The sequence below is a fragment of the Bradyrhizobium sp. CCGUVB4N genome (assembly GCF_024199945.1).
Classification (GTDB): Bacteria; Pseudomonadota; Alphaproteobacteria; order Rhizobiales; family Xanthobacteraceae; genus Bradyrhizobium.
Window position 1 is genome coordinate 3,882,840 of the sequence record NZ_JANADP010000001.1, and the last position, 228,951, is coordinate 4,111,790.

205 protein-coding genes, 1 pseudogene and 1 riboswitch (1 of these 207 cut by a window edge) are annotated in these 228,951 nt (G+C 63.8%); of the genes and pseudogenes, 111 read left to right on the forward strand and 95 right to left on the reverse strand.

Annotation, left to right across the window (positions count from 1 at the left end; translation table 11 throughout):
• Positions 1-3,449, forward strand: the end of a protein-coding gene (locus NLM31_RS43230) for an alkaline phosphatase family protein (RefSeq protein ID WP_254193028.1). Its footprint begins 3,730 nt before the window's first position; the window shows 3,449 of its 7,179 coding nt (coding positions 3,731-7,179); the start codon falls outside the window, past its left edge; it ends in the stop codon at positions 3,447-3,449.
• Positions 3,450-3,778: 329 nt separating this feature from the next.
• Here the strand turns inward: NLM31_RS43230 and NLM31_RS17460 are convergent, their stop codons facing one another.
• From NLM31_RS17460 to NLM31_RS17470, 3 genes are read right to left on the reverse strand one after another with little or no spacing between them, the layout of a single operon-like run.
• A complete protein-coding gene (locus NLM31_RS17460) occupies positions 3,779-4,780 on the reverse strand; it encodes a class II aldolase/adducin family protein (protein WP_254193029.1) in 1,002 nt (333 codons plus the stop codon).
• A 48-nt stretch (positions 4,781-4,828) separates the two neighbouring features.
• Complete coding sequence (locus NLM31_RS17465) at positions 4,829-5,692, reverse strand: TIGR01459 family HAD-type hydrolase (RefSeq protein WP_254193030.1); 864 nt, start codon at positions 5,690-5,692, stop codon at positions 4,829-4,831.
• A complete protein-coding gene (locus tag NLM31_RS17470; RefSeq protein ID WP_254193031.1) occupies positions 5,689-6,969 on the reverse strand; it encodes an FGGY-family carbohydrate kinase in 1,281 nt (426 codons plus the stop codon). The genes NLM31_RS17465 and NLM31_RS17470 overlap by 4 nt, the downstream gene beginning before the upstream one ends.
• Before the next feature lie 171 nt (positions 6,970-7,140).
• On the opposite strand from NLM31_RS17470, the gene NLM31_RS17475 reads away from it, so the two are divergent.
• The 10 genes from NLM31_RS17475 to NLM31_RS17520 all read left to right on the forward strand — a co-directional run bounded on the left by NLM31_RS17475 (position 7,141) and on the right by NLM31_RS17520 (position 18,673).
• Positions 7,141-8,145 (forward strand): sugar-binding transcriptional regulator, encoded by a 1,005-nt coding sequence (locus NLM31_RS17475; protein WP_254193032.1) that lies wholly within the window; start codon positions 7,141-7,143, stop codon positions 8,143-8,145.
• A 22-nt stretch (positions 8,146-8,167) separates the two neighbouring features.
• Complete coding sequence (locus tag NLM31_RS17480; RefSeq protein ID WP_254193033.1) at positions 8,168-9,607, forward strand: extracellular solute-binding protein; 1,440 nt, start codon at positions 8,168-8,170, stop codon at positions 9,605-9,607.
• A gap of 144 nt (positions 9,608-9,751) precedes the next feature.
• On the forward strand, positions 9,752-10,678 hold the full coding sequence (locus tag NLM31_RS17485) for a carbohydrate ABC transporter permease (protein ID WP_254196213.1): 927 nt from the start codon (positions 9,752-9,754) through the stop codon (positions 10,676-10,678).
• A gap of 17 nt (positions 10,679-10,695) precedes the next feature.
• Positions 10,696-11,553, forward strand: coding sequence for a carbohydrate ABC transporter permease (locus NLM31_RS17490; RefSeq protein ID WP_254193034.1), 858 nt, complete (start codon positions 10,696-10,698; stop codon positions 11,551-11,553).
• 3 nt (positions 11,554-11,556) lie between these two features.
• A complete protein-coding gene (locus tag NLM31_RS17495) occupies positions 11,557-12,663 on the forward strand; it encodes an ABC transporter ATP-binding protein (RefSeq protein ID WP_254193035.1) in 1,107 nt (368 codons plus the stop codon).
• Between the two features lie 16 nt (positions 12,664-12,679).
• Positions 12,680-13,795, forward strand: a complete 1,116-nt coding sequence (locus tag NLM31_RS17500) for an ABC transporter ATP-binding protein (RefSeq protein ID WP_254196214.1) — start codon at positions 12,680-12,682, stop codon at positions 13,793-13,795.
• 2 nt (positions 13,796-13,797) lie between these two features.
• On the forward strand, positions 13,798-15,378 hold the full coding sequence (locus tag NLM31_RS17505; RefSeq protein ID WP_254196215.1) for an FGGY-family carbohydrate kinase: 1,581 nt from the start codon (positions 13,798-13,800) through the stop codon (positions 15,376-15,378).
• Complete coding sequence (locus tag NLM31_RS17510) at positions 15,371-16,411, forward strand: 2-hydroxyacid dehydrogenase (protein WP_254193036.1); 1,041 nt, start codon at positions 15,371-15,373, stop codon at positions 16,409-16,411. Before NLM31_RS17505 ends, NLM31_RS17510 begins: the two co-directional genes overlap by 8 nt.
• A 19-nt stretch (positions 16,412-16,430) precedes the next feature.
• A complete protein-coding gene (locus NLM31_RS17515; RefSeq protein WP_254130551.1) occupies positions 16,431-17,168 on the forward strand; it encodes a class II aldolase/adducin family protein in 738 nt (245 codons plus the stop codon).
• A complete protein-coding gene (locus tag NLM31_RS17520) occupies positions 17,165-18,673 on the forward strand; it encodes a glycerol-3-phosphate dehydrogenase (RefSeq protein ID WP_254193037.1) in 1,509 nt (502 codons plus the stop codon). Before NLM31_RS17515 ends, NLM31_RS17520 begins: the two co-directional genes overlap by 4 nt.
• A 54-nt stretch (positions 18,674-18,727) precedes the next feature.
• Here the strand turns inward: NLM31_RS17520 and NLM31_RS17525 are convergent, their stop codons facing one another.
• From NLM31_RS17525 to NLM31_RS17535, 3 genes are read right to left on the reverse strand one after another with little or no spacing between them, the layout of a single operon-like run.
• The gene (locus NLM31_RS17525; protein WP_375167547.1) at positions 18,728-19,564 is read right to left on the reverse strand and encodes an ABC transporter permease; all 837 of its coding nucleotides are present in this window, start codon (positions 19,562-19,564) and stop codon (positions 18,728-18,730) included.
• A gap of 29 nt (positions 19,565-19,593) precedes the next feature.
• Positions 19,594-20,535, reverse strand: coding sequence for an ABC transporter permease (locus NLM31_RS17530; RefSeq protein WP_254193039.1), 942 nt, complete (start codon positions 20,533-20,535; stop codon positions 19,594-19,596).
• Between the two features lie 47 nt (positions 20,536-20,582).
• Positions 20,583-22,109, reverse strand: coding sequence for an ABC transporter substrate-binding protein (locus tag NLM31_RS17535; protein ID WP_254193040.1), 1,527 nt, complete (start codon positions 22,107-22,109; stop codon positions 20,583-20,585).
• Positions 22,110-22,358: 249 nt separating this feature from the next.
• On the opposite strand from NLM31_RS17535, the gene NLM31_RS17540 reads away from it, so the two are divergent.
• Genes NLM31_RS17540 through NLM31_RS17555 form a run of 4 tightly spaced genes read left to right on the forward strand, consistent with a single transcriptional unit; the run spans position 22,359 to position 28,072 of the window.
• The gene (locus NLM31_RS17540) at positions 22,359-23,525 is read left to right on the forward strand and encodes an ROK family protein (RefSeq protein WP_254193041.1); all 1,167 of its coding nucleotides are present in this window, start codon (positions 22,359-22,361) and stop codon (positions 23,523-23,525) included.
• Between the two features lie 34 nt (positions 23,526-23,559).
• Positions 23,560-25,155, forward strand: coding sequence for a gamma-glutamyltransferase (ggt, locus tag NLM31_RS17545; RefSeq protein WP_254193042.1), 1,596 nt, complete (start codon positions 23,560-23,562; stop codon positions 25,153-25,155).
• Between the two features lie 38 nt (positions 25,156-25,193).
• A complete protein-coding gene (locus tag NLM31_RS17550; RefSeq protein ID WP_254193043.1) occupies positions 25,194-26,813 on the forward strand; it encodes an ABC transporter ATP-binding protein in 1,620 nt (539 codons plus the stop codon).
• Between the two features lie 29 nt (positions 26,814-26,842).
• Positions 26,843-28,072 carry a Gfo/Idh/MocA family protein gene (locus tag NLM31_RS17555; protein WP_254193044.1) on the forward strand — a complete coding sequence of 410 codons (1,230 nt, stop codon included), beginning with the start codon at positions 26,843-26,845 and terminating at the stop codon, positions 28,070-28,072.
• 48 nt (positions 28,073-28,120) lie between these two features.
• On the opposite strand, the gene NLM31_RS17560 is transcribed toward NLM31_RS17555, so the two are convergent.
• The 6 genes from NLM31_RS17560 to NLM31_RS17585 all read right to left on the reverse strand — a co-directional run bounded on the left by NLM31_RS17560 (position 28,121) and on the right by NLM31_RS17585 (position 35,055).
• Complete coding sequence (locus tag NLM31_RS17560; protein ID WP_254193045.1) at positions 28,121-29,485, reverse strand: FGGY-family carbohydrate kinase; 1,365 nt, start codon at positions 29,483-29,485, stop codon at positions 28,121-28,123.
• Between the two features lie 76 nt (positions 29,486-29,561).
• The gene (locus NLM31_RS17565) at positions 29,562-30,677 is read right to left on the reverse strand and encodes a substrate-binding domain-containing protein (protein ID WP_254193046.1); all 1,116 of its coding nucleotides are present in this window, start codon (positions 30,675-30,677) and stop codon (positions 29,562-29,564) included.
• Positions 30,678-30,726: 49 nt separating this feature from the next.
• The gene (locus NLM31_RS17570; protein WP_254193047.1) at positions 30,727-31,719 is read right to left on the reverse strand and encodes an ABC transporter permease; all 993 of its coding nucleotides are present in this window, start codon (positions 31,717-31,719) and stop codon (positions 30,727-30,729) included.
• Positions 31,716-32,702, reverse strand: a complete 987-nt coding sequence (locus tag NLM31_RS17575) for an ABC transporter permease (protein WP_254193048.1) — start codon at positions 32,700-32,702, stop codon at positions 31,716-31,718. Before NLM31_RS17575 ends, NLM31_RS17570 begins: the two co-directional genes overlap by 4 nt.
• Complete coding sequence (locus NLM31_RS17580; protein WP_254193049.1) at positions 32,699-34,240, reverse strand: sugar ABC transporter ATP-binding protein; 1,542 nt, start codon at positions 34,238-34,240, stop codon at positions 32,699-32,701. The genes NLM31_RS17575 and NLM31_RS17580 overlap by 4 nt, the downstream gene beginning before the upstream one ends.
• Positions 34,241-34,242: 2 nt before the next feature.
• Entirely contained in the window at positions 34,243-35,055 is an 813-nt protein-coding gene (locus NLM31_RS17585; protein ID WP_254193050.1) for a DeoR/GlpR family DNA-binding transcription regulator, read from the reverse strand.
• 184 nt (positions 35,056-35,239) lie between these two features.
• Between NLM31_RS17585 and NLM31_RS17590 the strand changes: the two genes are divergently transcribed.
• The 15 genes from NLM31_RS17590 (at position 35,240) to NLM31_RS17660 (ending at position 49,914) form a co-directional block, all read left to right on the forward strand.
• The gene (locus NLM31_RS17590) at positions 35,240-37,336 is read left to right on the forward strand and encodes a bifunctional rhamnulose-1-phosphate aldolase/short-chain dehydrogenase (protein ID WP_254193051.1); all 2,097 of its coding nucleotides are present in this window, start codon (positions 35,240-35,242) and stop codon (positions 37,334-37,336) included.
• Entirely contained in the window at positions 37,333-38,631 is a 1,299-nt protein-coding gene (gene rhaI, locus NLM31_RS17595; RefSeq protein WP_254193052.1) for an L-rhamnose catabolism isomerase, read from the forward strand. The genes NLM31_RS17590 and rhaI overlap by 4 nt, the downstream gene beginning before the upstream one ends.
• A 349-nt stretch (positions 38,632-38,980) precedes the next feature.
• Positions 38,981-40,327 carry an ABC transporter substrate-binding protein gene (locus NLM31_RS17600; protein WP_254193053.1) on the forward strand — a complete coding sequence of 449 codons (1,347 nt, stop codon included), beginning with the start codon at positions 38,981-38,983 and terminating at the stop codon, positions 40,325-40,327.
• Positions 40,328-40,429: 102 nt separating this feature from the next.
• On the forward strand, positions 40,430-41,389 hold the full coding sequence (locus tag NLM31_RS17605; RefSeq protein ID WP_254193054.1) for a carbohydrate ABC transporter permease: 960 nt from the start codon (positions 40,430-40,432) through the stop codon (positions 41,387-41,389).
• Positions 41,386-42,339 carry a carbohydrate ABC transporter permease gene (locus tag NLM31_RS17610; RefSeq protein WP_254130570.1) on the forward strand — a complete coding sequence of 318 codons (954 nt, stop codon included), beginning with the start codon at positions 41,386-41,388 and terminating at the stop codon, positions 42,337-42,339. The genes NLM31_RS17605 and NLM31_RS17610 overlap by 4 nt, the downstream gene beginning before the upstream one ends.
• Positions 42,336-42,548, forward strand: a complete 213-nt coding sequence (locus NLM31_RS17615) for a hypothetical protein (protein ID WP_254193055.1) — start codon at positions 42,336-42,338, stop codon at positions 42,546-42,548. Before NLM31_RS17610 ends, NLM31_RS17615 begins: the two co-directional genes overlap by 4 nt.
• A 4-nt stretch (positions 42,549-42,552) precedes the next feature.
• Positions 42,553-43,650 carry an ABC transporter ATP-binding protein gene (locus NLM31_RS17620; RefSeq protein ID WP_254193056.1) on the forward strand — a complete coding sequence of 366 codons (1,098 nt, stop codon included), beginning with the start codon at positions 42,553-42,555 and terminating at the stop codon, positions 43,648-43,650.
• On the forward strand, positions 43,643-44,650 hold the full coding sequence (locus NLM31_RS17625) for an ABC transporter ATP-binding protein (RefSeq protein WP_254193057.1): 1,008 nt from the start codon (positions 43,643-43,645) through the stop codon (positions 44,648-44,650). Before NLM31_RS17620 ends, NLM31_RS17625 begins: the two co-directional genes overlap by 8 nt.
• Positions 44,647-45,261, forward strand: a complete 615-nt coding sequence (dhaL, locus tag NLM31_RS17630) for a dihydroxyacetone kinase subunit DhaL (protein WP_254130574.1) — start codon at positions 44,647-44,649, stop codon at positions 45,259-45,261. Before NLM31_RS17625 ends, dhaL begins: the two co-directional genes overlap by 4 nt.
• The gene (gene dhaM / locus NLM31_RS17635) at positions 45,258-45,644 is read left to right on the forward strand and encodes a dihydroxyacetone kinase phosphoryl donor subunit DhaM (RefSeq protein WP_027557143.1); all 387 of its coding nucleotides are present in this window, start codon (positions 45,258-45,260) and stop codon (positions 45,642-45,644) included. Before dhaL ends, dhaM begins: the two co-directional genes overlap by 4 nt.
• Complete coding sequence (locus NLM31_RS17640; RefSeq protein ID WP_254130575.1) at positions 45,637-45,951, forward strand: HPr family phosphocarrier protein; 315 nt, start codon at positions 45,637-45,639, stop codon at positions 45,949-45,951. The genes dhaM and NLM31_RS17640 overlap by 8 nt, the downstream gene beginning before the upstream one ends.
• A 4-nt stretch (positions 45,952-45,955) precedes the next feature.
• The gene (ptsP, locus tag NLM31_RS17645) at positions 45,956-47,554 is read left to right on the forward strand and encodes a phosphoenolpyruvate--protein phosphotransferase (RefSeq protein ID WP_375167492.1); all 1,599 of its coding nucleotides are present in this window, start codon (positions 45,956-45,958) and stop codon (positions 47,552-47,554) included.
• On the forward strand, positions 47,551-47,982 hold the full coding sequence (locus NLM31_RS17650) for a hypothetical protein (RefSeq protein WP_027557146.1): 432 nt from the start codon (positions 47,551-47,553) through the stop codon (positions 47,980-47,982). Before ptsP ends, NLM31_RS17650 begins: the two co-directional genes overlap by 4 nt.
• 38 nt (positions 47,983-48,020) lie before the next feature.
• Entirely contained in the window at positions 48,021-49,010 is a 990-nt protein-coding gene (gene dhaK, locus NLM31_RS17655) for a dihydroxyacetone kinase subunit DhaK (RefSeq protein WP_254193058.1), read from the forward strand.
• A 130-nt stretch (positions 49,011-49,140) separates the two neighbouring features.
• Positions 49,141-49,914 (forward strand): SDR family NAD(P)-dependent oxidoreductase, encoded by a 774-nt coding sequence (locus tag NLM31_RS17660; RefSeq protein WP_254193059.1) that lies wholly within the window; start codon positions 49,141-49,143, stop codon positions 49,912-49,914.
• On the opposite strand, the gene NLM31_RS17665 is transcribed toward NLM31_RS17660, so the two are convergent.
• The gene (locus tag NLM31_RS17665; RefSeq protein WP_254130578.1) at positions 49,854-50,990 is read right to left on the reverse strand and encodes a LacI family DNA-binding transcriptional regulator; all 1,137 of its coding nucleotides are present in this window, start codon (positions 50,988-50,990) and stop codon (positions 49,854-49,856) included. The two genes, NLM31_RS17660 and NLM31_RS17665, sit on opposite strands and share 61 nt — an antisense overlap.
• Positions 50,991-51,142: 152 nt before the next feature.
• Between NLM31_RS17665 and NLM31_RS17670 the strand changes: the two genes are divergently transcribed.
• The 8 genes from NLM31_RS17670 (at position 51,143) to NLM31_RS17705 (ending at position 59,681) form a co-directional block, all read left to right on the forward strand.
• Positions 51,143-52,384 carry an ABC transporter substrate-binding protein gene (locus NLM31_RS17670; protein ID WP_254193061.1) on the forward strand — a complete coding sequence of 414 codons (1,242 nt, stop codon included), beginning with the start codon at positions 51,143-51,145 and terminating at the stop codon, positions 52,382-52,384.
• Between the two features lie 73 nt (positions 52,385-52,457).
• Complete coding sequence (locus NLM31_RS17675; RefSeq protein ID WP_254130580.1) at positions 52,458-53,336, forward strand: carbohydrate ABC transporter permease; 879 nt, start codon at positions 52,458-52,460, stop codon at positions 53,334-53,336.
• A gap of 5 nt (positions 53,337-53,341) precedes the next feature.
• The gene (locus tag NLM31_RS17680) at positions 53,342-54,226 is read left to right on the forward strand and encodes a carbohydrate ABC transporter permease (RefSeq protein ID WP_375167548.1); all 885 of its coding nucleotides are present in this window, start codon (positions 53,342-53,344) and stop codon (positions 54,224-54,226) included.
• Positions 54,227-54,232: 6 nt separating this feature from the next.
• Entirely contained in the window at positions 54,233-55,318 is a 1,086-nt protein-coding gene (locus NLM31_RS17685) for an ABC transporter ATP-binding protein (RefSeq protein ID WP_254193063.1), read from the forward strand.
• A gap of 24 nt (positions 55,319-55,342) precedes the next feature.
• Entirely contained in the window at positions 55,343-56,104 is a 762-nt protein-coding gene (locus NLM31_RS17690; RefSeq protein WP_254130583.1) for a sugar phosphate isomerase/epimerase, read from the forward strand.
• 13 nt (positions 56,105-56,117) lie between these two features.
• Positions 56,118-57,278 (forward strand): Gfo/Idh/MocA family protein, encoded by a 1,161-nt coding sequence (locus NLM31_RS17695; protein ID WP_254193064.1) that lies wholly within the window; start codon positions 56,118-56,120, stop codon positions 57,276-57,278.
• A 158-nt stretch (positions 57,279-57,436) separates the two neighbouring features.
• The gene (locus NLM31_RS17700; RefSeq protein ID WP_254193065.1) at positions 57,437-58,492 is read left to right on the forward strand and encodes a sugar phosphate isomerase/epimerase; all 1,056 of its coding nucleotides are present in this window, start codon (positions 57,437-57,439) and stop codon (positions 58,490-58,492) included.
• Positions 58,493-58,505: 13 nt separating this feature from the next.
• Positions 58,506-59,681, forward strand: a complete 1,176-nt coding sequence (locus NLM31_RS17705) for a Gfo/Idh/MocA family protein (protein ID WP_254193066.1) — start codon at positions 58,506-58,508, stop codon at positions 59,679-59,681.
• A gap of 127 nt (positions 59,682-59,808) precedes the next feature.
• On the opposite strand, the gene NLM31_RS17710 is transcribed toward NLM31_RS17705, so the two are convergent.
• Positions 59,809-60,579, reverse strand: coding sequence for an IclR family transcriptional regulator (locus NLM31_RS17710; protein WP_254130587.1), 771 nt, complete (start codon positions 60,577-60,579; stop codon positions 59,809-59,811).
• Positions 60,580-60,778: 199 nt separating this feature from the next.
• Between NLM31_RS17710 and NLM31_RS17715 the strand changes: the two genes are divergently transcribed.
• From NLM31_RS17715 to NLM31_RS17745, 7 genes are all read left to right on the forward strand, one after another.
• Positions 60,779-61,603 carry a transporter substrate-binding domain-containing protein gene (locus NLM31_RS17715; RefSeq protein ID WP_254130588.1) on the forward strand — a complete coding sequence of 275 codons (825 nt, stop codon included), beginning with the start codon at positions 60,779-60,781 and terminating at the stop codon, positions 61,601-61,603.
• Positions 61,604-61,629: 26 nt separating this feature from the next.
• Positions 61,630-62,346: an amino acid ABC transporter permease gene (locus tag NLM31_RS17720; RefSeq protein ID WP_254130589.1), complete on the forward strand. Its 717-nt coding sequence runs from the start codon at positions 61,630-61,632 to the stop codon at positions 62,344-62,346.
• The gene (locus tag NLM31_RS17725; RefSeq protein ID WP_254193067.1) at positions 62,346-63,161 is read left to right on the forward strand and encodes an amino acid ABC transporter permease; all 816 of its coding nucleotides are present in this window, start codon (positions 62,346-62,348) and stop codon (positions 63,159-63,161) included. The genes NLM31_RS17720 and NLM31_RS17725 overlap by 1 nt, the downstream gene beginning before the upstream one ends.
• Positions 63,158-63,904: an amino acid ABC transporter ATP-binding protein gene (locus NLM31_RS17730; protein ID WP_309143692.1), complete on the forward strand. Its 747-nt coding sequence runs from the start codon at positions 63,158-63,160 to the stop codon at positions 63,902-63,904. The genes NLM31_RS17725 and NLM31_RS17730 overlap by 4 nt, the downstream gene beginning before the upstream one ends.
• A 51-nt stretch (positions 63,905-63,955) precedes the next feature.
• Positions 63,956-65,272 (forward strand): FAD-binding oxidoreductase, encoded by a 1,317-nt coding sequence (locus NLM31_RS17735; RefSeq protein ID WP_254193068.1) that lies wholly within the window; start codon positions 63,956-63,958, stop codon positions 65,270-65,272.
• Between the two features lie 69 nt (positions 65,273-65,341).
• The gene (locus NLM31_RS17740) at positions 65,342-66,658 is read left to right on the forward strand and encodes an FAD-binding oxidoreductase (RefSeq protein ID WP_254193069.1); all 1,317 of its coding nucleotides are present in this window, start codon (positions 65,342-65,344) and stop codon (positions 66,656-66,658) included.
• Positions 66,659-66,742: 84 nt separating this feature from the next.
• Positions 66,743-66,901: an FAD-dependent oxidoreductase gene (locus NLM31_RS17745; protein ID WP_309143693.1), complete on the forward strand. Its 159-nt coding sequence runs from the start codon at positions 66,743-66,745 to the stop codon at positions 66,899-66,901.
• A gap of 394 nt (positions 66,902-67,295) precedes the next feature.
• Here NLM31_RS17745 and NLM31_RS17750 read toward each other — a convergent pair whose 3' ends face one another.
• The 9 genes from NLM31_RS17750 to NLM31_RS17790 form a co-directional block, all read right to left on the reverse strand.
• Positions 67,296-68,501, reverse strand: a complete 1,206-nt coding sequence (locus NLM31_RS17750; protein WP_254193070.1) for a diaminopropionate ammonia-lyase — start codon at positions 68,499-68,501, stop codon at positions 67,296-67,298.
• Between the two features lie 171 nt (positions 68,502-68,672).
• Positions 68,673-69,893, reverse strand: coding sequence for a Zn-dependent hydrolase (locus NLM31_RS17755; RefSeq protein WP_254193071.1), 1,221 nt, complete (start codon positions 69,891-69,893; stop codon positions 68,673-68,675).
• Between the two features lie 87 nt (positions 69,894-69,980).
• Complete coding sequence (locus NLM31_RS17760; protein ID WP_254193072.1) at positions 69,981-71,138, reverse strand: M20 aminoacylase family protein; 1,158 nt, start codon at positions 71,136-71,138, stop codon at positions 69,981-69,983.
• Positions 71,139-71,260: 122 nt separating this feature from the next.
• Positions 71,261-72,310, reverse strand: coding sequence for an amino acid ABC transporter substrate-binding protein (locus tag NLM31_RS17765; protein ID WP_375167549.1), 1,050 nt, complete (start codon positions 72,308-72,310; stop codon positions 71,261-71,263).
• Positions 72,311-72,588: 278 nt separating this feature from the next.
• A complete protein-coding gene (locus tag NLM31_RS17770) occupies positions 72,589-73,368 on the reverse strand; it encodes an amino acid ABC transporter ATP-binding protein (protein ID WP_309143694.1) in 780 nt (259 codons plus the stop codon).
• Between the two features lie 72 nt (positions 73,369-73,440).
• Positions 73,441-74,580 (reverse strand): amino acid ABC transporter permease, encoded by a 1,140-nt coding sequence (locus NLM31_RS17775; protein ID WP_254193074.1) that lies wholly within the window; start codon positions 74,578-74,580, stop codon positions 73,441-73,443.
• Between the two features lie 2 nt (positions 74,581-74,582).
• The gene (locus tag NLM31_RS17780; RefSeq protein ID WP_254193075.1) at positions 74,583-75,782 is read right to left on the reverse strand and encodes an amino acid ABC transporter permease; all 1,200 of its coding nucleotides are present in this window, start codon (positions 75,780-75,782) and stop codon (positions 74,583-74,585) included.
• 98 nt (positions 75,783-75,880) lie between these two features.
• Complete coding sequence (locus tag NLM31_RS17785) at positions 75,881-77,044, reverse strand: amino acid ABC transporter substrate-binding protein (RefSeq protein ID WP_254193076.1); 1,164 nt, start codon at positions 77,042-77,044, stop codon at positions 75,881-75,883.
• A gap of 40 nt (positions 77,045-77,084) precedes the next feature.
• Positions 77,085-78,521, reverse strand: coding sequence for a M20 family metallopeptidase (locus NLM31_RS17790; protein ID WP_254193077.1), 1,437 nt, complete (start codon positions 78,519-78,521; stop codon positions 77,085-77,087).
• A 373-nt stretch (positions 78,522-78,894) separates the two neighbouring features.
• On the opposite strand from NLM31_RS17790, the gene NLM31_RS17795 reads away from it, so the two are divergent.
• From NLM31_RS17795 to dusA, 3 genes are all read left to right on the forward strand, one after another.
• Positions 78,895-79,395, forward strand: a complete 501-nt coding sequence (locus NLM31_RS17795; RefSeq protein WP_254130602.1) for an Lrp/AsnC family transcriptional regulator — start codon at positions 78,895-78,897, stop codon at positions 79,393-79,395.
• Positions 79,396-79,798: 403 nt separating this feature from the next.
• The gene (gene ggt, locus NLM31_RS17800) at positions 79,799-81,334 is read left to right on the forward strand and encodes a gamma-glutamyltransferase (protein WP_254193078.1); all 1,536 of its coding nucleotides are present in this window, start codon (positions 79,799-79,801) and stop codon (positions 81,332-81,334) included.
• Between the two features lie 414 nt (positions 81,335-81,748).
• Entirely contained in the window at positions 81,749-82,741 is a 993-nt protein-coding gene (gene dusA, locus NLM31_RS17805; RefSeq protein ID WP_256561417.1) for a tRNA dihydrouridine(20/20a) synthase DusA, read from the forward strand.
• Between the two features lie 48 nt (positions 82,742-82,789).
• Here the strand turns inward: dusA and NLM31_RS17810 are convergent, their stop codons facing one another.
• The 6 genes from NLM31_RS17810 to NLM31_RS17835 all read right to left on the reverse strand — a co-directional run bounded on the left by NLM31_RS17810 (position 82,790) and on the right by NLM31_RS17835 (position 88,370).
• Positions 82,790-83,452 carry an outer membrane protein gene (locus tag NLM31_RS17810; protein WP_254196219.1) on the reverse strand — a complete coding sequence of 221 codons (663 nt, stop codon included), beginning with the start codon at positions 83,450-83,452 and terminating at the stop codon, positions 82,790-82,792.
• Positions 83,453-83,642: 190 nt separating this feature from the next.
• Entirely contained in the window at positions 83,643-84,197 is a 555-nt protein-coding gene (locus NLM31_RS17815; RefSeq protein WP_254193080.1) for a TIGR02281 family clan AA aspartic protease, read from the reverse strand.
• A 28-nt stretch (positions 84,198-84,225) separates the two neighbouring features.
• Complete coding sequence (locus tag NLM31_RS17820) at positions 84,226-84,429, reverse strand: DUF1289 domain-containing protein (protein ID WP_254130606.1); 204 nt, start codon at positions 84,427-84,429, stop codon at positions 84,226-84,228.
• A gap of 44 nt (positions 84,430-84,473) precedes the next feature.
• Positions 84,474-86,069, reverse strand: a complete 1,596-nt coding sequence (locus tag NLM31_RS17825; protein ID WP_254193081.1) for a HAMP domain-containing sensor histidine kinase — start codon at positions 86,067-86,069, stop codon at positions 84,474-84,476.
• Positions 86,070-86,207: 138 nt separating this feature from the next.
• Positions 86,208-87,485: a sodium:proton antiporter NhaD gene (nhaD, locus tag NLM31_RS17830; RefSeq protein WP_254193082.1), complete on the reverse strand. Its 1,278-nt coding sequence runs from the start codon at positions 87,483-87,485 to the stop codon at positions 86,208-86,210.
• Between the two features lie 12 nt (positions 87,486-87,497).
• The gene (locus tag NLM31_RS17835; protein ID WP_254193083.1) at positions 87,498-88,370 is read right to left on the reverse strand and encodes an NAD(P)-binding domain-containing protein; all 873 of its coding nucleotides are present in this window, start codon (positions 88,368-88,370) and stop codon (positions 87,498-87,500) included.
• Between the two features lie 203 nt (positions 88,371-88,573).
• Here NLM31_RS17835 and NLM31_RS17840 point away from each other — a divergent pair, with 203 nt between their 5' ends.
• From NLM31_RS17840 to NLM31_RS17850, 3 genes are all read left to right on the forward strand, one after another.
• Complete coding sequence (locus tag NLM31_RS17840; protein ID WP_254193084.1) at positions 88,574-89,011, forward strand: VOC family protein; 438 nt, start codon at positions 88,574-88,576, stop codon at positions 89,009-89,011.
• Between the two features lie 54 nt (positions 89,012-89,065).
• Positions 89,066-90,208 carry an Mrp/NBP35 family ATP-binding protein gene (locus NLM31_RS17845; RefSeq protein ID WP_254130611.1) on the forward strand — a complete coding sequence of 381 codons (1,143 nt, stop codon included), beginning with the start codon at positions 89,066-89,068 and terminating at the stop codon, positions 90,206-90,208.
• Between the two features lie 193 nt (positions 90,209-90,401).
• A complete protein-coding gene (locus NLM31_RS17850) occupies positions 90,402-91,493 on the forward strand; it encodes a TRAP transporter substrate-binding protein (protein WP_254130612.1) in 1,092 nt (363 codons plus the stop codon).
• Here the strand turns inward: NLM31_RS17850 and NLM31_RS17855 are convergent.
• The gene (locus NLM31_RS17855; protein ID WP_254193085.1) at positions 91,465-91,776 is read right to left on the reverse strand and encodes a hypothetical protein; all 312 of its coding nucleotides are present in this window, start codon (positions 91,774-91,776) and stop codon (positions 91,465-91,467) included. The two genes, NLM31_RS17850 and NLM31_RS17855, sit on opposite strands and share 29 nt — an antisense overlap.
• On the opposite strand from NLM31_RS17855, the gene NLM31_RS17860 reads away from it, so the two are divergent.
• The 4 genes from NLM31_RS17860 (at position 91,769) to NLM31_RS17875 (ending at position 95,735) form a co-directional block, all read left to right on the forward strand.
• Positions 91,769-92,227 (forward strand): GNAT family N-acetyltransferase, encoded by a 459-nt coding sequence (locus tag NLM31_RS17860; protein ID WP_254193086.1) that lies wholly within the window; start codon positions 91,769-91,771, stop codon positions 92,225-92,227. The two genes, NLM31_RS17855 and NLM31_RS17860, sit on opposite strands and share 8 nt — an antisense overlap.
• A gap of 938 nt (positions 92,228-93,165) precedes the next feature.
• The gene (locus NLM31_RS17865) at positions 93,166-94,077 is read left to right on the forward strand and encodes an ABC transporter substrate-binding protein (RefSeq protein ID WP_254193087.1); all 912 of its coding nucleotides are present in this window, start codon (positions 93,166-93,168) and stop codon (positions 94,075-94,077) included.
• Between the two features lie 150 nt (positions 94,078-94,227).
• Entirely contained in the window at positions 94,228-95,316 is a 1,089-nt protein-coding gene (locus NLM31_RS17870) for a TRAP transporter substrate-binding protein (protein ID WP_254193088.1), read from the forward strand.
• 71 nt (positions 95,317-95,387) lie between these two features.
• Positions 95,388-95,735, forward strand: coding sequence for a hypothetical protein (locus NLM31_RS17875; protein ID WP_254193089.1), 348 nt, complete (start codon positions 95,388-95,390; stop codon positions 95,733-95,735).
• A 256-nt stretch (positions 95,736-95,991) separates the two neighbouring features.
• Here the strand turns inward: NLM31_RS17875 and NLM31_RS17880 are convergent, their stop codons facing one another.
• Together NLM31_RS17880 and NLM31_RS17885 are read right to left on the reverse strand one after the other, a co-directional pair.
• Positions 95,992-96,627 carry a hypothetical protein gene (locus NLM31_RS17880; protein ID WP_254193090.1) on the reverse strand — a complete coding sequence of 212 codons (636 nt, stop codon included), beginning with the start codon at positions 96,625-96,627 and terminating at the stop codon, positions 95,992-95,994.
• Between the two features lie 107 nt (positions 96,628-96,734).
• Positions 96,735-97,124: a hypothetical protein gene (locus NLM31_RS17885; RefSeq protein ID WP_254193091.1), complete on the reverse strand. Its 390-nt coding sequence runs from the start codon at positions 97,122-97,124 to the stop codon at positions 96,735-96,737.
• Positions 97,125-97,573: 449 nt separating this feature from the next.
• Here NLM31_RS17885 and NLM31_RS17890 point away from each other — a divergent pair, with 449 nt between their 5' ends.
• Positions 97,574-98,332 carry a sulfite exporter TauE/SafE family protein gene (locus NLM31_RS17890; protein WP_254193092.1) on the forward strand — a complete coding sequence of 253 codons (759 nt, stop codon included), beginning with the start codon at positions 97,574-97,576 and terminating at the stop codon, positions 98,330-98,332.
• Between the two features lie 21 nt (positions 98,333-98,353).
• On the opposite strand, the gene NLM31_RS17895 is transcribed toward NLM31_RS17890, so the two are convergent.
• The 8 genes from NLM31_RS17895 to NLM31_RS17925 all read right to left on the reverse strand — a co-directional run bounded on the left by NLM31_RS17895 (position 98,354) and on the right by NLM31_RS17925 (position 109,311).
• Positions 98,354-99,343, reverse strand: coding sequence for a dienelactone hydrolase (locus NLM31_RS17895; RefSeq protein WP_254193093.1), 990 nt, complete (start codon positions 99,341-99,343; stop codon positions 98,354-98,356).
• A 143-nt stretch (positions 99,344-99,486) separates the two neighbouring features.
• Positions 99,487-101,037, reverse strand: coding sequence for an efflux transporter outer membrane subunit (locus tag NLM31_RS17900; RefSeq protein WP_254196220.1), 1,551 nt, complete (start codon positions 101,035-101,037; stop codon positions 99,487-99,489).
• 13 nt (positions 101,038-101,050) lie between these two features.
• On the reverse strand, positions 101,051-104,302 hold the full coding sequence (locus NLM31_RS17905; RefSeq protein WP_254193094.1) for an efflux RND transporter permease subunit: 3,252 nt from the start codon (positions 104,300-104,302) through the stop codon (positions 101,051-101,053).
• Positions 104,303-104,348: 46 nt separating this feature from the next.
• Positions 104,349-105,551 carry an efflux RND transporter periplasmic adaptor subunit gene (locus NLM31_RS17910; protein ID WP_254193095.1) on the reverse strand — a complete coding sequence of 401 codons (1,203 nt, stop codon included), beginning with the start codon at positions 105,549-105,551 and terminating at the stop codon, positions 104,349-104,351.
• 388 nt (positions 105,552-105,939) lie between these two features.
• Positions 105,940-106,062, reverse strand: a complete 123-nt coding sequence (locus NLM31_RS43035) for a hypothetical protein (protein WP_256561419.1) — start codon at positions 106,060-106,062, stop codon at positions 105,940-105,942.
• 118 nt (positions 106,063-106,180) lie between these two features.
• Positions 106,181-106,906 carry a response regulator gene (locus NLM31_RS17915; RefSeq protein WP_254130623.1) on the reverse strand — a complete coding sequence of 242 codons (726 nt, stop codon included), beginning with the start codon at positions 106,904-106,906 and terminating at the stop codon, positions 106,181-106,183.
• Positions 106,899-108,482: a DUF4118 domain-containing protein gene (locus tag NLM31_RS17920; RefSeq protein WP_254193096.1), complete on the reverse strand. Its 1,584-nt coding sequence runs from the start codon at positions 108,480-108,482 to the stop codon at positions 106,899-106,901. The genes NLM31_RS17915 and NLM31_RS17920 overlap by 8 nt, the downstream gene beginning before the upstream one ends.
• A gap of 238 nt (positions 108,483-108,720) precedes the next feature.
• A complete protein-coding gene (locus tag NLM31_RS17925; protein WP_254193097.1) occupies positions 108,721-109,311 on the reverse strand; it encodes a hypothetical protein in 591 nt (196 codons plus the stop codon).
• A 443-nt stretch (positions 109,312-109,754) separates the two neighbouring features.
• Here NLM31_RS17925 and NLM31_RS17930 point away from each other — a divergent pair, with 443 nt between their 5' ends.
• Complete coding sequence (locus NLM31_RS17930; protein WP_254193098.1) at positions 109,755-111,380, forward strand: outer membrane beta-barrel protein; 1,626 nt, start codon at positions 109,755-109,757, stop codon at positions 111,378-111,380.
• Between the two features lie 70 nt (positions 111,381-111,450).
• Positions 111,451-112,176: an outer membrane protein gene (locus NLM31_RS17935; RefSeq protein ID WP_254193099.1), complete on the forward strand. Its 726-nt coding sequence runs from the start codon at positions 111,451-111,453 to the stop codon at positions 112,174-112,176.
• A 236-nt stretch (positions 112,177-112,412) separates the two neighbouring features.
• On the opposite strand, the gene NLM31_RS17940 is transcribed toward NLM31_RS17935, so the two are convergent.
• Complete coding sequence (locus NLM31_RS17940) at positions 112,413-113,447, reverse strand: serine hydrolase (protein ID WP_254193100.1); 1,035 nt, start codon at positions 113,445-113,447, stop codon at positions 112,413-112,415.
• Positions 113,448-113,731: 284 nt separating this feature from the next.
• Here NLM31_RS17940 and NLM31_RS17945 point away from each other — a divergent pair, with 284 nt between their 5' ends.
• From NLM31_RS17945 to NLM31_RS17955, 3 genes are all read left to right on the forward strand, one after another.
• Positions 113,732-114,406, forward strand: coding sequence for a response regulator transcription factor (locus NLM31_RS17945; RefSeq protein WP_254130629.1), 675 nt, complete (start codon positions 113,732-113,734; stop codon positions 114,404-114,406).
• Between the two features lies 1 nt (position 114,407).
• Positions 114,408-115,757, forward strand: coding sequence for an ATP-binding protein (locus NLM31_RS17950; RefSeq protein ID WP_254193101.1), 1,350 nt, complete (start codon positions 114,408-114,410; stop codon positions 115,755-115,757).
• 291 nt (positions 115,758-116,048) lie between these two features.
• Positions 116,049-117,734 carry a tannase/feruloyl esterase family alpha/beta hydrolase gene (locus NLM31_RS17955; protein WP_254193102.1) on the forward strand — a complete coding sequence of 562 codons (1,686 nt, stop codon included), beginning with the start codon at positions 116,049-116,051 and terminating at the stop codon, positions 117,732-117,734.
• A gap of 72 nt (positions 117,735-117,806) precedes the next feature.
• On the opposite strand, the gene NLM31_RS17960 is transcribed toward NLM31_RS17955, so the two are convergent.
• Positions 117,807-118,841: a LacI family DNA-binding transcriptional regulator gene (locus tag NLM31_RS17960; RefSeq protein ID WP_254130632.1), complete on the reverse strand. Its 1,035-nt coding sequence runs from the start codon at positions 118,839-118,841 to the stop codon at positions 117,807-117,809.
• Between the two features lie 355 nt (positions 118,842-119,196).
• Between NLM31_RS17960 and NLM31_RS17965 the strand changes: the two genes are divergently transcribed.
• From NLM31_RS17965 to NLM31_RS17975, 3 genes are all read left to right on the forward strand, one after another.
• Positions 119,197-120,165 carry a sugar ABC transporter substrate-binding protein gene (locus tag NLM31_RS17965; RefSeq protein WP_254130633.1) on the forward strand — a complete coding sequence of 323 codons (969 nt, stop codon included), beginning with the start codon at positions 119,197-119,199 and terminating at the stop codon, positions 120,163-120,165.
• 134 nt (positions 120,166-120,299) lie between these two features.
• Positions 120,300-121,841 carry a sugar ABC transporter ATP-binding protein gene (locus NLM31_RS17970; protein WP_254193103.1) on the forward strand — a complete coding sequence of 514 codons (1,542 nt, stop codon included), beginning with the start codon at positions 120,300-120,302 and terminating at the stop codon, positions 121,839-121,841.
• Positions 121,825-122,859 (forward strand): ABC transporter permease, encoded by a 1,035-nt coding sequence (locus tag NLM31_RS17975; RefSeq protein ID WP_254130635.1) that lies wholly within the window; start codon positions 121,825-121,827, stop codon positions 122,857-122,859. The genes NLM31_RS17970 and NLM31_RS17975 overlap by 17 nt, the downstream gene beginning before the upstream one ends.
• A gap of 10 nt (positions 122,860-122,869) precedes the next feature.
• On the opposite strand, the gene NLM31_RS17980 is transcribed toward NLM31_RS17975, so the two are convergent.
• The 5 genes from NLM31_RS17980 to NLM31_RS18000 form a co-directional block, all read right to left on the reverse strand.
• Positions 122,870-124,153, reverse strand: a complete 1,284-nt coding sequence (locus NLM31_RS17980) for a M20/M25/M40 family metallo-hydrolase (protein WP_254193104.1) — start codon at positions 124,151-124,153, stop codon at positions 122,870-122,872.
• A gap of 147 nt (positions 124,154-124,300) precedes the next feature.
• Complete coding sequence (locus tag NLM31_RS17985; protein ID WP_254193105.1) at positions 124,301-125,062, reverse strand: hypothetical protein; 762 nt, start codon at positions 125,060-125,062, stop codon at positions 124,301-124,303.
• Positions 125,063-125,433: 371 nt separating this feature from the next.
• Positions 125,434-127,035 carry a TRAP transporter large permease subunit gene (locus NLM31_RS17990; protein WP_254193106.1) on the reverse strand — a complete coding sequence of 534 codons (1,602 nt, stop codon included), beginning with the start codon at positions 127,033-127,035 and terminating at the stop codon, positions 125,434-125,436.
• Positions 127,032-127,571: a TRAP transporter small permease subunit gene (locus NLM31_RS17995; RefSeq protein WP_254130639.1), complete on the reverse strand. Its 540-nt coding sequence runs from the start codon at positions 127,569-127,571 to the stop codon at positions 127,032-127,034. Before NLM31_RS17995 ends, NLM31_RS17990 begins: the two co-directional genes overlap by 4 nt.
• A gap of 270 nt (positions 127,572-127,841) precedes the next feature.
• Positions 127,842-128,771, reverse strand: a complete 930-nt coding sequence (locus tag NLM31_RS18000; RefSeq protein WP_254193107.1) for a LysR family transcriptional regulator — start codon at positions 128,769-128,771, stop codon at positions 127,842-127,844.
• 121 nt (positions 128,772-128,892) lie between these two features.
• Between NLM31_RS18000 and NLM31_RS18005 the strand changes: the two genes are divergently transcribed.
• Genes NLM31_RS18005 through NLM31_RS18015 form a run of 3 tightly spaced genes read left to right on the forward strand, consistent with a single transcriptional unit; the run spans position 128,893 to position 132,709 of the window.
• Positions 128,893-129,765, forward strand: coding sequence for an NAD(P)-dependent oxidoreductase (locus NLM31_RS18005; protein WP_254193108.1), 873 nt, complete (start codon positions 128,893-128,895; stop codon positions 129,763-129,765).
• A gap of 8 nt (positions 129,766-129,773) precedes the next feature.
• The gene (locus NLM31_RS18010) at positions 129,774-131,303 is read left to right on the forward strand and encodes an aldehyde dehydrogenase family protein (RefSeq protein WP_254193109.1); all 1,530 of its coding nucleotides are present in this window, start codon (positions 129,774-129,776) and stop codon (positions 131,301-131,303) included.
• Positions 131,304-131,347: 44 nt separating this feature from the next.
• Positions 131,348-132,709: a DUF3100 domain-containing protein gene (locus NLM31_RS18015; protein ID WP_254193110.1), complete on the forward strand. Its 1,362-nt coding sequence runs from the start codon at positions 131,348-131,350 to the stop codon at positions 132,707-132,709.
• A gap of 15 nt (positions 132,710-132,724) precedes the next feature.
• Here NLM31_RS18015 and moaA read toward each other — a convergent pair whose 3' ends face one another.
• From moaA to NLM31_RS18030, 3 genes are all read right to left on the reverse strand, one after another.
• A complete protein-coding gene (gene moaA, locus NLM31_RS18020) occupies positions 132,725-133,777 on the reverse strand; it encodes a GTP 3',8-cyclase MoaA (protein ID WP_254193111.1) in 1,053 nt (350 codons plus the stop codon).
• Between the two features lie 108 nt (positions 133,778-133,885).
• A complete protein-coding gene (locus tag NLM31_RS18025; RefSeq protein WP_254193112.1) occupies positions 133,886-134,368 on the reverse strand; it encodes a hypothetical protein in 483 nt (160 codons plus the stop codon).
• A gap of 157 nt (positions 134,369-134,525) precedes the next feature.
• Complete coding sequence (locus tag NLM31_RS18030; protein WP_254130646.1) at positions 134,526-135,215, reverse strand: HAD family hydrolase; 690 nt, start codon at positions 135,213-135,215, stop codon at positions 134,526-134,528.
• Positions 135,216-135,380: 165 nt separating this feature from the next.
• On the opposite strand from NLM31_RS18030, the gene rpiA reads away from it, so the two are divergent.
• The 3 genes from rpiA to gor all read left to right on the forward strand — a co-directional run bounded on the left by rpiA (position 135,381) and on the right by gor (position 138,089).
• Positions 135,381-136,106, forward strand: coding sequence for a ribose-5-phosphate isomerase RpiA (gene rpiA, locus NLM31_RS18035; protein WP_254193113.1), 726 nt, complete (start codon positions 135,381-135,383; stop codon positions 136,104-136,106).
• A 2-nt stretch (positions 136,107-136,108) separates the two neighbouring features.
• On the forward strand, positions 136,109-136,621 hold the full coding sequence (locus tag NLM31_RS18040) for a DUF2059 domain-containing protein (RefSeq protein WP_254130648.1): 513 nt from the start codon (positions 136,109-136,111) through the stop codon (positions 136,619-136,621).
• A 79-nt stretch (positions 136,622-136,700) separates the two neighbouring features.
• Positions 136,701-138,089 (forward strand): glutathione-disulfide reductase, encoded by a 1,389-nt coding sequence (gor, locus tag NLM31_RS18045; RefSeq protein WP_254193114.1) that lies wholly within the window; start codon positions 136,701-136,703, stop codon positions 138,087-138,089.
• Between the two features lie 65 nt (positions 138,090-138,154).
• Here gor and NLM31_RS18050 read toward each other — a convergent pair whose 3' ends face one another.
• The 3 genes from NLM31_RS18050 to NLM31_RS18060 all read right to left on the reverse strand — a co-directional run bounded on the left by NLM31_RS18050 (position 138,155) and on the right by NLM31_RS18060 (position 141,778).
• Positions 138,155-139,795 carry a porin gene (locus NLM31_RS18050; protein WP_254193115.1) on the reverse strand — a complete coding sequence of 547 codons (1,641 nt, stop codon included), beginning with the start codon at positions 139,793-139,795 and terminating at the stop codon, positions 138,155-138,157.
• A gap of 228 nt (positions 139,796-140,023) precedes the next feature.
• Positions 140,024-140,257 carry a hypothetical protein gene (locus tag NLM31_RS18055; protein ID WP_254193116.1) on the reverse strand — a complete coding sequence of 78 codons (234 nt, stop codon included), beginning with the start codon at positions 140,255-140,257 and terminating at the stop codon, positions 140,024-140,026.
• Positions 140,258-140,638: 381 nt separating this feature from the next.
• The gene (locus tag NLM31_RS18060) at positions 140,639-141,778 is read right to left on the reverse strand and encodes a glucuronate isomerase (protein ID WP_254193117.1); all 1,140 of its coding nucleotides are present in this window, start codon (positions 141,776-141,778) and stop codon (positions 140,639-140,641) included.
• A gap of 300 nt (positions 141,779-142,078) precedes the next feature.
• Here NLM31_RS18060 and NLM31_RS18065 point away from each other — a divergent pair, with 300 nt between their 5' ends.
• Complete coding sequence (locus tag NLM31_RS18065; RefSeq protein ID WP_254130653.1) at positions 142,079-142,387, forward strand: hypothetical protein; 309 nt, start codon at positions 142,079-142,081, stop codon at positions 142,385-142,387.
• Between the two features lie 12 nt (positions 142,388-142,399).
• On the opposite strand, the gene NLM31_RS18070 is transcribed toward NLM31_RS18065, so the two are convergent.
• The 3 genes from NLM31_RS18070 to NLM31_RS18080 all read right to left on the reverse strand — a co-directional run bounded on the left by NLM31_RS18070 (position 142,400) and on the right by NLM31_RS18080 (position 144,729).
• A complete protein-coding gene (locus NLM31_RS18070; RefSeq protein ID WP_254193118.1) occupies positions 142,400-142,585 on the reverse strand; it encodes a hypothetical protein in 186 nt (61 codons plus the stop codon).
• A gap of 64 nt (positions 142,586-142,649) precedes the next feature.
• Entirely contained in the window at positions 142,650-143,879 is a 1,230-nt protein-coding gene (locus NLM31_RS18075) for a carboxylate-amine ligase (RefSeq protein WP_254193119.1), read from the reverse strand.
• 19 nt (positions 143,880-143,898) lie between these two features.
• A complete protein-coding gene (locus tag NLM31_RS18080; RefSeq protein WP_254193120.1) occupies positions 143,899-144,729 on the reverse strand; it encodes a class II glutamine amidotransferase in 831 nt (276 codons plus the stop codon).
• Positions 144,730-144,933: 204 nt separating this feature from the next.
• On the opposite strand from NLM31_RS18080, the gene nhaA reads away from it, so the two are divergent.
• Positions 144,934-146,169: a Na+/H+ antiporter NhaA gene (gene nhaA / locus NLM31_RS18085; protein WP_254193121.1), complete on the forward strand. Its 1,236-nt coding sequence runs from the start codon at positions 144,934-144,936 to the stop codon at positions 146,167-146,169.
• 19 nt (positions 146,170-146,188) lie between these two features.
• Here the strand turns inward: nhaA and NLM31_RS18090 are convergent, their stop codons facing one another.
• The 4 genes from NLM31_RS18090 to NLM31_RS18105 form a co-directional block, all read right to left on the reverse strand.
• Positions 146,189-146,818, reverse strand: coding sequence for an FMN-binding negative transcriptional regulator (locus tag NLM31_RS18090; protein WP_254193122.1), 630 nt, complete (start codon positions 146,816-146,818; stop codon positions 146,189-146,191).
• Positions 146,819-146,892: 74 nt separating this feature from the next.
• Positions 146,893-148,356 (reverse strand): PLP-dependent aminotransferase family protein, encoded by a 1,464-nt coding sequence (locus NLM31_RS18095; protein ID WP_254193123.1) that lies wholly within the window; start codon positions 148,354-148,356, stop codon positions 146,893-146,895.
• A 51-nt stretch (positions 148,357-148,407) separates the two neighbouring features.
• Positions 148,408-149,004: a redoxin domain-containing protein gene (locus tag NLM31_RS18100; RefSeq protein WP_254193124.1), complete on the reverse strand. Its 597-nt coding sequence runs from the start codon at positions 149,002-149,004 to the stop codon at positions 148,408-148,410.
• Between the two features lie 16 nt (positions 149,005-149,020).
• Complete coding sequence (locus NLM31_RS18105; RefSeq protein ID WP_254193125.1) at positions 149,021-150,775, reverse strand: MOSC and FAD-binding oxidoreductase domain-containing protein; 1,755 nt, start codon at positions 150,773-150,775, stop codon at positions 149,021-149,023.
• 185 nt (positions 150,776-150,960) lie between these two features.
• Here NLM31_RS18105 and NLM31_RS18110 point away from each other — a divergent pair, with 185 nt between their 5' ends.
• The 5 genes from NLM31_RS18110 (at position 150,961) to NLM31_RS18130 (ending at position 153,737) form a co-directional block, all read left to right on the forward strand.
• Positions 150,961-151,341, forward strand: coding sequence for a nuclear transport factor 2 family protein (locus tag NLM31_RS18110; protein ID WP_254193126.1), 381 nt, complete (start codon positions 150,961-150,963; stop codon positions 151,339-151,341).
• A gap of 296 nt (positions 151,342-151,637) precedes the next feature.
• Positions 151,638-152,099, forward strand: a complete 462-nt coding sequence (locus NLM31_RS18115) for a tellurite resistance TerB family protein (RefSeq protein WP_254193127.1) — start codon at positions 151,638-151,640, stop codon at positions 152,097-152,099.
• Between the two features lie 2 nt (positions 152,100-152,101).
• Complete coding sequence (locus NLM31_RS18120) at positions 152,102-152,464, forward strand: hypothetical protein (RefSeq protein ID WP_254193128.1); 363 nt, start codon at positions 152,102-152,104, stop codon at positions 152,462-152,464.
• Positions 152,461-153,099 (forward strand): TerC family protein, encoded by a 639-nt coding sequence (locus NLM31_RS18125; protein WP_254193129.1) that lies wholly within the window; start codon positions 152,461-152,463, stop codon positions 153,097-153,099. Before NLM31_RS18120 ends, NLM31_RS18125 begins: the two co-directional genes overlap by 4 nt.
• A 53-nt stretch (positions 153,100-153,152) precedes the next feature.
• On the forward strand, positions 153,153-153,737 hold the full coding sequence (locus NLM31_RS18130; protein ID WP_254193130.1) for a TIGR00645 family protein: 585 nt from the start codon (positions 153,153-153,155) through the stop codon (positions 153,735-153,737).
• Between the two features lie 15 nt (positions 153,738-153,752).
• On the opposite strand, the gene NLM31_RS18135 is transcribed toward NLM31_RS18130, so the two are convergent.
• Positions 153,753-154,721, reverse strand: a complete 969-nt coding sequence (locus NLM31_RS18135; protein ID WP_254193131.1) for a helix-turn-helix domain-containing protein — start codon at positions 154,719-154,721, stop codon at positions 153,753-153,755.
• A gap of 138 nt (positions 154,722-154,859) precedes the next feature.
• Positions 154,860-155,798 (reverse strand): LysR family transcriptional regulator, encoded by a 939-nt coding sequence (locus NLM31_RS18140; protein WP_254193132.1) that lies wholly within the window; start codon positions 155,796-155,798, stop codon positions 154,860-154,862.
• Positions 155,799-155,958: 160 nt separating this feature from the next.
• Here NLM31_RS18140 and NLM31_RS18145 point away from each other — a divergent pair, with 160 nt between their 5' ends.
• Positions 155,959-156,513, forward strand: coding sequence for a hypothetical protein (locus NLM31_RS18145; protein ID WP_254196221.1), 555 nt, complete (start codon positions 155,959-155,961; stop codon positions 156,511-156,513).
• Between the two features lie 22 nt (positions 156,514-156,535).
• On the opposite strand, the gene NLM31_RS18150 is transcribed toward NLM31_RS18145, so the two are convergent.
• The 3 genes from NLM31_RS18150 to NLM31_RS18160 all read right to left on the reverse strand — a co-directional run bounded on the left by NLM31_RS18150 (position 156,536) and on the right by NLM31_RS18160 (position 159,449).
• Entirely contained in the window at positions 156,536-157,321 is a 786-nt protein-coding gene (locus tag NLM31_RS18150) for a glutamate racemase (RefSeq protein ID WP_254193133.1), read from the reverse strand.
• A gap of 86 nt (positions 157,322-157,407) precedes the next feature.
• The gene (locus NLM31_RS18155) at positions 157,408-157,968 is read right to left on the reverse strand and encodes a DUF2478 domain-containing protein (RefSeq protein WP_254193134.1); all 561 of its coding nucleotides are present in this window, start codon (positions 157,966-157,968) and stop codon (positions 157,408-157,410) included.
• Positions 157,969-158,039: 71 nt separating this feature from the next.
• Positions 158,040-159,449, reverse strand: a complete 1,410-nt coding sequence (locus tag NLM31_RS18160; RefSeq protein ID WP_254130672.1) for an aldehyde dehydrogenase family protein — start codon at positions 159,447-159,449, stop codon at positions 158,040-158,042.
• 180 nt (positions 159,450-159,629) lie between these two features.
• On the opposite strand from NLM31_RS18160, the gene NLM31_RS18165 reads away from it, so the two are divergent.
• A complete protein-coding gene (locus NLM31_RS18165) occupies positions 159,630-160,007 on the forward strand; it encodes a hypothetical protein (protein WP_254193135.1) in 378 nt (125 codons plus the stop codon).
• Here NLM31_RS18165 and NLM31_RS18170 read toward each other — a convergent pair.
• The 7 genes from NLM31_RS18170 to NLM31_RS18200 all read right to left on the reverse strand — a co-directional run bounded on the left by NLM31_RS18170 (position 160,004) and on the right by NLM31_RS18200 (position 165,596).
• A complete protein-coding gene (locus tag NLM31_RS18170; protein WP_254193136.1) occupies positions 160,004-160,609 on the reverse strand; it encodes a glutathione S-transferase family protein in 606 nt (201 codons plus the stop codon). The two genes, NLM31_RS18165 and NLM31_RS18170, sit on opposite strands and share 4 nt — an antisense overlap.
• Before the next feature lie 21 nt (positions 160,610-160,630).
• Complete coding sequence (locus NLM31_RS18175) at positions 160,631-161,005, reverse strand: winged helix-turn-helix domain-containing protein (RefSeq protein ID WP_148771320.1); 375 nt, start codon at positions 161,003-161,005, stop codon at positions 160,631-160,633.
• A 140-nt stretch (positions 161,006-161,145) separates the two neighbouring features.
• The gene (locus tag NLM31_RS18180) at positions 161,146-162,432 is read right to left on the reverse strand and encodes a nitrate/nitrite transporter (RefSeq protein WP_254193137.1); all 1,287 of its coding nucleotides are present in this window, start codon (positions 162,430-162,432) and stop codon (positions 161,146-161,148) included.
• 43 nt (positions 162,433-162,475) lie between these two features.
• Positions 162,476-162,919 (reverse strand): cupin domain-containing protein, encoded by a 444-nt coding sequence (locus NLM31_RS18185; RefSeq protein WP_254193138.1) that lies wholly within the window; start codon positions 162,917-162,919, stop codon positions 162,476-162,478.
• 26 nt (positions 162,920-162,945) lie between these two features.
• Complete coding sequence (locus NLM31_RS18190) at positions 162,946-163,746, reverse strand: alpha/beta fold hydrolase (protein WP_254193139.1); 801 nt, start codon at positions 163,744-163,746, stop codon at positions 162,946-162,948.
• A 42-nt stretch (positions 163,747-163,788) separates the two neighbouring features.
• Positions 163,789-164,337 carry an NAD(P)H-dependent oxidoreductase gene (locus tag NLM31_RS18195; protein WP_254193140.1) on the reverse strand — a complete coding sequence of 183 codons (549 nt, stop codon included), beginning with the start codon at positions 164,335-164,337 and terminating at the stop codon, positions 163,789-163,791.
• 26 nt (positions 164,338-164,363) lie between these two features.
• Entirely contained in the window at positions 164,364-165,596 is a 1,233-nt protein-coding gene (locus tag NLM31_RS18200) for an acyl-CoA dehydrogenase family protein (protein WP_254193141.1), read from the reverse strand.
• Between the two features lie 415 nt (positions 165,597-166,011).
• Here NLM31_RS18200 and NLM31_RS43235 point away from each other — a divergent pair, with 415 nt between their 5' ends.
• Positions 166,012-166,785, forward strand: a complete 774-nt coding sequence (locus NLM31_RS43235) for a response regulator transcription factor (RefSeq protein ID WP_254193142.1) — start codon at positions 166,012-166,014, stop codon at positions 166,783-166,785.
• Between the two features lie 14 nt (positions 166,786-166,799).
• On the opposite strand, the gene NLM31_RS18210 is transcribed toward NLM31_RS43235, so the two are convergent.
• The 4 genes from NLM31_RS18210 to NLM31_RS18225 all read right to left on the reverse strand — a co-directional run bounded on the left by NLM31_RS18210 (position 166,800) and on the right by NLM31_RS18225 (position 170,998).
• Positions 166,800-167,600, reverse strand: coding sequence for a class I SAM-dependent methyltransferase (locus tag NLM31_RS18210; RefSeq protein ID WP_254193143.1), 801 nt, complete (start codon positions 167,598-167,600; stop codon positions 166,800-166,802).
• A gap of 8 nt (positions 167,601-167,608) precedes the next feature.
• On the reverse strand, positions 167,609-169,036 hold the full coding sequence (locus NLM31_RS18215; protein WP_254193144.1) for an NAD-dependent succinate-semialdehyde dehydrogenase: 1,428 nt from the start codon (positions 169,034-169,036) through the stop codon (positions 167,609-167,611).
• Between the two features lie 6 nt (positions 169,037-169,042).
• A complete protein-coding gene (locus NLM31_RS18220) occupies positions 169,043-169,789 on the reverse strand; it encodes a glutamine amidotransferase (protein ID WP_254193145.1) in 747 nt (248 codons plus the stop codon).
• 126 nt (positions 169,790-169,915) lie between these two features.
• Positions 169,916-170,998, reverse strand: a complete 1,083-nt coding sequence (locus tag NLM31_RS18225) for a substrate-binding domain-containing protein (RefSeq protein WP_254193146.1) — start codon at positions 170,996-170,998, stop codon at positions 169,916-169,918.
• Between the two features lie 112 nt (positions 170,999-171,110).
• Here NLM31_RS18225 and NLM31_RS18230 point away from each other — a divergent pair, with 112 nt between their 5' ends.
• Both NLM31_RS18230 and NLM31_RS18235 read left to right on the forward strand, forming a co-directional pair.
• Positions 171,111-172,595 (forward strand): aldehyde dehydrogenase family protein, encoded by a 1,485-nt coding sequence (locus NLM31_RS18230; RefSeq protein WP_254196222.1) that lies wholly within the window; start codon positions 171,111-171,113, stop codon positions 172,593-172,595.
• Between the two features lie 191 nt (positions 172,596-172,786).
• Positions 172,787-173,050: a hypothetical protein gene (locus NLM31_RS18235; protein WP_254130684.1), complete on the forward strand. Its 264-nt coding sequence runs from the start codon at positions 172,787-172,789 to the stop codon at positions 173,048-173,050.
• 1 nt (position 173,051) lies between these two features.
• On the opposite strand, the gene NLM31_RS18240 is transcribed toward NLM31_RS18235, so the two are convergent.
• From NLM31_RS18240 to NLM31_RS18250, 3 genes are all read right to left on the reverse strand, one after another.
• Positions 173,052-173,432, reverse strand: a complete 381-nt coding sequence (locus tag NLM31_RS18240) for a DUF779 domain-containing protein (RefSeq protein ID WP_254193147.1) — start codon at positions 173,430-173,432, stop codon at positions 173,052-173,054.
• Between the two features lie 69 nt (positions 173,433-173,501).
• Positions 173,502-175,022 carry an aldehyde dehydrogenase gene (gene adh, locus NLM31_RS18245; protein WP_254193148.1) on the reverse strand — a complete coding sequence of 507 codons (1,521 nt, stop codon included), beginning with the start codon at positions 175,020-175,022 and terminating at the stop codon, positions 173,502-173,504.
• Positions 175,023-175,310: 288 nt separating this feature from the next.
• Positions 175,311-176,315, reverse strand: coding sequence for a hypothetical protein (locus tag NLM31_RS18250; RefSeq protein ID WP_254193149.1), 1,005 nt, complete (start codon positions 176,313-176,315; stop codon positions 175,311-175,313).
• Positions 176,316-176,495: 180 nt separating this feature from the next.
• Here NLM31_RS18250 and NLM31_RS18255 point away from each other — a divergent pair, with 180 nt between their 5' ends.
• The 4 genes from NLM31_RS18255 to NLM31_RS18270 all read left to right on the forward strand — a co-directional run bounded on the left by NLM31_RS18255 (position 176,496) and on the right by NLM31_RS18270 (position 180,077).
• Positions 176,496-176,729 carry a hypothetical protein gene (locus NLM31_RS18255; protein WP_254193150.1) on the forward strand — a complete coding sequence of 78 codons (234 nt, stop codon included), beginning with the start codon at positions 176,496-176,498 and terminating at the stop codon, positions 176,727-176,729.
• 76 nt (positions 176,730-176,805) lie between these two features.
• Positions 176,806-177,459 (forward strand): M24 family metallopeptidase, encoded by a 654-nt coding sequence (locus tag NLM31_RS18260; protein ID WP_254193151.1) that lies wholly within the window; start codon positions 176,806-176,808, stop codon positions 177,457-177,459.
• Between the two features lie 40 nt (positions 177,460-177,499).
• Positions 177,500-178,306, forward strand: coding sequence for a substrate-binding domain-containing protein (locus tag NLM31_RS18265; protein WP_254193152.1), 807 nt, complete (start codon positions 177,500-177,502; stop codon positions 178,304-178,306).
• A 13-nt stretch (positions 178,307-178,319) separates the two neighbouring features.
• The gene (locus tag NLM31_RS18270; RefSeq protein WP_254193153.1) at positions 178,320-180,077 is read left to right on the forward strand and encodes a cytochrome c biogenesis protein DipZ; all 1,758 of its coding nucleotides are present in this window, start codon (positions 178,320-178,322) and stop codon (positions 180,075-180,077) included.
• Here the strand turns inward: NLM31_RS18270 and NLM31_RS18275 are convergent.
• The 3 genes from NLM31_RS18275 to NLM31_RS18285 all read right to left on the reverse strand — a co-directional run bounded on the left by NLM31_RS18275 (position 180,064) and on the right by NLM31_RS18285 (position 182,077).
• Positions 180,064-180,852 carry a hypothetical protein gene (locus NLM31_RS18275; RefSeq protein WP_254193154.1) on the reverse strand — a complete coding sequence of 263 codons (789 nt, stop codon included), beginning with the start codon at positions 180,850-180,852 and terminating at the stop codon, positions 180,064-180,066. The two genes, NLM31_RS18270 and NLM31_RS18275, sit on opposite strands and share 14 nt — an antisense overlap.
• A 19-nt stretch (positions 180,853-180,871) precedes the next feature.
• Complete coding sequence (locus tag NLM31_RS18280; protein WP_254196223.1) at positions 180,872-181,210, reverse strand: hypothetical protein; 339 nt, start codon at positions 181,208-181,210, stop codon at positions 180,872-180,874.
• Between the two features lie 117 nt (positions 181,211-181,327).
• The gene (locus NLM31_RS18285) at positions 181,328-182,077 is read right to left on the reverse strand and encodes a hypothetical protein (protein WP_254196224.1); all 750 of its coding nucleotides are present in this window, start codon (positions 182,075-182,077) and stop codon (positions 181,328-181,330) included.
• Between the two features lie 227 nt (positions 182,078-182,304).
• On the opposite strand from NLM31_RS18285, the gene NLM31_RS18290 reads away from it, so the two are divergent.
• Together NLM31_RS18290 and NLM31_RS18295 are read left to right on the forward strand one after the other, a co-directional pair.
• Positions 182,305-182,967, forward strand: coding sequence for a response regulator transcription factor (locus NLM31_RS18290; protein ID WP_254130694.1), 663 nt, complete (start codon positions 182,305-182,307; stop codon positions 182,965-182,967).
• Complete coding sequence (locus NLM31_RS18295; RefSeq protein WP_254193155.1) at positions 182,964-184,274, forward strand: ATP-binding protein; 1,311 nt, start codon at positions 182,964-182,966, stop codon at positions 184,272-184,274. The genes NLM31_RS18290 and NLM31_RS18295 overlap by 4 nt, the downstream gene beginning before the upstream one ends.
• A 3-nt stretch (positions 184,275-184,277) precedes the next feature.
• On the opposite strand, the gene NLM31_RS18300 is transcribed toward NLM31_RS18295, so the two are convergent.
• On the reverse strand, positions 184,278-185,174 hold the full coding sequence (locus tag NLM31_RS18300; RefSeq protein WP_254193156.1) for an alpha/beta fold hydrolase: 897 nt from the start codon (positions 185,172-185,174) through the stop codon (positions 184,278-184,280).
• A 182-nt stretch (positions 185,175-185,356) separates the two neighbouring features.
• Between NLM31_RS18300 and NLM31_RS18305 the strand changes: the two genes are divergently transcribed.
• Genes NLM31_RS18305 through NLM31_RS18315 form a run of 3 tightly spaced genes read left to right on the forward strand, consistent with a single transcriptional unit; the run spans position 185,357 to position 188,876 of the window.
• Entirely contained in the window at positions 185,357-186,745 is a 1,389-nt protein-coding gene (locus NLM31_RS18305) for a class II 3-deoxy-7-phosphoheptulonate synthase (RefSeq protein ID WP_254130697.1), read from the forward strand.
• 4 nt (positions 186,746-186,749) lie between these two features.
• Complete coding sequence (locus NLM31_RS18310) at positions 186,750-187,103, forward strand: diacylglycerol kinase (RefSeq protein ID WP_254130698.1); 354 nt, start codon at positions 186,750-186,752, stop codon at positions 187,101-187,103.
• Positions 187,104-187,118: 15 nt separating this feature from the next.
• Complete coding sequence (locus NLM31_RS18315) at positions 187,119-188,876, forward strand: NAD+ synthase (RefSeq protein ID WP_254130699.1); 1,758 nt, start codon at positions 187,119-187,121, stop codon at positions 188,874-188,876.
• 271 nt (positions 188,877-189,147) lie between these two features.
• Here NLM31_RS18315 and NLM31_RS18320 read toward each other — a convergent pair whose 3' ends face one another.
• Both NLM31_RS18320 and NLM31_RS18325 read right to left on the reverse strand, forming a co-directional pair.
• Complete coding sequence (locus NLM31_RS18320) at positions 189,148-190,338, reverse strand: DUF2865 domain-containing protein (protein ID WP_254193157.1); 1,191 nt, start codon at positions 190,336-190,338, stop codon at positions 189,148-189,150.
• Positions 190,339-190,480: 142 nt separating this feature from the next.
• Positions 190,481-190,786 carry a hypothetical protein gene (locus tag NLM31_RS18325; RefSeq protein WP_254130701.1) on the reverse strand — a complete coding sequence of 102 codons (306 nt, stop codon included), beginning with the start codon at positions 190,784-190,786 and terminating at the stop codon, positions 190,481-190,483.
• Between the two features lie 292 nt (positions 190,787-191,078).
• Here NLM31_RS18325 and cysS point away from each other — a divergent pair, with 292 nt between their 5' ends.
• From cysS to NLM31_RS18345, 4 genes are all read left to right on the forward strand, one after another.
• Complete coding sequence (gene cysS, locus NLM31_RS18330) at positions 191,079-192,476, forward strand: cysteine--tRNA ligase (protein WP_254193158.1); 1,398 nt, start codon at positions 191,079-191,081, stop codon at positions 192,474-192,476.
• A complete protein-coding gene (locus tag NLM31_RS18335) occupies positions 192,476-192,967 on the forward strand; it encodes a GNAT family N-acetyltransferase (protein WP_254130703.1) in 492 nt (163 codons plus the stop codon). The genes cysS and NLM31_RS18335 overlap by 1 nt, the downstream gene beginning before the upstream one ends.
• Positions 192,964-194,562 (forward strand): citramalate synthase, encoded by a 1,599-nt coding sequence (gene cimA, locus NLM31_RS18340; RefSeq protein WP_254193159.1) that lies wholly within the window; start codon positions 192,964-192,966, stop codon positions 194,560-194,562. Before NLM31_RS18335 ends, cimA begins: the two co-directional genes overlap by 4 nt.
• Before the next feature lie 141 nt (positions 194,563-194,703).
• Positions 194,704-195,081 carry a VOC family protein gene (locus NLM31_RS18345; protein WP_254193160.1) on the forward strand — a complete coding sequence of 126 codons (378 nt, stop codon included), beginning with the start codon at positions 194,704-194,706 and terminating at the stop codon, positions 195,079-195,081.
• Positions 195,082-195,085: 4 nt separating this feature from the next.
• Here NLM31_RS18345 and NLM31_RS18350 read toward each other — a convergent pair whose 3' ends face one another.
• Complete coding sequence (locus NLM31_RS18350; protein WP_254130706.1) at positions 195,086-195,691, reverse strand: TIGR00730 family Rossman fold protein; 606 nt, start codon at positions 195,689-195,691, stop codon at positions 195,086-195,088.
• 199 nt (positions 195,692-195,890) lie between these two features.
• Between NLM31_RS18350 and NLM31_RS18355 the strand changes: the two genes are divergently transcribed.
• The 13 genes and pseudogenes from NLM31_RS18355 (at position 195,891) to folB (ending at position 210,751) form a co-directional block, all read left to right on the forward strand.
• On the forward strand, positions 195,891-197,843 hold the full coding sequence (locus NLM31_RS18355; protein ID WP_254130707.1) for an ABC transporter ATP-binding protein/permease: 1,953 nt from the start codon (positions 195,891-195,893) through the stop codon (positions 197,841-197,843).
• Between the two features lie 57 nt (positions 197,844-197,900).
• Positions 197,901-198,626, forward strand: a pseudogene (locus tag NLM31_RS18360) (phosphatidylserine decarboxylase); the annotation flags it as partial.
• 87 nt (positions 198,627-198,713) lie between these two features.
• On the forward strand, positions 198,714-199,595 hold the full coding sequence (gene pssA, locus NLM31_RS18365; protein WP_254130709.1) for a CDP-diacylglycerol--serine O-phosphatidyltransferase: 882 nt from the start codon (positions 198,714-198,716) through the stop codon (positions 199,593-199,595).
• A gap of 122 nt (positions 199,596-199,717) precedes the next feature.
• A complete protein-coding gene (locus tag NLM31_RS18370) occupies positions 199,718-200,437 on the forward strand; it encodes an RraA family protein (RefSeq protein WP_254193161.1) in 720 nt (239 codons plus the stop codon).
• A 15-nt stretch (positions 200,438-200,452) separates the two neighbouring features.
• Positions 200,453-201,277 (forward strand): SDR family NAD(P)-dependent oxidoreductase, encoded by an 825-nt coding sequence (locus NLM31_RS18375; RefSeq protein ID WP_254193162.1) that lies wholly within the window; start codon positions 200,453-200,455, stop codon positions 201,275-201,277.
• Between the two features lie 213 nt (positions 201,278-201,490).
• Positions 201,491-202,264 carry a motility protein A gene (locus NLM31_RS18380; RefSeq protein ID WP_254130711.1) on the forward strand — a complete coding sequence of 258 codons (774 nt, stop codon included), beginning with the start codon at positions 201,491-201,493 and terminating at the stop codon, positions 202,262-202,264.
• Between the two features lie 27 nt (positions 202,265-202,291).
• Positions 202,292-203,119 (forward strand): flagellar motor protein MotB, encoded by an 828-nt coding sequence (locus tag NLM31_RS18385; protein ID WP_148771358.1) that lies wholly within the window; start codon positions 202,292-202,294, stop codon positions 203,117-203,119.
• Between the two features lie 173 nt (positions 203,120-203,292).
• Positions 203,293-205,191, forward strand: a complete 1,899-nt coding sequence (locus tag NLM31_RS18390) for a potassium transporter Kup (protein ID WP_254193163.1) — start codon at positions 203,293-203,295, stop codon at positions 205,189-205,191.
• A 154-nt stretch (positions 205,192-205,345) separates the two neighbouring features.
• The gene (locus NLM31_RS18395; protein ID WP_254193164.1) at positions 205,346-207,274 is read left to right on the forward strand and encodes a potassium transporter Kup; all 1,929 of its coding nucleotides are present in this window, start codon (positions 205,346-205,348) and stop codon (positions 207,272-207,274) included.
• Positions 207,275-207,433: 159 nt separating this feature from the next.
• On the forward strand, positions 207,434-207,760 hold the full coding sequence (locus tag NLM31_RS18400) for a rhodanese-like domain-containing protein (protein WP_254193165.1): 327 nt from the start codon (positions 207,434-207,436) through the stop codon (positions 207,758-207,760).
• Positions 207,761-207,767: 7 nt separating this feature from the next.
• Positions 207,768-208,955, forward strand: coding sequence for an aminotransferase (locus NLM31_RS18405; RefSeq protein WP_254193166.1), 1,188 nt, complete (start codon positions 207,768-207,770; stop codon positions 208,953-208,955).
• 1 nt (position 208,956) lies between these two features.
• The gene (locus NLM31_RS18410; RefSeq protein WP_254193167.1) at positions 208,957-210,069 is read left to right on the forward strand and encodes a polyamine ABC transporter substrate-binding protein; all 1,113 of its coding nucleotides are present in this window, start codon (positions 208,957-208,959) and stop codon (positions 210,067-210,069) included.
• 184 nt (positions 210,070-210,253) lie between these two features.
• Positions 210,254-210,333: riboswitch (ZMP/ZTP riboswitch) on the forward strand.
• Positions 210,334-210,370: 37 nt separating this feature from the next.
• Positions 210,371-210,751, forward strand: coding sequence for a dihydroneopterin aldolase (gene folB / locus NLM31_RS18415; protein ID WP_254193168.1), 381 nt, complete (start codon positions 210,371-210,373; stop codon positions 210,749-210,751).
• A 120-nt stretch (positions 210,752-210,871) separates the two neighbouring features.
• On the opposite strand, the gene NLM31_RS18420 is transcribed toward folB, so the two are convergent.
• Entirely contained in the window at positions 210,872-214,210 is a 3,339-nt protein-coding gene (locus NLM31_RS18420; RefSeq protein ID WP_254193169.1) for an autotransporter domain-containing protein, read from the reverse strand.
• Between the two features lie 31 nt (positions 214,211-214,241).
• Entirely contained in the window at positions 214,242-219,050 is a 4,809-nt protein-coding gene (locus NLM31_RS18425; RefSeq protein WP_254193170.1) for an autotransporter domain-containing protein, read from the reverse strand.
• A gap of 183 nt (positions 219,051-219,233) precedes the next feature.
• On the opposite strand from NLM31_RS18425, the gene NLM31_RS18430 reads away from it, so the two are divergent.
• Positions 219,234-220,967: a winged helix-turn-helix domain-containing protein gene (locus NLM31_RS18430; RefSeq protein WP_254193171.1), complete on the forward strand. Its 1,734-nt coding sequence runs from the start codon at positions 219,234-219,236 to the stop codon at positions 220,965-220,967.
• A gap of 199 nt (positions 220,968-221,166) precedes the next feature.
• Positions 221,167-222,954 (forward strand): phosphatase PAP2 family protein, encoded by a 1,788-nt coding sequence (locus NLM31_RS18435; protein ID WP_254193172.1) that lies wholly within the window; start codon positions 221,167-221,169, stop codon positions 222,952-222,954.
• Positions 222,955-223,031: 77 nt separating this feature from the next.
• Here the strand turns inward: NLM31_RS18435 and NLM31_RS18440 are convergent, their stop codons facing one another.
• The 6 genes from NLM31_RS18440 to NLM31_RS18465 all read right to left on the reverse strand — a co-directional run bounded on the left by NLM31_RS18440 (position 223,032) and on the right by NLM31_RS18465 (position 227,821).
• The gene (locus tag NLM31_RS18440; RefSeq protein WP_254193173.1) at positions 223,032-223,964 is read right to left on the reverse strand and encodes a lipid A biosynthesis lauroyl acyltransferase; all 933 of its coding nucleotides are present in this window, start codon (positions 223,962-223,964) and stop codon (positions 223,032-223,034) included.
• Positions 223,965-223,972: 8 nt separating this feature from the next.
• The gene (locus tag NLM31_RS18445; protein ID WP_254130723.1) at positions 223,973-225,250 is read right to left on the reverse strand and encodes a beta-ketoacyl-ACP synthase; all 1,278 of its coding nucleotides are present in this window, start codon (positions 225,248-225,250) and stop codon (positions 223,973-223,975) included.
• A 21-nt stretch (positions 225,251-225,271) separates the two neighbouring features.
• Positions 225,272-226,477, reverse strand: coding sequence for a beta-ketoacyl-ACP synthase (locus tag NLM31_RS18450; RefSeq protein WP_254130724.1), 1,206 nt, complete (start codon positions 226,475-226,477; stop codon positions 225,272-225,274).
• On the reverse strand, positions 226,474-226,944 hold the full coding sequence (locus NLM31_RS18455; protein WP_254193174.1) for a 3-hydroxyacyl-ACP dehydratase FabZ family protein: 471 nt from the start codon (positions 226,942-226,944) through the stop codon (positions 226,474-226,476). The genes NLM31_RS18450 and NLM31_RS18455 overlap by 4 nt, the downstream gene beginning before the upstream one ends.
• 10 nt (positions 226,945-226,954) lie before the next feature.
• Entirely contained in the window at positions 226,955-227,242 is a 288-nt protein-coding gene (locus NLM31_RS18460) for an acyl carrier protein (protein ID WP_007592476.1), read from the reverse strand.
• Between the two features lie 231 nt (positions 227,243-227,473).
• On the reverse strand, positions 227,474-227,821 hold the full coding sequence (locus NLM31_RS18465; RefSeq protein WP_254130726.1) for a hypothetical protein: 348 nt from the start codon (positions 227,819-227,821) through the stop codon (positions 227,474-227,476).
• A gap of 327 nt (positions 227,822-228,148) precedes the next feature.
• On the opposite strand from NLM31_RS18465, the gene NLM31_RS18470 reads away from it, so the two are divergent.
• Positions 228,149-228,775: a ParB-like protein gene (locus tag NLM31_RS18470; protein WP_254130727.1), complete on the forward strand. Its 627-nt coding sequence runs from the start codon at positions 228,149-228,151 to the stop codon at positions 228,773-228,775.
• Between the two features lie 16 nt (positions 228,776-228,791).
• On the opposite strand, the gene NLM31_RS18475 is transcribed toward NLM31_RS18470, so the two are convergent.
• On the reverse strand, positions 228,792-228,947 hold the full coding sequence (locus NLM31_RS18475) for a hypothetical protein (protein ID WP_254130728.1): 156 nt from the start codon (positions 228,945-228,947) through the stop codon (positions 228,792-228,794).
• Positions 228,948-228,951: the final 4 nt, after the last annotated feature.

Below are 228,951 nucleotides of genomic sequence, written 5' to 3' on the forward strand. Positions count from 1 at the left end.
ACTATGCGAGCGACTTTTCCAGCGGAGGTCAGATCGTCGTCGCCGTGCAGACCTACGACAAGGCCACCAATACGTTCAGTACCACCAGCACCATCGCGCTCGGCAATATCGACCAGGGCGGCAGCTACACCGTCCAGCAGCAGGGGACGAGCCTCCTGCTCGACGCCGTCGACAACCGGATCGCCAGCATGGTCTATGCGAACGGCTATCTCTATGCCGTGGCCGTGATGAAGCCGAGCGGGTCGAGCGTGCCGCTGGTCCACTGGTTCAAGATCGACGTCAGCAATCCCAGCGCTCCGGCCCTTGTGGCGCAAGGCGACATCTCCGGCGCGTCGCTCGGAACCAACGTGGCAACGTTCGATCCATCCATCGCGGTGGACGCGGCGGGCGATGTCATCATCAATTTCACCGCCAGCGGTCCGAACATGTATCCGTCGGACTACTACGTCTTCCAGGCCGGCGGCGGTGCCGTAGGTTCGTTCAGCGCGCCGATCCTGTATCAGGCGAGCACCAGTTTCTTCAACTCGGGAGATGGAAACAGCACGCAGCGCTGGGGCCTCAATTCATCGGCCACGGTCGACCCGAACAATCCGAACTCGTTCTGGATCTCGAACGAATACGTTGCCAGTGGCTGGTGGCAGACGGCGGTCGCTCAGATCTCCATCCAGAACTCAACGTCAACCGGTCCGACGATTGCCTCAATCGCGGCTTCCGGGGCTGGGATCACTAACGGTGCCGGCAATCTCAACGCCGGCAAGCTCGTCACGCTGACAGTCAACTTCAGCGCGGCCGTGACGGTCAACACCAGCGGCGGCACGCCGACGCTCACGCTCAACGATGGCGGCACGGCGAGCTACACCGGCGGCTCGGGGAGCACTGCGCTCACCTTCAGCTACACGGTGGCGGCTGGCCAGAACACCCCCGATCTCGTCATATCGGCGCTCAACCTCAACGGCGCGAGCATCACGGATGGCAGCGGCAACGCCGCCTACCTGTCGGGCGCCTCCAACTCCAATCCGGCCGGCGTCCTGCAGATCGACACGACGGCGCCGACGATTGCATCGATTGTGGCTTCCGGCAGCGGCATCACCAACGGCGGCGGTAGTGTGAGCACCGGCCAGGTCGTTACATTGACCGTCAATCTGAGCGAGGCGGTGACGGTCAACACCACCGGCGGTGCACCGACGCTCACGCTCAACGATGGCGCCACGGCAAACTACACCGGTGGCTCGGGCAGTACTGCGCTCACCTTCAGTTACACGGTCGCCGCCGGTCAGACCACGTCCGACCTCGCCATTTCGGCACTCAACCTGAATGGCGCCCTCATCAGCGACAGTGCAGGCAACGCTGCCACCCTGTCGGGCGCCACCAACTATAATCCCGCCGGCATCCTGCAGGTCAACCCGACCAGCGGCGTTCCACAGTACAGCCACATCGTGGTCGTCGTTGAAGAGAACAAGGATGATGATGAAATCACCGGCAACACCGCAGAGGCGCCCTACATCAACAGCCTCATGGCCGGTGGCGCGTTGCTTACCAGTTTCTTCGCGGAGACTCATCCGAGTCAATCGAATTACTACGCCCTCTATGCCGGTTCGACATTCGGTTTCAGCGACGACGATCCTCACAGCCTTCCGGATCCTACGCTGTACACGGTGTTGCAGGGCGCGGGCCTTACCTTCAGGGGTTATGTCGACCAGACCGCAGGGGGAAGCGACCCTAACCACGACCCTTGGATTTCATTCCCCGAGGCCCGCACGGTTCAGACGAGTTTCTCCACCACCTTTCCCGCGCTTTTTCCCAACGGCAACTATTCGAGCTTGCCGACCGTTTCGTTTGTCATTCCGAGCATCGGCAACGACATGCACGACGGGACGATCCAGCAGGGTGACACATGGCTCCAGCAAAACCTGGACGCTTATGCTCAGTGGGCGCTTGCCAATAATTCGCTTCTCATCGTGACCTGGGACGAAAATGACAACGACAAAGCTCCCAATCAGATTCCAACTCTATTGTACGGTGCTAACGTCGTCCCGGGAAACTACGATACAACCTACAATCACTACAACCTTCTGAGCACGATCCTTGCGTCGTACGGCTTGACCGGCCCGAACCAGGCCGCGACAGCCGCGCCTATTCAGGTGTTCGGAAACCCCGCTGCTGGTTCCGCGCCGAGGATCGTCTCAATGGTGGTTTCTGGTACAGGAATCACCAACGCCAGCGGCGATCTCAATGCCGGCAAGCTGGTCACGCTGACGCTCAATTTCAGTGCGGCCGTAACGGTCAACGCCAGTGGCGGCACGCCGATGCTCGCCCTCAACGACGGTGGCATGGCCACCTACGTTGGTGGCTCGAGCGGCACCGCACTCACCTTCAACTACGTGGTCGCGGCAGGCCAGAACACCGCCGATCTCGTCGTCTCGTCGTTCAACCTCAATGGCGCGGCCATCACCGATGGCGGCGGCAATGCCGCCAACCTGTCCGGCGCCACCAACTACAATCCCGCTGGCACCCTGCAGATCGACACGACGGCGCCGACGATCGCGATCAACACCATAGCAGGCAACGACATTGTCAACGCTACGGAAGCCTCTGCGGGCTTCACCCTCAGCGGTACAACGACTGATGCCGAGCACGCGCAGGCCGTCACCGTGAATATCCTCAACAGCGCGAGCGTGATCGTTAACTCTTATACGTCTGCGGTTAGCAGCAGCAATACCTGGTCGGTCGCCGTCACGAGCGCGCAGGCCCTCGCTCTGGCTGATGGAAAGTACACCGTCACTGCCAATGTTTCGGACGCGGCGGGGAATGCGGCGCCGACCGCGACCCGTGCACTGACTATCGATGAAGACAAGGGGCCCGAGATTCCGACACTGACCATCAGCAGCACGTCGCTGACGGTCAACGCCGGAGGATCCGTGGCGTTGGGCATCACCGCGACGCCCGTCGACGCCGACGACCAACTGTCGCTGAAGATCAGCGGCTTGCCCAGCTACGAGTCGATCACAGCGCCTGCGGGAAACACTGTCACGAGCAGCCTTCAGTCCGACGGAACGTATACCTGGACCATTACCGAGGGCGCCTCCACGACAGGCCAGCCGCTCACCGGCTTGACGTTGTCGTCGAGCTATACCGGCACCGACCATCCGGTCGCAACGTTCACGGTGACGGCGAGCAACACGACGACAGGCGAAACCGGGACATCGGCGGCGCAGACCATGACGGTGATCGATCCTCCGGTGGACTCGTCTGGTGGTGGCGCAGTGTCTTCACTGGCTGGTCCCGGCATCGGTTGGCCACAGGGGCATATTGACCGCCTTGCAGCGCTGATGGATCAATTCGCGGCAGCCGGCTTCCGCGGCGGCCCCTCTGGCCCAATCCCATCGGCGTTCCAACCGCAGCCAGGCCCGGAGAACCAGTTCCTAGCGGCGCCTCATTTCCACTCGTAAGACCGGAGGGATCCGGCGCGCTCGGCGCCGGGTCCCTTCGCGCCGGCGTCGGCATCGGGTGTCTCGGCAACCATGCCGTGTCCTTCATCTGCACGTCAGGATCACGATCTGTTCCGACGGGCTGACCCGTCCTGTCCGCGCGTAACCCCCTGTGTGCGGGGTCGAATTTCGCGCTGTCCGAATTTGTTCTCAGGCGGCCAAACTTTGTTCATGGCCGTTGTTCATGTTGGTCACCGTATGGCCGAATTCTGTTCGTGCCCCCAATGGACTAAGCAAAAAAGACGAGCCCACCCGCTGCGCAGGGCTTCGCGACCGCAAGTATCGTCAGTTCAATCGGGTCGGCGATTGGCGGTCAGTTGCTGGCGATATCGCTCGGCATCCCAATTCATCAACGCGGATTCGTCGCCTTGAGTCAGGAAGCGGATCTGCGCGGCGAGAGGCACGCGGCAGGTCACCAGGGCGAGACAGCTCAGCATCGCCTCGGCGCCGGGGCTCGCATCCTTGCGCACGATGCAACCGAGGCCCGGAACAAGTAGCGCCGCCGGGGGCGGCGGCCCGTCCGCCAGCGCTGGCGATGCCGCGGCGCGCAGATCCTCGCCCCGTTCCAGAACGGGTAAGCCCGGACCGAGGAAGACCACATGATCCGGATAGAGCGAGCCACTCGTCGCAAGTGCGCGGCTGTAAGGGTCGATGGCGATGCTGTGGCAAAGCGGATCTTTGGGCAGGCGATACGCCGTGCCCGCGCATATCGACCGAAGCGCCGCCTCGTCCGCAGGGATCGTGCTTCGCGGGGCGAGGGCCAAGCGCCTCTCGACCTCGTCCACCAAGGCCTCCGCCGCGGCGCTGGTCTCGGCGCCGACCACCAGCCCGTGATTGCCGAGGACCAGTACATCCACCTTGTCCCGTGCCAGCGCTTCGTGCACGACCTTGGCCAGCGGCAGTCCCGGATGGTGATAGTCAAGCCAGCGCCAGGCCAGCCCCTCCAGTCGTTTCGCGAACTCCTCCCGCGCATCGATCCGCACCGCCCATGCAATGGTATTGACCGAATGCACATGCAGCACGACCGTGTGCGGCATCAGTGCGTGCAGCGAGGTCTCGATCGAGGCGCGCAAGGCCGTGCCGGCACCAGGGGCGAGGGGGACCCGTTCGTCGCCTTGCGCAAGCGCCGTGCGTGCCGCGCCGAGCGATACCGGCACGAAGATGTCCTTGTGCTCGGCATCCGCAAGCCAGGTGCCGGAGGCCTTCACCCAGAGCAGATCATCCTGCTTGATAGAGGAATTGCCGCCGGCGCCCTGCACCAGCAGAACGTTGCGGCCGACGCGGGCCGACATGCGGCGAAGCTCGTGGAGCAGGGCAGGTTGTTGTGGCATGTGCGCCTCTCACCAGGCCAGATGGTCCATCGCCCAGTGCGGCATCGGCACATCCGCACCAGGCGCTTCTCGGACCAATTCACCCGGGCCCGCCCGCGCCTGATCCCGGTGCACGCCAGACCTGAGCAGGAGTGTCAGCATGCCCGCACGGCGGGCGCCGGCTACATCATGGTCGAGGCTGTCGCCGATCATCAGGACACGCTCCGGGTCCGGCTGCCCCAGCAATTCGAGCGCCGCCGCAAAGATGGGAGCGTGCGGCTTGCCGACATAGGCCACAAGACCACCCAATGTCTCGTAGGAGCGGGCCAGCGCACCGGGGGCCGGGATCAATCCGGAGGCGCCGAACATTGCGAGGTCGGGATTTGCGCACAGCATCGGCAGGCCGCGCGCCGATGCTTCAACGAGGCGGGCGCGCCAGTGCTCCGGCTCTGCGACGGCATCGTCGAGGCCCGCGAGCAGGATGAAGTCGGCCGTCCCGACATCGCTTACGACAGCAAGATCGAGCCCATCGACGATCGCATGGTCGCCGCCGCGTGCAATCAGCAGGCAGGTTTGGCCGAGCGCGGTAAACGGCTTCTGCGCGCGCGCTTTCAGGCCACGCCAGGTCACCTCGCCCGAGGTCAGGATGCCGTCATACGCGTCCGGTGGAAGGCCGAGCGAGGCAAGCCGCGCCGCATTGCTGCTCGCGCGCTTGCCCGAGTTCGACAGGACAACGACGCGTTTGCCGGCCTGGCGCAGCCGCGCGACGCAATCACGCGCCGGCGGAAAGATCGCCTGGCCTTCGTGCAACGTGCCCCATTGATCGAGCAGCACGTGATCGAAGCGGTCTGCGATCGCGCGGAGACCGTCGATGTCGATCGTGTCGGACATCATGGCGGGCCTCCTCGCAAGGCCAACAGCGCAGCACCGTAGCTTGCCTCTGTCTCCTCGGCGATGGTCACGGGAACACTGAGCGCGCGTCGTCTGATCTCGGTCCATGCCGCGTTCTTCGCGCCGCCGCCGATGCTGATGACGCGCTGAAGTTTCGGCGCCCCCAGCTCCGCCAGGCGCTGATAGGCGAGGGCTTCGACCCCCGCGATACCTTCGAGAAGCGCCTGGAAGAAGCGGTGGTCCTCCGCAGGACGCGGCGTGATCCTGGCCGGCAATGCCGGATCGGCGATGGGAAAGCGTTCGCCGGGCTTGGCAAGCGGATAGTAATCGAGCCCGGTCGCCGCTTCCGGCCGCAGCTGCGGCGTCAGCCGCTCCATGTCGGCGGCCGTGAAATGCGACAGCAATGCGCCGCCGCCGGAATTGGAGGCGCCGCCCGCGAGCCAACGCTCGCCGAGCCGGTGCGAATAGACGCCCTGATTGGCGGCGAAGATCGGCTGCGTCGCAAGCAGCTTCACGACAAGCGTCGTGCCGAGCGAGGTGACGGCATCGCCCGGCGCGTCAGCCCGCGTCGCGATGAAGGCGGCGACGCCGTCGGTGGTGCCGGCTGCGACGAGCGCTGATGGCGACAGGCCGAGCGTCGCTGCGATCGTGGGGTCGACATTCGCAAATGGCGTGCCGGGGACCAGCACCTTCGGCAGCAGCTCGCGCCTGACGCCGAGTTCGTCGAGCCAGACCGGCCAGGCACGTGCCATGGGATCGTAGCCGAGCTTCAGGACGTTGTTCTCGTCGCTGATACCATGATGTCCGGCGAGCCGACCGGCGATCCAGTCGGCCTGATGCACGGCAAAACGTGCCTCGCGCGCCTCGCTAAGATCAGACAAATGCAGGAGCTTCGCAAGCGCGCTACTCGCGCCGTGTGCGCCGCTGTCCGCAGGCGCGACGGCCGCAATGCGGGCCGCCTCAGTTGCCGCGCGCGTATCGTTGTACATGAGGCCCGGCGTGCAAGGCCGACCCGCGGCGTCGATCATCAGGAGAGTACCGGACGTGCCGTCAACGCAAAGGCGCTCGACCGTCCGGAGATCGATGCTGCGACCGAGCTTGCAGATCGCAACCACCGTCGCATGCCACCAGAGCTCAGGGTCCTGATCGATCGCATGGCCGTCCTGTCGCGGCGGCGGCAGGGTCGCCGTTTCCATCCCAAGCAAATCGCCGCGCCCATCGACGGCGCAGGCGCGAACCCCACCGGTTCCAACGTCGATGCCGAGGAACACGCCTGCCATTCGACCTCCGCAGCGTAACGACAACCGCACTGACCGTAACGCGCCGGACGATTGCACCGCAGCACGTTTGGGGGATTGACGTCCCGATCGGTCTCTGCAATTTTTTGCAAGATGTGAAGAAAATTGCAAGCGGGCTTTTCCGACGTGGCGACACCTTCCGACAGGCTGCCGATGGTTGACGGAGAAGCGTCGCTGGCGACGCGGGCGGCATGGCTGTATTTCGCCGCCGGACTGACCCAGTCGGAGGTCGCCGACCGCCTCAACATCCAGAGCACCAAGGCGCATCGGCTGATCGCACGCGCGAGCCGCGAGGGCATGATCCGCGTCTTTGTCGAAGGACCGGTGGCCGAATGCGTCGCGCTGGAGAACACGCTGACCGAGCGCTACGGCCTCGCCTTCTGCCGTGTCGCGCCCGATCTCGGGGAGGGGGACCTGCCGCTGAAGGCCCTGGCGCTCGAGGGTGCGAGCTTCCTGCGGCAGATCCTCGAACGTGGCGAGCACAAGATCATCGGCGTCGGCCACGGCCGCACGCTCGCGGCCGTGGTCGAGCAATTGCCGCAGACGCCTGCGCGCGAGGTGCAATTCGTCTCGCTGCTTGGTGGATTGACGCGGAAATTCGCCGCCAATCCATTCGATGTCATTCATCGGCTGGCGGAGCGTACCGGGGCGGAGGCCTATCTGTTGCCGGTGCCGGTGTTCGCCAACTCGGTCGCCGACCGCGCCGTGCTGATGCAGCAATACGGCATCGCCGATGTGTTTGCGCTCGCCCGCAAGGCCTCGCTCCTGTTCGTCGGCATCGGACAGATCCATGCCGAGGGGTTCCTGGTCTCGAGCGGCATGATCAAGCCCGACGAGGTTGTGGAACTGAAGCGCGCGGGCGCCTGCGCTGACCTGCTCGGACATTTCTTTAACGCCGACGGCGAGATGCTCGACATCGACCTGTCGGCGCGCGCCACTTCGATGGAGGCGGCGGACTTAAGGAAACATCGCATCGTCGCCGTCGGCGGCGGACTGGCCAAGGTCACGGCGCTGCGCGCCGTGCTGCGCAGCCGCCTGCTGCACGGCCTGATTATCGACGAGGCGACTGCTCAGGCCCTCGCAACCGACAAGCCGGAGGCAACAGCCGGCAACGACAAGAACAACAAGGCCAAAAACAAGGGCCGTAAGGGAAAGTAAACGCGCACAATGGGAGGTTACAATGTTCGATCGAGAGAAGAATCTGTTCGACTCCTACGCTGCCAAACGCATCAGTCGGCGTGATCTGCTGGATGGCGCCGCCAAGCTCGGCATCGCCGGCGTAGCCGCAAACTCGGCTTATGTCTCCGCGATGTCGCGGGCCATGGCCGCAGACTTCAACTGGAAGGCCTATAGCGGCAAGAGCGTCAAGCTGCTGCTGAACAAGCATCCTTACGTCGATGCGATGATCGGCGATATCGAGGCCTTCAAGGCGCTAACCGGGATGAACGTCAGCTACGACATCTTCCCGGAGGACGTCTATTTCGACAAGGTGACGGCGGCGCTGTCCTCGAAGTCGGATCAGTACGATGCCTTCATGACCGGCGCCTACATGACCTGGACCTACGGTCCGGCCGGCTGGATCGAGGATCTCAACACCTACATCAAGGACCCCGCCAAGACCAACCCGGCTTTTGCCTGGGACGATGTGCTGCCCGGCCTTCGCTCCTCGACGGCATGGGACGGCGTTGCGGGCTCGGAGCTCGGTTCGGGCAAGGCCAAGCAGTGGTGCATCCCCTGGGGCTATGAGCTCAACAACATCGCCTACAATCGCAACATCTTCGACAAGGTCGGCGTCAAGCCGCCGAAGAATCTCGACGACTTGCTCGATGTCGCCGCGAAGATCACCAAGGACGCGGGCGGCCCCTATGGCGTCGGCGTTCGCGGCTCGCGCTCCTGGGCGACCATCCATCCCGGCTTCCTCTCGGCCTATTCGAATTTCGGGCAGAAGGATTTTGTGATGGACGGCGGCAAGCTGAAGGCCGCCATGAACACCAAGGCCTCGAAGGAGTTCCACGAGAAATGGGTCAAGATGATCCAGACCTCGGGCCCGAAGAACTGGTCGACCTACACCTGGTATCAGGTCGGCACGGATCTCGGCGCAGGCGCCTCCGGCATGATCTTCGACGCCGACATTCTCGGCTACTTCATGAACGGCGGCGACAACAAGGAGAAGGGCAATCTCGGTTACGCGCCCTTTGCCGCGAATCCGGCCGCCAAGGCGCCGACGCCGAACGTCTGGATCTGGTCGCTCGCAATGTCGAGCTTCTCCAAGCAGAAGGACGCGGCCTGGCTGTTCATGCAATGGGCGGCCTCAACCGAGCACGACTTGTTCGGCGCCCGCAAGATGGACTTCGTCAATCCGGTGCGCGCGTCGGTGTGGAAGGACTCGGAATTCCGCGACCGCATCGCGAAATCCTACCCGGGCTATCTCGAGCAGCATGACCTCTCGTCGCCGGGCGCCAAGATCTATTTCACGGCGCAGCCTCTGTTCTTCGACCTGACGACGGAATGGGCGGCTTCGCTCCAGAAGATGGTCGCCAAAGAGGTCAGCGTCGACGAAGGGCTGGACAAGCTCGCCGACAGTATCAACCGTCAGCTCAAGCAGGCAGGCCTCGGTTGAGACTGCCCTGGTTGAACCTGCCTTGATTGACCTTTGGCGTGGTGCCTGATTCCTCCGCACCACGCCAACCCGCCGGTTCGGAACGCCTGTCCGGTCCGGGCCGGCGGTGTTGAAGCAAACGCGTGATCCCGTATCATCATGAGCATGGCCCAGTTGTCCCAGACGAACGTGCTTCCGCGCCGCACCACGAGGCTGCGCGGGCGCCTTCTGCCCTACGTGCTGAGCCTTCCGGCGCTGCTCGTCTGCATCGCTATCCTCGTGCCCTTCGTGACGGCCGCGGTCTATTCGCTCCAGCGCTACCGGTTGAACCTGCCTTATTTGCGCGGCTTCATCGGCGTCGACAATTACATCGACTTTCTTTCCGATCCGGCCTTCTGGAATACGCTTCGCATCTCGCTCACCTATACGGCGCTGACGGTTGTGCTCGAGCTGCTGCTCGGCCTCGGCATCGCCCTGCTGCTGCGGCGGCCGACCCGCTTTCACAATGCGGTGTCGATCGTGCTGTTGTTGCCGTTGATGACGGCGCCCGCCATCGCGGCGCTGATGTGGAAGCTGATGACAAATCCCAGCTTCGGCATCCTGTCTTATCTCATCGGCCTGCTCGGCGTGCATGACTTCAAATGGGCGTCCGATCCCTCGAGCGCGCTGTTCACGGTCGTCCTGGTCGACGTCTGGGTCTACACGCCCTTCATCATGATCCTGCTGCTGGCGGGCTTGCGCTCGCTGCCGCGGCAACCGTTCGAGGCGGCGGCGCTCGATGGCGTGCCCGCGAGCTTCGTGTTCTTCCGCATCACGCTGCCGATGCTCGCGCCTTACATCATCACGGCCTCGCTGTTTCGCCTGCTCGATTCCATCCAGCAGTTCGACATCATTTATGCAATGACGCAAGGCGGCCCCGGCGACCGGCTGATGGTGTTCCAGGTTCAGGCCTATCTCGAATTCTTTCAGTACACCAATGTCGGCCGTTCGGCGGCGCTGCTGATGATCCTCTGGCTGATCACCAACATTCTCTCGAACATCTTCATCAAGAACTGGCTGCGGCTACGGGCACGCGCCCACGGCCACGCGTAAGAGGCGGAGAGGCGGCGATGGATCATTCCAGTCTCGCAGGGCGCATCTTCCGCGGCGTGGCGCTGGCGCTCGTGCTCGTGTTCTTCATGTTCCCGATCGTCTGGATCCTCATGATGTCGTTCCAGAGCAACGAGCAGATCCTGCGGATTCCGCCGCACATCCTGTTCGAGCCGACGCTCGCGAACTACCAGGCGCTGATTTCGGGCCAGCTCCGCACCACCGCCGGCAATCTCGAGATTTCCTTCATGCGCAACCTCATGAACAGCTTTGTGCTGTCGAGCGCGGCGGTGCTCCTGGCCTTGCTGCTTGGTGTGCCCGCGGCCTATGCCTTTGCGCGGTTCAAGTTCCGGCTCGGCGAAACCATCGCATTCACGCTGCTGTCGTTCCGATTTGCGCCGCCGTTGCTCGTGTTGCTGCCGCTGTCGCTTTACTATCAGCAGCTCGGTCTCAGCGACACTTACTTTGGCATCGTCTGGGTCTACCAGCTCATTGCGCTGCCGCTGATCCTGTGGATCGTGCGCGGCTATTTCGAGGACATCAGCCCGGACATCGAGCACGCCTATCGGCTTGCGGGGCATTCCTGGCGCGAGGCCTTCACGCGTATCGCCGTGCCGCTCGCCGGCCCTGGCATCGCGGCGGCCGGCCTGCTGTCATTCATTTTCTGCTGGAACAATTTCGTGTTCGCGCTGATCCTGGCCTCGGCTGACAAGCAGCCGGTCACGGTGGGCGCGCTGGCCTTCGTCACGGCGTCCGGCATCCAGTACGGCCAGATCGCGGCCGCAATCGTGCTCTCGGTCACGCCGACCTTGCTGCTCGCGCTGTACGCGCAGCGCTATCTGGTCGAGGGGCTGTCGCTCGGTGCGGTGAAAGGCTGAAGCATGGCGCGTCTCGAACTCAATGCCGTCGGCAAGTCGTTCGGCCCGGTCCGCTGCGCCGAGGATCTGTCACTGGCGGTCGAGCCTGGCGAGATCGTCGCGGTGTTCGGCCCATCCGGCAGCGGCAAAACCGTGCTGCTGCGGATGATCGCCGGCATGTTCGAGCCGGATGAAGGGGATATCCTGGTCGGTGGTCAGTCGATCGTGGACGCACCGCCAGAGCGGCGCGGGATCGGCATGGCCTTTCAGAATTTTGCGTTGTTCCCGCACATGAGCGCGCAGGATAACATTGCAAGCGGCTTGCGCGCCAAGGCGGCCGCGGGCGAGGTCGCATCCCGGGTCAAATCGATCAGCCGGCTCCTGAAGATCGAGCACGTCCTCGGCCATAGGCCCCGTGAATTGTCGAACGGGCAGAAGCAGCGTACGGCGCTCGCGCGCGCGCTGATCGGCAATCCGGATGTGCTGCTGCTCGATGATCCCTTGCGCAACGTCGATGCCAAGCTCCGCTACGAGATGCGGCTCGAATTGCCGAGCCTGCTGCGTCGGAGCTCGGCCGCCGTTCTCTACGTCACCCAGGATTATCGCGAGGCTATGGCGATCGCGGACCGGATTGCGGTCCTAATCGACGGGCGCCTGGTGCAGATCGCGCGCCCCGAGGAGATCTACGCGAAGCCCGCTTCCGTTGCGGTGGCGCGGCTGTTCGGCGATCCCAGCATCAATCTGTCCGAAGTCGAGCCGGTCGCTGCGCAGGGCTTTCTTAGCGCGCAGGTTGCGGGGACCGCGGTTCGACTTGAAGCCGCCGATCGTCAGGCCGCGGATCATGGTCCGTGCTGGCTCGGCGTGCGTCCGGATGATCTCGTCATCACCCGCGAGGCGAGCGAGAACGCGATTCCTGCGCGCGTCGTTGCGATCACGCCGATGCATGAGAAAGCGGTGCTGCTGTTGCGCTTCTCCGATGGGTCCGAATGGCTCGCGGCACTGCCGCAGGACTCACCGATGGCGACCGCCGAGGACGGTATCTTCGTTCGCTTCGCGCCGGAGGCGGCTCTGCTGTTCGACCGCACGACTGGCCTGCGCGTCGGCCTGCCGCATCGGCGGCAGGCGGCATGATGGGAGCGCGATGACCATGGGTATGCTCGAGATCAGGAACGTCGACAAGGTCTACCAGAGCCGCGGCAAGGCGCCGGTCCATGCCGTGCGCGCGCTCGACATGGAGGTCGGGAAGGGCGAGATCGTCGCGCTGCTGGGCTCGTCGGGCTGCGGCAAGACCTCGACCTTGCGGATGATCGCGGGCTTCGAAAGCGTCACCTCGGGGGCGATTGCGCTCGGCCAGCGGCGCATCGATGAATTGCCGCCCGCCAGGCGCAGGGTGGCGATGGCGTTCGAAGGCTATTCGCTCTACCCGCCGCTCACGGTTCGCGAGAACATCGCGTTTGCCTTGAAGGCGCAGCAGCTCTCGCATGGCGAGGTCTCGCGCCGCGTCGAGGCGATTGCGCGCCTCGTCGAGATCTCGGACATCCTGGACAGCTATCCTCGCGCGATCTCGGGAGGGCAGCAGCAGCGTGTCTCGCTGGCGCGGGCCCTGGTGCGCGATGCTGAGCTCTATCTGCTGGACGAGCCGATGGGCCAGCTCGAGCCGCAGCTCCGCGCGGTCTTGCGCGGGCGGATCAAGGGACTGCTGGCCGAGCGCGGGATGACGGCGATCTTCGTCACCCACGACCAGACCGAGGCGAGCGCGCTCGCCGATCGCATCGCGGTCATGGAAGACGGCGTGCTCCAGCAGTTCGCAAGCGAGAGGGAGCTGAAGGAGCATCCGGCGAACCTGTTCGTCGCGAGCTTCATTGGCGAACCGCCGATGAACCTGCTCGAGACGGAGGTGGCCCGCGCCGATGGCGGATTCCGCCTCTCGGTCAGCCCCGACGTTGCGTTCCAGATCGAAGCACGAACACTTGGTCCGGGCGTGGACCGGGCGCTCGAGCAGAGCAAGCGCATCCGCATCGGCATCCGGCCACAGAAGATCACCGTCGGAGCCGGTGATGTCCGCGTGCGCGTCGTGTCCAATCAATGGCTGGGCGACCAGTCGCATGTCGCGGGCGAGTGCGACGGCCACCTTCTCATCGCGGTGACGCCGAGCAGGATCGCGGCGCGCCCCGGCGATATCATTCCCTTCGCGCTGGAGGCGCGGCATCTGCATCTGTTCGGTGTCGACGGCACCTGCATTCGCCACGCGGAGGCGGCTTGATCATGCGAACCTCGGCGAGCCGCGACGTCATCATCGGCATTGATGCCGGCACCTCCCTGATCAAGACGGTTGCGTTCACGCGCGAAGGCCGGCAGCTCGGCGAGTTCTCGCTGCCCAACAGCTACACGATGTCCGCCGGCGGACATGTCGAGCAGGACATGGCGCGCACATGGAAAGATACCGTTGCGGCGCTGCGCGGCCTGGTCGCTGCCGTCCCCGATCTTGCCGCGCGCCTTGCGGCCATCGCCGTCACAGGGCAGGGCGATGGCACCTGGCTGATCGACGATGATGGCCGCCCGGTCGCGCCGGCGCTGCTCTGGCTCGACTCCCGTGCCGCCGGCCTCGTTGACGACATCCGCTCCAGCGAGCGCAACGCGCCGCTCTATCGGCGGACCGGCTCGGGGCTCAATGCCTGCCAACAGGGACCGCAACTGGCCTGGCTGCAGGCGAACGCGCCGGCGAGCCTGTCACGTGCCCGCACCGCCTTCCATTGCAAGGACTGGCTCTATTTCCTGCTCACCGGCGAGCGTGCGACCGATCCGTCTGAGGCGACGTTCTCCTGTGGCGATTTCCGCAAGCGCCGCTTTGACGCGGAGGCCGCGCGCTTGATCGGCATCGCCGATTGCGCGAGCCTGTTTCCCGACGTCGTCGACGGCGTCGTGACGACGCATCCGATGAGCGCCGGCGCCGCGCGCGAGACTGGCCTGCCCGAGGCCATTCCGGTGTCGCTGGGCTATGTCGACGTGATCTGCAACGCGCTCGGGGCGGGGCTCTACGATCCGGCGCCGGACGTCGGCTGCACCATCATCGGTTCGACCGGGATGCATATGCGGTTGGCGCCGGACGTCGACGCCGTGGTCCTCAACGCCGAGGCGACCGGCTACACGATGCCGTTTCCGGTGCCCGGTCACTATGCCCAGATGCAATCCAACATGGCGGCAACGCTGAACATCGATTGGCTCCTCGATCTCGCCCGCAACCTGCTCGCCGCTGAAGGCATCGCGCGCTCGCGCGCCGACCTGATCAGGCGGCTCGACGAGCGCGTGATGGAGGCGCGGCCCGGCGAGCTCCTGTTCCATCCCTTCATCTCCGATGCCGGCGAACGCGGGCCGTTCGTCGCGCACGAGGCCTGTGCGCAATTTCTGGGTCTGCGCACCCACCATGGCTATTGGGATCTGATGCGGGCGGTGATGGAGGGACTAGCCTTTGCGGCGCGCGATTGTTACGCGGCCATGGGTGCGTTGCCGCGCGACGTGCGTATCACCGGGGGCGCTGCGCGCAGCCGGGCGCTCGGCGCGATCCTCGGCGCTGCCCTTGAATGCAATATTCGCGTTTGCAGCCGCGGCGAGGCGGGAGCCGCCGGCGCAGCGATGATCGCGGCGGTGGCGACCGGCCTCTATCCGGACATGGCGGCCTGCACGGAGGAATGGGTGCAACCCTATCTCAATACGCCGCAGCCCCCCGATGCGGAGCTCGCCGCGCATTATGCGCGGATGTTTCCGGCCTATCTGGATGCCAGGCTTGCGGCGCGACCGGTCTGGAAGCAGCTGGCTGCGTTGCGTGCGGGAGCGGGTCATGCCTGAGGTCATCGCCATCGTCGGAGACCGCTTCATGCTGCCGAGCGTCTTTGCCGAACGCATCACGGCAGCTTGCGGCAACGGCGTCGACATCCGTATCCTGGAGCAGCCCTGGCCGGACGAGCCGATGGAGCACGGCTATGCCGGCTCGACGCTCGACGGCTTGAAGGAATTCATGGGTGACCCGGATGAGGTCGCGGCGTTCATCGGGGACGCATCGCTCCTCGTCACGCATCTCGCGCCAGTCTCGCGATCGATGCTGGAGCGTCTGCCGAATCTCAAATTCATCGCGGTCTCGCGCGGCGGTCCCGTCAATATCGACATGCAGGCTGCGCGCGACCACAAGGTGCTCGTGGTCAACACGCCCGGCCGCAACGCGAGCGCTGTGGCCGAGTTCACCATCGGTGCCATGCTCGCCGAAACCCGTCTGATCCGCAGCGGGCATGAATCCCTGCGCGGCGGAGAATGGCGCGGCGATCTCTATCGCGCCGACCGTACCGGGCGCGAGCTCGGCGAGATGACGGTCGGTATCGTCGGTTATGGCGCGATCGGCACCCGCGTCGTGAAGCTGCTCAAGGCGTTCGGCTGCCGGATCCTGGTGACCGATCCCTATGTCCAGCTCAGCGCCCAGGATCGCAATGACGGCGTCGAGCACGTTGCGCTCGCCGACCTCCTGTCGCGCGCGGATGTGATCAGCCTGCATGCACGCGTGACCGCCGAGACCACCGGCTTCATCGATCGCGCGGCGCTGGCAAGGGTCAAGCCCGGCTGTATCTTCATCAACACGGCGCGCGGGCCGCTGGTCGACTACGCGGCGCTCTTCGAGGCCCTGTCGGCAGGCCGGCTTGCCGGCGCCATGCTCGACACCTTTGCGGTCGAACCGGTGCCGCCGGACTGGCCGCTCCTGCAACTGCCGAACGTGACGCTGACGCCGCACATTGCCGGGGCCTCGTTACGCACCGTCACCATTGCCGCCGACCAGGCGGCCGAGGAGGTTCGCCGCTATCTTGTCGGCGAGCCGCCGCTCAATCCGTGCTGAAGACGAAAGGTGTTTTGCCATGACTCGTGAGGAGCGACAGTTGCGCGAGGCGATCATCGCCAAATGTCGGTGGATGAACGCATCGGGGCTCAATCAGGGGACGTCGGGCAACATCTCCGCCCGCTACAAGGACCGGATGCTGATCACGCCGTCGGCAACGCCCTATGATGCGATGAAGCCGGAGATGATCGCCTCGATGCCGCTCGAGGGTGAATATGGCAGCTGGGATGGACCTTTGCAGCCGTCGACCGAATGGCGCTTTCACCTCGACATCATGCGCGGCCGGCCCGATGTCGGAGGCGTCGTCCACACTCATTCGACCTATGCGACCGTGCTGGCCATCGCGCACAAGCCGATCCCGGCCTGCCACTATATGATGGCCGCGTTCGGCGGCAACGATGTCCGTTGCGCCGGCTATGCGCGCTACGGCACCGCGGAGCTGTCGGAGCTGGCGCTCGCTGCGCTCGAAGGCCGCAACGGCTGCCTGCTCGCCAATCACGGGATGATCGCGGTTGGTGCCAACCTCGACAAGGCGATGTGGCTTGCGGTCGAGCTCGAGACCATTGCGCGCCAATATTATCTCTCGCTCGCGCTCGGTGGGCCGCACATTCTCAGCGAAGCGGAGATCGGAGATACGGCAAAGGGATTCTCGACCTACGGCTTGCAGCAGCCGAAAGCGAAGCCGGGCAAGGCGCGCGCGCCGGCAAAGGCCGCGGCGCGGCGGCGGATCGAGAAGAAGCGCAGCAGGACGCGATGACGGAGACTGCGCCGGACACGGGCAGGGTTCACGGGCTGGTCGACATCGCGATTATCGGTGGTGGCATAAACGGGGCCGGCATTGCGCGCGATGCAGCTGGTCGAGGCCTTAAGGTCCTGTTGTGCGAGAAGGGCGACTTTGCGGAAGGCACCTCGTCGCGCTCGGGCAAGCTCGTTCACGGTGGCCTGCGCTATCTCGAATATTACGAGTTTCGTCTGGTGCGCGAAGCGCTGATCGAGCGCGAGGTGCTGCTCGCGTCCGCACCTCATATCATCTGGCCGATGCGTTTCGTGTTGCCGCACTCGCCGGAGCAGCGGCCGGCCTGGCTGATCCGCACTGGGTTGTTGCTCTACGACCATCTCGGTGGCCGCAAGCGCCTGCCGTCGAGCCGGAGCCTCGACCTTGCGCATGCGCCAGAGGGCGCACCGTTGCGCGCCGAATTTCGCCGCGGCTTTGAATATTCGGACTGTTGGGTCGACGATGCCCGGCTGGTGATCCTGAACCTGGTCGATGCCGCGCAGAACCGCGCCATCATCCTGCCGCGCACCCGTGCCGTGCAGGCACGCCGCGAGGATGACGCCTGGCTTCTCGAGATGCGGGGTGAGGACGGCCAGACGCAAGTCGTGCGGTCCCGCGCGCTGATCAACGCCGCCGGCCCCTGGGTTCAGGATGTGGTGCAGAGCGTTGCGGGCCTGAACTCCGCCCACAGCGTGCGTCTCGTCAAGGGCAGCCACATCGTGGTGCCGAAGTTCTGGAGCGGATCGCAAGCCTATCTGCTTCAGAACGAGGACCGCCGCGTGATCTTCGTCAATCCCTACGAGGATAATCTCGCGCTGATCGGCACGACCGACATTCCCTATCAAGGCAAGGCCGAGGACGTTGCGATCGGCACGGACGAGACCGCCTATCTCTTGCAGGTGCTGACCCGCTACTTCCGGACGCCGCCGCAGGAGAACGAGATCGTGCACAGGTTTTCCGGCGTCCGGCCGCTCTATGATGACAATGCCGAAAATCCCTCGGCGGTGACGCGCGACTATGCGTTCGAAGTTCACGGTGCGGTTGATGCGCCGCCGCTGCTTTCCATCTTCGGTGGGAAGATTACGACGTACCGCAAGCTCGCCGAGCAGGCGCTCCAGCGGCTCGCGCCGTGGTTTCTGAAGATGCAGCCGGCCTGGACCGCAGGCCGCCCCCTGCCTGGCGGCGACATCGCGGGCACGTTCGATGATTTCTCGTTCGGACTGGCGCGCGACTATCCGGATCTTCCGCGAAAGTTGATTCACCACTATGCGCGTCTCTACGGGACGCGCGCGAGAGAGCTGCTGGGCTCGGCCCGCATTTCGGCCGATCTCGGTCGTCACTATGGCGGCGACTTCTATGAATGCGAAGAAATCTTTCTCAGAGAGAAAGAGTGGGCGAGCCGCGCTGGAGATTTCCTGGACCGGCGCACCAAGCATGGCTTGCATCTGACGTCAGCGCAGCGGGTTGCGTTCGAAGCTCGCATCTAGACGGCAGGCACATCCAACCGCGATAGTCGGCGATCTCCGATCGACCTCGATCATCTACTGCCTGGGATTCAGTGCGCTATTCAAGCCATCACCGATCAGGTTGAAGCCGATCACAAGGGCGATGATTGCGAGACCGGGGAAGAAGGCCATCCACGGCGCCTCGCTGAGGAACTGCCGCGCGACATCGAGCATGGAGCCCCAAGAGGGGGCCGGTGGCAATTGACCAAGACCAAGGAAGGCGAGGCTCGCCTCAGCCAGGACCGCAATCGCCATCGTGAGGGTCGCCTGGACGATCGTCGGTGCGAGCACATTGGGCAGGACCTGCCCGGTCAGAATGGCGAAATGACCCAACCCCTGAGCGCGCGCCGCCGCGATGTAATCCTCGGTGCGGACAACCAGTGTCTCGGCGCGTGCAACGCGGACGAAGACTGGAATCGCCGAAATGCCGATCGCGATCATTGCATTCTGGAGGCTGGGACCCAGGAATGCGGCCAGCGCGATCGCGAGGACGAGAAACGGGCAGGCGAGGAGAGCATCCGCAATGCGCGAGATCGCCATGTCGGCGACACCGCCGAAATAACCTGCAATGAGACCGAACGGCAGGCCGATCAGCACCGCAACGGTCACGGAAACCATGCCGGCCGCGAGCGACGCCTGCGTTCCGAAGATGACCCGAGACAGCACATCGCGGCCGAGATCATCCGTGCCAAACCAGTGCACTGCATTGGGCGCAGCACGAATCGCCATCCAATCCGGCGTATTCGGATCGTAGGGCGAGATCCATGTTGCGAACACCGCCAGCACGACGAAGAACAGGATGATCGCGCCGCCAATCACCGCGGACGGCTCGCGCAGCAAGCGACGAAGTTCAGAGCGCCCACCTGTGCGCATTTGAGCAGGGGCTGGTGCCTCAATCGTGCTCATGACCTGAGCCTTGGATTGAGCAGCACATAGGCGACGTCGGCAATCAGGCTCATCAGAAGAAATACCGCCGCCGTACAGAGCACGACAGCCTGAACCACGGCATAATCGCGGCTGAACACGCCATCGACGACCATCTTGCCGAAACCGGGGATCGAAAAGACCTGCTCGGTCAACACTGCGCCGGCCAGTAGCTCGCCGAACTGCAACGTACCCAGCGTGACCACCGGGATGAGCGCATTCGGCAGAGCATGGCGCAGCACGATGGTGCGTTCGCGGACGCCCTTCGCGCGGGCGGTCCGGACATAGTCCTGCTTCATCGCCTCGATCATCGCACCGCGGACATGGCGCATCATGATCGCAGCCGTGCCCGTGCCCAGCACCAAAGCGGGCATAAGCATCGAGATCAGGTTGCGGCCGATACTTTCAGACGGCGGAACGAAACCTCCCGCCGGCAGCCAGCCGAGGTTCACCGAGAAGAGAAGGATCATCATGATCCCCAGCCAGAAATGCGGAATGGAAAGTCCGGCGAGCCCGAAAAGACTGGCGCCATAGTCGAGTGGCGTCCCGCGCCCGAGCGCCGCGACGATCCCGATCGGCACCCCGACGAGCAGCGCGACCAGCATCGACAGGATCGCGAGCTCGATGGTCACCGGCAGTTTTTCCGCCAGCATGGTGCCGATAGGCAGGCGGGTGCGGACCGACGTGCCGAAATCGCCGTGCACCAAGGCCTTCAGCCAAATGCCGTATTGCACCGGAATCGGCTCATTGAAGCGATATTTGTGCCGAAGATACTCGATGACCTCAGGATTGCGCTCTTCCCCGGCCAGCGCCAGCGCCGGGTCGCCGGGCAGCAGCTTCTGCAGACCGAACACCATCATCGACACGAGCAACAAGGTCGGCAGCAGGACGGCAAGGCGACGCAGAAGCAGGGTCTTCATCGGAGCAGACAGGTCCTCACGTGAGGAAAAGCGCGAGACGTTGCGCGTCAATTCACGGGCTTGACGCCCACCAGACGCAAGAGTCCGTCCGGCACCATGACGATGCCGCCGACCGATTTGCGAGCGGCAAAGAACCAGTTGGGGTGGTAGAGAGGAATCGACGAGAGCGCGCTCAGGTAAATGTCAGTCGCTTTCGCGTAGAGGGCCTTGCGCTTGGCTTCGTCGGCCTCGCCTCGCGCCTGAGTCAGGATCGCATCGAGATCCTTGTTGCAATATTTGTTGACGTTCTGGGAGCCTGCGCAGCTGAAGAATGCGACCAGTGTGGAATCCGGGTCGGCACGGCCGCTCCAGTTGCCGATGTAGGCTTCGAAATTGCCGTTCAAGTAGCGCTCAATGGCAGTGGTTGTTTCCATAGGCAGCAGCTTCACGTCGAAGCCAGCCTCGGCCGCCATTGACTGCATGATCTGTGCGACGCGGGAATCGCCGGCAGCGTTCTCGTACTGCAGTTCGACCGGGACGCGCGTCATTCCAGCCGCTGCAATCAGCGCCTTGGCTTTGGCGACGTCGCGAGCCGGCGCCTTGTGTGCGCTATCGTAGAACGGAGATGACGGAGGAATCATCTGATTGTCCGCCAGAAACTCGCCGTTGAAGGCAACGCGATTGATGACATTGCGATCGATCGCAAGCTCGAAGGCCTGTCGCAGCGTCGCGTTCTTGCCGAGTGGCGTATCGGCCTTGGCGCCCGCGCCGACATTGAACATCAGATGCGAAACTGCGAGCCCCTGGCCCGAATGAAGCGTGAGATTGGGGTCGTCGCGCACGGTCTTGAGATCGGTGGGAGCGACGCGTTCCGCGAGCTCAAGATCGCCCGCTCGTACCCGCGACAATCGCACGGTCGAGTCAGGCACGTAGTAGTAGACGACCTCGTCGTAGCCGACGGCTCCGGCGTTCCAGTAGCCGGGATATTTCTTGAGGCGAATGAGGTCGCGCGACTTGCGCTCGACGAATTGATACGGACCGGCACAGACGGGCGCAGCCGCGAGCTCGCCGGCTTTCTCCGTGGCGGCCTTGGGCGACACCATCATGCCGGCGCGATCGCTGAGATTGGCAAGCAGCGGCACGAACGGTTCCGACAGGGTGAACTTGACCTTGTCCGCCGCAAGGGCCTCGACGCTCACGATCGGCGCCAGTTCGGCCTTGCGCTTCGAATCCGGCATCGTTTTCATGCGCTCGATATTGAACTTGACCGCCGCCGCATCAAACGCGGTGCCATCGTGGAACGTGACGTTCTTGCGCAAGGTAAAGGTGATCGACTTGCCGTCGGCGGCCCAATCCCAAGCCTCTGCCAGCTGCGGCACGATCTTGAGATCGGGGGAGATATCGACAAGTTTGTCGCACAGCGCCGCGAACACGAAGCGGCCGGTATAAGTTCCGCTGAGTGCGGGGTCGAGCGCATCGGGATCGTCCTGGATGCCGACTCGCAATGTCGCTGCACCGGCCGACACGAGGCCGGATCCGATCATCACAATTGCCGCCAACGCTGTGCCGATCCGCTTCATGCGAATTCCTTTCATCCAGGCTTCTCTGCCGAGGCTCTGCTGTCGAACGGCAAGACAAGCACGCCAAACCAGATTTGTAAACGTAGAGAACAAATCGACTTATGGCGTAGAAGAGAGCTATATTATAATACCTATTATGAGCAGAAATCAGCCGCTCTAGCCCTCTTGACGGATGGTCGCGGTCGGCATTAGTTCGGTATATTGACGAATTGGATCAGGTTCATGCCAGACGCCCCCTCGTCGCCCGTTGCGCGACAACAATCCGTGCGCCTCGTCATCGAGCGTCTGTTGCGCGATCGAGCGGTCTCGCGCGCCGAGCTCTCTCGCAGCACGGGCCTGTCCAAACAGACAATTTCCGAAGTCATGCGCGACCTCGAACGCGACGGCTGGGTACGCGAGGACGGGCAAATCCAGGGCAGCGTCGGCAGAAGTGCTGTCACCTACGCGTTGCGCCCTGACGCCGCTTTCGTGCTGGGCGTCGATCTTGGCGGCACGAAGCTGCACGTGGCGCTTGCAGACCTGCAAGGAGAGATCGTCGCCGAGAGCATCGAGTCGACGTCCGGCGACGGTGGTGCTGCCGTGGTCGCTCAGATCGGGCGTATGCAAGAGTCTCTGCTCCAGCGTGCATCCGTACCTGCGCAACGTCTGCGTGGCGGCGTGATGGGAAGTCCGGGGATCATCGATCCGGCGTCCGGCAGCATCGTCTTCGCGCCCAATATTCCCGGATTGGATAGTCTGGATGTACGGGCTGCATTGCGCGAGCGGCTCGGCATCGACGTCGCGATCGAGAACGACGTCAACCTTGCCGCGATCGGCGAGCACTGGCGCGGCAACAGCCGCAAGGCCCGCAGCTTCGCCTTCATTGCCCTCGGTACAGGTATCGGCATGGGCATCTTTTCAGACGGCTATCTCGTGCGCGGCGCGCGTGGCGCAGCCGGCGAGATCGCCTATCTGCCACTTGGAGGCGATCCCTACGATTCGCGCGGTCTCCGGTTGGGTACGCTTGAAACCGCCGTCGGCAGCGTCGGGATTGTGGAGCGCTATCTCGGACTTGGCGGCGTCCCAGGCGGCACGGTGCGTGATGTCTTCGATCGGCTCGAGACCGACGAGGCGGCACGAATAGCAATCGACGAAGTCAGCCGGACGATTGCCAGTGCGATTCTGGCTGTGCACAGCATTCTCGATTCAGAGATCATCGTGATGGGAGGCAGCATCGGCGCGCGGCCCGAGTTGAAGCTGCGGATCGATGAGTATCTCGGGCGGTGCATGCGCGAGCCCGTTCGTATCGAGCTCAGCGCGCTCGGCAATCGTGCCACGCTGATCGGTGCGGTCGGCAGCGCGATAGACCTCGTGCATCGCTCGCTGTTTGGCATCGGCAGAGATGCAGGTCCTCTGGCTCTTCCCGCCGTGGCAGCGGATGTTGCGGCATGACAGAGCATCCGCCGAAAAACGATCGGAGATGGGCATGATCTGGGGACAGCGCGATTTCATGGTGCCAGGACGCTCCCTGGCAGTCGGCGACCGGGGCATGGTCGCAGCCTCTCACCCCGCTGTGACGTTGGCCGCTGTCGAAATCCTGCGTAGCGGTGGCAACGCCGTCGACGCCGCGATTGCTGCCATCGCTCTTCAGGGCGTCATTGATCCGCACATGACCGGCATCGGTGGCGACTGCTTTGCGATTTATGCGCCCGCCTCGGGCAAACCCGTCGCCATCAATGGTTCGGGGCGGGCGCCAGCGAAGGCAGAGCTAGGCTGGTTCCGGCAGTCGGGATTGGCGTCGATTCCGGATGACTCGCCCCACGCCGTCACAATTCCGGGGGCGGTCGATGCCTGGTGCCGGCTCTCTGCCGATCATGGCTCAAAAGGTCTGGACGAGGTTTTGGCACCTGCGATCCAGGCGGCCGAGAATGGATTCGTGGTGACTCCGCGCGCCGCCCTGGACTGGGCACGCTATGGCAATCGTATCGAATGGCATCAGACCGGTGTGTCGGTGTATCTGCCCGGTGGCTTTGCGCCCGCCGTCGGCAGCAGGCTCAGCCATCCGGCGCTCGGCGCGACGTTGCGCCGGATCGCGCGTGAGGGACGCGCTGCATTCTACGAAGGTGCCGTCGCCGAAGAGATCGTCTCAGTCTTGAAGGCGCTGGGCGGACTGATGCAGCTCGAGGATCTGGCGAGTGCCCGGTCTGACTACGTGGAGCCGATCAGCGCCGACTACCGTGATCATCAAATCTGGCAATGTCCGCCGAACGGGCAGGGCGTGGCTGCGCTATTGATCGCCCGAATCCTTGCAGGTTTCGATATGGCGGATCCCGCGCTCGACGAGGCGGACCGCATCCATCTGCTTGCCGAGGCAACCAAGGCCGCTTACCGGCAGCGCGATGCGCTCGTCGCTGATCCGTTGTTCCGCCCGTTCGATATCAACGCACTGCTTTCCGAGGGATCAGTCGCGGCTTTGCGCTCTCGCATCACGCGCGAGCGGGCGAGCGCTCCGACGGACTTCGACATGCCCGTTCATCGTGATACCGCCTACGTTGCGGTCGCGGATCGTGACGGCAACATGGTGTCTCTCATCAATTCCCTGTTCTTCGCCTTCGGGAGCGGCATCTATGCGCCTCGCTCCGGCGTGCTGTTGCAGAACCGAGGTTCGGGATTCTCGTTGGTCGAAGGGCACCCCAATGCCATCGCGCCACGAAAGCGCCCGTTCCACACGATCATTCCAGGTTTGCTCGCCAGGCATGACAGGCCGGTCATGGCTTTTGGCGTCATGGGCGGGCAATATCAGGCGACAGGACATCTGCAGATCCTGAGTGGCATGCTCGACCGCGGTTTGGACATTCAACAGTCCTCGGATGCACCCCGCAGCTTTGCATTCGACGGCGCGCTGACGCTCGAGCCCACGATTCCCGGCTCCGTCGCTGACGATTTGATCGGTCGCGGCCATCGCGTGGTCTGGGCCGACGAACCGCTGGGAGGCTTCCAGGCCGTGCACATCGATGTGTCCCGGGGTGTCATGTTCGGAGCGTCGGATCATCGCAAGGATGGCATCGCGCAGGCGGCGTGATCGAGACGAGGGAGAAACGCGATGTTGGATCGGACATCATGAACGACATCGTCGAACCGATCCTGTCTATCGAGCAGCTGACGCTGGCACTCCCCGCCGGCGCCGATCGTGCCTTTGCCGTCGAAGACGTCTCGCTTGCCTTGCACGCGCGGGAGATACTCTGTGTTGTCGGCGAATCCGGCTCTGGCAAATCGGTCTGCGCCTTTGCCGCGATGGGCCTGCTGCCGCAAGTTATTCGCCCGGTCGCAGGGACCATTCGGTTCGAAGGGCGCGACCTGCTGGGGCTGGCGCCGGCAGAATGGCGGACGTTGCGCGGGCGGCGTATCGCAATGATCTTTCAGGAGCCGATGACGGCGCTTAATCCTGTCATCAGGATCGGCGATCAAATCATGGAGGCGTTCGAGGCGCACGAGCAGCTCACCCCGCCTGAACGGCAGGTGCGCATGCGCGCACTCCTCGAAGAGGTTGGCTTGCGCGATCTGGAGCGGATCATCCGCAGCTATCCGCATCAATTGTCGGGCGGACAACGTCAGCGCGCCATGATCGCCATGGCGCTGGCGCTGGAGCCGTCGGTTCTGGTGGCAGACGAGCCAACCACAGCACTTGACGTCACCACGCAAGCGCAAATCCTTCGGCTCATCCGCGACCTTCAACAGCGGCGCGGCATGGCGGTGCTTTTCATCACCCACGATTTCGGCGTCGTTGCCGACATCGCGGACCGCGTCGCGGTCATGGAGAAGGGGCGGCTGGTTGAACAGGGGCCGGTCGAAGACGTTCTGAGGCGCCCGCGGGATCCTTATACACGCCGGCTGCTCGCCGCCGTACCGGGTGGAGTTCCGCCAGAGCGTGCGCAAGTCAAGGACGAACCGATCGCCTGTGCCACGACCGGGCTTGCAAAGACTTATCGGGGGAGCGGGTGGTTTGGAGCGCAGACCGAGGTCGCGGCCGTCAAGGACGTGAGCTTCGAGATCCGGCGCGGCGAGACGCTCGGACTGGTCGGTGAGTCGGGCTCCGGCAAGAGCACGATCGGACGATTGGTGATGCGTCTTACCGACGCCGACGCAGGTGTGGTCCGCATCGGCGAACTTGATTTCTCCGAGGTTCGCGGAGCGCGCTTGCGGGCTGCCCGCAAGCACATACAGATGGTTTTCCAGGATCCGTTCGCCTCGCTCAATCCGCGTCGCCGTGTCGGCCGGATCATCGCCGACGGTCCAATTGCGCATGGCGTTCCGGCAGCACAGGCCTTCGTCCGCGCCGAGGAGCTTTTGGCCCTCGTTGGTCTCGATACCGCCGCCGCGCGACGCTTTCCGCATGAGTTTTCCGGCGGACAGCGCCAGCGGATCGGCATTGCGCGCGCGCTGGCGCTCGACCCGGAGGTACTGGTCGCGGACGAACCTGTGTCGGCGCTCGACGTCTCGGTCCAGGCGCAGGTGCTCGCTTTGCTCGAGACACTGAAACAGAAGCTGCGGCTGGCGGTGCTGTTCATCACCCACGATCTCAACGTGGCGGCCCAGGTCTGCGATCGGATCGCCGTCATGCGCCTTGGTGAGATCGTCGAGATCAGGCCGACCGTTGATCTGCTCAATCGGCCTGAGCATCCCTACACGCAGGCATTGCTGGCCGCAATTCCGGGGCGGCAACGCAAAGCGCCGAACTGATCCACGCTCGTCATTGAAGGAGGTCTGATATGCAGAAGCTCACCGAACTTCCGATCCTGCGTGTCGGGCTGATCGGCAGCGGCTTTATCGCCGCGTTCCATCTGCAGTCCATGCTTGGCGTACGTAATGTCAGCGTCGGCGGCGTGTACAGCCGCTCTGCTGAGCGTCGTGAGCGCATCGCGGACAGGGCGCGCAGTCTTGGCCTTGGACAGGCGCATGTGTTCGACAGCATCGAGGCGATGGCCATGTCCGGCGAGGTCGATGCGCTCTGGCTCTTGACGCCGAACGACACCCGTCTTGACATCATGCGCGAGATCCACCGTGTGACCAAGGCCGGAGCTCCTCTGCGCGCCGTTGCCTGCGAAAAGCCGCTGGCCCGCACGCTTGCCGAAGCACGGGAAATGCGCCGGCTTGCCGAAGATGCGGGCCTGCTCCACGGCTATCTGGAAAACCAGATATTTTCGACTGCGGTGATGCGCGGCAAGGACATCATCTGGCGACGCGCCGTGCCTGGGAGCGGCCGCCCTTATCTTGCTCGCGCGGCTGAGGAACATTCCGGACCGCACGAGCCATGGTTCTGGCAAGGCGATAAGCAAGGTGGCGACGTGCTCTCCGACATGATGTGCCATTCGGTCGAGGTCGCACGGTTCATGCTGACTGCGCCCGGTGCGAAGCGCGAGTCCTTGCGGCTGGTCAGCGCCAACGCCACGACGGCCAATCTCAAATGGACACGGCCCCGCTATGCCGCCGACCTCAAGGCGCGAATGGGCATCGACTTTGCAAAGCGTCCCGTCGAGGATTTCGCGCGCGGCATCCTCACGATGGAAGATGCCGACGGGCATCAACTGATGATCGAGGCAACGACCTCATGGGCTTACGTTGGCGCCGGGCTGCGTATCCAGCTCGAGTTGCTCGGCCCTGAATACTCGATGGAGTTCTCGTCACTTTCGACTGGGCTCAAGGTCTTCCTGTCACGCACGCTCACCGGGTCGGAAGGCGAGGATCTGGTCGAGAAGCAGAATGCGGAACAAGGCCTGATGCCTGTGGTCGAGGACGAAGCTGGCATCTATGGTTACACGGACGAAAACCGTCATATGGTCGAGGCGTTCAGGCTTGGTAACAGCCCCGCCGAAACCTTTGACGACGGAGTCGGGGTTATGGAAATGCTCATGGGACTCTATCGCTCGGCGGAACTCGGCCGGAGCGTGCATTTTCCGGATCCTGAGCTCGAGCACTACGTGCCGCTGGTGGCTCGGTGACGAGGGAGCTGGGCATACGATGCGAGCGCTGCTCGCCCGTTCGGGGGCTCACCGAGCGATCGTGCCGACTGCTGCCGTCCAGGCCTCGCGATAAGAATCGAGGCCGGCAATCGAAATCGCAGCGACGGGTGCCGGCTCGGCGACATGGTAAGAGGGGAGCCAGTGCGCGAGCATTGCGGCGCCGCGTGCCGTGCCGGCGGCATCTTCCGCGGCAAAGACGCGCTGCGTCGGTCGTAATGCGCCGAGCGTCTGGCAGAACGGAAGATTGCCGGCGAAGGTTCCTTCCACGATGAGATCTCCGCTGTCTGCTCCCATCCGCGTCAGCATCAGATCGCTGACCAGAGCACAGTAGAGCGTCGCAAGCGCGGTTCGATCGCGCGCTGCGACTTCCCCGTGGATCACACCCTTGGTCGTCGCATAAGGTCCGCCCTGGCCGGAGAAGCAGGGCAGAGCCATCGCGCCCGAGGCGATGACGCGCTCGATTGCGTCGAGATCTGGATTGCCGCCGCCGCCCGCGATGATGGCGTATTCGCGGCCGCCCATGAAGCGTCCGCAGGCGATGGGCCGGCCCAGCGCGTCGACATTGGCGAGCGTGTCGTCGCGCGGATCGAGCTGATCGAGCGAAAGGCCGACGCTCATCAGGATCACCCAGGTGCCTGTCGATAACACAGTGAATGGCGCCTGGCGGGAGACGAGGTAGGGCAGGAGCGATGCGTTGGAATCGTGGATACCACAAAAGACGGGCGTTTCAGGCCCAAGCCCGGTTGCGGCGGCGATTTCAGACGTGATCGGGCCGAGCGGATCGAAGGCACGGCGCAGCGGCGGCAGCAAGTGATCGACGTCGAGGCCTCTGACGAGGCTCGAGATTTGTCCCTGTCGCGGCATCCAGAGATCGGTATGGGCGCCGATGGTCGTGACTTCGGAGACCGCGACGCCGCTGAGGCGCCAGGTCCAGTATTGCGGATAGCCGACGAAATACCTCGCTTTGGCGAAGAGGTCCGGACAGCGCCATTTCTGATAGGCCAGCTGCCGTCCGAGATTGAGGCCAGCGGGCAGCTTCGGCGAGAGGCTCTCCGAAAAGGGGGGCCGCAGCTTCGCATACTCGGGCTCGATCGCGTCTACGCCCGTGAATTCATAGTCCATGAGCGGAGCTGCGAGCTCGCCGTCGCCGATCAAGGCGCCGGCTGCACCATGCGCGGTCGGAACGATCGCACTGATCTGATGCGTGCGTGCGGCTTCACGAAGCGCATCGAGGAAAAAGCTCCATGCGCTCTCCACGTCTTCGTGCGGATAAGGCGGTCCGGGCAAAACGCGGTTGGGCGCCGACTTTTCCCAAAGGAGCCGGCCTTCGTCGAACAGGGCAAGCTTGACATTGGTCTTGCCGATGTCGAGCACCGCGACCGTCTGGCTCATCGTCAAGCTCACGGCAAAAGAACGATTTCAACAAGCGTCGCCCGGCCGCGTTCGGCGGCCGGGCGACGAGTTCAGATCAGAAATCGAAGTCCTTGATGTTCTGCTTCGTGAAGATGAACGGGGCCCCGAGCAGGATCTCGCTGCCATTGACCACGTTCAGCTTGCCGAGCTTGCCCGCGTCCACCGAGGTCGCGCCGGGCTTCAGGCTGCCGTCGACGACGGCCCGCATCACGTAGGTCGCGGCATAGCCGAGATCGACCGGGTTCCACAACACGACCGACTTGACGCAATCGGCATTGACATACGGCTTCATCGCATTGGGCGTGGCGAGGCCGACCACCGCCACCTTGCCGCAGAGCTTGGCCTTGGTCACGGCTTCCGCCGAAGCAGGCGTTGCGACCGAAGTCATGCCGAACAGCCCGGCAAGCTTGTCGCCATGCTTGTTGATGAGCGTCGTTGCCTGGTTGAAGGACAGGTTATTGTCCTCCTGAGCCTCGACCGTTTCGAGCCATGTCAGCTTGGGATGACACTTCTGAGCATAGGCCCACATCTCGGCGATCCAGCGTGCCTGGTTCGGCGTCGTGAAAGTCGAGGTGACGATCGCGAAGCTCTTGTCCTCGCCAGCCTCCTTGGCCATCGAGTCGATCATCGACTTGGCGATGCCGTTGAACTCGGCCTGGTTGACGAACCATTCGCGCGCATCCGGCGACGAGTTGGCGTCATAGCCGACGACATGGATGCCCTTCGACAGCGCCTTCTTCAGGACCGGCGCGATCGCCACCGGATCATTGGCAGCGAAGAGAATGCCGTCGACGCCGCTGGTGATGTAGTTGTCGATGAACTTGATCTGCTCGTCGATCTTGGCCTCGGTCGGGCCGTCGGTCTTCACCGTGACATTGCCGAGCGCCTTGGCGGCGTCCTGCATACCCTTCGACGTCGCGTTGAAATAGCCGATGCCGATCAGCTTCGGTACGTCGACCAGCGTGATCGGTTTGCCGGCCTTGTCGGCAGCATTGCTTGGCCGGCCGCCGTCATAGGGCTTGGCAGCGGGAGCGGCGCTGGCCTCGCCGGCAGAACAGGCAAGGGGATTGACTGGGAGGTCGTCCGCACCGTCCCATCTCTTGTCCGCCGCAGAGGCGGTCCCCGCCAGCAGCGTCGCGCCGAGGAATGCAGCAGCTAATCCGAGCTTCATTTTGTTTTCCTCCCATGTTGATGCCGCTTTTTCGCGGCCATTGACGCCATCATACGCCTTCGCGTCGCCGCTGGAGCGAACTCGCCACAAGAGTTGAAAGGATGAGGACCGTGCCGATGACGACGATCGTCGCGTCGCCCTTGACACCGGTCAGCGCTAACCCGTTTTTCAAGAGCTGGATCATCGCCAGGCCGACCACCGTGCCCCAGATCGTGCCGACGCCTCCGAATATGCTGGTTCCGCCGAGCACCACCGCCGCGATCACGTCGAGCTCATAGCCGATCCCCATGTCGGAGCGGGTCGTGGTCACGCGTGAGACGAGAACGCAAGCGGAAATGCCGGCCATGAGGCCAGATAGCGTGTAGATGATCAGTTTGACGCGATCGACCGGCAAACCGGAGAAACGCGCGGCGGTCTCGTTGCTGCCGATCGCATAGAGCGTTCGGCCGAAGGTGGTTCGGTCGAGAACGATTGCCGAGACCACGATTGCGATCAGCAAGAGCCAGAGCTGCGCCGGCACGCCGAACAGGTTTTCCTGCCCGACGAAGTAGAACCATTCCGGGTAGCCGCGCACCGAACGCGCCTGGCTGATGCCCTCGGCGAGCCCGCGGTAGAGGGCGAGTGTCGCGATGGTCATGATCAGCGGCGGCACTTTCACTCTGGTGATGACGATCCCGTTAAGAAAGCCCGCCGTGGCGCCGACGAGCAGCGAGAAGCCAATCGCCAGCGGCAAGGGAAAGCCGAAAACCTTCCAGGAATAGCCGAGCAGGATCGCGCAGAGCCCGACGATCGAGCCGACCGAGAGATCGATGCCGCCGGTGATGATGATGAAGGTCATCGGCAGTGCGATGAGCCCAACCTCGGTCGTCAGCCTGCCTTGATTGAGCAGATTGTCGAGCGTGAGGAAGCGGCTGTTCAAGCCCCCGAGCCCGATCAGTGCAATGAGCAGGATCACCGCGAGCATGGTCTCGTGGCGCAGCAGCCACCAGGGCACGACGCGCTTGGCGGCCTGGGGGAGAGGGATCTCGCTCATGGCGCTCATGCTCCGGCTGTGCGCCGGCGCCGCAGAATGTCGGCGATCACGGTCACGAGGATGAGCACGCCCTGAACTGCGCGGATCCAGTAGGGCGAGACGTCGATGAAGACCAGCGCGCTGGCAATCTCGGCGATCAGGACGGCGGCAAGGGTCGAGCCGACCACCGTGCCGACGCCGCCGAGAATGCTGACGCCGCCGACGACGGACGCGGTGATGATCGTCAGCTCGAGATTGGGCGGCACGGTCGACTGGATGACGCGCAGTTGGGTCGCGTAGAGCAGGGCGGCGGCGCCGGCGAACAAGCCGTGCAGCGCGAAGACCATCACGACCGTGCGCGGCTGCGAAATGCCGCAGAGCCGCGCGGCTTCGGCATTGCCTCCGACGGCGTAGATCGCGCGTCCCGAGGCCGAGTAGCGCATCCACAATGCGGCCAGGAGCGTTACCAGGATCATGAGAAAAACCGGAAACGGCAGCACACCGAGTAGTTCGATATCGGCGAGATGGAAACTGTCAGGCAGATCGGTGATCCATTTGCCTCCGGTGACGCTGATCAGCCCGCCCTTGAGGATCGACAGCATGCCGAGCGTCACCACGATCGCTGGAATGCGCAGATAGGCGATGATGACGCCCTGCAACGCCATCACGACCACGCCGGCAACGAGCGCCGCCAGCCAGGCGACCACGATCGGCGCGCCGTTCACCGCCAGAGTGCCGCTGATCGTCGCCAGGACGCCGATCAGCGCGCCGACGGAAATGTCGATATTGCCGGAAATGATCACCATCGACATGCCGACCGCGGCGACGGCGATATAGGCGTTGCCCAGCAGCACGTCGGAAAGATTGCGCGCCGCCAGAAAGCGCGGATTGTAAAGGCCGACCACGATGGCGAGCCCGATCACCGCGATCGCGAGCAAAGCCTCCTGCGAGGCAAACGCCTTCAGCCTCCGCCGCGGGTCGGTCTCGGCACCGGCTAAGGTCACCGCCGTCATGCCGCCTTCTCCGCGTTTTCGTGGCTGCCCATCATCGCTGCGCCGACCGACTCCTGGGTTGCTTCTTCGCGCGAGAATTCGGCAACGATACGGCCTTCGCGCATCACGAGCACGCGGTCGCTCATGCCAAGTACCTCCGGCAGCTCGCTCGAAATCATCAGGATGGCGAGCCCCTGGGCCGCAAGCTCGCCCATCAGCCGATGGATCTCCGCCTTGGCGCCGACATCGATGCCGCGCGTCGGCTCGTCGAGGATCAACAGCTTCGGCCCGTTGGCCAGCCATTTGCCGAGCACGATCTTCTGTTGGTTGCCGCCGGAGAGCTTGCCCGCGATCTGCTCGAGCGAACTCGCCTTGACCGCAAAACGCTTGACGCCATCGCCGGCAAGCTTGCGTTCGGCTCCGCGATCGATGAAGCCGCCGAACGCGACCTTGCCAAGAGCGGCGAGGCTGAAGTTCTCGCGCACCGTCATCGGCCGCACCAGGCCCTGTGTGCCGCGATCCTCGGGAACGTAGGCGACGCCCAAAGCCCGCGCCTGGGCCGGCGAGCGAATGTCGACGCGCTGTCCGCCGATCCGGATTTCGCCGCTCTCAGCCGGCGTGACGCCGAAAATGGTTTGGGCCAACTCGCTGCGACCGGAGCCGACGAGGCCGGCAAGGCCGACGATCTCGCCGGCGTGCACCGTGAGCGAGATGCTTTTCGTCAGCGGTCGACGTTCGAGGTCCTTCACCTCCAGCACGGGCTGGCCGATTGGTACCGTGATTTTCGGGAACAGGCTTTCGATCCTGCGGCCGACCATCAATTGCACGAGCCCGGCCGCGTCCGTCTCAGTGACGCGCTTGGTTGCGACATGTGCGCCATCGCGCAGTACGGTGACACGATCGGCGATTGCGAAGATCTCATCGAGCCGATGGCTGATATAGATCACGGCGACGCCGCGGGCTTTCAGCTTGCGGACGATGTCGAACAGCCGCGTCACATCGTACTCGGTCAGAGCCGCGGTCGGCTCGTCCATGATGAGAATGCGCGCATCCTGCGACAGCGCGCGCAGGATTTCGACGCGCTGGCGATTACCGACGCTGAGGGAACCGACGACACGGTCGGCTTGCAGATCATGGATCTCGAGCGAAGCGAGCAGCGCGTTCGTCGTCTCATGCATCGCCCGCCAGTCGATCCGGCCGAGTCCGGCGCGCGGCGCATGCCCCATGAAGATATTCTCGGCGACCGTGAGCTCCGGAAACAGCAGCAGCTCCTGATAGATCGTGGCGATGCCGGCGCGCCTTGCATCGTCCGGCCGCGCGAGGTCGACCTGTTTGCCGTCCACCAGCACCTCGCCGCGATCGGGCGGGAATACGCCGGAGATGATCTTGATCAGCGTCGACTTGCCGGCGCCGTTCTCGCCGAGCAAGGCATGGACTTCGCCCCTGGCGGCGTCGAACGAGACGCCGGACAGCGCCCGCACACCTGGAAAGGATTTCTCGATCGCGCGCACCGACAGAAGCGGTGTTGCGGGCGTGTCGCGTTGCGGGTCCGTCGTCATGGTCACGCCGCCGCAGTGGTTTGAGAGCTGGCGTCGACGACAACGACGCGGACGTCGTGGCCGCGCAACATGTCGAGTGCGTCGCTCGGCGCATCGGAATCGGTGATCAGCGTATCGATGCGCGAGAGCGGGCAAACGACAAGGCTGCCACGCGAGACGAATTTCGATGAATCGGCGAGAACGATCAGCTTGTCGGCGCGCTTCAGCAGTTTGGATTCGGCGCGGGCGAGCAGGGGGTCGCCTTCGATCACGCCGAGCGGTCCGATCGAGATCGCACTCATGAACATCCGCGTCGCCGAATAGTGCTGGATCGCATCCTCCTCAAACGGCGAGACGATCATGCCCTGTTCACGATAGACCTCGCCGCCCGGCAAGGCGACGCGGCATTTCGACGTGTGGATCAGTGCGTCGGCGAGCAGATAGGAATTGGTCAATACCTTCAGCCGGCGCTCACGCAGATACTCGCCCATCTGATACGTGGTCGTACCGCCATTGATGATGATCGTCTCGCCATCGGCGCAGAGGGCGACGGCCGCTTTCGCGATCGCACGCTTGGCGTCGATATTGAGCGTCTGGCTGACGTCGAAGGAGCGGGTGGCAAGGGAGAGGACGTCGCCCGGTGCGTTGGCGGCTTCGGGCAACGCTTCGAGCCCGCCATGCACCCTGATCGCGACACCTTGCTCGGCGAGCCTGGCGAAATCGCGCCGTATCGAGGCTTCGGAGACGCCGGTCGCGCGACAAGCGTCGGCGATGCGCACCAGCGATCGCTCGCGCAAGAGCGCCTTGATGACCTGCCAGCGTTCCCGCTCGTGCACGTCGCCCTCCCTTTTGCTCGTAAATAGTTCACGCTCTCGACCGATGGTCAACTGGAAACCGTCACAATCAATCAATATCGCGCTGCATCAAGCATATTGCGTCGCGATGCTGAGTGTCGGTGATTGACCTTGATTGAATCCGCGGCCTAATCTGCTCGGAGATCAAGCACAGGGAGGATGCGTCATGAGCGAGGTTGCGGCCACGCCCCTGCCAAATCTATGGGACGACGCGCTCGCCTCCGGGCTCGATGAAGCCGGTCAATTGCTCTACCGCTCGAATCTGCTCGGAGCCGATCTGCGCGTCACCAATTTCGGCGGCGGCAACACCTCGGCCAAGATCGAGATGAAAGATCCGCTGACGCGCGAGAACGTCCGCGTGCTCTGGGTCAAAGGCTCTGGTGGCGACATCGGCTCGATGAAGCGCGACGGCTTTTCGACGTTGTATCTCGACAAGCTCGAGGGCCTGAAGGGCCTCTATCGCGGCCTCGCCCATGAGGACGAGATGGTCGGCTTGTTCAATCACTGCACCTTCGATCTCAATCCGCGCGCGACTTCGATCGATACGTCCTTGCACGCCTTCGTGCCGCACCGGCATGTCGATCACGTTCATGCCGATGCGGTCATCGCCATTGCTGCCTCTGAAGACGCCGAGCGTCTGACCCGCGAGGTTTTCGGCGGCAAGCTCGGCTTTCTGCCGTGGCAGCGGCCCGGCTTCGATCTCGGTTTGAAGCTCGGCGAGATGGCCGCGCGTCATCCCGACTATGTCGGCGTGGTCCTCGGCGGCCACGGGCTCTTCACCTGGGCCGAGACGTCGAAAGCCTGTTACGAGATGACCTTGCGTGTGATTCAGCAGGCCGCCGACTGGCTCGCCGCGCATGAGCGGAAGCCGGCTTTCAGCGGCGCCAAGGTCCAAGCGGCCGCGCCGGACAGGCGCCGCGCGATCGCAGCCAAGCTGATGCCGCTGATCCGCGGCAAGATCTCCACCGACGAGCGCAAGATTGGCCATTTCACCGATGCGCCGGAGGTACTGGAATTCGTCAACTCCAGCGCGCTCGCGAAGCTGGCGCCGCTCGGCACCTCCTGTCCGGATCACTTCCTTCGCACCAAGATCCGGCCGTTGCTGCTGCCCTACGATCCCGGGCGCGATAATCTTGACGAGGTGATCGCAGGCCTCGACGACGTTCTCGCGGCTTACCGGCGCGACTACACCGCCTATTACGAGCGCTGCAGACATCCGGACTCGCCGGCCATGCGCGATCCCAACGCGGTCGTGTATCTCGTGCCGGGGGTAGGCATGTTCACCTTTGCCAAGGACAAGGCGACGGCGCGCGTCGCGGCCGAGTTCTACGTCAACGCCATCAACGTCATGCGCGGCGCCTCTGGCGTCAGCGCCTATGTCGGCCTAGCCGAGCAGGAGGCCTTCAATATCGAATACTGGCTGCTGGAAGAAGCCAAGCTCCAGCGCATGCCCAAGCCGAAATCGCTCGCCGGGCGGATTGCCTATGTGACCGGCGGCGCCGGCGGCATTGGCGGGGCGACCGCGCAACGGCTGCTCGGCGAGGGCGCGTGCCTCGTCATCGCTGACATCGACGAGAAGGCGCTCAACGAGCGGGTCGCGACTATCACGAAGCGCCATGGGCGGGATGCTGCGATCGGCGTGAAGCTCGATGTGACCGACGAGGCGGCGGTGGTCGCTTCGTTCGAAGAGGCCGCGCGTGCCTTTGGCGGTGTCGACATCGTCGTGTCGAATGCCGGGATCGCCTCGGCTTCGCCTGTCGAGGACACGAGCCTCGGGCTGTGGCAGAAGAATATGGACATTCTCGCCACGGGTTATTTCCTCGTCTCGCGCGAGGCATTCCGGCTGATGCAGCGCCAGAACATCGGCGGGGCCATCATCTTCGTCGCCTCGAAGAACGGTCTTGCCGCTTCGGCAGGTGCCTCGGCCTATTGCGCCGCGAAGGCGTCGGAGATCCATCTTGCCCGCTGCCTGGCGCTGGAAGGCGCGGTGCATGGCATCCGCGTCAACACGGTCAATCCCGACGCCGTGCTGCGCGGTTCCAAGATCTGGGAAGGCGAGTGGCGCCAGCAGCGTGCGGCCTCCAACAAGGTCACCGAAGACCAGCTCGAGGAAGTCTACCGCCAGCGCTCGATGCTCAAGCTGTCGGTGTTTCCCGAGGATATTGCCGAGGGTATCTACTTCTTCGCGTCCGACCTTTCGGCCAAGTCGACCGGCAACATCCTCAATGTCGACGCCGGCAACGCCCAGGCTTTCACGCGATGAGTGCGCCATTCTCGATCAGCGCGGATTTCATCGCCGAGCACAATGCGCGGCTCGAAGAGGCGATCACCGAAGACTATGAGGCGCTCAAGCGCGCGCTGGGGCGGCACGGGATCGATGCGGACGCACTCGTGCAGAAGGTGATGGCCTTCGGCGTCGCCATTCCGACCTGGGGCGTCGGCACAGGGGGGACGCGATTTGCCCGCTTTCCGGGGCCGGGTGAGCCGCGCAATGTCTTTGAGAAGATCGACGATTGCGCCGTGATCCAGCGATTGGCGCGCGCGACCCCAACCATCTCGCCGCACATCCCGTGGGACAAGGTCGACGACTATGCCGCCTTGCGCGAACAGGCCGCGAGCCACGGCCTTGCCTTCGACGCAGTCAACTCGAACACCTTCCAGGATCAGCCGGGGCAAGAGCTTTCGTACAAGTTCGGCTCGCTGTCGCATACCGATGCGCGTGTGCGGGCGCAGGCCGTCGCCCACAACGTCGAATGTATCGAGATCGGCCGCAAGCTCGGCTCGAAGGCGCTAACCGTCTGGATCGCCGACGGTTCGAACTTTGCCGGTCAATCAAACCTGACCAGAGCGCTCGACCGCTATATCGACGCGATGCGCGAGGTCGTTGCGGCGCTGCCTGCCGATTGGCGGGTGTTCCTCGAGCACAAGCTTTACGAGCCGGCGTTCTACTCGACGGTAATCTCGGATTGGGGCACGAGCTTTGCGGTTGCGCAGGAGCTCGGGCCCAAGGCACATTGCCTCGTCGATCTCGGCCATCATGCGCCGAACGTGAATATCGAGCAGATCGTCGCCAGGCTCGTTCGCTTCAACAAGCTCGCGGGCTTCCATTTCAACGATTCCAAGTATGGCGACGACGATCTCGACAGCGGCTCGGTCGAGCCGTTCCGGCTGTTTCTGGTTTTCAACGAGCTGATCGATGCCGAGCGTCGCAAGGCGAAAGGCTTCGCGCCGGCCTACATGATCGACCAGTCACACAATGTGACCGATCCGATCGAGAGTTTGATGCAATCGGCGATCGAGTTGCAGCGCGCCTATGCGCAGGCGCTCGTCGTCGATCGTACCGCGCTTGAAGCGGCGCAGGAGGCCAATGATGCGCTCGGTGCACATCTCGAATTGAAGCGCGCCTTCACCACGGACGTCTCGCCGCTCCTCGCCGTCGCCCGCATGCGGGCCGGCGGAGCGATCGCACCAATCGCGGCCTATCGCGCATCCAACTATCGGGCGCGAAAGGCGGGGGAGCGTCCCAACGTCGGCGGGACTTCGGCAGGCATCGTCTAGGAAAAAGTGATCCCTGGTTTTCGGGATGGCCGTAAAGGCAAAAACGCGTCGTCAGCCTGAGGCGCGCCGCGGTCGATTTCAAGGATCTGGCCCCCCATGGTCGCAGGCCTTCTGGCTTGTGACGGGCTGCCGCCGCGCGCGGGGCGTCGCTAACTCCGCTTGCAATGTTTAGTAAACGGTGGTTCACTAAACAAATCGAGCCTGCCGGGCCTATAGAATCCGGGTGGCGCGAGGAAACGCTAGTTTAGTTATTCAGCTCGTCATGGACTGTGTCGCTCTGCTCGAAGCATTCGAGCGGGTTGGAAAGCCGCGCCATGTCGATGGCCGGCCCACTCGGAGGGAACGTGTAATGAAACGAACGATGAAGACGTTTGTCGTGGCTTGCGGCGCCGTTGCCGCAGCGCTCAGTGTCGGAGCGGGGACCACGCCCGCGCAGGCGCAAGGCAAGACCATCACGCTGTGCTGGGCCGCCTGGGATCCGGCCAACGCGCTGGTCGAACTGTCGAAGGACTTCACCGCCAAGTCGGGCATCGGCATGAAGTTCGAATTCGTGCCGTGGACCAATTACGCCGATCGCTTCCTGAACGAACTCAATTCGCACGGCTCGCTGTGCGATCTCATCATCGGCGATTCCCAATGGATCGGCGGTGCCGCGGAGAACGGCCAGTACGTCAAGCTCAACGATTTCTTCAAGAAGGAAGGAATCAGCATGGACGACTACATGCCGGCCACGGTCGTCGGTTATTCCGAGTGGCCGAAGAACACGCCGAACTATTGGGCGCTGCCGGCGATGGGCGATGCGGTGGGCTGGACCTATCGCAAGGACTGGTTCGCACGGCCGGACGTACAGAAGGACTTCAATGCCAAGTACGGCCGCGACATCGGCGTGCCGAAGACGCTGGATGAGCTCAAGGACATCGCGCAATTCTTCCAGGGTCGCGAGATCGACGGCAAGAAGGTCTATGGCGCCTCGATCTATACCGAGCGCGGCTCGGAAGGCATCACCATGGGCGTCTCGAACTACCTCTACGATTACGGCTTCAAATACGACGATCCGAAGAAGCCCTATGCGATGGACGGGTTCGTGAACTCGGCCAGCGCGGTGAAGGGGCTCGAAGCCTACAAGGACCTCTATAAGTGCTGCACGCCGCCCGGCGCCTCCAACTCCTACATGTCGGAGGGACTTGACGCCTTCAAGTCCGGCCAGGTCGCGCTGCAGATGAACTTCTTCGCCTTCTTCCCGGGCCTCTACAAGGACCCGAATGTCGGTGGCGACAAGATCGGCTTCTTCGTCAATCCGGCCGGTCCCGCCGGGCAGGCGACGCAACTCGGCGGCCAGGGCATCTCGGTGGTCTCCTACTCGAAGAACCAGGCTGAGGCGCTGCAATATATCAAGTGGTTCTCCGGCGGCGACGTCCAGAAGAAGTGGTGGGCGCTCGGCGGCTATTCCTGCGCCAAGTCCGTGCTGAACGATCCGAGCTTCCCGACCAGCGCGCCCTTCGCCAAGGAGTTCCTGCAGTCGATGGGCATGGTCGTCGACTTCTGGGCCGAGCCCTCCTACGCCCAGTTGCTGCAGGCCGAGCAGAAGCGCGTGCATGACTACGTGGTGGCCGACAAGGGCACCGCACAGGAAGCGCTCGATGGTCTGGTGAAGGACTGGAAGGCGATCTTCAAGGAAGAAGGCAAGAAGTTCTGACGCGAGCCGGCCGGAGCGCGTACGCTGCGCTCCGGCCTTTCCTTCGAGACGACCGGAACCGTCGCATTGTCGACGCCCCGGGTGCCAGGATCGGTCGACGCAATGAATGAATTGAGTGCCTCTTCGCGGATCACCTATCGGGCCGTCATGGTCCGGCCAGGCATGGCGCGTCGTATCAGGGGCCTGTCGGACAGGACGCTCGCCTGGCTGTTCATCACGCCGACGATCGTGCTGCTGCTGGCGATCAACATCTTCCCGCTGCTCTGGACGATCTATCTCTCGTTCACGAACTACCGCGCCAATCGCGCCAACGTGCCGACGATTTGGCTGGGCGCCGACTGGTACCAGTCGATCCTGACCGATCCGGATATCTGGGCGGCGATGCAGGTGACAGCGCATTTCGTGATCTGGACGGTGGTGATCGAGACCGTCCTCGGATTTGGCCTTGCCTACCTCATCGACAAGAAGTTCCGCGGGCACGGGATGTGGACCACGATCATCCTGCTGCCGATGATGCTGTCGCCGGCCGTCGTCGGCAATTTCTGGACGTTCCTGTATCAGCCCCAGATCGGCTTGTTCAATTACGTGGTTGCCTTCTTCACGGGACGCGCGGCCTCATCGTTCCAGATGCTGGGCGATGTCACGCTGAGCCCCTGGGCCATCGTCATCGTCGATGCCTGGATGTGGACGCCCTATGTGATGCTGATTTGTCTTGCCGGCCTGCGTTCGATCCCGGACTACATCTACGAGGCGGCCGAGGTCGATCGCGCGTCGAAATGGCGGCAGTTCTGGTCGATCACGCTGCCGATGGCGCTGCCGTTCATCATGCTGGCGGTGCTGTTCCGCGGCATCGAAAATTTCAAGATGTTCGACATGGTCAATCTGCTCACGGGCGGCGGGCCGGGATCGACCACGGAAGTTGCCTCGATCACGCTCAAGCGTGCGGCGTTCGAGAGCTGGCGCACCGGCTATTCCTCGGCCTTCGCGATCATCCTGTTCGTGACGGTCTTCGGCCTCGCCAACATCTATGTGAAAGCGCTGAACAAGGTGAAAAGCCGATGACCTCAGCAACCACAGCCCATTCCGTCGTCGAGCCGTCGGCCACCACGCGACGCTTTGCCGGTTCACTCGTCGTGCTCTATGCCGTCATCACCATGATCCCGTTGGTCTGGATCATGCTCACCGCGTTCAAGTCGCCGGATGATGCGATCTCCTATCCGCCAAAAGTGTTGTTCAAGCCGTCGCTCGAAGGCTTCTGCAACCTGTTCACGACCCGCTCGCGCCAGACGCCGGAGTTCATCCGCTCGCTGGGACCGCCGCAGGGGATGTGCGACAGCATCGCGCGCAGCCGCAACATGGTGGTCGCGGGCCCCTCGAACTATGTGCCGCGCTTCGTCAATTCGCTGATCATCGCGTTCGGATCGACGGTACTTGCCGTCGCGCTCGGCACCTTGTCGGCCTACGGCTTTTCGCGGTTCCGTGTGCCCCTGAAGGACGATCTGCTGTTCTTCATCCTGTCGACCCGGATGATGCCGCCGATTGCGGTCGCGATCCCGATCTATCTGATGTACCGCACCATCGGATTGTCGGATACGCGACTCGGCATGATCCTGCTCTACACCTCGGTCAACGTCTCGCTCGCAGTGTGGCTGCTCAAGGGGTTCATCGACGAAATCCCGCGTGAGTACGAGGAGGCGGCGATGATCGACGGATATACCCGCTTTCAGGCCTTCGTGAAGGTGGTGCTGCCGCAGGCCACTACGGGAATCGCGGCAACCGCAATCTTCTGCCTGATCTTCGCCTGGAACGAATACGCCTTCGCGGTGCTTCTCACCTCGGGCAACGCGCAGACCGCGCCGCCCTTCATTCCGATCATCATCGGCGAGGGCGGGCAGGACTGGCCCGCAGTGGCCGCCGGTACGACGCTGTTCCTGGTGCCGATCGTGGTGTTCACGGTGCTTCTGCGCAAGCATCTGCTGCGCGGCATCACCTTTGGAGCCGTCCGCAAATGAGTATCGATGTCACCCCATCCATCGCGCGTCGCGGTCTCGCAGACCGCATTCTGCGCCGCGGTCCGCTCGAAGCAGTGGCGACGACGATTATCGCCGCCGGTGTCGTGATGCTGATGCAGCCGTTGTCGCTGACACTGTATTCTTGGTCGTTTGCGACGACCCTGTTCGGCACGGTGATGTTCACCATCGTGTCAAAGGTTCGGGAGTAGGGCGATGGCACAGATCAAGGTCGAGTCGCTCGACAAATCCTTCGGTGCGTTTCATGCGGTCAAGTCCGCCAGCTTCACGGTCGAGGACGGCCAGTTCCTCTGCCTGCTCGGACCGTCCGGCTGCGGCAAGACCACGACGCTCCGCATGATTGCCGGCCTGGAGCTGCCGACATCAGGCACCATCCGGCTCGATGGCGAAGACGTGACGATGAACCGCGCATCGGCGCGCGACATCGCCTTCGTGTTCCAGCTCTTCGCGCTCTATCCGCACATGAATGTCCACCGCAATATCGGCTTTCCCTTGAAATGCGAAGGGATCAGTGCCGCCGAGCGCGACCGGCGGGTCGTCGAGGCCGCGCGCATCCTGCGGATCTCCCATCTCCTCGATCGATCGGTATCGGGACTTGCCGGCGGCGACCGTCAGCGTGTCGCGCTTGGACGAGCGATCGTGCGCAAGCCGAAATGTTTTCTGATGGACGAGCCGCTCGGCGCACTCGATACCGAGATGCGGGAGGCCATGATTCACGAGCTGCGGTCTCTACATGATCGGCTGGGTGCGACGACCGTCTATGTTACGCATGACCAGCTCGAGGCCATGGCGATGGCCGACAGGATCGCGGTGATGAACAACGGCGTCGTCGAGCAGGTCGCAAGCCCGCGCGACATCTATGACCGGCCGGCTTCGCTGTTCGTCGCGGATTTCATCGGCTCGCCGCCCATGAATTTCCTCCCGTTCCGCGGAGGCCTGCAGACAGGCGCAGACGCGATTAGGCTAGGCGAGCGAGACGTTGCCATTCCAGCTGCGCGCGAGGCGATGGCGGAAAGCGAGCTCGTGCTCGGGGTACGGCCAGAGCACGTGCGCTTCACCGATCGCGGCATGGTCCGCGGCGAGGTCTATGGGACGGAATATCTCGGCACGACGCAGATCGTGACCGTGACGACGCATTACGGCGCACTCAAGGCCCGCTCACCCAGCAGCAGATCGTTCCGGACCGGCGAGACTGTCGGGCTCGACTTCCGGCCCGATACGCTGTCGATCTTCGACAAGGCATCGGGCCGGGCGATTCGCACCGCGCTGCATGAAGGAGGCACGCATGGCTGAGGTCGAGATCAACGCGGTCTCCAAGGCGTTCGGCAAGACGCAAGCCTTGAGCGATCTGTCGCTGACCATTGGTGATGGCGAATTCGTCGCGTTGCTCGGGCCGACAGGCGCCGGCAAGACCACGGCCTTGCGCTTGATCGCCGGATTGGAGCAGCCGGACAGCGGTTCGATCCGGATCGATGGGCGCGACGTCACCGGCGATGCGCCGGCCGACCGCGACGTCGCCTTTGTCTTCCAGCAATATTCGCTGTATCCGCATCTGACCGTGTTCGAGAACATGGCCTTCGCGTTGCGCGCGCCGACCCGCCGCGTGCCGGAGGCGGATATCCGCGCGAAAGTGCAGGAGGTGGCGCGCCTGCTTCACATCGAAACCAAGCTGGACAACAAGGCGACGCAGCTGTCGGGCGGACAGATGCAGCGCGTCGCGATCGGTCGCGCCCTGGTCCGTTCGCCCTCGATCTATCTGATGGACGAGCCGCTCTCCTCGCTGGATGCCAAGCTTCGCGGCGAGCTGCGCCTCGAGCTCAAGCGGATCCAGGTCGATCTCGGCGCGACGATCCTCTATGTCACCCACGACCAGACCGAAGCGATGACCATGGCCTCGCGCATTGGCGTGATCGAAGGCGGACGGCTGATGCAGATCGGCACGCCGCGCGAGATCTACGAGAACCCGATCAATGCGCATGTCGCAGCAAGGCTGGGCCAGCCAACGATCAATCTGCTGCCGGCCGCCCTGTTCGGCGGTGCCCCGGCCGGCGCCGAGACGGTCGGCGCGCGGACTGAGCACCTGACGATTGCGCGCGGCGGTGGTGACGTGTCGGCGACCGTCAAGCGGATCGAACATCTCGGCGACCAGAGCCATCTCCATCTCGACCTCGCCGGCCGGCCGGTCGTGACCCTGGCGGATCCCGAGGCGGGCTTCGGCGCCGGAGATATGGTGTCGCTCCGTCTGAACAGACCGCTGTTTTTCGATGCGAAGGGCTGGAGGGTAGCGGCATGAGCCTTGATCGGGTAGCCAGGGAAAGACTGGTGCGAGCGCTGGCAGGAGCCGTGATTGAACACGCGGACGAATTGACGAGCCTCGACCAGGCGATCGGCGATGGGGATCACGGGCTGAACATGAAGCGCGGTTTCGAGGCGGTGCTGGCGACATTGCCGGGCCTTGCCGACAAGTCGCTCCCGGAGATGCTGAAGGCGATCGGAATGACCCTGGTCATGAAGGTCGGCGGCGCCTCGGGGCCGCTGGTCGGGACCTTCTTCATGGAACTGGGCAAGGCGCTTCCGGAGCAGCCGAGCCGGGCCGATCTCGTCGCGGCGACGGAGAAAGCGATCGAGGCCGTCAAGGCGCGCGGCCGTTCCGAGGCAGGGCAGAAGACGCTGCTGGATGTCCTGGTGCCGGTTCACGCCGTGTTGGCGGGAGGCGGCGATGCCAGGGCGATCGCGGCGGAGGCCGTGCAAGCGGCTGATCGTACCACGCCGATGCAAGCGATTCGCGGTCGCGCGTCGTTTCTCGGGGAACGCTCCATCGGTCATATGGACCCGGGCTCGCGCTCGGCGTCCCTTCTGATCGGCGCAGCAGTTGAGACACTGGAGTTTGAGGTCAATACATGAGCAATGTCGGAATTGTCATCGTGTCGCATTCGCCGAAAATCGCGGAAGGCGCGGCCGATATGGTGCGCCAGATGGTCGGGGATGCCGTGCCGCTGGCCTGGACCGGCGGGGATGTCGACGGTGGGCTCGGTACGAACGTTGCAGGAATTCTCGAGGCGATCGAGACGGCCTGGTCGCCGGCAGGCGTCGCGATCCTCGTCGATCTCGGCGGTGCCGAGACCAATTCGGAGATGGCGGTTGAGATGCTCCCCGAAGATCGGCGCGCGCGCGTGCTGGTTTGTAATGCCCCGGTGGTCGAGGGGGCAGTGATTGCTGCGACCGAATCTTCGGGCGGCTCGTCGCTTGCCGCCGTCAAGCGCAGTGCGGAGGAATTCTATGCATGATGCCAACGCCAACCGGGCGGCCCAGACGTTTGCGCCGCTGACCGCTTCCGCGGTCCTTGTCAATCCGGTCGGCCTGCACGCGCGGCCATCGGTGAAGCTCACGCAGTTGGCAAAGGGCTTTGCCGCAAAGATCGAAATCGCGCTTGCCGCCGACGGACCCTGGACCGACGCCAAGAGCCCGGTGAAGGTGATGCGTGTGAAAGCACCGCAGGGTGCAACGCTGCATTTCCGCGTCGCCGGTCCCGATGGTGACGCGGCGCTCGCAGCCATGCTGGCGCTGGTGCATGATGGTTTCGGCGAGGCGTAAAGTCGTGGGCGAGATCCATCTCACCGGCCATCCTGCTTCGCCTGGCCTCGCCATCGGCCCGGTCGCCGTGCTGACGAGCGCTGTGGCGAGCAGGGTGACCAAGGGTGATCCCGCGCAGGAGGCCGCGGCGCTGAAGGCGGCGATCGATGGGGCAGCCGCAGAGCTCGCCGAACTGATCGCGACGGTTCATGGCGAGGCAGCGGAGATCCTGGAATTCCAGGTCGCGATGCTGGGTGACGATGCGCTTTCGGAGGGAGCTTACGAAGCCATTGCGGGCGGCACGGCTGCCGATGAGGCTTGGTGCGCAGCGCTGGACGTGGAGATTGCGGGCTATCGCGCCGCGGATGAGGAATATTTCAGGGCTCGTGCTGCCGATCTGGTCGACATTCGCGATCGCGTGCTTGCGGGTTTGAACGGCGCGGATCAGGTCGCAAGGATCTCCGGCGATTCCGTCGTCACGGGCGATGATATTTCGCCGTCGACATTCCTGGCAGTCGACTGGACCCGCGGTGGCGCCATTGCGCTCGCGAGCGGATCGCCGTCGTCGCACGTCGCGATGCTCGCGCGATCGCGCGGCGCTCCCATGGTGGTCGGACTGGGTCCATTGCCATGGAACGGACAGCCGCCGTCGCTGGCGCTTGTCGACGGCGATACCGGCACCGTGATTTTCGATCCCCAGCCCGAAACGCGCCGCCTGTTCGAGCACCGCATGGCGGCGGCGAATGCAGCGCAGATCGCTGCCGACGCGGGCCGCCTCAAGCCGGCCGTGACGGCCGACGGCCGGCGCATCGCCGTCCTTCTCAACGTCGCGGCGCCCGAAGATGTCGAAGGCCTCGATCCCGCTATTTGCGACGGCATCGGACTCGTGCGGACCGAATTTCTGTTCGAGGGATCGAGGGGCCTGCCCGGTGAGGATGCGCAATACGCGGTCTATCGACGCATTCTCGAATGGGCTGCGGGGCGGCCGGTGACGATCCGCACGCTCGATGCCGGCGGTGACAAGCCAATTGCCGGCCTGACGGTCGATAGCGAGCGCAATCCGTTTCTGGGCCTGCGCGGGATCCGGCTCTCGCTTGCGCGGCCGGAGGTGTTTCGCGTGCAGTTGCGGGCGCTGTGTCGTGCGGCCGTCCATGGCACGTTGAAGGTGATGTTGCCGATGATTGCGGTCCCCGCCGAGCTCGATCGTGCCAACGCCATGCTGGATGCGGAGTTTGCGATGCTGACGGCAGAAGGCATCGCCTGCGCGCGGCCACCGCTCGGCATCATGGTCGAGGTCCCGGCGGCAGCGCTCTGCGCGGAGGATTTTGGCGCTGCATTTTATTCCATCGGGTCGAACGACCTGACCCAATATACGATGGCTGCGGCGCGCGACATCGGCGCTGTCGCCGACCTCAACGATGCCGGTCATCCCGCGGTGCTGGCGCTGATCGCGCGGACCGTCGAGGCCGGGCGCAAGCGCGGCGTCGAGGTCTCGCTCTGCGGCGATGCGGCGGCCGATACGCGCTTGACGAAAGCGCTACTGGCGACAGGCCTGACGACGCTCTCGGTCTCGCCGATTGCGGTGGCGCGGCTCAAGGCTGCCATCGCCGGGGTGACCGCATGAGCGACGACGCAGGCGAGGACACAAGCCGGCCGGGCGACAGCAACGTCGCGGACTACAAACTGATCCTGCGGCGGGCCCTCGACAACCGGCCGTCCGGGACGCGGTTGAAGCTCGCGGCGGCGCTCGGCAAGAACCGCTCCTTCGTCAGCCAGATCACCAATCCGGCCTATCTGGTGCCGATTCCGGCGAAGCATGTCCCCATCATCTTCGAGGTCTGCCATCTCGCCGGTGCCGAGCGTGCGGCTTTCCTCGAAGCCTATGGTCGCGCACATCCGGGACGGTTGCGCGGCGCCCATCGCGAGGCGCGCACCCGCGTCGTGACCGTGACGGTGCCCGATCTCGGTGACGACAAGAAGAATCGCGCGCTCGAGCAGCTCATTGTCGACTTCGCTGCCCAGCTCGCACGCTACGCCGAAAGCATCGGCTGACGAATTGTGACTGCAAAAAAGATAACCGGGAGGACGCCATGAAAAAGCTGATCAACAGCACGGATGCGGTGCTCGAAGAGAGTCTCGACGGATTGGCTGCGGCGCATGCCGATATCCTGCTGCTCGGTGCCGACAGGAAGTTCGTGCGCCGCCGCACCCTGAAGCCGGGCAAGGTCGCGCTGATCTCGGGCGGCGGCTCGGGACACGAGCCGCTCCATGCGGGCTTCGTCGGTCACGGCATGCTCGATGCCGCCTGTCCGGGCCAGGTCTTCACCTCGCCGACGCCGGATCAGATGATCGAGGCGGCCGAGGCCGTCGACACCGGGGCAGGCGTGCTCTTCATCGTCAAGAACTACGAAGGCGATGTGATGAATTTCACCATGGCCGCTGAGATGGCCGGACGCGAGATCGCCAGCGTGGTGACCAACGACGACGTCGCGGTCGAGAAATCGACCTACACGACCGGTCGTCGCGGTGTTGCAGGCACGCTGATCGTGGAAAAGATGGTCGGTGCCGCGGCCGAAAAAGGCATGCCGCTTGCCGCGCTCAAGACGCTCGGCGATGACGTGAATCGGCGCACACGCTCGATGGGCGTGGCACTCCTGCCGTGCACCGTGCCGGCAGCGGGCCGGCCGAATTTCACCCTGGCCGATAATGAAATGGAAATGGGTGTCGGCATTCACGGCGAGCCGGGTCGCCGCAGGGTGCCGCTGGCGTCCGCCGATGCCATCGCTGCCGAGATGCTCAATGCGATCCTGGGTGATCTTGCGCCGAGCAAGGGCAGCGAGGTTCTGCTTCTGGTCAACGGGTTCGGCGCAACGCCACTGATCGAACTCTATCTGATGGTCAATAGCGCCAAGCGCATTCTGGACGGGGCGGGGATCACGGCGACACGTTTCTTGACCGGTTCCTATGTGACGTCCCTGGATATGGCGGGTGCCTCCATCACTGTCTCGGTGCTCGATGGCCAGTCGAAAGAATTGTGGGATGCCCAGGTGCATACCGCGGCGCTACGCTGGGGTATCTGATGGACGGAAAGTTCAATCATCCACGACGATAGGATAATCCCCAAGCTCGCAATGCGGCCGTCGGTCAAGCAGCTTGCCCCGCAGATGCCATCGGTGGAGTGTAGGCCTGAAGCGCCCAGAGGAGCACCGCATGGCAATCGTTTTCATCACTGGCAGCACCGACGGGCTTGGCCGGGCGGCGGCGCAATCGCTCCTCGACCAAGGTCACCGCGTGGTGCTGCACGCACGTTCGGCCGATCGCGCCGCGGCGCTCGAAGAGCTCGCCCCTCGCGCTGAGGCTGTTGTGATCGGCGATCTCCACAACGGCACCGAGACCAGGAGCATCGCGGATCAGGTGAACGCGATCGGGCGCATGGATGCCGTCATTCACAACGCCGGTATCTACACGCAGCCGAATCGAGGTTCGACTCTGGAAGGCCATGCGAGCACATTGGCGATCAACACCGTTGCGCCCTACATATTGACGGCGCTGATCGAGCGCCCCGCCAGATTGGTCTATCTCAGCAGCGGCTTGCATCGCGGCGGGGAGGGGTCGCTGAATGATCTCGACTGGACCAAGAGGTCCTGGGGTCCCGCAAAGGCTTATGCCGAGAGCAAGCTTCACGTCGTTGCGCTTGCGTTCGCGCTGGCGCGACGTTGGCCGCAGGTCCTGAGCAACGCGGTTGATCCCGGCTGGGCGCGCACAAGGATGGGCGGCTCAGGCGCCCCGGTCGATATCGCGACTGGACAGAAGACACAAACCTGGTTGGCCGTAAGCAAAGACCCCGCCGCGTTGGTCAGTGGTCGCTATTGGCATAATTTACAGGAGCAGCAGCCGGCCAGCGAAGCAACGGACGCCGGGTTTCAGGACGCTCTGGTCGGCAGGCTGCGCGAGCTGACTGGCGTCGCGCTGCCCGGGTCGTAGTCCTTCGCGCCCTGGGATGAATCGCCGGGACTCTTCCGCGGCGGACGCGTGCTGTCGCGCAGCATCAGCGTGGCAGGAAGATTGATGTCCTTCCGCTGCCCCGTCTTGCCGGTCGTCATCAGCGCAATCAGTTCGGCTGCGGCGGTGGCTCCGAGATCGCGGCGGGGCTGGACGATGGTTGTCAAGGTCGGCTCGCAATAGTCGGCATAGGCAATGCCGTCAAAGCCGACGACGGAGAGATCGTCCGGGACTTGCAGGCCGGCCGCGTGCACGGTCTTGATAAGGCCGATCGCCATCTCGTCATTGGCTGCAAACAGGGCGGTGGGACGCGCCGCGGGTCCGAGCGCCAGCAGCGCCCGGCCGGCCTCGACGCCGGTACGGAAGGTGAAATCGCCGGGCAGAATCAAGTCTGCCTCAGCCGCAATACCCGCCTCGCGCAAGGCCTGACGATAGCCTTCGAAACGCTGCTGCTCGAGAATGTTGGATTTTGGTCCGGACAGATAGGCGATGCTTGTGTGTCCGAGCTCCACCAGGTGTCGCACCGCCTCGCTGGCGGTCCCGACATTGTCGATTGTGACTTGGGGGAAGCTTTCGCCAGAAATGTACTCGCAAGCGGCGACCAGCGGCACGCGCGCCTCGAGCAAGTCGCGGTCGGGGCTGCGCATCACATGGCCGCACAAGAGCAGTACGCCGTCGGCCTGGCCGGCGCAGACCAGATCAACGTAGCGCGCCTCCTTCTCCGGCGAGCCGGTTAGATTGGCGATGATGAGACCATAACCGGCGGCCGATAGCGTATCATCGATGCCCTGCAGGACCTCAGCGAAGAAGGGGTTGGCGATATCCGGCACCGCCACCAACACGACCATGGTCTTCCGGGCGCGCAGGTTCCTTGCGGAAATGTTCGGCGCGTAGCCGGTCTCGCGCACCGCGGCGAGCACGCGTGTGCGGGTTTCCTCAATCACGACCTCGGGGCGCGCCAGCGTCCGGCTGACGGTCGCAACCGAAACTCCTGCCAGTCGCGCGACATCGGCGATCTTGGTGGCCTTTGGGCGCGTCGTTCTGCTTCGTTTTGCCATGGAAAGGCTCGTCCTCTCGGAGGCGCAACGGCGCTTGCAAAAGCCAGGAGTTCTGCTAGCCTCATGTAATCGATTACATTCGGTAAAGCAATGAGCCCTTAAAGGCCGAAAGCCGAATGCAAAGCCTGCAAAGGCAGATCAGGGAGGGAATGATGAAGCGCACGCTGTTCGCATCAGTGGCGATTGCCGCCATTGCCTTGGCTGGAGCGCCGGTCTCGGCAGAAGAGATGAAGGCCGAGGTCATTCATTGGTGGACCTCCGGTGGAGAGGCGGCCGCGGTGAAGGTGTTCGCCGATCAGTTCACCAAGGCCGGTGGGACGTGGGTCGATAGCGCCGTGGCCGGTGCCGCCAACGCGCGAAACGCCGCGATCAGCCGCACCGTCGCCGGCAATCCTCCGACCGCGATGCAGCTCAACACCGGCAAGCAGTTTGATGAACTGGTGGAAGGCGATCTGCTTGCCGATGTCGATGCGGTCGCGACTGAGGGCAATTGGAGGGGCGTCATGCCTGCCGCGATCGTTGCCGCGGCGACTCGCAACGGCAAGATGTATGCGGTGCCGATCAACATCCACGGTCAGAATTGGCTCTGGTACAACAAGACCGTGCTGGCCTCCGTTGGCGCTGTCGAGCCGAAGACCTGGACTGACGCTCTCGCCATTCTCGACAAGCTTAAGGCCGACGGAAAGGTGATCCCGCTGGCCTTCTCGGGTCAGAAGAACTGGGAGCAAAACCTGTTCAATGCGGTCATGATCGGCGTTGGTGGCGCACAGATGTGGACCGGCATCCTCGGCAAGCGCGACGTCTCGCTGGCGGGGAGCCCCGAATTCAAGGCGGTCGCCGTCACCTACAAGAAGCTCAAGGACTATGTCGATGCCGGCGCGCCCGGCCGCAACTGGAATGACGCGACCAATCTCGTCATCCAGGGCAAGGCCGGAATGCAGATCATGGGCGACTGGGCCAAGGGCGAATTCGTTGCGGCGGGCAAGGTCGCCGACAAGGACTATGGCTGCACGGTGCTATCCAATGGCAGCGGCGGCTACGTGATGGGCGGCGACGTGTTCGTCTTCCCGAAGGCGAAGGATCCATCCACGACCAAGGCGCAGATGACCTTGGCGAGACTGATGCTGACGCCCGAGACCCAGATCCAGTTCGCGCTGAAGAAGGGCTCGATTCCCGTACGTAGCGATGTCGATACGTCTGCACTCGACGCTTGCGCCCAGAAGGGTATGCGCTATGTCGCGGACAAAGCCCAGCAAATGCCGTCCGGCGACATGCTGGCACCGCCGGCGACGATCGGTGCGCTGCAGGATGCCATCTCGCAATATTGGAACACCAATATGAGTGCCGATGAATTCTCAGCCAAGGTCGTAGCGGTGCTGAAGTCCCAGGAGTGATGTCACCAAAGGCGGCCGACGAACTGTCGGTCGCCCTTACTCCCCGTCGACTTCTCTTCAATCCGGCGATGTCATGCGTCTTGCGCTGAGTTCCCGACTGTCCGCGATCTCCGCGCTCTTGCCGGCGCTGGTGGTGATGTTCGTCGTCTATATCGGCGCCACCAGCTGGACCGTCTGGATGTCGCTGACCAACTCGCGCATGCTGCCGAACAGCAATTTCGTCGGGCTCCGGCAATATCAGCTGTTGCTCGGCAACGACCGCTGGATCACCTCGGTCCACAACATCGTCATCTACGGTGTGCTGTTCGTTTCCCTCACGCTTCTGATCGGCTTCCTGTTGGCGGTTGCGATCGATCAGCGGGTGCGCGCCGAAGATACGATCCGTTCGATCTATCTCTATCCCTATTCGATGTCATTCGTGGTTACGGGGTTGGTCTGGCAATGGCTGCTCAACCCCACGCTCGGCATCCAGCATGTGTTGCGCAGCTGGGGCTTCGAAGGCGCCACTTTCGACTGGATTGTACGGCCGGAGACCGCAATCTATTGCCTGGTCATTGCCGGCGTCTGGCAGGCTTCGGGGCTGGTGATGGCAATCATGCTCGCCGGCCTGCGCGGCGTCGACGACGAAATCTGGAAGGCGGCGCGGGTCGACGGCCTGCCGAAATGGCGGGTCTATGTGTCGATCATCATCCCGATGATGGGTGCCAGCTTTGCGACTGCCGCGGTGCTGCTCTCGACGGGCGTGGTGCGCCTCTACGATCTCTCGGTCGCGATGACCAATGGCGGGCCGGGCATCGCCTCGGAGGTGCCGGCAAAATTCGTCATGGATCATCTGTTCGAGCGCGCCAACATCGGACTTGCGACGGCGGCAGCGACCACCATGCTGATTACGGTGATCGCGGTGGTCGCTCCCTATCTTTACTGGCGCGCACGCAAGGGAGAGATGCGATGACCGCCTTGGTGCAGCCTTTGTCCGCCGCGCGGCGGAGCAAGCGCATGACCCCGGCGCGCTGGGGCCTGTATGCCTTTATCTTCATTACCGCGCTCTACTTCCTGCTTCCGCTCTATGTGATGGTCGTCACGTCGTTGAAGCCGATGGCTGAGATCCGGCAGGGCAATCTGTTGGCCTTGCCTGCAGCTCCCAGCATCGACGCATGGGTCAAGGCCTGGAGTTCGGCTTGCACGGGTCTGACCTGCCAAGGCATCAAGATCGGCTTTCTCAATTCGCTGCGTATCCTGGTGCCGTCGGTTGTCCTCTCCATCCTGGTCGGCTCGCTCACCGGTTATGCGCTGTCGCTATGGCGCGTGCGCGGCGCCAACGTCCTGTTCGGCGCGATGATGGTGGTCGCCTTCATTCCCTATCAGGTGTTCATCTATCCTTTGGTTCGCGTGTTCTCCTTCGCCGGACTCGGGCAATCGCTCTCAACCATCGTGATGATTCACACGATCTTCGGCCTTCCCACCATGACGCTGCTGTTCCGCAATTATTTTGCATCGTTGCCGGTCGAGTTGTTCAAGGCCGCCCGTGTCGACGGCGCCGGCTTCTACCAGATCTACGCGCGGATCATGATGCCGATGGCCACCCCCATGATCGTGGTCGCGGTGATCCTGCAGACCACCGGAATCTGGAACGATTTCATCCTGGGGCTTGTCTTCGCCGGCCGCGACAATCTGCCGATGACGGTTCAGCTCAACAACATCGTCAACTCGACGCAAGGCGAGCGCGCCTACAATGTCGACATGGCTGCGACGCTGCTGACCGCGCTGTTGCCGCTCGTTGTCTATTTCGGTTCCGGTCGGTGGTTCGTGCGCGGCATTGCCGCCGGTGCCGTGAAAGGCTGACGCAGCATGCAGAAATCGGACGTCGATATCAGAGGCCTGCAGATCGGCTTTGGCGGCCTGAAGGTGCTGGATAATCTCAATCTCCATGTCGGCGAGTCCGAATTCCTCGTGCTGCTCGGGCCCTCCGGCTGCGGCAAGTCGACATTGCTCAATGCGATCGCCGGGCTGATCGAGGCCAAGGGTGGCGAGATCCATATCGGCGGCCGGGATGTCACATGGGCAGAGCCGAAGGATCGCGGCATCGCAATGGTGTTCCAGAGCTACGCGCTCTATCCACGCATGAGCGTGCGCCGGAACATGTCGTTCGGGCTGACGGTCGCGGGCACGCCGCGAGACGAGATCGAGCGCCGCGTCGGAGAGGCCGCGCAGATCCTGCGGCTCACCAATCTTCTCGACCGCCGTCCCAGCGAGCTTTCCGGCGGGCAGCGCCAGCGTGTCGCAATCGGGCGAGCGCTGGTGCGCCATGCGGGCGTCTATCTGTTTGACGAGCCGCTCTCCAATCTCGACGCCCAACTCCGCGCCGAGCTCAGAGTCGAGATCAAGCGGCTGCATGCACGGCTGGGTGCCACGATGATCTACGTGACGCACGATCAGATCGAGGCGCTGACGCTGGCGGACCGGATCGCGGTGATGCAGGGTGGCGTGATCCAGCAGCTCGATACGCCGAGGAAGATCTATCGCGAACCCGTGAACCGCTTCGTCGCCTCTTTCGTCGGCTCACCAGCGATGAACTTCATTCCCGGCCGGCTCGCGTGCGGCAGCGAGCTCGCATTTATCGTCGGCGCAAATCGGATCGGTCTGAACGGCTATGCCTTGCATAGCCAGACGACCGACGCGCCGGCCGTTCTTGGCATCCGGCCCGAGCACATCGAACTGACGGCGTCCAGCGATCCATCCTCAGTGTCCGCGCGCGTCGAAATGGTCGAGCCGATGGGTGCCGACACATTGATCTGGTGCCGCCTTGCTGATGGCGCCGCCTTCTCCTTCCGCCATGATGCGGACGCGCCAATGCGTGTGGGGGACACGTTGACCGTCCGCTTCCCCGTCGACGCCATGTCGCTGTTCGATGAGACGAGCGGCCAGCGCCTTTAAATCCTTACCAGCAGAAAGCGAGACATGACCAAGCCGATCGACCGTTTCTCCATCCAGCTTTATTCAGCCCGCTCCATCGCCTCACTCGAGGCACAATTCGCCCTGCTGTCCAGCCTCGGCTACACGATGGTCGAACCTTGGGGCGGCCTGTTCAACGATCCCGAGACGCTGAGGAGGCTTCTTGAGGTCCACGGGATGATCGCGCCGAGTGCCCATGTTGGCCTCGACCGCTTGCGTGAGGATGCGGTTGGCACGGTGAGGATGTGCAAGGGGCTGGGCATCGAGACCATCTTTGCGCCGGCCCCGCCGCTGGGCGAGCGTGAGGGAGGCGAAAAGGAATGGCGCAGCATCGGGCGCGAGCTTGCCGACATCGGAAAGGTGGTGACCGGCGAGGGGCTCAAATTCGGCTGGCACAATCATCATTGGGAGTATGGCCGCAGCGAAAGCGGCAAGACCTATCTCGAATGCCTGTTCGAGGAGGCTCCCGATCTGGTCTGGGAGGCCGATCTCGCCTGGATCGTGCGCGGCGGCGGGAATCCAGTCGCCGAGATCAAGAAGCATGCGCCGCGGTTGGTCGCGTGTCACATCAAGGATCTTGCGCCATCGGGGCAGTGCACCGATGAGGACGGATGGGCCGATCCCGGGCACGGCATCATGGACTGGCCGGCGCTGTGCGCGGCGATGAAAGATGCCAAGGTCTCCCTGTTCGTCGCTGAGCACGACAAGCCGAACGACGTCGCCCGCTTCGCGCGGCGGGCGCGTGAGACCGTGTCGTCATGGACGTGACGGGGAGGGGATCATGAGCACGCTCGGAGTTGGCATCGTCGGGTGCGGCAACATCTCGACGATCTACATGCAGAACATGCCGAAATTTCGCGATCTCAGGCTCATTGCTTGCGCGGATATTCGGCCTGAAGCCGCACAAGCCCAGGCAGCGCAGTTCGGTATCGAGGCCTTATCGATCGATGCGCTGTTGGCGCGTCCCGACGTCCGGATCGTCGTGAACCTGACCACGCCGGACGCACATTTTGCGATAAGCCACGCTGCGTTGACCGCGGGCAAGAACGTATTCGGCGAGAAGCCGATCACGGTCGAGGCCAACGACGCTGCGATCTTGGTCGCGGAGGCGGCGCGCCGCGGCTTGAAGCTCGGCTGCGCGCCGGATACTTTTCTTGGCGGCGGTGGACGGATTGCGCGCGAGTTTATCGATACGGGTCGGATCGGCAGGGTGCTCTACGGTACCTGCTTTCTGATGTCGCATGGCATGGAGCACTGGCACCCCGATCCGACCTTCTTCTTCAAACGTGGCGGCGGGCCGATCCTCGACATGGGGCCCTATTACCTTGCAGCGCTGATCAACCTGTTGGGTCCGGTCGCACGGGTGCAGGGGCGTGCGAGCTCCGGCTTTGCTTCGCGACTCGTCACCTCGAAGGGGCCGATGAACGGCAAGACCATCGCGGTTGAAACCCCGACGACGGTCATGTCGCTGCTGCATTTCGAATCGGGTGCCGACATCATCTTCGCAATGAGCTGGGACGTCTGGAAACACGGACATCCGCCGATCGAACTCTACGGCACCGAGGGTTCGCTGCGTGTGCCGGACCCCAACTTCTTCGGCGGCGCGGTGCAATACACCGAGAAGGGTGGCGACTGGATCTCTGTCACAGCGGACGACCGGCCGTTCGGCAAGCCCAACTGGCGCTCGCCGAATTGGGCCGATCACATACCGAACCAGGCTAACTATCGTTGCCTGGGCGTCGCCGAACTCGCAAGTGCAGTGTTAAACGACACGCCACACCGCGCCTCCGGCGCGCTGGCGAGCCACGCGCTGGAGGTGAAGCACGCGATCCTCAAGGCCAGCGTCGAGGGTGGAGAGATTGTGGTGCACTCGCGCGTAGAGCGACCGGCGCCGCTGTCCGATGTCGATGCGATGGCATTGTGGGCCGAGGAGACGTTCTGACACAGGCCAGCCCCCCAGAACTGACCGCCCCGTGTGGGCGTTAGAATGTAGTGCCCGCTCTGTCGGCGGGAACCAGCACGGGCAGGCGAAGTTTGGTGGGGGTATCGAGTTCAGCAGACGCGTGATGCCAAAGCATCCCGGATACAAGGACGCATTCGATGAAGATGATCAAGGGACCGGCGATATTTCTCGCTCAGTTCGCCGCCGACGCAGCGCCGTTCAATTCTCTCGATTCAATCTGCGGATGGGCAGCCTCGCTCGGCTACGAGGGAGTTCAGATTCCGAGTTGGGATGGGCGGCTTTTCGATCTGAAGGAAGCCTCGGAGTCGCAGGACTACGCCGACGAAGTGAAGGGGATTGCGGCCCGCCACGGGCTCACGATCACCGAACTCTCGACCCATCTGCAGGGCCAGCTCGTTGCCGTTCACCCGGCCTATGACGCGGCATTCGACGGCTTTGCGGCGCCGGAGGTGCGTGGCAACGCCAAGGCGCGCACGGAGTGGGCCGTCGACCAGGTCAAGCGCGCGATCCTGGCCTCCAGCCGGCTCGGGCTCACGGCACAAGCGACCTTCTCCGGTGCGCTTGCCTGGCCCTATGTCTATCCCTGGCCGCAGCGACCGGCCGGCCTCATCGAGGCCGCCTTCGACGAGCTTGCCAGGCGCTGGCGGCCGATCCTCGATTATGCCGACGAGCACGGTGTTGATCTCGCCTATGAGATCCATCCTGGTGAGGACCTTCACGACGGCATCTCCTACGAGATGTTTCTCGAGCGGGTGAACGGCCACAAGCGCGCGAACCTGCTCTATGACCCGTCACACTTCGTTCTGCAGCAGCTCGACTATCTCGACTACATTGACATCTACCACGAGCGCATCAAGGCATTCCACGTTAAGGACGCCGAGTTCAACCCCACCGGCCGCCAGGGAGTCTATGGCGGCTTCCAGAGTTGGGTCGACCGTGCCGGCCGCTTTCGATCGCTCGGCGACGGTCAGGTCGATTTCGGCGCCATCTTCTCGAAGCTCACGCAATACGATTATGACAGCTGGGCCGTGCTCGAATGGGAGTGTGCACTGAAGCATCCCGAGCAAGGTGCCCGCGAAGGTGCCGAATTCATCAAGAGTCATATCATCCGTGTCACCGAGAAAGCCTTCGACGATTTCGCGGGTGCCGGCACCGACGACGCAGCGAACCGCAAGATGCTCGGCCTCTCATGAGCGAGGACAAGACATGACCATCGACGCAAGCAACGAAGCCGGCAATCGCTGTCGTATCCGGCTCGGCATGGTCGGCGGCGGCCAGGGAGCCTTCATCGGCGCAGTCCATCGCATTGCCGCGCGCATCGACGACCAGTTCGAGCTCGTGGCCGGTGCGCTCTCCTCGGATCCGGTCCGGGCCAAAGCCTCCGCACAGGAGCTCGGCGTCGCCGACGATCGCGCCTACGGCTCGTTCGAGGAGATGGCGAAGGCGGAAGCCGCTCGCGCGGACGGTATCGAGGCGGTCTCGATCGTGACACCCAACCACATGCACAGTCCGGTCGCGAAAGCCTTCCTGGAGGCCGGAATTCACGTCATTTGCGACAAGCCGTTGACGACGACCGTCACGGAAGCCGAGGAGCTGGTGGCGCTGGTCAGGAAGACGGGCAGGGTATTCGTGGTGACGCACAATTACACGGGCTATCCCATGGTCCGGCAGGCTCGGGCCATGGTCGCGAATGGTGAGCTCGGTGAGGTCAGGCTCGTCCAGGCTGAATATCTCCAGGATTGGCTGACGGAGCGATTGGAGGCGAGCGGCCAGAAGCAGGCGGCATGGCGCACGGACCCGGCTCGGTCCGGCGCCGGCGGATGTATCGGCGACATCGGCACCCACGCCTATAATCTCGCCTGCTTCGTCACCGGCCTCGAGCTCGACGAACTGCTCGCCCAATTATCGACCTTCGTCGAGGGCCGGCGCCTCGACGATGATGTTCAGATCCTTCTCAAGTGGAAAGGTGGCGCCAGGGGCATGCTGTGGGCGAGCCAGGTCGCCGTCGGCAATGAGAATGGGCTCACGCTGCGCGTCTACGGCAGCAAGGGTGGCCTCGAATGGGCGCAGGAGAATCCGAACCAGCTATGGTTCACGCCTTACGGCCAGCCGAAGCGGCTCGTGACACGTGGCGGCAGCGGCGCTTTGCAAGAGGCGACCCGCGTCACCCGCATCCCCTCCGGTCATCCCGAGGGCTACCTCGAAGGTTTCGCAACCATCTACGCCGAGGCCGCGCGTGCCATCCGCGCGGCACGCGCCGGTGACAAGCCGGATCCCCAGGTGATTTTCCCAACCGTAGAGGATGGCCTCGCAGGTGTGAAATTTATCGATGCTGCCCTGAGATCCTCCGCATGCAAAGGCACCTGGGTTCGAATCATGTAACTGTCGGCGCGTCTGTGATGAGGCAATCGGTCACGTGATCGTCCAATCGCGATGACGCGCTCGATCTCCACCCAAAGTTCGGATTGCCGGCCCCGACCTACATGCCGGCGTACGCTCCCCATCCGCCCTACTGACCGACGATGGCGTTGATCTCCTCCTCGAGGAGGGCGCCATAACGCTCAATGACGCCGGGCCCGACCTTGGCGCAGAGCAGCGTGAAGCTGAGCGCTGCGCCCGGCTTTTCTCCCGGCGTCATGATCGGCATGCCCACGCCGGCAATGCCCGGAATGAGCTCGCCCATATCCACCGCGTAGCCCCGCCGGCGGGTATCGGCGATCAACTGCCGAACCTTGTCCTCGGTGAGGTTGCGATAGGATGCGTAGCGCCCCAGATTGGCGCGGATGATGTAATCCTGCTCGTCCTCGTCGAGGAATGCGAGCATCGCGATCGCGCCGGGGCCGACGCCGAGGGGCACGAAGCCGCCGATCGATCCCGTCAGCGTCGGCACGATGCATTCGCCGTCGCGCCGGTCGAGGCAGACTGAATCGTGATTGAAGCGGGCCATGAGATGGGTCGTGTCACCGGTGCGCCGCCTCAGCCGGGTCAGCGCGACCTCGCAGCGGCTGATGATTCCGGGGCCGCGGGCCGCGCGCACGCCGTAGATCGCCATGCGCGCACCCAACCGGTAGCGCCGTTTCTTGTCGTCGCGCGCGAGCAGCTTGTGGCCGACCAGCGTGTTGAGGATGCGGTGACAGGTGGCGGTGTTGAGCCCCGAGCGCGCCGCCAATTGTTTCAACGACAGGCCGTCGACTCCGCCATCGGCGACGAGATCCAGCAGGACGACAGTCCTGTCGAGCAGTTGGGCTCCACCGGAGGGTGGCTGTGCGGTGGGACGCATATATTCTCATAATATGAAAAAAATGCCGCTGGCAACTTGTCTAATGAAAAATATCGGCCTCCAATGATGAAAATTAGGTCGCTTGAGAAAGGTGCATATTCTTTGAGCGGCCTGATTTCTGCATTCGCACAAAGCTGACCGGCTGACGCGGCGCCGCGGCAACAGCGCCCGAAGGCCCTGATTTATCCAGAGGAACAGGATGACAGGCTTCAATAGGATGATGGGCGTTTCTGCCCTCGCGCTCGCGACCTTCTTCGTTGCTGGCGCCGCCGTGGCGGGGACGCTCGAGAACGTCAAGGCACGCGGCAAGCTGATCGTCGGCGTGAAGAATGACTACGTGCCCTACGGCTATTTGAACGACAAGGGCGAAGTCGTCGGCTTTGAGGTCTCGCTCGCCAAGTACGTTGCCAAGGAGCTCCTCGGCTCCGAGGACAAGATCGAGCTCGTGCCGGTCATCGCTGCCAATCGTATCGATTTTCTGACCGCCGGCCGTATCGATGCGATCTTCGCCACGCTCGGCGTCACGGCCGAGCGTGCCAAGGTCATCGACTTCACGACGGAATATGTTTCCGCCGCCGGCCCATCGGTGCTGATGGCCAAGGAGACCACGATCTCCAAGTGGGAAGAGCTGAAAGGCAAGTCGGTCTGCGGCATTCAGGGCTCCTACTACAACAAGAAGATGACCGAGGAGTTCGGGATCACGCTCGTCGCCTTCAAGACGCAGCCGGAAGCCTATCGCGCGCTGAAGGACAATCGCTGCATCGGCTTTGTCTTCGACGACATGACGCTTCAGCAAAAGCTCAAGGAAGCCGACTGGACGGGCTACAAGATCGCCGTTGCACCCTATGAATTCCAGCCGATGGCCGGTGGCGTCCGCAAGGACGACGCTGAGTTCCGTCAGGCCGTCGACAAGGCCATCGGCAAGGCCGAGGCGGAAGGTAAGCTGATTGCGTGGGAGACCGAGTTCGGCATGCCGCACTCCGACTACATCGCTGCGCGGGCAAAGGCTGCTTCCGCGAAGTAGAACCGACGGACACGGAGCAGCAGCCCTTGTTAGGTCTCGATTATTCCTGGCTCGCGGATCCGGCGTACCAGCGATGGCTGCTGATCGGTGTCGTCAACACGCTGAAGCTGGCGGCGCTCTCGTCGAGCGCTGCCATCCTCATCGGCATGCTCGGAGCTCTCGGCTTCACCTTGAGGATATTCTGGCTCGACGCCCTGATTGAGCTGTTCGTCGAGGTGTTTCGCAACACGCCGCCGCTGCTACAGATGCTCTTTGCCTATTTCACGCTCTCGACCCTCGGTCTCAAGGTGACCGATCCGTCGACCGGGCTGTCGGTGCCGCTGCTCAGTGCCTTTGCTTGCGCTGCGATCTCGCTCAGTCTGTTCGGCGGCGCACTGGCCATCGAAGCCTTTCGCTCAGGGATCGAAACCATGCCACGGTCGATCGTCGATGCGGCGCGGTCACTCGGGTACGGCCGGTGGGCCCGCTTCTGGCGCATCGAGGCGCCAATCGCGACCCGCATCTGCCTGCCGGGGCTGACGAACATCCTGACCAATCTCTTCAAGACGACGTCGCAGGCGTCCGTCATCACCGTGCCGGAGCTGATGTACTACGCCGGGCAGATCTACAATGACACGTTTCGCACGCTGGAGGTCATGATCCTCGTGCTCCTCATCTATGTGGTGCTGGTGTCAATTCTCACATTCGCGATGGCGAGGCTCGAGGCTTTCATGGCCTTCCCTGGATATGGACGGGGGCTTTGATGACGGGGTTCGTGCTCCACTACGAGGACAAGAAGCGCGCCGTCCAGTTGCTGATCGCTCTTGGCGTGGCGGTCTGGATCGCTGTCGATGCCGCGACGGGCGGCTCGGTGTACTGGACCCGAGTGCTGGTGCGGCTTCCGCTGCTTCTGACCGGCTCAGCAAGCGGTTGGCCGGTCACCGGCGGCTTTGTCCTCAATATTCTCCTCTCGATCGCTTCCATGGCACTGGCGACCGCGCTCGGCACGATCATGGGTCTTGGGACGCTTGCGCGGGTCGGATTGATCCGAGTCCCGTCTCTTCTGCTGGTGAACTTCCTGCGCAATTCACCCTGGCTCGTTCTGCTCTTTGCAACGCTCTATTTCCTGCCTTTCGAGATACGCGTCTTCGGCGCGACCATTCCATTCCCGCCATTCGTGAAAGCCGTGATCGGCCTCGCTTTGCCGACGGCGGCGAATTTCTCCGAGGTCATCCGCGGCGCGGTCCAGTCCGTTCACAGCGGGCAATGGGAGGCGGCACGTTCGCTCGGCTACAACACTTTCCAGATCTATCGCCACGTGATCATGCCGCAGGCGATGCGGCGCATGATCCCGGGCTGGATGAATCTCTACGCACTATTGATGATTGCGACCGCGCTCGCGACCGTCACCGGCATCCAAGACGTCCTGACGATCCTCAACACCCTGCTCGCCATGGAGAATGAGCGGGTGATCGTCTATTTCTACCTGACCATCCTCTTCCTGTTCATCGCCTACTGCTATCCGATCGCGGCCATTGCGCGCCGGCTCGAACGTGCCGTGAAGGGAGACAGCCTGTGAGCCGCACCGAAGCGCTGATAGAGCTCGACAACGTCCGCAAGTCCTTCGGCGACTTCGAGGTTCTCAAGGGCATCTCGATGTTCGTGCAGAAAGGCGAGGCCGTCTGCATCATCGGTCCCTCCGGATCGGGCAAGTCCACCATCCTGCGCTGCATCAACGGCCTGTTTCCCGTCGACGAAGGCTTTATTCGCGTCGGTGCGCATCGCGTGCACGAGCTGAAGTCCGACAAGGCGATGCGGGCGTTGCGCCATCAGGTCGCGATGGTGTTCCAGCAGTACAACCTGTTTCCGCATCGCACGGCGCTGCAAAACATCATGATGGCGCCCATCCAGGTGCTCGGACACGACCGCGCCGAAGTCGAGGAGCGCGCCCGTAAGCTCCTGAAGAAGGTGCGGCTCTCCGAGAAGGCCGACAGCTTTCCGGGGCAACTTTCCGGCGGGCAGCAGCAGCGCGTGGCGATCGCGCGCGCGCTCGCGATGCAGCCGGAGGTGATCCTGTTCGACGAGGTGACGGCGGCGCTGGACCCTGAAACGGTGAAGGACGTGCTCTTCGCCATCCGCGAACTGGTGGAGGAAGGTCTTACCTGCATCCTGGTGACGCACGAGATGAAGTTTGCCCGGGAGGTCTCGCAGCGTGTCTGCTTCACCGATCATGGCCTGATCGTGGAGAGCGCGCCGCCTGCAGAACTCTTCGACAATCCGCAAGATCCGCGCACGCGCGAATTCCTCGGTCAGGTTCTCTGATCGCGCCGTCCCACGTTCAAAGAAAGACAAGCCGGAAAGGCTCGATCCATCATGCCCCGTTTTGACGATATCTATGCCAAGGACTTCAAGGAGGCGCCTTACTGGTGGGAGGCTGCCGAACCGGAAACCGATCTCGATCCCTTGCCGGAACGCGCCGATGTCGTGGTCATTGGCTCGGGCTATGCGGGGCTGAACGCGGCGACTCATCTGGCGCGCGCCGGGCGCTCGGTCGTCGTCATTGACGGCGACCGGATCGGGGAGGGCGCCTCGACGCGGTCGGGCGGCATGGTGTCGAGCGGTCAGAAGCTGGTGGTGAGTGGCGCGATCAAGGGGATCGACTCCGTGCTGTTCTCGCGCCTGATCGGCGAAAGCAATGAGAGCTTCGACTATCTGAAGATGCTGGTCGAGACGGAGAGGCTGGATGCCGGCCTCGCGCTCACCGGACGTTTTTTCGGCGCTCACGCGGCGGGCAACTACGAAACCCTGAAGCGGCATGGCGCGCTTCTGGCGGAAAAGACCGGCGTCACAGTGCATTTTCTCGATCGCGCGCATCAGCGGGCCGCAATCGGCTCGGACTACTATCATGGTGGCATGGTGATCGACCAATATGGCGGTCTGCACCCGGGCAAGTATCACAAGGCGCTGCGCGACAGGGCGCGCGCCGCCGGCGTCGTGCTGCGCTCGCATGCGCGTGCGGGCATGGTGCAGGACGGAGTGGGCGGGGAGAAGATCGTGCCGACCGCGCGGGGCAGCATCCGGGCCGCGCACGTCGTCGCAACCACCAACGGCTATACCGGAGCGGATGCGACGCCGGGGCTCGCCAGCCGCATCGTGCCGGTCAAGAGCTATCAGATCGCCACCGAGCCGTTGCCGGCTGATCTGCTGGCCGAGCTGATTCCGCACGCCCGCATGGTGTCCGATACGCGTCGTGACCTGATCTATACAAGGCCGTCGCCCGACGGGACGCGACTTCTGTTCGGTTCGCGCCCGGGCATCTTCGACATGCCGGACAAGCTTGCCGCCAAGCGGCTCTACATGCGCATGTTGACCATCTGGCCGCAACTTGCGGGCGTGAAGATCACGCATGCGTGGAGCGGGCGTGTGGCGATGACGGTCGACAAGCTCGCGCATCTTGGGGCCCGCGACGGCACGGACTTCGCAGCCGGCTGCAACGGCAACGGCGTCGCGCTGATGACCTATCTCGGCTATCAGACGGCGCGGAAAATTCTCGGCGAGCAGAACATGCCGTCAGCCTTTGATCGGGACACATTCACCGCCGTGCCCTTCTACGCGGGCAGGCCGTGGTTCCTGCCGCTGTTTGCAGGCTGGTATCGCCTGCGCGATTTCCTCGATCGTCCGCGAGGCTGAATTGGAGCAGCCCGCTATTCCGGTCGGCCCGGAAGAGGATGCGGTAACGAAGGCCTGAAGGAGGACGATTTGTCCAGAATAATTCCCGATCTCGTCGTCACGCCGCAGGAGCTACCCGCGAAGGTGGACGTCGTCGTCATCGGCGGAGGCATCATCGGCGTCTCGACGGCGCTCTCGCTGGCCGAGCGCGGCGTCAGCGTGGCCTTGTGTGAAAAGGGTTTGATCGGAGCGGAGCAGTCGTCGCGAAACTGGGGCTGGGTCCGTCAGATGGGGCGCGATCCGGCCGAGTTGCCGCTTGCCATCGAAAGTCTCCGGCTCTGGCGTGGCATGAACGCGCGCATCGCCGGCGAAACGGGCTTTCGGCAGACGGGCATCGCCTACCTCTGCGACACCGATGCCGATGTCGCGACGTACGAGGAGTGGCTCAAGCATGCCGCCCCGTTGGGTCTCGATTCCCGCCTCGTTAGCGGCGAGGCGCTGAAGACGCTCATCCCCGGAGCGGCGAAGCCGTTCCGCGCCGCGTTGCACACGCCGAGCGACGGCAAGGCCGAGCCCTTTATCGCAGTCCCGGCGATGGCGCGGGCCGCGGCCGCCAAAGGCGCGCAAATCCTCACCAATTGCGCGGTCCGCTCCGTCGAGCGATCAGGCGGCCGGGTGAGCGGCTGTGTGACCGAGCGCGGTGAGATTCGCTGCTCCTCCGTGGTTCTAGCGGGAGGAGCCTGGTCGCGCTTGTTTGCTGGCAACATGGGCATCGATCTTCCGGTCCTGAAGATCCTCGGCAGCGTCGTCCGCCTGTCCTCCGTCGACGGCGTTCCGGATTTCGCAGTTGGTGCGGGCAACTTCGCTTTCCGTCGCCGTCTGGACGGCGGGTTCACCGTCGCTCAGCGCAACGCAAATGTTGCGCCGATCACGCCGGATAGCTTTCGCTTGTTCTGCGACTATACGCCGACGCTCATCAAGAGCTGGAACGAGCTGACACTTCGCATCAGCGGTCAGTTTTTTCGCGAGCTGTCGATAGCGCGAAGCTGGCAGAGCGACGAAGTTACGCCGTTCGAACAGGTCCGCATTCTCGATCCCGATCCGTCGTGGCGATTCGTTCGAGGCGGCGTTCGCCATCTGCGCGAGGCGTTCCCGGCGTTCGGCGACGCCAAGATAACAAAGGTGTGGGCCGGCTTGATGGACGTTACGCCGGATGCCGTTCCTGTCATGGCGCCGGTCGGTTCCGTTCCCGGCTTCTATCTCGCCACAGGTTTCTCCGGTCACGGGTTCGGTATCGGCCCGGGCGCCGGCGCGTTGATGGCCGACCTGGTGACGGGATCGACGGCTTGCGTCGATCCGGCTCCATTCCGGATCGAGCGATTCAAGCGGTTGAAAAAGGTCGCTTGATTCGAGCCCTTTGGGTCCGTCGATCACGGATCGCGACGCCCATACATTGGTCAAGACTCCAGACTCGAACCCGGAGAGCACGCCATGATCGGGCAAGCAGATTTCGTTGTCGTCGGTATTGGCGCGATGGGCAGTTCCATCCTTTATCAATTGGCCAAGCGCGGTGCGCATGCGATCGGAGTCGATCGTTTCGCGCCGCCCGGCGCGAGAGCTTCCGCCAGGAAGCGAAATTCTTTCTGTTGAAAGTGGTGCATGCTTGGGCAATGTATCGCAATGACCTGAGCGGGATAGCTCGGATGCGGTACCGCGGGCTGCGCGAGCTGAAAATCAAGATCAAGCTGTTGAATTTACAAAGATTAAAGTTCTCCGTGGCCCCCATGATGGATTGGAGCGAGAGTTCAAGTTTTTCAATTGGTTGGAAGGTAGCGTGTGCACAGTGTGTGCACCGGAAGATCAAGAAAAATCCATCAAGAGCAAGTGGTGGATCGTCGTTCTTTGGTAATGTGAGGTCCGCGTAAATTCGTTGAAGTGCCGGACCAGAGGGGCGGGCGGCTTGGCAGCGCCCACTGGGGCGAAGCAAGACACGAGGCCCGACTGAACTGCGATGGCAATATACCCAGGCTCTCTGCGGTGCCCCTCAAGTCTTCCTCGGAACGCTTGCTGTTACGTCCTCAGGCGGAATGCCCACGATCCTCCCATAAAGGACCGGATCAGTCGCGCCCTCGGTATTAATCAGGAAGACACTCGCATCTGGGCCGAGTCCGATTTCCGCACGTAGCGCCGGATCACCCGCCACCTTTGCCAATCCAGCGAGACCGACGCCGCCGCTTTCGCCGGCGACGATCGCCGGATCGCCGTCGACGGGATGCGCGAGATACTTCATCGTCGCGATCGCCTCGTCGTCCTCAACGGTCATGAAAGCATCTGCAACGCGGGCGAGAATTCGCCAGGCAACGAGGGATGGCTCGTAGCATTCGAGCATCGCCATGACCGTCGGCTTGTCATGCGGAATCTTCACGATGTGGCCGGCCTTGGCACTCTCAAAAAGGCAGGCGGCTCGCGCCGGGTCCACCACAGTGAGGAAGGGTCTGTCATTTCCGAAGACGAGCGCAAAATGTGCGGCAACCGCTGCGGCAATTCCGCCGACGCCAGCCTGAATAAACACATGAGTTGGAGGTTTGGGTAGTGCGGCAAGCGCCTCGCGCAGTAGCGCTGTATAGCCCTGCATGACAAGGTGCGGGATGCGTTCGTAACCAGGCCACGATGTGTCGGAAACCACGATCCAGCCCCGCTCGTTGGCGACACTCGAAGCCGTCGCAACGGAATCATCGTAGTTGCCCTCAACGCGCTCGATGCGAGCACCATAGCGGGCGATCGCTCGGCATCGCTCCTCACTAACGCCCGCATGGACAAAGATGACGCAGTTTGCGCCAACCAGTTGGGCGCCTTGTGCGACCGACCGGCCGTGGTTGCCGTCCGTAGCACAGGTCACCGTTAGTCCCGCGGCGACTGCGGCCACCTCAGGTGAGCGCCACTCGGAAACGTCGACCGGACGGCCGAGTTGTTTCGACGCCAACTCGAGGACAAGTTGGATGACGGCATAAGCTCCTCCGAGCGCTTTGAAGCTGCCGAGACCAAGACGATGTCCCTCGTCCTTGAGGTATATGGACTCGACACCCAAGCGACGCGCAAGAGCCGGAAGTGAAACCAGTGGGGTCGGGGTCGCCCCCTCTCGATGTTGAAGAAAGCGCTCCACCGCTTGAGCCGCCTCAATGCCGAGAGCGTCGGCATCGGAAGGATCGAGCGCAGAACGATATTCACTGAGAGTATTGCGGAGCAACATGGCGTCATCTTCCGTTGAGCGAGTTCATCTTAGATACCGTCCTCAATGCGATCACGGCGCTACAAATTCACCCGGATATCGCAGATTTCCCTCTCGCTCACCCCGTCAAATGAGCGTTTCGCGTTGGCGATGTTCGACATGTGCGTCGGGTCAAGCGTTGAGCCGTACTTCTCATTGGCTCAGCTTCCTCGCGACGTCGAGAAGGACGTTAGCGCCCGCGATCAGCTCATGATCGGCCGTGAACTCTGCGGGGTTATGACTAATCCCGCCCTTTGACGGCACGAATATCATTGCCGCCGGGGCAACGCGCGCGATCATTTGCGCGTCATGACCTGCACCTGACGTCATTCGCCGGCAGAGCAGCTGCCGCTGGCCAGCGGACTCCTCAACGGCGCTCACAATTTCAGGCGCGAATATCACCGGCTTAAAGCGAGCCAAACGCTCGATCTTTACCTCATAGCCTTCGACGACAAGTCCGTCCAAGAACCTCTGAAGCGCCGCCTCCTGAGATCTCAGCCGATCCTCGTCAGGATTCCTCAAGTCGACAGTGAAGACAGCGGCTGAAGGAATCACATTGATCGCGTTCGGTTCGAACCGGATGGTGCCGACCGTCGCCACGGCGTCCTGCGTTCTTCGCGCCAGGTCATCAAGGAAGGCGATAACTCGTCCCGCTGCAACACCTGCATCGCGACGCATCACCATGGGCGTGGTTCCTGCGTGGTTTGCCGTGCCCGCTATTGACACCCTCTGCCACGAAATGCCCTGGAGGTTTTCGACAGCACCGATAGGCAGGCCTTCGGCTTCCAAGACAGGGCCTTGTTCTATGTGAAGTTCGACGTAAGCATGGGGGCGCAGGAATCCCGGTTCTCGGGATCCGGCGTAGCCGATACGAGCAAGCTCCGCACCAAGGGTGGTTCCGTCGGTCCCGATGGCAGCAAGAGCATCGTCGGTAGCAAGTCCTCCGGCCGCGACGAGGCTGCCCATCATGTCGGGAGCGAAGCGCACGCCCTCTTCATTGGTGTAGGCGACTACGGCGAGAGGCCGGGCCGGTCGAAGGCTCGCTTGCTGCATTGCTTCGATCACTGCCAATCCCGCCAGCACGCCAAAGCAGCCATCGTAGATGCCGGCATCGATGACCGTATCGATATGGGATCCCATTACGACCGGCTCACCTGAAGCATCTTCCGGCTCCCAGATGCCATAGATGTTACCAATGCGGTCGACTTCGATCCGCAAGCCCGCCTGCTGCAACCATTCACAAAGAAGGTCTCGCCCCTCGCGGTCGGCATCGGTGCCGGCAAGACGGCAGAGGCGACCGGCTTCGTCTCGGCCGATCCCGCCCAGTTCTTTGATACGCTCGATCAGGCGAGCTGCGTCAATCGCGATAGTCATTGCCACCCTTCCACCTTCCATGAGGCCGCCTTCAGGCTGGTTTGTCAGCTGCTGCGACCCGTTTTGATCGTCAGATCTGATCGTTCGTCATGCCTCTGGTAGTCGACGCCGCGTGATTGCGACATGGAGCTTGGTGCCGGTAACAAGCGCCTCGTCGTTGAAGTCGTAGCTTGGGTTGTGCAAGGGAGCAGAGCTCGTGCCATTGCCTATAAACAGAAAGCAGCCCGGCACGTGCGCCAGAAACCGTGCGAAGTCCTCCGATCCAGTCATAGGTTCATGTGCGGTCGCGACATTCTCTGGCGGAGCGACGGTATGTGCAGCGGCAAACGCTTCCTCGACGAGGGCAGGGTCGTTCAGGAGCGGCACAAACTCGCGCGTATATGTAACCTCGACGGAAAGATTGTAGGTGCGGGCGGTTCCTTCAGCAATCGCACGCATCTGGGCCTCGATCTCCGCGCTGACTTCGGGGCGGAAGCTGCGTGCATCGCCCAGGATTCGTGCTAGTCCTGGCAGCACGTTCCGGGTACCGTCGGTAATGAGCTCGGTCACCGAGACAACACCGATATCGGTCGGGCTCAGCCGCCGCGACACTATCGACTGAATATTCATGACGGTCGCGCACGCGGCCACAAGGGTCTCCTTGCCATGATGAGGACGGGCGGCGTGGCTGCCGATGCCCTTCAGTACAATTTCGAAGTTGTCCTCTGCCGACATGATGGGCCCAACACGGGTTTGCACGTGGCCGACCGCAAGACCTGGCATATTATGGAGGCCATAAATTTCCTCAAACGGAAACCGTTCCATCAAACCGTTGTCGAGCATCGCGAGTGCCCCTCGACCCCATTCCTCGGCGGGTTGGAAGACAAAACGCACGGTGCCATCGAACCCACCTTCTTCGGACAGAAGCTTGGCGGCCCCAAGAAGCATCGCGGTATGACCATCATGACCGCACGCGTGCATAACACCGGGATTGAGTGACCGATGGCCAATCTCTCCTTGCTCAGAGATGCGTAGTGCGTCCATGTCGGCGCGCAGCGCGATGCAGCGATTGCCCGTTCCGCGCCTCAGCGTGCCAACCACTCCCGTACCGCCGACCCCCTCAGTAACGTCGTCTAAACCAAATTCGCGGAGCTTTGCTGCCACGAAAGCTGCAGTGCGGCGCTCCTCGAACCCGAATTCTGGATGCCGGTGGAGATCCCGTCTCCACTCCGTCATTTCGCGGTCCAGCGTCGCGAAGTCGGTCATTGGCTTGCCTCCTTGGAATGTGCGTGCATACGTGTTGAGACCTGCGTTGGATCACCGCCGAGAGGTATTCCGGGTGGAGATCCACCCGGAAAGTGATCATCGTGAAATGTATCTCGTTGAGATCAACGCATCGGCGGGGCGTATTGCGCGCCGCCGTCTTTCACGAGGCGGTTGATGCCGCGGGGAATGCCCAGTGGTACAATATTGCGATCCCAGATCTCGGCGAAGTTGCCGACCGCCTTAACTGCGTTCACAGCCCACTGGGTGTCCAAGCCCAAAGTCGCACCGAGATCGTTCGTCTCGCCCATGAAACGCTGAATTTGGGGATTGGCGCTCTTACGGAACGTTTCTATATTTGATTGGGTAATGCCGAACTCCTCGGCGGTGAGCAGCGCGGCATGCGTCCATCGGACGATGTCGAAAAAGCGTTGGTCACCTTTGCGGACGAAGATTCCGAGAGGCTCTTTCGAGATGATTTCGGGGAGCACGACATAGTTGTCGCCCGCGGGACCCAGCGTCGCCTTGAACGAACCCAGTTGCGCACTGTCATTCGTGTAGGCGTCGCAGCGGTCGCTCATCAGCGCGTCGCGGATCTGTTCTAGCTTCTCAATGACAACAGGTTTTAGTTCAAGCTTGTTGGCTCGAAAATAGTCGACGAGGTTCACCTCGCCGGTCGAGCCAGGCTCCACACAGACGGATGCGCCGTTGAGATCCAGCGCGCTTTTTGCGCCAATGCTTTTCTTTACGAGAAAACCTTGGCCATCATAGAAGTAGACTGCAGCGACCTCCAGACCGAGACTGGCCTCACGGGTGAGAGTCCAGGTCGTATATCGCGCAATGAGGTCGACTTCGCCAGACTGCAGTGCGGGGAAGCGTGTAAGACTAGTCAAAGAAGTGAAGCGCGCCTTCGCGGGATCGCCGAAGATTGCAGCTGCGACGGAACGGCAGAGATCAACATCGAGCCCCTGCATGACGCCCTTGCTGTCGGCGAAACTAAAGCCGGGCTTGTCCCCCGAGATGCCACAGATCAGATATCCGCGGGCCCTGATGGCACCGAGCGTGTCTACCGTACTGGCCGCTGCGGGGGCGTTCTGTGCCTGAGCTTGAGCGGCCAACGGCGCGATCGCGAACGCTGCTGCGCAGATCGTCGTACGCAGGGCACGGCGCAACACGTCGTGGCGTTTCGCGAGCGTCGAACAGTACAAATCCGAATGTCTCATGGGTGCAGTCCTCCTTAGAAGGCAGTGTGGTTGCTCGCGTTGATCTTTCCCGGTCTCTTCATCTTCGGACGGGATCTGTGCTGGCTGGGCGACGGGACGTCTTTCGATCGGGCGAGTTGCGTCAATCGCAGGAGTCATTGCACCGGGACCAGCCCCTCGGCGAACCGCAGCCTCCCGCTCTGTCAATCGATCCATCGGCTCGGAATTTCCCGAGTTGGCACATCGGAAGATCAGTGTTGTCTAAGAACTTGACCTAAGAATAGCTTGAGCCGATCGCTCTTTGGTTGGCCAAACACCGCCTGCGGACTTCCGGATTCGACGATCTGGCCGTGGTCCATGAACACGACGCGATCGGCTACTTCGCGAGCAAATCCCATTTCATGGGTGACGCAAATCATCGTCATGCCATCCCTGGCGAGCGAAACCATCGTATCGAGCACCTCTTTGACCATCTCCGGATCGAGAGCCGACGTTGGTTCGTCGAACAGCATGATCTTGGGCTTCATGCATAGGGCGCGGGCGATGGCGACGCGCTGTTGCTGTCCGCCCGAAAGTTGTCCCGGGAACTTATTGGCTTGATCGGGAATGCGGACGCGCTCCAGGTAGGCTCTAGCTTGCGCATCGGCGTCTGCACGAGCGACGCCGCGCACGAGCATAGGTGCGATCGTGCAGTTTTCGAGAACGGTCAGATGCGGGAATAAATTGAAGCTTTGGAACACCATCCCGACCTCCCGGCGAACGGCATCCAGATGGGCGATGTTGTGGTCGACCTGTATGCCGTCCACGACAATCGTGCCCTGCTGATGTTCCTCAAGATTGTTGATACAGCGGATAAGCGTGGACTTCCCCGAGCCTGAAGGCCCGCAGATCACGACTCGTTGGCCGGCCGCCACATCGAGATCGACGTCGCGAAGTACGTGCAAGCTGCCGTACCACTTGTTGACCTTCTGTATCGAAACGGCAGTTGCCTTCGTTGTCGGGTCAGTTTCGGCGATCACTGGTTGGATCACTTGAAGTCCCTTTCCTCGTATCTGGCTCTTGCGCGTGGATGACGATCAAGATGCCTTTTGGGTGATCAATGATCAGCGGTGTCTTTGCATGCTGAGGCCGAATTCCAGCCATTGGCTGTATCGCGACATTGCAAAGCAGAAGACAAAGTAGATCAGGCCGGCAAAGATGTAGGTCTCCACGCCAAATCCCTGCCAGGCTGGTTCGGCAACGGCGACCTGTGCCGAGTGCAGAAGGTCGTATAGGCCGATGATCAGGACCAGAGAGGTGTCCTTGAAAAAGCCGATGAAGTTGTTGACGAGCGGCGGAATGACTGTCCGCAAGGCTTGCGGAAGCACAATCCGCCTTGAACTCTGCCAATAGGAAAGCCCCAATACATACGCGGCCTCGTACTGCCCTTTCGGAAGCGCTTGCAGGCCGCCGCGCACGACTTCCGCCAGATACGCAGCGAAGAAGAGGATGATGGCGATCTGGGCTCGCACAAGTTTGTCGAGATTGACGCCTTCGGGCATCAACAGCGGAAACATGACACTTGCCATGAAAAGAAGGGTGATCAGAGGGACGCCGCGAATGACTTCGACGTAGGCCACGCATAGCCACTTGATGAACGGGAGATCCGAGCGTCGGCCAAGGGCTACGAAGACTGACAACGGAAACGCGATCGCGACTCCGATGGTCGCAATGATAAGCGTAAGCGCCAGGCCGCCCCAGTTCGCCTGGGAGACGAATGTGAGCCCGAATACGCCGCCCCACATGAGCAGTCCTATCAGGAGGAGGGTGAGGCCCCACAGTGCTGCGAGTTCGATGCGCCAGAATCGCTTCATCGCAGACACGACAAACAATCCAACGAAAAGGGCAATGACGATCGCCGGCCGCCAATGCTCCTCGAAGGGGTATGTACCGAACAGGATGAAGCGGTACTTCTCCCGGATTACTGCCCAGCAAGCTCCGCTTCCCAGCGCTCTACAGCTATCGGTAATGGGGCCCTGTGGACCGGCTGGAACACTCCACACGGCGTCAAGAAAAGCCCATTGGAACAGCGAGATTCCGAACTTCGCCATGGCCACCAGCAAGACCAGTGTCGTGAGCGAGGAAAGCCACGAGTAGAAGAGGTTCTCCCGTGCCCAAGCGAAGAAGCCGCCACCGATCAATTCCGGGCGTTCGCGCGCTTCAATGAGCGTCGGATTGACGATGTGTTCAACCAAAGCAACCATGGTCAGCGCTCCACCAACGCCACACGGGCGTTGTAGATGTTCATCAGAAGACTGATAGAAAGACTGATCGTTAAATAGACGCCCATGATGACGCCCACGAGCTCGATAGACTGGCCTGTCTGATTCATCGAGGTTGTCGCGACGGACACAATGTCCTGGTAGCCGATCGCGACGGCGAGGGAGGAGCCTTTGGTCACATTGAGATATTGGCTGGTCAACGGAGGCACAATAACGCGCAAGGCCTGCGGAAATACGATCCAAGTCAGAATGTTTTTCGGATGGAGCCCGAGGGCGCGAGCCGCTTCGTGCTGCCCGCGGCCTACCGATTCCAGTCCCGATCGGACGATTTCTGCAATGAACGCGGCGTTGTAAACGACGAGACCGACGAGAAGCGCGAAGAATTCGGGGGAAACCGTCGCGCCGCCGCGAATATTGAAGCCTTTCGGCTGAGGCATATCGAGAGTCACAGATGCGCCGAGCGAGAATCCGACGACGAGCGGGATGGCGACCAGAAGGGTGATGGCTACCGGCCAGAACGACCTTGCGCGGCCATCATCCAGTTGCTTGCGGGACGTTCTCTTTGCGTACAGCGTCGTTGCCAGAAGGCCGAGAACAAAGGCGAACAGTGTCCAACCATGCGCGGCTTGCCAATCCACGACGGGAAAGCTTAATCCGCGATTCGACAGAAAAACGCCGGCGACGGGATTTAGAGCCTGCCGGACGGGCGGCAGCTTCTGGAGGATGGTGTACCAAAGAAAGAGCTGGAGCAGGAGCGGGACGTCCCGGAATAGATCGACGTAAATGGAAGAAAGCTTGGCGAGCAGCCAGTTCTTCGAAGTGCGTGCGACGCCGATTGCGGTGCCGAGAATGGTCGCAAGGATGATGCTCCAGAACGCGACCGACAGCGTATTCAGGGTCCCTACGAGAAGCGCGCGGAAATAGCTGTCTGCCGGCGTGTAAGCGATCAAGTGTTCGGCAATAGGCAAACCCGCTTCGCGAGTAAGGAAGCCGAATCCTGATGAGATGTTGCGCGCTGCAAGATTGTGGTGGAGATTGCCGGCAAGCCAGAAGACAGCTCCAAACAAGGCGAGCGCAGCGAGCGCTTGCCAAACGAATCTACGAACGGCGACGTTCGAAACAAGTGAGCCCAGCATTGTTGCTCGACGAGTGTGCGTTTGTATGCCGTCGTTGAGTGTCGTCATGTCGCTCTGCCACGAACTTCCATGAGTGGGTTGGAATAGGGGTGCATTTCCGGATCGCAAGGCGAGAGGACCCGGAAGACCGTCTTCTCGGGCCTGCATCAACGCATCGGAGGAGCGTATTGAATGCCACCATCCTTCGCGAGGCGGTTTGCGCCGCGCTGAATACCCAGGCTGGCGATGGTGCGGTCCCACAGCTCGGCGGTATTGCCGACGGCCTTGACGACATTAACGGCCCATTGTGCATCCAGCCCAAGAGCGGCGCCTAGATCGCCGGTCTCGCCCACGAAACGCTGATTCTGTGGGTCTCGTGTCTTCCGGAAGGTGTCGATATTGGTTTTGGCGATGCCGCTTTCCTCGGCGGTCAGCATGGCGATGTAAGTCCAGCGAACGATGTCAAAGAACCGTTGGTCGCCCTTGCGGACGAAAGTTCCGAGCGGTTCCTTTGATATGATGTCGGGAAGAAGAATGTATTCGTCGCCGGCTGGGCCCATCGAAAGTTTCAGGGAGCCGAGTAGCGAGGAATCGTTCGTATAGGCGTCACATCGGTTGTTTGCCAACGCATCGCGGACCTGTTCGACCTTTTCGATGACGATGGGCTTCAGTGCGAGATTGTGGGTCCGGAAGAAGTCGACCATGTTGGCTTCGCTTGTCGAGCCCTGCGTCACGCAGACGGTAGCGCCATCGAGCTCCAGCGCGCTCTTTACGCCCAGGCTTTTCTTCACCAAGAACCCCTGGCCGTCATAGAAATAGACCGAGGCGACGTCGAGACCCAAGCTGGCTTCGCGAGTGAGCGTCCACGTGGTGAAGCGAGCCAACATGTCGACTTCGCCGGATTGGAGAGCGGGAAAGCGCGTCAAGCTGGTGAGGGAGGTGAAGCGGATCTTTTCCGGATCACCGAAGATCGCGGCTGCGACCGAGCGGCAGATGTCCGCATCCAGCCCTTGCATCACACCTTTGCTGTCCGGGAAGCTGAAGCCGGGTCGATCGCCTGCGACGCCGCAGATGAAATATCCGCGGGCCTTGATGGCTCCAAGTGTGTCGACCTTGTCTGAGGCGGAGGTACTCTGACCGCTCTGGGTTTGCGCTTGGGCGCCAAGTGGAGCGATTGCCATCGCTGCTACCAACGCCGCCGCGCCGAGCGCGACCGCCAGTTTTGAGTGCGGCCTGCCTGCGCGCGTGATGGCGTATCCAAAAGTCACCATGGTCGTTCCTTCCCTGTCGAATGCGATGCGTTTGATTTTCTTGGGTGCGCCTAATGGCATCACCGTTCTTCTACGAAAGCCGAGCGAGGAGCGGCTACAGTCAGGCCGCCGCCGATGCGACTGGTTGCCCGTCTCGGATTGCCGCCTCTCCGAGATCCCAGAACAGGCCCGTCATGATTTGCATTCCTTCCTCCGCCACGCTGACGAGCATGTGCTCGTCCGGTGCATGCTGGGAGCAGGAAGGATAGGAGTGCGGGATCCAGAGGGTCGGCATGCCGATGATCTCGGCAAAGACCTCGTTGGGCAGCGATCCACCAAAGTTGGGCAACAAAGATGCCTCGCGACCGAGCGTCGTTTCCATCGACGAGAGGGCGAACTGAACCCAGCCGTTGTCGAGGTTGGTCCGGGTCGCAAGATAGAAGTCTTCCTTGATTTCCTCGAATTTCACGTCGGAGAACCCTCGCGCATCCAGATGCGCGCGCAACGCGGGAAGCACTTTCTCCGGATCGACGCCAACGACGTAACGCAGTTGACATGTTGCTTGAGCGGTCCCCGGCACGGCATTGACGGGGGCATCAGGCCGACCGCAAAGGAAGGCTAGGACCTCGAAATTGCACCAGCCATAGACTTGTTCCGCGCCCGCCAAGCCCGGCTCACCCCAGTTGTCGTCAATCGCCGGATCATCGGGGCCTGTTTCGAGGACGATTTTTTTCAGGGCTGCGCGGACCTCGGGCGTCATGCGATGCGGTATCCATTCCGGGATCGCGATGCGGCCGGTCGGATCGGTGATGGTGGCGATCGCATGGGCAAGCCTGATGCCGGGATTGACGAGCAGGCCACCCCAGTTTCCGGAATGATATGCTCCTTCGCGGATCTCGCAGGTCAGACGAAAGCCAACGCTGCCTCGACCACCGAGAAACAGGGTCGGTGCACCTGCCGCCAAACGGGGGCCGTCGGAAGCGATAAGACAGTCTGACTTGAGCAGATCGCGATGGTTTCTCGCGAGTTCGGCGAGCCCGAGCGAACCAGTCTCTTCGCCCATCTCGATGAGCACCTTGGTGTTGAACCCAAGCCGGCCGCGTCTGTCCAGCACGATGCGCAAGGCAGCCAGGTTGATCGAGTGTTGACCCTTGTTGTCCGCAGTGCCGCGGCCGTAGATGCGTCCGCCGGCTTCATCCAGTATCCAGGGATCGCGGCCGTCCTTCCAATCGCCACTCATGCCCCACAGAACGTCGCCGTGGCCGTAGATCAGAATGGTGGGGCGTCTCGGATCTTCGATCCGCTCGGCATACATAGCCGGCAGACGCTGCTCGACCGGGTTCTCGATGACCCGGCATGAAAAGCCCATCCGCTCCAGGAGCGGACGCATTTCCTTGTTCAAGTAGTGAAGGTGATCGTCGCGGCTGTCCGTTCGAGGGCTTTCGCTACGGATGGCAATGCGAGGGGCCATCTCGGCCGTGAAGTCGCCGTCAACGACATAGCGTCGCGCGGCGGCAATCGCATCTTCCCTCGTGGCCGGCTGGGCAACGCTAGACATCAGAGCTCCGGAAAGGAAAAATCGCCGACTGCGAGCACAGGTCGCCGCTCCCGTGTCGCGGTTCTTGTCCCTCAAGAAATTGCATATTCGGATATGATCAGTATTGCGGCGTCGCCGAGTTGTGCGCTCGGATTCAAGCTGCCGAATGCAATCTTCCCTCGATTTCTCGGGGTTGGCCGAACGAATTGTGGTGGTTCACTTGAAAAAGTTCGGAGCACCATTTCGAGGGGAGTGCCGCAAGCTCCGGTCGGGGGTGTCGACGAAAAGGGGAGCGGCGAGAGGACCGAGATGCGCGATTCTCGTCGAAAAGATATTGCGCGCGGGCTCAAAAAAGCTTTTAGCTTGAGAGGCTTACTGGACGATGGAGGCGTTGATGCTGAAGAAGCTCGGGGTGCACGACCTCGATCAATATGATCTAGCAATCCTCGAAATTCTTCAGCGCGACAACACGACTCCGCAGCGCACTGTCGGAGACATGGTCAATCTGTCCGCTGCGGCCGTTCAACGCCGGATCAGCAGGCTTCAGAAGGGCGGTGTCATCGAAAGCAACGTCGCCATCCTGGATCCGGAGACCGTGGGTCTACCGATCACGATCCTCGTGGAAGTGCACATCGAGAGCGAGCGTCTTGATCTACTCGAGGCTGCGAAGAAGGCATTCATTGCAACCCCGGAAGTCCAGCAATGCTACTACATCACTGGCGACATGGATTTCTTGTTGGTGATCACTATCGCTTCGATGCGAGATTACGAAGACCTTACCAAGCGGTTGTTTTTCGAGAATCACAACGTCAAGCATTTCAAGACGATGGTGGTCATGGATCGCGTGAAAGCGTCGATGGGCCTAAAATTGCCCACGGAAAAAACGACTAAATAGGTCGCGCGCTTCGATCAATCGTCCATCGCCATCGACAAAGTTTCCGCATTCGTCTCCGTGACAGAACGGCATCTCGCAAGGCGGCTTTGTGACTTGCGGCCCCAACCTGCAACATTCTTGCAAAATGGGAGAGCATTTAGACGCGTTTCTCGCCGTCAACCGCAGTATTGATAGGGCCCAAGCTCAGTTTTCTGGGAAGCTGCGTTCGACTCGCTATCTCCCAAACTTGCCGGGGCTGTTGCCCCGGCGTTTTTTGTTAACCCGCGGCTGCGCTGAGATCATTCGAATCGGAGTTGAGATCCGAGGGAGGTGAGATCGGCAAAATTGCGAAACGTACGGTGCTGGTACTGACATGAGAGATTTCCAGTCGCCAGGACGTTCCGAAGCATTCGGCGTCAACGGTATGGCCGCGACCACGCACCCGCTAGCCACGCTGGCTGCCATCGACGTGCTGCGCGAAGGCGGAAACGCCATAGATGCAGCCGTGGCGGCCGGAGCGATGCTTGCTGTCGTTGAGCCAACCCAGACGGGCGTGGGTGGGGACTGCTTCGTTCTTCTGAAGCGGGAAGGGCAGCCGGTCATAGCTCTCAACGGATCCGGAGCCGCGCCATCAGCGGCGAGTGTCGAACGGCTCGCAGAAGCCGGCGTGACGACACTCGACCCCGAGAGTGCGCACACAGTTACTGTTCCAGGTGCCGTACGGACATGGGCTCGCCTGGCAGAAGATCACGGAACGCTTGATCTCGCGCGACTATTCGCACCTGCGATCGCCGCCGCGGAGAATGGCTATCCCGTCGCTGAGCGGCTCGCGAGGGACTGGGCGAGGCACATGCCGAAGCTCTCTCGCCTTGCTGCGACGACTTCCGTCTTTCTTCACCGCGGCGAAGCGCCGGCTCCTGGCGATTTGCACGCGCAGCCAATGCTGGCTCGCACCCTTCGGCATGTCGCCAGACAAGGGGCGGACGTGTTTTACGAGGGATGGATTGCTGAAAGCATTGTAAAAGCGCTGCGTTCGCTCGGCGGTTTTCACACCGTCGAGGACTTCGCCGCGTTCCGGCCGCGTTACGAGAAGCCGATATCAGCGTCCTACCGTGGTTTTGAACTGTGGGAGTGTCCGCCGAATGGCTCAGGCGTTGCCGCTCTGGCCATGGCAAGTCTGCTCGACCGTTACATTGTCGCGGACTTTGCTCCCGTGTCGGTGGAGCGCTATCATCTCCTGGCCGAGATCGCCCGCATTGGCTATGCGGAGCGCGACGCCTTTGTCGGCGATCCCGATGCCGGGCCTGTGCCGGTCGAGCGCATGACCTCGTCAGCTCGTGCCGACATCCTCGCTCGCCGGATATCGCCGAGCGGGCGGCTGACTGACGTCACGCCGATCACCATGCCGGAACACAAAGACACGGTGTTCCTGTCCGTCGTTGACAAAGATCGCACCGCAGTTTCGTTTATCAACTCGATCTTTGACGATTTCGGCAGCGGCATCGTGGCACCCGAATGTGGGGTCCTGCTGCACAACCGCGGCTTCGGCTTTGTGCTCGAGCCCGGCCATCCCAACGTTCTTGCTGGTGGCAAGCGGCCAATGCACACCATCCTGCCTGCGATGCTGACGCGAGGCGGCGAATGCGTGCTGTCGTTCGGTGTGACAGGGGGGCATTTCCAGCCGATTGGACAGATTCAGGTGCTGTCGAACCTTCTTGATCACAGAATGTCAGTGCAAGAAGCGATCGATCAACCGCGTATCTTCGCACGCGGCGACGTGCTGGACGTCGAAGCGACTGTTCCGGCTAAGATCGTCGAGGGGCTTCGTGCGTTGGGGCATCTTCCTACGCGAGCGTCAAATCCACTCGGAACTGCCCAGGCGATATGGATCGACCGTAAACGTGGCCTTCTCAGAGGTGGGGCTGATCCCCGACGGGATGGCATCGCCCTTGGTTACTGAGATCAGCTGTCGAAAGTTCTCATTCCATTGCTGGTCAAGCGGGGAGTGTGGCGAGCCCTGGCCGACGTCCTGCTCACTGTCGCAAGCGCTAGGGGCGATGAAGCGCTTCCTCCATGGGCGCGGTAACTCGGCCATGCTCGCCCAATTTATACTCAATCGGCAAACTGAGTATAACGCCAGTCTGATGCAGCTTTAGATATCATTGTATTTCCGACGCCAATCTAGCGATCCGCGTGTGCACGCGGCTTTTCATGTGCGCGACGTGTGCACTGAGAATCCGAACTCGCGAATTCCGCTTCCAATTTAGGCCCAGATGAGCCTAGAAGGACCACGTTCCGGAAACGTGGTCGAACCGAATTTCTCAGTCGGTCCAATAACATGCAGGACTGATCGCGACTAGAATAGCTTAGCAATATGAACAACTTACGCTGGAAATTTTCTTGTGCCCCGATGATGGATTGGACCGACCGGCATTGCCGGGTGTTCCACCGACATCTGACACGGCGGGGGTTGCTCTATACGGAGATGTTGACCACCGGCGCCATCATTCACGGCGACCGCGAGCGGCTGCTCGGCTTCGACGCGACCGAGCATCCGGTGGCGCTACAGCTTGGCGGCTCGGATCCGCGCGATCTCGCTGAAGCCGCGCGGATCGGCGAGGGGTTTGGCTATGACGAGATCAATCTCAATGTCGGCTGCCCGTCCGATCGCGTGAAGGATGGACGCTTCGGCGCCTGTCTGATGGCGGAGCCGGAGCTCGTCGCGCGGTGTGTCGCGGCGATGAAGCGCGCAGTCTCAATTCCCGTCACGGTGAAATGCCGCATTGGCATCGACGACCAGGATCCCGAAGTCGCGCTCGATACGTTGGCGCGCGCGGTGGTCGCTGCAGGCTGCGACGCGCTGATCGTGCACGCCCGGAAGGCTTGGCTGAACGGTCTGTCGCCGAAAGAGAATCGCGACATCCCGCCGCTCGATTACGACCGCGTCTATCGGCTCAAGCGCGCGATGCCGAATGTGCCTGTCATCATCAATGGCGGCGTTCCGGGCATCGAGGAAGCGAAGGCGCATCTCGCGCATGTCGATGGTGTGATGCTCGGCCGCGCCGCCTATCAGGAGCCGTGGCGGCTAATCTCGGTCGATCCCGAGATGTTCGGTGAGGCGGCGCCGCACGCGACCATGCAGGACGCGTTCGAGGCGATGATCCCCTATATCGAGGCGCAGCTCGCGCGCGGCACGCGGCTGCATGCCATCACGCGCCACTTCGTCGGTGCGTTCCACGCCGTGCCCGGCGCGCGTGCCTTCCGCCGCCATCTCGCTGAGCACGGTGTGAAGCCAGGCGCCGGCGTCGACGTCTTGCGTGATGCGATCGCGCGTGTTGGTGCACGCGCGCCGGCGGAGGCGGCCTAGCCGCGAGAAAGAGCCGGATCGCAGAATCCGGCTCTCTCTTGATCACGCTCAGCGGAACAGGTCGAAATGATAGTTCACGCCGACGCGGAAGCTGTGGAATTTCGCAGCGTTCCAGTCCGGCAGGTCGTTATGCTTGAATTCGGTGTAGAGATACTCGGCCTTGGCCGACCATTTTGGCAGGAACGCCCATTCCACGCCGCCGCCCGCGGTCCAGCCCATCTTCATCTTGTTGATCGGGCCGTCCTTCAATTCGCCGGTGGCAAGACCTGCGGTCCCGAAGAACAGCAGCCGCGAATCCATCGTCGCGATGCCGGCACGGGCGCGGCCGGTCATGTACCAGGGCAGGCTGACCGCGGCGCTGTTGATTGCGTCGCGGTTCTTGATGTCTCCACCTTCGAAATCGTTCTCGATGCCGACCACGAACATCGGCGAGAGCTGGTAGTTGTAGCCGATCTGCACGCCGCCGAACGCGCCCTTGACCTTTCCGCCGCTCACCCCGACGAGATTGTTGAAGGCGTTGTCGCCGCTCTCGGCGTAGCCGGCATTGAGACCGGCATAGAGACCGGTCCAGGAATAGACAGTCTGCGGCGCCGTGTAGGCCGGTGCGGCGTAACGCGGCGACAGATCGGCCGCGCTCGCGCTGCTTGCGGCGAACGCCGCGACAAAGGGCAGGGCGCGCATTGCGCGACGTAAGGCGGCTCTTGCAGTCATCACTCTCAATCTCCCACTTGGCCGCCTCCGTCACGCGAGAAGCGGCGCTCGTCCAACCCCGATCCGGGAATACGTCTCTTATAAACCGACTGGGCGGTTTGTAAATGGCGGAAATGCCACAGCCGGGATCGTTCGGTGGACGGATGACCAATTTGCCGAAGTGACCGTGCGCGGACGGAGAGCGCCGCCCTTAGTCGACAGCCGTGCGCGAACGGCGGTGGCTGCTCTGGAGCTCCGGATAGCCGGTCAGCATCAGCGTGTCGGACCGCACGCCCCAGCTCTCCAGGCGATCGAGGAAGCTCATGCCGAGCAGGTTGGTCTTCATCAGCCCGCGCGGCACGACGAGGGCCGGCACGGATTTCTCGACGAGATGGCCGACGGCGAGCCGGTCGAGCGTCAGTCGCGCCGCCTTGGTGTGGCCGCCGGCGGTTTCGAGGTCGACGTCATATTCTAGCATCTCGAGCGGCAGCCCGATCGCCTTCGCGGTTTCCCAGGTCAGCACCACGGAGGTGGCGCCGGTATCGATCACCATGGGTGCTGCGACGCCATTGATCTTGGCGCGCAGTGCGAACTCGCCGCCCTGGCCGCGCTGGATCTGCACGGCGGGGGCAGGCGCGGCCGTCTGCGCGCGAAAAATGTGCGAGACCTTGTGGCTTGCGCGTGCGATCTGGTCGGGATCACCATAGGCGACCACGGCGCCGGCCGTGGCGGCGAGCATGATGAGAACGAGCAGGAAGCGGGTCATCGCGCGCCTCCGATGGCGCGCTGGCCGGTCAGGCCCGTTTCGACGATCCCGCGATCTGCTGCAAGCCGGCTTCCGCCATGCGCGTGGGCAGCAGCGCCATCAGCGCGAGCCGTTCGGTACTCTCCATGGCGTGCCAGCGCGCGATCTCCGGCAAGGTCCGGCCGCAGCCGAAGCAAAGCTTGGTCTTGGGATCGATCATGCAGACGGCGACGCACGGCGTTTCTTTGGTCATCCGGACATAGTGGGGGATTGGCGGGCCTGTCCGCAAGCATGACGTTAAGAGCCCGTGCCCGCACTCATGATCGGCTTGTGGCGCGGCCTGCGCTTCTCGTCGGGCACCATGGAACTCTCCGGCTGCAGCGGCGGCGCCTCCTCCGACAGCGGCGCGAGCGCGCTCATCACGCGCTCCGGCGGGAAGGTGACGATCACCTCGGTGCCGATGCGCAGTTTCGACTTCAGCGTGAACGTGCCGCCATGCAGGTCGATCAGGTTCTTGGCGATGGGCAGGCCGAGGCCCGCGCCCTGTTCGGCCGATTTGATCGAGTTGGAGCCCTGGCCGAACGAGGCGAGCACGACCGGGATCTCGTCCTCGGGGATGCCGGGTCCGGAGTCCTTCACCGACAGATACTGCCCGCCCGAAGCGGTCCAGCCGGCCTTGAGCCAGATCTCGCCGCCTTGCGGGGTAAACTTGATCGAGTTGGAAAGCAGGTTGAGCACGACCTGGCGGATCGCGCGCTCGTCGGCCCAGAGCCGCGGCATGGCCTGCTCGAACACCTCGTGGATGGTGATGCCGCGGCTGGAGGCGCGCAGCTTCATCAGATGGTGGCAGTCGGCGACGATCCCGACCAGCGACACTGCCTCCTCGTTCAATTCGTAGCGGCCGGCCTCGATCCGTGACAGATCGAGGATTTCGTTGATGAGATTGAGTAGGTGTACGCCGGAATTATGGATGTCCGCCGAATATTCCTTGTAGACCGGCACCGCATGCGCGCCAAAAATCTCGCTCTTCATCACCTCGGAGAAGCCGAGGATGGCGTTGAGCGGCGTGCGCAGCTCGTGGCTCATCTGCGCGAGGAAGCGCGATTTGGCGACATTGGCGGATTCGGCGCGGTGCCGCGCCTCGTCCGAGATCGCCTTGGCCTGTTCGAGCTCGCCGATCAGCGCGTCCTTCTCGGCGCGCGCCTCGAGCGTGGCGAAGGTCGAAGAGTGCAGGCGATGCGCCAGCAGCACGAAATAGCCTTCCGCTGCGAGCGCGAGCGCGGCCAGGATGTAGTTGTCGAGCGAACCGGTCATCGCGAAGCTCAACGCCATTGCGACCGCGACCGGCGCGGTGGCGGCAAGTGCTGCGATCGGCAGATTGGCAGCCAGCATGCTCGACACTGCGATCACCAGCAGCATCAGGAACATCATCAGCGTTTCCGTGACCATGTCGAGCACGGGATGAATCAGGATCGCCATCCAGCACAGGCCGTACAGCAGATCGAGCACCACAAAGCGTGTCCGCCAGGTGCGCGTCGCCGCAGGTGAGGCGGGCTCGGCCAGGAAGCGGCGGCAGCTGCGGATCATGGCCGCGTGAAGGCAGATCATGCCGGCGGTCCAGGCCGCGGCCGGGATCGGCTGCATCCACAGCCCAAACAGCACGCCGGTGGCGACCACCAGCAGCATCACGACATAGGAGGCGGACAGGCGCGTCTGCGCATATTGGCGCAGCATCTCGGCGTCGAAGGCCGGCCGGGTTCCGCTGGTCGACGTTAACTTATCGCGCGCCTCGCGCACCCGCTGCGACGCAGCCCTTCGGCTGCTCGCCGACGGAGCGCTGATTGGTTCGGCCGGAAGCTGCACAACTTCAGGCTTTTCAGCGGGGTTACTCATCAAGCAACAACGATTCCTGCCCGCGTCGGACGCGGGACTTCTGCATTGTCTATCTCTGGCAAGAAATCCTTAAGAGGTGACTTAAGGAGCTAAAGAATTACGTTAACCGGGCGTTAATTTTGATCCGGCTGCCGCCGCTCAGTGCAGCCACGCGTGCTGTGCGACATAGACCACGGCGCCGGCCAGATAGCCCGCAAGCGCGGGCACGGCGATGCGGCGGGCGTACCAGAGGAACTCGATCCGCTCGAGCCCCATGGCGGCCACGCCTGCGGCCGAGCCGATGATCAGGATCGAGCCACCGGTGCCGGCGCAATAGGCGATGAACTCCCAGAGGAAGCTGTCGGGCGGGTAGTGGCCGAGGTCATACATGCCCATGGTCGCGGCGACCAGCGGCACGTTGTCGACGATGGCGCTGAGCAGGCCGAGCACGACGACGATGACGTCCTGGCGGCCGATGGTCGTCTCCAGCCATCGGGCCAGCATCGTCAGGAGGCCGGCATGTTCGAGGCAGGCGACCGCGAGCAGAATTCCGACGAAGAACACGATTGAACCCATGTCGATCCGGGTCAGCGCGTGCGCGAGCGAGAGGGGACGGCGCACATGTTCGTCCTTGTCGCGATGAACGAGCTCGCCGACGAGCCAGACGATGCCGAGGCCGAGCAGCACGCCCATGAAGGGCGGCAGATGCGTGACCGTCTTGAAGGCCGGCACCGCGATCAGCACGCCGAGCCCGAGATAGAACATCAGATTGCGCTCGAACCGGTCGACGGCGAGCAATTCGTTGTCTCTCGGCGGCGCCGCGATGGTCTTGCCCCTGAGCGACAGGCTGATGAAAGCCAGCGGCACCAGCAAATTGACCAGTGAGGGCAGGAACACCGCACGCATGATGTTCAACGGCGTGATCTGTCCACCGATCCACAGCATGGTCGTGGTGACGTCGCCGATCACGGTCCATGCGCCGCCGGCATTGGCGGCGATGACGATGAGGGAGGCGAACAGCAGGCGATCGTCGCGCCTCGCGATAAGACGCTGGATCAGCGAGACCATGACGATGGTGGTCGTCAGATTGTCCAGGATCGCGCTGAGGAAGAACGCCACGAAGCCGACCAGCCACATGAGTGTGACCTGGCTCGTGGTATTGATGCGCGAGGTGATGACCTCGAAGCCGTCATGGGCGTCGATCACCTCGACGATGGTCATCGCGCCGATCAGGAAGAACACGATCTGCGCGGTGGCGACGACGGCTTCGTCGAGCTGATGGCCGACCAGCGCGTGATCGCTGATCGTGACCGCGTAAATCGTCCAGAGCAGTCCCGCGCCGACCAGCGCGGTCGCGGTCTTGTTGATCCCGAGGGGGTGCTCGAACGCGATCGCCGCATAGGTCAGGATGAAGATGGCGGCGATCGCGGTCAGCAAGGCAGTATCAGGTCAGCGATTGAGGCGCGCCAGCAGGCTCGACGTATCCCAGCGCTTGCCGCCCATCTTCTCGACCTCGGCGTAGAACTGGTCGACCAGCGCGGTGACAGGCAGATTGGCGCCGTTGCGGCGGGCCTCAGCCAGCGCGATCGAGAGGTCCTTGCGCATCCATTCGACCGCGAAGCCGAAATCGTACTTGTTCTCGTTCATGGTCTTGTAGCGGTTCTCCATCTGCCAGGACTGCGCTGCGCCCTTGGAGATGGTTTCGATCACCGCGGCGACGTCGAGGCCACTCTTCTTGGCGAAGTGGATACCCTCGGAGAGGCCCTGCACGAGGCCGGCGATGCAGATCTGGTTGACCATCTTGGTCAGTTGCCCGGAGCCGGCGGGCCCGAGCAGCTTGCACATCCGCGCATAGGCGCCCGTGATGATCGGCTCAGCGTCGGCATAAACATCCTGCGCGCCGCCGCACATCACGGTCAGCACGCCGTTCTCCGCGCCGGCCTGACCGCCGGAGACGGGGGCGTCGATGAACTTGAAGCCGGCCTTGGTTGCAGCCGCATCGAGCTCGCGCGCAACCTCGGCGGAAGCGGTGGTGTGGTCGACGAAGGTCGCGCCCTTCTTCATGCCGGCAAAGGCGCCGTCGGCACCGATCGTGACCGCGCGCAGGTCGTTGTCGTTGCCGACGCAGCACATCACGAAGTCCTGGCCTTCGGCCGCGGCCTTCGGGGTCGCCGCGGTCTTGCCGCCGAACTTGTCCGCCCACTCCTTCGCCTTGGCGGCGGTGCGGTTGTAGACGGTGACCTCATGGCCCCCTTTTTTCACGAGGTGTCCGGCCATGGGGAAGCCCATCACGCCGAGACCGAGGAAAGCGACTTTAGCCATGTGTGTGTCCGTAGCTTGAGTTTTACGGTTGCAGCCGGGCGAGGGGCGCCAGCCGGGGGTCCTTGAGGTTCCGCGCCAGGGCGGACCGGGCGCACCATAAACCGTTGCGGCCGGAGGGCAACGGCTTCGTTTGGCGGCCTCCTGTGCTAGGATGCAGGGACTAAGGACTTCAACAAGGACTTCAAAACAAGGGAGCGAAAAGCATGGGCGGCGTGAGCGTTGGCGTCCTCGATCATTTCAACATCCGAACCCGGAATCTGGCCGAGACGGTCCGCTTCTACGAGGACGTGCTGGGCCTGGAAAAAGGCGCCCGGCCGAATTTCGCCTTCCCGGGGGCCTGGATGTACAGCGAGGGCAAGGCGGTGGTGCACCTCGTCGATATTTCCCCGACCTCCGAGCCGCAAAAGCCGGATTCCGGCGTGGTCCACCATGTCGCCTTCGTCAGCCGGGGCTTCGACGGCATGAAGCAGCGCCTGGCCTCCAAGGGCATGAAATTCGATAGCCGCCAGGTGCCGGGCGGCGACCTCTGGCAGATCTTCGTCCACGACCCCAACGGGGTCATGATCGAGCTCAATTACGAGGCGGCCCAGGAGCAGGGGGCAGCACCTGCCGAGATGGCTGACGATATCGGCAAGCAGTAGCCTTTTGGCCGTTTCCGCTCTAATGGGGCATCTTGAATTTCTAGGAGATGCGCTTTGAGCGTGACGCAGCAACAGGTTCTCGACAGCCTCGCCAGGATCAAGTCGCCCCGCGGGGTCGCGCTCACCAATGCCAATGTGCTGAGCGCGATCAGCGCCTCCGACGGCAAGGTGTTTTTCTCGATCAACGTCGATGCCGCCGAGGCGCGGGCCTGGGAATCCGTCCGCGCCGAAGCCGAGGCTGCCGTGCGCGGCATTCCCGGCGTCACCACCGTGATGGTCGCCCTGACCGCCGAGCGCAAGGCCGGCGCAGCACCGCCGCCACCCCCGCAACCGAGCCGCGGCACGCCCGGCGTGCAGCCGGTCCATGCCCACAAGCCGCCGCCGCAGGGCGGTGCCCAATCGCCGATGGCACGGCAGTCCGAGATTCCGGGCGTCGCCGCCGTGATCGCGGTGGCCTCCGGCAAGGGCGGCGTCGGCAAATCGACCACCGCGCTCAATCTGGCACTCGGCCTGCGCGATCTCGGCCTCAAGGTCGGGCTGCTCGATGCCGACATCTACGGGCCCTCGGTGCCGCGGTTGACCGGCCTGCACGAGAAGCCGGAACTGGACGGCGAGCGAAAAATGATTCCGCTCCGGCGCTTCGGCCTCGCCATCATGTCGATCGGCTTCCTGGTCGAGGAAGAGACCGCGATGATCTGGCGCGGCCCGATGGTGATGTCGGCGGTGACGCAGATGCTGCGCGACGTCGCCTGGGGCACGCTCGACGTGCTCGTCGTCGACATGCCGCCGGGCACCGGCGATGCCCAGCTCACGCTGGCGCAGAACGTGCCGCTGAAGGGGGCCGTGATCGTCTCGACCCCGCAGGACCTGTCCCTGATCGACGCGCGGCGTGGGCTCGCCATGTTCAAGAAGGTCAACGTGCCCGTGCTCGGCATCGTCGAGAACATGAGCTACTTCCAGTGCCCGCATTGCGGCACGAAATCCGACATCTTCGGCCATGGCGGGGCGCGCCACGAGGCCGAGAAGCTCCAGGTACCGTTCCTGGGCGAGATCCCGCTGCATATGGCGATTCGTGCCACCTCGGACGCCGGCAATCCCGTCGTCGACAGCGAGCCGGACGGCCCCCATGCGGCGATCTATCGCGCCATCGCGGGACAGGTCCGGGACCAGCTCAAGGGCGTCATCGCGGCCGCTTAAGCCTGAAGTCAGGGGACATGCGACTTTGGTCGCCCCCCGTCATGTCATTGTCGCGTTCCGCGGAAGTAGCTTCCGTGTTAAACGCCACGGCAGCGAAGCCCCTTCGGTTCGACGCGGTCCACGTTGCGTCGCCGGAATGAGCGGCAGCCAAGAGGAAGTTCGGGGAAACGCCCCAGCAAGGAGAGACCTGAAGATGAAGCGTCGTGATTTCCTGAAAGTGTCGGCAGCAGGTGCGGCGGCAACCGCCGCGGTGGCCTCGCCGGCGATTGCGCAGTCCTCGCCCGAGATCAAGTGGCGCATGACTTCGAGCTTCCCGAAGTCGCTCGACACCATCTATGGCGGCGGCGAGCAGGTGGCGAAGTACGTCGCCGAGATGACCGACAACAAGTTCCAGATCCAGGTGTTCGCTGCCGGCGAAATCGTCCCTGGCCTGCAGGCCCTCGACGCGACCTCGAACGGCACGGTCGAGATGTGCCACACCGTGTCCTACTACTACGTCGGCAAGGACCCGACCTGGGCGATCTACGCCTCGGTGCCGTTCGGCCTCAACGCGCGCCAGCAGAACTCCTGGTGGTACCAGGGCGGCGGCGAGCAGCTCGGCAACGAGTTCTTCAAGAAGTCGAACGTGATCGGCTTCCCCTGCGGCAACACCGGCACCCAGATGGGCGGCTGGTTCCGCAAGGAGATCAAGACCGTTGCGGATCTCTCGGGCCTGAAGATGCGCATCGGCGGCATCGCCGGCCAGGTGCTCCAGAAGGTCGGCGTGGTGCCGCAGCAGCTCGCCGGCGGCGACATCTACCCGGCGCTGGAAAAGGGCACCATCGACGCGGCCGAGTGGGTCGGCCCCTACGATGACGAGAAGCTCGGCTTCGCCAAGGTCGCGAAGTACTACTACTATCCGGGCTTCTGGGAAGGCGGTCCGACCGTCCACGCCTTCACCAACCTCGACAAGTGGAATTCGCTGCCGAAGAACTACCAGGCGATCCTCACCAACGCGATGGCCAACGCCAACACCTGGATGGCCGCGCGTTACGACATGCAGAACCCGGCGGCGCTGAAGCGTCTGGTCGCCGGCGGCACCCAGCTCCGTCCCTTCACCAACGAAGTGCTCGAGGCCTGCCTCAAGGCGACCAACGAGCTGTGGGGCGAGATCTCGGCCAAGAACGCCGACTTCAAGAAGTCGATCGACGCCATGCAGGCCTACCGCTCCGACGAATATCTGTGGTGGCAGGTCGCCGAATACACCTACGACAGCTTCATGATCCGCTCGCGCACCCGCGGCTGATCTTAGAGCAGGTCGCAAGACGACAGAGCCCGGCCTCGTTCGCGAGGCCGGGCTTTTTCTTTGCTGGCGCATCGGGCGCCGAACAGGAAATCCGCAAAACAACCCCATGCACAGTAGACGCCGGGAACGACGTCGTCTCGCGGTTCGCGACGGCTTGCCCGACCGTCATTGCGAGCGGATGGAGTTGCGCTTGACCCGTCGGGCAAAACAGTGGCAAAAGGTGATGATCGAATAATCCGAAATTGGCGCGCGGCGCTGCGGAGTTTTCATCAACAATGAACATCAGCTTTCGTCGCGCCGAATGGGCCGATCTTCCGGCCATCGTCGCGCTTCTGGCCGACGACGTCCTGGGGCAGCAGCGGGAGGATTCCAGCTCGCCGACAAACCCGTGCTACGTCGACGCGTTCAAGGCCATCCTTGCCGATGCCAATCAGCTCCAGGCGGTGGCGATCTTGAACAACGAGGTGATCGGCACCTTGCAATTGACCTTCATCCCTGGGCTGGCCCGGAAAGGCGCGTGGCGCGGACAGATCGAGGCGGTGAGGATCGCTGCGGCCCATCGGGGAACAGGTGCCGGGCAGCAAATGTTTGAATGGGCCATCGGCGAATGCAAAGCCAGAGGCTGCAATCTCGTCCAGCTGACGACCGACAAGACGCGCCCCGATGCACATCGCTTCTACGAAAGGCTGGGATTTGTCGGCAGCCACATCGGCTACAAGCTGGCGCTGAGTTGACGATGAGCTTCGATCCGGGGCCAGAGGTATGACTTCACGGCGAGCCAGTTCGAGCAGCCGATCGCTTACGTGGATCTGCCTGCAAATCGGGCCGAGACGAAGCTGGAGCAACGCGCGAGGAATTGGCTGGGCTTAGAGTCGCCTTTCAGAGTCTCGGTACCAAATCCGCGTAGTGACCCGAAGCGGACTATTGCGTCTCTTCTGTTTTTCGCGGCTCAATAGCCGCTGTCTTGGCGGCGGCGAGCAAGAGGATTGGTACGTGCCATACTGGGTCAAACGAATTCGTCTCAAGTCAGGAGAGATCGTGACTGAGAGGGAGCTTGGCGCCGACGAAAACTATTCTTCGGACGCGGCGCCCGTCGTGGGCGACGTGATCAATGTTCGCTGCCGCGGCAGGAATTTCGACGCGAAAGTCGTATGGGGCCATTGGCCCGGAAGAACTTATGCCGCCGGGACAGTTGTACCGCTACGGGTGGAAGAAATTTAGTCGCCGTAGGATGGGTAGAGCGAAGCGAAACCCATCATCCCGTCCCAGATCGCTGGCATCGTTGTCGTTTGGGATGGATCGCCGATGGGTTTCGCTTCGCTCTACCCATCCTACGGGCAGCTTGGGGTGGCGGAATAATCTGAAATTGATGGCGTGGCCGATGATGGCATGGTCCGAACGCGCGGCGCGCCGAACGTCCGGACGTGGGGCCGAAGCAGTCATCGCCGGGGTCGGAATCTCGCACCGCAGCAGTCTTCGGCCACGTCGCGATTGTGCTATCGTTTTGATCAGAGAGACCGCCCAGGCCGTCGGGTTTGCCATGACCATTTGCGGTGCTCGCCTTGGCCGGCGAGGTGACCATCGAGTGAGGCGCCGGGAGTTCGTTACGCTCCTCGTTGGTTCGGCGACTGCGCTTGCACTGTCGCGCACCGGACACGCGCAGCGAGGGCGCATGCGGCGGGTCGGCATTCTCCTGGGTTGGGATGAAAACAATGCTTCATCAAAGTTCCTTTTCTCCAGGTTGAGGCAGCGGCTTCGCGAGTTGGGTTGGCGAGAAGAGAGCAACATCCGGCTCGACGTTCGCTGGGCTGCAGGAAATGTGGATCGGATGCGGGTCCAGGCGAAAGAGCTGGTTGAACTCGGACCCGACTTGATCGTCACATGCACGACCCCGGCAACTGCTGCACTCCTCCGAGAGACGCGGACGCTGCCGGTCGTCTTTGTCATCGTGTCTGATCCGATAGGTGCCGGGTTCGTCGCGAGCCTTTCCCATCCTGGCGCGAATATCACGGGCTTCATCAACCTGGAGCCGACCATGGGCGGCAAGTGGCTTGAGCTTCTCAAGGAGATCGCGCCTCGCGTGATGCGGGTCGCAATCATGTTCAATCCAGATACCGCCCCCTCAGGCGGATCATATTTCCTTCCTTCGTTCGAAGCTGCCGCACGCTCAGTCGGCGTCGAGGCGATGAAAGCGCCCGTTCGCAGTGAGGGAGACATCGAAAGAACGATTGCGATGCTTGGACAGGAGCCAAGCGGAGGACTCGTTGTCCAATCGGATGGATTTATGCTTGCTCATCGTGCAAAGGTCATATCGCTTTCGGTGCAACATCATGTTCCCGCGGTTTCAGATCGAACGCTACCGACCGAGCAAGGCGGGCTGCTCTCGTATGGCCCCGTAGACGAGGATCTCTTTGCTGGGGCGGCCGTCTACGTCGATCGCATTCTCCATGGCACGAAACCGGCAGAGCTTCCGGTGCAGGTGCCGACCAAATTCGAGCTCAGATTGAATCTCAAGACGGCAAAGGCGCTCGGCCTTACGATCCCGCCGTCAATTCTTGGCCGCGCCGACGAGGTCATCGAGTGACACCAGACCAAATCGGCCGGCCCCGAGCAGGCCGGAATTTTTTCCTCGCCGCGATGCGATCACGATGGCATTCGCTCCGGCCTTGCGCCATGCTGCTCTCCAAGCCTCGGCAAGAAGGCTCACAATCATCATTCATCAGGGCAGGAAATCATGAAGAGACGAGACTTCATCAAGGTCACAGGACTGGCTGCGGCCGGCGCGGCCACGCTCGCTTCTCCCGCGATCGCGCAGTCGATGCCGGAGATCAAATGGCGCATGCCGACGAGCTGGCCGAAATCGCTCGATACGCTGTTCGGCGGCGCCGAGATGATGTGCAAGATGGTCGCGGAGGCGACCGACAACAAGTTTCAGATCCAGATCTTTGCGGCCGGTGAGATCGTGCCGGGCCTGCAGGTGCTGGACGCCGTGCAGAACGCCACCTGCGAGATCGGCCACACTGCGTCCTACTATTATTTCGGAAAGGACCCGACCTTCACCTTCGGCTCGTCGGTGCCGTTCGGTCCGAACATGCGTATCAACCAGGCCTGGTACATGCTGGGCGGCGGGCGCGAGATTCTCAACGAGTTCTACAAGAGCTACAACGTCGTCTCGCTGCTCGCCGGCAATACCGGTTGCCAGATGGGCGGCTGGTTCAGGAAAGAGGTCAACACGCCGGATGATCTCAGGGGCATGAAATTCCGCATCGGCGGCTTTGCCGGCCGCGTGCTCCAGAAGCTCGGTACGGTGCCGCAGCAGCTTGCCGGCGGCGACATCTATCCGGCGCTGGAGAAGGGCACCATCGACGCCGCCGAATGGGTCGGCCCCTATGACGACGAAAAGCTCGGCTTCTACAAGATTGCGCCGCACTACTACTATCCCGGCTGGTGGGAGGGCGGCCCGATGCTGCTCGCCTTCGTCAACCTCGACAAATGGAACGCGCTGCCGAAATATTACCAGAGCGTGCTCGCGCAGGCCGGGCACTACGCCAACAATTACATGATGGCGCGCTACGACCAGGCCAATCCGCTGGCGCTGAAGAAGCTGCTCGCCAACGGCACCAAGCTGCACGCCTTCTCGCCGCCGATCATGGATGCCTGCCACAAGGCCGCGAAAGAGCTGCACGACGAGGTCTCGGCGACCAACCCCAACTTCAAGAAGGTCTACGAGTCCCTCACCAAATTCTCCAACGACAGCTATGCCTGGTTCCAAGTCGGCGAGGTCGGCTACGACATCTTCATGGCGCGTCACTCGCAGAGCTGAACGCTAACATCTGGCGAATGCAGGTCCCGGTGCGAAGGCTCCGGGGCCTGCAGCGATTGTTGGGAGTGACAATGGGCTTCGATGCCGACGAGATTCAGAGCGCGCTGCGCAAGGCGTGGTCGTTGTCGACGGCGAGCCAATGGACGGCGGATAATCCCGCGGCAGGGCAGTGCAACGTCACGGCGCTGCTCGTTCATGAACTCTTCGGCGGTGACCTGCTGAAGACGCCGCTGCCGGCCGGCGATCATTTCTACAACCGGATCGAAGGCCGGCGATATGACTTCACGGCCAGCCAGTTCGCTCAGCCGATCATTTACACGGACCTGCCGACGGATCGGGCCGAGGCGGAGCAGGGCGCAACGAACGAGCAACTGGCTGCACTCAGAGCTGCTTTTCACGAGCAGTGGGCCGGTTCCTAGGCCGTGTACCCATAAACCCGGCGGTGTGACGCGCTCGCGTCCGTCGCGAAGCGCGAACGCGGCTCGCAGCCACTTCAATTCGTCGTGGTCTTGCTGCCGCGCATGGACACGAGCTTGTTCTCACGAAATCCGAGAATGAGCCAAGCGGTCTCATCGAAACCGTCTGCGAGCTTTCCCGCGTGAGAATACACGATCTGAGCAGCTTGCGACTTCGACGGCGGTCCCAACGCCGTGATGACCTCCTGACGCGACATACCTAAATGCAGCTTGCTGTCGAAGACGACGGGGCGAACTTCTCCGGGATGATGGCGCAATCGGCCGAGGCCCCGGCGTCTTTCTCGGTGAGCTCTTCAACGATCTCCGTGATGAGATGGTCCGGGCCGCCGATCTCTCCGCTGGACACCACCCACAATCGATGCTGCGCGCGCCGATAACACAGCCAATAGATGCTACCGCCGGCGTCGCCCTGGTGTTGGATGGTCCCTTCGCCCACGGCCTCGCGAACCGCGCCGAGCGGCGTCTTCTCGAAGTGGCCGGCGAATGCGCCTAGCGAAAAGCGGGTTGCCAATCTCTTCACGACCGTCGCGGGCACGCGCTCGAACGCATGGTCGTCGATTGGCGGCGGCGGTGTCTGCGCGGAGCAGTCGCCCGCGGGGATCGCGAAAAGGAGAAGCAGCAGGAAGAGCGTCTTGCGACCATCAACTCCGAATTGCCTTACATTGGAGATTGAGCGCTGCTGGAACAGCTCCTTTTGTTTGGCAAGGATGGCGCCAACATCGAGGTCTTTGACGCACCCGGCCGCTCTGTCCGCCAGTCCTTTGTATATTTCTCGCCTCAGCAAGTCGCGCCCAGGCGCCGAGAGTGCGGGCGTCAGTTTCCGGGTGTCGGACACGTCAGTCTATCTCCTGCGATGAAGAACGGCACAACATATCATAGCTGACGCGTGGAGGAGCCTCCCCACCAGCAACCGCCCCGGAACGAATTCAGCTCGGGATTGCATTAATCAAGTGGCGTGCCAAGGCCGCTCGGCAATATGACCGTGATAACGTTCTGTCCTTCCTCGGGGTGGCGCGAGATGTGTCCTCTCCCGTGCGTATCCTCGACGAGAACAAATTTTCCCGCCGGGAGGCATCTCACCTGTCCATCGCTCGTTTCAAATTCCACTTGGCCATCCAGCCATATGGCGAGGAGCCGATCCGGCGGCGTGTGAAAGCCGGCTTCGCGTACCCCAGCGGGGATGTGAGCGAAACGGATGCGTGACGCTGGGTAGTAAGCCGAAAGTTCAAACGGCGCTTCGTTGGGAAACGCCGGCTTCATCGTCATTGCGATATCGACTTCTCCAAAATGGGATTCCCCGTCAGGCGTTGCATATATGCGCAGGCGCCTCATCCCGGCCTCCATCGCTCCGTCTAGGTTACGCGGGTGCGTCGATAGCTGCGAAGAGCTTCTGCCATGACCTGATCCCTGTCCCGGTCATCCTAAAGCGAGCCGACGTCCTCGAAAAGGATCGCAATCGCATCGGAATTCGTGACGTCGCCCTGAGCCCTTAAGCCTTCGCTTAGGACGTACGCGACCAAATTGCTCCGAGATCAATGTTATTATTGTACTGAGACGTGCATCGGAGCATATTCCGGGCAATCAGTGAATTGACCCGGTTACGCCCGGGAACTGCAGAGCCCACGACCATGCACCTCAGCTATTTCGACCTGTTTCTCGCCTTCATCGGATTGACGTTTGGCGTGCCGTCAGCCCTGCCTCGCGTGTTTTTCCGGAGCGAGGACACGTCGCGCCGCAAGACTTCATAGAGGGCGGATTGCCTGGCGGTCGCGGAGACGAACATGGATCTGACGGCCGCCACCATCCTCATCGCCTTTGCCGGCGTATTCCTGATCTGCTTCATGAAGGGCGCCTTCGGCGGCGGCTTCTCCATCGTCGGGATTCCGTTGCTGTCCTTCGTCATGGACCCGGTCACGGCCGGCGACCTGCTCGCGCCGCTGTTCATCGCGATGGATTTGTTCGCGCTGCGCTACTGGAAGCCCTCGACCTGGTCGAAGCCCGACCTCATGCTGCTGTTGCCGGGGCTCGTGATCGGCATCGGTCTCGGCTATCTGCTGTTTCGCGTGCTGGATCACCGTGCCGTTGCGATCGTGATGGCGATAGTGACCTTGATCTTCGTCGGCCTGTGGTTCTTTGGCGACACGAAGGTGATCATACGTCCGCGTTCGACGCCGAAGGCGATCGCAGCCGGTCTCGGCTCCGGTGTCACGACGATGGTCGCGCATTCCGGCGGACCGCCGCTTGCGATGTATCTGCTGCCGCTCGGCCTCAGCAAGGAGATCTATGCGGGAACGACGAGCCTGTTCTTCACCGTCGGCAATGCGACCAAGGCGGTGCCGTGGCTGCTGCTGACGCGCCCGTCGGGCAACGAATGGATCGTGATGGCGGTTTGTCTGCTCGCCATTCCCTCTGGCGTCTGGCTCGGCTGGCGCCTGCACGGACGGCTCGACCAGCAGCAGATTTTCCGCGCTTGCTACGGCCTGCTGGTCGTCACGGCGGTGAAGCTGCTGTGGGATGGCGTGTCAGGCTATCTGGCGTAGGCTGCACGCCTGCATTGTTCGTCAGTCCTTCAGATGCTCCCGGAAGAACGCCAGCGCCGCCGCGTTGAACGCGTTGTGGAAGCCGAGGCGGTCGAAGCCAGCTCTGTCGGTGCAGATGTTGGGACGCTTCTGCGCCAGCTCCGGCGTGCAGGGCGGAAGAAATGCGTAGTGACCGGCATTCGCCACGAGATGATAGTCGGGCTTGACCGGCAGATCGCGCATGATCGTTGAGACATAATCCAGCGTGACTTCGCCGCCCGTTCTGTCCTCTCCGCTCAGCGCCGAGGCCCACAGCTGGATCGGGATTTTCACGTCCTTCAAGCCATCAGGGTCGAACAATGGACCGAACGCGGGGTCGGCAATGACGAGCGCCCTGACGCGCGGGTCATGCGTGAATGCCGGCGCCGGAATCTCGCTTTTGCGCAGTTCCGCACAGCTGGGGTTTCGAGAACTCTCCGGACACAAGGCGATCATCTTTCGCAGATCGGGATTGCCGCCGGCGACGACCAGGCCGGTGTAGCCGCCCCGCGAGAAACCGAAGAAGCCGATATGTCCGGGGGCGAGCTTTGCATGATCAGGCCATGCATCGAGCATGTAGTCGATCACGCGCTTGATGTCGGCCGGACGCTCCGTGAAGGCGGCGAGCGTGTCCGCGCGGCTCATGTCGCCGCCTCCGGTATCGACGGGATGACTGAGCGCCACAACGACGAAACCGTTGTCCGCGAGCACTTCTGCGGTGTCGTGATGACCGGGGAAGCTTCCGCCATAGCCATGCGAGATCACGATCAGCGCCAGCTTGTCGCCCGATATCGCGCAGTTCTGCGTCGCGGGCAGGGTCATCGTGCGGAGTTTCACTTCGCCGACCGGCTCCCGGCAGGGCGACCACACGGCCGCCTCGATCTGCGGAAAGCCGGCCTCGGCCGGCACGGTGAGGAATCGAAAGCCGGCTGCGTGGGCCAATGTTGTCGTCAGACAAAGGGCGGAAGCGAGCGTGAACTTCAGAATGCGCATGCGTTGTTCCCGCGGTCGGTCTCGTTGTGAGGCAGATGTAGGATGGGTAGAGCGCAGCGAAACCCATCATTTTTCCTTGCGGTGATCAAGCGATGGGTTTCGCTTCGCTCTACCCATCCTACGGGCTTGGCCCGCTACTCGCATCACCGTGACGGCAACGTTGCCTCGCTGACCTTCATGACCGGAGCAGGCTTGTCCGCAAACACACATTCGCGCCAGACCGGTGTTTTACACTCGGCCGGCCAGCTGCCGCCGAGCGCCATGAACAGGGCGGCGGTGTCGGACAGGCGGGTGGCTTCCGCCTGGACGCGGGTGATGGCGGCGTTGAAATAGGCCTGCTGCGCGTTCAGCACCGTGACCTGGGTGATCTGTCCCAGCACGAGCTGCTTCTGCACGATGTCGAGGCTCGCCTTCGCCGCGGTCTCGGCCTTGATCGCCGCTTGCACCGCGCGGGCGTCGGCCTGCAGGGAACGCAGCGCGTCGGCGACGTTCTGCAGCGCCGTGATCACGGCCTGGCGATATTGCGCCTCGGCCTCGTCGAGGGCTGCTTCCGCGGCCTTCTGCTTGTGATAGAGCGTGAGCCCGTCGAACAGCGGCTGCGTCGCGCTCGCGGCCACCGTGTAGAACAGCGTGCCTTGCGTGAACAGCTGCGACGCCTTGAAGGCGCTGGTGCCGGGATTGCCGGTCAGCGTCAGATTCGGCAGCCGCGCCGCGATGGCAACGCCGACCTGGGCGCTCGCCGAATGCAGATTGGCTTCCGCCGCACGCACGTCCGGCCGTTGCGCGACCAGCGTGCTCGGCAGGCTCACCGGCAGGTTGGCAGGCAAGGTGAGGTGGCGGAGATCGAATTTCTGCAACACCTCGTCGGCGGAGAACTGCCCGGCGAGCGCGGTGAGGAGGTCGCGCTGCACGGCGAGCTGCTTCTCCAGCGGCGGCAGGGTCTGCTCGGCCTGCGCCAGCGCCGTTTCCTGCGTCAGCACGTCGACCTGCGCGGCCTGGCCCGCCTCGAACTGGGTCTTGAGGATGCCGAGGATGTCGCGCTCGATCTTGACGATGCGTTCGGTCGCCGCGATCTGGCCGCGCAGCGAGGCCTCCTGGATGGCGGCGGTGACGACGTTGGCGGTGAGCGTGACGTAGGCGGCCTCGAGCTGGTACTGCGCCTGCTCGGTCTGGGCGTCGAGGCTCTCGACGGCGCGGATGTTCTGGCCCCAGATATCGGGCACGAAGCTGATGTTGAGCTGTGCGGTGTGCAGCGTGTAGCGCGACTGCGGCGAGTCCACCGGGTTAGACGTCGCCATGTTGGAGATCTGCTGGTCGGACGGCATGTAGTTGACGCCGATTTGCGGAAAGAACAGGCCGCGTTGCGCCAGCGCGTTGAAATTGGCGACGCGGATCGCGGCCTCCGCCGATTGCAGCGACGGATTGTGCTCGACCGACAGGCGGATCAGCTCGTTCAGCGGCTGCGACCGGAACGCCGCCCACCAGCGCGGCGGGATGTCGGCGCCATTGACGAATTGCTGCCGCGGCACGCGCGGGCCCTCGGCATCGACCCGGGGCGAGGCGAGCGGCTCCGGCGTGTAGCGGGACACGGCGGGCGCCGGCGGCGTCTCGAAGTTCGGGCCCACCGCGCAGCTGGCGAGCAGGACGCTCGCGGCGCTGGCGAGAAGTGATTTGCGAGCCGCTCGGCTGATCATCACGCAACGCATCCTAATGGGCCACTTCCGGCGGCGAGGCCGCCGCGCTGTCCTCGTGTGCCGGCGTTCTCTCGCGCGACAGAAACACCTTGCGCAGCGCCGGCGCGACCACGAGCAGCAGCAACGGGCCGATGAACATGCCGCCGACGACAACCGTTGCCAGCGGCCTCTGCACCTGGCTGCCGATGCCGTGGGACAGCGCCGCCGGGAACAGGCCGACGCCGGCGGAGAGCGCGGTCATCAGCATCGGCCGCATGCGCTGCTCGGCACCGTGGAAGACGGCTTCCGCGATGCTCATGCCGGAGGCGCGCAGCTCGCGGAAATAGGTAATGTTGAGAATGCCGTCCATCACCGCGACGCCGAACAGCGAGATGAAGCCGATCGCCGCCGAGATGCTGAAATCGAGGCCGGCGAGATAGAGCGCGATCAGCCCGCCGCCGACCGCGAAGGGAATGCCGGCGAGCGCCAGCAGGCTGTCGCGCACCGAATTGAACAGGCTGTAGAGCAGCACGAAGATCAACAGCAGCGTCACCGGCACCACGACCATCAGGCGTGCCTTCGCGGCTTCCAGATTGTCGAACTCGCCGGACCAGATGATGCGGTAGCCCGGCGGAAGCTGGACCTTGTCCGCGACGCGGGCTTGCGCCTCCGCCACGGTGCCGCCGAGATCGCGGCCGCGCACGCTGAACTTGATCGGAATGTAGCGCTGGCTGCGCTCGCGGTAGATGAACAGCGCACCGGTGTCGAGCGTGATGTCGGCGAGCTCGCTCAGGGGGATATAGGCGTTGGTTCCGGATGGCGTCGAATAGGCGACCTTGAGATCGCGCACGGCGTCGATGCTCTGGCGGAACTTTGGATCGAGCCGGACCGCGACCGCAAAGGAGCGGTCGCCCTCCAGCACATTGGTGGCGATGGTGCCGCCGAGCGCGGCCTGCACCACCGCGGTGATGTCGCCGGTGTTGAGGCCGTAACGGGCAGCTTTCTCTCTGATGATCTTGATGTCGAGATTGGGCTGGCCCACCAGATGGAAAACGCCGAGATCGGCGACGCCGCGGACGTCGCGCATGACGTCCATGATCTTGGTCGCGGTCTGCTCGAGCACATCGAGGTTCGGACCGATCACCTTGACCGAATTGGCGCCCTTCACGCCGGACAGGGCTTCTTCGATGTTGTCCTGGATGTATTGGGAGAAGTTGAAGGTGACGCCGGGCAGCTCCTCGTCGAACTCCTTCTGCAGCTCCTCGGTGAGCTTCTCCTTGGTCAGGCCCTTCGGCCATTCGTCGAACGGCTTGATCGGCGCGAACAGCTCGACATTGGAGAAGGGCGAGGCGTCGCTGCCGTTGTCGGGCCGGCCGTGCTGCGAGACCACGGTGATGATCTCGGGATGACGAAGCAGGATGTCGCGCATCTTCCGCGTCGCCTCGGTGCCGGCGTCGAGCGAGATGGTCGGCGGCATCGAGGCGCGGATCCAGAAATTGCCTTCCTCCAGCGCCGGCAGGAATTCGCTGCCGAGCCGGCTTGCCGCAAGCGTCGAGATCGCGAGGAAGATCCCGCCCGCGATCAAGGCGAGCTTCACGCTGCCCAGCGCCCAGCGCAGCACCGGCGTGTAGGCGCGGCGCAGGCACCGCACGATCGCCGTCTCGGTCTCCTCGATGTGTTCCGGCAGCAGCAGTGACGCCAGCACCGGGGTCACCGTGAAGGTCGCCAGAAGCGCGCCGGCGAGCGCATAGCCATAGGTGCGGGCCATCGGTCCGAAGATCTGGCCCTCGACGCCCTGCATCGTGAACAGCGGCACGAAGGCGGTCACCGTGATCGCGGCGGTGAAGAACACCGCCTTGTCGACCTGCAGCGCGCTGACGAAGATCATCCTGAGCCGCTCGGTCCAGCGCGCCATGGTCGGCTGGCCGTGGGTGGGGGCGGTCGGATCGGCGCCCCAATAGCCTTCGGCGAGATTTTGCAGGACGCGCGCGCGACTGTCCGGGCTCGACTGGAAGTTTCGAAAGATGTTCTCCATCATGATCACGGCGGAATCGACGATGATGCCGAAATCGACCGCGCCGAGCGACAGCAGATTGGCGTCCTCGCCCTGGAGCACCAGGATGATGATGGCAAAGAACAGCGCGAAGGGAATGTTGGCGGAGACGATCAGCGCGCTGCGGAGGTCACCGAGGAACACCCACTGGATGATGAACACCAAGAGGCAGCCGAACACGAGGTTGTGCAGCACCGTGTGGGTGGTGACGCCGACCAGCGATGAGCGGTCGTAATAGGGCACGACCTTCACGCCCGGAGGCAGCGTGCCATCGCTGTTGATCTTGGCGACCTCTTCCTCGACCTTCGGGATGATCTCGTTGGTGTGCTGGGTGCGGCCCATGACGACGATGGCGGCGGCGATGTCGTCCTGCTTGTCCTTGCCGGCGATGCCGAGCCGCGGCACGAAGCCGACCGAGACCTTTGCGACATCCTTGATCTGGATCGGCAGCCCGTTCGACTGGGTCAGCACGATGTTCTCGATATCGGTGACCTTGTAGCCCTTGGTGACGTCGTCGGCGCCGCCGGAATCGATCAGGCCGATGCCGCGGATGTTGACGGATTGCTGGCCGATCGCGATCTCGCGGCCGCCGACATTGACGTTGGCGTTGCCGAGCGCGGTGACGAGCTGCGGCACGGTGATGTTGTAGACCTCGAGCTTTTGCAAGTCGGCATCGACGTTGAACTGCTTGGTGGTGCCGCCCCACGAGTTGATCTGCACCACGCCCGGCAGCGTCATCAGGCGGCGGGTGACGACATAGTCCTGCAGCGTGCGTAGGTTGGTGAGGCCGAAATTCGGCGGGCCGACCAGCTGGTAACGGTAGATCTCGCCGACCAGGCTCGACTGCTGGATGGTCGGGACCTGGTTGCCCGGCAGCGTGATGTTCTGCTGGATGCTGTTGGCGGCCTGGGTCAGCGCGAAATAATAGTCGACGCCGTAGCGGAAGGTGACGCGGACGAAGGACAGACCGTAGAACGAGGTCGAGCGGATGTTGACCACGCCCGGCGTCGGGTAGAGCCCGACCTCCATCGGGATGGTGTAATACTTCTCCATCTCCTCGGCCGAGAGCCCCGGCGCCTGGGCCGTGATCTCCAGGATGACCGGCGCGGGATTGGGATAGGCCTCGATGTTCAGCTTGCTGAAGGCGGCCAGTCCCGCCGCGCAGAACACGACGAGGCCGAGCACGATGATCGCGCTGCGGGTGAGGCCGAAGGTGAGGATGCTTTTGACCACGATCTCTTGACTCAGAACCGGCGCGCCGGGGCGATCGACGCCTCGATCAGCCCGTGACCGCGGTGGCGAATTTGTTCGAGAGGAAGATCGCGCCGCTCGAAGCCACCAGCTCGCCGGGCTTCAGCCCGTCGAGGATCTGGTACCAGCCGTCCTGCGCGATGCCGACCGTGATGCTGCGCCGTTCGAAGCGGTGGCGGTCGGGCGTCACCCACACCGTCATGGTGCCGTCGCCCTCGCGCACCACGGCGTCCGCAGGCACGGCGACGGACTGTTTCGGTCCCTCGGTCTCGATCGAGAAGCCGGCCAGCATGCCGGCGCGCAGCTTGTGGGCGGGATCGTCGATCACGGAGCGGACCAATTGGCGGTGCGTGGTGGGATCGATGTTCAGCCCGAGCGTCGTCACGTGGCCGCGAAACACCTCGCCGGGATAAGCGGGGACACTGACGGCGACGGACTGGCCGATGCGGTAGGACGGCGCGTCGGTCTCGATGACGTTGGCGACCATCCACATCGTCGAGAGATCGGCGAGCGAGTAGGGCGCCGGCGCATTGCCGGGCTGGACGTAGAGACCGGGTGCGGCGTTGCGCGTGACGATCTGGCCCGCGATCGGGCTCGGCACGATCAGGATGGAATCGACCTTGCGATCGGCGACGATGCGATCGATCTCCTCGTCGGTCTTGCCGAAGATGCGCACGGCGTCGCGCGCGGCCTTGTAATTGCCTTCGGCCGTCTGCTGGTCGGAGATCGCCTGGTCGACGTCCTTCTGCGCGCCGCCGCCGGTCTTCAAGAGCTGTTTCACGCGCGTCAGCGTGCGGCCCTGCAGCTCCAGCACGCCGGCCGCGGCCAGCAGCGTGGATTCAGCCTGCAGCAAATCGGGGCTGTCGATGGTGAACAGCGTCGCGCCCTTGGCGACGGTGTCCCCGACGTTGAAGAAGGTGTCGACGATCTTGCCGGGATTTGGCGTGAACACCTGCACCAGCATGTTCTGGTTGAAGTCGATCGAGCCGACGGCCTGCTTGACGACGCGGAAGGCGCGCGGCTCGGCGGCGAGCACCTTGAACGCGTCGGCCTGCTTGTCGGTCATGGTGATGGTTTGCTGCGCGATATCGACGTCGCTGGCGGCTGCCGGCTGCTCCGCCTTGGCGGAGCGCAATTCGCCGGTGTGCGTCAAAAACCAGGCGCCGCCGGCGATGGCGGCCATCGCCGCAATGCTCGCCGTCATGCCCGCATGCTTGATGCGAAATGCCATCACAGAGCCCCGTTTGATCCGCTTCGGATGTCCGTGCTCTCGATCGGCTGGACCACTGCGCAATGCGCGCGGCGTGAAGCGATCGCGGCGGACGGAATCTTGTTAGCAAGCCCAACTGACGTACACCTGACAGTGCGACGTCACCGTGGTTGCCCCAAAACAGTATTAGCGGTCTGCTGATCTGGTTTCGATAGAAGGAGCGGGGGATATAAATACAGAAATGATAGCGCCGGACGCGCGCCGATGCCCGATTGAACAAAAGCCGGTCGATTGCACAGCGCCGCTGCCTGCGCCGCCATCATGCGGTGGCGTGGATCGGTCGTTGATCCGCGGCCGATCACATCGCGTTGAAGTGGTCGGCCTCTTGCGTTCCCGGACGCGGCAACGGTCAGGTCCGGTCGCGCGTCCGCCAGACGAAGATGACGAAAATGGCGACAACGACGGCGCCGGCGAGCATCCAGTACTGGCCTTCGAAACCGAAAATACTGAATTTCTGAACGAGGAAGTCCACCGCATCCGCCCCTTTGTTGTGCAAGGTAGGCGGTTTGCGCGGGGAAATATATTATTTCTTTACAGGCGTGGCGCCGCGCCGTGCATCGGTGATCTGCGTGTCCGGGAAGGGGCCGGCATCAGCCGACCCGATCGGCGACGGGCACGGGATCGAAGCGGTTCTGAAGCCGGTAACCGACGCCGGATTCCGTGATCAACAGGCGGGGCTGGTTCGGGTCGCTCTCGATCTTCTGGCGCAGCTTGCGCACGAGAATGCGCAGGTACTGGATGTTATCACGCTGATTGCCGCTCCAGATCTCCTTGAGCAGCTGGTCGTGGGTGACGACGAGGCCGACATGCATGGCGAGCACGTGCAACAGCCGGTATTCCTTCCGCGTCAGGCGAACCAGGCTCTGGTTCAGCGACACCGTGCGCGTCACGAGGTCGACCGAGAGCGGGCCGGCGACGACGACCGGATTCTCCGTCGCCGATTTGAAATAGCGCCGCAGCGCGGCTTCGCTGCGTGCGAGAAGCTCGGCCATGCCGAACGGCTTGACGACATAATCGTCGGCGCCGGCCTGCAGCAGCCGCACCTTGTCGTCTTCGCCCGCGGCGACGGAGAGAATGATGATCGGGATGTTCGACCAGGCGCGGATCCGTTCGAGCACCTCGGCGCCGTGAAGGTCCGGCAGCGCCAGGTCGAGAACGATGAGGTCCGGCGCGCTGAACGTCGCGATCTTCAGGGCTTCGGTCGCGTTCTCGGCTTCGAGCACGACAAAGCCGTTGAGCTCGAAACCGGCGCGCAGAAAGCGCCTGATCTTCGGCTCATCGTCGATCAGGAGGACCACGTTTGCCGGCTTACTCATGGAAGGCCATCGTTTCGGGAGAGGATGCGGTGGCGGGCAGGGCGATGGTGACGACGGTCCCTTGCCCCTGTCCCCGGCTCTGAACCGAGATCGTTCCGCCATGGGCGTGCACAAAGGTCGATGCGATCCAGAAGCCGAGGCCGGAGCCGGGCACGGAGGCCTGGTGCCGCGCCCCGCGAAACGACCGGCGCCCGAGCTTTCCCTGCTCGTCCAGGGTGATGCCGACGCCCTGGTCGGAGACGCGGATGATCAGGCGGTCCGGCTCCGACCTGACGTCGACGGATATGGTCGAGCCGGATGGCGAATATTTCGCGGCGTTCTCGAGGATCTGGCCGCAGGCTTCCTCGATCAATCCGGAATCGAGATGGAGCAGCGGCAAATCATCGGCAAAGGTGATTTCAATCCGGTGCGCACCGAGCCGGCGTCCGCGCCGTCTGGCTGCGCCATTCACGATATCCCTCGGGTCGGCCCATTCGAGGCGCGGGCTCAGCCCGCCTGCGGTGACGCGGGTCGCGCTCAGGAGGTTTCTGATATAGCCGTCGAGCTGGGCCGTCTCATCGGAGATCGCGTCGACCAGCGCGCGCATGCGGGGGGCGCTGCGGATCGCGGGAATCGAATCGAGAACGCTTGCCGATCCCTGGATCGCAGCGAGCGGCGAGCAGAGTTCGTGAGACAGCGTGCCGTGGAAGGCGTCCCGCAGCAATTGTCCCTGCAGGTGCAGCCGCGCGCTCTCCATGGCCTTGCCGATGTCCAGACGTTGCAGCGTCAGGGCCGTCTCATCGAGAATGGCCTCGATCCGGCGCGTCCGGGTCGCGATCGCCTGTTGCGGGCCCTGTCCGATATTGACCGCGATGACGCCGTGAATGGTGTCGTCGGAGGAGATCGCACGCAGCAGCCAGAGCTCGCTTCTGGTCTCGTCGACGATGGTCCGCGACATCGGTCCGACACCGGAATTCATGGCGGCAGCACCCGATTGCACCGTCGGAGGCGCAAAGCGTGAATCCGGTGGCTCGATGTGGCCATCGGACGTCGTCACGAAGAAGGTGGCGGGATGGCCGAAGGCGAGCGCGAAATGCTGCTGAATGGCCGCGATCAGGTCGGCGATGGTAAAGCAGGACGCGAGCCTCCGCGAGAAGTCGTAGAGCGCCTGCATGTCCTTCTCGCTCCGACGGAGCCGCTCGGTCTCCTGGCGCAGCCGGGATGCCAGATTGCTGCTGACCAGCGACACGATCAGGAACAGCAGCAGATCGACCGCCTCTTGCGGATCGTCGACACGAAAGCTGTAGAGCGGGGCGAAGAAGAAGAAGTCCGCGGCCGCCATGGCCGCGATCGATGCCACCATGGCAGGCCAGATGCCCCACCTGGTCGCTGCGAAGATCACGGGGATGAGATAAGCGATCGGTACCAGGCTGGTGGCCACGTTCCGGCTGAAGGCGAGCAGGGGCGCCGTAAACAAGGCAACGCCGAGCACCGACAGCAGAAGAGGCGACACGGTGCGCCAAAGCGCGCGCGGCCGCCGATGCTCGTCCGCCGCCACGAGGCGGCCGGCTCCAACGTCAGGTCTGGTCGTCCGCATGCTCGCCGTTGAAGGCATGCGGCCAAGTGGGAGATTTACAATCAAAATACGTGCGTGCCTTCAGGGAAGGACATCAATGATCCCTGCGAGAGCCCGTCGGCACCCCGCAGCGGATCACGTCAGGGCGCAAATCCACCCCGCGATGTCGTCAACTTACCCAGCAGGCCAACGATGGGCCGAATTGGCGTAGAAAATCTATGTCGTTGAATGCGGGCGGAAATAAAAAAGTAATAGCCGTTCAGCTCCGTAGATCTACGGAGTCGAGCAGCATGCTTGCATATTGAAGAGCGCGCCGCTCGCCCGACAACTCGGGGCGCGACGCGTGATAAAGGCCGGGCTCGTCATGCGATCGGCTGGCGGGAGGCGCGAGCGTGGCAATGGCGGCTGCGCTGATCTGCTTCGGCGGATAAAGGTAGAAGTCCATCAGCGGCATGTGCGACCCGTGAGCGTTGCGCCGGAGCACGTCACGCGCGCTCTCGCCGGCGACCGGATAGATGGCGTTCCAGCCGGCAAAGCTGCTCGCCAGGATTTCCAGCGCGAGAATCGTGCTCGCGATCTGGACAAACCCTTCATTGGCTTTCTTGGCGCTACGCGTGGTCGAGGCCCTGCGCAGCACTTGCCGAAGCTCGTTGTGGCGCTCGATCAGGGGGCCCATGCGAAACTGCCAGAGCATGTTCGGTAGCGACGCGAAGCCATGAACCTCATGATAGGATTCGATCAGGCTGCGGCATTGCCCCATCAACGTCCCGGGCAGGAACGAGAGGTCAGTTGCGGTATCGTCCCGCGAGGGACCATCTGCGACGCCCGCAGCATGAGTCACGGCTTCCATGGTCGAACCTCGCAAAGCAGAGTCTAGTCCGTACGAGAAGACTAGCGAGTCCGGCCATAAATCTTCGATCAACAATTCCGCGCTCGGGCGTAGCAAAAAGATAGCCGCGGTGGGTCGCGTGATCGCATTTGCGCTCAAGTCGAGCAGACACTTCGGACGACTATGTCGAAAATGACACAGCGCGAGGGAAACGTTTGCGCCGCGACATCATTCGTCCGCAAAATGTTAATGATTTCGCTGAGGCCTTGAGCAAACGGCGCGGGCAATTGATGAGTATGCGTGCAAACGACGGAGCAGCGCGTCGTTGCGCTATTTTATTTTAATGAACGCGCGCGGCAATCCGTATCGCCTTTTTCTGCGCCGCGCACGAAGGATGACGCCAAGCTTAACCAAACCGAAAGAGCGCCTTGAAGGCGTCGGTACCAACAGCTTGGGGCAATATGATGAGAAAGTATCTTCTGGCAGGCGCATCGCTGGTCGCGATGATGGGGATGGGCGGCGCCGCCAATGCGGGAGACACACTTCCGCCGACAGGCAAGACGTTCTGCGACCCGTACAAGAATTACGGCTGCCTGGACTCCTATCTCGGCAGCGACTTCTTCACCCGGTTCATCAACTATTACCGTCTCGAATGGGGCAAGGACTCAGCGCCGTCCGATCCCAAGGCGCCGGCATCGCGCCGCGACGCCTGGCCGGCGACGCCGCAGAGCATTCCGCCGATGCCGTTCAGCGAATGGCCCTATGGCGGTACGACCAGCATCGGCGTCACGCGTCCGAATTCGGTCGACAGCCCGTTGATGAGTGCGCTCGGCAATACTTCGGTCGGACAGGCGATGAACGATTCGCACATCCAGGTGTATGGCTGGATCAACGCGGGCGGCAACCTCAGCAACAACACCGTTCGCGGCGGCAACTCGCCGGCAGCGTACGACTACAATCCGAATACGGTGCAGCTCGATCAGGCTGTGGTCTACATCGAGCGCCTGCCTGATACGGTGCAGAAGGATCATGTCGATTGGGGCTTCCGTATCGCGCCCATCTATGGCGAGAATTATCGCTACACGACCGCGTACGGCCTGTGGAGCAACCAGTTGCTCCAGCAGAACAAGAATTACGGCTACGACATGCCGATGGCCTATGGCGAGGTCTTCATCCCGTACCTTGCCGACGGCCTGCTGCTCCGCTTTGGCCGCTACATCTCGATCCCCGACATCGAGGCACAGCTCGCACCGAACAACTATATGTATACGCACTCGATGACGTATACGTTCGACAATTACACGAACACGGGCATCAACGCCTCGCTCTCACTCAACAAGAACTGGATGATCCAGGGAAGCGTCTCCGTGGGAACGGAAGCGATGCCCTGGCATGTGGGCGCCAAGATTCCCAACGCGAACCCCAATCCATTGTTTCCCGACACGACCATGCTGAAGGATCCCGGCGCCCAACCCTCCTTCAGCGCCGGCGTCCGCTATGTCACCGACAGCGGCAAAGACGGCGTCTACGTCGTCGCGAACGGTATCAACAACGGCACCTGGGGCTACAATAACCTCCAATGGTACGGGTTGACCTACTATCACAAGTTCAACGACCAGTGGCACATCTCGTTCGAGACTTATAACGAGCACCAGAACAACGTTCTCAATCTCGACAATCCGGCTTCGGTCGCGCTCGTCGCGAGCGGAACACCGTTCTCGCTCGACGTGATGCCGTGGAATGCGCCGTTCGGCGCGCATTGCGGCAACACGACCCAGTTGTCGTGCACCGCCTCGGTGCAGACGTTCCTGACCTATGTGAATTACAGCCCGACGAAGCTCGACAACATCTCCTATCGCCTGGAATGGTTCGACGACAAGCAGGGGCAGCGCACGGGTGTAAAGACACGTTACGTCGAGACCGGTCTGGGCTGGCAGCACTGGTTCTCACCGCAGATCGAGATGCGGCCCGAAGTGTCGATCTACCGTGCCCTGGATGCACCAGCGTTCAACGGTAATGCGAACCTCGGCATCCCGCCGAACAAGAAGACTGCCGTCATCGGTTCGGCCGACATCATCATCCACTTCTGATCCTGCGCGCGGGCCGGCGCTCGGAGCGCGCCGCCCGCATCGCGGGGCACACATTCGACAGGGGCAAACCATGAAGAAACTCATTCTCTCGACCGTCGCATTCTGCGCATTGGGGGCGATGTCGCCGGCACTCGGCGCCGATCTGCCGATCTACGGCAAGGCGCCACCGCTCGCGGCGCCCGCTTACGACTGGTCCGGCTTCTACGTCGGCGTGTTCGGCGGCTGGGGGCTCGGCAATCACAACGTCAACAACGCGACTGGTCCGGCGGGCTTTGCCAATTTCACCGCGAACTACGAATCGACCGGTGGCCTTGGCGGCGGCGAAGTCGGCTACCAATGGCAGAGCGGGAGCATTGTGGTTGGCGTCGAGGCGGACGGCTTCGGCTCGAACATCAAGGGCGGTGATAATTTCGCGCTCGGCTGGGACGACGCGACCAAGCTCGGCTGGGGCGGTACGCTGCGGGCGCGCGGCGGCATCGCGGTCGATCGGCTGTTGCTGTTCTTCACGGGTGGTTGGGCCTATGGCGAGCTGACCCACACCAACACCAATCCAGGCTTTGGCGTCGACACGTTCAAGGCGACGCGCAGCGGTTTGGCTGCCGGCGGCGGCATCGCCTATGCGATCACCGACAATCTGATCGGGAAGTTCGAGTATCGCTATCTCGATCTCGGCACTTTCCACCGCGACGCGCCGACCAACGGTGCGCTGCCTTATACGGTCGCCAACACCTATTCGGTCGTGACACTCGGACTCGATTTCAAGTTCGGTGGCAACGCGGTCGTTGCCAAGTACTGACGCGCCCAGGGGGAGGAGAACATGACCGCTAAACGGCCGGCTCGGATAGTCGCGACGATGATCATTCTAGCAGGGCTCGGCGCTTGCCTTGCCGGTTGCGTGAGCGATCTCGGCGCGACCGCGGCAGGTTCATCCGATACTCACCAGATGCGCTATTACGGAGGGCCAAAATATCCGATGTGGCCGAGTCAGTGAACGGACTCGTCCGGCCCCGGTCGTGGGGCCGGGCGTGGGAATTACCGCACCAGGTCCAGCGCCAGTGCGGGATGATCTCCCGGCATGACCGAGCCCAAGATGGTCTTGGCCAGCGGCATTCCGGCATCGGAGGATGTCAGCACGACGATCGCATCGCGTGACTGAAGGTTGGCCATGGCGAGCGCGCGAAATCCGGGATTGCTGCCCCAGTGCCAAATCGCGACCGGATGGTTCTTTTCCTCGAGTCCCCAACCAAGCCCCCAGGAAAGATGTGGTGCGGAAAGTTTCCGCGGATCGCGCGTGATCGACGAGAGCAATTGTTCGTCGTTGAGGACCGCGGCCATGAAGCGGGCATAGTCGTTCGCCGTGGTGTAGAGGGAGCTGGCGGCGATCTCGTAGGGAAAGCGGAGCTGGCGCGGCGAGCCCGCAACGAGCTGTGTTTGGATCGCCGGCGTCAGTTTGAATGCGGTATTGGTCAGTCCAATCGGTGCAAACAGCTCCTGCTCCGCCAATTGCTGCAGCGGCCGGCCGGTCAGGGTTTCCAGCATGCGTTGCAGCAGCACGTAGCCTTCGCCGGAATATTGCCAGCACGTGCCTGGAGCAGAAGTCTGGGTCAATGGCCCATCGGAAGCCCAATTGGGAAACCCGGCGCCATGGGACAGCAGCAAGCGCGGCGTCACGGTGCGCAAGACGTCGACCGCTACCGTGTCGACGATCGGAGCGGCCTTCAAAGCGAAGAGGTTTTGGCGGTGTTGATATCCGTCAGGAAATATCTCGCTGAGCGGATGGTCCAGCGAGAGTTCTCCTCGCCGCGCCAACCGGAGCACGACGTAGGCGACAACCGGCTTCGACAGCGACGCCGCTTGAAAGACAGCATCGGATCCGGGATTCGCTCCACAGCCGGAGGCCGACAGCGCGCGCGCCTCGTGCCCATTTCTCAACATGGTGGCCGACACGGCGCAGACGTGTCCCTCGGACGCCAGCCTCGCCACCTGATCATCAAGATCGTCCGCATGGCCACGACCGGCCAGCGCCAAGGTTGCGCAAGAAGCCAACAGAAACCCGCGTCGATCCATGGGACCCTTCCGTTTCCGGCAGATGACTTCGTCGCGTGCCGGGTCGTTCCTGCACCGTATCGCATTCGAATTGCGCCATCCTGGTGACCGATCCTGCTGCGATCGTCGTTCGGTGGATGTTCGCGTTTACCAAGCTTACGTGGATCTGACAGCGAAGGCCTGATGCCCCCAAGCCGGCGCGCATTCGCTTTTTGCTGGCGAACCCGGCCGAATGGTGGAAAAAGCAGCGATATGATCTCAATTGCGGTGGCGGCGGCCACCGGCTGGATATCGAGCGTCAAGCAATGCGCCTTCTGATCGTCGAGGACAATGCCGAGCTGTCGCGGCTCGTGGCCAGCGGGCTGGCGGCGGCCGGCTACGAGAGCGACATCGTGGGCAGCACCGAGGAGGCGCGCGAGGCGGTGCACAATGTCAACTATGCCGCAATGATCCTCGATCTCGGCCTGCCGGACGGCGATGGCCTGTCGGTGTTGCGCGAGCTGCGGCGGCAGATGGAACCGCTGCCGGTGCTGGTGTTGACCGCGCGCGGCGGCGTGCAGGACCGCGTCAACGGCCTGCGCAGCGGCGCCGACGATTACCTGGCGAAGCCGTTCGCGATGGAGGAGCTGGTGGCGCGGCTGGAGGCGATCCTGCGCCGTCCGGGCCAGCTGCTCGGCCGCTCGCTGCGGCTCGCCAATCTCGTCTACGACACCGAAAGCCGCCAGATCTTCATCGACGACAAGCCGCGGATCATCTCGTCGCGCGAGACCTCGGTGCTGGAGATCCTGCTGCGCCGGCAGGGGCGGGTGGTGCCGAAGAAGAACGTCGAAGATCACATCTTCGGCCTCGAGGGCGAGGTCGCCTCCAACGCGGTCGAGGTGTACGTCTCCCGGCTGCGCAAGCAGCTCACCGAACATGGCGCCAAGGTCGTGATCCACACCATCCGCGGCGTCGGCTACATGATGGCCGAGGAGAAATAGCGTGGGCGCCGCCGGGTCATTCGCCAGGCCGTCGTTCAAATCGCTGATCTCGCGCATCGTGTTCTTGCACATCATCGCGATCGCGGTGGTCGCGATCTTCCTGCCGCTGGTGTTGTTCTGGCTGTTGAACTCGGAGATCGACCAGCTGCATCGCGCCGCGATGCGGGCCCAGGCCGTGACCCTGGCCGAGCGCATCGCGGTCCAGCCCGACGGCAAGGTGACGTTCAATCTGCCCGACAGCCTGCGCGGTCTCTATTCGGAAGCCTATGGCCGCTACCAGTACGACATCCGCGATGCCGACGGACGCCTGCTGTTCTCGTCGCACAAGAAGACCGGTAGCGTTGAATCGGAGTCGATCTCGGGCGCCGACGTGACCCAGACGATCGGCGACACCACCGTCCGCATTCAGGTGGCGGAAGACCTGTCGCATCGCGACGTCATCACCGACGACATCGTGTCCAACTTCTTCCGCCGGGTCGGGTGGATCACCATTCCCATCCTCCTGATCCTGCTCGCCATCGACATCTTCATCTTTCGCCGCGCGATCGCGCCGCTCTGGATGGCCTCGGAGGAGGCCAGCAATATCGGCCCGTCGCGCACCGACATCCGGTTGCCGACGGAGCAGATTCCGCGCGAGATCATGCCGCTCGTCACCGCCGTCAACCAGGCGCTGGATCGTCTCGAGGACGGTTTTCGCGTGCAGCGCCAGTTCACGGCCGATGCCGCCCATCAACTGCGCACGCCGCTCGCGATCCTGCGCACGCGGATCGAGACGCTCGGCGACGGCGCGGCGAAGCAGGCGCTGCATGACGATATCGCGGGCATGAGCCGGATCGTCGCCCAGCTCCTGGAGATCGCCGAGCTCGACACGCTGGTGCTCGATCCCGGCGAGACGGCCGATTTGCGCGCCGTGTGCGCCGAGGTGGTCGGCGCGATCGCACCGTTCGCGATCGCCCAGCAGAAGGACATCGCGCTCCGGGGCGCCGACGCGCCGGTGATGATCCACGGCAATTTCGAGATGCTCCAGCGCGCAGTCTTCAACCTCGCCGAAAACGCCATCAAGTTCACCGCGAAGGAGACGTCGGTGGACGTCGAAGTCGGCGACGATGGCTCTGTGCGCGTGCGCGATTGCGGTCCGGGCGTCACGGAAGCCGAACGTGAGCTGATCTTCCAGCGCTTCTGGCGCAGGGATCGCCAGCGCAGCGACGGCGCGGGCCTCGGCCTTTCGATCGTGCGCGGCGTCGCCGACGATCACGACGCGACAGTCGCAGTGGACAATCTCCCCGGCGGCGGCGCCGAGTTCACGCTGCGGTTCAGGCTGGCGGACAAGGCCGTCTCAGCGCCCGCCTAGAGCGGAACGCATTATCCGACACATACGCGTGCAACCGCGCCAGCCCTTCCGGCAAACGGAAGCAGGGGACATGGAGCTCGCCGCTCCGTGGGATCGCCCTCGCATTTTGCGAGAAGCGCGACGAGATCCTGTGCTCGCCTCTTCCAGACGTCATGAAGTCGTGCCATTCTAGATTGTGGGTTAGCTTGGCGCAACTAGAACAAAAACAATTGGGGTAGGCAGATCATGCATCGTCAATCTCTCATCGGCGCGGTCGCAGGTGTTCTTGTCACGGCTGCTGGGAGCCCCGCGATGGCGACGCAGTGCACAGGCTTGCAATCGCTCGCGCTTGAGCAGACCACCATCACGTCGGCGACCGATGTCATTTCCGGCACTTTCGCCATTCCGGGCACCAACCCGGTGCAGTACCTCACGGGATTGCCGACGTTTTGTCGCGTCACGGCGACGATCGCGCCCACGACCGACTCGTCGATCAAGATCGAGGTCTGGTTGCCGGAGAGCACATGGGGTGGGCGATTTCTCGGACTTGGAAGTGGCGGGTTCGGCGGCTTCTTCGACTACGGCGCTCTCGCCTTGCGTCTCAAGGCCGGATACGCGGTCGCCAACACCGGTCTCGGCACCGGGGTCTCGGGGTGCACCAACAATTTCTGCGGATCCAACGGCAATCAGGGCAACGCGCTTGCGATCGCGTTGGGGGAGCCGGCCAACCCGACCACTGGTCTTTATGGGCACCCGGAACGGATCACGGATTTCGGTCATCGCGCGATCCACTTGATGACGGTGCAGGGCAAGGCGATCACCGCAGCGTTCTATCAACGAAACGCCGACAAGAGCTATTTCTTCGGTTGCTCGACCGGCGGCCAGAACGCGTTGATGGAAGCGCAGCGCTATCCAGATGACTACGACGGCATCGTGGCCGGCGCGGCGCCCTTCAACCGCTCACGATCGTATGGATCAACGCCCTACGGGTGGCAGGTCGCGCATGCGAATCCCGGAAGACTCATGCAGACCGGCCAGATGTCATTGATCAACAAGGCGGTCCTGGCGCAGTGCGCCGGCCGGGATGGTGGAGTCAAGACCGACCAATTTTTGTCGGATCCGCGCGACTGCCACTTCGATCCAAAAGTCCTGCAATGTACGGGCGGCAACCTCCCGCCTGCGTGCCTGACCGCCGAGCAGGTCACGAGGATGCAGAGTTACTACGCCGGCGTCATCGACCCCGTAAATGGCGACGTGGTCTTTCCTGCGTATTCGCGCGGCACCGAGATTGAAGACATCAACGCTCTCGGCATCATGGCAAAGCAGCAGCTTCCGGAGCCGCTCGCTGACGGCCCCTTGTATTGGGTGTTCGGTCCAAGCTTCGGCCAGCCGGGCAGCGCCATCAATTACACGAATTTCGACATCCACCGCGATCTCAAAGCCGTCGACGACCAGCTCGCCGAGCCGATGAACGCCAACAGTACCGATCTCAGCGCGTTCCGCGCCCATGGCGGCAAGCTGATCATGTACCATGGTTGGGCGGACCAGGGTGTCGCCTCGCAAGTCAGCATCAACTATTTCAATGCGCTTGTGGAGCACGACAGGCACGATTTCGAACATTCGCGGCATGGCGCAGAGGAGGTACGGTTCGATGAGAGGGACCGCAGGCGATCCGCGCTCGAGAGGACCCAGAGCTATGCCCGGCTCTACATGGTCCCCGGCATGCATCATTGCACTGGCGGACCCGGTCCCAACTCCTTCGTTCTGCTTCCATCGCTCGTGAATTGGGTCGAGAACGGCACGGCGCCGGATGCGGTCACCGCGACCAAATATGTCGACGACACTCCGCCCAACGTGCAGATGACGCGACCGCTTTGCGTGTTCCCGAAGATCGCGAGGTACAATGGAAGCGGCAGTACCAACGATGCGGCGAGCTTCACGTGCGTCCGCGGCGAGCATGAGTTCAACCAGAAGCCGGCACCGCAGTACGGGCCGTGACCACGACAGCGCCGAGAGGGGGCGATGAAAGGACTCTCTTCGCTACCGTCGCGCTGAGTTGCCAATCGAGCTTTATCGCGACGCGCTCGTCGCTGCCGGCTCCAATACCGGATCGGTCGAGGACTCGCGCACGACGAGCTCGCACTGAAAAAGACTGGGCTTGCCGGCCTGCGGCATCTCGCCGAGGCCAAGCAGCGAGGAGACTGCCGCGTTCGCAATCTGCGCCATCGGCTGGACGATCGTCGTGAGGCGTGGCGTGATGAGGTTTGACAGCGGAATGCCGTCAAAGCCCACGACGGACAGGCCCGCCGGAATGGGAATGCCGAGATCGTTGGCTGCGCGCAGGCAACCAATGGCCTGCTGGTCGGAGCTGGCAAAGATTGCGGTCGGACGCTCGGCTCTTGGCCTCGCGAGCAGGAAGGTGCCGGCGGTACGGCCGCTCTCATAGTCGAAGGCCGCGTTGACGAAGAGCGGTTCGATCTTCGCGCCCTTGGGCGCACGAAGCGTGCGCATGACGTCGAGATATCCCTGCAGACGATCGTCGGCGGGGCGCGAGCCGGACGGGCCGGCGATGCAGGCAATGCGGCGATGCCCGAGCTTGGCGAGGTAGTCCACTGCGACGCGCGCGCCGCCGCGGTGATCCGCTGCGACACCGGGATGATCGGGGAGGAGGCGGTCCACCGTGATCAGCGGCAGTCCCTTGGGCGCCTTGATGGCGTGAGGGCTGTTGCAGGGAACAATGATGATGCCGTCGACCTTGCGCCCGGCGAGCTGCGCCAGCCGATCCGCCTCCTTTGCGGCATCGTCGAACGAGCTCATGAAGATGACGTTGTGACCGCGATCGGCCGCGGCGCGTTCGGCGCATTGCACGAGCTCGGCGAAGAACGGATTGGTCAGGTCCGGAATGACGATGCCGATCAGCCGGCTGACCTTGCTGCGCATGCTGCGGGCGAAGGGGTCGGGCCGGTAGCCGAGCTCGTGGATCACGGCCTTGACGCGCGCGCGCACCTCCGGAGTCACCGATGGATGCTCGTTGAGCACGCGCGAGACCGTGCCCACGGCGACCCCGGCGCGCTCGGCAACGTCCTTGATTCCACGCTTTGCCATCAGGCCTCAGTGATTAGCGTGCCGGGCGGACGATCAGCAACCGGCGCTTTTCCAACGCGCTGCTCCGGAAGCGTTCCAAGCGTCCGACCAGCGGTTGGTCAGTCTTCCTGTCCATTTGGAAACGGTTCATCACTATATCGATGAACTGCTTGGGGGCAAAGGGGTGAGAAGGCGCGGTGGACTCGATCCGGTTGCTCGAATACCGCGTCAAATGCAGTGCGAAATGGTCGGTTCGCGCGTGCACAAACGCTGGTGGCTTGAAACCCGCTTCCAGTTCTGATACCCAAAATTTGGAAACGTTTCATCGCGCCGCCACAATGGCCGGCACAAGAAAACGTTCAACAGGGAGGTGGAAATGGCGAACTCGACGCGCAAATCCGGAATCAGCCGCCGTCAGATCGTTCTGGCCGGCGCTGCAGGTACGATCACCATCATGTCCGGCGTTCGCCCGACATTTGCCGACGGCAAGCCGAAGGTCGGCCTGGTCATGAAGTCGCTCTCCAACGAATTCTTCAAGCAGATGCAGGCCGGCGCGGACAAGTTCGCCGCCGAGAACAAGGACAAGTTCGACTTCAAGGCCGTCGGCATGAAGGACGAGCGCGACTTCGCCGCCCAGGTCGACGCGGTCGAGAACTTCGTCACCCAGAAGTACGACATCATCGTCGTTGCTCCTGCCGACTCCAAAGCGATGGCGACGCCGCTCGCCAAGGCCATCAAGGCCGGCATCACCGTCGTCAATATCGACGTGCCGCTCGATGCAGGCGCCAAGAAGGCCGCGGGCATCGATCTCGCCTTCTTCGGTCCCGACAACCAGGCCGGCGCCAAGCTGGCCGGCGATGCGCTTGCCAAGGCGCTCGGCGCGGGCGGCAAGGTCGTCATCCTCGAGGGCAATCCCGAGGCCGATAACGGCAAGCAGCGCAAGCAGGGCTTCATGGAGTCGATCGCCGAAGGCAAGCTCCAGCTCCTCGACAGCAAGACGGCGCATTGGGAGACCGAGGAAGCCAACACGCTGATGACGAACTTCCTGACCAAATATCAGGACATCCAGGGCGTGATGGCCGCCAATGACTCGATGGCGCTCGGCGTCGTCAAGGCGCTCGATGCGACCGGCAAGAGCGGCAAGATCAAGGTCGTCGGCTTCGACAACATTCCGCCGGTGCAGCCCCTGATCAAGAGCGGCAAGATGCTTGCGACGGTCGAGCAGTTCGGTGCCCAGATGGCCGTCAACGGCATCAAATACGGTCTGCGCCAGCTCGCCGGCGAGAAGTTCTCGGGCTGGATCAAGACCGACGTCAAGCTGGTCGAGGCCAAGGACCTCGCATAGTTCGGTCGTTCGCTTCTGTGATCTGATCCATCGGGACGCCTGCATCTTGCCGGCGTCCCGATTTTGGCGAAGATCATCTTCGCAAGCTTATCTTTGACCGCGACGGAGAGCGCGCCCTCATGCAAGGCGATGAGTTGAGCCGTCCTCGCGCCGAGCCGATTGCGGAGGCCGAGAGCCCGATTCTCAAGCTGCAATCGGTCGGCAAGCGCTTTCCCGGCGTCGTGGCGCTGCGCGACGTCTCCTTCGAGATCGGGCGTGGCTCGGGACACGTGCTGCTCGGCGAGAATGGCGCCGGCAAGTCCACCCTCATCAACCTGCTTGGTGGTGTGTTGCAACCGGATGACGGATCGATCTGGTTCGATGGCGCGCCCTACCGCCCGACTTCGCCGATCGAGGCCTTCAAGGCCGGGATTCGCATCGTGCACCAGGAACTGCATCTGCTGTCCAACCTTTCGGTGGCGGAGAATCTGCTGTTCGAGCAGCTGCCGAGCCGGCGGGGCCTCGTCAATTTCCGCGACATGAACAGGCGCGCGGCGGAGCTGCTTGCAGAAGTCGGCCTCGACGTTTCGCCGACGATGGAGGTCGGCCGTCTCGGCGTCGCGCAGATGCAATTGGTCGAGATCGCCAAAGCGCTTTGCCACGAGAGCAAGCTGCTCGTGCTCGACGAGCCCACGGCGACGCTCACCGTTCGCGAGGTCGATCGTCTGTTCGCGATCCTGCATCGTCTGAAAGCCAAGGGCGTGACCACGCTCTACATTTCGCATCGGCTCGAGGAGATCTACGAGGTCGGAGATCAGGTGACGGTGCTGCGCGACGGGGCGCACGTGACCACGCGTCCGCTTGCGGGCCTCGATATCCCCGACATCGTGAAGCTCATGGTTGGGCGAACCATCACCGGTGAGGCTCCTATCGATATGGATGCACCTGTCGGCGATGAAGCGCTCGGGGTGAGCGAGCTGAAGCTGACCGACGACAGCCCGGCGATTTCGTTTTCGCTTCGCAAAGGCGAGATCGTCGGCATCGCCGGGCTCGTGGGATCCGGCCGCACCGAAATGGTTCGCGCGCTGTTCGGCGCCGACCCGAAGGCCGCCGGCACGATCCGGATCGACGGCCGGGAGGTCGACATCGCCTCGCCGAAAGACGCGGTGGCGCACGGGCTGTGCCTTGCGACCGAGGACCGGAAGGGGCAGGGGCTGCTGCTTGAGATGAGCTGCGCCGAGAACATGACCATCACCGACCTCTTGCGGGTGTCGTGGCGCGGGCTGCTCCAGCGCAAGCAGGAGAATGGCGTCGCGCAGCGGCTGGTGAAGGAGTTGCGGGTCAAGACACCGTCGATCCACCAGGCGGTCCGGACTTTCTCGGGCGGCAACCAGCAGAAGGTCGTGATCGCGAAGTGGCTGTTCCGCGGGCCCAAGACGCTGATCTTCGACGAGCCCACGCGCGGCATCGATGTCGGCGCCAAGGCCGAGATCTATGAGCTGCTCGGCAAGCTCGCGCTCGAAGGCAAGAGCATCCTGGTGGTTTCGTCCGATCTGCCCGAGCTGATGGCGATCTGCCACCGGATCCTGGTGTTCTCGAAGGGACAGATCACCGGGGAGGTGCCGCGCGCCGAGTTCGACGAGCACCGCATTCTTTCTCTCGCCTATCAGGAGTACAGCCGTGTCCGAGCAAGTTGAGCGCGCCACCGAGCGTAAGGCGCGCGTCAAATGGGACAATCTGCTGCGCATCTCGATGCGCGAGGCGGGCGTCACGGTCGCGCTCGTGCTGATCGTTCTGTTCTTCTGCGCGACCGCGCCTTATTTTGCGACGAGCGGCAACTTCCTCAAGATCTTCGTTCAGATCGCGATCAATACCGTGCTTGCCGCCGGCATGACCTTCGTCATCCTGACCGGCGGCATCGACTTGTCGGTCGGCTCGGTGCTGGCCCTGTGTACGGTCGTCGGCGCGACGATCATGACGGACGAGCGCCTTGCGGCCGGCACCTCGATCGCGCTCGCCTTCGTCGCGTGTCTCGGAACGGGCGCGATCTGCGGCGCCATCAACGGCTGGGTGTGCGAACGGTGGAAACTGCCGTCCTTCATCGTCACGCTCGGCATGCTCAATATCGCCAGCGGCCTCGCGCGCGTCGTCTCGAACAACTCCACCATCACGGGATTGCCGCAGCCCTTTGTCGAGTTCGGCAACATGATCTTCTTCGGCGTGTTCCCGTCGATCTTCGTGATCGCGCTCGGTGTCGTGCTGATCGGCTGGTTCATCCTGCGTTTCACGGTGTTCGGCCGTTTCATCTTCGCCATCGGGACCAACGAGGAGGCGGTGCGCCTGTCCGGCCACAATCCGAGTGCGATCAAGATCGCCGCCTTCACGATCTCGGGCCTCACCGCCGGCACGGCTGCGATGGTCTATCTGCTCCGACTCAACGTCGGCAGCCCGATTGCCGGCATCGGCTATGAGCTGAACGCGATCGCGGCCGTCATCATCGGCGGCACGAGTCTTTCGGGCGGCAAAGGCTCGATCATCGGCACGCTGGTCGGCGCCTGCATTCTCCAGGTGCTGTCGACAGGTCTTCAGCTTCTCGGCGCCGAAGACAACGTCAAGCCCATCGTGATCGGCGCCGTCATCGTGCTCGCCGTGATCCTCGATACCTATCGCAACAAATTCCTGCGCGCGATGGAGAGCCGCAGGTCGGACGGGTAAGGGCGGCTGGCTACTTCAGCTTGCCGGTCGACAGATCCATGATCATGCGCGTGGTCAGGTAGAGGCGCGGCACGATGGTGTCGAGCTTGACGTATTCGGCGTCGTTGGAATGCGCGCCGAAACCCGACAGGCCCATGCCTTCCACCACGGCGCCCTTGGTCTTGAGCGCGGCAAACGCGGCGTCGGTGCCGCCGCCGGTCGCCTTCTCGTCGACCTTGAGCGGCATTCCGAGCTCCTGATAGATCGTCTTGCCGTAGGCGGCCACGCGACGCGAGGCGTCGTTGGCCTCGAGCGGCGGACGGCGCACTTCGAACTTCAGCTCGACCTTGGAGTCGGGCAGCAGGCGATTCTTGATCTTGTCCTGCAGCGCCTTCTCCAGCTCGTCGAAATCCGACACCTTGAGCGCGCGCGCATCGGCCTGGGCCGTGGCCTCGGCAGGGATCACGTTGCGGTTGGTGCCGGCCTTGGACACCGTCCAGTTCAGCTTCAGGCCCTGCTCGGGCTTCGACAGGTCCTTCATCTGCAGCACCTGATGCGAAAGCTCGTAGAGCGCGTTGATGCCGCCCTCGGGCCGCGCGCCGGCATGCGAGGACTTGCCGGTCACCGTGAGATAGGCCGAGCCGATGCCGCTGGTGGCGAGCCGCAGCGTGCCGTCGGTGCCGCCGCCCTCGAACGAGAACACGACGTCCTGATCGGCGGCGAATTTGGTGATGGTGCTGCGCCAGCCGGGCGAGGAGATCTCCTCGTCGCCATTGGTGAGCACGGTCAGCGTGCCGTATTCCCTGAAGTTCAGTTTCTGCAGCATCGCCACGGTGTGGAGGATGAGCGCGACGCCCTGCTTGTCGTCGGCAATGCCGAGGCCGTAGGCCTTGTCGCCGTCGATGCGAAACGGCTGATCCTTCAGCATGCCCTTCAGGTACACCGTGTCCATATGGGCGATCAGCATGATCTTCCTGGTGCCGGTGCCCTTGAAGGTGGCGTGCACGGCCGGGCCGATCTTGTCCGGCGTGTCGTCGAGACGATAGATGTCGGTGGGCTGCAGGATCTCCACCGTGCCGCCGAGCTGCTTGAGCTGGTCGGCCACGCGGCCTGCGATCACGTTCAGGCCCTCGACATCCCTGCTGCCGGTTTCGATGTTGACGAGGTCGCGCAACGTGTCGAGCAGCGGCTGCTGTTCCTTCTGCGCCAGCGCCTGGACGTCGGCCATCGGCTCGGCGTGCGCCACAGCACAGGCGAGCCAGAGCGAGGCGATGAACGTGCCAGCGAACGATGGGGCAAGGAGCGATCGGGACATGCGCGACGGACCATTGGTTGGATGATGGCCCGGTATGCCTCTGTTTCCGGCGCTTGTCACGCGACACTTGCGCTGCACCCCTCGCCGTGTGGGTGAGGGGGATCGCGTCGACAGACGCTACTCGGTAAGCGACGATCCGTCCTGCGCTCACGGCGGCAGGAGTTCCGCTGCCTGATCAAGCTGGTCAACCGACGCAGCTTCGTTTGGCCGTTCGAATACGAAGCGCGAGATCGTTGATATCGTGGCGCTAGCACTGCCGTCCTGGCCGATAAGGATGAGCCCGGCTCCGCCATTGGCGACGTTCAGAATGACCTCCTCGCCGATCCAGGTCTTGATCGGGTCCATTCCAATGACGAGAAACTCACCCATAGGCTGGTCAAGATATTGAAGCCGCAGTTGCGGGCCGATCTCTGCTGCGGCAATCCCCAAACCGAGCCGTTTCGCGCGCGCGTAAATTGCGGCCAGGGTCACAGGGTCCGTACCAAAGCCAAGCGCGGCCGCCGACACGGTGACGAGATCCACTTCCTTCCTTCTGGAACTAATGGTGAAGGTCGGCCGGGCCATGATTTCCGTCGCTGATCCCCCCACATGGCAGCCGATTGCATCCAACGCGTTACGAAGGGCGAGCGGACTTGAAAAATTGCCGACAGTGATCCTCTTCCACACCGGGAGATCGGCAACGGATCTGACCGGGCTGATCGGCGCATAAGTTGAGGGTGCCGCCTTCAGCTTCAATTGGTTTTGCAACACATCTCGCGCGCTGCATTGCGCGTCAGCCTTGGTCGCGAACTGGAATAGGCACAGCGCGCAGAATATCGCGGTCAGGAGCGGGCAGCGACGATGAGTTGCGGCTGTCGAGGAGTGTTGCCGTGATCGGCAGTCAACGTCCTGATGAGAACCTTGGTCCATGGCAACCTCGCTTGCATGAGGTGCGGACAAAATGAATCAACGTGTTTTTCAATTTCTGGTCGGCCGGTCCGCGTCGTAACGGATCCCTCAAAAGGGGATGCGAGCTTAAGTCCGACGGCGGAGCGTGAACATTGGAAACTTCGGGGTGCGACGAATGTATCAAGGCAAGTCTGCTGACGGGACTCGCACGATAACGGTGCGCGAGCACCGATCTATCGCGGATCGCGCACCCTTTGATCGTGCTCGTGCGCAGTTCAATTCCAGCGCGATAGCCGATGCCGAACTGCGTCCTCCAAAACGGTGGCCCAAGGTGGCCAGCGCACCTTGGGTCCACAACGCGAGAAGGGGGAGGGCAGTCGCGTCCGCGTCGACTATTTCTGCGGCGGGCCGAGATCCAGCGGCGGCAAGTCGATCTGCGGCACCTCGATCTTGACCTTGTCGAGGTCGACATTGACCGGCTTGTCCAAGAGGCCCGTCACCGTGATCGGGAAGGCGATCACGATCAGCACCATGATCATCTGCAGGCCGATCCAGGGCATCGCGCCCCAATAGATGTCCGAGCTCTTCACTTCCTTCGGCGCCACGCCGCGCAGGTAGAACAGCGCGAAACCGAACGGCGGATGCAGGAACGAGGTCTGCATGTTGACGCAGAGCATGACGCCGAACCAGATCAGCGCCGGTCCGTCGCCGACGACGGGGCCGAGGATCTTCTGCGCGATCGGCGCGATCATCGGCAGGATGATGAAGGCGATCTCGAAGAAGTCGAGGAAGAACGCCAGGAAGAAGATGAAGAGGTTGATGAAGATCAGGAAGCCCCAGACGCCGCCGGGCAGCGAGGTCAGGAGATGCTCGAGCCAGACGCCGCCGGAGACGCCGAGGAACACCACCGAGAAGCAGGTCGAGCCGATCAGGATGAAGGTGACCATGCAGGTGAGGCGCATGGTGGATTCATAGCCCTGCTTGATGAGGTCGCGCAGGTCGGGAATGCGGGCGGCCGAGATGCAGATCCAGGCCACCGCCAGATAGGTCAGGGCGAACGCGATCTTGAAGATCAGGTTCTGGGTGAACAGCATCGCGACGATGGTGCCGATGCCGGCGGCGATCACGCCGACGATCAGGATCTTGCGGTCGGTCGAGGTGAAGTCCTTGTGGTGGATCGCAGCGAGCACGATGGCGCCGACTGCGCCCATCGCGCCGGCTTCCGTCGGCGTCGCAAGGCCCATCATCATGGTTCCGAGCACGACGAAGATCAGCACGGCCGAGGGGATGATGCCCATCAGGCACTTCTTCCACAGCGCCCAGCCGGTCAGCGTGCGCGCTTCCAGCGGGACCGGCGGCACGTGCTCCGGCTTGATCAGGCCGAGGATGAAGGTGTAGCCGGCGAACAGCATGATCTGGAACACCGAGGGGCCCCAGGCGCCGAGATACATGTCACCGACCGACTTGCCGAGCTGGTCGGCGAGCACGATCAGCACCAGCGAGGGCGGCACCAGCTGCGTGATGGTGCCGGAGGCCGCCAGCACGCCGGTGATGTAGCGCATGTTGTAGCCGTAGCGGATCATCACAGGCATCGAGATCAGCGCCATGGCGATGACCTGCGCCGCGACCGTGCCGGTGATGGCGCCGAGGATGAAGCCGACGATGATGACGGAATAGCCGAGACCGCCGCGGACCGGGCCGAACAACTGGCCCATCGAATCCAGCATGTCCTCGGCCAGGCCGCATCTTTCCAATATCGCGCCCATGAAGGTGAAGAACGGGATCGCGAGCAGCAGCTCGTTGGAGAGCACGCTGCCGAACACGCGGCCGGGGATCGCCTGGAGGAAGTTGAGGTCGAAGAAACCGAGATGGATGGCGAGGAAGCCGAAGGAGAGGCCGACCGCCGCGAGCGTGAACGCGACCGGGAAGCCGAGCAGCATCACCAGAACCAGGCCGCCGAACATCAGCGGCGGCATCATCTCCAGCGTGATCATTGAGTCGGCCTCTCGTACTTGGCGTCGATCGTCACATAGCCCTGGAGAGCCGCGATACGCTTGATGACTTCGGAAACTCCCTGCAATGCCAGCATCACGAAGCCGGCGGGGATCACGAACTTGATGGGCCAGCGGATCAGGCCGCCGGCATTGCCCGACATCTCGCCGACGTCATAGGCCTGCATGAAGAACGGCCAGGACAGGTAGGCGAGCAGGAGGCAGGAGGGGATCAGGAAGAACAGCGTGCCGATCAGGTCGAGCCAGATCTGGCCGCGCTCGGACAGCATCAGATACATGATCTCGACGCGGACATGCTCGTTGCGCTTGAAGGTGTAGGATGCGCCGAACATCACCAGGATCGCGAACATGTACCATTGCAGCTCCAGCCACCCGTTCGACGAGTAGCTGAAGGCGTAACGGATCATGGCGTTGGCCGCGCTGACCAGGCAGGCGAGAAGCACGAGCAGGTTACAGACGTACCCAATCTTCTCATTGAGGGCGTCGATGGCGTTGCTCACCGCCAGCAATGGACGCATTTTACCTTCTCTCCGTCGCGGCCTAACACTTTGGCAGGAGGCTTCAGCGCGCAAATCTCGGCCCGCGTGCGCAAAGCACGCGATCGCACGGATCACAGTCCGAGAACGATTGCGGCGTCAGTCCTCCCCTCGTGCCTTGCCGTCTTGACCGCGACCGCCAACGGGGCGGGCCGGCTTATTGCTGCCGGGCAAGCAAAGGCGAGGGCACCAAACCAGCGGGCTTGTGCGCCGTCAATCGGAAAATGGGCAAATTGACGGCGGGTCAAAAGCTTAAGGCGGCGGCGGGCGATTCTGAAAGGCCTTCATCCGGCCGATCAAGAACCGGAGCAGCTGGCTGGCCGCGTTCGGCAGCTCGCGACCCAGGCGGGTGATGATGTGCGCTTCCGCCGACGCGAGCAGCGCATTTTCGACCGGAATGGCAACGAGCGATCCGTCCTCCAGATCGGCCGCAACCGAGAAGGCCGGAAGCAAGGTCACACCCAGGTCGGAGCGAACGAAATGTCTCAGGATGCTGATCGAGGTCGTGGTCAGCTTGGGTGAGAGCCCGATCTTCTCGGACGTCTCGGCCATCGTGAGCAACTGGCGCGTGCCGTAGCCCGCATGCATGATCCCGAGCGTGTGTTTGGCGATCTCGCGGAGCTTGACCGCGCGGCGGAGCTTCGCGAGCGGATGGTCAGGGCGCGCGATCAGGCAAATCGGCTGGCGGATCGCGGCGCAGGAGCGGATCCGCGGATCCTGGGGCGGGTGATAGACCAGCCCGATGTGGCAGTGATCGTCCGCGATGGCGCGGATGACCTCGCTGGTGCCCGCGAGTTCCAGCGAAATGGTCAGTCGCGGATGGCGGCGCCAGAACTCGCCGAGCGAGCCGCCCATGAGATCGGCGACAAAGCCCTCGCCCAGCACGATGTCAATGTGACCGCGATGCAGGCCCTGGAGCTCCCGCAACCGGGCCAAAGTGTCGTCGCGGTCGACCGTGTGGCGGCGATAGTGCTCGATCAGGAGCTCGCCGGCTTCGGTCGGCCGTACCCCGCGGCTGTGCCGGTCGAGCAGGGCTGCGTCGAGCTCTTGCTCCAGCAGGGCGATCTGGCGGCTCACCACGGACGGGTTCACGCCGAGCGCGTCGGCGGCGGCGCGTACGGCGCCGTAGCGCGCGGCCTCGGCCAGGTAGCGAAGCCGGTTCTCGTCGATTGGATTGATCATGGCCGGGTTACTCCTGCCAAAGTGTTGCCTATGAGGCAACATTAGGCAACCGCGCCGCTGATGCCCGGGCCGGCCCCGGATCCCTATGATTTCCCGGCAATCTGAGGCGAGGGACAGGGACATGGCAGTCGTTGGCGTCGTTGGGCTCGGGAATATGGGGCGCGGCATGGCGCTCTCGCTCAAGCGAGCCGGGCATGACGTGCTCGGGACCGATGCCTCGGCAGCGGCCCGCAGCGCGATCGCAGCGGAGGGCATCGCGGTTTTCGAAGGCGTCGGACCACTCTGCGCCCGCGCGGATCTGCTGGTCCTCTCCTTGCCGACCGCCGAGATCGTCGAAGCCGTGGTGGCCGGCCCGGGCGGCGTCATCGCCCATGCGAGGCCGGGCCTGCGCGTGGTCGACACCTCGACCTCCCATCCCGACACGACCCGCCGGCTCGCCGCTTCTCTTGCCGCGCAGGGCATGGCGATGATCGATGCGCCGGTCAGCGGCGGTCCGAAGGGCGCGATCACCGCGACGATGACCATGGTGATCGGCGGTGCGGATGATGATGTCGCCGCGGTCGAACCGATCCTCAGCGACATGAGCGCCAAGCGGGTCCATGTCGGATCGGTCGGCGCCGGGCACGTCTGCAAGATCATCAACAACCTGCTCTGCGCGGCACATCTGCTGACCGCAGCCGAAGCGATGCGCATCGCGCGCGACGCCGAGGTCGATCCGGCAAGGCTGCTCGAAGGTCTCAATGCCGGCTCCGGCCGATCCGGTGTCACGCTGGTCAATCTGCCGACATGGATCCTGAACGGTGCCTTCGATTCCGGCTTCACCATGGCGCTGATGCGCAAGGATGTCCGCCTGGCCACTCAACTCATCGCCAAGCTCGCGCTCGATCTGCCGATCGCGCAGGAAACCGCGCGGATCTGGTCGGAGAGCGCCGGCTCGATCGGCGATGGCGAAGACTTCAACAGGATCGTCGAGCTGCAGCTCGGCAGGATGTGAGCGACACCATGACCCCCTTCCTCGACACGCGGCTGCGCGATGCGCTCACCCCGTTCTGGACCGACTGTGCGGCGATCGGATCTTACGTCGCGGGCCGTATCGCTCTCGGTGCGGGCGCGCTCATCACGATCGACGATCCCGCAACGGGTGCGCCGCTCTATGCCTATCATGATGCCGGTGAGGCCGTGGTCGCCGAGGCGGCCAAAGCGGCCGTCGCGGCACAAGGTGCCTGGACACGGCTGACCGGCGCGGGCCGCGGCCGCGTCATGCAGGCGATCGCGCGCGCAATTCAGGGCAAGGCGGAAGAACTGGCGCGCCTGGAGTCGCTGTCGGCCGGCAAGCCGATCCGCGATACCCGCGTCGAGGTCGCCAAGGTCGCCGAGATGTTCGAGTACTATGCCGGCTGGGCCGACAAATTCCATGGCGACGTGATCCCGGTGCCGTCGAGCCATCTCAACTACACCAGGCGCGAGCCCGTCGGAATCGTCCTGCAGATCACCCCCTGGAACGCCCCGATCTTCACCTGCGGCTGGCAGGTCGCGCCCGCCATCGCGATGGGCAACGGCGTGCTGCTGAAACCGTCGGAGCTGACGCCGCTGACCTCGATGGCGCTTGCGCTCCTCGCCGAGCAGGCCGGATTGCCGGTCGGTCTCGTCAACGTGCTCGCGGGCTACGGCCACACGACGGGGCAGGCCGCGCTTGGCCAGCCGGCGGTGAAGAAAGTGGTGTTCGTGGGCTCGGTGCCGACGGGTCGGTTGATCGCGGAAGCAGCCGCCAAGCGGCTGTTGCCCTGCGTGCTCGAGCTCGGTGGCAAGTCCGCCAACATCGTGTTCGCCGACGCCGACCTTGCGCGCGCCGCGATCGGCGCCCAGTCGGCGATCTTCGCCGGCGCCGGGCAGAGTTGCGTCGCCGGCTCGCGGCTGCTGGTCGAGCGCTCCGTCTACGATCGCTTCGTCAAGCTGGTCGCGGATGGCGCCGCGCGGCTGAAAGTCGGTGCACCCGATGCGGCGGATACCGAGGTCGGGCCGATCAACAACGCCCGGCAATACTCCCGCGTGCTCGCGATGGTGAAGCAGGGCCTCGCAGAAGGCGCGACGCTTGCGACCGGCACCGACGGGAGCACGAAGCAGGGCGGCTTCTTCGTCGCTCCGACCGTGTTGCGCGACGTCAGCAACGGCATGGCGGTCGCGCGCGACGAGATTTTTGGACCGGTCGTTGCCGCGATCCCGTTCGACACCGAGGAAGAAGCGATCGCGCTCGCCAACGACAGCGATTTTGGTCTGGCCGGCGCGGTGTGGACGGGCAATGTCGCACGCGCGCATCGGGTCGCCGCGCAAGTCAGGGCCGGGACGTTCTGGATCAACTCCTACAAGACGATCAGCGTCGCATCGCCCTTCGGCGGCTTCGGCATGAGCGGCTATGGCCGTTCGAGTGGCGTCGAGACTCTCTTCGAGTACACCCAGGTCAAGAGCGTCTGGGTCGAGACCGCGGCCGAGCCCGCTGTGGGCTTCGGCTATGCACCGGGCGTGCGGGAGTAGAGCCCGCGAAGGCATTCATCTCATCGTGGAACGGGGGGCTTCGCATGAGCAACGTCACATCGGCATCGCCAACCGCAATCGATGCAAATCGGTCGGGCCTGCCAAAGGTCTTCGTCGGCGTCTTCGTCACCGTCCTGCTCGCTGAATTGATCGGCGCGGTCGCAGTCCCACTCGGCGGGACCTACAAGGTCGTGCTGTTGCCCTTGCTCTGGGCGCTGCTCCTTGGCGCGGCCTGGGGTCTTGCGAGTCCGCGCCTTCCGGCCGTGGTGCGGTTCGAGCTGGGGACCCAGACGGTCGCGGCGGCCGCGCTCCAGCCGGCCTTGCTTCTGTTTGTCGCCAAGCTCGGATTGTTGGTCGGCGGATCGCTGCCGAAAATTCTGACCGCCGGCTGGGCGCTGGTGTTCCAGGAGTTCGGGCATTTTTTCGGCACGATGGTGTTCGGCCTGCCGGTAGCCCTGCTGCTTGGCATCAAGCGAGAAGCGATCGGCGCAACCTTTTCGGTCGGGCGCGAGCCGAGCCTCGCCATCATCGGCGAAAAGTACGGGATGAACAGCGCTGAGGGGCGTGGTGTCCTCGCCGAATACATGACCGGCACGATCTTCGGCGCCGTCTTCATCGCAATCTTCGCGGGTGTCATCACCGGTCTTGGCATCTTCGATCCGCTCGCCCTCGCCATGGGGGCTGGCGTCGGCTCAGGCAGCATGATGGCGGCCGCGTCCGGTGCGATTGCAGCTCAACAGAGCGCTGATCTTGCCAAGGATATCGCTGCCTTCGCCGCGGCGAGCAATCTGATCACGACGACCATTGGGACTTACTTCACGCTGTTTCTGTCGCTGCCTTTCACGGTCTGGGCGTACGGCGTGCTCGAGCCGATCCTTGGTCGCGGCCGCGAGGCCACTTCGGAGGAATTGACATCGCCGGCCGCCGCCGACGCGACGCTTGCGCATCAACAGACGGCGGACGTCTCGGCGATCGAGCGCTTCTCGATCTGGATCGTGAGCGCGCTCATTGCCCTGATCGGCAATTACATTGCCTACAAGACTGTGCCGGACGCCTCGGTTCTCGCCGGCGCCGCGATCATCGTGGCGGCCGTGATGATCGGTCACCTCGTCTATCTGCTGACGAAGGGCTGGGTGCCGGCCGTTGTCTGGGTGTCCCTTGTCGCGATGGCCCTGACCAATCCTGCCATGCCCTTTGCTGCCGAGATCGCAGCCATGACCGGTAAGATCAACTTTCTCGCGCTTGCGACGCCGCTCCTGGCGTTTGCGGGTCTATCCATCGCCAAGGACATGCCGGCGTTTCGATCGCTCGGCTGGCGGATCGTCGTAGTCTCGCTGATGGCGAATGCGGGTACGTTCCTGGGCGCGACGATCATCGCCCAGTTCTTCATGCACAAGCCGGCCTGATCGTTCCCGGTCGTCCTAGCCGCCGGTGACGCTCATGTGCCTTGAGACGCTCGGGCGGTCGTGGCGGCGGTCGATGATGAAATCGTGGCCCTTGGGCTTCAGCCCGATGGCGCGGTCGATCGCAGCCGCTAGCAGTGTGTCGTCATCAGATGCACGGAGCGGCTTGCGCAGATCCGAGGCATCCTCGTGGCCGAGGCAGGTGTGCAGCGTGCCCGTGCAGGTGACGCGCACTCGGTTGCAGGATTCGCAGAAATTATGAGTCATCGGCGTGATGAAGCCGAGCTTGCCGCCGGTCTCGGCAACGCTGACATAGCGCGCCGGCCCGCCGGTGCTCTCGGCGAGATCCGTCAGCGTGAACTGCTGAGCGAGCCGCGCGCGCACCAGTGACAGCGGCAGGTACTGGTCGATGCGGCCTGAACCGATCTCGCCCATCGGCATCACCTCGATCAAGGTCAGCCCCATGTTCTTGCCATGAGCCCAGCGCATCAGATCGGGAAGCTCGTCCTCGTTGAGGTTCTTCAGCGCCACCGCGTTGATCTTTACCGCGAGCCCTGCAGCGCGCGCCGCCTCGATGCCTTCCAGCACCTTGTCGATCTCGCCCCAGCGCGTGATCTCGCGAAATTTCTTGGGATCGAGCGTGTCGAGCGAGACGTTGATGCGGCGGACGCCGCAATCGGCGAGCTCCTGCGCATGCTTTGCCAGCTGCGTGCCGTTGGTGGTCAGCGTCAGTTCGCCCAGCGCGCCGCTCGTCAGATGGCGCGACAGCGAGCGCACCAGCGACATCACGTTGCGCCGGACCAGCGGCTCGCCGCCGGTGAGCCGCAGCTTCTTCACGCCCTTGGCGATGAAGGCGGAACAGAGCCGGTCGAGTTCCTCGAGCGTCAGCAGGTCGGCCTTGGGCAGGAACGTCATGTCTTCCGACATGCAATAGAAGCAGCGCAGATCGCAGCGATCGGTCACGGACACACGCAGATAGGAGATGGTCCGTCCGAACGGATCGGTCATCGCGCTCGACAGCGCGGCGAGGGGGCTCGCTGGAGCGAGAGGGCTCGCGATAGGTCCGTTCATACCAAATGCCTTGTCACTTACGGCGACGGGCGCACCTTTGCTTCAGCGGTGCTTGAGACACAATCTAAGCATCGGACGCGGCTGAGACAATCGGGTGGTATACGTAGATTAGCGCTTGCCCGCGTTCGGATCGGGGAACGCAGAACCGGCTGCGGGCGCTGCAGCATCGGCCGGCGCCGCGTCGGGTGCGGCTGCGGCCGGTTTCGGCTTCTTCGGCCGGTGCGGCTTCTTCTTTACGGGCTTGGGCGGCACCGCCGGCTGAAGCTCCGCGAACACCGGGTTCGGATCGGTGGTCACCGTAGCGGGCGTGGTGAAATCGCCGGGATTCTTGATCACATTCACCGGCACGCTGGTCGGCTGGTACTTGTTGAGGACGTAGTCGACCGTGAAGGGAGCCTCCGGCGCGGGAACCGAGACGGAGCAGGGGGTCTTGCAGCCCGGACCGAGCGAGGTTTTGGCGTCGGCGCCCGGAGGATTGGATTCGAGCCGGACCTGGACGGTCGGCGGCGCCGATTTGAACATGTCCCAAGACATCGAGGAGCAGCCGCCAAGGCTCGCTCCCGCTAGCGCAATCGCGATGACACGACGCATGACCATCCACTTCTACTGCGACGAACCGCCACATAACCCCGCGCGGACCTTATGAGCGTCGCCTGGGGCAAGCAACCGGCGGACTGCGCATAGTTAATAGATGGTTAACGCAGGGTTCCGTGGAATAACGCAGCCATGTCAGGGCCTTGCGCGGAGGCTAGGCCGTCATCAGGCTGTTTGCGGCAGCCGGCAGGTCGCGCATGTGATGGATCAGACGGTCCGGCTTCAGATCGGCGATCGGCACGTCCGTGTAGCCGAAACTGACCCCGATCACTGGCACCCCGGCGCGACGGGCCACGCCGACATCGGTTCCGGCGTCGCCGACCATGATGCTGGCTTTGACCTCACCGCCGGCGCGCGCCACGGTCTCGCGGAAAATGGTCGGATCGGGCTTCTGGACGCCAAAAGTGTCCGCGCCGCAGATCGCCGCGAACCGGCGGCTCAGGTCGAGCTGGTCCAGGAGCCGCTTCGACAGCCATTCCAGCTTGTTCGTGCAGACAGCGAGACGATGGCCCTGGGCCGAGAACAGGTCGAGCGCCTCCAGGAGCCCCTCGAAGGGGCGCGATTCGACCGCGATATTGTCGGCGTAATAGGCGATGAAATCCGCCGTCATCCGGTCCATGTCGGCCGGCGTGACCGTGCGGCCCTCGGCCTCCAGGCCTCGCTCGATCAGCTTGCGGGCGCCGGCGCCGATCATGTTGCGGGCCGAGGCCACCGGCACGGGCGGCAGGCCTTCGCGGTCGAGCACGTAATTCAGCGCGGTGATCAGGTCGGGCGCCGTATCCACAAGCGTGCCGTCGAGATCGAAGACGAGAGTGTAGGGGGAGGTCTTTTGGGAGGAGGTCATGATCCAAGCGCTACCGGCCCGGCCGTACCGGTGCAAGGGGCGGGGCTATAAGATCGGCTTATAGACCTGTTCCCGGACCCTGTTCTCCGGGGAAAAACGAGGCTACATAGGCCCGCCGCAACCGACGAGACCTGCGGCACCCCTGACTTGAGAGGCGGCCCGGACGTGAACATGGACCAGTTGAAGCGGCAGGCTGCGGCGCGCGCGCTGGAAGAGGTGCGTGACGGCATGCAGCTCGGCCTCGGGACCGGTTCGACGGCCAAGCACTTCGTCGAGCTGCTGGGCGAACGCGTCGCCGCCGGCCTCAAGGTGATCGGCGTGCCGACATCCGAGGCGACGCGCGCCGATGCGGAGCGCTGCGGCGTGAAGCTGACCACGCTCGATGAGATCGACCATCTCGACATGACTATCGACGGCGCTGACGAGATCGATCCCGAGCTCAATTTGATCAAGGGCGGCGGCGGTGCGCTGCTGCGTGAGAAGATCGTCGCGGCCGCCTCGGATCGCATGATCGTGATCGCCGACGACACCAAATGGGTGCCGACGCTCGGCCGCTTTCCGCTGCCGGTCGAGGTCATCCCGTTCGGGCTCGGCGCGACCCGTCGCGCGATCGAGAAGGCATTTGCGGAATGCGGCGTTTCCGGGCAAATGGCGGTCCGCAAGGCCAAAGGCGGGGTCAAGGATGGCCACGTTTTCGTCACCGATGGCGGACACTGGATCGTCGATGCCGAACTCGGACGTATTGCGGATCCGCCCCGTCTTGCCAAGGCGTTGAGCGCGATCCCCGGCGTGGTCGAGCATGGGTTGTTTATCGGCTTGGCCAGCTCCGCTGTTTTGGCGGGTGGCGAGGGAATTCGCGTGATTGAACGGCGAAAGCCGAAAGGAGACTAGAAATGAAGAGCGCTTTGAAGATCGTGCCCGCTGCGTGCCTCGCCTTCGTGCTGGCACTGGGGGCGGTGCCGGCGGCCGCGCAGCAGCCGGCAGCTCCCACTCCGGGCGCGATTGCGGCGGCGAGGGAGATTTTGACCCTGAAGAACGCCAGCGCGATGTACGCCGGCGCGGTGCCCGGCATGGTCGAGAAGGTCAAGTCCACGCTGATCGGCCAGAACCTCAACTACCAAAAGGATCTCAACGAGCTCGCCCCGGTCATCGCCAAGCAGCTTGCCGGTCGCGAGCAGGAGATCGGCGAGGGCATGGTCGGGGTCTATGCCGGCGAGTTCACCGAGCAGGAGCTGAAGGATCTCGTCACGTTCTACAAATCGCCGCTCGGCCAGAAGCTGATCACCAATGAGCCCAAGGCCATCAGCCTCAGCATGCAGGTCATGAACGATTGGGCGCGGAACTTCTCCGAGGTCGTCGCGAGCGCCTTCCGCGCTGAGATGAAGAAGCGTGGCAAGGACATGTAACAGCACCTATCTGAGAAGGTAGCTGATCAGGAAGCCCCAAAGCCCGCCGCGGTTTGGGTTGAAGAGGTCGGAGTGGACAATGGCTGAATTCGACGTCGACCTCTTTGTCATCGGTGGCGGTTCGGGCGGCGTGCGTGCCGCCCGCATTGCGGCCGGATACGGTGCCCGCGTCATGATCGCGGAAGAGTACCGCATGGGCGGCACCTGCGTGATCCGCGGCTGCGTGCCGAAGAAGCTGTTCGTGATCGGCTCGCATGTCCGTCACGAGCTCGAAGACGCCGCCGGCTTCGGCTGGACCGTTTCGCCCGCGACCTTTGATTGGCCGACTCTGATCGCCAACAAGGACAAGGAAATCGCGCGGCTGGAAGCGGCCTACACGACGAATGTCGAGAAGTCCGGCGCGCAAGTCGTAAAGAGCCGTGCCGTGATCGAGGACCGGCATACGGTTCGACTGCTCGCGGATGACAAGAAGATCACTGCAAAGTACATCCTCATCGCCACCGGTGGCGCGCCCAATCATGGCGCCTCAATTCCCGGCATCGAGCATGTGATCTCGTCCAACGAGGCTTTTCACCTGAAGAAGCTGCCGAGGCGGATCGTGATCCAGGGCGGCGGCTATATCGCACTGGAGTTCGCCGGCATCTTCGCCGGCTTCGGCTCCGACGTCACCGTGATCTATCGCGGCGACAACATCCTGCGCGGCTTCGACGAGGACGTCCGTGCTCACGTCCGAGCTGAGATGGAGAAGCAGGGCATCACCATCCTCACCGGCTGCACGGTGAACAAGGTCGATCGCCATGGCGAGGAATTCACCACGCATCTGTCGAACGGATCGAGCCTCGCGTCCGACCAGGTGATGTTCGCGATCGGCCGTCATCCATCCGTGGCCAATCTCGGCCTGGAGAAGGCCGGCGTCGCCATCAATCAGAAGAACGGCGGCATCGCGGTCGATCATTTCTCGAAGAGCTCGGTCGACAGCATCTACGCGATCGGCGACGTCACCCATCGTCATAATCTGACCCCGGTCGCGATCCGCGAGGGCCACGCCTTCGCCGATACCGTGTTCGGCAAGCGTACGGTGCAGGTCGATCACTCCTACATCCCGACTGCGGTGTTTTCGCAGCCGGAGGTCGGCACCGTCGGCCTGACCGAAACCGAAGCGCGCGCGCAGTTCAGCCACGTCGACATCTACAAGACGTCGTTCCGTCCGATCAAGGCGACGATGTCCGGCCGCGACACCCGCGTGCTGATGAAGCTCGTCGTCGACGGCTCGACCGACCGCGTGCTCGGCTGCCACATCGTCGGCGATTGCGCCGCCGAGGTGACGCAAGTGGTCGCGATCGCGGTGAAGATGAAGGCGACGAAGGCCGATTTCGACGCGACCATCGCGCTGCATCCGACCGCGGCCGAAGAGCTGGTGACGATGCGCACCCCGACCGCGCGCCACGTGCGCCAGGCGGCGGAGTAGGGCGCGCCCCAAGCGCTTCTCACCGACGGGGAGCCGCGAGCGGCTCCCCGCTGTTTTCACGGCGCTCAGAAATCGAACGTCATGCCAGTCGTGACGGCTTCGGCCTTGTTGCCGGCAACGACGTTGTTGTTGGCGTCGCGTCCGCATACCCCGTAGCCATGTCCGCTGACACCGAGGCAATAATGCGCGCCCGGTCCGTTGCGCAGATAGCTGCCCACCATGTACCAGCTCACGAACGGGCTGAAGTGGTACTTCACGCCGATGGCGTACTGATCGGCGCTGGAGTCGACTGTGTTGAGCGCGAAGTCGGCAGCGCCTGCGGGCGCGGAGACTGCGACCCCGGGCGTGGGATAGGCGTTCAGGACGCCCGTGCCCGGTGAGCCCGGCGAGGCGTTGGCGTGAGCCCAGGACGCGCTGACGTCCCATTTGTCGACCGTCTGGGTCGCGCTCAGGAAGTAGCCGTCGCGCGAACGCTCGTTGAAGGCGGCCACCGTATTCTGACGACGCATGATCTCGTAGATGCCGTAGAGCTGGAGGCTGCCGATCACGTCGTTGAACCTGTAGCCTGCACCGACCTTTGCCGCCCACTCGTTGGCGATACCGACCGAACCCGGCGGCACGGTGAGAACGGTGCCGTTGCTCAGGGGCGTCACCGCCTCGTCGCCGGTGCGGTTGGTGCCCTCGTGCAGCTCGTACGCTGCGACGCCGGTGAAGCCGCCCTGATTATAGGTCAGCGAGGCGCTGTAGAGATTGCCGTATGAGCCGTCGGTGCAGCCTTCCGGCGCCGATGTCAGCGGGAAGCCCGAGCCGCTGCCGCGCGATGACGTCGCCGGGCAGTTGAAATCGCCAAGCGCATAGTCGCTGTTGTCCTTTGCGGTGTTCTGTCCCGGCGAGACCATGAGCGTGGCCTGGAAGCCATTCCAGATCGGCGATTCATACCAGATCGCATGACTGGCGCGCCAATCGAACTCGGCGCGGAGATCGCCGCCGGTGTTACCCATGATCGAGTTGTAGTCGCCGAGCGTGGCCGAGAACGGATCGAACTTTGCCGTCGCCTTCTTGTAGGGCGTGTCTGCCTTGCCGGCCTTGATCGTACCCCACGGGCTCTCCATGCCGAGGAAGCTGTCGCGCGTGCCGAATGCTGCGCGCTCGGTCGGTACGGCTGCGACCTCGACGAGGGACTCGAACTGCGCGACGGCCGCCCATCCGGGATAACCATAGGGATCGAGATTGTGCCGCGCGCGAACGCCGAAATAGGTGAGATTGCTGGAGACGCCGAACTTCGTGCCTTGGTCGTAGACGCCGGGATTGAAGACGTCACCCGAGAGATCGACATGGCCGTAGAGCGTCACGGTGGTGTTGTCGATGAATGGATTGGCGCCGGGCGCCTTGCTGTAGAGCGGAGCGCCACCGATGCTGACAACGGTGTGCTCGGGCGCAGGCGCCGGTGAGGGCGCGACCGCCGCGTGCAGAACCGGATTGCCCTTCGGCGAAGCCGGGGCAACGGCCGTCACTGCGGCCTTCTCGCCCATATGATTGACGCGTTCACGTAGCTGCGCGTTCTCCTTCGCGAGCTTCGTGTTGCTGCGCTCGAGCGCGTCGAGGCGCGCAATGACATCATCTATAGTTGCTGCTTTGATTGAATGTATACTTGTGGTTGTGCAAAGGGCCGCAAAGCCTGTGCCGAGCAGAAAGGCCTTCTTCATTGGTTTCCCCTCTATCGCCGCAGGCTCTCAATGGGCCCGGGATAAAGTGGAAGGTAATGTATACCAGATACGGCATACAATACGCCTGGTGTGATGCTACTCACTTTCTGGGCTGAGTGTGTCCAAACAGCAACTATTCCCGGCAAAGCGTGTCGCGCGGCGATCTGCCGCATTGCGTCGCACCCAGCCTGTTCCGGTGGAAAAAGCGAGCGGCGTCCGAGGCTTGCTTCAATCGCCCCACGGCGGTTGGCCGCGCCCAAGGCGCTCGGCGATATCGGTCTGAAACACCGGCGGTCCGAACGCGAACCACTCATCGGCGACCTGGTAGACGAGTAGCCGTCTGTTCTCGGCGCAAAACCGCGTCAGCCAGTCCAGTGCCTTCTTCTTCGGCCGCTCACCGACCGGCACCACTACGTCGACCGGCAGGCCGCGCCAGAAGAAATTGGCGGCCAGCATGATCATGCTGGATTGATCCGGCCGCATCCAATCCGGCAACGGGCTCGACGCGACCAGCCAGCCGCAGACGAATTCGCGGCACGGATGCTGCGGGCGTTCGGGATAGATCGAACATCGATGTGCGACGCTGAATGGGCATGGTTGCCCCCTGTGCACCTTGTGGCCGCGCACCTCGATCTGCAGCCAGCCATCGCAGCAGGCGCTGCAGCTTCCGCAGGTTCTGGTGATGTCGGGGCTCACGGGCGAAGCTGGTGCTCCAGGCGCATCTCGATCGCCTATGAACTACCAGCACCGTTTGCGGACGGGCAAGATCTTCAGTGCACGAGATCTTCAGTGGACGAGACCTGCGGCGGACGAGGCCGGATTGGTTGGCGGAAGGCCTCGCGACTAGGCGTACAAATATCCGACCGGCCTGCCTTCGGTGCGCAGCGGACGAATGTCCTTCTGTGTGATGATCTGGCTGGCCAAGCCGTCGATCTCGTCGCGCTGTGTCGGTGTCCAGCTGCGAAGATCGTTCATGCCCTTGAGCAGGCCGAGCCGGAGCACCTGCGTGTTCTCACCAACGCCAGCGAGGCTGATCGAGTCCTTGCCCGCCGTCACGACATCGCCGGCTGCGAGTTCAAAGCTTTCGCCGGACTTCTTCTTGAACTCGGCCGTGCCGCGAATGATGCGGTAGATCACGACCTCGCCCTTGCCAAGGCAGTCGGCGTCGGCGGCGATCAAGGCGCTCTTCGGCAGCAGCGAGTGGCCAGGCGGATCGGTCGCGATGATGTGGCCGGTGACGAGATGGCCGCTTGGAATCTCGATCCCGATATCGCGGATGTAGACCGGGAGCGCCGATTTGACGGGGCCGTCGACGAGCGGCCTGAACAGCGCATCCAGCGCCAGCGGATCCTGAAGCCAGAAGCCGGCATCGGCGGGACGATCGTGTAGCGGATGGGTCCACGCGACGCGCGGCGTCTCGGCTTCGTTGATCTGATCCGGGCCGACGATGGTCGGATTCGGAAAGGTGGTGGGATCGGTGATGAAGGCTTCGAGGAATTTGCCGGAATAGCCCATCGAGATCGGATCCGGCACCACCGTCTGCGGCGTCTTCAAATTCTCTTCGGTCGACAGCCCCGACCATGTGTAGAACAGCTGGCGATGCACGATCGCGCTTTGCAGCATCACCGCACCAGGACCGACATTGTAGAAGCGCCCGTCATAGTCGAAGGTGAAGGCGCCCGAGGTGACCAGCACGAGCTGAAAGCCGCCCGGCGGCAGGTGCAGATGGAAATCGGTGGGGCCGGTGTCGGACCGATAGATCGGCAGGTTGGTCGCGACTTCGTGCAGCAGGAAGGTTTCGTTGTTGGCGTGAAAGCCTTCGTTGGCGCGGTTGTAGAGCGCTTGCGGACGATAGGTCGCTTCGAACTTCGCATTTTTGTCGCGATCGATCGCGACGAAATCCTGGGTGTTGAGACGGAGCGGCGCGCCGTTCGGATGGGTGAGGCCGGTGGTCTTGAGATCGCCCGCAGCATGCACGTTCATGACGTTCTCCGCTCTGCGCCATTGCCAGCTTGCAACGTCATTGCGAATTTTGGGCCAGTTGGTTTACGGAGCAGCAAACGGGCCCGGCGCTGTGGCGCGGCGAGCAAAAATCCGGTGGCTGCGCCGCGGGTTAGATCGTCCGCTCGCTCCGATCACGCGACGCCGCGCCAAGGCTGGCGATCGCGAGGCGGCGACGCTCTTTGTCTAATTTGTCGGCAAGCCTCGCCAGCGCGCGTGCATGCGGCGATTGACAATATGTTCATGTTTTGTTCTTATGCTGCGACCGAGATGGAGGCAGCCATGGACAACCGCATCAACGACATCCGCAGAACGATCAGGGCGCTCCGCGTCAGCATGCGCGAGGCCGAAGCGATCATGCATGAACAGATCAACCGCGACGAGGACTGCAGTTTCGTCGCGCAGGAAGTCATCAAGATGCGCTCGGTCATGAGCGAACTGGTGAAGGAGCGAACCGCGCTCGGCGACAACGAACCGATCGTCGTGAGCAGCTTCTTCATCCCGCGGCGAAGGCCGACGCGAAAGCCGGTCGCTGCTGCTGCCCCGACCATCGCGTCGGTGTTCCGTCCACGCCTGGTGGCGAGGGTTTGACGGCGAGGGGGCTCAATCAAAGGAGTGAGGCGCGGCCCGATCCGGTTTGCCGGCCGGGCTGTCCGCCCACTTCGCCATCTCCATGGTCCGCGCATCGACGCCCTCGCACCAGAAGCAGCTCGGCGTTGTCAGGCCCTTCGAGGACAGGATCGGGACCAGGCTGTGGCCGCAACCGGCGCACCAGGTGATGTCAGTCATTCATTCCCCTACGGCGTAGCAAGTTCGGAAAGAGATCTTGTCGTTGGCGAAGCTTGTGCGGGCGCTATGACGGCGCTGGCGCGCGCTGTCCGGTGTCGGTGCGCGTCTCCGATATCGTCGATGCCGCAATCCATCGCGACGCGGCGGTGATGTCGTCGCCATTTTCGCGATAGGCGCGCAGCTGGAATTCAGCCGAGCTTCCGCGCGCCACGATGGTGCGGCAGTGCTCGATCTCGGCGCTGCATTCCAGCGCGGCTGCATCCTCGGTGATGTCGTCGATGATTCGCGCAAGCCACTCCGAGATCGTCACCGGTCCGTCTTGTGACGCAAAGATGCAGTCGGTGCCGTAGCGCTGGGCGCGCCATTTGTTCTCTACCGCAACCGCGCGCTCGACCGCGCTCACTTGCTTCGACAGATGCGGCCTCAGATAGAGGTGCCGCGTCAGGCAGCGATACAGCGAGGCGACGGCAATGGCGTCGTCGACGAAGGTGCAGGTGTCGGGCGCGCGAAGCTCCAGCGTCGGGTGCTTCATGGAGGGGCGCATCGCCCACCAGATATGGCTCTCATCGGGGATCACGCCGGAACGCTGCAGCGCGCCGACATAATCGTCGTAATCGCGCCTGCTCTCGAACAGCTCGGGCAGACTGGTGCGCGGAAGCTCCGAATAGGCGGCGAGCCGGTAGCCCTTCAATCCCGTCTTGTGGGAATTCCAGAACGGCGAGGACGCCGACAGCGCGATAAACAGCGGCAGATGCGGCAGCATCGCCCGCATCACCGCCATCCGCTTCTCCGGATCGGGCAATTGCACATGCACATGCATGCCGCACATCATGTTGCGGTGGCCGATGCTGCGCAGGTCCTCGATCATCTCCTCGTAGCGCGGCTTCGGGCTCGGCTGCGACATGCGCCAGATCGCGGTCGGATGCGTGCCGCAGGCCATGATGACAAAGCCATATTGCGCGGCGACGTTGGCGACCTCGCGGCGCAGGAACCTCAGCTCCTCCCGCGCGTCATTGACATCGACATGGACGTTGGTGGCGACCTCGAGCTGGGATTGCAGCATCTCGCGCATGGCCTGGCCGCCGGTCGACCAGTTCGCCGATTCGAACAGCTCGTTGGGCCTCTGGATCGCGACCTCGAGGGTGCGGCGATCGGCGAGGAAATATTCCTCTTCGATGCCGAAGGAATATTCGGCCGTCTTGCCGCGCCCGCCGGCAGAACGGATCACGAGATGCTGCTTGTCGTCGGAAGTATCCAATCGCAGCAGTTTCAAAACGTCTGAAGCAAATGTCATGGGCCACCCGGCAGTGGTATTACCTGCCGGCGATAATCCTCCTGGCCGGGGCGGGTTCCGCCTCGGTCCCACCGGAAATTGCAAGCTCGAACGGAACAATTTTCACGTGGTCTGACGCGCGCGCGATCAGCGCGTGGTTCGGCGGCACCTCGGTCCAGCCGGTTTCCTTGTCGAACGGCTCGGACACGACGACGACCTGGCCGTCGCCGGCCTCGCGATAATAGAGCGTGTTGGCGGCGTCGTTGACGGCGACGCGAAACGCGTAGAGATCGCGTCCGTTGGCGATCGCGCTGGTGAAGCGCAGCCGTTCGCACAGTTGGCCTTCGTTGACGAGACCGACGAGCGATTGCAGCACGGCGCGCGTTGCGCCGAGCGGATCGGCGTCGAGACCGGCACCCATCATGGCGAGGAACACGGCCTCCGAGTCGGTCGTTCCCAGCCGCGACGGATAGTAGGCATCGGGGATCAGCGCCTCGACCTTGCGTCGCAGCCGGTTCCAGCTGCCGACAAAACCGTTGTGCATGAACATCCATTGGCCGCAGGCAAAGGGATGGCAGTTCTGCCGCGTCACCGCGGTGCCGGTGGCGGCGCGCACATGGGCAAAGAACAGATGCGAGCGCAGATGGCGGCAGAGGTAGCGCAGATTTTCATCCGACCACGCCGGCCGCGTCTCGCGATAAAGCCCGGGCTCGGGATGCTCGCCATACCAGCCGAGACCAAAGCCGTCGCCATTCGATCCCGCCGTCGACTGCAGCGAGCGAATGCTCTGCGCGATCAGCGAATGCTCGGGCTCGGTGACGTAAGGTTCGAACGAGGTCGTCTCGCCCCGATATGCGATCCAGCGGCACATGAGGTTCCCGTGCGGCAAAGTGTCGTGAGGTGCACCAACGATCCTCACCACGTGAGGGTTCCAGCCATTTGGTCGAGGCCGACGCGCACGGAGCGGGGTTGCCTTCATCGCCTCGCTGTGTAGAACACCTCTCAGGGTGCTCGCTGCATTGGGCAGCGACAGGTCAAGCGATGGTCGGGCCGCCACGCAGGATGCGTGCGCCCCATGAATGATCAGCTGCCCGGCAGGCACCTGCCCAAATCACCGTTTTTCGTCGCGCGTGCGCTGAACACGCTCCAGCATTTCCTGCATGTCGAGGCCGTGAGCGGCGTCGTGCTGCTGGTGGCTGCGGCTGCCGCATTGCTCTGGGCCAACTCACCCTTCGCTCATTGGTATCACGACATCTGGAACCAGCCGGTCACGCTTCGGCTCGGGGACTTCGCTTTCGTCAGGTCCCTGCATTTCTGGATCAACGATGGATTGATGACGGTGTTCTTCCTGGTCGTCGGCATGGAGATCCGCCGCGAGATGCATGAGGGAGCGCTGAGCAGGTTCGATCAGGCCATCCTGCCGGTGCTGGCGGCCGTCGGCGGTGTGGTCGTTCCCGCGCTGATCTATTTAAGCTTCAACACCGTCACAGGGCGTAGCCAGGGCTGGGCGATCCCGACCGCGACGGACATCGCCTTTGCGGTCGGCGTACTCGCACTGTTGGGGCGATCAATTCCTGTCAATGTCCGGGTCTTCCTTCTGGCCCTGGCCATCATCGACGACATCATTGCAGTGCTCGTCATCGCACTGTTCTACACGAGCAGTCTCGATCTCAACGGCTTCATGGTCGCTTCGTTCGGCGTGCTCCTGGCGCTGGGGTTTCAGCGGCTTGGATTCAACTCCGCATTTGCTTATGTCGTGCCGGCCTTCATCGTCTGGGCGGGCTTCCTCACGGCAGGCGTCCATCCGACGCTCGCGGGCGTTGTGCTGGGCCTGATCACGCCGGTCCGTTCAGCCGCGCCCGGGATCGTGCCGCCCGTCATCCGCGTTGAGACGGCCCTGCATCCCTGGGTCGCTTATGCCATCATGCCGCTGTTCGCGCTGGCCAATGCCGGCGTCGATCTCAGGGGCGCCGCGTTCAGTGGCGGCGCGCAATTCGTGACGCTCGGCATCGGGCTCGCGCTGTGCGCGGGAAAGCCGATCGGCGTGATCGGCGCGACCTGGCTCGCGGTGCGTACCGGATGGTGCCGACTGGCGCCGGGCGTGTCATGGTCCGGCATCTGCCTTATCGGGCTTCTGGCCGGCATCGGTTTCACCATGTCGATCTTCATCGCCATGCTCGCCTTCACTGATGAGAGGTTGCTGGACGCCGCGAAATTCGGCGTCCTGCTCGGCTCGCTCATCTCCGTGACGCTCGGCCTCGGCTGGGGCGCGGAATACGCCCATCGGCAGCGCGAGCAGGGCGATCACTGACGCCACCCACGCCAGCACTTCAGGTCGGCAGCGGGATCAGGGGCGCGACCTCGCGATCGCCGGCGTTCTCGCTCGCCGCAAGACCTTGTGCGACGCCGACGCGATCGGCCTCGGGCCGATTTTGGCTCATCTTGCGCTTGCCTTCGAACCGCACCACGGGGATGCGCACACCGACGATTCCGCGCAGCTGCGCGGCGATGAAGTCCGCGGGGGCATCACTGACCGCCCACGGCTTTGCACGCGCGCCTTCGTGCTTTCTGGTCAACCGCGTCACGACCTCGAGCAGGCGCTCAGGGGCCTGGAAGAATTCCACCGGGCCATAGGCATGCACAGCGATGTAATTCCAGGTCGGCACGACCTTTTCGGTTTCCTGCTTGGTGGCGTACCAGGACGGCGTCACATAGGCGTCGGGACCCGAGAAGATCGCGAGCGCATCGCCGATCGGCGCCAGCTTCCATTGCGGGTTGGCCTTCGCCACATGCCCGTACAGCACGCCATGCTCGCCCTCGCTCTCATCGAGGAAGAGCGGCAAGGGGGTTGCGACCGGACCTTCGGCGGTGGCGGTGACGAGGCTGGCGAGGCGGGCGGCGCGGATGGTTGCGCGGATGCTCTCGATGTCGTCGTCCCTGAAGGCGGGGGGAATATACATGGCATGTCTCCGTTCTTGACCCGGAGATAGCCGCAATCTGGACTATGAGAAACTACCAGTTTTATGCAATTTGATCAGTCCAGTTCAGCGACCGCCTGTGCCAGGAGCTTGCAGCCCCGCTCGATCTGCGCCGTTTCCAGCGCCGAATAGCCCATGACGAGGCCGACCGACTTCCGCGCTCGGGGACCGGCGAATAGCGCGGAGACCGGATAGATGCCGACGCCCTTGGCGCGGGCGGCCTCGATCAGCGCGCCCTCATGCTTTTGCGGCAGGCTGTCGAACCACGCCACCACGTGCAGGCCGGCGGCGGTGCCCTCGACCCTGACACGATCGCCGAAGCGGCGGTGAAGGGCGGCAAGCAGCGCCTGCTGGCGCTCGGCGTTGCGCCGGCGCACGCGCCTGACGTGACTGTCATAGGCGCCGCTCTCCAGCATCGCCGCGAGTGCCTCCTGCTCGATCAGCGGCGTGTGCCGGTCCATGATCTGCTTGGCGGCGGCGAACAGGGATCGCAAGCCCGGCGGCACCACGAGATAGCCGATCCGCAAGGTCGGTGAGAGCGTCTTGGAGACGGTACCGAGATAGATCACGTTGTCGCGGCCTTCCAGCGCATGCAGCGGCGGGATCGGCTTGGTGTCGTAGCGATACTCGCTGTCGTAATCGTCCTCGATCACGTAAGCGTCGTTCGCTCTCGCCCAGGCGAGCAATTGGTGCCGGCGTCCGATCGGCATCACGCCGCCGAGCGGATATTGATGCGACGGCGTCACATAGGCGAGGCGGGCGGCGATGCCCTCGAGCCGCCCGGTCTGGAGGCCCTCGGCATCGACCGTGACCGGCATCGCGACGGCGCCCGTCGCAGCAAATGTGTGCCGTGCCATCTGGTAGCCGGGATCCTCCATGATGAAGCGGTCGCCGGCATCGAGCAGCAGGCGCGCGCAGATATCGAGGCCCTGCTGCGAGCCGTTGACGACGACGATCTGGTCGACCTCGCAGCGGATGCTGCGCGATCGCCAGAGATAGCCCTGAAGCGCGGTCCTCAGCCGCAGTGACCCGCAGGGGTCGTCATAGGCGAGCCGCTCGGGCTTGCGCGCCATTGCAGCCGTTACGGCCTTCTTCCATGCGAGCACGGGGAAGTCCGACGGCGACAGCTCGCCATAGCGGAAGTTGGCGACGAGCCCGCGTGGCGGCTCGTTCCAGCGCGGCGGGTCCTGGCGCAATCGCTCGCCGAATGCGGACAGCCGCACCTTGCGCGTCGATGGCCGCGACGTCGCGCGGGCGCGTCCACGCTCCACCACGGCGCGCGCGACGCGCGGCCGGGCGCCAGGACGCGTCTCGATAAATCCTTCCGCCGTGAGCTGCTCATAGGCGATCGTGACGGTCGAGCGGGCCACGCCCATCTCACTGGCCAGCGCCCGCGACGACGGCAACAGGCCATCAGCGCCGTAGACCAGCGACATGATCTGATCGCGCAAGGCCTCGTAGATCTGGCGAGCGCCCATGCGGCCGGCGCGGCGGTCGGGATTGGTTCTCTTCTGCATCATCCACATTCCAGGCCGGCACTTGCTGCGGACCGGCGAGCTTGGAATGTGTTTCTAGCCCTGTTCGCCGAGCGTTTCGGCGTAAGTTTTGCCGTAGGGATAAAAATGTTCCTTGCGGCCCTGATCCCATTGCGCCTTGAAGCCGGGCGCCGTGATGTCCCAATCCGGGCGGCAGATCTTGCTGACGGCCCGGAGATCTCCGCGGAGCTCCTCGACGGTCGGGCGCCCGAAGAACCAGTAGCCGTTGTAGATCTTGTGAATGCGCAAGCCGGGCTCCAGCACGATGACATGCGGAATCATCGGATTGTGCACGGGGTCGGTATATTCGGCGATGTCGAGATCCTTCTGAACGATGCGCCGTGAGTCCGAGAGGAACGGCCAATGCGCGCCGACGCCGCTGCGATATTCGTTGGTCTGGGTGATGTTGTCGGTGGTGATCGTCACCAGCCGGCAATAGCCCACCTCCATCTCGCGATGAAGTTGCAGCAGCCCTTCGGCCTGGCGGCGGTCCTTCGGACAGTAGCCGCCGCGGCCGAGAACGACGACCATCGGATCGATGCCCTGCAGCTCTGAGAGCTTGCGGTGCTTGCCGGTGTGATCGCTCAGCTCGTAATCCGGAAAGGTCGCTCCCGGCACCATGTCAGTTCGCATAGGACTCTCCCATGTTCTAGAGATCGATCACGATGTCGCCTTGCGGGCGTGCGCAGCAGATCAGGACATTTCCGTCCGCCGGTGCGTCGAGCGGATCGGGCTGATAGCTGACGTCGCCGGCAACGAGCCCGCTTTCGCAGTTGTGGCACACGCCGGTCCGGCACGACCAGCGCACGGGGACGTCGCAGGCTTCAGCCAGTTCGAGCAGGCTGGCGTAGGATGGTCCCCAGCAGACATTGAGGCCGCTGCGGGCAAAGGACACCATGGGTCCCGGGCCCGGTACGCCCAGCGGCAGATGCGCGGACCTGTTCGGTGAAGCTGCGATGCCGGGCGTCAACGAAGGCCTGGCGCCGAACAATTCAGTGTGGATGCGATCGGGTGCCACGCCCCATGCGTGGAGGGCGGTCGTGAGGTCGCTGATGAACGCGGCCGGTCCGCAGAGATAGAAGTCGCCATCCTGGGGTACGTTGATGGTCTGGAGCAGCTGCCGGTCCAGATGTCCGGTGCTGTCGAAATCGACCTCGGGGCGATCGTTGGGATCGGGCCTGCTGTAGCAGACGTGGCTGTGATGGTGAGGAAGCCTGCCCAGCAATTCGCGCACCTCGGCGCCGAAGGCATGCTCGCGGCCGTTGCGGTTGCCGTGCAGCCACCAGACCTCCCGTGTCGTTCCTTCCGCCGCGAGCGCGTGGAGCATCGCGAGAACCGGCGTCACGCCGATGCCGGCGCTCAGCAGGACAATTGGCCGCGTGCCCTGCTGCAGCGTGAAGCTGCCGCGCGGCGCACCGAGCTGGACGATGTCGCCGGGTTCGAGCTCGTCGGCGACGTACGTGCTGGCGATGCCGTGTGCTTCGCGTTTGATGCTGAGACGATAGGACGCCGCATCGGCGTGGCGCGACAGCGAATAGCTGCGCGTCATCGCAGGCGTGGCGGAAGGTCCGAGCCGCATGATGACGAACTGGCCGGGCAGGGCCGCGACCCCCGGATGTCCGTCCGCCGGTTCGAGGATCAGCGACGTCACGTTGTCGGTTTCGGCGATCTTGCGCGCGACGCGATACGGTCGGAAGCCGCGCCAGGCGGGAGATGGGCTTGCCGCCGGACCAAGCCCGGCATTGCCTGTCGCCGGATTGTCCTTCTGCGCGAGCATGGCTGCGAAGGAACGATGCCAGCCGCGGCTCAGCGCCGCAATTTTGAGCGCGCGCTCCAGGTGCTCGCGCGGGTGAGGGGGCAAATAGAGCAGCGTGTTGATCTCGAACACGCTCATGCTCTCAGGGCCGCTGGCGACCCGCATAATCTCATCACCCGCCTCGACGTCACCTTCCTCGATCACACGAAAATAGAATCCGGGCCGGCCGTGCTTGACCAGCAGCGCGGCCATGTCCGGCTCCTCCATGCGAATGCCGAGCCGGTAGCAGGTGACGCGCGGCTGCGTCACCTCGAACACGGCCGAGCCGATCCTGTAGCGATCTCCGATGCAGACCTCCGCGTCGGCGAGGCCCTCGACGGTGAAGTTCTCGCCGAATTGACCAGGAACGAAGTTCGATCGACCGAGATGCTCCTGCCAGTAGCGATAGGACGCATCCTGATAGACATACACGGCACGCTGCTCGCCGCCGTGACCCGCAATGTCGCCCTGGCCATCGCCATCGATGTTGAGCCGACGCACTCTGCGCGGGCCTTCGACAGGGGCTTTCCAGATGCCGGTATGGACCGTCCGGCCTTGCCAGGCGATGTCACGCGGCAGGCCGACATTGACGGACAGCAAACGTGCCATGTCTGTTCTCCCTGCGACCACTGCGGCTCCGCGCTCCGGCGGATTCCGGATCACGACGACCCTAATCTGCATCCCGGCCGGCTTTTTGGCGCGTTAGGCGTTGTTAGACGTTGCGAGGCCGGCTTGCCGCCGGCTGCCCACGTTCCGATCTAGGCAAGACCGAAACCGCAAGGCGGGAGATCGAGATGGATGACCAGGCCAAATTGGCGGCGCTGCAGCGCCACTGGGAGGCGTCGGATGCGAACGATTTCGAGGCCGAGCATGACATCTACCGCGACGACGCCGTGCTCGATTATCCGCAGTCCGGCGAGCGTATCCGCGGCCGACGGAACATCCAGCAGAGCCGCTTCGTGCAGCCGAACCAGAAGCGCTTCACGGTGCGGCGGATTATCGGTGGCGGCGATCTCTGGGTGAGCGAATTCGTCCTGACCTATGACGGGGTGCCATCCTACGTCGTCAGCATCATGGAATTCCGCGACGGATTGGTAGCGCACGAAACGCAATATTTCGGTGACCGGTTCGATCCGTCACCATCGCGCGCGCATCTCGTGGAGGTCGTTGGTTAGGAGCGAAGCTCACGCCTGCACGCGTAACGAGAGCGCGACCCGGAACTCCGATGCGGCGGCTGGTCGCACGCGTCTCGTCTTGATTCCGGCGCACCCGGCTTTATCTCTGGGGAGAACAAGAATCCGGGCCCCTCTGGCGAGGACGCTGACAATGTCAGCAAAACCTCGCGATGTCGGATGACCTGTCCCGCGCGAATGCGATGGATCGGCCGATCGTCGGGCCTTCTTACGTTCCCTCCGACCAATCGTCCCATCTGCAGCTCCGCGCGGCCATTTCGCAAGATTGAGGAGCGACGATGTCTGACGCCAATAATTCCAATCCGATCGAACTCGAGATCACCGAGCCGCGCAGCTTTAGCGAGCAGGCTGCGGTGGCGCTGGTGATCGCCGGCGCACTGGTTGCCGTGGCCGACCGGCGCGTGTCGCCGGTCGAGCGCGACGAGGTGATCCGGTTCATCAGGGAACGCGGATTGGCGCCGCATATCAGCGAGGAGCGCCTGTTTGCGATGTTCGACGAGCTCGCCGAACGGCTCGAAGAGCCTGATTTCGCCAATGTGGTGATCGACACCTTGCGGCCGGTCTCGGACCTGCCGCTGTCGTCCCATCTCATCGAGCTGTCGGAGCGCGTCGCGGCCGCGGACGAGGACGTGCATCCGCACGAGGTGCAGGCGATCAAGCTGTTGCGCCTGCTGACGCTGGTGCTGCCGCGCGCGAAGCCGGTCGGGGCGGCTGCGGTCAGCGCCGCCGCGAAGGCGTGAGCATGAGCGCAGCTTCGGACGAGCAAAAGACGAGGTCTGCGGGCGCCACCGGTCAACCGGCCGGTGGCGACCCGCGGCTTGACGCGCTCGTTCATCGGCTGCCGCCGCGCCTTGCCGGCACCGTCGACTATCTCCTGCAACCGTCCAGCCGCTGGGTCCGGATTCCCTCGGGCGCGCTGCTCGTCGTCGGTGGCGTGCTGTCCTTCCTGCCGGTCCTCGGCATCTGGATGCTGCCACTCGGCCTCGCGCTGCTCGCCGAGGACGTGCCGGCGCTGCGTGCGTCCCGCTCAAAGGTCTTCGATTGGATCGAGCGCCGCAAACCGCACTGGCTGGATCCGTCAGTTTCGAAAAATAATCAGTCATGATTGAACTCATCACCGCCGAAGCGCTGACCGCGCTGCTCCAGGTCGTTCTGATCGACCTCGTGCTCGCCGGCGACAATGCCGTCGTCATCGGTCTCGCCGCTGCAGGCCTCCCGGCCGATCAGCGCCGCCGTGCCATCGTCGTCGGCATCGTGGCCGCGACCGGCTTGCGCATCGTCTTCGCCGGCGTCGCAACCCAGCTCCTGCAGGTGATCGGCCTGCTGCTCGCCGGCGGTGTGCTGTTGCTGTGGGTGTGCTGGAAGATGTGGCGCGAGCTGCGTGAGCAGGCCGCGCATGCGAACCAGCTTGCCTTCAGCCATGGCGGTGGAGCGACCAGCGCGGCTGCGCCGCGCAAGACGTTCAAGCAGGCTGCCTTGCAGATCGTCGCCGCCGACGTCTCGATGTCGCTCGACAACGTGCTCGCGGTCGCGGGCGCGGCGCGAGAGCACCCCTACATCCTCGTCTTCGGCCTGGTCCTGTCAGTCGCGCTGATGGGCGTCGCGGCCGATCTGCTCGGCCGCGTGCTCCAGAAGCAGCGCTGGATCGCCTATGTCGGCCTCGCCATCATCGTCTACGTCGCCTTCGAGATGATCTATCGCGGCTCGCTCGAGCTCGCGCCTGTCATCGCGAGCCTCTAAGTCCTGCCTTCCTGAAGTCCTGCCTTCCTGCCTACGTTTTTCTGGAGTGATCGATGTCGTCTGAACCCCAAGCACCTTTGGCCGCGCGTGCGCCGCAGCCGCCGATCGGCCTGTTTCCGCGGCTGATCTTCGGCTCGCGCTGGCTGCAATTGCCGCTCTATGTCGGCCTCATCGTCGCGCAGGCCGTTTACGTGCTGCTGTTCCTGAAAGAGCTCTGGCACCTGGTCGCGCACTCCTTCGACGCCAGCGAGCAGCAGATCATGCTGGTCGTGCTCGGCCTGATCGACGTCGTCATGATCTCGAACCTGCTCGTCATGGTGATCGTCGGCGGTTACGAGACCTTTGTCTCCCGCCTGAACCTGCGCGGCCATCCCGACGAGCCGGAATGGCTGAGCCATGTCAACGCCAGCGTGCTCAAGATCAAGCTCGCGATGGCGATCGTCGGCATCTCCTCGATCTCGCTGCTCAGGACCTTCATCGAGGCCGGCAATCTCGGCACCACGCGCAGCAATTTCACCGAGACCGGCGTGATGTGGCAGGTGCTGATCCACCTGACCTTCATCATCTCGGCGATCGGCATCGCCTGGGTCGACCGCCTCAGCGAAAACGGACATCGCAAGGAGAACGGTCACGCCTGAGCGCGAGCCGCTCGCTCAGGCGCCGACGGCAAAATGAAGCGGTCGCCGTCCGCGCGCCAGCGTCTCGGACGGTGCTTCGCCGAAGGCCTGCTTGTAGCCCCTCGAGAAATCGCCGAGGTGCCAGAAGCCGTTGCCGAGCGCTGCGGCCTTCACCGTCAATCCGTCGCCTCCGGTCATGAGCTGGATGCGAACGGCCCACAGGCGCTTGAGACGCAGATAGTGATGCAGGCTGACGCCGTGCACCGCTTGCGTCGCGACCTGGAGCGTGCGCGCGGACACGCCAAGCGCAGCTGCGAGGTCGTCGCTGTAGAGCGGCTTGCTACCGAACAGTTCGACGACCTCGTCGAGCTGCGCAATCAGCTTGCGGTGCCGGTCGAACGAACCGGGACGGGCGGTGCGGGCCTCGGCCGGCACCAGGACAGCGTCGAGGCCTGCGAGCAGCGTTTCCTGGATCGGACGGTTGAGCGCCTCGAATTGACGCGGCGAACCGCATGCCGAAGCCAGCGAGAACATCTCCAGGAAAATGGCGCGCAAGCGTGCCATCGGATCGTCCTGCGTGCGGACATAGGCGAGGCCGGAGTTGAAATCCGCCCAGCCGCGATGCCGCATGTCCGAGTTGAAGCGCAGCATGACATAGGTGTTGGGTTGCTGCTCCATCGACTCCACCGGCGCCTTGCCGCGCATCACGGCGATGGTCGAACTGTCGACCTCGCCGCCGTTGGTGATGGCGTGAAAGGAAAGGGGCACAACGAGGCCGATGCCGGTGTCCGTCCCGATCTCGGCTTCGTAGCGTCGCGCAAACGCGCGCTGAAGTACGAACAGCCCGTTCTGGAGCGGCAGGATTGCGCGCGACAGCGAGAACTCGCGCGGCCGAAGCGGCGTGCTGGTGCCGAGGCCGAGTACCTCGTTGGCACGAAACTCGCTGAAATCCGAGAAGCGCTCGATTTTCAGGACTCGCGAAGGCTTCAGCCGATTGACCGGCATGTCGATGTCCCAGGGGCCACAGCTGTCGGGGTGGAACCGAAACAATTACCAGACGGCCAACTGCTGTTCATATCCCGGAAACTACTGCCATTTCAGCGGCGATTCCTATTGCGCGTGATCGCAGGGGACGCATGCAGATCACGCGATGTGCGGATAGGCCGCATTCTCCCGCCGTTCGCGCTCGCCCAGTTCACGGACGATCTCCTGCAGGAACGACTCCGTGAAAGCGGGCAGGGTGCGCTCGGCGCGAACATAGATGCCGAGATCCGACCACACCGGGCTGCCCGCATTGTCGAGCGGCAGGAACACGAGCTGAGCGTCGCGCGACAGCCGGCCGATGCCGAGCTGGGTCTGGAAGGCGACACCGACGCCGCGCGCGGCGAGCTCGCGCATGAGGTCGATCGAGTTGGCTTGAATCGCCGGCTCCGGTGTCTCGGAGAGCTGCGCGATCAAGGGCTGCAGCAAATGGTAGATCGACAGCTCCGGCAGCGCGTGAATGACGGGGAAGGCGAGGCACTGCTCCAGCGTCACCGTCTTGCGGCGCGCCAGCGGATGCTCGCGCGCGACGAGCGCGCCGAGGCGAAACCGCTTCAGCGCGACCTGCCGCAGGTCGGGCGGATGCCTGAGCGCGATGGCGATGCCGATATCGGCCTCACCCCGGCGCAGGGCTTCGAGCACATCGGACGATCCCATGACTTCCGTGGTGAAGCTGACGCGCCGGGCACGGGTCCGGTGCGAGGCGATCAGATCCGGCAGCACCGATTCGGTGAGGGACTCGATGCAGGCGATGCTGACGCTGCCGTGCCAGGCGCCGGACAGGGACTCGACGTCCGAGCGGAAGCGATCGAGGTCCTGAAGCACGTTCATGACGTGGCGCGCGAGCATCTCGCCGACCGTCGTCAGGGTCAGGCCGCGCGCATTGCGCTCGAATAAGGGTGATCCAACCTCTTGTTCAAGCTTGAGAATTTGGCGACTGACCGCTGAGGAGGCGACGTTCAGGAGGCGTGCCGCGGCGCGGATCGAGCCGGTGCGGCGGACGGCATGGAAGTACTGGATGGACGGTGAGTGAAAGCGCATGGGCAGACTATAGCTGTTGCCGAAACGGCAGCAACATGTACGAAATTCTCTGCCTTTTGAGAGCGCCGGTTTCACCCTAATGTCACGTGCTGACGGGCCTGCCGGGCCCGCGCAGCGACGCGCCCGCAACGATGCGGCTGGGGATTTTGGGGTGAACGAGATGATCGCTGGCGAGCTGGAGCACGGGCGCGACACCCGTCTCGTCGATCGCCGCCGCGCCGCCGCCTATGTCGGCGTGACCGCCGGCCGCTTCGAGCAGCTGGTGCGCGACAATGTCGTGCCGCCGCCGGTCATGGTCGACAACAAGCGGCGCTGGCCGCTCGCCTTGCTCGATGACGCCAGGGAAGCGGTCGGCAGCAGCATGCCGTCGCAGCCCGTGGTGCGCGCCGATGTCGAGGCGCGCCCCTGCGATCGCGACAATGTGCCGTCTTCGCGCGAGCTGCCCGATCAAGCCTGGTTCGAGCAGCGCGCGAGCTTCGTGCAGCGCGTCCGCTGTTCGCTGCTCTCGGGCAACGAGATTCGCCTGCTGCGCGAGTTCAAGCTGCTCAGGCAGAACCAGATCAGCATGTACGGTTATTACGGCAGCTTCGAAGCGCTGATGGTGCGCGGCTATATCGTCGAGACCGACCGCAAGCCGCCATCGAGCCGCCCGCTGGTGAGTTATCGCCTGACGGCGCAGGGCGAGCAGGTGATCGCGGCGCTGAGGGACGAATAGCAGGTCGCAATGATCGCGCCGCTCAGACGCGCTCGATGGTCAAATCGAGCCCGAGGCGCGCGAGCATGCGCTGAAAATCCCCAAGATCATAACCCTCGCGCTCTGAAACCAGGGTCCGGAAGGTGCCGGAGCCGGGAGTCGCGTACGAGCCGACCGCCGCGACGACGTCGTCGGCCGGATCGAGAAACCGCAGGCGCGGCCCGGCCTGCTCGAAATAGCGCAATAGCCAGGGCAGATGCGTGGACGATAATGTCGCCACATCCGTGTCCGGATGGAGCGTGCCGAGCTTGGCGCGCACGGCGGCCAGCGTTGTCTCGGGGTCGGTCAGAAACTTGCTGTTCTCGACAAGCTCGACCAGATCCGACGCGCTGACGAGGTCGACGTTGCCTTGCCCGGCGGATTCGCGCCCGACATAGCCGCGAATTTCAGAGCTCGAGATCAAAGACGCGACGCCCAGAACGGTGATCCGTTTCGTGACGGATGTGTCGAGCGCGCGCCGGACGGGCGGAAACACGCCGATGATCGGCGTCGGGCTCCAATCCTTGAGATCGTCGAGGACCATGACCGAAGGCGCATTGGAAGCGATCACGATTGCTGCCGGACCGAAACTCTCCAGGCGTTCGATCGTCCGTCGCATCACGGCGAGCAGCTCGGTCCGGCCCTTGCCGCCATAGGGGAAGCTGGCGCGATCGGCGAAGTAGAGCACATCCTGACCGGGAAACCGGTCCGCGATCTTGCGCGCGATGGCGTAGCTGCCGATCCCGGCATCGAAGACCGCGATGGGCCGGTTCAGGGTGACATTGTTCACGATGCAGCACGCCGAGCTGATGAAGGACGCGACGTCTCTGCATCAGCCACAGGCCGATGTAAACCCACACCAGGTTGCGGATTATTTCACTTCAAAATTTCACAAACCGTCGGATGCTCATCGGGCATAGGTGCGGCATCTTGCGTCGAGATAGCCTGCCACCAAATGTCCAGCGCGCCGCGATCGCAACCAAGCTTGACGCTCATGCCGCCGGCGAACTTGATCCAGTCGGCGAAGTGGTCTCTGCCGACCGCGATCACCACGGGGATGTCGGCATCGAGCGCGCGCTCGATCAGATAGGACAGGCCCTTGCCGTCGCGTTCGCGCTTGCCGAAGCGGTTGATGATGACGAGGTCGGCGCCGTGCGAGAGCGCATCCGCGATCCGCGTCCCCGCATTCTGCAGCCGTGCCAAATCGAGGCGGCAGCCTTGTGCGGCCGGGTCGAAATCCTGCGCGAGCAGCAACTTTTCGCCGCTGTGAAGCAGGATGGCCGAGAGGCTGGAATCGGCGCATTGGCCGGCCTGCACCATGCCGACGACGCGATGGCCGCGCGTCACCAGATCGGCGGCGAAGCTGCGCAAGACGGCGTCGGGGTCCTGATCGGGCGTGTAGACGAGGGCGGCGAGGTCGCATTGCGCATCGAACATGGTCCGCCTCCGTTTCCATCACAAATGAGGAAGGGGCCGCGGCGGTTCCGCCGCGGCCCCCGGTTTTTGGATCAGGCCGCGGGCGGGCCGTTGATGATCTGGAGCTGGGTGAATTCGGCGAGGCCTTCCTCGGCGAACTCGGTACCGATGCCCGACTGCTTGGCGCCGCCGAACGGGATGTGCGGGGCCATGTCGAGATGCTTGTTGATCCAGACCGTGCCGGACTCGAGCTGCGTTGCCACCTCGTGGGCGCGCTTGATGTCGGACGACCAGACCGAGGCGCCGAGGCCGTAGGTCGTCGCGTTGGCGCGGCGGATCACGTCATCCTTATCGGAATATTTGATCAGCGGCAGCACCGGTCCGAACTGCTCCTCGTCGACCAGCTTCGAGCCTTCCTTGATGTCGCGCACGATGGTCGGTTCGATGAAATAGCCGGGACGGTCCATCGCGGCGCCGCCGGCGACCACCTTGCCGTTCTTGTGCGCGTCCTCGAGGAACGTCTTCACCTTCTCGTACTGCATCTTGTTCTGCAGCGGCCCGAGCTTGGTGCCCTGCTTGGAACCGTCGTCGACGACCGTGCTCTTGGCGATCGCGACCAGCTCGTCGCAGAGCTCGTCATAGACGGACTCGTGCACATAGAGCCGCTTGATGGCGAGGCAGACCTGGCCGGAGTTCTGGAACGCGCCTTCGAAGATGCCGGGTGCGACCTTCTTCGGGTCGACGTCGTCGAGCACGATGCCGGCGTCGTTGCCGCCAAGCTCGAGCGTGATGCGCTTGAGCGTCTGCGCAGCACTCGCCATCACCTTCTGGCCGGTGGCCGTCGAGCCGGTGAAGGAGATCTTGCGGATGTCGGGATGCTTGGTCATCTCGCCGCCGAGATCGTTGGCGTCGGTAATGAAGTTGAGCACGCCCTTCGGCACGACGTCCTTGATCAGCTCGGCGAAGCGCAGGGAGGAGAGCGGCGTGGTCGGCGCGGGCTTCACGATCAGGGTGTTGCCGGCGATGAGCGCGGAGGGCAGCTTGAAGGCGAGGATCAGGAGGGGATAGTTCCAGGGGATGATGGCGCCGACGACGCCGAGCGGGCGGCGATAGGCTTCCACCTTGCGGTCGCCGGAATTCTCGATGACCTTCATCGGCAGATCGAGTGAGCCGAGATAGCGGAAGAAGGCGGCCATGCCGAGCACTTCGCCGGTGGCATCCGCGAGCGGCTTGCCCTGTTCGGCGGTGAGCAGGCGCGCGAGCTCGCCGGAGTTGGCCTCGATCACGTCGGCCATCTTCATCACGACCTTGCGGCGGTCCTCCATCGAGGTCGCGGACCAGGCCGGGAAGGCAGCCTTCGCGGCGGCAACGGCCGTATCAAGCTGCGACTTCGAGGCGCGAGGGCATTGTGCCACCACCTCTTCGGTCGCGGGATTGAGAACCGGCATCGTCATGTCGCCGGGCACCATTTTGCCGTCGATGAGAAGATTGAAGTCACTCATAGGCTTTTCGCTCCCTTGCAGAACGGGCCGTTCGGGCCTCGCTATATCGAACTATATATCACGCCCCGGCCGAACGGGCCATGGCGGCCGGTTCGATCAAATCCAGAAAAGCAGGCTGGACGCGGGTGGACATATCGATATATCTTGACGGATATAGCGAACTGCGTTCCGGGACTGGCGATGGAAATCAAGGTGAGGCAGCTCACGACCTGCGAGGTGGCGGCCGACGGCGGTGCGATCTCGCTGGGCTTCGAGGACGTGACGGGGAGTACCGCGGCCGTCAGTGTCTCGCTCAACCAGGTCGGTGCCCTCATCATGACGCTGCCCGGCCTGCTCGAGGCGGCCCTGAAAGCCCGCTACGGCGACCAGAGCCTGCGCTATGCTTATCCGCTGGCATCCTGGGCGATCGAACAGTCGACCGACACGAGCCAGCGCATCATCACGCTTCAGACCGAGGACGGCTTCAAGGTCCGCTTCTCGATCCCCAGGGACGAGCAGAGCCTGCTCGGCGAAGCGCTGACGCAGCCGATGCCGGACATGCCGGTGCGGCCGAACTAGGGCTCGCTGACCTGGAAGAGCGGTTGTTCTGCGAGCCTGCTCGTCAGTGCGCGTAGCCTGGGCATGAGAACATCGGTATCGATGCCGCGTGCACGCGCGAGCCGTTCCGCGACAACGGCGGTCACATCGGCCTGGGTGAGACGCTCGAGCAACAAATACGGCTGCTTCGGCTCTATCATGGCTTCGACCGTGTTAAGCGCATTGGCGGCCTGGGCCATGCAGTCGTCGATCCACGGCTGATGCACCTTCTCCGGCGGACGGTGGTTGCCCTCATAGGCCGCGTGAAGGCACTTCTCGCACACGCCCATCATCATGGCCGCGACCTTCAAGACGGCGCGGCGATCGGCGCCGTGGCGCGGCGTGAGAGGCTGGTCGCCACCGTAGGCTTCATCGAGATGATCAATGATCGCGTCGCTATCGATCAACGTCTCGCCGCTGTCGAGCACGAGCGCCGGAATGCGGCCAAGCGGATTGCTTGCCCTGACCTCCGCGCGGTCGCCGAAGCCGGACAGTGCACGCTGCTCAAACGGAACGCCGTAAATATTGAGCGTGATCGCAACGCGTCGCGTAAACGGTGAGCGATTGACCCCGATCAGCAGCATTGCGCGATCCCGACCATTGGTTCACGACTTGCGGGAACGGGCGATGTCGCTCTTCAGCGCTTCCAGATCCTTGTGCACCGCGCGGGCGGCGTCGCGCTCGATCTTGCGGTAGCGCGCAACGAGCTTTTCGCCGAACGGAGTCAGCATTGCGCCGCCGCCGTTCTTGCCGCCGGCCTGCGGCTCGACCGCGGGATGTCCGCAGATCCGGTTGATCTCGTCGACGAGATCCCAGGCGCGCTTGTAGGACATGTCCATGGCGCGGCCGGCCCCGGAGATCGAGCCTTGCTCGCGGATCTGCTCCAGAAGCTCGATCTTGCCGGGCCCGATCCGGTCCTCGCCGTCGAGGTCGATGCGAAGGCTCAGCTGGGGAAGGGATTTGGCGCTCGCGCGCGACATGACCGGCTCTCTTGAATGACTCTAAACAGAGAGTGCCACTCTTGCCCACGGTGGACAAGGTGAAGGCGCCGGATTTCCCAGAAGATAGACCTTTGTCGAGGGCACGGGCGCGAGCCCGTGCCCTCGTAGACGCCTGCACCTTACTCCGCGGGGCTTCCGACCACCGCGCCCTGACTGACGTCCTCGCGGGCAAGGATCACCAGGAGGCCGACGATGACGAGTTCGACAACCGCGAAGGCGATGAAGGCGCCGGTGAACGAGCCCCCGGAGGCGTTGATGATGGCACCCATCATCCAGGGCGCCACGAACGCCGAGAAGATGCCAAACACCTCGGCGTATCCGATCGCGGCCGGCGCCAGCGCGTCGGAGTATTTTTCGCTGAGCAGGGCGAAGATCGCGCCGCCGCCGAGCAGCGCGATGCCGCTGAGCGCCGCAAACAGCACCAGCATCGGAAACGACATCGGAGTGACCACGCTCCACAGGAACATCAGCGCCGTCAGGAAAGCGAGACATGCGGTGAGCTTGATCATGAAAGGCTTGCCGAGCCGATCGGACATGTACCCGCCAATCACCAGGAACAGCACCTGCGACAGCCCCATGACGGTGCCGATGATTGCGCCGGCCTCCGGGGGCATATGCTGCACGGTGATGAAGGCCGGCACCACCCAGGTGGCGGTACCGGCGATCGCGAAGGTGCAGGCCACGATGCCGAAGCCGCCGACCGCGATCCATTTCGAGCGGAATATCTCGCCGAGCGGCAGGTGCTGCTGCGGTGTTTCGTTGCCCCAGGTGAAACCGTCGAGGCCAAGCTCGCGCGGATTGTTGCGGACGACGAGTGCATCGACGGCCGCGACCAGCAGCGTGCCGATGGCCAGCACGGCGAAGAAGGTTCGCCAACCGGTCGCGATCGTCAGGGGGATGCCGAGCGCGAAATCCATGGTGATGGCGAGGCTGTAGGCGGCGAGGATGATGCCGACCACCGAGCCGCGCCGGCTTTGCGGAAACCAGCCGAAGATCAGCTTCATATTGCCGATGAAGATGCCGGCGTCAAAGAAGCCGATCACGAGCCGGAGTATCACGAGCTGCGTGTAACTCTGCACGAACACCTGAAGCACCATGCCGATTCCGGTGCCCGCAAGCCCGATCAGCAGCATGTTGCGCGCCGTCATCGACCGGCTGACCGGCGACCACACCACCATGCCGATGCCGTAAGTCAGCGCAAAGATACCTTGCGCAAGCCCGGCCTCGGCGGGATTGAGCTTGAGGCTCTCGGAGACGAAAGGCAGTACCGCCGCGAAGGCATACCAGTCCGCGGCGAGAAATATCTCGCAGAGGATGGCCAGCGCCAGCATGCCCTTTTGCCACCGGGCTATCCGACGGCGGTCGCTCTCGGAGATGGTCGTCCAAGTCGTTGTCAGCGTGGTCATCATCGGGTCTCGCGGTTTGCGTGTCGGTGGAATCGGCGCAGCGTCAGGCAGGCGGCGGCAGGAAATTCACCTCGTGCTCGGCGGCGCGTCGCACCACCTCCTGCGGATCGGGGAGATTGTGGATGCGTTCGAACAGCTCCTTGAGCGACCGCGTCGGTGCGACCCAGAACAGGCTGGTGGCGGTTTCGCCCGATTTGTTGAAGATGCCGTGGGGGACGCCCTTGGGCATGCGCACGAGGTCGCCGGCCCTGGCCACAAAGTCCTTGCCGTCGAGCCAGAGGTCGTAGCGGCCGCTCAGCACATAGACGAACTCATCCTGGGTCGGATGGATGTGCGGCGGCACGAAGGTGCCGTCCGGAAAAACGGCATGCCAGGCCATCGAGGCTTCGGAATGCTGCTTCAGCGTGTAGGTCTGGCCCAGAATGTTCCAGACGACGTTGCCAAAACCTTCCTTGGCAGGGGTTACGCCCGGAGGCATCTCGATCATGGTGATGTCCTTTGGTGTGTGCGGGATCATTCGGCGAGGAAGTCGGTGACGTGGTGCGCGGAGGACGGCGTTTCCTCGAACACGAGATGTCCGGTCGCGGGCACCAGCACCACGCGTGCGTCGGGAAGTCCTGCTTTCCAGGCCTCTGCCTGGGCGGTCGGACGCAGGCGATCGGCAGCCCCCCACAGCACGAGCGTCGGCATCGCGATCCGATGCAGCCAATGCGCGAGCTTGGGATTGCCCTGCGGTTCGCTGCGGATCAGCTTGGCAAAGCCGGTGACCTCGCGTCCGAGCCGGGCGTCGAAAGCCGGGTCGGGCGCCTTGGGAAAATAACGGAGTGCCGCGGCCGGATCGTGCGCGAGATAGGCGGGCAATTCTTGCGGCGCGATCTCGAACAATCCCGGTGCAGGCGCGCTTCCGACCACAAGACCGGCGGGTGCAACCAGCACCAGCTTGCGGATCCGATGCGGCTGACGGATCGCGAACTCCGCGGCAAGCCATCCGCCGAGCGAGAACCCGGCGAGGTCGAATTGCTTAAGGCCAAGCTTGTCGAATAGATCCATGTAGTGAAGGACGTGATCCTCGACGGTGTCGATCGTCTCGGCGTCATCGGAGTCGCCGAAGCCCGCGTGATAGGGGATGATGACGGTGTGCCGTTTCGCCCAAACACGCGCCATCTCGAAGCCGGTGAAGGTGCCGGTGCCGTGCAGGAACACGAGTGCCGGGCCGCTCCCGATGCTGTGGACGACGGTGCGCACGCCGTTGATCGTATAGTCCGCGCGCGAGAAGCCGGCGAGATCGGGTGAGGGTTTGGGGGTATCAAGCATGGTTGTCTCCGGTTGACGTCGGAAGGGCCGGGCGTTGGTGGGTCATGCGGCAGCCGCCTGACGACCGCTGAGAAGCGAGGCGAACTGTTCGACGGCGTTGGCGATCCGCGCGGCCGTCATTGGTGCGAGCGGCTCGCCTGGCGCGATCTCGCCGCTGCTGGCGTAGATGGCCGTCGAAACGGTGCAGGCTTCGAAGAAGCCGAACAGCGGGCGGAGCTGGTGCTCGACCACCAGCGAGTGGCGCAGGCCGCCGCCGACGGCGGTCAGCAGCACCGGACGGTTGCGCAGCGCGCTGGGTTCGATCAGGTCGAAGACGTGCTTGAACAATCCGGGATAGGATCCCTGGAACACCGGGCACCCGATCACGAGGCCGTCGGCCTGCTCGATGGCCTCGACGACGGCGCGCGCGCTGTCATCGAGTGCGGTCCGGGTGAAGCCGGCGATGCCGCAGCCGGCATCGACGAGATCGAGGATCGTGGTGTTCAGTCCATGTTGCGCCTGAAGGTCGGCGGCGACGGCCTCCACCAGAATGCGCGACTTCGCCGGGCGCCAGCTGTTGCCGCAGAAGCCAACGATGCGGGATGTCCTCACCTCGACGTCCTCGTCTGATCGCCCGTTCAGCCCGTCACCCCGAACACTGTCCACTGCGCGCCAGCGCCGGGGAGGCCGAGCAGCGCGCGGCCGCACTCTTCGACGATCTGGTCGGCCATCAGGATGTGCTGCGTGCCCGAATGAATGTCGCGATAGAACCGCTGCATCGGCGTGTTGTGCAGCGAGGCACCGCGGGCGGCGCGATGTGCGAAGGTCGCGACATCGGACAGAACGTCGTGGACGTGGCGCAGTGACAGCTTGATCATCGTCATCTGCTCCAGCGACGGAGGTTCACCGCCGGCGCAAGTCTCCGAGACGTCCTTCCAGGTTTCGTGGACCAGCGCACGCGCGGCGCGGAAGCGAGCTTCGGCCTGCGCGAACTGAAACTTGAAGCTCGCGCTGTCGCGCGACTTGCCGAATGGATCCTGGCGCTGGACGATTACCTTGACGAGCTCGTCGAGCATGCGGCGGCCGACGCCGACGGCCCATGCGGAATGCGCCCAGGCGCTGTAGCCCGCCAGTCCCAGCGCACCCTGCACGCCACCCCGGCGCGGCGCGCCAATGTCGAAATCGTAGGTCATGTGCGTGGGGACGAACAGCTCGTCGCCCTCGCTCAAGGTGTAGTCGAAGCTTCCGGTCGCGCGCAGGCCGAGCACGTCCCAATTGCCCATCAGCTTGATGGTCGCGCGCGGGTGGTGTGTGACCACGATCTTGGGCTGGCCGTTGGGGCCGAAGATCATGTCCTTGCCGGAGGCGTCGGTGACGAAGCAGCCGGAATGGACCCACTCGGCGTGCTGAATGCCGCTGCCATACGCCCAGTTGCCGCGGATCATGTAGCCGCCGTCGACCGGCCGGGCGAAGCCGCGCGGCACGCCGTTGCCGGCAATCGTGATGTCGGGCCCGCCCGCGAAGACCTTCTTGATGCCTTCGTCCTCGATGTAGATGGCGAGTGTCGTGCCTTCCATGTTGTTGCCGATGACGCACCAGCCGGCCGAGGCGTGTGCGTAGGCAAGCCGCTCGATGACGGTCATGGCGTCGTAGGGCAGAAGCTCGGCGCCGCCGACCTCTCGGGGGAATAGCATGGTGTAGATGCCGGCCTTGCGCAGCGCGGCCACGACGTCGTCAGTCAGATAGCCCTGTGCCTCGGCCTCCGCGGCCCTGGATTCGACCAGCGGCAGCAGCGCGTCGAGGCGCGCATGGAACTCAGCCACCGTCGGGGTCGCGGAAGGTTTGACTGCGAGTTGCACGGAAGGGCTCATGATCGGTGTCTCCAGGTCGGTCTGTCAGTCGGTCTGTTGGTGCTTCGCGCAGGGCTGCCGTGCGCGAAGATCTGGGTCGGACGGGACAGTCGCAGGCAACACTTCGCCTGCACGCGCCAATGTCAGTTGGCGCGCGACGATCGGCTCGCGTTGCTGTCGAGATGTCCCCACCGGAACCGCGCGTCGTGACGCGATCCCGATGGCCAGGATGCTAGAGACGAGGCGGCCAAGCCAGCAATCCCCCATCATGGGGGGATCGGCCATTGTGCTCTGCCGCAAAGCTGGGCCGGGAGAGCAGCGCGTTGCCGCTTCTTTTCGCTTGACCAAAGATCAGGCAAGGCAGAAATTTTAAGCCTATAATAATCGGCAATGACATGCGTGTGTCCGGGGGACGTCGCGTTCGCGAGGAGTGGCGGTGAGAGCCGAGCAGGAGCATTTGGATGGTCTGCCCGAGCGCCAGCTCGCAGATCGGCTGATGTCCATCGCCGAGAGCTGCTCGGTGCGTGCGCTTGGCGTCGCCTGCTGCTCGGCGATCACGGAAATGACGGGGTCGCCGACCGTCGGCCTCTATCTGCTCGACGGGCTCGAGCCGGAACTGGTCTACAGCCAGCACGTCGCGGAAGGCTTGCTCGACAATTACAGGGCCGGCTTTTGGAAGCATGACCCCGTGCTCGACTGCATCATGACCCGAGGCCGCGCGGTCGACGGCGAAACGGTGATCGGTCCACAGCAATGGCGGCACAGTCCGTCCTTCGAGATGCTGCACGAGTGGGGTTTTGCATACAACATGGGCGGCCCATTGTGGTGCGGGCAGAAGATCGTCGGCGTGCTGTTTACCGCGACGACCGACACGGACGCGCCTTACACGATGCGGTCACGGCAGCGCATGGAGATGCTGTGCCGGGCCGGCTCGCTGGCTTTGACCAACATGACCAACGCGGGCGCGATCGACGCCCATCGTGCCGCGACCCGGGGCCGTGAGCCGGCCGCGACGCTCTCGCTCCCGCCAAGGTCTGCGGACGTCGCCATCCGGGTCTGCCGCGGCCAGACCAACAAGGAAATCGCCCGCGAGATGGGAATTTCCGACCAGACGGTGAAGGAGCACGTCGCCAATTTGTGCCGACGCTTCGGCGTGCACAATCGCACCGAGCTCGCGGCCTGCCTGCTGAGCCCCGGCGTCCGGCAATAACCTGTCGCGCCGGGTCAGATCCGGTTGACGATCAGCTTGAGCGAGCCAGCGAAAGTCGGCTGCTGCCGATAGGACCCGTGCCGCGCATCCCAGCGGCCGGCGCCGAGATCGCTGCCGAGGCGCTGCTCGAAGCGCCGGACGACATCGTCGGCGACAAAGCTCCAGGCCGAGCAGGCGAGCCGCGCGGCCGGATCGAGCAGCATTTCGGGCCGGCCGTAATAGGCCTCATTGAAACCGTCGGTGCAGTCGAGCGGGATCGGCACGGGCACGACGTCCGTCGTGCCGCCGAGAGCCGTTGCGATGTCCTTGACCCCCGGATAGCGCACGGCCTCGACCGCGATGACCTCCGGGCAATAGGCGTTGAGCCAGAAGCGATCGAGTTCGTCGGGATCGCAGGTCATGATCGCGATCGGACCGCGCGTCACCCGTCGCATCTCGCGCAGGCCCGCGTTGAGGTTCTTCCACTGATGCACCGAGAAGGTCGACATCGCGGCAGCGAACGTCGCGTCCTCGAAGGGCAGCGCTTCCGCGACCGCATCGATTGCGGCGGGCAGGTGCGCCGGCCGTTGCGCCCGCATCGATTGCGACGGCTCGACCGGGGTGACGGTGCGGCCGACCGGCTCGTAGGAGCCCGCGCCCGCGCCGACATTGAGGATCGTGCCGGCCTCGCCGAGCGCGGCATCGATCATCTCCGCGATGCGCGGATCGGGTTTGCGAAAATTCGCGTAGCCCTGGCCGATCGTGCCGTAATTGGCGTCGCCGGCGCTGCCGTCCCGGTGGCGTGGCGCGTTGTCTTGTAGCGCGTTGTCCTGCATGAGGTCTCCTACAACGTCTTGTGCGACACGTTCTTGACCACGGTGTAGCACTGCAGGCCCTCGGTGCCACCCTCGCGGCCGTAGCCGCTGTCCTTGACCCCGCCGAACGGGGTCTCCGCGACCGAGGCGACGAAATGGTTGATGGAGAGGTTGCCGACCTCGACGCTCTCGGCGAGGCGTTCGGCATTGCCGGCCGACTTCGTGAAGGCGTAGGCGGCAAGACCATAGGGAAGGGCGTTGGCCTTTTCGATCGCCTCGTCCAGCGTCTTCACCGGATTGACCAGTGCAAGCGGCCCGAACGGCTCCTCGTTCATGGCGCGGGCATCGTCGGGCAGGTCGGCGATCACCGTGAGCGGGAAGAAATAGCCGCGATTGCCGATGCGTTGCCCGCCGGCGAGCACGCGCGCGCCCTTGTCCCTGGCATCGCTGACCAGCGTCTCCATCGCGTCGATGCGGCGCGCATTGGCGAGCGGCCCGAGCTGTGTCGAAGGGTCGAGGCCGTTGCCGACCTTGAGCTGGCCGGCACGCTCGGCAAAGGATTGCGCGAACTGCTCGTAGATCTTTTCCTGCACGAAGAAGCGCGTCGGCGAGACGCAGACCTGGCCGGCATTGCGCGACTTGCCGATCACGGACGCAGCCGCAGTCGCGGCCGGGTCGACGTCGTCGCAGACGATCACCGGTGCATGGCCGCCGAGCTCCATGATCGCGGGCTTCATGTGCCGGCCGGCCATCTCGGCGAGATGCTTGCCGACGGGGATCGAGCCGGTGAAAGTGACGAGGCGGATGCGCGACTGCGGGATCAGGTAGTCGGAGATTTCCGCGGGATTGCCGAACACCAGGTTGAGCACACCGGGGGGCAGGCCCGCATCATGGAAGGCGCGCACCAACTGGAATGCGCCGGCCGGGGTTTCCTCCGAGGCCTTCAGGATGATCGAGCAGCCGGCGGAGAGGGCGCCCGCGACCTTTCGGGCCGGCGAGCTCATCGGGAAGTTCCACGGCGAGAACGCAGCGACCGGGCCGATCGGCTGGCGCAGCACGGTGTGGCGCATGCCGGGCTCACTGGGGATGATGCGGCCGTAGAGCCGCAGGCCTTCGGTCGCATCCCACTCGATGATGTCGCAGCCACGCAGGATTTCGAGCCTTGCCTGCTCGATCGGCTTGCCCTGTTCGAGCGTCATCGCGGCGGCCATCACATCGACGCGCTCGCGGATGAGGGCGGCGGCCTTCAGGATGATCTGCGCGCGTTTCGCCGGCGCGGTGTTGCGCCAGATCTTGAAGCCTTTCTCGGCGGCGGCGAGCGCGTCGTCGAGGTCGGCTCTGGTCGCGGTCGGGACGGTGCCGAGCACGCTTTCATCGGCGGGATTGATGATCGGCTGGCCGCTTGCGCGCTTCCATTGTCCATCGATGTAGAGTTCGATCAGGGGATATTCCGCCATTGTTCTTTACCTTGCTTGTGCGGTTCTGCTTGCAGCGTCCTTGTGCGCGAGCTGGTTCAACCAACTCGTGAAGATGCGATCGGCCTGTTGTGCGACGATCGTTGAATATTCTGCCGTCCTTGCCCGAAGCTCCGGCACCGAAATCCGCGCGGAGGCGAGCTCGACGGCATGGCCGACGTACCATTCCTCGAGCTGCCGTGGATCGGCTTCGAGGTGAAACTGCAGTGCGAGCGCATTGTTTCCGAACTCGAACGCCTGGTTCTCGTAGTTTTCGTTCGAGGCGAGTCTCGCTGCATGATCGGGAAGATCGAAGGTGTCGCCGTGCCAGTGCAGGACCGGTGTGCCCTCCGCCAGCGGCGTCAGGCAGGAGGCGCGGCCGGTGTCCGATAATGTTACCGATCCCCAGCCGATCTCCTTCACATGGCCGGCATAGACGCGGGCGCCGAGCGCCTTCGCCATCAGCTGCGCGCCGAGGCAAATGCCGAGCGTCGGCAGGCCCAACGCAAGGCGACGTTCGAGGAGGTCGATTTCCCTTTTGAGAAACGGATAGCTGTCGGTCTCATAGATGCCGATCGGGCCGCCGAGCACGATCAGGAGGTCGGCATCCCCGATCGAGGAGTGACTGAGATCGTCGACCGGCGCTTCGCAGAACGAGACGTTCCAGCCCTCGCGTTCCATGATCGGTGCCAGCAGGCCGAGATCCTCGAAGGCCACATGACGAAGCGCGACGGCAGATCGGCGGCGTTGGAACATCCACAAAACCCTGTTGTGCGGGGTCTTTCGACGGCATCCGCTATATTCGAATTGATATAACGTATGTCACGCCTCGTCCAGACGGTTCCGGGCCGGATCCGCCGCAGGCATGCCCTGCATGCGGCATCAGCGTGCGGAGTGCATCTCCAGGAAGGCTTTTACGCCGGAGACCTCGCCCGTATCGGACAGGGTGTAACCGGGCAGGGCGGCGACCGCCGCCTGGAAATCGTGACTGCGGATGATGTCGAGGATACGTCGCATCGGCTCTGTCTCCAGGAAGGCGCGTTTGCAGACGAAGAAATAGTCCTCGGTGAGAACCCGGATGAAATCGAGGCCGAACTGACGTGCGGCGGCCTCGACGCCGAAGGTGACATCGGCCATGCCGCTGGCGACGTAGGCTGCGACCGCCGCATGGGTGAACTCGATCTGCTGCGCGCCGTTGATCCTGCCCTGGTCGATACCTTGCACGGTGAGCAGGCGGTCGAACAGGAGACGCGTGCCGGAATCGTGATCGCGGTTGACGAAGCGCACCTTCGGTCCGGTCAAATCGCGCAGCGAGGCGATCCGCAGCGGATTGCCGCGCGCGACCATCAGCCCCATCTCGCGCGTGACGAAATTGATGACGCGGTCCTCGCGCGGATCGAGCCATTCGCGGGCCGCGTTGATGCCCTGGGCGCGCAACTCGCCGCGCGGCAGATGCAGGCCGGAGAGATCGCAAGCGCCCTGCGCCAGCGAGACCAGCGAATGCTGGTTGCTGACATAGCGCAGGTCGACGCCGATGCCGGGCTCCCGGTCGAGGAATTCGCGCAGCTTTGCAACTGCAAAGCCGTGGCTCGCATGGACGCGGATCACGGAGGGCCGCTGCTCGAGGAATGGCTTGATCTCGCTCTCCAGCTCCTGCGCCAGGTTTTCAAGCTGCGGCCCGAGCCGCGCCTGCATGCGCTCGCCGGCCCACACCAGCCGCTCGCCGAATGGCGTGAGCTTCGAGCCCTTGCCGCGCTGGGTTTCGACGAGAGGCGTTCCGAAGAACTCCGACCATTGCTCGATCAGATTCCAGACATGCCGGTAGGACAGCTGCGCGTCGCTGGCTGCGCTCGTGATCTTCCCGGTCTTCCGGATCTCGTTGAGCACGCCCAGCATGACGACGGCGGTGCGTGGGCTGCCCTCGTGGCGAAACCGCCAGACGGCCTCGATCTCGATCTGAAGCATCGCTTTCCTTATGAAATAGACTTCATATATTGGGCGTTCAATTGCACTTCATATCATATTTACTCCCGCCAATAAGTGCCTAATCTGGTATACCAGAACAGGAGGAAATATGATGTCTGTTGCATATGACTTTGCGCACTCGCCGGCCACCGAGTTCATGGCCCGGCCGCAGCATCTGCTCATCGACGGCCGCCGCGTGCCCGCGAGCTCCGGCCGCACCTTCAAATCCCTCAACCCCGCCACCGGGCAGGTCATCGCCACCATCGCCGAGGGCGGCGAGGCCGACGTCGAGATCGCCGTGGCGGCTGCGCGCCGGGCGTTCGAAGGCCCGTGGCGCACCATGCGTGCCTCCGAGCGTGGCCAGATCCTGATGCGCTGGGCCGACCTGCTGAAGCGCAACGCCGACGAGATCATCGAGCTCGAATCGATCGATGCCGGCAAGCCGATCTCGGCGACGATGCGCCAGGACTTCCCGGCCGCCGTCGACACGCTGACCTACTATGCAGGCTGGGCCGACAAGATCAGCGGCGATGTCGTGCCGGTGCGCGACGATGCCCTGACGTACACCATGCGCGAGCCGGTCGGCGTGGTCGCGGCGATCGTTCCCTGGAATTTCCCGCTGATGATCGGCATGTGGAAGTTGGCGCCGGCGCTGGCCTGCGGCTGCACCATCGTGATGAAGCCGGCCGAACTGACCTCGCTGTCGGCACTGCGTATCGCGGAGCTCGCGCTCGAAGCGGGCCTGCCGGCAGGCGTGTTCAACGTCGTCACCGGTCCCGGTCGCGTCGTCGGTGACGCGCTGGTCAATCACCCCGATGTCGACAAGGTCACCTTCACCGGCTCGCCCGGCGTGGGCCGCGGAATCATGAAGGGCGCGGCCAGCAACTTCAAGCGCGTCTCGCTCGAGCTCGGCGGCAAGTCGGCCAACGTGATTTTCGACGATGCCGATCTCGAAGCGGCGTCGAAGGCTGCGGCCTCCGGCATCTTCTTCAATGCCGGCCAGGTCTGCTCGGCCGGCTCCCGCGTGCTGGTGCAGGAGAAGGCCTATGACGAAGTCGTCGAACGGCTCGCCGCGCGCGCGAAGTCGATCAAAATGGGCGATCCGCTCGACCGCAAGACAGCGCTCGGGCCGGTCATCTCCGAGAAGCAGATGAAGTCGATCCTCGACTATGTCGATATTGGCCAGAAGGAAGGTGCGCGTCTCGTTACCGGCGGCGAGAAGGTCGGCGATCGCGGCTATTTCATCAGCCCTGCGGTGTTCGCCGATGTCGCGCACGAGATGCGGATCTCGCAGGAGGAAATCTTCGGCCCCGTCGTCAGCGTCATCAAGTTCAAGGACGAGGCTGATGCTTTACGGATCGCTAACGGCACGGCCTACAGCCTCGCCGCGGGCGTCTGGAGCCGCGATGTCGGCAAGCTGCAGCGTTTTGCCAAGCGGGCGCGCGCCGGCACGGTCTGGATGAACACCTATGGCTACACCGACGTGCGCTTGCCCTGGGGCGGCGAGCGCGACTCCGGCCTCGGCCGCGAGCACGGCACCGCAGCGCTCGACAATTTCACCGAGCCCAAGGCTGTCTGGATGAATTTGGCCGTCTGATCCCTCCCGAGCGGCCAATCCTGGAGCCCGCCTGATCCGCCCGATCAGGCGGGCTCTCTTTTTGGGAGATCGATAAAATTGTCTGCAACCCGCTCAGCGGCGGCAAACCCTGCGGACAAGAAGGCAGTGGTCTTAAACCTCGGCTTTGGAACCGGCGTGCATCCTCACCGCAACAGGTTGGGGCATTTCGTATGTCAATTTTCAAGGAGATCGTCGCGGCGATCGCGGGAGTCTACGCACTCCTGTTCGTCTGCGACGCATTGTTCGGCGTCGGCGAGACGCGCTTCGACGATTCCTATTACAGCGCCAGCTTCTACGCGCCGAAGCCGAAGGAATTCCGCTTCGCCAGCGATACGCCGCCGGCGACCCGCGTCAGCGAAGCCTTCGCGCAGTTCTCGGCGGCCGAGGCCAAGCCGAACAAGCGCTACTCGTCACTGACGACAATCATTCGCTAACTCACGCCGCCCGCGCCGGTGGCCCAGCGGCTGCCAACTCCGCCACTTCCTCGTCAGTGAAGACGCGGCTGCGGGTGAGAAACCGCACGCCCTCCGGCGCCTCGGCCGAAAAGCCCGAGCCGCGGCCGGGCACGACGTCGATGATGAGCTGGGTGTGCTGCCAATATTCGAACTGGGCGGCACCGATATAGAACTCGCAATCGGCGATCTTGCCGAGCAGCACGTCCTGGGGGCCGACGCGGAAATCCCCGACCGGATAGCACATCGGCGCCGAGCCGTCGCAGCAGCCGCCGGACTGGTGGAACATCAATGCGCCGTGCTGGGTCTTGAGGCGCGCGACGATCTCGGCCGCCTTCGGCGTGATCTGGACCCGATTGACCATGGTGCGAATCCTATCGACGAAAAAGTGGCTCAGGTGCGATGAATCGCACCTGAGCCAGGCGGCGAACGATCAGAAGAAGCCAAGCGCCTTGGTCGAGTAGCTGACCAGGACGTTCTTGGTCTGCTGGTAGTGGTCCAGCATCATCTTGTGGGTCTCACGCCCGATGCCCGACTGCTTGTAACCGCCGAACGCCGCATGCGCGGGGTAGGCGTGGTAGCAGTTGGTCCAGACGCGGCCGGCCTGGATGGCGCGGCCGAACCGATAGGCGCGGTTGCCGTTGCGGGTCCATACGCCGGCGCCGAGGCCATAGAGCGTGTCGTTGGCGATCGCGAGCGCGTCCTCCTCGTTCTTGAACTTCGTGACCGACACGACTGGCCCGAAGATCTCCTCCTGGAAGATGCGCATCTTGTTGTTGCCCTCGAAAATCGTCGGCTCGACGTAATAGCCTTCGGCGAGCTCGCCCTCCATCTTGGCCCGCTTGCCGCCGGTCAGCACCTTCGCGCCTTCCTGCTTGCCGATGTCGAGATAGGACAGGATCTTTTCGAGCTGGTCGTTCGAGGCTTGCGCGCCGATCATGGTCGAAGCGTCGAGCGGGTGGCCCTGCTTGATCTTCTTGGTCCGCGCGACCGCCTTCTCCATGAACTTGTCGTAGATCGATTCCTGCACCAGCACGCGGCTCGGGCAGGTGCAGACCTCGCCCTGGTTGAGGGCGAACATCGCAAACCCCTCCAGCGCCTTGTCGAGGAAATCGTCGTCGGTCTCGGCGACGTCGGCGAAGAAGATGTTCGGCGACTTGCCGCCGAGCTCCAGCGTCACCGGAATGAGATTGTCGGACGCATATTGCATGATCATGCGGCCCGTCGTGGTCTCGCCCGTGAAGGCGATCTTGGCGATCCGCTTGTTCTGTGCCAGCGGCTTGCCGGCCTCGATGCCGAACCCGTTGACGACGTTGATGACGCCGGGCGGCAGGATGTCCGCGATCAGCTCCATCACGGCGAGAATGCCGAGCGGGGTCTGTTCGGCGGGCTTCAGCACCACGCAATTGCCGGCGGCAAGGGCAGGGGCGAGCTTCCAGGTCGCCATCAGGATCGGGAAATTCCAGGGAATGATCTGGCCGACGACGCCGAGCGGCTCGTGATAGTGATAGGCGACGGTGTCGTGGTCGATCTCGGAGATACCGCCTTCCTGCGCGCGCACGACGCTGGCGAAATAGCGCCAGTGGTCGACGACCAGCGGCATGTCGGCATGGGTGGTCTCGCGGATCGGCTTGCCGTTGTCGAAAGTCTCGATCAGCGCCAGCAGGTCGAGATTTGACTCCAGCTTGTCGGCGATCTTGTTCAGGATACGCGAACGCTCCTGCACCGAGGTCTTGCCCCAGGATTCCTTTGCCTTGTGCGCGGCGTCGAGCGCCAGCTCGATGTCGGCGGCGGTGGACCGCGGCACCGAGCAGAGCTTCTTGCCGGTGATCGGGCTCGGATTGTCAAAGTACTTGCCTTCCACCGGAGCGACCCATTTGCCGCCGATGAAATTGTCGTAGCGTTCGCGGATAAGGAGCGTTTTCGAAACCTGGTCGAGCGCTTGCTGGAACATGGCATGTCCTCCGTGGATTGATCGGCGTCTTTGCGCCTTGGATCTTGCGGTCTCGCGCGTCGTCGAACACGCGCTCCGATTGCGGCGGAGCACGCAGCGCAAAACAAGCCAATCCGGAGCGTTCGCCGCTCCGGCAACGAGGGGAGATGTCAGATCATCCCGGCGAAACCACGCGAAGTCTGCGCCGGACCGAATGGTTCGTCAACGCTATATCCGATCAAATATGGCGTGCTGTCGCGCGGTATGAACGCGCAGCGCGATTTGCTGCGCTGCGCGTTCGGTAGCGCGCTACTTCGGCAATGCGATCGGCTTGAGCGTGAACGGGCCGGGATCCTTGCTCTTGTTCTCGCCGATGACGTAGGACAGCTTGCCCTCCGCGACCCATCCGGTATCGCCGACCTGGGTGACCGAAACCGGCTCAGCGAGGCCGTCCTTGATCACCTCCACCTGTGCCGCGTCGCCGCTCACCGTGATCTTGTCGAGCCGGCCGGCGCCCTCGATCAGCAGGAAGCCATTGCCGAATGCGCGCAGCGCATCGGCATGGTCGAGCGTGCTTGATGGCTTCAGCTCGGTGATGGCGCCGGCCTTGCCGTCCTTGACCGCGATCCGGAACAATTTTCCAGGGATGAAGGTCGTCACATAGAGATTGCCGTCGGAACCGACGGCAATGCCGTCGAGGCCGACGCCGTCCTTGGCCGGCGCCAGCGCCGGATCCGTTGCCCAGACATCGAGCGCAGTCGCGCCGGACTTGAGGCTATAGACGTAAGGCGCGAAGGAGTCGCTGATGTAGGCCGTTCCGTCGCTGCCGACCGCGATGTCGTTGCAGAAGGATTTGTCGTTCTTGAGCGCGAAGCTGCCCTTGGGCGCGCCGGTACGCAGGTCGAACGTCTTGAGGAACGCCCCTTTGCCGCTGCCGGGACTCGGAACGCCCATGCCGGAGAGGTCGTTCGAGCAGACATAGAGTGTGCCACTCTTCTCGTCGGCAAGCACGCCGAGGGTGGAGCGGCTGCCGCTGGCGCCGGGCGAGATGAAGGCGTCGACCTTGCCGGTCGGGGTCACCCGCGTCACGCCGCCATGATTGAAGCTGCCGACATAGAGCGCGCCGTCGCTGGTCGATGACACGCTTTCCGGAAAGCTCTTCTCGGGCAGGGTGACCGCCGCGCTTTGTGCCTGGGCAAGGCCCGTGCTGAATAGGCTGGATGCGAGGATAGCGGCGGCCGCACCGAGCGTGCGACCGGTCGTGAGCGTTTCTCCCTGCCTGCGCGAACGCAAGGCATTGTCGTATTTTTTCATGATTGCGATTCCTGACGAATAAGAAGGGACTATTCTTCAGAGGCGAGCTTTGTCGGCCATTTTGTCGCGCGCAGCTGGCGGATCCTTTTGCTCCTCCCCGGTCCGCCTTGCCGCAATCGATATATACCAGTAAATATAGCGAGACGAAGGCCGACGACCGGAAGCGAAGAGGATCCCACGATGTCCCGTCACGTTGTGCCGATGGGCGAAGACAGCCGCAGCGTCGATGCGCCCCGCAGGTGCTTGAGTTGTAACGGGATCATCGCAGGCCTCGCGGATCAGGATCTCGGGATTGGCCTCGACATCAAGCTCGGTCTGGTCTCGGACGAATGCGCGTTGATCTGCAACGCGTGCACCGCAAAATTGATCGAGGCAGGGCCTCCGGCCGGAAGGCCCGTCACGCGGCGAAGGTAAGCTCGTGGTCGAAGCGGCTCGATAGGACAAAGGACAAAGCGTGAAGCAAGGACAGGCAACGCCTTCGGAGCGGCGCATGGCGCTGGTCGAGGCGGAGAAACGCGCGGAGACGCTCTTTGACGAGATCGAAGGGCGCAACCTGATCCGGCCGGGCCGGACCGAACGCGAGATCGAGCAGGAGATTTATCAAATCGCCCTGGACCGGTTCGGCGTCGAGAAGCATTGGCACAAGCGCATCGTGAGGGCCGGAGAGAACACCTTGACCCTGGCCGCGGACAATCCGCCGGTCCGGGAGATCGAGGCCGACGACATCGTCTATGTCGATCTGGGCCCGGTGTTCGAGGATTGGGAAGCGGACCTCGGGCGTACGTATGTGTTGGGTAATCATCCCGGCGGGCCGCTGGTCGCCGCGCTCCCGGTCGTGTTCGACCGGATCCAGGCCCACTATCACGCCTCCCCGGATATGACGGGCGAGGGTCTCTACGCGTTTGCGCAGAAGGCGGCCGAGGAGGCGGGATGGCGGTTTGGCGGTGTCATCGCCGGCCATCTCGTCAGTGAGTTCGCGCATGCGCACATCCCCGGCGACAAGAACCTCAATCGTATCATGCCCGGAAATGATAAGCGGATGCGCGATCCTGATGAGCTCGGTAGGGAGCGGCACTGGATTCTGGAGGTCCATCTGGTCGAGCCGAACGGCTCCTATGGTGGATTTTACGAGCGGCTGCTCTAGAACGGTGGCGCGCCGGTCAGTCCAGGAAGAAGGTCAATCCATGCGAGCCTCACGCTCCGTCGTCTCTGCGTTCCTCCTCGCGATCAGTGTCTCCTCGGCCAGCGCCGAGCCAGCTCGCGTTTATGCGGCCGGCAGCCTGGTTGCTCCCTTGAAGCAGGCGATCAAGGCGGCCGGCCTCGACGCCTCGCAAATCGCCGATCCCGTCTTCGGCCCGTCGGGCGGCCTGCGTGAGCGGATCGAGAAGGGCGAGGCCACCGATCTTTTTCTGTCGGCCGATACGGCGCATCCGCGCACGCTGGCAGCGGAGCGGCCTCAGGCATTGATGATCCCGTTCGCGCGCAACAATCTCTGCCTGTTCGGCCGCGAGGCGGTGGGGCTGACCGAGGCCAATGCACTCGAGACGATGCTGGACCCCAAGATGCGTCTGGCAACGTCGACGCCGCTCGTCGATCCCGGTGGCGATTATGCTTTTGCGGTGTTCAAGCGGGCGGAGACAGTCCGTGCCGGCGCTGAGGCCGTGCTCAGCCAGAAGGCCCTGAAGCTGATCGGAGGCCCGGGCGCCATGAAGCCGCTCGAGGGGCACTCACCGGCCGCCAGCATCTTCCTTGCCGACAAGGCCGATCTCCTGCTGGTCTATTGCAGCGGTCAGCAGCAGACCTTGCGCGAGGTTCCCGGCTTGAAGGTGTCGCGGCTGCCGCCGGAGATCGATGTTGTCGCGACCTATGGACTGGTGCTGCTCACGGACAATCCGGCCGCTGCGCGGCTTGCGCTGTTCCTGCTGTCGGACAAGGGGCAGGGCATTATTGCCGAAAACGGTCTTGTGAAGATCGCTCCTTCCGAGCGGTGATAAGAGCAGACTCATGATCCTCTACCTGCTGGCCTATCTCGGTGGCGTCCTGACCATCGTGAGCCCCTGCATCCTCCCGGTCATCCCCTTCGTGCTGGCGCGCGCCGATCGTCCGTTCCTGCGGAACGGCCTGCCGATGCTGATCGGCATGTCGCTCGCGTTTGCCGTCGTCGCGACGCTGGCGTCGGTCGCGGGAGGCTGGGTCGTCTCCGCCAACCAATATGGACGTGGCGCCGCGCTGGTCCTGCTCGCCTTGTTCGGCCTGACATTGGTGTTTCCGGAGCTCGCCGACCGCCTGATGCGGCCGCTGGTGGCCGTTGGTGCGCGGATGTCGCAATCGGCGAGTGAGCCGGGCGAGGACAGCCTTGTCGCGCCGTTCGTGCTCGGAATTGCCACCGGCTTTCTCTGGGCGCCCTGTGCGGGTCCGGTGCTCGGCCTGATCCTGACCGGCGCCGCGCTTCAGGGCGCCAACGCCGGAACCGCGCTGTTGCTTCTGGTCTATGCGGCGGGCGCCGCAACCTCGCTGGCGCTGGCTTTGCTGGTCGGCGGCCGCGTCTTCGCCGCGATGAAGCGCTCGATCGGCGCCGGCGAATGGATCAGGCGGGGCGTCGGCGTGGCCGTGCTCGCGGCTGTTATTGCCATCTCGCTCGGCCTCGACACCGGCGTCCTCACCAACCTCTCGGTCGGCAGCACGACGTCGCTGGAGCAGGCGCTACTCGACAGATTGCATCCGAACGCGAAGACCGCGATGACTGATACGTCGATGCAGGCGAAGCCGGGCGGCGAGAACGCGTCGGATATGCTCATGGTCGAGGATCTCGATCCCAAGCTCGCCGGTGCGCAGGAGTGGCTGAACTCGCCGCCGCTGACCTTCGAGGCGCTGAAAGGCAAGGTCGTCCTCGTCGACTTCTGGACCTATTCCTGCATCAACTGCCTGCGCTCGATCCCCTATGTCCGCGCCTGGGCGGAGAAATATCGCGACCGCGGCCTCGTGGTGATCGGCGTGCACGCGCCCGAATTCGCCTTCGAGCGCAATGTCGCCAACGTCAAGAATGCGGTGTCGACGTTGAAGATCAGCTATCCCGTCGCGATCGACAATGACTACAAGATCTGGCGCTCGTTCGAGAACCAGTACTGGCCGGCGCATTACTTCATCGATGCCAACGGCAAAGTCCGTCACCATCATTATGGTGAAGGCGAATACGCGGAGTCCGAGCGCGTCATCCAGACGCTGCTTGCTGAGGCCGGGAACAAGAACGTCCCGTCCGACATCGTCGCGGTCAAGGCGTCGGGCGCGGAGGCGGCGGCCTCCGACGGCGCCGAAGTCAAATCGCCCGAGACCTATGTCGGCTGTGATCGCAGCGAGAATTTCGTCTCGCCCGGCGGCGTGGCGAAGGACGAGAGCCACGTCTATGCTGCGGGCGAGCCGCAGCTCAACGACTGGTCGCTGACCGGCAATTGGACGGTCGGCCCCGAGCGTGCGCAGTTGAACGCGCCTGACGGCAGCATCGTTTATCGCTTCCATGCCCGCGACCTGCACCTGGTGCTCGGTCCCGCCACCGAAGGCGCCAGCATCCGCTTCCGCATCACCATCGATGGCAAGCCACCCGGCGCCGCGCATGGCATGGACGCGGATGCCGAGGGCAACGGCCTGGTGACGACGCAGCGGCTCTATCAACTCGTCCGGACGCCGGACACGGTCGCCGACCACACCTTCGAAATCCGCTTCCTCGATCCCGGCGTCCAGGCCTACGCCTTTACGTTCGGCTGAGCGAGTGGTCGCCGGGATGCTGTCCCGCGCGTTGCGGAATCAGCAGCAGACAAACCACCATGAACACCGCGATCACGGCCGAGGCCAGTGGCCGGCTAAGAGCAAGTCCGCCGTGATCGAGCGGCTTGTCGAGGAAGTCGCCGACGGTCGCCCCCAGCGGTCGCGTCAGGATGAACGCGGCCCAGAACAGCGTGACGCGTGAGACGCGAGTCCAGAGGTAAAGTGCTGCGATGACGGCCAGGCCGCTCGCGAAGATCAGTGCGCCGCCGCGATAGCCCATGTCGCCGGTGTCGGCGATCCAGTCGCCGAGCGCGGTGCCGAGCGTCTGCGAGAAGGTGATGGCGCCCCAATAGAAGGCCTCGACCCGTGGTGTGCTGACGCTGTTGACCGAGATCGTTCCTTCGGTGCGATACCAGAGGCCGAGCACCAGCACGAGGCAGGCGAGAAGGAGCGTGGAGCCGCCGGTATAGCCGATGCCGAGCGAGCGGTCGGCGAAATCGGCCATCGTGGTGCCGAAGGTGGTCGAGGCCACGATGGTCGCCCAATACAGCGCCGGATTGAATTTGCGCGCACGGATTTGTGCGGCGACCAGGACGATCATCGCCGCCAGGAACAGGCCTGTGCCGGCGAGGTAGCCCCAGTTCAGCGTCATCGTGACGGTGTCGCCGCCAGTCTCGCCCAGTGTCGTGGCGGCGATCTTGATGATCCAGAAGCCGAGCGTGACCTCGGGGACCTTGCTTTCGCCGAGGAGGCTGCTCTTAGCGTAATCTTGCATGGTGTTCCTCGTTGTCGCCTCACGCCTTGGCGACGCTATCCATGATCGCAAGCAGATCGGTGATCGCCTGCTTGCATTTTGCGGCATCCGGCGTGCTTGCGCGCAGCGCCTCGAGTGCGCGATCGATCGCCTTGTCGACCGTGTGCCAGTCGGCCGCCGCGCGTGGCTTCAATCCGGCCTCGGCCTCGTCCCATCTGGTCTCGAGGTCCTTGATCCTTGTCTTGGCACCGGGCAGGTCGCCCTTGTCGACCAGCGCGGCGACATCGACGACGATGCTGCGGAATGGGGTGAGGTCGCCGAGCTTTGCGGTCGCGGCCTCCGCGAGCGGGACGAAGGTGAAGTGCTGGCTCGCACTCATGTTTGGTTCGCCGGAGAAGGTCGTCACGAGGCAAACGGCAAGCGCGGGGATGAGTTTCATTGGTCTCTCCTGGTGTAGCTCCTGCGTCGTGCAGGAGCGTTCAATGCTGTGATTGGGTTACTGCGCCGGGCCGGCGCGGCGCGCGCCTTCGCCCTCGAACGTCACCCAGGCAACGAGGCCGACGATCACGGTGAGGAAGACGATGCTGGTCTGGATCGTGCCGAGGCCCATGCCGCCATACTCGTGCGACTGCGACAGCAGATCGCCGAGCGATGCGCCGAGCGGGCGGGTGAGGATGTAGGCGAGCCAGAACGTGAGGACGGGGTTGCCGCCGATAGCGTAAGCCAATGCGACCGCGACGATCAGCGCGCCGAAGGCGACGACGCCGAGCTGGAAACCAAGGCCGAGTGCTTCGGTCGCGAGATCGCCGGCCGCAGTGCCGAGTGCGAAGGTGAACAGGATCGCCGTCCAGTAGAACAGCTCGCGCCGTGTCGAGACGATGCTGTGGATCGACAGCGTACGCTCGATGCCGTACCAGACCGCAAATGTTGCGGCGAGCGCGGCGGCGAACGCGGCGGTGCTGACATAGAGGCTGATCTCGAGCTTGTCGGTCAGGAGATCGGTGAGCTGGGTGCCGACGATGCTGACGAGGACGACGGTGAGCCAGTAGATCCACGGCACGTAGGCGCGGCGATTGAGTTGCGCGAGGAGTGCGGCAACCAGCAGGCCCGTCATGCAGATTGCGGTCACGCTCGCGCCGAGGCCGATATGCACCGCAAGATAGTCGGCGCCGGTCTCGCCGACCGTGGTCGAGAGGATCTTGATGATCCAGAAGATCGCGGTGACCTCCGGAACCTTGTTCAGCATCTGCCTTGCGCCAAAGCCTGAATATTGCGACACGCCCAAATCTCCCGAAGCCGAAGCGATGCCGGACCGTCGCGCAGGCGACTTAGGCCCGGCTTAGGGGCGGGAATTTTCCGAGCAGGGTGGTCTTCGCCGCAATTTGGGCCCGCTGGAGCGTCCTAACTCTGCGCTAAGTCGGCGCGGGCATGATTTTGACGGCCGGATGGCCTGGCGATTTTGAGGATCGAAGCTTGCGGGTTTTGCTGATCGAGGACGACAGGATGGTCGGAGCGGCCGTCGAACAGGCGCTGAGGGACGCCGCCTACGCCGTCGACTGGGTCAGGGATGGCGAGACCGCGTTGCTCGCCGCGGCAAGCGAGTCCTACGAGGTGCTGCTGCTCGATCTCGGTCTGCCGAATGCCGATGGTCGCGATATCTTGCGGCGACTGCGTGCGGATGGCCGCAAGCTTCCCGTCATCATCGTGACGGCGCGCGATGCACTCGACGACAGGATCGAGGGGCTCGATCTCGGCGCGGACGATTACCTGGTCAAGCCGTTCGAGATCCGCGAGTTGCTGGCGCGAATGCGCGCGGTGACGCGCCGCGAAGGCAGTGGTGCGCCTGCAGTGCTTGGCAACGGCAAGCTCAGTCTCGATCCCGCGACCCGCGAGGCTTCGCTGTACGGCCAGACGTCCGTTCTGACCGCGCGTGAGTTCGCTCTGCTCCAGGCCTTGTTGGCGCGGCCCGGTACGATCCTGTCGCGGAGCGAGCTCGAGCGGCAGCTCTACGGCTGGAACGAGGAAGTCGAAAGCAATGCGGTCGAATTTCTGATCCACACCATCCGCAAGAAGCTCGGCACGGAGGCGATCCGTAACGTGCGCGGCATGGGATGGATGGTGGATCGCGCGCCATGATCAAGTCGCTGCGCGGCCGGCTGTTCATCAGCTTGACGGCGATTGTCCTGCTGACCGGTCTGGTCGGCGGCGTATTTGCACACCGGTGGGCATTCGACGAGGCCATCGAGACGCAGGACTCCGTCCTGATCCAGATCGCGGGTCTGGTTCAAGGCGGCGGTCTCACGGGAACTCAGGACCTCCATGGGGTCGATAAGGACTCCGAAGTCTGGTTGATGGAATTGGGCAAGACGCCGCAAGGCACGCAAGAGGAGCGTCAGTTGTGGCGGCTTCAGGACGGGATGCGCGACGCGACGCGAAAGGGAAAGCCGGTCCGCGTGGTGCTGCGGACGCGGTCCGACGGCAGCCGCTTTGCAGTGGCGCAGAGCACGGGCGTTCGTGATGAGATCGCGGGCGACATGGCGTTCCGTACCGTACTGCCGATTGCGATGCTCATTCCCTGCCTGATGCTGGTGATCGCCTTCGTCATCGCGCGATCGTTGCGCCCGATGGTGCGTCTGGCAGGCGATCTCGATACCAGGCCCGCCGATGACATGACGGCGCTCCCGCTTCACGACCTCCCGAGCGAACTCAACCCGTTCGTATCCTCGATCAACGGCTTGCTGCGCCGCGTGCACGACATGATGGAGCAGCAGCGCAGGTTCATCGCCGATGCCGCGCATGAGCTGCGGACACCGCTGACGGCACTGAGCCTGCAGGCGGAGAATCTCGATCAGGTCGAACTGCCGCCTGCGGCGCGCGAACGGCTTGCGGCGCTCCGGCAGGGCATGCGCCGCAGCAAGCATCTCCTGGAACAATTGCTGGCGCTGGCGCGGCATGACGCGACGCCTTCCGATCGCGCCCAAAGCGAGGTCGTGGAGCTCGATCGCGCGGCGAGAGGGGTGATTGCCGATCTGTTGCGGGACGCGATCAGCCGTGGCGTCGATCTCGGCTTCGCACGAGCTGAGCCTGTACCGGTGCGGGGCGAGCCCGTCATGCTCACCGCCATGATCCGAAATCTCATCGACAACGCGCTCCGGTTCGCGCCGGAAGGTGGCAGGATCGATGTGGCGATCTACCAGGACGGTGCGACGGGTGTGCTTCAAATCGAGGACACCGGGCCCGGCGTTTCCGCCGACGAGATCGATCGGATCTTCGAGCCGTTTTTCCGAGGGCAGCGTCCGGAGGGCGAGGGCGCGGGCCTGGGCCTCGCGATCGTGAAGCGGATCGTCGATCGGCTCGGTGGGTCGATCGAAGCGGTGAACATGACGGAGGCCGGGCGAACCGGATTGCGTGTCGTCGTCAAATTGCCGGCGGCAACCGTCTGACCCTCACTCGCCCTGGATCCATTCCGCCACGCCGCGCCACAGCGTGTCGCGGTGCTCGGGGCGGAAGAAGCCGAAATGGCCGATCGTCTTGGCGCCGACGTCGGACGGCTTCACCGTCAGCACCTCCGGCTTGATCGCGGTGAAGCCGGACGCGAGCAATTCGACCGCCGGCCGCGTTGCCCAGGGATCGTCGGAGAAGCAGAGCGCGCGCAGCTCGCCCTTGAACTTCGTAAAATTCTCCAGCGCCGGCAGCTTGGAATCGAACAGATAGCGCGGGCTTGAGACCCAATCGGCCCATTGCAGGAAGACGCCCTTGGGCAAATCCTCGCCGATGCCGACCCAGCCCGGCGCATAGCCGAGCGCGTGGACCAGCGGCACGCCGACGCAATTCATGAAGGCGAAGACGCGGTATTTCTCCGGCGACGTCATCAGCCGCCAGGTCGCGGCCTGCGAGGCCACGAACGCCGCGCGCGAAATCTCGCTGTTGTTGTCGATCAGCCCGAGCGCCTGGCCGCCGAAGGAGTGACCGACATAGGCAAGCGGCAGGCCATGATAGCGCTCGCGCATCCAGCGTACCGCGGCGGTGACGTCCTGCGCGGCCCAGTCGGACATCGAGGCCTTGAAGCCGACCAGCGATTTCGGCTGGTTGTAGCCGACCATCGCCGGCTGCCGGGAGTCGCCGATGCCGCGATAGTCGTAAGTGAGCACCGCGCAGCCGCGATGGGCGAGATAGGAGGCAAAGCCGCGATAGATCCTTCGCGGGACGGCGGTCGCCGAGTTGATCAGGACGGCATGCCGCTTGGCGCCACGCGGCAGGAACAGGGTGCCGGTCAGCGCATACCCGTCGGTCGCCGGGAAGCTGATCTCGTCGATGAAAACGTCGTCCAGTGGCGCGTCCATGGGTGGAAGCTGTCTTGCCGGTTTCCTCTGCCTCCCCCAGCAAATGCGAATTCAGCTTTTCTCGCAAGGGTTTGCGTCACAAAATGGATTTACAACTGGCGGTGTCGCTTTAGCCTGTGTATAAGGCGGCCCTCGCAACCCACAGATCAGGTTGCACTTTTTTGCTTCACGGAGAGATTGCGATGTCCGAGCGGTGGACGCCCGAGTCCTGGCGCAGCAAGCCGGTGCTACAGGTGCCCGATTATCCCGACGCCAAGGCCCTGGCCGACGTTGAGGCGCAGCTTGCAACCTTTCCGCCGCTGGTGTTTGCCGGCGAGGCGCGCAATCTGAAGAAGGCGCTGGCCCGTGTCGCGGCCGGCGACGCCTTCCTGTTGCAGGGCGGCGATTGCGCCGAGAGCTTTGCCGAGCACGGCGCCAACAACATCCGCGATTTCTTCCGCGTGCTGCTGCAGATGGCGGTGGTGCTGACCTATGCCGGCGCGGTGCCGGTGGTGAAGGTCGGCCGCATCGCCGGCCAGTTTGCAAAGCCGCGCTCGTCGCCGACCGAGAAGCTCAACGGCGTCGAGCTGCCGAGCTATCGCGGCGACATCGTCAACGACATCGCCTTCACCAAGGAAGCGCGCGTGCCGGATCCGCAGCGCCAGCTGATGGCCTATCGCCAGTCGGCCGCGACGCTGAACCTGCTCCGCGCGTTTGCGACCGGCGGCTTCGCCAATCTCGGCAGCGTGCATCAGTGGATGCTCGGCTTCCTCAAGGATAGTCCGCAGTCCCGCCGCTACAAGGAGTTGGCCGACCGCATCTCGGACGCGCTCAACTTCATGCGCGCCTGCGGCCTCGATCTCGAGAGCCATCCAGAGCTGCGCGCCACCGATTTCTACACCAGCCATGAGGCGCTGCTGCTTGGCTACGAGCAGGCCATGACCCGCGTCGATTCCACGACCGGCGACTGGTACGCGACCTCGGGCCACATGATCTGGATCGGCGACCGCACCCGCCAGCTCGATCACGGCCATGTCGAATATTTCCGCGGCATCAAGAACCCGATCGGCCTGAAGTGCGGTCCGTCGCTGAAGCCGGACGAGCTGTTGAAGCTGATCGACGTGCTCAACCCCGACAACGAGCCGGGCCGGTTGACGCTGATCAACCGCTTCGGCTCCGACAAGGTCGCCGACCATCTGCCGGGCCTGATCCGCGCCGTGAAGCGCGAGGGCAAGGTGGTGGTCTGGTCGTGCGATCCTATGCACGGCAACACCATTACCTCGACCACGGGCTACAAGACGCGGCCGTTCGATCGCGTGCTGTCGGAAGTGAAGTCGTTCTTCACCATCCACGCCGCGGAAGGGACGCATGCCGGCGGCGTGCATCTGGAGATGACCGGCCAGGACGTCACCGAATGTATCGGCGGCGCCCGCGCCATCACGGACGAGGACCTCAACGACCGCTACCACACGGTCTGCGATCCCCGCCTCAATGCCGAGCAATCCATCGACATGGCCTTCCTGGTCGCCGAACTGCTGAAGCAGGAACGCGCCGGCAAGGTCAGGCCGATGCCGGCCGCGGCGGGGCTCTAAGACCTTGCTGCGGATCTGGAAGGCCACGATCAATTCCCGCAACGGTCTGGCCTTTGCGTTCCGCTCGGAACAGGCCGTCCGCGAGGAGATTTTTGCGCTGATCCTGTCGCTGCCGGTGGCGTGGTTCGTCGCCGCCAGCGCGACGCGCGCGGTCGAGCTGGTTTGCTCGGTCGCCTTCGTGCTGGTGGTCGAGTTGCTCAACACCGCGATCGAGAAGCTCGCCGACCGCCTGACCATGGATCACGACAAGCAGATCGGGCGGGTCAAGGACATGGGCTCGGCCGCGGTTGGCGTTGCGCTGCTGATGGCCGGCGCGTTCTGGATCATCGCGATCATCGAACGTCTGGGGTTCCTCTAGCTGGACGAGGCGGCCATGACCGAACGTCTCAACGCATTCGCGGTCACGCTCGCCCAGCTCAATCCGACCATGGGCGATATCGAGGGCAATGCCGCGAAGGTTCGCTCGGCACGCGCGCGAGCCATCGCCGATGGCGCCGATCTCGTACTGTTCCCGGAATTGTTCATCGCCGGCTATCCGCCGGAAGATCTGGTGCAGAAGCCCGCGTTCCAGGCCGCCTGCCGTTCGGCAATCGAAGCGCTCGCGCGTGAGACCGCTGACGGCGGCCCGGCGTTGCTGGTCGGCACGCCCTGGGTCGAGGATGGCAGGCTCTACAATGCCTGTGCGCTGCTCGACGGCGGCCGCATCGCCGGCTTGCGCTTCAAATGCAATCTGCCGAACTACGGCGTGTTCGACGAGAAGCGGTTGTTTGCGCGCGGGCCGGCGGCAGGCCCCGTCACCGTGCGCGGCGTGCGGATCGGCGTGCCGATCTGCGAGGACATCTGGCTGGAAGAGTCCGAGGACTACGAGAACGTGGTCGAGACGCTGGCCGAGACCGGCGCCGAGATCATTCTGGTGCCGAACGGCTCGCCCTATGCCCGCGACAAGAACGATGTGCGTCTGTCGGTGGCGGTCGCGCGGGTCACCGAGAGCGGCTTGCCGCTGGTCTATCTCAACCAGGTCTGCGGTCAGGACGAACTCGTGTTCGACGGCGCGTCGTTCGCGCTCAACGGCGATCTTTCGCTCGCCGCGCAACTGCCGGCGTTCGAGGAGAACGTCACGACGTTGCGCTTCATCAGAAACGGCGGCGATTGGCGTTGCACGGGTCCGATCGTGGAGCAGCCCGAGGGCGACAAGGCCGACTATGCGGCCTGCGTCCTCGGCTTGCGCGACTACGTCAGCAAGAACGGTTTTCCCGGCGTGCTGCTCGGCATCTCCGGCGGCATCGATTCCGCACTCTGCGCGGCGATCGCGGTCGATGCGCTCGGCGCCGACCAGGTACACGGCGTGATGCTGCCTTATCGCTACACGGCGGCACACTCGATTGCCGACGCGGGCGAGCTCGCCGGCCATCTCGGCATCCGCTACGAGGTGTTGCCGATCGCGGAAGCGGTGGGCGGGTTCGAAACCATCCTGTCCGGCATCTTCAAGAACCTGCCGCCCGATATCACCGAGGAAAACCTCCAGGCTCGCACCCGCGGCACGCTGTTGATGGCGATCTCCAACAAGACCGGGCTGATGGTGGTGACGACAGGCAACAAGTCGGAAATGTCGGTCGGCTACGCCACGCTCTATGGCGACATGAACGGCGGCTTCAACCCGATCAAGGATATCTACAAGACGCAGGTGTTCCGGCTGGCGACGCTGCGCAATGCATGGAAGCCCGACGGCGCGCTCGGACCCGCGGGCGAGGTGATCCCGCCCGATATCATCACGCGCCCGCCGACGGCGGAGCTGCGTGAGAACCAGACCGATCAGGACTCACTGCCGGCCTACGAGGTGCTCGATGCGATCCTCGAGCGTCTGGTCGAACGCGAGGAGCCGCTCGACCAGATCATCGCCGCGGGCTTCGACCGCGAGACGGTGACCCGCATCGACCATCTCCTCAACGTTGCCGAATACAAGCGCCGCCAGGCCGCGCCCGGCGTGAAAGTGACGCGGAAGAATTTCGGCCGCGACCGCCGCTATCCCATCACCAACCGCTTCCGCGACCGGGGCGAGACATTGCCCGCGCCCGACGAGACCCTGGTCTCGCGCGGCAGCAAGGCGTCGATCGACGCGTTCGAGGGGTAGGGTAGGCTGACCTTTGCGGTACCTCTCGTACTGCGGGCGAGATGGGCGCCATTGCGCCCTCGCCCCTTGCGGGAGAGGGCAGCACGGTCGTCGAAACGAATTCAGTCGGGTGAGGGGTTCTATCCGCGTACTCTCATGTACACATGCGAGCGCGGATAGAACCCCTCATCCGGCGCCATAGCCGATGCGTAGCATCGGCGTTCTCAAGAACGGCGGCCGAAGGCCGCCTTTGCCACCTTCTCCCGCAAGGGGAGAAGGGAAGTAAGAAACCTTACTTCTGCTGCTGCGGCAGGAAGCTGGGTCCGACCGAGCGGATCGGCTTGTTCTCCGACGCGGCCGTGGTGCTCGTCTCCGCAGGCGGCGTCGCGGCAGGTGCCGTCGCCGTCGTCGGCGCGGGAGCTGCGCCCTTCTTGGCGTTCGCGGGCGCGCCCTTGGTGAGCTGCCGCTGCTGCATCTTCTTGGCGCTCTCCTCGGTGACGATGATGTCGCCCTGCTGCTCGACGGCCGCCTTGTCATCGGCCGATTTCAGCGCGTCGGCCCAGGTCTGGCCCGCCGCTTTGCAAGAGCAGGACGGGTTGAACTCGCTGCGGAATTTGAAGGCGGTCGGCAGCGCCGTGTAGGGCTGGCCGCTGATGGACACCGCCGAGCTCATGTCCTCGCCGGGATTGCGGTGGGCATAGAGCACGGCTTCGGCCGCCGGGCACAGCGCCTTGCAGGTCTTCTCGTCGTCGGGGAAGCGCGCCGGCACGGTCGCAAACGAGATCGGGAAATAGGCGCCGTCACAGGTGCGCACGCACACGGTGCGATAGGTGCCGGACTGCGGGCCGCCGAGATCGGCGGGTGGCGCGCCGGGCGGATTATTGGGGTTGTTGCCGCCGTTGAACAGATTGCTCAGGAAGTTGCCGCCCTGCGACTGCGCGGCGTTGGCGTATTGCGGGCCGCAATTGTTCTGCGCAAGCGCAATCAGCACCGAGCGGCGCTGGCTGTCGCGTTCGGGGCTGCCGCCGCCGGGACCGCCACCGCGCAGGCGTTCGAGATTGCCGGTGATCTGGTCCAGATTGGCGCGCATCTGCTGGATCTGGGTGTTGACCGGGCCGCATTGCGCCGACTGGCCGTTGAACAGCGAGAAGAAGCCGGAGGAATCGCAGCCCATGCGCTTGGCCTGCATGGTGACGCGATCGAGCTCGGCTTGCTGGCGGGTCTGGGAATCCTGGTAGCGGCGGATCTGGTCGTCGCGCGCGGGATCGCTGCTGCCGCCGCGGTCGAGCGCGGCAAGCTGTCCTTCCAGGCGCACGCACATCGGGTTCGGTCCGAGACCGCCTTGGGCGGGCGGAGGCGGCGGTGCGCCGGGCGGGCCGGCCTGAGCAAAGGCGTCAGTGGCGAGCACGACGCTGAGAAGCACGGTGCAGGCAAGCAGGGAGCGGGGACGGGACAGGGACAAAAATTCAGGCATATCCGCCATTCTAGCGATGTCACGGCCCCAAGTGACTTCGAATGTGATTTGGCGGGCCGAAGCGCGCCCTCCAATAGCCGCTTCCTGCGGCATCGTCACGTCGTTTCAGGGGCCGCAAACGGGTCCTAAAGTCCGCCAGTTCCGAGCGAATTCAGCGCTGGCAGGTGATTGCGACATATTCGTCGCAATGGCCATGGGAGCAGTTTGCGCCGGATTTGGGGACAGACCCGGTAATTTCATCGGGATCGACCCGGCGGTAGGCCGATGCCTGCGCAAAGTCCCGTGACTGACAGTAGGTGCGGGCGACCTGCGCACCGCATTTCTCGCCCTTGGCCAGGCATTGGTCGACGCCGTAGCCGTCGGCTTGGTTGGCGATGATGAAGACGCGGGTCTCGGCGAAGGCGCTGGATGCCGCAAGGATGGAGGCGCAGGAAATGAGCGCGAGCAGGGACCGCATGAAATCACCTTGGGGCAAAAGGAGGAGCTGCCGGTTCCAGAATGGGCTCAAATGGTTAAGGATCATGAACCATCAGGGCGGGCGGCCGCGCATTGCGGAGATAAACCGGCATTTTCGCGGCTCTCTTGACGAAAGGGCGCCTCATAGCCCATATGTCGCCGCATGAACGGTCTCCTCGCCATCTGCATTATTTGCCGCGAGATTACGAGCTAGCGATTCGCTGGCTGGAGCCGTCTTTTCTCAACCACATTGAGAGCACTGGACGCCCGGCCAACAGCCGACAGGTGTCCATATGGAATTGCGTCTTTACGATACGCTGAGCCGGGAAAAGCGCGCCTTCGTGCCGCTCGATGCGAAGAACGTCCGCATGTATGTCTGCGGACCGACCGTCTATGACTTCGCCCATATCGGCAATGCGCGGCCGGTGATCGTGTTCGACGTGCTGTTTCGGCTGCTCCGCCATCTCTACGGCGAGGCGCATGTCAAATATGTCCGCAACATCACCGACGTCGACGACAAGATCAACGACCGCGCCGCGCGGGATTTTCCGGGGCTGCCGCTGAACGAGGCGATCCGTAAGGTCACCGAACAGACCGGCAAGCAGTTTCACGCTGACGTCGACGCGCTCGGCGCGCTGCGGCCGAGCGTCGAGCCGCGCGCGACCGAGCACATCGGCGAGATGCGCGAGATCATCGAACGGCTGATCAAGGGCGGGTTCGCCTACGCCGCCGAGGACCACGTACTGTTCTCGCCGCAGGTGATGAACGCGGCCAACTCCACGCTGCCGCGCTATGGCGCGCTGTCGAAGCGGTCGCTCGACGAAATGATCGCCGGCGCGCGCGTCGACGTCGCGCCCTACAAAAAGGATTCGACCGACTTCGTGCTGTGGAAGCCATCGAAGCCTGGCGAGCCGTCCTGGCCGTCGCCGGCCGGGATCAAGGCCGAGGGACGCCCGGGCTGGCACATCGAGTGCTCGGCCATGGCCTGGAAGCATCTCGGCGAACAGTTCGACATCCATGGCGGCGGTATCGATCTCGTGTTTCCGCATCACGAGAACGAGGTCGCCCAGACTTGCTGCGCCTTCCACCAGCAGCGCATGGCGAATTACTGGATGCACAACGGCTTCCTGCAGGTAGAGAGCGAGAAGATGTCGAAGAGCCTTGGCAACTTCATCACCATCCACGAGCTGCTCGCGGACTGGCCGGGTGAGGTGCTGCGCCTCAACATGCTGAAGACGCATTACACGTCGCCGATCGACTGGACCATGAAGTCGCTGGAGGAGAGCGCCAAGACGCTCAACGACTGGTATCGCTTTGCGGCCGATGTCGCGCCGTCAAAGCCGGCGTCGTCCGTGGTCGAAGCACTGCTCGACGACCTCAATACGCCGCAGGCCATCGCGGCGCTGCATGGTCTGCGCAATTCGTCCGATGCGGCCGGTCTTTCGGCGTCGCTGCGTCTGCTCGGCTTCCTGTCCGAGAGCGTCGCGCAGTGGGAAGGCCGCAAGCGGCAGGCGAGCGGCGTCGACGCCGGCGAGATCGATCGCCTGATTGCGGAGCGTACGGCAGCGCGTGCGCGCAAGGACTTCAAGGAATCCGATCGTATCCGTGATGAGCTCGCGGCCAAGGGCGTCGTGATCAAGGATGGCAAGGATGCCGACGGCAAACCGGTGACGACCTGGGAGCTCGCGTGATGGCACAAGCGCATCCCAAGCCCGGCTTGCGGCCGTTTTTGCCGGCCGACGTGCCGATGCTGGCCGCGATCTACGTCGCCAGCATCCAGGAGCTGACCGGCGACGACTACAGCGAGGCGCAGCAGGAAGCCTGGATGGAGGCGGCCGAAACCGAGGAGTTCGGCAAGCGGCTCACCTCCGACCTGACGCTGATCGCCACGCTGGACGGCTCGCCCGTCGGCTTCGCCTCGCTGCGCGGTGCCGATCACATCCGCATGCTCTACGTGCATCCGGCCGTCAGCCGGCAGGGCATCGCGACCATGCTGATCGACGCGCTGGAAAAGCTCGCCGGCGGCCGTGGCGCTGCGGCCCTCACGGTCGACGCCAGCGACACCGCGCAGAATTTCTTCGCCAAGCGCGGCTACACGGCCCAGCAGCGCAACAGCGTCACCATCAATGACGAATGGCTCGCCAACACCACCATGAAGAAGACGCTCGGAGCGCAACAATGAGCAAGGAGCGCCTTTATCTGTTCGACACCACGCTGCGCGACGGCGCGCAGACCAACGGCGTCGATTTCACGCTGACCGACAAGCAGGTGATCGCGGCGATGCTCGACGAGCTCGGCATCGACTATGTCGAGGGCGGCTATCCCGGCGCCAATCCGCTCGACACCGAATTCTTTGGCGCTAAGCCGAAGCTGAACCACGCGCGCTTCACCGCGTTCGGCATGACGCGGCGGGCAGGGCGCTCGGTCTCCAACGATCCCGGCGTCGCCGGGCTTCTGGAAGCCAAGGCCGACGCGATCTGCTTCGTCGCAAAGTCCTCCGCCTATCAGGTGCGCGTCGCACTGGAGACGACGAAAGAGGAAAACCTCGCCTCGATCCACGACAGCGTCGCGGCCGCAAAGGCCGCCGGCCGCGAGGTCATGCTCGACTGCGAGCATTTCTTCGACGGCTACAAGGAAGATGCGAGCTTTGCGCTCGCCTGTGCCAAGGCCGCCTATGAGGCCGGCGCACGCTGGGTGGTGTTGTGCGACACCAATGGCGGCACCATGCCGAACGAGGTCGAGGCCATCGTCACCGAGGTCACGAAGCACATCCCCGGCGATCACGTCGGTATCCACGCTCATAACGACACCGAGCAGGCGGTGGCGAATTCGCTCGCCGCGGTTCGCGCCGGGGCGCGGCAGATCCAGGGTACGCTGAACGGCCTCGGCGAGCGCTGCGGCAACGCCAATCTCTGCTCGCTGATCCCGACGCTGAAATTGAAGAAGGAGTTTTCGGACGCCTTCGAGATCAGCGTCACACCGGAGAAGCTGGCGACACTGGTCAAGGTCTCGCGCACGCTCGACGACATGCTCAACCGCGTGCCGAACCGGCATGCGGCCTACGTCGGGGAGAGCGCTTTCGTCACCAAAACAGGCATTCACGCCTCCGCGGTGATGAAGGATCCGCAGACCTATGAGCACGTCTTGCCGGAGACGGTCGGCAATCACCGCAAGGTGCTGGTCTCGGACCAGGCCGGCCGCTCCAACGTCATCGCCGAGCTCGACCGCGCCGGCATCGCCTATGAGAAGAGCGATCCGAAGCTGACCCGGCTGGTCGAGGAATTGAAGGAGCGGGAGGCGCAGGGCTACGCCTATGAATCGGCCAACGCCTCGTTCGATCTCCTGGCGCGCCGCACGCTCGGCAAGGTGCCGCATTATTTCGAGGTCGAGCAGTTCGACGTCAATGTCGAGCAGCGCTACAACGCCCTTGGTGAGCGCGTCACTGTCGCGTTGGCCGTGGTGAAGGTCGACGTCGCCGGCGAGCATCTGATCTCGGCCGCCGAGGGTAACGGCCCCGTCAACGCGCTGGACGTCGCGCTGCGCAAGGACCTCGGCAAGTATCAGAAGTACATCGAGGGCCTGACGCTGATCGACTACCGCGTCCGTATCCTCAACGGCGGCACCGGCGCGGTCACGCGCGTCCTGATCGAGAGCGAGGACGAGAACGGCGATCGCTGGACCACGGTCGGCGTGTCCCCGAACATCATCGATGCCTCGTTCCAGGCGCTGATGGATTCGGTGATCTACAAGCTCGTGAAGTCGGGCGCGCCGGCGTAGGGTCCACGACGACTGTCATACCCCGCGAAAGCGGGGTGTCCAGTACGCCGTGGCTTCTCGGTCGCTCTCGGGCGTCTCGGAATACTGGATCGCCCGGTCGAGCCGGGCGATGACAGTGGAGGGTGAGGAGGGAGCAGGGCAATGATCGACCACATCTCCGTCGGCGTCAGCGAGCTCGAACGCTCCGCAAAGTTCTACGAGGCCACGCTCGCCGCCCTCGGGCTCACGCGCCTCGTCACGCGGCCGCGCACGGTCGGCTTCGGCAAGACCTATCCGGAGTTCTGGATCAATCTGCGCGAGGCGATGCCGCATGTAGCCCCGGAGAGCGGCGTGCACATCTGCCTGCGGGCGAAGACAACGGCCGAGGTCGATGCATTCCACGCTGCCGCGCTTGCGACCGGCGGCGCATCCGATGGCGCGCCCGGCATCCGTCCGCACGACCGCGTGCGTTACTACGCGGCCTTTGTCGTCGACCCTGATGGTAACCGGATCGAAGCGGTGACGTTTCCGAGCGAATAGGGCGTTACAGCTTGCGCGCCACGTCGGGTGCGAGCTGCTTTTCCGTCTCGGCGATCTGGGCCACGGCGGATTTCAGCTTCGGCAAGATGTCCTCGACGCGATCGGCCTTGAGGATGTCGACCGAAAGGCCGGCGCGGATGAACTCGGTCTGGCGCATATGCGACAGCAGCGAGAACAACGGCTCCCAGAAATTGTCGATGTTGGCGAGCAGCACCGGCTTGGCGTGACGGCCAAGTTGCTTCCAGGTCAATTGCTCGACCAGCTCCTCCAGCGTGCCGACGCCGCCCGGCAGCGCCACGAAGGCGTCGGAGCGCTCGAACATCAGCCGCTTGCGCTCGTGCATGTCGGGGGTGACGATCATTTCCTGCACGCGGGTCAGCGCGTTCTCGCGCTTCCGCAGGAACTCGGGAATGATGCCGGTGACGGTGCCGCCGTGATCGAGCACGGAGGTCGCGACCGAGCCCATCAGGCCGAGCGAGCCGCCGCCATAGACCAGGCGGATGTTGTTCTCGGCGAGCGCCTTGCCGAACGCCTTGGCGCCTTCGGTGAAGTGGGGATTGGTTCCGGGACCGGAGCCGCAATAGACACAGACGGTTTTGATCGTGCTCATTGGTACCATGATGCATTGCAGCGAAGGGGCGTCAAGTCCAATCGGTGATTCGGGACACCCGGAAATCTACCGGTAAATGGCGACAAACAATCGAGGATTCGCCATCTGGCGGGGTGCGCTGGCCCCCGGAAGCTTCTATATGACGAGCGAAAACAGTTAATCGCAGCGCGCCCGCATCCGGCGGCCTCCAGGTTTCTTGATGAGCCCACCTCTGCCAGACGTCCCCGATGTACCCGAGCCTGCCGGCGGACCGCTGGAGCGGGCCACCCTGATGGGCACGCTGGCGCATCTGTGGCCCTATATCTGGCCGGGCGACCGTTACGACCTGAAGATGCGCGTAGTCTGGTCGATGGTACTGCTGCTCGCCGCCAAGCTGATCACGCTGACGGTGCCGTTCAGCTTCAAATGGGCAACCGACGCGCTCACCGGCGCCAACACCGCGCCGGTGCAGGCAGCCAACTGGCATCTCTGGGTGGTCGCGTCGCCGCTGCTCCTGACCGCGAGCTACGGCGTTATGCGCATCGTGATGGCGGTGCTGACGCAATGGCGCGACGGCATCTTTGCGCGCGTCGCCATGCACGCGGTGCGCAAGCTCGCCACCATCACCTTCGTCCACATGCACGAGCTGTCGCTCCGCTTTCATCTCGAGCGCAAGACCGGCGGCCTGACGCGCGTGCTCGAGCGCGGCCGCGAGGGCATCGAGGTCATCGTGCGCATGGTGATCCTGCAGCTGATCCCGACCATCGTCGAAGTCACGCTCTTGATGGCCGTGCTGCTCTGGCAGTTCGACTGGCGCTATGTGGCCGCGACGCTGATCACCGTCACGGTCTACATGTACTACACCTACATCGCGACCGAGTGGCGGATCGGCATCCGCCGCAAGATGAACGATTCAGACACCGAGGCGAACACCAAGGCGATCGACTCGCTGCTCAACTACGAGACGGTCAAATATTTCAGCGCCGAGGCCCGCGAAGCGCAGCGCTACGATAAGTCGGTCGCGCGCTACGAGGAAGCGAGCATCCACACCTACACCTCACTCGCGGTGCTCAACACCGGCCAGGCGGTGATCTTCACGCTGGGCCTGACCGCAACCATGCTGATGTGCGCGATCGGCGTGCGCAACGGCACCAACACGGTCGGCGATTTCGTGCTGGTCAATGCGATGATGATCCAGCTCTACCAGCCCCTGAACTTCATGGGCATGGTCTATCGCGAGATCAAGCAGGCGATCATCGACATCGAGAAGATGTTCGGCGTGATCGGTCGCGAGGCCGAGATCAAGGATGAACCCGGCGCGCAGCCGCTGACCGTCTCCGCCGGTACCGTGCGCTTCGAGGACGTCCGCTTTGCCTATGAGCCGACGCGGCCGATCCTGAAAGGCATCAGCTTCGAGGTGCCGGCCGGCAAGACGGTGGCGATCGTCGGCCCGTCAGGTGCCGGCAAGTCGACCATCTCGCGGCTGCTGTTCCGCCTCTACGACGTCTCCGGCGGCAAGATCTTGATCGACGGCCAGGACATCCGCGAGGTCACGCAGGCGAGCTTGCGCGCCTCGATCGGCATGGTGCCGCAGGACACGGTGCTATTCAACGACACCATCCGCTACAACATCCGCTACGGCCGCTGGGACGCCAGCGACGAGGAGGTCGAGGAGGCGGCGCGGCTGGCGCAGATCGACCATTTCATCCGCCTGGCCCCGATGGGCTACGAGACCCAGGTCGGCGAGCGCGGCCTGAAACTGTCCGGCGGCGAAAAGCAGCGCGTCGCAATCGCGCGCACAGTGCTGAAGGCGCCGCCGATCCTGGTTCTGGACGAGGCGACCTCGGCGCTCGACACCCATACCGAGCACGAGATCCAGGGCGCGCTCGACCGCGTGGCGAAGAACCGCACCTCGCTGGTGATCGCCCACCGGCTCTCGACCATTGTCGGTGCCGACGAGATCATCGTGCTGGACCAGGGCCGCATCGCCGAGCGCGGCACCCATGCCAGCCTGCTCGCACAGGGCGGTCTTTACGCCAGCATGTGGAACAGGCAGCGTGAGGCCGAGGCCGCACGCGAGAAACTGGCCCGGATGGCCGACAGCAGCGAGGCGCCCAACCGGGAGCCGCCGCCGGTCGAGGACGCCCTCACGGCGCAAGCGGCCGCGGAGTGAGCTTGTCTCCGGTCCCAACTCTGGCCTAAACAGGCCCACCGCGCGAGACGACCCGCGCCATCAACCCCTGAGCGGCAGATAGCGATGTCCATTCTCGATTCGATCCAGCGTCAGATCCCGCCGATCCACAAGGAGGGCTATCCCTTCATCGGCGGCTTTGCGCTGGCAAGCCTCGTCCTGTTCTGGCTGTGGTCGCCGCTGGGGTGGATCGGCACCATCATCACCGTGTGGTGCGCGCTGTTCTTCCGTGATCCCGTGCGCGTGACGCCGGTGCGCGACGGGCTCGTGGTGTCGCCCGCCGACGGCCGCGTCTCGATGATCACCATGGCGCTACCGCCGGCCGAGCTCGGGCTCGGCGACCGGCCGCTGCCGCGCATTTCGGTGTTCATGAGCGTGTTCAACTGCCATGTGAACCGCGCGCCCGTAGCGGGCAGGGTGGATCGCATCGCCTATCGGCCCGGCCTGTTCATCAATGCCGAGCTCGACAAGGCGAGCGAGGACAATGAGCGCAATTCGCTTGTCATCTCGACGCCGCAGGGCCGCATCGGCGTGATCCAGATCGCGGGCCTGGTCGCAAAACGCATCGTCTGCTTCGTCAAGGAAGGGCAGGCGATCGGCGCTGGTGAGCGGTTCGGCCTGATCCGGTTCGGCTCGCGGCTCGACGTCTACCTGCCGGTCGGCACCAAGGCGCTGGTCTCGGAAGGGCAGACCGCGATCGCCGGCGAGACCATCCTGGCCGATCTGACCGGCGACGACCCCGGCCGCGCCTATCGCGCCAATTAACCATCGGGCCGCTGTCGGGGGCCTTCCGCCGCAATGGCGGAAGGGAGCACGGCTTGCTATATCTCGCCTGCAGGTGAGGACGCGCCAATGACGCCCTACGACTACAGAGATCCCGATGTTCGCCGCCGGCGGTTCCGCCCGATCCCGGTGCGGATGCTGGTGCCCAACGTCATCACGTTGCTGGCGATCTGCGCCGGCCTGACCTCGATCCGGCTCTCGATCGAGGGGCGGATATCGCTCGCCGTCTACGCCATCGTGTTCGCGGCCGCGCTCGACGGCATCGACGGCCGCGTCGCGCGCCTGATCAAGGGCCAGTCGAAATTCGGCGCCGAGCTCGACAGTCTCGCCGATTTCGTCAATTTCGGCGTCGCGCCCGGCCTGATGCTGTACTTCTGGCAGCTGCACGAGCTCGGCAATGCCGGCTGGATCGCCGCCATGGTGTTTGCGATCTCCGGCGGCCTGCGGCTCGCGCGCTTCAACGCCACCATGGACGATCCGAACAAGCCGGCTTTCGCCGCCAATTTCTTCACCGGCGTGCCCGCGCCGGCCGGCGCAATCACGGTGCTGCTGCCGATCTACGTGGCCTTCCTCGAGCTTGGCCGCGCGCCCGCGGCATTGACCGCCGCCTATACGCTCCTGATCGCCTTCCTGATGGTCTCGCGACTGCCGGTGTTCTCCGGCAAGACCAAGCGGATGCGCGTGCCGCCTGAGCTCGTGCTGCCTGCGTTCGTCGCGGTGATCGTCTTCATCGCGATCTTGATTGCCTATCCCTGGCACGTGCTCACGGCGGGCACGGTGCTCTATCTGCTCGGCCTGCCGCTCGGCTACAAATCCTACCGCGATCAGGCCCGCGCGACGGAAGCCGTGGCGCCTGCGGGCGGCGAGGTCTCGTCGCCGCCGTCGGCGCCGACAATGGCCAGCCTGTCCGAACCACCGCATGACGACGACCGGCCCGGACGGCTGCACTGAGCGATCGCACGCGGATATCTGCCATGAGAGCGCCTGAGTTGGGTTGAGGCCCGATCTCGGCTATATCGCCCTGTGCCGGCGGCACCGCGCCAACAGCGGCCGCCAATCTGGGAGATAACGCCGTGACGAATTCTGCGACCGGGCCGCTGCCCGCTTCCGTCCTCGAGGCGCTGGGCCGCTATGACACGCCGACGATCTGCAACGCCATGGAGATCGTGGCGCCCGAGCGCCGCCTGATCGGCTACACCACCAAGCAGCTGGTCTGCCCGTTCCCGGATCTGCCGCCGATCGTCGGCTACGCCCGCACCGTCGCGATCCGCTCGGTGTTGAAATCGTCGCTGCCGGCCGAAGAACAGTCGAAGCGCCGTATCGAATATTACGAATATGTCGGCACCGGCCACGGTCCGCGCATTTCGGTGATCCAGGACATCGACGGTCCCGACGTCGGCTACGGTGCGTTCTGGGGCGAAGTGCAGAGCAACGTGCACAAGGCGCTCGGTTGCCTCGGCGTCATCACCGACGGCTCGATCCGCGACATTCCGCAATGGGCCCCGGGCTTCCAGGCGCTGGCCGGCTCGATCGGCCCGTCGCATGCATGGGTGCATGCCGAGAGCTTTGGCGGCGAGGTACGCGTCGCCGGCATGACCGTGAAGTCGGACGATCTGATCCACGCCGACCAGCATGGCGCCATCGTGATCCCGTTCGACATCGCCGCGAAGCTCCCCGAGGCCGCCGAGCTCTGCGGCCGCCGCGAGACGCCGATCCTCGAGATCGCGCGCAGCCCGGACTTCTCGCTGGAGAAGCTCAAGGCCGCGCTGAAGCGCTCGGCGGAGATCCACTAATCTCGGGCTAGCTCCATGGACATGCGCGGCAAGACGGTTCTGATCACGGGCTCGACCGATGGTGTCGGGCGCTATGTCGCGAACCGCCTTGCCGCCGAGGGTGCGCATGTTCTGATCCATGGTCGCGACGCGGTGCGGGCAGAAGCGCTGATCGACGAGATCGTGAAGGCCGGGCATACGGCGCCGACTTTCTATCAGGCGGATCTGTCGTCGATGGCTGGCACGCGCGAGCTCGCCGCGGCCGTGACGCGGGATCATCAACGCCTCGATGTTTTCGTCAGCAATGCCGGCATCGGCTCGCAGAGCGACGGGCCGCAGCGCCAGGAGAGCCGCGACGGTCACGAATTGCGCTTTGCCGTGAATTATCTCTCGGGCTTCCTGCTGGCCCATCTGCTGCTGCCGTTGCTGAAGGCCGCCGCGCCGTCGCGCATCGTCAATGTCGCCTCGCTCGGCCAGCATCCGATCGACTTCGGCGACGTCATGATCACGAAAGGCTACAGCGGCTCGCGCGCCTATGCGCAGAGCAAGCTGTCGCAGATCATGTTCACGATCGATCTCGCGGCCGAGCTCAGGGACGCCGGTATCACCGTGAATTCGTTGCATCCGGCGACCTACATGAACACGACGATGGTGCGTGCCGGCGGCATCACGCCGATATCGACGGTGGAGCAGGGTGGTGCTGCGATCCTGCGTCTCGTCCAGGGCGACGATATCGCGGGCAAGAGCGGCCTGTTCTTCAACGGCATGAACGAGGCGCGTGCCAATCCGCAGGCCTATGATGCCGATGCGCGCAGTCGCTTGCGCGCGCTCAGCCGGGAGCTGACGGGACTGTCGTCCTGACCCGCCTCATTTATGGTTAGCAAAGCGTTGAGATTGATGTCGCGGAACGGCAAAGCCGCCGTTTGTTCAGCGCGTCGCGCCGCTCCGTCGCATCGGCTGAACTTAACCTTTACGCGGCTTTAAGGGCGGCGCTCTAGGGTTTTCGATGCGGTTCGGGGTTGGACCGCGCCACCGGCCAGGATGGCCGTTGTTGCGTTCGCTTTGGAGACTCCCATGGATATCATGACGGGCGCCGGTCTTGTGGCCGGTTTGGTCGTTATCGCCACGATGGTGTTTCTGGGCGGCGACCTCGGCATGTTCATGAGCGACCATGCTGCGATCATCATCTTCGGCGGCTCGGCCGCAGCGACCATGATCCGCTTTCCGCTCTCGGCGCTGGCGCACGGCCTGCCGCTCGGCATGAAGTTCGCGTTCACGATGAGCCGGCTGTCGGCGCACGACCTGGTCGATGAGCTCGCCCGCATCGCCGAGATCGCCCGCAAGCAGGGTCCGGTCGGCCTGGAAAAGGTCGAGACCGACGAGCCCTTCCTCGCCAAGGGCATCCGCTACGTCGCCGACGGCTACGACCTCGATTTCATCAGGGACAATCTGGAACGCGACCGCGACAATTTCCTTTTGCACCTCAACGAAGGCAGCAAGATCTACCGCGCCGTCGGCGATTGCGCCCCCGCGTTCGGCATGATCGGAACGCTGATCGGCATGGTGCAGATGTTCTCGAACATGTCGGATCCCTCGAAGCTCGGCCCGTTCATGGCGACCGCTCTGCTGGCAACTCTCTACGGTGCGTTGGTCGCGAACCTGCTCTGCCTGCCGATCGCCGACAAGCTGCACGGCAAGCTGATCGACGAGGAAACCAATCGCACGCTGATCATCGACGGCATCCTCATGATCCGCGACTCCAAGAGCCCGACTTTGGTGCGCGAAATGCTGCTGGCCTATCTGCCCGAGAAGCACCGCCACGCCGAAGGCGAGCCGGTTCCGGCGTAACGCCGCCGGACGCCGGGGATCTGACCGATGGCAAAGAAAAAGCGCGAGGAAGCACACGGCGGCCATGGCTGGTTCGTGACGTTCGCGGACCTGATGGCCTTGCTGCTGGCGTTCTTCGTGATGCTGGTCGCGTTCTCCACACAGGACGCCAACAAGCTGAAGATCGTCGCAGGCTCCATGCGCGAGGCCTTCGGCGTCCAGAGCGAAGCGCGCTACGCCGGTATCATCGAATCCGACGGCCTGCCGACCCGCGCGCGGCTGAAGAACGTCGACCACATCCAGCCCGAGGAGTCCTCCAACACGCCGACGCCGGACCAGGAGGATCGCGACAAGACGTCCGGCGCCAAGATCAAGGTCGACCGCAACTTCGCGCTCGCCGCTGCCTCGCTGCGCCAGGCGTTGCAGGACATGCCCGAACTGACCGAGATGTCCAAGCACATCATGTTCGAGGAGACCAAGCAGGGCCTCAATCTCGAGATCGTCGACCAGGACGGCCGCTCGATGTTCGCGGACGGCTCCAAGGTGCCCTACGACCGCACCCGCCGCCTGATCGAGAAGCTCGCGATCCCGCTGAAAGCAACCCCGCTGCGCGTCTCCATCGCCGGCCACACCGCGGCCGGCTTCGTCCCGACCCGCAGCGATTACGGCGCCTTCGACCTCTCGGCCGACCGCGCCAATGCCGTGCGCCAGATCCTCGAGCGCGAGGGCTTGCCGCCGTCCCACATCTTCGCCGTCTCCGGCAAGGCGGACACGCAGCCGCTATTCCCGGATGATCCGTCGCTCGCCGCGAACCGCCGCGTCACGATCACCCTGATGCGTGAAGATCCGCCGCTGCCGCCGAACTTGAAGCCCTAAATCCCTTGCGCTACCATTTTACCTGAGGCTATTCGCCGCGAAGGCGACGAACGTGGCCGCGCCGTCACAGCATCTCGCGCAGCGCCTGCTATGGTGGAGGGCCGATTGACAGGCGCGCCGGAAGCGTCAAAAGGCGCCGGATCAATTCCAGGGACGAAGCGTTTTCCACCTTCATGACGGCGAGCATCACATCGACTGAGACCCAGGATGGGCCGGTCACCTCCGGTTTTTGGTCCCTCACGCTCGGGAGCATCGGTGTCGTTTTCGGCGACATCGGCACCTCGCCGCTTTACGCGTTCCACGAGGCGGTCAGGGGCGCGGCCCATGGCGAGCCGGTGACGCGAATCATGGTGCTCGGCGTGCTCTCGCTGATCCTGTGGGCGCTGCTGATCGTCGTCACCGCCAAATACGTGCTGCTGCTGCTGCGTGCCGACAACAACGGCGAGGGCGGCACGCTCTCGCTGATGGCGCTCGGCCAACGCGCGCTGGGGCGGCGGAGCTGGTTTCTGCTCGCGCTCGGTGTGGTCGGCGCGTCGATGTTCATCGGCGATTCCATGATCACGCCGGCGATCTCGGTGCTGTCGGCGGTCGACGGCCTCAAGCTCGCGACGCCGGCATTCGAGCATTATGTCGTGCCGCTGACGGTGCTGATCCTGGTGCTGCTGTTCGCGGTCCAGAGCAAGGGGACCGCGCTGGTGGCCTCGGCCTTCGGGCCGGTGATGGTGGTCTGGTTCACGGTTCTGGCGGTGCTGGGCGCCATTCACATCGCCGACGATCCGTCGGTGCTGGCCGCGATCAATCCCTACTATGCGTTCCAATTCCTGCTCTCGCACGGCACGATCGGCCTGGTAACGCTCGGCGCAGTCTTCCTCGCCGTGACCGGCGGCGAGGCGCTGTATGCCGACCTCGGCCATTTCGGCCGTAAGCCGATCCAGTCGGCCTGGATGTTCTTCGTGCTGCCGGCGCTGCTGATCAATTATTTCGGGCAGGGGGCGCTGGTGCTGTCCGATCCAAGCGCGATCGAGCACTCCTTCTATCGCATGGTGCCCGAGCACTTCGTGCTGCCGCTGGTCGGTCTTGCAACGGCCGCGACCGTCATCGCCAGCCAGGCGGTGATTACCGGCGCCTATTCGCTGGTCTATCAGGCGGTGCAGCTCGGCCTCTTGCCGCGTTTCGAGGTGCGCTACACCTCCGAAACCCACGCCGGCCAGATTTATCTGCCGCGTGTCAACCGGCTGCTGCTGATCGGCGTGATGCTGCTGGTGCTGTTGTTCCACACGCCCAGCAATCTGGCTTCGGCCTACGGCATTGCGGTCTCCACCACCATGGTCGCCGACGGCATCATGGGCTTCGTGGTGATCTGGAAATTGTGGAACTGGAAGGCTGCTACCGCGGCGGTCGTGATCCTGCCCTTCGTCATGGTCGACATGACCTTCTTCAGTGCCAATTTGCTGAAGCTGCTCGAAGGCGCCTGGGTGCCGCTGCTGTTCGGCGCGGCGATGGCGGGGACGATCTGGACCTGGAGGCGGGGCTCGGGGATCCTGATCCAGAAGACGCGCCGGATCGAGGTGCCGCTCGACGATCTGATCCGCAGCCTGGAGAAGCGGCCGCCGCACATCGTCAAGGGCACGGCGGTGTTCTTGACCAGCGATCCCGCCTTCGTGCCGACCGCCCTGTTGCACAATCTCAAGCACAACAAGGTGCTGCACGAGCACAACGTGATCCTGACCATCGAGACCGCGCACACGCCGCGGGTCGATCTCTCCGAGCGCTTCAAGATGGAGAAGATCAGCGAGAAGTTCTCCAAGGTCCGCTTGCGCTTTGGCTACATGGAGCAGCCGAACGTGCCCAAAGCGCTCGCGATCGCGCGCAAGCAGGGCTGGCAGTTCGACATCATGTCGACGTCGTTCTTCGTGTCGCGGCGCTCGCTGAAGGCGTCGGCGCAGTCGGGCATGCCGCTCTGGCAAGACCACCTGTTCATCGCGCTCAGCCGCTCGGCCAATGACGCCACCGACTATTTCCAGATTCCGACGGGGCGGGTGGTTGAAGTCGGAACCCAAGTCACCATCTGAAACCTCCATCGGGACGCAATTGACGGACCTATGCGGATTTTGCATGCCAAGGGCCCAGAATCGGGCTAGGCTATGCCGGCAGCGCAGGACTATAAGCCGCGCGCTCTCTTCCGCCGTTGTGCAGTGAAGCATTTTGAGGCCACTAGGCTCTCCCATGACAAGTGACGTAGCAGTTCCCGCCCCGGAAACGGCGGCGGCCAATGGGCATGGCGATGCCCACACCACCGCCGGCTTCGGCGCGCTGACGCTCGGCAGCATCGGCGTGGTCTATGGCGACATCGGCACCAGCCCGCTCTACGCGTTCCGCGAGGCGGTGATGGCGGCGTCAGGCGCGGAAGGCGCGCCGACGCCGGCGGCCGTTCTCGGCGTGGTGTCGCTGATCCTGTGGGCGCTGATCGTCGTGGTGACGCTCAAATACGTCGTCATCCTGCTCCGCGCCGACAACAACGGCGAGGGCGGCACGCTGGCCCTGATGGCGCTGGCCCAGCGCGCGGTCGGCACCGGCGGGGCGACCATCGTCTTGCTCGGCATCATCTCCGGCGCCCTGTTCTACGGCGACGCCGTGATCACGCCGGCAGTCTCGGTGCTGTCGGCCCTGGAGGGTATGAAGGACGTCACGCTGCGGTTCGAGCCCTACATCGTTCCGCTGACGGTGGTGATCCTGGTGTTCCTGTTTGCCGTGCAGTCGCGCGGCACCGCCCGCGTTGCGGCGTTCTTCGGACCCGTGATGTGCGTCTGGTTTGCGGTGATTGCGATCGCCGCGATCCATCCGATCATCGCGCAGCCGCAGGTGCTGCTGGCGCTGAACCCGTTCTACGCCGTGTCCTTCATGTTCCATCACGGCATCATCGGCTTCGTGACGCTGGGTGCCGTGTTCCTGGCCGTGACGGGCGCCGAGGCGCTCTATGCCGACCTCGGCCATTTCGGCAAGCGGCCGATCCAGACCGCCTGGCTGTTCATCGTGCTGCCGTCGCTGGCGCTGAACTATCTGGGGCAGGGCGCTCTCGTGCTCGGCGACCCCGGAGCGATCGAGAGCCCGTTCTTCCAGCTGTTCCCGCAAGGCATCTTCCGCGGCTGCATGGTCGTGCTGGCCACGGCCGCCACCGTGATCGCGAGCCAGGCCGTCATCACCGGCGCCTATTCGCTGACGCGCCAGGCGATCCAGCTCGGGCTGCTGCCCCGATTCGAAATTCGCCATACCTCTGAAGCCCATTCCGGCCAGATCTTCATCCCGCGCATCAACCAGCTGCTGCTGGTCGCGGTGATTATGATGGTGCTGCTGTTCCGCTCCTCCAGCGCGCTCGCCTCGGCCTACGGCATCGCCGTGACCGGCACGATGGTCGTCACCGGCTTGATGGGTTTTGTCGTGATCTGGAAGGCCTGGAAGTGGTCGCCGCTGTGGGCCGCCGCCCTGATCGCGCCGTTCCTGTTCCTCGACCTGACCTTCCTCGCCGCCAATTTGCTCAAGGTGTTTGAGGGCGGCTGGGTGCCGCTCGCACTCGGCTCGCTCATGATCATCATGATGTACACATGGCGGCGCGGCAGCCGGCTGCTGTTCGAGAAGTCGCGCAAGCTGGAATTCCCGCTGGCCGACCTCGTGGCGATGCTGGAGAAGCGACCGCCGCAGCGGGTGCCCGGCACGGCCGTGTTCCTGACCAGCGATCCCCTGAGCGCGCCGACGGCGCTGATGCATAGTCTGAAACACTACAAAGTGCTTCACGAGAAGAATGTCATTCTCACCATCGAGACCGCGCAGACCCCGCGGATCGATCCGGCCGAGCGGGTGAAGCTGGAGCAGATCTCACCGACCTTCTCCAAGGTGACGCTGAAGTTCGGCTTCATGGAATCGCCCAACGTGCCGAAGGCGCTGGCGATCGCCCGCAAGCTCGGCTGGCAGTTCGACATCATGTCGACCTCGTTCTTCCTGTCGCGGAGGGCGCTCAAGCCCGCCGCCCATTCGGGGATGCCGCGCTGGCAGGATAGGCTGTTCATCTCGCTCAGCCGCTCCGCCAACGACGCCACCGACTATTTCCAGATCCCCTCTGGCCGCGTGGTCGAGGTCGGTACGCAGGTGACGATCTAGCGCCGGATTCAAAGCGCACTTCAAGTCGCTGCGATTTAGCTTTAACTTGCGCAAGGCAGCTCAAGCCTTTGTAGCGCTTGATTTTCGCATGCCGAGAGGCGAGGTTGCCGCCGGCCGGGATCGCCCCGGCGGGCGCGCCCTGCGACGTTGGAGGATGATGTGGCAAATCAAGTACAGGATCTGACCCCCGAGGAAGTGTCCGAGGGTGTCGCGGAGGGCCGCTATCTGCTCGTCGACGTCCGTGAGCCGAACGAGGTCGAGGCCGAGGCCTACCCTTACGGCGTGGTCGTGCCGCTCTCGACCTTCGATCCCAAGGCGATCCCGGATCCGCAAGGCAAGGAGGTCGTGTTCGCCTGCCGTTCGGGCAAGCGCTCGGTGACCGCCTCGCTCGCGGCGCAAGAGGCCGGCCTGCCTTACAACAAGCATCTGGCCGGCGGCATGCTCGGCTGGAAGGCGGCGGGTCTTCCCAGCAAGGTCGGTGGCTAGCCCGGCGATGACGACCAAGAGCTCCTCGCTGAACAAGGTCTTCGCCGACCTTCCCGTCACCATCTTCGAGGCGATGTCGCAGGCCGCGCGCGACAACAACGCCATCAATCTCGGCCAGGGCTTCCCTGACGATCCCGGCCCCGAGGACATCCGCCGCGCCGCCGCCGACGCCTCGCTCAACGGCTACAACCAGTATCCGTCGATGATGGGCATCCCGGAACTGCGCCAGGCGATCGCGACCCATTACGGCCACTGGCACGGCCTCAAGCTCGATCCGATGAGCGAGGTGATGGTGACCTCCGGCGGTACCGAGGCGCTGACCTCGGCGATCCTGTCGGTGGTGCAGCCGGGCGACGAGGTCGTCTGCTTCCAGCCGGTCTATGATTCCTATCTGCCGATCATCCGCCAGGCCGGCGGCATTCCGCGGCTCGTACGTCTTGAGCCTCCGCATTGGCGGCTGAATGAGGACATGCTGAAAAGCGTCTTCAATTCAAAGACCAAGGCGGTGCTGTTCAACAATCCTCTGAATCCGTCCGCGGTGGTCTATCCGCGCGAGGACCTTGAGCTGCTGGCGCGCTACTGCCAGGAGTTCGACGTCATCGCGATCTGCGACGAGGTCTGGGAGCACGTCACCTTCGACGAGCACAAGCACATCCCGCTGATCACTATCCCCGGCATGCGCGACCGCACCATCAAGGTCGGCTCGGCCGGCAAGATCTTCTCGCTGACCGGTTGGAAGATCGGCTTCGTCTGCGCCGCGCCGCCGCTGTTGCGCGTCGCGGCCAAGGTGCACCAGTTCCTGACCTTCACTACCGCGCCGAACCTGCAGGCCGCCGTTGCCTACGGCCTCGGCAAGCCGGACGAGTACTTCCTGTCGATGCGGAAGGATCTGACCCGGAGCAGGGACCGCCTGACCAAGGGGCTGGAGAGCCTCGGCTTCCCTGTGCTGAAGTCGCAGGGCACCTACTTCCTCACCGTCGACCTGTCGCCGCTCGGGCTCAACGAGAGCGATGCCGAGTTCTGCTGGCGCATCGTGAAGGACTACAAGGTCGCGGCGATCCCGGTCTCGGCGTTCTACGAGCAGGACCCGGTGACCTCGGTGGTCCGCTTCTGCTTCGCCAAGAAGGACCAGACGCTCGACACCGCGCTGGAGCGGCTGTCGGACGCGATCCGCGGACGCAAGAGGTCAACCTGAGATGACGAACGTCAGCCGCTCCAGGCTTTGCCTTGGTTTTGCAATCGCCGCAGCGCTGACGTTGATGTCGCCTCCCGCAGGGGCCGAGGAGCGCGTCGTCAACTTCTACAACTGGTCGAACTACATGGCGCCCGACGTCCTCGAGGCCTTCACCAAGGAGACCGGCATCAAGGTGGTCTACGACACCTTTGATGCCAACGAGACGCTGGAGACGCGGCTGATGGCCGGCAAGTCCGGCTATGACGTCGTGGTGCCCACCGCCTATTTCCTGCAGCGCCAGATCAAGGCGAACATCTTCCAGAAGCTCGACAAGTCGAAGCTGCCGAACCTTAGCCATGCCTGGCCGATGGTGACCAAGAATCTTTCGACCTACGATCCCGGCAACGACTTTGCCGCGAACTACATGTGGGGCACGACGGGCATCGGCTACAACGTCGCCAAGCTGAAGCAGATCCTCGGACCCGACGCGAAGATCGACAGCTGGGACATCGTCTTCAAGCCGGAGAACCTGGCAAAATTCAAAGACTGCGGCGTCCACATGCTCGACTCCGCCGACGACATCTTTCCGGCGGCGCTGAACTATCTCGGGCTCGATCCGAACTCGACCAAACAGGCCGATCTCGAGAAGGCCGCCGATGTCGTCGCAAAGGTCAGACCCTTCGTGCGCAAGTTCCACTCCTCCGAATATCTGAGCGCGCTCGCGACCGGCGAGATCTGCTTCGTGGTCGGCTGGTCCGGCGACATCATGCAGGCCCGCGCGCGTGCAGCCGAAGCCAAGACTGGCATCGAGATCGGCTACGCGATCCCGAAGGAGGGCGCGCAGATGTTCTTCGACAATCTCGCGATCCCCGCGGATGCCAAGAACGTCAAGGAAGCCTACGAGCTGATCAACTATCTCTACCGGCCCGACGTCGCTGCCAAGAACTCGGACTTCCTGTCCTACGCCAACGGCAACCTCGCCAGCCAGAAGCTGGTCGACCCGAAGATCCTGGGTGACAAGAACATCTATCCGGACGACGCCACGCTCGCAAAGCTGTTCGTCATCACCGCCCGCGATCCCGCCACCCAGCGGATCATCAACCGGCTCTGGACCAAGGTGAAGACCGGGCGCTAGGCGTTGCGGCGACCGCTGCGCAACGCGATTCCGCAAAACAACCCCATGCACAGTAGAACCGCGGCGTGCGAGTTGCCGGTCATTTGACACGTCGGGCAAAACAGGAGCAGAACAATATCCTGCCGCCTGCCGAGCCCAGCACGATGATGTTCATTGTCGGCATTGCGGAAAGCTGATAACGCTGAAGACCTCGCGTGACTGGCGACATCGGATGGAGCACCATCGGGAAGCGCGGGGCATCTGCCGCTCGCCTGGGCGATTGGGGGCAACCCCGATCAAAATGCTTCATCTGGAGCTGCCCATGCTGACGTCAATCAAAATCACCGGACTTCAGACTTACGGCTATCACGGTCTGTTCGAGGAAGAGCGAAAGCTCGGACAAAAATTCAGTTTTGATATTTTTGCCGATCTGCAGGAGGTCCGGACCCACCTTAGCGACGATCTGGATTCGTCGGTGCGGTATGACGCCGTCGTCGACGAGGCCGTGCAGATTGCAGGGTCCGGCAAATTCCAGACCCTCGAAGCGCTCGGCGAGACGATCGCTGCAGGACTGCTGCGACGCTTCGACATGATGGACAGTGTGACGGTCGCCGTTGCGAAATCGTCGCCGCCGATTGCTCATGCGATCAACCAGGTCGGCGTCCAGGTCAGTCTTCGCCGCGCCGAGCTCGCCGGCGCCTGACGTTCCTCAGCAATCCAAGGTGGGCTTCCAGCCCGCGGTCTCATAAGACCCGGGCGGCGAGGCCCACTCACGCTATTACGTTCTCCGGATCTAAGCAAAAAGGCTCCGAACAATGCCTTCCTACCACGCGTAACGCACCATGCCCTTGCCGGCGTAGGAGCGCGTGACGCTGGAGAACTCGCCCTCGAAGCTTGCAGCCGCTGACCAGCCGTTGAGCCATTTCATCTCCGCGGAGGCGGTGGTGAGGGCGGAGTCGGCTGCCGGTCGTGCACCGCCGACGACGAAGCTCGCGCCGGGCAGCGCCTGGAACGTCGCGGCGACGGTGCGATCCGGATTGAAATCGTGCGCCCAGGCAGCGCGGCCGCGCAGCGTGAGGATGCCGTCCGCCATGGCGAAGGATTTGTCGGTGCGCAAGCCAAGCTCACTGCGCGTGTCGGTCACGCTCTTGGCCGCGTAGGCGAGGGCGAACGTGTTGTTTCCGGAGACGACGGATTCCGCATACGCGGGCAGGTCGAACCTCGTGACCTGGCCTGCAGCATAGGGCGTGAGGCCAACGCCACTGGTCCAGGGTGCGATGAAGCGATAACCGCCCTCGATGCGACCGCTCCACGCATTGGTGTTGAACTCGGCGCGCAGGCGATCGATGCCGGCGGCCGTCACGGTGCGATCGGTGGTGACATCCTGCCAGCCATAGGCGAGCGCGCCGGTGATGTAGGCCGCGTCCACATTGTGGCGCAGGAAGGCGCCGGCCTGGAATAGATCCGAGCGGCCCCCGCCGAGCCCGCTCACGTTGAAGCTGGTGCCGCCCCCGGCGAGCGCGAAGCCGGCGATGGTGTTCGGCGAGACGCGATAGTCGGCGCCGACAGCGGTGCCGTAGAGGCTGCTCGTCGTGTTGTTCGAGCCCAGCACTGCATTGCCGCTGGTGCTCTGCGAGCCGCCATAGGCCGCAGCCCAGACGTTCCAGCGCTGATCGAAGGCAGGCTGCTCCGGGGCCTTGCGCGGCATGCTGGCCAAGGCATCACGCGCATCGCCGCTGCGCGCTGCGTCTGCGAGCGAGGCGCTTTCCTCGGCGAACGGCACCGCGCTGGCGCCGCCGGTGCCGCCATCGCGCCCGGCTGTGTACGGATCGGTCAGCAATCCCATGAACTGGCTCATGGCGCCGAACGTGGTCTGCTGCGATCCCGTCGCGCCCTGGCCCGAGAGTTGGGTCAGGCTGCCTGTGGAGCGCGCGACAAAGGCGGCGTTGATGCCGCCATTGGCGTCGAAGAAGTTTTGCAGCGTGGTCGCGATCGTCTTCTGGTTGGTGTTGAGGTCGGTCCGGATGCCATAGTCGAGCGCGAAATTCAGATAGGCATGGGTGGCATCATAGCTGAGGCTCGCAGCCCAACCGGCCGGTACGCCTGTTGCCGCGAGGCTGGTGAATGTCCCGGTTCGGCCGCCGCTCGCCGATACGATGGTATATTGCTTTTGAACCGTGCTGCCGGGCGCCACACTCACACCGACGCCGCCGTTGAGCGATGCCGTGCCGGAGACGTTGACCGACGTCGCCGCGTTCGTGTTGACCGTCACGAGATACAACGCGCCCGACTGGAAGGCGAGATTGCCCGCGACTGTCAACCGTGAGCCCGGCGTGCCGTTGCCGGCGAGCAGGATGCCGCCGCTGGCGATCAACGTATTGCCGACGGTGCCTGTGCCGGAGAGTGCACCGCCGGCGTTCACCGTGGTCTGGCTCGAGGATGCGATCGAGCCGTCGACCTGGAGCATGCCACCGTTCACGACGGTGGTGCCGGTATAGGTGTTGGCGCCGGACAGCGTCAGCGTGCCGCTGCCAGTCTTCTCCAGATTGGCCGGACCCGCCGCGCCGCAGCCGCACGATGGGTCGGGATTGAGATTGGCGATCACGCCGCTGACCGTCGTCGAGAGGCTGTTGCTGCCGACCACTAGCGTGTTGCCGCCCCCGATGTAGTAGAAGCCGGAGCCGGCGATCGAGCCGGCCGTGATCCGGCCGTCGCCGTTCGTGCCGCCGCTCTGGCTGAAGTCGACATAGCCGGTGCCGTCGGCGATGAATTGCGCGTTGCCGCCGGTTGCATTGTTGTAGAAGCTTGTCGAGCCGCCGGAAGTGTTGGTGATGACGGCGTTGCCTGCAGTCGAAGAGAACTGAAACCAGGTCGTGCCATAATCACTGTTCGTGATCGTCGCTCCGGCCGCCGACGACTGATCATTAAACACGGTGTTGCCACTGAAGGTGTTGATGATGGTGGCAGTCCCGGCATTGGTCGCCGCGTTAAACGCGGTGTATCCATGGATGTTGTTGATCTTGGCGTTGCCGGCGCTGCTGGTATCGGTGCCCCCGAACGTGCCGAAGGTCACGCTGCCAGTATAATTATCGTTGGTCGCGTTGCTGAAATAGTTGTTGATCGTGGCGTTCCCGGCGCTGCTCGCGTTAAGGAAGGAGACACCACCCTTGTTGGTGATGGTCATCGTGCCCGCGGTCGTCGTGCCGGAGAACTCCGTGTCGCCGTTATTGGCCAGAGCCGTGATCGCCGAGGTATCGGCGTTGCGGATATAGAAGTAGGCGTTGTTGGTGACCTGGCCGGTGATGGACGCGGTGTGGGTGGCATCGCCAAGCACCAGGTTCCCGAGGCTGATTGTGGTGCCACCTGTGTAGGTGTTGGCACCGAGGAACACCACTTGGCTGAAATTGAACGAAGTATCCGCGATTATCAGCTTGCCGGCGCCGGTGCCGTCGGTGATGTTGCCGGAGATCGTCAACGTCTTGCCTTTGGCGTCGAGGAGGCTGCCGCTGGTGGACTGATCGATTTTGAAATTGTTGGCGAAGGTCACGTCGCTTGTGCCGCTGGTCTGGATCCAGACGTTTTGCAAGGTGACCGTACCGGTGCCGAACGCGCTGCCGTTGGCCACCACCACCTTGCCGCTGGCAAAGTTGATGGCGCCGACTATCGTGGTGCCGCCGGAATAGGTGTTGGTGCCGGACAGGATCACGTTCCCGTTGGTGGTCTTGAGCAGCAGGCTGCCCGATTGTCCTGCCGCGTCGGCGATGTTGCCGGAATAGGTGAGGGTGTATCCGTTGGAATCGATCGTGGCGCCGGTCGCGTTGATCTGCGTGGCATTGGCGATGGTGTAGTTGCCGCCGGCCTGCAGCGTGCCGCCGTCGAAGGTCAGCGTGCCCGTGCCGATCGCCGACGAGGTGATCGCGCCAGGCGTACCCACCGTATCGACGCCGATTTGCAGCACGCTGCTGCCGCCGGCGACCCCGCAGGCGGTGCCGCAGATCGTTGTGCCGCCGGTGTAGGTATTGGCGCCGGACAGCACCAGCGTGCCGCCGCCATCGAGCACGATATCGCCGGCGCCGCCGATCGGCCCGGACATCGTGTTGGTGTTGCCGGCCGGAACGGTGATGCTTTGAGCGAGGGCCGGCGTGGCCAGCAATGCAGCCATCAATACGATCGCGGCGAAGCCGATGTGCCGTCTACCACTCATAACGCACCATGCCCTTGCCGGTGTAGGTCTGCGTGCTCTGCGAGAACTCGCCCTCGACCATGCCTGCGAGCGACAGGCCATTGCGCCATTTCATCTCGGCGCGGCTGCCGACCAGCGCGGAGTCCGCAGCCGGCTGCGCGCCGCCGACGGTGAAGGCGGCGCCGGGCAGCGTCTGGAAGGCTGCATTGACGAAGCGGTTGGTGTTGGTGTCGTGGGCCCAGGCGAGGCGGCCGCGTAGCGTGAGCACGCCGTCGTTGACCAGGATACGCTGGTCGGTGCGGGCGCCGAGTTCGGTGCGGACATTGGTGGTGTCCTGCGAGGTGTAGGACAGTGCGAACTGGTTGCTGCCGACGAGCGCGGTCTCGCCGTAGCCGGGGAGATGGAAGGTTGTCGCCTGCACCGCCGCGTAGGGCGTGACGCCAAAGCTGGAGGCGGGGATCGGTGCGAAGCGCCAGCCGGTTTCGAGGCGGCCTGAGAAGGTGCTCGCCTTGAAGTTCGCGGTGAGCTTGTCCGTGCCTGACACCGTCACGGTGCGATCGGTGGTGACGTCCTGCCAGCCATAGGCGAAGGCCGCGGAAATGTAGGCCGGGCCGAAACTGTGGCGGGCATAGAGGCCGGCCTGGAACAGATCGGCGCGGCCGCTGCCGAGGTTGTCGGACAGCGAAAAATTGTAGCCGGCGCCGCCGAGCGCGAGGCCGAGCAGCGTGTTTGGAGAGACGCGATAATCGGCGCCGACCACGGTGCCGTAGATGCGGCTGGTGGTGGTGCTCGACCCTGATGCCGCGTTGCCGTTCAGCGTGCTGGCGCCGCCATAGCCGGAGGCCCACACGCCCCAGCGGCGGTCGATGACATCTGCGCTCGCCTCGCGCGGCGTCACCGCGGCATAGGCCTCGCGCACCCTGGCGTCGCGCGGGCTGGTGGCGGCGTAGCCCAGCGTCCCGCCGTCACCGGCCGCGCCGCGCTCGCCGTCGGTGCCGCCGCCAAGCGGATCGAGCATGTTCACGAACTGCTGCGTGGCGTCGAACGCCGCTTGCGTGCCGGCGGCGCCGGGCTGGCCCGAGACCTGGCCGAGCGCGTGGTTGAGCTGCGGATTGCCCATGTTGAGCAGCGCATCGAAGCCGGCCGGTGGTGTCGCTCCGCCCGCGACCGCCCTGTTGATGGCGTCGGCAACATTGGTCGGGTTGGCGCCGGTGCCCGCCGGCAGCACGATCGTGCCGGGATCGAGCACGAGATAGACGTTGTCGCGGTCGTAGGTGAGATGCGGGTTGCGGGCACCGGGCGCGAAGGTGCTGCCCGTGATGCCGGCAAAGGTGCCGACCAGCCCGCTGCCTGCGGTGAGGATGGTATAGGTCTGGCTGCGGAAGCTGCCTGCTAGAGCCACCGCGTGCACGGTCGCGCCGGTGAGCGTTGCGGTGCCCGTGACGTTGGTGCGGTCGGCCGCGGACGTCGAGACTTCCACCTTGTAGAAGCTGCCGGCTGTGAACGCCAGATTGCCGCTGACGGTGAGGGTGCCGATGGAGTTGCCGGGCGCGAGCGTGCCGCCGCTCGCGATCGTCGTGTTGCCGACGATGCCGGTGCCGCCGAGCGTGCCGCCGCTGTTCACGATGAGACTGCTGGAAGACGCGATCGAGCCGTTGACCGCGAGCGTGCCGCCGTCGACCGTGGTCGCGCCCGTATAGGTGTTGATGCCCGCCAGCGTCAGCGTGCCGGTGCCGACCTTGACCAGCGCGGCGCCCGCGCCACCGCCCGATCCGCCGTCGGCGAGCACGCCGGTGACGTTGGTCGATAGATTGTCGCTGCCGACCGTGAGCTGGTTGGCGCCGAGATAGAACGTCCCTGCGCCGGCGAAAGAGCCGGCAGTGAGCTTGTTGTCGCCGCTGGGGCCTGACGTCATCGAGAGGTCGAAGACGGAGCCAGCCGAGGCGTTGAACAATTGCGCGTTGCCGGGCGTGGAATTGCCTTCGAACAGCACATTGCCGCTGTTGGTGATGACGGCGCTGCCGGCTGTGGCGTTGGCGCTGAATACCAGCGTGCCGGCGGAGACCGTCGCGCCGGAAAAACTCTCTGCGCCGGTCAAGGTGAGCGTACCGGCGCCGGCCTTGGTCAGCGTGGTGCCGCCGAGATTCTGGTTCACGACGAAATTGTTGGCTGCATCCGCAATGTCGAAGGTGCCGCCGCCGGCACCCAGACTGATGGTGCGTGCGGTGGTGTTGAAGGCGGTGCCCGTGATCTGCAGCGTGCCGCCCTTGAAGGTCAGGCCGCCCGCGAGGTCGCCGAGATTGTCCTCGGACGCGACGCTGACGGCGCCGCCGGCGAAAATGGTGCCGCCGGTATAGGTGTTGCTGCCCGTGAGCGTCAGCGTGCCGGTGCCGGTCTTCACCAGCGACCCGCCCGTGGCGCCGCTATAACCGCCGTCGGCAATCACGCCGCTGACGGTGGTCGACAGATTGTTGCCGCCGACCGTCAGCTCGATCGCGCCGAGATAGAAGGTGCCGTCGCCGGCGATCGAGCCGGCGCTGAGCTTGTTGTCGCCGTTCGGGCCGGAGCTACCGGAGAAATCGAAGAAGGTGTTGGCCCCGTTGTTGATCAACTGCGCATTGCCGGCGGTGGCATTGTCCCGGAACCAGGTCATTCCGTTGGGGTTGATGGGGCCGCCGGCATTATTGGTGATGACGGCGTTGCCGGCGGTGCTGGTTTCGTTGAATGTCAGATTATAGGTGTTGTTGATGGTCGCGCTGCCGGCCGTGCTGGCACCGTAGAACGACGCTGCCAGGTTGTTGGTGATGGTTGCGCTGGCCGCGGTGCTCGAGCTTCCGAAGTTCAAGCTGCCATTGTTGGTGATGACAGCGCTTCCGGCCGTGCTGTTTTGACGGAAGTCGATTGAGTTGCTGCTCGTGATGACCGCATGGCCGGCGGTGCTCGATCCGCCGAAAGAAAGCGATCCATCGTTGGTGATGGTTGCGGTGCCGGCCGTCGCGGTGCTCAGGAAATACGCGTAGCCCAAGCTGTTGACGGTGATGGTCGCGCCGCCAGCCGTCGTGTTGTCGCGGAAAGACAATTGGCCGTTGGCCGTGATGGTGGCGCTGCCGGCCGAGCTCGTATTGTAAAAACCTATGAATGTATAGCTGCTGCCGCCGCCGATGATGGCGTTTGCGGCCGTGCTCGAGTCCTGGAAGATGACCTGGCCGGTGCTGGAATTGGTGATGGTGGCACTGCCGGCCGAGCTCGTGCCGTAGAAGTATGTCAAGCCGGTGTTGTTGATGGTCGCGTGACCTGCCGTGCTGGTGTCGTAGAACGCCGTCGTCCTGTTGTTGGCGTTGTTGATGGTTGCGTTTGCTGCTGTGCTGGCGTCGCGGAAATAGAACGTGCCGTAGACATCGTTGCTGAGGTTTGCGGTTCCGGCCGAACTCGTGTTGTGGAAAGTGACGCCGTAGTTGACATCGCTGGCGCTGTTGATGATCGTGGCGCTTCCGGCCGTGCTCTGGTCGTAGAAGTCGATGGTGCCGTGTCCCGTGGTGGTGATCGTGGTGCTGCCGGCGCTGCTTGTGTTGCGGAAGATCACGGCCCCTTCGCTGGAGATGCCGGTGATGCCGCTGGTGTCGGCGTTGACGACGTCGAGCGTGGCGCCGGCGCCGATTCCGACCGTGCCCAGGATCGCGCCGGTGCGGGCGGCCGTGCCGAGCTGTAACGTGCCGCCATTGATCGTGGTGCCGCCGGTGTAGGTGTTCGCGCCGGACAGCGTCAGCGTGCCGGTGCCGATCTTCACCAGCGACCCGCCGGTCGCGCCCGCGGCGGAGCAGGTCGGGCTGGTGCCGCAGTCGCTGATCACCCCGCTCACCTCGGTGCTCAGATTGTTGCCGCCGACGGTGAGCTCGCGTGCGCCCAGAAAGAAATTGCCCGCGCCCGCAATCGAGCCGGCGCTGAGCTTGCCGTCTCCGGCAGGGCCCGTTGACGCGGAAAAATCGACGGTGCCGGCAGTGTTGATGATGGCAGCGTTGCCGGCCGTGCTGGTGCCGGAGAAACTCAGATGGCTGTTCGTGTTGTTGATGATGGTCGCGTTACCAGCCGTGCTGGCGCCGGAAAAATTCATGCCACCGTTGTTGGTGATGGTCGCGCTGCCCGCTGTACTGCTGTCCTTGAAGGACAGGTGCATGTTGTTGGCGATGGTGGCGCTGCCCGCCGAGCTCGTGTTGTTGAAGAACAGCCACCCTCCATCATCGCCATTGTAATTGACCGTGATGTGGGCGCTGCCAGCCGTGCTGGCGTCGTAGAAATTCACGCTGCCATAGGTCGTGATGGTCGAGGTGCCCGCCGTGCTGGTGTTATAGAAATTCACCGCGCTGGTGGCATTGTCGTTGTTGATGGTGGCGCCGCCGGCCGAGCTGGCATTGAGGAAATTGATGCTTCCGTCGATGGCGTTGATGGTGGCGCTGCCGCCATTGATGACGATGCCGGCGCCGTTGAAATTCAGGATCTGGCCGTTGGCGAAGGTGTAATTTCCCGCCCCGACGTTGAACGTCCAGCCGCCGGTATTCGTCGTGTTGGCTCCGTCATTGGATGGAATCGAGATGCTGGTGGTGCTCGACGCGCCGAAGAAGGCGGTGCCCGATGGCACCGTGCCGGAGCTCCAGTTGGCGCCGCGGTCATATTTGTTGCTGCCGGGCGAGGCGAGCCAGGTCGCATCCTGCGCGCGGGCAGGGGTGGCCGGCAGCGTCCACGCCAAGGCCAGCGCCGACGATGTCAGCAGCGCGGCCCGCAGGCGGCGGGTCGCTTTGAAACAATCTTTCCCCGTCCTCACCACGTCCCCCGGCACTCGCGAGTCCTCGACGGGATTCATCGCACTGGGGTGGGAGTGGTGTCCTGATAAGGGGTTGGCTCATTTCTGAAGCTTTCTGATATTTACGTTTCAGGGAGACTTTTCGGGCTTTTTCGACACAGTTGCCCTATATGAGCCGGCCAGAGAGAGGCTTGGGGGGATCAGTTGCTTCGTTTCGCCGGCTTCGAGCTGGATCAGCAGCGCGCGGAGCTGTGCTCAGCCGACGGCGTTGCAATCAAGCTCCGGCCCAAGACCTTCGAGATGCTGCGGTTGTTCGCGACCAGCGGCGGCCGGGTGCTGAGCAAGCAGGAGCTGATGGAGGCGGTCTGGCCGAACGTGCATGTCGGCGAGGACAGCCTGTTCCAGTGCATCCGCGAGCTTCGCACCGCGCTCGGCGACGAGCGGCGGCAGCTGATCAAGCTCGCCTCCGGCGGCGGCTACCTGCTGGCGGCGGAGGTCGTGGAGGTGCCGGATGGTACGCCACAGTCCGAGCTGCCCCGGCTGGCTCCGACGGGCGGGGTTGAGCCTGAGCCGCCGGCCGAGATGGTCGCGGCGCCTGTGCGGCCGCAGCGCGCCAATTTCGGCTTGAGCCGGCAGGCCATCGTCGCTGTGGTGGCCGGGCTCTGTGCGATCGTCATGGGGCTTGCGGTGGCGGCGCCCGTGCTGAAGCCGGACCTGCTGTTCGGACGAACGCCGCCGCGCATCGTCGTGATGCCGATCGTTGATGCCAGCAACGATTCCCGCGGCGCGGTGATGGCCGCCGAGGTCACCGGCCGCCTGACGGACGGTTTTGCCAAAATCCAGAACATCAGCGTGGTGGCGCCGCGATCGGCGGCGGTGCCGGGCGGTGAAAGCATCGGGCTGCCAGCCACATCATCCGATTACGAACTGCGCGGCGAGTTGCAGTTCGCCGATCAATCCTGGACGCTGCGGGCGCGCATCATCAAGGCTGCGACCGGCGAGGTTCAATCGGCGGTCGCGGTGTCGGTCAACGCCGAGGCGATGGACGCACAGCTTGCTCAGGCGCGGCTCGCCGCAGGCGTCGGCCATGTGCTCGCGCGCCGGCTGAATGAAATTCTGGAGCCGAGTGCGTCATCGGCGCGCCGCACATCGTCGGCGGGCGGCGACAAGGTGGCCGTCGAGCAGGCGCTCGCCTCGATCAACCAGACCACGCGCGAGCGTTTTGGCGCGGCACAAACGATGTTGCAGAAGGCGCTCACCGACGACCCCGACAATGTCGATCTCGCCGTGGCGCTGGCGTCGCTGCAGATGCGCGGCATCCAGATGGTCTGGTTCGGCCCGGAGGAGGCGGTTACGGTCGAGGCGACGGCCAATGCGACGCTCGAGCGCGCCTTGCGATTGAAGCCGAATTCCATTCCCGTGCTCGAGGCCTCCTGCCGCTTCCTCAGCGCCACCAATCATTTCGTCGAAAGTCTCGTCACCTGCGCCAAGGCGCTGAGCTTCGATCCGTGGAACGGGTCTGCGCTCTATCTGATCGGCCTCGGGCAGGTCTATCTCGGCCGCTTCGACGATGCGCTCGCGATGTTCCAGCAGGCCGATCGCTACGACACGCCGCCGGCCTCGCGTTGGACCTGGCTGCTCGGTGCAGGCATGGCGTATGTCTTGATGGGGCGCGACGAGGACGCGCTGCCGTGGCTGCAGCGCTCGATCGCGATCACGCCGGGGACCGGCCGCTCGCACTTCCTGCTCGCCGCCGCCTATCAGCGAACGGGCCGGTTCGAGGAGGCGCGGGCGGCGATTGCGGAAGGACTGAAATTGCGGCCCGGCACGACGCGTCTCAGCGTCTGGCCGCCGATGAAGAATGCAAGTCCGATCTGTATCGCAGCCTGGGAGCGCGTCGTGCAGGCCGAGGTCGACGCAGGGCTGCCGGAGCAGTGAACGGCGCGACGCCCGTGCCTCCTCATGTCAGGCGCGATTTCGACATCATGCGAATAATCATATGATATAATTGTTATCGTCCTGTAATGATCGATAAATACGTCAGGCGCGGGGATGGCATCAGATCGTCGAGCACGTCCTCACCCGTGTGCAGAAGCGCCGGGTGGATTCAGCACGCCAGGATCTGGAGCCTGCTCAGATGACGTCCTCGCCATCCTCAACCTTCTGGAAATACGCGGCTCTCAGCGCTGCCCTGTTGCCGGCCGCCGCGCGCGCTGATTCCATTCCGTCGACGCCGCCGGTGAATTTCACCAACAGCTCCACCGCGTCGGTCGGATCGACGATCGTCAACCTGCTGGATTCCTACGCCCGTCTCATGCTCACCGATCCCAAGCTGCGCAACGGTGTGGGTGTGATGGAGCAGAACTATCAGACCGTCATCATGATGACGCAGGAGCGGACGCCGGCGCAGACGCTGGCCGCGGTTCACGACGACCGGACGTCGCAGCCCTACAGCGTACTCAACGGCCTCGGCCAGCTGACCTCGTACTTCATGACGGGCATTGGCTCGTCCACGACGGCGACGCCGCCCGCGAGCCTGACGCCGACCTCGTATCAGCTGACCACGCTGCAGGACTATGATGCCAGCGCACACGGCATCAATTATCTCAATAGCGCGACCATCGGCTTTGCGACCTTCGGCGACGGCAGCGCGACGCCGCTGGCCGATGCCGCAAACTTCCTCAACAACACCATCCGCGCCAACGCTTCGACCGAACCGCCGAAGCGCACGTTCGAGCGTTACATGGGCTCCACGATACCGGTCGTGAATCCCGCGTCCATCACCGCCGGTGTGATCAGCCCGCTCGACTCGCGCTACGGCAACTACAATGCCGTGAGCAACAAGGCAGGCCTGACGGATGCGGACACGGCGCAGTTCGTCGTTCCCACTTATTTCAGCAGCTTTGCCGTCCCGGTGGCCTATTACAACACCGTCAACTGGGTGCGTGGCTTCACCGCGACGCCGGCGCTCGTGGCCGCTCATGGTGGCACTTCGATCACGGTCCCCAATGTCGGAAGCTACGACGCCGCGGGCAATTTCACGCCGACGCAGTTCATGGCGGGCGACTACGTCCCGGGCATCGGCACGGCGCCCCGTCCGTTCCGGCTCTCCACCAAGGTCAACGTCCCGACGCTGCTCTGGCAGATCGCGAACGGCACCAACCCCTATGGCGACGGCGCCTTCGTCAGCGGCCACACCAACCTTGCCTACAACCAGGCGCTCGGGCTGGCCTTCCTGGTGCCGCAGCAATATGAGAGCCTCCTGGTCCGCGCTTCCGACCTCGGCAACAATCGCATCTTCGCAGGCATGCATTCGCCGCTCGATGTGATCGGCGGCCGCATCGAGGCGACCGCGATCGTCGCGACCAACATCTACGCCGCGCTCTATGGCCCGTATGGCAACCGGCTGGACTGGACCAATTCCGCCAACGCATCCGCCTATGCGATCTATCTGGCCCATACCAAGACCCAGAAATATCTGGCGCAGTCGTGCGGGACGAGCACGGTGGAAGATTGCCTCAAGCGGATCGGTGGTGGTCACGACGGCGATCGCGACCATCACGACGGCGGCGACCGTCATGACGGGCGGGATCGCGACCGCGACGACCGCAACGGGCCCGACTGCAATCTCGATCCCGATGATGCGAGGGGCTACACCTATCGCATGACCTACGGGCTCGCTTTGGCGACGTCGATGAAGTTGCCGGAGGTCGTCCCCGTGCAGGCGCAGGTGCTGCTGCTGACCCGCTTCCCCTATGCCACCGATCAGCAGCGGACCGAGATCCTGCGGGCCACGGCGCTGCCGGCCGGCTTCGCACTGCTCGACGGCAACACCTGGGACGGCTGGGGCCGGCTCAACCTCTATGCCGCAGTCAAGGGCCAGGACTCATTCTTCCGCGCCGTCCGCGCTGCAACGACGCGTTGAGATCCGGGTGAACTGAGACCGCTTTGTTCGCAAGATCTTCCGGCAAGGCGCGGCACGCTTGCCGGACAGTTCGTTGATTACCGCCACCGCCGATGCAGCCAGAGCCACTGCTCGGGATGCTCGCGCACCCAGCCTTCCACCACATTGGTGATCGCCTGGGTCGTGCCCTGGATGTCGATCTTGCCGTCGGCGTCGCGCACCGGCGGAATCTCTTCCGTCAGTTCGGCGCGGAAGCGAAAGCCGGGCAGGCGGATGATGCGCACGCCGTGAATCGGGCACTCGACCTGGCGCAACAGGCGCGCCAGCATCGGGTTGGCGCGGGTCTTGCGGCCGAAGAAGGTGACCTCGACGCCCCCGGTGAGATACTGGTCGATCAGCATGGCGACGTGCTTGCCATCCTGCAGCGCCTGCGCGAGCCGCAGCGGCGCATCGCGCCCCGCCGGGATCAACGTGCCCATGTTGACCTGGCGCATCTCCTGGATGATGCGGTCGGCGGAGGCGATGTTCGGCCGGCGGTAGAGGATCGCGGCATCGAGCCCGTGCGCGGGCGCAGCGAGCGCGGGCAATTCCCAATTGGCCAGATGCGAGGCGAAGATCAGCGCCGGCTTGCCGTCGTCCCTGATCTGGTCGTACAGCTCGATGGTGCGCGGCAGCAGCTCGATCCGGCTGTTTTCCGGATGGGCGCGATCGTAGTCCCAGACATGATCGATATGGGCGAACTCGGCGCCGACGCGGCCGAGATTGTCCCACACGCCCATCAGGATCTGCTCGATCTCCTCCGGCGACTTCTCCGGAAACGCCGCGGTGAGATTGGCGCGGCCGATGCGGTGCTCGCGCAGGCGCGGGCCGATCGTCTGAGTGACGCGCGCGAAAAAGTCCGAGGTCTTGACCGGATCGAAATAACGCGTGGTCTTGAGCATGCCGACGGTGGCGGCGCCGATCAGGCTGCCACCGATCGATTTGGCTGCATTCCGCGCGCGAATCTTCGTGCTGAGGGAAAGCAGCGCCATGCGTCCGGTCAGGCCGGTTCGCGGGTCAGGATCAGCGAGGCGTTCTGGCCACCGAAGCCGAACGAGTTCGACATCACCGCAGTGACGCGGGCGTCGCGCGCCTTGTTGCCGACGACGTCGAACAGGATCGTGGGATCCGGATTGTCGTAGTTGATGGTCGGCGGAATGCGCTGATGCTCGAGCGTGAGCAGCGAGAAGATCGCCTCGACCGCGCCGGCGGCCGAGATGGTGTGGCCGACCATCGACTTGTTGGAGGTGACCGGGATCTTCTGCAGGAGATCGCCGAACACGGCCGATGTCGTGTTGTACTCCATCTTGTCGTTCTCGGGCGTCGCGGTGCCGTGCGCGTTGATGTGGTCGATCTGGTCCGGCGTCATGCCGGCATCGGCCAGCGTCTTGTTCATGCAGCCGATGATCGGCTTGCCGTCGGGCGACGAGCGGGTGCGATGGAAGGAATCGGTGAGCTCGCCGCAGCCGGCGATCACGCCGAGGATCTTTGCGCCACGCGCGGTCGCCGCTTCGTAGCTCTCCAGCACCAGAGCGCCAGCGCCTTCGGCCATGACAAAGCCGTCGCGGTTCTTGGAGAAGGGACGGGAGGCCGCCTGCGGCGGATCGTTCTGGGTCGACAGCGCCGACAGCAGCGAGAATCGCACCAGCGCTTCCGGATTCACGGTGCCGTCGGTGGCGACGCACAGCGCGGCATCGGTCTCGCCGCGACGGATCGCTTCGACGCCGAGTTGGATCGAGGTGGCTCCGGACGCGCACGCCGTCGACAGCGAGATCGGCGAGCCCTTGGTGCCGAAGGTCTCGGCGAGGTGGGCTGCGACCGAGCCGAACATGAAGCGGTGATGATAGGCGTTGTACTTGCCGCCGCCGGAGATGCGCAACAGATCGTCATAGTTGAAGTCGGGCGCGCCGACGGCGCGGCCGAGCTCGCGGCGCTGCGGCCATTCGACTTCGACAGGTGCGACCGCGAGGAAGAGCGGACCCGGGAAATCGCCCTTGGCGCCGATGCCGGCCTGCTCAAGGGCTTCCTGGGTGACGAGCTCAGCCATCCGCTCGGACAGGCCGGTGGAGGAGAACGGATCGACGCTGACGAAGTCGACCGTGCCGGCCATCGTGGTCTTCAGGCCGTCGATCGGAAAGCGCGTGATGGTGCGAATGCCGGATTCGCCGGCGACGAGCTTCGACCAATTGTCGGCCTTGCCGGCGCCGAGCGAGGTCGTGATGCCCATGCCGGTAACGACGACAACGGGACGCCCGAGTTTGTCGCGTGGTGCAGTCATGTCGATCGTCCCCCGATAGAACTAGTCAATCGCCTCGACCAGCGCCATGCCTTCGCCGCGCCAGTGTCCGGCTCCCACCACAACGATCTGGGTGGGCGCACCCTGCATTTCAACCTCGGTCCCGGTCGAATCGTTCGGCGGGAACAGCGCGCCGCGCGAGATCGAGAGCGCCGCGAGCGCAATGCCGAGCGGGAATTGCGTTTCCATGGTGTGGCCGAACATCGTGCCGGTCGCGCGCACCGGGAAATCGCCGTGCTTCTTCAGGAAGCCGCGCTCCTCCGACGTCGCCGGCTCCGCGCCGGTCGCGCCCGAGATGATCGCGCCCTTGCCATCGCGCTTGGGCAGCTTGTCCCAAAGCTTCTCCAGCGTCGCTTCCATGTCGCCGGATTGCTTGCGGCGGGCGAGATCCGTCACCACGCTCGACAGTTTTGCGTACGGTTTGGCGCCACGCGCTTCAGCGTGCGCCTTCGATTCCAGCACCAGGAAGGCGCCGGCTGAGCCGAGCGCGAAGCCGGCGTGGTCCTTGCGCGCCCACACCGGAGCGAACTTGTCCTTCAGATTGAAGTCACCGAATTCGTAGAGGACCATGAGGTCCTTGCGCTCGCCATTGTGGGAGCCGCCGACCAGCGCGATGTCGCTCTCGCCCGAGGCGATGCGCGACAGCGCGATGCGGGCGGCATCGGCGCCTGCGACCTCTTCGCCCATGAAGGTGCGCGAGGTGCCGCCGAGACCGTTGACGATGGCAATGTTGCCGGCGAGCAGATTGGAGAGCTGCGCCAGGAACAGCGTCGGGCGGAGATCGCTCATCAGCCGCTCGTTGAGGAAGCCCGGCGCATTGGCGCCCTTGGCCTCGGCGGTGAGCACGCCGGTGTCGACGTTGAGGTCGCGCTCGCCGCCGCCGGCGGCGACCACCATGTCGATTTTCGACAGGATGTCCTTGTTGCCCTTGATGCCGGCCGAGTCGAGCGCCAGGCCCGCGGCGTAGACGCCGATGCGCTGCCAGGCTTCCATCTGGCGCTGGTCGCCCTTCTTGGGGATCTGGCTGTCGAAGGTAACAGGCAGCAACGGGTGCACGATGAAGGGCGCAAAGCCCTTTTCGTCGACATTGATGCGCTTCTCGGACAGCGCGGCCCAATTGGCGTCGAGACCCTCGCCGAGCGAGGTGGCAAGACCAATGCCGGTGATCCAGACTTCCGTCTGGCCGGGCTTCGAAGCGGTGTCAGTCATGGCGAGACGGCCTGTTGCGGAAAGCCGACGCGTTGCGCGACCGCGTCCATGTATCCGCGCATATCCGCATTGGGGAACGGAATCAGCGTGAAGGTGAGGGTCGAATTCGCACGCAGCTTGCCGCCGACCCTGATCTTGGCCTCGGTCATCGCATAGCCCGAGCCCTCATGGGCCACGCTCGCCTCGAGGGTCATCAGGTCGCCCGGAAACACCGAACCGCGCACCTTGGCTTCCTTCACCGCGGCGAGAATCGGCATGCGCTCGAACTTGAGCACGCCAAGCAGCAGAAAGCCCGAGGCCTGCGCCATCGATTCGATCAGCAGCACGCCGGGCATCAAGGGATAGCCCGGGAAGTGCCCCTCGAAGACAGTGCTCTCCTGGGGAACCTGGGCCTCGACGACGATCGTCTTCTCGTCGACCTTGAGGTCGACGATGCGATCGATCATGTGGAAGTATTCGAGTTGCATGACCGCCCGATTAGGCGCTCGCGCCCTTGGCGGCAACCAGTTCGTCGATGCGCGCGCACAGGTTCTTCAGCACGAAATACTGCTCGGTGGTCGCCTTGCCGTCGTTGACTTCCTGGGTCCACTTTTCCAGCGGCAGCTTGATGCCGAACTGCTTGTCGATCGCGAACGCGATGTCCAGGAAATCGAGGCTGTCGATACCGAGGTCGTCGATGGCATGGCTATCCGGCGTGATCGTGTCGCGCGGGATGTCGCAGGTTTCAGCGATGATCGTAGCGACCTGATCGAATGTGGAAGACATCACTAAGCCTTTGATATATTGCTGGTATTTGTCAGATATCCCAGAGTGGCACGGTGGGTGGGCGTCGCGCCCCGAATGACGCCCTCTAACCCCCCTCTGGACGGGTCGGAAGCCCGTATATCGGAGCGCCGCCCTGAGTTCAATGGAGCCGGACAGGGGTGGGGATAGGCCTGGGGATGCCGGTCCGGAGCCGTTTCCGCCGGGGACGGTGCTTCGGGGGCCGGGCTGGGCCTAGATGTGCGGGGTCGTGATCTTGACGCAGTCCCGGCGGCCCATCATCACGCAATCCTGGGTCCGGCGGAGGTCGGCGATGCTGACGGCGAGCCAGATCCCGATCGCGGTCAGCGCGATGGTGAAGGCGAGCGCGGCGATGTTGGCGAGCATGCGGTGGCGGAAGTCGTCCGGCTGCTCGCGCGGCTGCTCGTAGCGGGACAGGTCCAGCGGTTCGGGGGCCGCATGCACGTGCAGCGGCTGGACCACGCCACTGCCGCGGTGGACCACCGGGGAGGGCGTCGTGCGCGGCCTGAACTGGAGCACCCTGTGCTCGTCGTCCGAGGTTATGGGCCGCTGGGATTTCATGGGGCGGGGATTACTCCGAAGCAGCGATTTTTAGATAGCATAGGCGACACAGGGGTTGCAGAAAATCTTCTCACCGCGCACGTGCATTGCGCATTCGCATTATCATCGTCTGAGCATTTTTCGCCCGCCGTCTTCCGCGCCGCGAACGCGCGTCGGAGCGGCTGTCATCCCGGTGTCAGGGCCGCGGGTTGCGCTGCAACAATCGCTTGGACAATGGCGCCTGGCGCTGCGAACGCATGTTGCCGCCGCAGGGCCCATGGCATAATCGGGAACCCTGACCAGCCTTCGCAACCACAAGCTTTGGCAACCAACTGAGAGGCCTCGATCATGACCCCCAACGCACGCGAGCCGAGAGTGCACCCGGTGCCGATCCTGTCGCTTCGACCAACGCAGATGACGGTCGGCATGCGCGAGGTCAAGGAGAAGCGCAAGCGCTGGCGCGAGCACGACAAGAAGAAGCAGTCCGATCTGCTCGGCACCCACATGATCCCCGTCGTCTACGGACCCGACGGACGTTACTACGTGATCGACCATCACCATCTCGGCCGCGCATTGCACGACGAGGGCATCAAGCAGGTGCTGGTGACGGTTGTCGGCGATCTCCGCATGGTCGAGCGCGAGGCGTTCTGGGGCGTGATGGACAACAAGCGCTGGGTCTATCCTTACGACAGCAAGGGCGAGCGTCGCCCCTTCCGCGATCTGCCGAAATCGGTCGTCGACCTCAAGGACGATCCGTTCCGCAGCCTTGCCGGCGAGCTCCGCCGCATGGGCGGCTTCGCCAAGGACACCACGCCGTTCTCCGAATTTCTGTGGGCCGATTTCCTGCGCCGCAAGCTGACGCGCAAGGCGGTCGATGCCAATTTCGACAAGGCGCTGGAGAAGGCCTTGGCCGCGGCCAAGAGCAAGGACGCAGTCTATCTGCCCGGCTGGTGCGGCCCGGCATCGGACGATTGAGGCGCGCCCGCTTGCATCAGTCGCGCTGGAAGATCTTGGCGCCGGGGTAGACACGCCGGGCGTAAGTGACGACCAGCGCGCGGTCCTGGGTTTCCAGGAAGGGCGTGCGGATCCGACTCGATCCGACGATGAGGTGCCACAGACCATTGAGCCTTTCGATGACGATTTTCATCTGA

Coding starts and splice junctions, on each gene's coding strand:
- NLM31_RS17460 (WP_254193029.1), bottom strand. CDS start 4,780: ATGTCGGCCCGCGTCGGCCGCAACGTTCTGCTGGTGCAGGGCGCCGGC.
- NLM31_RS17465 (WP_254193030.1), bottom strand. CDS start 5,692: ATGATGTCCGACACGATCGACATCGACGGTCTCCGCGCGATCGCAGAC.
- NLM31_RS17470 (WP_254193031.1), bottom strand. CDS start 6,969: ATGGCAGGCGTGTTCCTCGGCATCGACGTTGGAACCGGTGGGGTTCGC.
- NLM31_RS17475 (WP_254193032.1), top strand. CDS start 7,141: ATGGTTGACGGAGAAGCGTCGCTGGCGACGCGGGCGGCATGGCTGTAT.
- NLM31_RS17480 (WP_254193033.1), top strand. CDS start 8,168: ATGTTCGATCGAGAGAAGAATCTGTTCGACTCCTACGCTGCCAAACGC.
- NLM31_RS17485 (WP_254196213.1), top strand. CDS start 9,752: ATGGCCCAGTTGTCCCAGACGAACGTGCTTCCGCGCCGCACCACGAGG.
- NLM31_RS17490 (WP_254193034.1), top strand. CDS start 10,696: ATGGATCATTCCAGTCTCGCAGGGCGCATCTTCCGCGGCGTGGCGCTG.
- NLM31_RS17495 (WP_254193035.1), top strand. CDS start 11,557: ATGGCGCGTCTCGAACTCAATGCCGTCGGCAAGTCGTTCGGCCCGGTC.
- NLM31_RS17500 (WP_254196214.1), top strand. CDS start 12,680: ATGGGTATGCTCGAGATCAGGAACGTCGACAAGGTCTACCAGAGCCGC.
- NLM31_RS17505 (WP_254196215.1), top strand. CDS start 13,798: ATGCGAACCTCGGCGAGCCGCGACGTCATCATCGGCATTGATGCCGGC.
- NLM31_RS17510 (WP_254193036.1), top strand. CDS start 15,371: ATGCCTGAGGTCATCGCCATCGTCGGAGACCGCTTCATGCTGCCGAGC.
- NLM31_RS17515 (WP_254130551.1), top strand. CDS start 16,431: ATGACTCGTGAGGAGCGACAGTTGCGCGAGGCGATCATCGCCAAATGT.
- NLM31_RS17520 (WP_254193037.1), top strand. CDS start 17,165: ATGACGGAGACTGCGCCGGACACGGGCAGGGTTCACGGGCTGGTCGAC.
- NLM31_RS17525 (WP_375167547.1), bottom strand. CDS start 19,564: ATGCGCACAGGTGGGCGCTCTGAACTTCGTCGCTTGCTGCGCGAGCCG.
- NLM31_RS17530 (WP_254193039.1), bottom strand. CDS start 20,535: ATGAAGACCCTGCTTCTGCGTCGCCTTGCCGTCCTGCTGCCGACCTTG.
- NLM31_RS17535 (WP_254193040.1), bottom strand. CDS start 22,109: ATGAAAGGAATTCGCATGAAGCGGATCGGCACAGCGTTGGCGGCAATT.
- ggt (WP_254193042.1), top strand. CDS start 23,560: ATGATCTGGGGACAGCGCGATTTCATGGTGCCAGGACGCTCCCTGGCA.
- NLM31_RS17550 (WP_254193043.1), top strand. CDS start 25,194: ATGAACGACATCGTCGAACCGATCCTGTCTATCGAGCAGCTGACGCTG.
- NLM31_RS17555 (WP_254193044.1), top strand. CDS start 26,843: ATGCAGAAGCTCACCGAACTTCCGATCCTGCGTGTCGGGCTGATCGGC.
- NLM31_RS17560 (WP_254193045.1), bottom strand. CDS start 29,485: ATGAGCCAGACGGTCGCGGTGCTCGACATCGGCAAGACCAATGTCAAG.
- NLM31_RS17565 (WP_254193046.1), bottom strand. CDS start 30,677: ATGAAGCTCGGATTAGCTGCTGCATTCCTCGGCGCGACGCTGCTGGCG.
- NLM31_RS17570 (WP_254193047.1), bottom strand. CDS start 31,719: ATGAGCGCCATGAGCGAGATCCCTCTCCCCCAGGCCGCCAAGCGCGTC.
- NLM31_RS17575 (WP_254193048.1), bottom strand. CDS start 32,702: ATGACGGCGGTGACCTTAGCCGGTGCCGAGACCGACCCGCGGCGGAGG.
- NLM31_RS17580 (WP_254193049.1), bottom strand. CDS start 34,240: ATGACGACGGACCCGCAACGCGACACGCCCGCAACACCGCTTCTGTCG.
- NLM31_RS17590 (WP_254193051.1), top strand. CDS start 35,240: ATGAGCGAGGTTGCGGCCACGCCCCTGCCAAATCTATGGGACGACGCG.
- rhaI (WP_254193052.1), top strand. CDS start 37,333: ATGAGTGCGCCATTCTCGATCAGCGCGGATTTCATCGCCGAGCACAAT.
- NLM31_RS17600 (WP_254193053.1), top strand. CDS start 38,981: ATGAAACGAACGATGAAGACGTTTGTCGTGGCTTGCGGCGCCGTTGCC.
- NLM31_RS17605 (WP_254193054.1), top strand. CDS start 40,430: ATGAATGAATTGAGTGCCTCTTCGCGGATCACCTATCGGGCCGTCATG.
- NLM31_RS17610 (WP_254130570.1), top strand. CDS start 41,386: ATGACCTCAGCAACCACAGCCCATTCCGTCGTCGAGCCGTCGGCCACC.
- NLM31_RS17615 (WP_254193055.1), top strand. CDS start 42,336: ATGAGTATCGATGTCACCCCATCCATCGCGCGTCGCGGTCTCGCAGAC.
- NLM31_RS17620 (WP_254193056.1), top strand. CDS start 42,553: ATGGCACAGATCAAGGTCGAGTCGCTCGACAAATCCTTCGGTGCGTTT.
- NLM31_RS17625 (WP_254193057.1), top strand. CDS start 43,643: ATGGCTGAGGTCGAGATCAACGCGGTCTCCAAGGCGTTCGGCAAGACG.
- dhaL (WP_254130574.1), top strand. CDS start 44,647: ATGAGCCTTGATCGGGTAGCCAGGGAAAGACTGGTGCGAGCGCTGGCA.
- dhaM (WP_027557143.1), top strand. CDS start 45,258: ATGAGCAATGTCGGAATTGTCATCGTGTCGCATTCGCCGAAAATCGCG.
- NLM31_RS17640 (WP_254130575.1), top strand. CDS start 45,637: ATGCATGATGCCAACGCCAACCGGGCGGCCCAGACGTTTGCGCCGCTG.
- NLM31_RS17650 (WP_027557146.1), top strand. CDS start 47,551: ATGAGCGACGACGCAGGCGAGGACACAAGCCGGCCGGGCGACAGCAAC.
- dhaK (WP_254193058.1), top strand. CDS start 48,021: ATGAAAAAGCTGATCAACAGCACGGATGCGGTGCTCGAAGAGAGTCTC.
- NLM31_RS17660 (WP_254193059.1), top strand. CDS start 49,141: ATGGCAATCGTTTTCATCACTGGCAGCACCGACGGGCTTGGCCGGGCG.
- NLM31_RS17665 (WP_254130578.1), bottom strand. CDS start 50,990: ATGGCAAAACGAAGCAGAACGACGCGCCCAAAGGCCACCAAGATCGCC.
- NLM31_RS17670 (WP_254193061.1), top strand. CDS start 51,143: ATGAAGCGCACGCTGTTCGCATCAGTGGCGATTGCCGCCATTGCCTTG.
- NLM31_RS17675 (WP_254130580.1), top strand. CDS start 52,458: ATGCGTCTTGCGCTGAGTTCCCGACTGTCCGCGATCTCCGCGCTCTTG.
- NLM31_RS17685 (WP_254193063.1), top strand. CDS start 54,233: ATGCAGAAATCGGACGTCGATATCAGAGGCCTGCAGATCGGCTTTGGC.
- NLM31_RS17690 (WP_254130583.1), top strand. CDS start 55,343: ATGACCAAGCCGATCGACCGTTTCTCCATCCAGCTTTATTCAGCCCGC.
- NLM31_RS17695 (WP_254193064.1), top strand. CDS start 56,118: ATGAGCACGCTCGGAGTTGGCATCGTCGGGTGCGGCAACATCTCGACG.
- NLM31_RS17700 (WP_254193065.1), top strand. CDS start 57,437: ATGAAGATGATCAAGGGACCGGCGATATTTCTCGCTCAGTTCGCCGCC.
- NLM31_RS17705 (WP_254193066.1), top strand. CDS start 58,506: ATGACCATCGACGCAAGCAACGAAGCCGGCAATCGCTGTCGTATCCGG.
- NLM31_RS17710 (WP_254130587.1), bottom strand. CDS start 60,579: ATGCGTCCCACCGCACAGCCACCCTCCGGTGGAGCCCAACTGCTCGAC.
- NLM31_RS17715 (WP_254130588.1), top strand. CDS start 60,779: ATGACAGGCTTCAATAGGATGATGGGCGTTTCTGCCCTCGCGCTCGCG.
- NLM31_RS17725 (WP_254193067.1), top strand. CDS start 62,346: ATGACGGGGTTCGTGCTCCACTACGAGGACAAGAAGCGCGCCGTCCAG.
- NLM31_RS17735 (WP_254193068.1), top strand. CDS start 63,956: ATGCCCCGTTTTGACGATATCTATGCCAAGGACTTCAAGGAGGCGCCT.
- NLM31_RS17745 (WP_309143693.1), top strand. CDS start 66,743: ATGATCGGGCAAGCAGATTTCGTTGTCGTCGGTATTGGCGCGATGGGC.
- NLM31_RS17750 (WP_254193070.1), bottom strand. CDS start 68,501: ATGTTGCTCCGCAATACTCTCAGTGAATATCGTTCTGCGCTCGATCCT.
- NLM31_RS17755 (WP_254193071.1), bottom strand. CDS start 69,893: ATGACTATCGCGATTGACGCAGCTCGCCTGATCGAGCGTATCAAAGAA.
- NLM31_RS17760 (WP_254193072.1), bottom strand. CDS start 71,138: ATGACCGACTTCGCGACGCTGGACCGCGAAATGACGGAGTGGAGACGG.
- NLM31_RS17775 (WP_254193074.1), bottom strand. CDS start 74,580: ATGGTTGCTTTGGTTGAACACATCGTCAATCCGACGCTCATTGAAGCG.
- NLM31_RS17780 (WP_254193075.1), bottom strand. CDS start 75,782: ATGACGACACTCAACGACGGCATACAAACGCACACTCGTCGAGCAACA.
- NLM31_RS17785 (WP_254193076.1), bottom strand. CDS start 77,044: ATGCCATTAGGCGCACCCAAGAAAATCAAACGCATCGCATTCGACAGG.
- NLM31_RS17790 (WP_254193077.1), bottom strand. CDS start 78,521: ATGTCTAGCGTTGCCCAGCCGGCCACGAGGGAAGATGCGATTGCCGCC.
- NLM31_RS17795 (WP_254130602.1), top strand. CDS start 78,895: ATGCTGAAGAAGCTCGGGGTGCACGACCTCGATCAATATGATCTAGCA.
- ggt (WP_254193078.1), top strand. CDS start 79,799: ATGGCCGCGACCACGCACCCGCTAGCCACGCTGGCTGCCATCGACGTG.
- dusA (WP_256561417.1), top strand. CDS start 81,749: ATGAACAACTTACGCTGGAAATTTTCTTGTGCCCCGATGATGGATTGG.
- NLM31_RS17810 (WP_254196219.1), bottom strand. CDS start 83,452: ATGACTGCAAGAGCCGCCTTACGTCGCGCAATGCGCGCCCTGCCCTTT.
- NLM31_RS17815 (WP_254193080.1), bottom strand. CDS start 84,197: ATGACCCGCTTCCTGCTCGTTCTCATCATGCTCGCCGCCACGGCCGGC.
- NLM31_RS17820 (WP_254130606.1), bottom strand. CDS start 84,429: ATGACCAAAGAAACGCCGTGCGTCGCCGTCTGCATGATCGATCCCAAG.
- NLM31_RS17825 (WP_254193081.1), bottom strand. CDS start 86,069: ATGAGTAACCCCGCTGAAAAGCCTGAAGTTGTGCAGCTTCCGGCCGAA.
- NLM31_RS17835 (WP_254193083.1), bottom strand. CDS start 88,370: ATGGCTAAAGTCGCTTTCCTCGGTCTCGGCGTGATGGGCTTCCCCATG.
- NLM31_RS17840 (WP_254193084.1), top strand. CDS start 88,574: ATGGGCGGCGTGAGCGTTGGCGTCCTCGATCATTTCAACATCCGAACC.
- NLM31_RS17850 (WP_254130612.1), top strand. CDS start 90,402: ATGAAGCGTCGTGATTTCCTGAAAGTGTCGGCAGCAGGTGCGGCGGCA.
- NLM31_RS17860 (WP_254193086.1), top strand. CDS start 91,769: ATGAACATCAGCTTTCGTCGCGCCGAATGGGCCGATCTTCCGGCCATC.
- NLM31_RS17855 (WP_254193085.1), bottom strand. CDS start 91,776: ATGTTCATTGTTGATGAAAACTCCGCAGCGCCGCGCGCCAATTTCGGA.
- NLM31_RS17865 (WP_254193087.1), top strand. CDS start 93,166: ATGCGGCGGGTCGGCATTCTCCTGGGTTGGGATGAAAACAATGCTTCA.
- NLM31_RS17870 (WP_254193088.1), top strand. CDS start 94,228: ATGAAGAGACGAGACTTCATCAAGGTCACAGGACTGGCTGCGGCCGGC.
- NLM31_RS17875 (WP_254193089.1), top strand. CDS start 95,388: ATGGGCTTCGATGCCGACGAGATTCAGAGCGCGCTGCGCAAGGCGTGG.
- NLM31_RS17885 (WP_254193091.1), bottom strand. CDS start 97,124: ATGAGGCGCCTGCGCATATATGCAACGCCTGACGGGGAATCCCATTTT.
- NLM31_RS17890 (WP_254193092.1), top strand. CDS start 97,574: ATGGATCTGACGGCCGCCACCATCCTCATCGCCTTTGCCGGCGTATTC.
- NLM31_RS17895 (WP_254193093.1), bottom strand. CDS start 99,343: ATGCGCATTCTGAAGTTCACGCTCGCTTCCGCCCTTTGTCTGACGACA.
- NLM31_RS17900 (WP_254196220.1), bottom strand. CDS start 101,037: ATGATCAGCCGAGCGGCTCGCAAATCACTTCTCGCCAGCGCCGCGAGC.
- NLM31_RS17910 (WP_254193095.1), bottom strand. CDS start 105,551: ATGGCATTTCGCATCAAGCATGCGGGCATGACGGCGAGCATTGCGGCG.
- NLM31_RS17915 (WP_254130623.1), bottom strand. CDS start 106,906: ATGAGTAAGCCGGCAAACGTGGTCCTCCTGATCGACGATGAGCCGAAG.
- NLM31_RS17920 (WP_254193096.1), bottom strand. CDS start 108,482: ATGCGGACGACCAGACCTGACGTTGGAGCCGGCCGCCTCGTGGCGGCG.
- NLM31_RS17925 (WP_254193097.1), bottom strand. CDS start 109,311: ATGGAAGCCGTGACTCATGCTGCGGGCGTCGCAGATGGTCCCTCGCGG.
- NLM31_RS17930 (WP_254193098.1), top strand. CDS start 109,755: ATGAGAAAGTATCTTCTGGCAGGCGCATCGCTGGTCGCGATGATGGGG.
- NLM31_RS17935 (WP_254193099.1), top strand. CDS start 111,451: ATGAAGAAACTCATTCTCTCGACCGTCGCATTCTGCGCATTGGGGGCG.
- NLM31_RS17940 (WP_254193100.1), bottom strand. CDS start 113,447: ATGGATCGACGCGGGTTTCTGTTGGCTTCTTGCGCAACCTTGGCGCTG.
- NLM31_RS17945 (WP_254130629.1), top strand. CDS start 113,732: ATGCGCCTTCTGATCGTCGAGGACAATGCCGAGCTGTCGCGGCTCGTG.
- NLM31_RS17955 (WP_254193102.1), top strand. CDS start 116,049: ATGGCGACGCAGTGCACAGGCTTGCAATCGCTCGCGCTTGAGCAGACC.
- NLM31_RS17960 (WP_254130632.1), bottom strand. CDS start 118,841: ATGGCAAAGCGTGGAATCAAGGACGTTGCCGAGCGCGCCGGGGTCGCC.
- NLM31_RS17965 (WP_254130633.1), top strand. CDS start 119,197: ATGGCGAACTCGACGCGCAAATCCGGAATCAGCCGCCGTCAGATCGTT.
- NLM31_RS17980 (WP_254193104.1), bottom strand. CDS start 124,153: ATGTCCCGATCGCTCCTTGCCCCATCGTTCGCTGGCACGTTCATCGCC.
- NLM31_RS17985 (WP_254193105.1), bottom strand. CDS start 125,062: ATGGACCAAGGTTCTCATCAGGACGTTGACTGCCGATCACGGCAACAC.
- NLM31_RS17990 (WP_254193106.1), bottom strand. CDS start 127,035: ATGATCACGCTGGAGATGATGCCGCCGCTGATGTTCGGCGGCCTGGTT.
- NLM31_RS17995 (WP_254130639.1), bottom strand. CDS start 127,571: ATGCGTCCATTGCTGGCGGTGAGCAACGCCATCGACGCCCTCAATGAG.
- NLM31_RS18000 (WP_254193107.1), bottom strand. CDS start 128,771: ATGATCAATCCAATCGACGAGAACCGGCTTCGCTACCTGGCCGAGGCC.
- NLM31_RS18005 (WP_254193108.1), top strand. CDS start 128,893: ATGGCAGTCGTTGGCGTCGTTGGGCTCGGGAATATGGGGCGCGGCATG.
- NLM31_RS18010 (WP_254193109.1), top strand. CDS start 129,774: ATGACCCCCTTCCTCGACACGCGGCTGCGCGATGCGCTCACCCCGTTC.
- NLM31_RS18015 (WP_254193110.1), top strand. CDS start 131,348: ATGAGCAACGTCACATCGGCATCGCCAACCGCAATCGATGCAAATCGG.
- moaA (WP_254193111.1), bottom strand. CDS start 133,777: ATGAACGGACCTATCGCGAGCCCTCTCGCTCCAGCGAGCCCCCTCGCC.
- NLM31_RS18025 (WP_254193112.1), bottom strand. CDS start 134,368: ATGCGTCGTGTCATCGCGATTGCGCTAGCGGGAGCGAGCCTTGGCGGC.
- NLM31_RS18030 (WP_254130646.1), bottom strand. CDS start 135,215: ATGACCTCCTCCCAAAAGACCTCCCCCTACACTCTCGTCTTCGATCTC.
- NLM31_RS18040 (WP_254130648.1), top strand. CDS start 136,109: ATGAAGAGCGCTTTGAAGATCGTGCCCGCTGCGTGCCTCGCCTTCGTG.
- gor (WP_254193114.1), top strand. CDS start 136,701: ATGGCTGAATTCGACGTCGACCTCTTTGTCATCGGTGGCGGTTCGGGC.
- NLM31_RS18050 (WP_254193115.1), bottom strand. CDS start 139,795: ATGAAGAAGGCCTTTCTGCTCGGCACAGGCTTTGCGGCCCTTTGCACA.
- NLM31_RS18055 (WP_254193116.1), bottom strand. CDS start 140,257: ATGATCATGCTGGCCGCCAATTTCTTCTGGCGCGGCCTGCCGGTCGAC.
- NLM31_RS18060 (WP_254193117.1), bottom strand. CDS start 141,778: ATGAACGTGCATGCTGCGGGCGATCTCAAGACCACCGGCCTCACCCAT.
- NLM31_RS18065 (WP_254130653.1), top strand. CDS start 142,079: ATGGACAACCGCATCAACGACATCCGCAGAACGATCAGGGCGCTCCGC.
- NLM31_RS18070 (WP_254193118.1), bottom strand. CDS start 142,585: ATGACTGACATCACCTGGTGCGCCGGTTGCGGCCACAGCCTGGTCCCG.
- NLM31_RS18075 (WP_254193119.1), bottom strand. CDS start 143,879: ATGACATTTGCTTCAGACGTTTTGAAACTGCTGCGATTGGATACTTCC.
- NLM31_RS18080 (WP_254193120.1), bottom strand. CDS start 144,729: ATGTGCCGCTGGATCGCATATCGGGGCGAGACGACCTCGTTCGAACCT.
- nhaA (WP_254193121.1), top strand. CDS start 144,934: ATGAATGATCAGCTGCCCGGCAGGCACCTGCCCAAATCACCGTTTTTC.
- NLM31_RS18090 (WP_254193122.1), bottom strand. CDS start 146,818: ATGTATATTCCCCCCGCCTTCAGGGACGACGACATCGAGAGCATCCGC.
- NLM31_RS18095 (WP_254193123.1), bottom strand. CDS start 148,356: ATGATGCAGAAGAGAACCAATCCCGACCGCCGCGCCGGCCGCATGGGC.
- NLM31_RS18100 (WP_254193124.1), bottom strand. CDS start 149,004: ATGCGAACTGACATGGTGCCGGGAGCGACCTTTCCGGATTACGAGCTG.
- NLM31_RS18105 (WP_254193125.1), bottom strand. CDS start 150,775: ATGGCACGTTTGCTGTCCGTCAATGTCGGCCTGCCGCGTGACATCGCC.
- NLM31_RS18110 (WP_254193126.1), top strand. CDS start 150,961: ATGGATGACCAGGCCAAATTGGCGGCGCTGCAGCGCCACTGGGAGGCG.
- NLM31_RS18115 (WP_254193127.1), top strand. CDS start 151,638: ATGTCTGACGCCAATAATTCCAATCCGATCGAACTCGAGATCACCGAG.
- NLM31_RS18120 (WP_254193128.1), top strand. CDS start 152,102: ATGAGCGCAGCTTCGGACGAGCAAAAGACGAGGTCTGCGGGCGCCACC.
- NLM31_RS18125 (WP_254193129.1), top strand. CDS start 152,461: ATGATTGAACTCATCACCGCCGAAGCGCTGACCGCGCTGCTCCAGGTC.
- NLM31_RS18130 (WP_254193130.1), top strand. CDS start 153,153: ATGTCGTCTGAACCCCAAGCACCTTTGGCCGCGCGTGCGCCGCAGCCG.
- NLM31_RS18135 (WP_254193131.1), bottom strand. CDS start 154,721: ATGCCGGTCAATCGGCTGAAGCCTTCGCGAGTCCTGAAAATCGAGCGC.
- NLM31_RS18140 (WP_254193132.1), bottom strand. CDS start 155,798: ATGCGCTTTCACTCACCGTCCATCCAGTACTTCCATGCCGTCCGCCGC.
- NLM31_RS18145 (WP_254196221.1), top strand. CDS start 155,959: ATGATCGCTGGCGAGCTGGAGCACGGGCGCGACACCCGTCTCGTCGAT.
- NLM31_RS18155 (WP_254193134.1), bottom strand. CDS start 157,968: ATGTTCGATGCGCAATGCGACCTCGCCGCCCTCGTCTACACGCCCGAT.
- NLM31_RS18160 (WP_254130672.1), bottom strand. CDS start 159,449: ATGAGTGACTTCAATCTTCTCATCGACGGCAAAATGGTGCCCGGCGAC.
- NLM31_RS18165 (WP_254193135.1), top strand. CDS start 159,630: ATGGAAATCAAGGTGAGGCAGCTCACGACCTGCGAGGTGGCGGCCGAC.
- NLM31_RS18170 (WP_254193136.1), bottom strand. CDS start 160,609: ATGCTGCTGATCGGGGTCAATCGCTCACCGTTTACGCGACGCGTTGCG.
- NLM31_RS18175 (WP_148771320.1), bottom strand. CDS start 161,005: ATGTCGCGCGCGAGCGCCAAATCCCTTCCCCAGCTGAGCCTTCGCATC.
- NLM31_RS18180 (WP_254193137.1), bottom strand. CDS start 162,432: ATGACCACGCTGACAACGACTTGGACGACCATCTCCGAGAGCGACCGC.
- NLM31_RS18185 (WP_254193138.1), bottom strand. CDS start 162,919: ATGATCGAGATGCCTCCGGGCGTAACCCCTGCCAAGGAAGGTTTTGGC.
- NLM31_RS18190 (WP_254193139.1), bottom strand. CDS start 163,746: ATGCTTGATACCCCCAAACCCTCACCCGATCTCGCCGGCTTCTCGCGC.
- NLM31_RS18200 (WP_254193141.1), bottom strand. CDS start 165,596: ATGAGCCCTTCCGTGCAACTCGCAGTCAAACCTTCCGCGACCCCGACG.
- NLM31_RS18210 (WP_254193143.1), bottom strand. CDS start 167,600: ATGCAGGACAACGCGCTACAAGACAACGCGCCACGCCACCGGGACGGC.
- NLM31_RS18215 (WP_254193144.1), bottom strand. CDS start 169,036: ATGGCGGAATATCCCCTGATCGAACTCTACATCGATGGACAATGGAAG.
- NLM31_RS18220 (WP_254193145.1), bottom strand. CDS start 169,789: ATGTTCCAACGCCGCCGATCTGCCGTCGCGCTTCGTCATGTGGCCTTC.
- NLM31_RS18225 (WP_254193146.1), bottom strand. CDS start 170,998: ATGCTTCAGATCGAGATCGAGGCCGTCTGGCGGTTTCGCCACGAGGGC.
- NLM31_RS18230 (WP_254196222.1), top strand. CDS start 171,111: ATGTCTGTTGCATATGACTTTGCGCACTCGCCGGCCACCGAGTTCATG.
- NLM31_RS18235 (WP_254130684.1), top strand. CDS start 172,787: ATGTCAATTTTCAAGGAGATCGTCGCGGCGATCGCGGGAGTCTACGCA.
- NLM31_RS18240 (WP_254193147.1), bottom strand. CDS start 173,432: ATGGTCAATCGGGTCCAGATCACGCCGAAGGCGGCCGAGATCGTCGCG.
- adh (WP_254193148.1), bottom strand. CDS start 175,022: ATGTTCCAGCAAGCGCTCGACCAGGTTTCGAAAACGCTCCTTATCCGC.
- NLM31_RS18250 (WP_254193149.1), bottom strand. CDS start 176,315: ATGAAAAAATACGACAATGCCTTGCGTTCGCGCAGGCAGGGAGAAACG.
- NLM31_RS18255 (WP_254193150.1), top strand. CDS start 176,496: ATGTCCCGTCACGTTGTGCCGATGGGCGAAGACAGCCGCAGCGTCGAT.
- NLM31_RS18260 (WP_254193151.1), top strand. CDS start 176,806: ATGGCGCTGGTCGAGGCGGAGAAACGCGCGGAGACGCTCTTTGACGAG.
- NLM31_RS18265 (WP_254193152.1), top strand. CDS start 177,500: ATGCGAGCCTCACGCTCCGTCGTCTCTGCGTTCCTCCTCGCGATCAGT.
- NLM31_RS18270 (WP_254193153.1), top strand. CDS start 178,320: ATGATCCTCTACCTGCTGGCCTATCTCGGTGGCGTCCTGACCATCGTG.
- NLM31_RS18275 (WP_254193154.1), bottom strand. CDS start 180,852: ATGCAAGATTACGCTAAGAGCAGCCTCCTCGGCGAAAGCAAGGTCCCC.
- NLM31_RS18280 (WP_254196223.1), bottom strand. CDS start 181,210: ATGAGTGCGAGCCAGCACTTCACCTTCGTCCCGCTCGCGGAGGCCGCG.
- NLM31_RS18285 (WP_254196224.1), bottom strand. CDS start 182,077: ATGCTGAACAAGGTTCCGGAGGTCACCGCGATCTTCTGGATCATCAAG.
- NLM31_RS18295 (WP_254193155.1), top strand. CDS start 182,964: ATGATCAAGTCGCTGCGCGGCCGGCTGTTCATCAGCTTGACGGCGATT.
- NLM31_RS18300 (WP_254193156.1), bottom strand. CDS start 185,174: ATGGACGCGCCACTGGACGACGTTTTCATCGACGAGATCAGCTTCCCG.
- NLM31_RS18305 (WP_254130697.1), top strand. CDS start 185,357: ATGTCCGAGCGGTGGACGCCCGAGTCCTGGCGCAGCAAGCCGGTGCTA.
- NLM31_RS18315 (WP_254130699.1), top strand. CDS start 187,119: ATGACCGAACGTCTCAACGCATTCGCGGTCACGCTCGCCCAGCTCAAT.
- NLM31_RS18320 (WP_254193157.1), bottom strand. CDS start 190,338: ATGGCGGATATGCCTGAATTTTTGTCCCTGTCCCGTCCCCGCTCCCTG.
- NLM31_RS18325 (WP_254130701.1), bottom strand. CDS start 190,786: ATGCGGTCCCTGCTCGCGCTCATTTCCTGCGCCTCCATCCTTGCGGCA.
- cysS (WP_254193158.1), top strand. CDS start 191,079: ATGGAATTGCGTCTTTACGATACGCTGAGCCGGGAAAAGCGCGCCTTC.
- NLM31_RS18335 (WP_254130703.1), top strand. CDS start 192,476: ATGGCACAAGCGCATCCCAAGCCCGGCTTGCGGCCGTTTTTGCCGGCC.
- cimA (WP_254193159.1), top strand. CDS start 192,964: ATGAGCAAGGAGCGCCTTTATCTGTTCGACACCACGCTGCGCGACGGC.
- NLM31_RS18345 (WP_254193160.1), top strand. CDS start 194,704: ATGATCGACCACATCTCCGTCGGCGTCAGCGAGCTCGAACGCTCCGCA.
- NLM31_RS18350 (WP_254130706.1), bottom strand. CDS start 195,691: ATGAGCACGATCAAAACCGTCTGTGTCTATTGCGGCTCCGGTCCCGGA.
- NLM31_RS18355 (WP_254130707.1), top strand. CDS start 195,891: ATGAGCCCACCTCTGCCAGACGTCCCCGATGTACCCGAGCCTGCCGGC.
- pssA (WP_254130709.1), top strand. CDS start 198,714: ATGACGCCCTACGACTACAGAGATCCCGATGTTCGCCGCCGGCGGTTC.
- NLM31_RS18375 (WP_254193162.1), top strand. CDS start 200,453: ATGGACATGCGCGGCAAGACGGTTCTGATCACGGGCTCGACCGATGGT.
- NLM31_RS18380 (WP_254130711.1), top strand. CDS start 201,491: ATGGATATCATGACGGGCGCCGGTCTTGTGGCCGGTTTGGTCGTTATC.
- NLM31_RS18385 (WP_148771358.1), top strand. CDS start 202,292: ATGGCAAAGAAAAAGCGCGAGGAAGCACACGGCGGCCATGGCTGGTTC.
- NLM31_RS18390 (WP_254193163.1), top strand. CDS start 203,293: ATGACGGCGAGCATCACATCGACTGAGACCCAGGATGGGCCGGTCACC.
- NLM31_RS18395 (WP_254193164.1), top strand. CDS start 205,346: ATGACAAGTGACGTAGCAGTTCCCGCCCCGGAAACGGCGGCGGCCAAT.
- NLM31_RS18405 (WP_254193166.1), top strand. CDS start 207,768: ATGACGACCAAGAGCTCCTCGCTGAACAAGGTCTTCGCCGACCTTCCC.
- NLM31_RS18410 (WP_254193167.1), top strand. CDS start 208,957: ATGACGAACGTCAGCCGCTCCAGGCTTTGCCTTGGTTTTGCAATCGCC.
- folB (WP_254193168.1), top strand. CDS start 210,371: ATGCTGACGTCAATCAAAATCACCGGACTTCAGACTTACGGCTATCAC.
- NLM31_RS18420 (WP_254193169.1), bottom strand. CDS start 214,210: ATGGCTGCATTGCTGGCCACGCCGGCCCTCGCTCAAAGCATCACCGTT.
- NLM31_RS18435 (WP_254193172.1), top strand. CDS start 221,167: ATGACGTCCTCGCCATCCTCAACCTTCTGGAAATACGCGGCTCTCAGC.
- NLM31_RS18440 (WP_254193173.1), bottom strand. CDS start 223,964: ATGGCGCTGCTTTCCCTCAGCACGAAGATTCGCGCGCGGAATGCAGCC.
- NLM31_RS18445 (WP_254130723.1), bottom strand. CDS start 225,250: ATGACTGCACCACGCGACAAACTCGGGCGTCCCGTTGTCGTCGTTACC.
- NLM31_RS18450 (WP_254130724.1), bottom strand. CDS start 226,477: ATGACTGACACCGCTTCGAAGCCCGGCCAGACGGAAGTCTGGATCACC.
- NLM31_RS18455 (WP_254193174.1), bottom strand. CDS start 226,944: ATGCAACTCGAATACTTCCACATGATCGATCGCATCGTCGACCTCAAG.
- NLM31_RS18460 (WP_007592476.1), bottom strand. CDS start 227,242: ATGTCTTCCACATTCGATCAGGTCGCTACGATCATCGCTGAAACCTGC.
- NLM31_RS18465 (WP_254130726.1), bottom strand. CDS start 227,821: ATGAAATCCCAGCGGCCCATAACCTCGGACGACGAGCACAGGGTGCTC.
- NLM31_RS18470 (WP_254130727.1), top strand. CDS start 228,149: ATGACCCCCAACGCACGCGAGCCGAGAGTGCACCCGGTGCCGATCCTG.
- NLM31_RS18475 (WP_254130728.1), bottom strand. CDS start 228,947: ATGAAAATCGTCATCGAAAGGCTCAATGGTCTGTGGCACCTCATCGTC.